We start from the raw sequence: 167,405 nt of genomic DNA on the forward strand, positions 1-167,405 counted from the left end.
GACGAGGCGCCCGGCGTCGTCTCCGTCCTGATCCGCGGGCGGGGGGTGGCCCGGCTCCGCGCCGAACCCGGCCAGTTCTTCCGCTGGCGCTTCCTCAGCCGCGGCCTGTGGGGCACCGCCCTGCCCTTCTCGCTCTCCGCGCCGGTCCGCGACGACACCCTGCGCATCACCGTCAAGGTCCGGGGCGACCACACCCGCCGGGTCCGCCGGCTCCGCCCCGGCACCCGCGTCCTCGCCTCCGGCCCCTTCGGCGCGCTCACCGCCCACCGCCGCACCCGCCGCAAGGTCCTGCTGCTCGCCGGCGGCGTCGGCATCACTCCGCTGCGCGCCCTCTTCGAGACCCTGCCCGGCGGCCCCGGCGACATGACCCTGCTCTACCGCGCCTCCGACGAGGGCGGGCTCGTGCTGCGCGCGGAGCTGGAGGCCATCGCCCGCGGGCGGCGGGCGGCCCTCCACTACCTGCTCGGCCCCTCGGACGGCTCGTACGACCCGCTCGCCCCGCGCGCCCTGCGCGCCCTCGTCCCCGACCTCGCCGCCCACGACGTCTACCTCTGCGGGCCGCCCGCCATGGCCCGCGCCGCCACCGCCTCGCTGCGCAGGGCCGGGGTGCCGGCCGCCCGGATCCACGCCGAGAACTTCGAGGAGCCCGCCCGTGCCTGACACCGCCCCGCCCCGCCACCGGGCCCGCCGGCGGCCGCCCACCGAGGAGCGGCTGCGCCGCCGCCTCGCCGGGGTGCTCGTCGCCGCCGGGGCGCTCGCCGCGACCCTGCTCACCGCCGCGGTGGACCCGGCCGCACCGCCCGCCCCGGACCGGGAGCCGGGCCGTCCAACCTCAGAGCTAGCTCAACGATCGGACGATTGATGGACGGGCCAACGATCGTCTCCCTAGGCTCCCTGCCATGCCCGACATCGCCCTCACCACCCTCGTCCTGCTGTGCCTGGCCGCGCTCGTCGCGGGCTGGATCGACGCCGTGGTCGGGGGCGGGGGCCTGCTGCTCCTGCCGGCGCTGCTGATCGCCTTCCCGACGGTCCCGAACGGCTACGTCCTCGGCACCAACAAGGCGGTCGCGATCGTCGGCACGACGGGCGCGGCCGTCACCTACGCCCGGAAGACGAAGGTGCCGGTGTGGACGGCGGTACGGGTCGGGCTCGCGGCCCTCGCGGGCTCGTCGGTCGGCGCCCTCTTCGCGACGATGGTCAGCAAGGAGGTGCTGCGGCCGCTGATCATCGTGGTGCTCGTCGCCGTCGCGGTCTTCGTCATCCTCAAGCCCTCGTTCGGGGCGCGGCCCGAGGGCGAGGACCGGGCGCCGCTCACCCGGGCCAGGATCGTCACCGCGATCGTCCTCGTCGGCGGCGGCATCGGCCTCTACGACGGCCTGTTCGGCCCCGGCACCGGCACCTTCCTGGTGCTCGCGCTGACCGCCGTGCTCCACCTGGACCTGGTGACGGCCTCCGCCACCGCCAAGATCGTCAACGTCTGCACCAACGCGGGCGCGCTCGCGATGTTCGCCTACCAGGGCACCGTCTACTGGCAGCTGGCCGCCCTGATGGCCGCCTTCAACCTGGCCGGCGGCATGGCCGGGGCCCGGATGGCGCTCAGCAAGGGCTCGGGCTTCGTCCGCGGGGTGCTGCTCGTCGTGGTGTTCTCGATGGTGGCGAAGCTCGGGTGGGACCAGTGGGCGTGAGTCCGGTCCGGCTCAGCGCACCCCGATGAGGTGCCCGAAGGCCACCACGTTCCCCTGGTAGCCGCCGCGCTTCTCGGAGAAGCCGCCGCCGCAGGTGATGACCCGGAGTTCGGCCCGGTCGGTGGCGCCGTAGACCTTCTCGTCGGGGAAGGAGTCGTTGTCGTAGACCTCGACGGCGTCGACGGTGAAGACCGCGGTCTTCCCGTCCTCGCGGTCGATCTCGATCCGGTGGCCCTTCTTCAGGGCGCCCAGGGTGTAGAAGACGGCCGGGCCGCCGGCGTTGTCGACGTGCCCGGCGACGATCGCCGTGCCCTTGGCGCCGGGCGTGACGCCGTCCCCGTACCAGCCGGCCAGATTGCGGTCCTCGGCCGGCGGCACCTCCAGGGAGCCGTCCCCGGCCAGGCCGAGCCGGGTCATCGGGGCGTCCACGTCGGTCTCCGGGATGCGCAGCCGCACCGGCGGCGACGGGGGCAGCGGGTCGGCGGCGGCGTCGGTGTGCACGCTCGGCCCGGCGGCGAAGGCCTGGGCGGCGGACGGGACGGGCGGGGTGACGTCCTGCGAGCCGTTCTGGACGAGCCAGAGGCCGACGCAGGCGGCCACCGCGATGCCCCAGCCCTTGCTCCTGTTGCTCACGTCGGTTCCTCACGGGCGGGTGGCGTGCGGGGGGTCCGGAGTGGAGTGCTCCCGCCCCCGGCCGGCCGTGTGCGGGAGCCGGGCGGGGGCGGGACGGGCGGTGTGCTCAGTGGCCCTGGGCGCCGCTCGCCCGGCGCCGCACGAGCCACACACCGCCGACGGCGGCCGCGGTCAGCACCGCCGCGCCCGCCGTGACCTGGGCGGTGTCGGGGCCGATGCTGCCGCCGACACCGGTCTTGACGTGACCGCTGGGCTCGCGGTGCTTGACGGTCAGCTCGCCCCGGGCCGTCCGTCCGTTGTCGCAGGCCACGCCGATCCAGTGGGTACCGGGCTTGGCGTGCTCGGCGACGGTGAACTGCCCGACCACGACCTCCTTGTGGGTGCTCGGGTTCAGCTGGAACTCGCCGGCGCCCACCGAGTTCGCGTCCCCGACGCCGTGGCCGTTCTTGCCGCAGGCCAGGGTGTTCACGGTGACGGTGGTGCCGGGGGAGGCGGAGGAGGGGTAGATCTCCAGCGACTCGGGGCCGTCGTTGTTCGCGTGCGCGGCGGGCGCGGCGAACGCGCCGAGCGCGACGACCGTCAGCGCGGTTCCGGTGAGCAGGCGGGCAGTGGGGCGCATGGTGGGGTCCTCCGGGGCGCGCGGTCGTTCGGTCTTCCGTAGGACCGAGGTAACGGCCCCGCCGCGCGCCCCGCCTCCTGATGCCCCATCAGGATTCCGCCATCCGATACGGCGCGTCGGCTGGATTCCGGACGTTTCCGCAGGTCAGACCCGCTTGTGTGCCGTCGGCCGGCCCGTCGTGCCGAACGGGTGAGCGGGGCCGGTTCAGTCCTCGTCGCGGTCCTTTTCCTCCAGGACGGCGACCTCGTCCAGCCACGTCCGGACGTCCGCCGCGAAGTCGCGGGTGCCGACCTCGTGGTGGGCGGCCACGGAGCGGAGGGCCGGGGGCTTGTCGTCCCAGTACGTCGACTTCCCGTCGAACCTCCGGAGGAAGACCTCGCTGCCCACCGCGTTGGTGTGGAAGGTCAGCTCCAGCCGCCGCGGGCGTCCCTCGGCCGGCTCCGGGCGGACGAGCCGGAAGCCCTGCCAGGCGTAGAGGTGCCGCTCGACGTCGGGGATCACCGTCCCGTAGACCCGCGTCCCGTCGAGCGCGTACCCCTCCGCGCGGAAGGCGTCGAGGACCGCCTCGTGCAGCGGCAGCGCCTCGACCCGCACCGGGTCCATGTCGGTCTGCGCCTTCACCCCGGCCGCGTCGACCTCGGTGCTGACGCCGATGACGATTCCGAGGTCCTCCCCCCGCAGCTCGTTCACCGGCGTCTCCCAGCGCAGCCGGAACTTCAGCGGGACCCGCTTCTCCTGGCCCTTCCGCAGTCTGAACCAGCCGCTCGCGCTGGGGTACCCGACGGTCTCGCCGCCGCCCTCGCCGTCGCCGTCGCCCTTGTGGAAGAGGGGCGCGTTGGCGAGGAGCTTGAGGTGGATCGACTCGATCTCCAGGTCGCGCTCGGGCGCCCGGACCACCACCTCGCCGTGCAGCACGCCGCCCGGCCGCACCGGCCCGGGCTCGATGACCGTGTCCACCTCGAGCGGTATGCCGCCGCCGAAAAGCCTCTTGAGAACCATGGCCGCAGGCTAGTCGGCGCAGCCGCCCCCGTCAGCGGAAACGATCTCCTCGCCCGGCACCGCCGCGTAGGCGGCGAACACCCGCCCCATCAGGGCCTCGTCCACCGGGTACGCGATCGCGTCGATGCCCGTCACGGGTGCGATCTCCCGCGAGTTCGCCACGAACGCCGCCCGGAAGGAGGGGAGTTCGGAGACGGTCACCGGGCGGTGGAGCGACGGCAGGCGGGACGCGAGCAGGGCCATGGTGACGCCGGTGAGGTGCGGGGCCGTCGGCCACACCAGCGAAGTGCCGTCCCAGAAGGCGACGTTGCTGACCGCGCCCTCGGCGACCTCGCCCGCCGGCGTGGTCAGCAGCGCCTCGTCGAAGCCGGCCCGGCGGGCCGCGTCGCCGTGGTAGCGCTGCCCGAAACCGCCCAGGTGCTTGAGGTGCGCCGCCGGACGCAGGTAGTCGACGGCCGTCAGCCGCCGCGGGGCGGCCGGCCCGTCGGGCGCGGCCTCGCGGACGGTGACCGCCACCAGGGGGCGGGCCCCGTGCTCGTACACGTACACCCGTGCCGAGGCGTCGCGGCGCCCCGACGCCCCGACGGCCCGGCCGAGCAGCTCCCGGACCCGCGCGCCGGGCAGCGGCGCGCCGAACAGCTCGCGGGTGGCCCGGTCCAGCCGTTCGAGGTGCAGGCCGAGGCCCTTCACCCGGCCTTCCCGCACCTGCATCGCGGTGAAGTGGCCGTAGCCGCCCAGCACGGCGGCGAGCGCCCCGGGATCGGCGGCCGGCACCCCGTCGATCTCGATGTGCGCGGGAGCGGGTGACGTCGTCATGCCCTCACGGTAGTCCCGGCGTCCGTCCCCTCCGCGCCGCCCCCGGGGGTCCTTCCGTGCCGCCCCCGGGGGTTCCTCCGCGCCGTCCCAGGGCCGCCCCGGAAAATCCGCGCTTGACCTCGACCAAACTTGAGGTACCACGATTCTCGGCATGGACATCACGAACTCCGCCGCGGCCCGCGCCGCCGCCCCCCTGACCCTCGCCCTCGTCGTCGCCAGCGACCGCGCCGGCCGCTTCGCCCCGGTGATCGCCGACTGGTTCCGCACCCGCGTCGCCGAGCGCGCCGACTTCGAACTCACCGTCGTCGACCTCGCCGAGATCACCCTCCCGACCTCCCTCTCGTACGACCCCGACCCCGGCGTCCGCGCCGAACTCGCCCGCGTCACCCCCGTCCTGGAGGCGGCCGACGCCTACGTCGTCCTCACCCCCGAGTACAACCACTCCTTCCCGGCCTCCCTCAAGAACCTCATCGACCGCCACTACACCGAGTGGCGCGCCAAGCCCGTCGGCTTCGTCTCCTACGGCGGCATCTCCGGCGGCATCCGGGCCGTCGAGCAGCTCCGCCAGGTCTACGCCGAGATGCACGCCGTGACCGTCCGCGACGGCGTCGTCCTGCCCAACGCCCAGGGCCTGTTCGACGAGGACGGCCTGCTGAAGGACCCGACCGGGCCCGAGGCCGGCGCCAAGCTGATGCTCGACCAGCTCGCCTGGTGGGGACGCGCCCTCAAGGAGGCCAAGGCCGTCCGCCCGTACGCCGCCTGAGGGGCCGTCACGACCCCGCCGCGGCCCCGTGCGGGCCGCCCGCGCGCCGGGCGGACGGGGCACCGGCGCCCGGGCCGCCCGTGCCCGGCTGCACGCGGCCCGGTTCGCCCGTACGGTGGAGGAGTGATCGTCACCGTCCGCACCACCACCGACGCGCGCGCCAAGGCGGACGCCCTGGCGCGCGGCGCCGTCGAGGCCCGGCTCGCCGCGTGCGCGCAGATCTCGGGGCCCGTCACCTCCGTCTACCACTGGCGGGGCGCGATCGAGACCACCGAGGAGTGGGAGGTGGTGCTCAAGACCACCGAGGCCCGCTACCCGGCCCTGGAGGCGCACCTGATCGCGGCCCACGACTACGAGACGCCCGAGATCCTCGCCACCCGGGTGACCCGGGTGGCCGAGGGCTACGCCCGCTGGGTCGAGAAGGAGACCGAGGGCGCCGCGGAGCCCGAGGCCCCGCCGCACGAGGAGCGCCCGTTCTTCGTGTACGGGACGCTGCGCCCGGGCGGGTACAACCACGACCGGTTCCTCGCCGGCCGGATCGGCACCGAGGCGGCCGCCGTGCTGCCCGGCGCGGTCCTGCACGACGGGCCCGGCTACCCGTACGTCGTCCCGGCCGCCGGCGGCGAGGTGCGCGGCAGCCTCCTCACGCCCTCGACCGGCGACTACGGGGCGCTGTTCGGCCTGCTCGACCGGCTGGAGCTGCCCGCCGGGTACGAGCGGGCGGCCATGGACGTCGTACGCGTCGGGGACGGGGTGCGGCTGTCCGCCTGGGTGTACCTGGCGGCGCCGGACGCGCCGCTCGGCCCGGTCATCCCGTCCGGCGACTGGTTCAGCCGCGCTCCAGACGGACCGCGCACACCTTGAACTCGGGCATCCGGGAGACCGGGTCGAGCGCCGGGTTCACCAGGGTGTTCGCCCGCCCCTCCCCGTACCAGTGGAAGGGCATGAAGACGGTGTCCGGGCGGATCGCGCCGGTGATCCGGGCCGGCGCCACCGCCCGCCCGCGCCGCGACACCACCGCCACCGGCTCGCCCTCCGCGACCCCCAGCCGCTCCGCGAGCCGCGGGTGCAGCTCCACGAACGGGCCGGGCGCGGCGGCGTTCAGCTCCGCCACCCGCCGGGTCTGCGCCCCGGACTGGTACTGCGAGACGACCCGCCCGGTGGTGAGGACCACGGGGTAGTCGGCGTCGGTCTCCTCCGCGGCGGGCCGGTGCGTCACCGGCACGAAGCGGGCCCGCCCGTCGGCGGTCGCGAAGCGGTCCAGGAAGAGCCGCGGGGTGCCCGCGTGCTCCTCGCCGGGGCACGGCCAGAAGACGCCCTGCTCCTCCTCGATCCGCCGGTAGCTGATGCCCGCGTAGTCGGCGGGGCCGCCGGCGGAGGCCCGCCGCAGCTCCTCGAAGACCTCCTCGGGGTCGGCGGGGAAGCCCTTCTCCCAGCCGAGCAGCCCGGCGAGCGCGTGCAGCACCTCCAGGTCGGTGCGGACCCCGGCCGGCGGGGTGAGGGCGCGGCGGCGCAGCAGCACCCGCCCCTCCAGGTTGGTCATCGTCCCGGTCTCCTCGGCCCACTGGGTCACCGGCAGGACGACGTCGGCGAGCGCGGCCGTCTCGGAGAGCACCACGTCGGCGACGGCGAGGAAGTCGAGCGAGCGCAGCCGCTCCTCGACGTGCGCGGCGCGCGGGGCGGAGACCACCGGGTTGGAGCCCATCAGCAGCAGCGACCGCACCTCGCCGCCGAGCGCGTCGAGGAGTTCGTAGGCGCTGCGCCCGGGCCCCGGCAGGGTCTCGGGGGCGACGCCCCACACCCCGGCGACGTGGGCGCGGGCGGCGGGGTCGTCGAGCTTGCGGTAGCCGGGCAGCTGGTCGGCCTTCTGGCCGTGCTCGCGGCCGCCCTGGCCGTTGCCCTGGCCGGTGAGGCAGCCGTAGCCGGAGAGCGGCCGGCCGGCCCGCCCGGTCGCGAGGCAGAGGTTGATCCAGGCGCCGACGGTGTCGGTGCCCTTGGACTGCTGCTCGGGGCCGCGCGCGGTCAGCACCATCGCGTTCTCGGCGTCGCAGAACAGCGCGACCGCCGCGCGCAGGTCCGGCAGCGGCACGCCGGTGATCCGCTCGACGTGCTCGGGCCAGTGGGCCATCGCGCCGGCCCGGGCGGCCTCCCAGCCGGAGGTGCGCTCCGCGACGAACCCCTCGTCGACGCGGCCCTCGGCGACGACCAGGTGGAGCAGGCCGAGGGCGAGCGCCAGGTCGGTGCCGGGGCGGGGGGCGAGGTGGAGGTCGGCCTGCTCGGCGGTGCGGGTGCGGCGCGGGTCGACGACGATCAGCTTGCCGCCGTTCTCCCGCAGCTCGGTGAGGTAGCGCAGTGCCGGGGGCATGGTCTCGGCCAGGTTGGAGCCGACGAGGATCACACAGCCGGTCTTCGGGATGTCCTCCAGCGGGAAGGGCAGCCCGCGGTCGAGGCCGAAGGCCCGCTGGTGGGCGGCGGCCGCCGAGGACATGCAGAAGCGGCCGTTGTAGTCGATCTGCGAGGTGGCGAGGACCAGCCGGGCGAACTTGCCGAGCGCGTACGCCTTCTCGTTGGTCAGTCCGCCGCCGCCGAAGACCCCCACGGCGTCGGGGCCGTGGTCGGCGCGGGTCCGGCGCAGCCCCTCGGCGACGGCGGAGAGCGCCTCCTCCCAGGAGGCCGGTTCGAGCGCCCCGGAGTCGGGGCTGCGGACCAGGGGCCCGGTGAGCCTGACCCGGGAGGAGAGGACGGAGGGGGCGGTGCGGCCCTTGCCGCACAGCGCGCCCCGGTTGACCGGGAAGTCGGTCCGCTCGACCACCTCGGCGGGCGGCTCCGCGGCGCCGGTCGGGCGGAGCCGCATGCCGCACTGCAGGGCGCAGTAGGGGCAGTGGGTGGGGACCGTGGTGGCGTCGGACATGCCGTCCAGGGTGCGTCGGGCGTGTTACGGGCGGCGACGCCCCGTATTACGGGCGCGGTGCTCTCCGCTCAGGTCAGCGGCGCGCGGAGGGTGAGGCGAGGGCGTCGGCGACGCCGGTCTCGCGCGGGCCGAGGAAGTGCGGGTCGGGGCGGACGGCGGCGTCGAGGGCGGCCTTCCCGGCGGCGGCGAGCTCGCGGGTGGTGCCGTAGTACCAGGTGGCGTCGTGCGGTTCGGCCACCCCGACGCCGTACGAGGCCACCCCGGCCCGCTCGCACAGGGCGACGGCCCGCTTGACGTGGAAGTCCTGGGTGACGAGGACGGCGCGGCCGACGCCGAAGACCTCGCGGGCCCGGACGCAGCTGTCCCAGGTGTCGAAGCCGGCGTGGTCGCTGACCACCCGGGAGTCGGGCACGCCGCGGGCGGCGAGGTAGGCGCGCATGGCGCCCGGCTCGTCGTACTCGGTCCGGCTGTTGTCGCCGGTGACGAGGAGGACCTTCACCTTGCCGGTGCGGTACAGCTCGGCGGCCGTGTCGAGCCGGTGCGCGAGGTACGGCGTGGGCCGCCCGTTCCAGAGGCCGGCGCCGAAGACCACGGCGACGTCCTGGGCGGGGACGTCGGCGGTGGTCCGGAGCTTTCCCGCGGCCGCGGTGTGCATCCAGGTCGCGGGGGCGAGCGCCAGGACGGCGGCCGCCATCACGGCCTGGACGGTGCGGCGGCGGGCCCGGACGGTGCGGGGGAGCCGGACCTGCATCGGCGGTGCCTCCAGGGGTGGGGGACGGGCTGTTGTCACCCCGTTCGACGCGCGGGGGCCTTCCGGGGTTCTGCCGGGGCGCCGTCCGTGCCGTACAGCACACCCGCCAGGCCCATCCCGAGCAGCATCCCGAGGAGCTGGGCGGCGGCGTAGGCGGGCACCGAGGCGGGGGCGATGCCGGTGAAGGAGTCGGTGAGGGAGCGGCCCGCGGTGGCCGCCGGGTTGGCGAAGGAGCCGGAGGAGGTGAACCAGATCGCCGCGCCGATGTAGCCGGCGACCGCGACCGGGGCCAGCTGGGGGCGCCCGATGTGCCGCAGGCCCCGGACGACGAGGACGAGCCCGGCGGTGGCGACCGCCTCGCCGAGCAGCAGGTGGAGCGCGGCGCGCGGCTCGGTGGACCAGGAGCCGGGCGCCCGGCCGAACATCGCCTCGGCGAGCAGCGCGCCCGTGAGGGCGCCGGCCACCTGGGCGGCGACGTAGGCGAGGACCTCGCGGCCGTCCTGCTCGCGGCGGCGGTCCCACCACTCGGAGAGGGTGACGACGGGGTTGAAGTGGGCGCCGGAGAGCGGCCCGAGGAGCGCGATCAGCAGGCCGAGGCCGATCGCGGAGGCGGCGGCGTTGGCGATCAGCCGGACCCCGATGTCCTGGCTGAGGGAGTCGGCGCGGATGCCGGAGCCGACGATCACGGCGACGAGGGCGGCGGTGCCGGTGAACTCGGCGGTGACGCGCCGGGGGAGCGACGCGGGGGGCATTCTCATAATGGAAAAGATATTCCGTGATTCGGAAGGAAAAAAGGGGGGAGGGAAGGGGTGAACGTTCCGTACGATCCGGCGGTGATCAACGACGAACTGCTGACCGCCGTCGTGCGGAACAACGCCGAGTGGTGCGGCTCCATGTGCCGGGCCCACGGCCTCGCCGGCGCCTTCGGCCCCCGCGCCTGGACCAGCCCCCGCCGCACCCCGCTCTACTACCCCGACGCCGTCTCCCTCGCCGGGGACGCGACCGCCGCCGACGTCGTCACGGGCATCGACCTGACCGCGCCCGGCGCCTCCGTCAAGGACTCCTACGCCCGCCTCGACCTCGCGCCCCACGGCTTCCGGCCGCTCTTCGACGCCACCTGGATCGGCCGCCCGGCCGGACCCCCGGCCGCCCCCGCCGCCCCCTGGACCCGCGTCGGCACCCCCGACGCGCTCGCCGCCTGGGCCGACGCCTGGAGCGGCGGCGACGCGGACGAGGCCGCCCTCTTCCGCCCGGCCCTCCTCGACGACCCGGCCGTCACGGTCGTCGCCCTCCCCGGGCCCGACGGGCGGATCCTCGGCGGAGCCGTCCTCTCCGCCGGCGGGGGCGCCACCGGCGTCTCCAACCTCTTCGCCGCCGACGGCACCGACCCGGCCGCCGTCTGGGCCGCCGCCCTCGCCGCCGCCGACCCCGCCCTCCCCGTCGTCGGCTACGAGTCCGGCGACGACCTGACCGCCGCCCTCGCCGCCGGCTTCGCGGAACTCGGCCCCCTCCGCGTCTGGCTCGCCGCCTGACGGACGCCCCCACGCGCGCGTGAGCCCGGCGAAACACCCCCGTGCGGTCGTGGAAAAGAGCCGTGACCGCCGCGCAACGGGGAGGCAACGTGCCGGCGCCAGGATCGGTCCATGACGGAGCCGGACAGCACGTTCGCGGACGCCGCCGCCCTGCTGGGGCGGATCGTGGACCAGCTCGGACTCCAACTCCGCGGGGTGCGTCCGTACGACGCCCCGGCGGGGAAGACCGAGCAGGAGGTATCCCGCCCATGCAGCCGTTCACGCAGCTCCCCAGCCACCGCCCCGCCCCCGTCCTCGCCCCCGCGCCCGACCCCGTACCCGACTCCGACCCCGTACCCGCCCCCGCGCCCGTCCTCGTCGCCGTCGGACACGGCAGCCGCGACCCGCGCGCGCGTGCCGCCCTCGCCCGGCTCCTCGACCGGGTCCGCGAGCTGCGCCCCGGACTCGACGTCCGCCTCGCCCACGTCGAGCTGAACGCGCCGCTCCTCGACGCCGCCCTCGCGGCCCTCGCCGCCGAGGGCCGCGAGGCCGTCCTCGTCCCGCTCCTGTTCGCCCCCGGGCACCACGTCACCCACGACCTGCCCGCCGCCCTCGCCGCCCTCCCGGACCTCCGGGCCCGCGTGGCGGCGCCCCTCGGCCCGCACCCGCTGCTCGTCGAGGCCCTCGCCGACCGGCTCGCCGAGGCCGGCTGGACCCCCGCCGACTCCGCCTCCCGCGCCACCGGCGTCGTCCTCGCCTCCGCCGGCTCCCGCGACCCCCGCTCCGCCGCCGTCCTGCGCCGGACCGCCGCCGCCCTCGGCGACCGCCTCGGCGGGACCCCCGTGCTCGCCGCCTACGCCTCCGCCGCCGCCCCCACCGTCCCCGAGGCCGTCGCCGCGCTCACCGCCCGGGGCCGCCACCGGATCGCCGTCGCCTCCTGCTTCACCGCCCCCGGCCTCTTCGCCGCCCGCGCCGCCGCCCACGCCCCCTGGATCGCCGCCGACCCGCTCGGCGCCCACCCCGCCCTCGCCCGCCTCGTGCTGCATCGCTACGACGGTGCCGCCCGGGCCCGCGCCGGCCGCCCCGCCACCCCCGCGCGGGAACTCGCGGCCATCTGAACCCTTTTGTCGGCCCCTCCGGTTACCGTCGAGGCATGGCAGGCTACGACGGCACCAGCGAGACCCCCGGGTACGACCCGACCGCCACCGAGCGCTGGGCGGCCGAGCCCGACAAGCGGCCCGGCCGGACCGCCTTCCAGCGCGACCGCGCCCGCGTGCTCCACTCCGCCGCCCTGCGCAGGCTCGCCGGGAAGACCCAGGTCGTCACCCCCGGCACCCGGGGGTACGCCTGGGACGCCAGCCCCCGCACCCGGCTCACCCACTCCCTCGAATGCGCCCAGGTCGGCCGCGAGCTCGGCGCCGCCCTCGGCTGCGACCCCGACCTCGTCGAAGCCGCCTGCCTCTCCCACGACATGGGCCACCCGCCCTTCGGGCACAACGGCGAGCAGGCGCTCAACGACGTCGCCAAGGACTGCGGCGGCTTCGAGGGCAACGCCCAGTCGCTCCGCCTCCTCACCCGCATCGAGCCCAAGCGCTTCGTCCCCGGCCCCGACGGCGAGCCCGTCCCCGTCGGCCTCAACCTCACCCGCGCCGCCCTCGACGCCGCCACCAAGTACCCCTGGCCGCGCGGCGGCCACCCCACCGACCCCGGCTCCGCCAAGTTCGGCGTGTACGAGGACGACCTGCCCGTCTTCGACTGGGTCCGGCGCGGCGCCCCCGAGCAGCGCAAGTGCTTCGAGGCCGAGGTCATGGACTGGTCCGACGACGTCGCCTACTCCGTCCACGACTTCGAGGACGGCCTGCACGCCGGCCACATCGACCCCAACCTCCTCCACGCCGAGCCCGAGCGCGCCGACGTCTTCGCCGTCGCCATCGGCCGCTACGTCCCCGAGGACACCGACCCCGCCGAACTCGCCGAAGCCCTCGACCGCCTCCTCGACCAGGACTGGTGGCCGCACGGCTACGACGGCTCCGCCGTCGCCCAGGCCCGCCTCAAGGACGCCACCAGCCAGCTCATCGGCCGCTTCTGCCTCGCCGCCGAGGGCGCCACCCGCCAGGCGTACGGCTCCGGCCGCCTCACCCGCTACGGCGCCGAGCTCGTCGTCCCCCGCCCCACCCGCAACGAGTGCGCCGTCCTCAAGGCCGTCGCCGACCGGTACGTGATGCAGCGCGCCGAACAGGAGGCGCTCCGCGCCGACCAGCGCATCGTCGTCGCCGAACTCGCCGAGGCGCTCGTCGCCCGCGCCCCCGACGGCCTCGAACCGCAGTTCCGCGCCCTCTTCGCCGCCGCGCCCGACGACCGTTCCCGCAAGCGGGTGATCGTCGACCAGATCGCCTCCCTCACCGACGCCTCCGCCCGCGCCCTCCACGCCCGCCTCCGCACCCCCGGGGCGTAGGGCCCGTCGGCCCCCTTTCGCCTTCCGCCACCGTGCGGGACCCTCGCATGCACGTCCCGGGGCGGTGCCACCCGGGCCGGGCCCGGGGGCGTAGCGTAGAGAAACGGTCGCAACGAGGAGGAATCAACGTGGTCGACGCAGATCAGACCTTTGTCATCGTCGGCGGGGGCCTGGCCGGCGCCAAAGCGGCGGAGACGCTCCGCGCGGAGGGCTTCAACGGCCGGGTGATCCTCATCGGCGACGAACGCGACCACCCCTACGAACGCCCGCCGCTCTCCAAGGGCTACCTCCTCGGCAAGAAGGACCGCGACTCCGCCCTCGTCCACGAACCCGCCTGGTACGCCGCCCACGACGTCGAGCTGCACCTCGGCCAGACCGTCACCGCCGTCGACCGGGACGCCCACACCGTCCGCCTCGGCGACGGCACCGTCATCCGCTACGACAAGCTGCTCCTCGCCACCGGCTCCGAGCCGCGCCGCCTCGACATCCCCGGCACCGGCCTCGCCGGCGTCCACCACCTGCGCCGGCTCTCCCACTCCGAGCGGCTCCGCGACGAGCTGAAGGCCCTCGGCCGGGACAACGGCCACCTGGTCATCGCCGGCGCCGGCTGGATCGGCCTGGAGGTCGCCGCCGCCGCCCGCACCTACGGCGCCGAGGTCACCGTCGTCGAGGCCGACCCCACCCCGCTCCACCGCGTCCTCGGCCCCGAGCTGGGCCAGCTCTTCGCCGACCTCCACACCGAGCACGGCGTCCGCTTCCACTTCGGCGCCCGCATCACCGAGATCACCGGCCAGGACGGCATGGTCCTCGCCGTCCGCACCGACGACGGCGAGGAGCACCCCGCCCACGCCGTCCTCATCGCCATCGGCGCCGCCCCCCGCGCCGTCCTCGCCGAGAACGCCGGCCTCGCCCTCGTCGACCGCGCCGACGGCGGCGGCATCGCCGTCGACTCCTCCCTGCGCACCACCGACCCCGACATCTACGCCGCCGGCGACGTCGCCGCCTTCGAGCACCCCGCCCTCCACCACCGCATCCGCGTCGAGCACTGGGCCAACGCCCTCAACGGCGGCCCCGCCGCCGCCCGCGCCATGCTCGGCCAGGACGTCTCCTACGACCGGGTCCCGTACTTCTTCACCGACCAGTACGACCTCGGCATGGAGTACTCCGGCTGGGCCCCGCCCGGCTCCTACGACCAGGTCGTGGTCCGCGGCGACACCGGCAAGCGCGAGTTCATCGCCTTCTGGCTGCACGAGGGCCGGGTGATCGCCGGCATGAACGTGAACGTGTGGGACGTCACAGAGCCGATCCAGAAGCTCATCCGTTCCCGTGCCGCCGTGGACCCGGACGCCCTCTGCGACCCCTCCGTCCCCCTGGGGAGCCTGCTCTGACACGCACGGGCGAGCCGTAGACTCTACGCGTGGCAGGCAGGATCAACGATGACGACGTGAAGGCGGTCCGGGACGCGGTCCCGATCGACTCCGTGGTGTCCGAGTACCTCCAGCTCCGCAACGCCGGCGGCGGGAACCTCAAGGGACTCTGCCCCTTCCACGACGAGAAGTCGCCCTCCTTCCAGGTCAGCCCCAGCAAGGGTCTGTTCCACTGCTTCGGCTGCCAGGAGGGCGGCGACACCATCGCCTTCGTGATGAAGATCGACCACCTCTCCTTCTCGGAGACGGTCGAGCGCCTCGCCGCCAAGGCGGGCATTACCCTGCGTTACGAAGAGGGCGGCTACAACCCCGGCCACCAGCGCGGCGAGCGCATCCGCCTGATCGAGGCCCACAAGATCGCCGCCGACTTCTACGTCGCCCAACTCGCCTCCCCCGAGGCGGAGATCGGCCGCAAGTTCCTCGCCGAGCGCGGCTTCGACCAGGCCGCCGCCGACCACTTCGGCGTCGGCTACTCCCCGGCCGGCTGGGACCACCTCACCCGCTTCCTGCGCGGCAAGGGCTTCTCCGACCGGGAACTGATCGTCTCCGGCCTCTCCCAGGAGGGCCGCCGCGGCCCCATCGACCGCTTCCGCGGCCGCCTCATGTGGCCCATCCGGGACGTCGGCGGCGAGATCGTCGGCTTCGGCGCCCGCCGCCTGCGCGAGGACGACAACGGCCCCAAGTACCTCAACACCCCCGAGACCCCGGTCTACAAGAAGTCCCAGGTGCTCTACGGCGTAGACCTCGCCAAGAAGGAGATCGCCAAGACCAGCCGGGCCGTCGTCGTCGAGGGCTACACCGACGTCATGGCCTGCCACCTGGCCGGCGTCACCACCGCCATCGCCACCTGCGGCACCGCCTTCGGCGGCGAGCACATCAAGATCCTCCGCCGGCTCCTCATGGACAACGGCTCGGCCCGCGTCATCTTCACCTTCGACGGCGACGCCGCCGGTCAGAAGGCCGCCCTGCGCGCCTTCGAGGACGACCAGAAGTTCGCCGCCGAGACGTACATCGCCATCGCCCCCGACGGCATGGACCCCTGCGAACTGCGCCTCGCCAAGGGCGACGACGCCGTCGTCGACCTGGTCGAGCCCCGCACCCCGCTCTTCGAGTTCGCCCTCCGCCAGATCGTGAACCGCTACGACCTGGACACCCCGGCGGGGCGGGCCGCCGCCCTCGACGAGGCCGCCCCCGTCGTCGCCAAGATCAAGAACGTGGCCTCCCAGCACGAGGTCGCCGTCCAGCTCGCCGGGCTCGTCGGCATCCTCGACACCCAGTTCGTCGTCCGCCGGGTCGCCCAGATCGCCCGCTGGCAGCGGGGCGGCGGCAAGGAGCAGGGCGGCCCGCCGCGCGGCGACGGCCGGCAGCAGCGCTCGTACGGCGAGGTCCAGGCCCCCCGCGGCCCCGCCGGGCCCGCGCTCAACCTGCGCAGCCCCGCCCACCGCACCGAGCGCGAACTCCTCAAGCTCGCCCTCCAGTACCCGGCCCTCGTCTCCCCGGCCTTCGACGCCTACGGCACCGACGAGTTCACCGCCCCGCCCTACGCCGCCGTCCGCCAGTGCATCCAGGACGCCGGCGGCGCCGACGGGGCCCCCGCCGACTACCTCGACGCCGTCCGCGAGGCCGCGCCCGACGACGCCGTCCGCGCCCTCGTCACCGAACTCGCCGTCGAGACGGTCTTCGCCAAGACCGTCGACGAGGTGTACGCGGGCGCCCAGCTGGTCCAGGTCCGCCTCCGCGCCGTCGACCGCCGCATCCGCGACGTCCAGGGCACCCTCGCCCGGCTCGGCGCCCACGGCGACGCCGAAAGGCTCGCCGCCGTGCAGAACGAGCTGTGGGTCCTCACCCAGTACGGCCAGTCCCTCCGCAACCACGGCGCCGCCGCCCTCTGACCCCCGGCCCACGGACGGTCACCGCGCGCACCCAAAAAGTCACCGCACGCCCCTCGTGGCGGCGATGTGTCGTACCCCACACTGGGTGACGGAGCCGTTCCGCCCCTCCTGGAGGTCGCCCGCCGTGCAGACCGAGATCCAGACCACCGACCCGGACGACCAGGACGAACTCCCCGGACTCCCGGAGGTCCCCGAACTCCCCGAGGTCCCGGCCCAGCGGCGCCGCACCGCCGACCCCGGCGGCAACGGCCCCTCCGCCGACCTCTTCCGCCAGTACCTCCGCGAGATCGGCCGGATCCCCCTCCTCACCGCGGAGGAGGAGGTCGAGCTGGCCCGCCGCGTGGAGGCCGGCCTCTTCGCCGAGGAGAAACTGGCCCGCACCCCCGACCTCGACTCGCAGCTCGCGTACGACCTCGACCGGCTCGTCGTCCTCGGCCGGATCGCCAAGCGGAAGCTGATCGAGGCCAACCTGCGGCTCGTCGTCTCCGTCGCCAAGCGGTACGTCGGCCGCGGCCTGACCATGCTCGACCTCGTCCAGGAGGGCAACCTCGGCCTCATCCGGGCCGTCGAGAAGTTCGACTACGCCCGCGGCTACAAGTTCTCCACCTACGCCACCTGGTGGATCCGGCAGGCGATGTCCCGGGCCCTCGCCGACCAGGCCCGCACCATCCGCGTCCCCGTCCACGTCGTCGAGCTCATCAACCGGGTCATCCGCGTCCAGCGCCACCTGCTCCAGGAACACGGCCGGCAGCCCACCGCCGAGGAGGTCGCCGCCCACCTCGACCTCACCCCCGAGCGGGTCGTCGAGGTCCTCCGGCTCGCCCAGGAACCCGTCTCCCTGCACACCCCCGTCGGCGAGGAGGAGGACGTCGACCTCGGCGACCTCATCGAGGACGGCGACGCCGCCTCGCCCGTCGAGTCCGCCGCCTTCCTGCTGCTCCGCCGCCACCTGGAGGACGTCCTGTCCACCCTCGGCGAGCGCGAGCGCAAGGTCGTCCAGCTCCGCTACGGCCTCGACGACGGCCGCCCCCGCACCCTGGAGGAGATAGGCCGCATCTTCGGCGTCACCCGCGAGCGGATCCGCCAGATCGAGTCCAAGACCCTCGGCAAACTCCGCGACCACACCTACGCCGACCAGCTCCGCGGCTACCTCGACTAGACCGTGTCCTTCGGACCGGTCCGTCCCGCCGGCGACGCGCGAAGGGCCCGCGCCGCACCCGGCACGGGCCCTCCGCACGCGCGCCCCGGTCAGTCGACCTCGGCGACCGCCTCCGCGAACTGCGCCGCGTACAGCCGGGCGTAGGCCCCGCCCGCGACCAGCAGCTCCTCGTGCGTGCCCTGCTCCACGATCGAGCCGTTCTCCATCACCAGGATCACGTCCGCGTCCCGGATGGTGGAGAGCCGGTGCGCGATCACGAAGGAGGTCCGGCCCTGCGCGAGCCGGGCCATCGCCTTCTGGATCAGCACCTCGGTCCGGGTGTCCACCGAACTCGTCGCCTCGTCGAGGACGAGGATCACCGGGTCCGACAGGAACGCCCGGGCGATGGTGATCAGCTGCTTCTCGCCCGCGCTGACCCCCGCCCCCTCGTCGTCCACGACCGTGTCGTAGCCGTCCGGCAGGGTGCGGACGAAGCGGTCGGCGTGGGCCGCCCGCGCGGCCTCCTCGACCTCCGCCCGGGTCACCTCGCGGGTGGCGCCGTACGCGATGTTGTCCGCGATCGTCCCGCCGAACAGCCAGGTGTCCTGGAGGACCATGCCGATCCCGGCCCGCAGCTCCTCCCGGGACATCGACGCGATGTCCGTCCCGTCCAGCGTGATCCGCCCGCCCGTCACCTCGTAGAACCGCATGAGGAGGTTGACGAGGGTCGTCTTGCCGGCGCCCGTCGGGCCGACGATCGCGACCGTCTGGCCCGGCTCCACGGTGAGCGACAGGTCCTCGATGAGCGGCTTGTCGGCCTCGTAGCGGAAGGACACGTGCTCCAGGGCCACCTTGCCCTTGAAGTCCCGCTCCCGCTCCGACACCGGCGCGTCCGGCTCCTGCTCCTCGGCGTCCAGCAGCTCGAAGATCCGCTCCGCCGAGGCCACGCCCGACTGCACCAGGTTCGCCATCGACGCCACCTGCGTCAGCGGCATCGAGAACTGGCGCGAGTACTGGATGAAGGCCTGCACGTCGCCGATGGAGAGCGTGCCGCTCGCCACCCGCAGACCGCCGACCACGGCCACCAGGACGTAGTTGATGTTCGAGACGAAGAACATCACCGGCTGCATCATGCCGCTGTTGAACTGCGCCTTGAAACCGGCCTCGTACAGCGCCTCGTTCTGCTCCCGGAAGCCCTTCGCCGCCTCGTCCTGCCGGCCGAAGACCTTCACCAGCGTGTGCCCGGTGTACATCTCCTCCACGTGCGCGTTGAGCGCGCCCGTGGACTTCCACTGCTGCACGAAGTGCGGCTGCGACCGCTTGCCGATCCTCGCCGCCACCACCACCGACACCGGCACCGTCACCAGGGCGACGAGCGCGAGCAGCGGCGAGATCCAGAACATCATCGCCAGCACGCCGACGATCGTCAGCAGCGAGTTGATGAGCTGGCCCATCGACTGCTGGAGCGTCTGCGAGATGTTGTCGATGTCGTTGGTCGCCCGGGACAGCACCTCGCCGCGCTTCGCCTTGTCGAAGTACGACAGCGGCAGCCGCGACAGCTTCGTCTGGACGTCCTCCCGCATCCGGTACACGGTGCGGTTGATCACCTTGATCGACAGCCGGGTGGAGACCAGCATCAGCAGGCCCGCCGCCACGTACACCGCCAGCGCGAGCAGCAGCACCTCGCCGACCGCGCCGAAGTCGATCCCCCGCCCGGGCGTGAAGTCGACCCCGGACAGCATGTCGGCCATCCCGCCGTCGCCGTCCGCCCGCAGCTTCTCCAGGGCCTGCGCCTTCGTCACGCCCTCGGGCATCTGCCGTCCGACCACGCCCGCGAAGATCAGGTCGGTCGCCCTGCCGAGGATCTTGGGGCCGACGACCGCGCCCGCCACCGACAGGACGCCGGCCAGCAGCATCACCCAGAGCGCCGCGCGCTCCGGCGCCAGCTGCCGCAGCAGCCGCTTCGAGGACCCCTTGAAGTCCATCGACCGCTCGCCCGGGGCGCCCCCGGCCATCATGCGTCCACCAGGACCGGCCATCAGGCTGCCTCCGCCTCGGTCAGCTGGGAGAGCACGATCTCCCGGTACGTCTCGTTCGCCTCCATCAGCTCGTGGTGGCGTCCGGTGCCGACGACCCGGCCCTCGTCGAGGACCACGATCCGGTCGGCGTCCCGGATGGTCGACACCCGCTGGGCGACGATCACCACGGTCGCGTCCGCGGTCTCGTCCGAGAGCGCCGCCCGCAGCCGGGCGTCCGTCTCGTAGTCGAGCGCGGAGAACGAGTCGTCGAAGAGGTAGATCTCCGGCCGCTGGACCAGCGTCCGCGCGATCGCGAGCCGCTGCCGCTGGCCGCCCGACACGTTGGTGCCGCCCTGTGCGACCGGGGCGTCCAGACCGTGCTCCAGCTTCCGCACGAAGTCGGCCGCCTGCGCCACCTCCAGGGCGTGCCACAGCTCCTCGTCGGTCGCGTCCGGGTTGCCGTACCGCAGGTTCGTCGCCACCGTCCCGGAGAACAGGTACGGCTTCTGCGGGACGAGCCCGACCGTCCGCGCCATCAGCGCCGGGTCCAGCTTCCGCACGTCCACCCCGTCGACGAGGACCTCGCCGCCGGTCACGTCGAACAGCCGGGGCACCAGCCCGAGCAGGGTCGACTTGCCGGAGCCGGTCGAGCCGATGATCGCGGTGGTCTCCCCGGGCCGGGCCACCAGCTCCACGTCCCGGAGCACGGACTCCTCGGCGCCCGGGTAGCGGAAGTCCGCCGCCCTGACCTCCAGGTGCCCGCGCCGGTCGAGGCTCGTCACCGGCTCGGCCGGCGGCACCACGCTCGACGAGGTCCCCAGGACCTCCTCGATCCGCTCGGCGCAGACCTCGGCGCGCGGCACCATCATGAACATGAAGGTGGCCATCATGACCGCCATCACGATCTGCATCAGATAGGCGAGGAAGGCGGTCAGCGCGCCGATCTCCATCCCGCCGCTGTCGATGCGGTGCGCGCCGAACCAGACGACGGCCACGCTGGAGACGTTCACGACCGTCATCACGGTGGGGAACATCAGCGCCATCAGCCGGCCCGTCGCCATCGACACGTCGGTCAGCTCGCCGTTGGCGCCGCGGAAGCGCTCCTCCTCATACCCGTCCTTCACGAAGGCGCGGATCACCCGGTTGCCGGTGATCTGCTCGCGCAGCACCCGGTTCACCGTGTCGAGCCGCTCCTGCATGGTGCGGAAGAGGGGCCGCATCCGCTTCACGATCAGCGACACCGAGACGCCGAGCACCGGCACCACCGCGAGCAGCACGCCGGAGAGCGGCACGTCCTGGCCGAGGGCCATCACGATGCCGCCGACACACATGATGGGCGCGGAGACCATCAGGGTGAACGCCATCAGGACCAGCATCTGCACCTGCTGGACGTCGTTGGTCGTCCGGGTGATGAGCGAGGGCGCGCCGAACTGCCCGAGTTCGCGCGCGGAGAAGGACTGCACCCGGTCGTAGACGGCGCCGCGCACGTCGCGGCCGACCGCCGAGGCGGTCCGCGCGCCGTAGTACACGGCCCCGATGTTGCACAGCACCTGCACCACGGAGACGCCGATCATCAGCGCGCCGAACCGCAGGATGTAGCCGGTGTCGCCGTTGACGACGCCCTCGTCGATGATGTCGGCGTTCAGCGTCGGCAGGTAGAGGCTCGCGCAGGTCGCCAGGAACTGGAGCAGGACGAGCAGCGCGATGGGTTTTCGGTAGGGCCGCAGGTGGGTTCGGAGAAGTCTTATGAGCACGGTTCCCACTATCGCCCGAGGGCCCGGACCGTTACGACCGAGTTATGTCCGGGCCGCCGAGCCCTGGGAAAGTCTTTACGAACCGTCCGGCGCGTCGCCGTCAGCCGCCCAGGGCTCCCGGGTGGATCTGCTCCCGCGCCGCCGCGTACTGCTGCCGCACCGACCGGCCCACCGGCAGTTCGTCGCCCGGCTCCAGGATCTGCGCGGCGGCCCCCTGCCAGGCCGGGGGAGTGGACGGCGCGAGGGTGCCCCGGGCGACGCCCAGCGCCCAGGCGGCCTGCCGGGCCGCGCCGAGCGCCGCGTAGTCGGCCGGCTGGGGGACGACGACCCGGGCGCCGAACAGCGCGGGCGCCAGGGCCTGCACGGCGGGCAGCGCGGCCGCGGCGCCGAGCAGGAAGATCCGGCGCACCTCGACGCCGCGGTCGCGCAGCACGTCCAGGGCGTCGGCGAGTCCGCACAGCATGCCCTCGAAGGAGGCCCGCGCCAGGTGCTCGGGCTTCATCGACTCGCGGCGCAGCCCGGTGAGGGTGCCGGCGGCGTGCGGCAGGTGCGGGACCCGCTCGCCCTCCAGGTAGGGGAGGAGCACGAGGCCGGAGGAGCCGGGGGTGGACTTCAGGGCCAGCGCGGACAGTTCGTCCAGCGACTCGGCGCCCAGCAGTTCGGCGGTGCCGCGCAGGGTGCGGACCGCGTTGGCGACGGAGACGACCGGCAGGTGCATCCCGGTGGCGTCGGCGTAGGAGGTGAGCGCGGAGCCGGGGGCCGGCGCCTCGTGATGGACGGCCATGACGGAGCCGGAGGCGCCGAGCGAGACGACGGCGTCCCCGGTGCCCAGGCCGAGTCCGAAGGCGGCGGCCATGGTCTCCCCGGTGCCGGCCGAGATCAGCAGCCCCTCGGGGGTGGTGCCGGCGGGCTCGGCGGGGCCGAGCACCTCGGGCAGCGCGACCCGGTGCCCGAGCGCCAGCTCGACGAGGTCGGGGCGGTAGGCGCCGGTGCGGGCGGACCAGTATCCGGTGCCGGAGGCGGCGCCGCGGTCGGTGGTGCGGCGGGCGGGGCGGCCGAGGAGCTGCCAGACCAGCCAGTCGTGCGGCTGGAGGACGGCGGCGATCCGCCGGGCCTGTTCGGGTTCCGTACGGGCCAGCCAGCGCAGCTTGGCGACCGGGAGCCCGGACTGGGGGACGCCGCCGACGGCCTCGCTCCAGGCCTCGCGCCCGCCGAGCGCCTCGACGAGGTCGGCGGCGGCGACCTGGGCCCGCTTGTCGTTGCCGACCAGCGCGGGGCGCACCAGGCCGCCCCGGTCGTCGAGCGGGACGACGCCGTGCGCCTGGGCGCAGACGCCGATGGCCTCCACGCCTTCGAGGAGCCCGCCGGTCGCGGCCTCCCCGAGCGAGAGCAGCCAGCTCTGCGGGTCGACGTCGGTGGCCTTGGCGTCCACCGGATGCGGGGCGTGCCCCTGCCGCAGTACGGCTCCGGTGTCCGTGTCACAGACCACGATGCGCGTGGCGTCCGAAGAGCTGTCGAGTCCGGCGACTATCCCCATGGCATCCGATTCTGCATCACGCGGGGCGGTTCCGGGTCAGGTGTTGCTGGTGCCCCAGTCGTCGTCCTCGCCGATCCGCCCGTTGGGGTGGGCGCGGCCGCGCAGGGCGGACACCCGGTCGGTGACGGAGGAGGGCAGCCGGTCGCCCACCTTGTCGCCGACGACGTGGGCCGCCTTGCCGGCGTACTGGCGGCCGGTCTGCGCGGCGGACTCGGCGGCGTTGCGCACCGCCGGGTTCCGCGCGAAGTCCTTGGCGGTCTTCTTCATCTGCTCGTACCGCTCGCGTCCCGCACGCGTACCGATCACGTAGCCGAGCGCGAGACCCGCGACGAACGTCAGCTTGTACCGCACGCTGCGATCCTTCCCTGGAGGGTCCTGGGGATGTCCCGGGATACCGATTGGCGGAGCACCCCCCTGCTTGCGCTAATGTATGTCTCGCAGCGAGCGCCCGCCGCCCGGGAGACCCCGGGCAGGACCGTTCGGTGCAACCGCAGCAATCCCCTGTAGCTCAATTGGCAGAGCAGCCGGCTGTTAACCGGCAGGTTACTGGTTCGAGTCCAGTCGGGGGAGCGCGATCCCCTGTAGCTCAATTGGCAGAGCATTCGGCTGTTAACCGGAGGGTTACTGGTTCGAGTCCAGTCGGGGGAGCAGAGCGAAAGAGGACCCTCAGGGGTCCTCTTTCGCGTTTCCGGGAACCATCCGTTCCCGCTCGTGGTCTTCATGGGCGAGCAGCACGGATCGTCCCGATCATCCGGAGCAGGAGATCGTATGAGCGGCTATGCTGCGGCAGGACGGCGCGCACACTTGTACGCGCGTCGGCGTCAGGGGCGGTAGCTCAGCCGGTTAGAGCAGCGGACTCATAATCCGTCGGCCGTGGGTTCGAGTCCCACCCGCCCCACCACTGCGAGGCGCGGCAGAATCGATCTGACCAGGCATTTCGCCTGAGCAGACCGATTCCGCCGCGCCTCGCGCGCAGAAGGCGCTCCCAGGTTTCCCCATGTTCGGACAGGGTGTTCGGACGAGGGCGGACCGACACGCCCGGGTCACCCGGACGCCCCCCCGCGGATCCGCGGCCGGCCGCACCGGGCCCGGCGGGGCTCCGGCCCGGCCGTGTACGACTTTCCCGGTCCGGGGTGTCGTCCTTGCGGGCCGCCCCGGCGGCCGTTGAAGTGTCCGCATGACCACAGCGCGTGATCGTCTCGGGCTCCGCCACCGGTTCGCCCTCTGCGCCGGTGCCGCCGCGGGCGGACTGATGGCGGTGCGGCTGTTCGTGCCGTCCCCGGTCGGCATGGCCGACAACGGCGACGGGTTCCGCAGGATGTGCTCCCTCGACGCCGTGACGCTCGTCCCGCCCGGCGTGGAGCAGTGGCTCAGGTTCGCCCACTTCACGTACACCCGCGCGCCCCGGGACGGCTGCGACCCCGCACAGGTCTACCCCGGCAGCGGCAACTGGCTGCTCCGCGCCGCGGAGGTCCTGAGCGGTCCGCTCGGCCTTCCCGGGGTCCTCGACCTGCGGGCGCTCGCGGTGCTGTTCTGCGTGCTGATCGCGGGGGCCTTCGCGCTCTTCGCGGCCGCCCTCCGCGGAAGCGTCCTGCGCAGGTCCGTGGTGTGCGCGCTGCTGTTCCTCGTGGTCGCGGACAGCACCTTCGCCGGGTACGCGGCCTCCCCGTACGGTGAGCTCGCCGGGCTGACGGGGATGGTCTGGGCCCTCGCGGGGGCGGTCCACCTCGGGGGAGCGCCGGCCGCGCGGGTGGCGGGGCTCCTCGCCTGCACGGCGGGGGCCGTCGTCGCGGTGGCGTCCAAGGCCCAGTCGGCGACCATGGCGGTGCCCTTCCTCGTCCTCCTCGCGCTCGCCCGCGTCCCCGTGGGCCGGTGGCGGGCGGGATGGCGCGGCCGGATCGCCCCCGCGCTGGCCGCGGTGGTGATCGTCGGCGCGGCCGTCGGCGAGATCGCGGCGCAGCCCGGGCAGTTCCGGCGGATCAACCCCACGGAGACGGTCTTCGTCGGCCTCCTCCCCCGCAGCGACGACCCCCGTGAGGCCGCTGCCGACCTGGGGCTTCCTGCGGACTTCGCACGGTACGAGGGCAGGAGCTGGTGGGCGGAGGACCCGCCGCAGAGCGATCCGCGCTGGGCCCGGTACGAGGACCGGATGACGTACGGGAACATCGCGTCCTTCCTGGTCACCCACCCGGTGGTGACCGCCCGCGTCGCGTACGACGCCCTCGACGACTTCGGTGCGGCCCGCCCGGACTACCTCGGCTCCTACCCCCCGGAGGCCGGCCTCCCCCCGGGTGCGCAGGAGTCCCGCCTCGCCCTGTTCGGCGCGCTGGTGCGCGACCTCGGCGGCGGGCTGACGCTGGCGCTGGTCACCGTGCTGGGCGCCGCGGCGGTGCCGTGGTGGCGCCGCACGGCCGACCCCCGGCGCCGTGCCTTCGTGGCGACGGTGCCGTGCGCGGCGGCGCTGACCTGGACGCAGTTCCTGACGGCGGTCTACGGCGAGGCGATCGAGAACACCAAGCACCTGGTGTTCGCCGTCCTGGCCGCCGGCCTCACCCTGGTCATGGCCGTCGCGGTGTCGGCGGCCGGGACGGGGAGCGGGGCCGGTGCGCCGCCCGCCCTGGACGCGGACCCCGACGGGCTCGCCCCGGAGCGCGGCGCCGGCGCGGAGCGCACCGCTCCGGCGGGCGCCGCGGCCTCCGGCGCCGGCTGAGGCCCGGGTCAGCCGGCCCGCGCGTGGTCCGGAGCGGCGGCGGGGGCGCGCGGCGGGGCGATCTCCGCGTTGCGCCGGGTCTTGGCCCACGCCCCCTGCCCCCGCAGGTGACGGCCCAGAGCGCGCCAGGTCGCGAGCGAGTAGCACCACACGTACGCCGTGTAGGCGAAGCCCCAGCCGACGCTGCGCCAGAACCCCCGGCCGGGCTCGCACTTCGCCCGGTACAGCGGACCCCACATGCCGAACTGGACGACCGCCAGCAGGAGATAGCCGAGCAGCACGCCCCACCGGGCCGTCCCCCCGCCCGCCAGGGGCCCGTCGGACCGGCCGGCCCAGTGACTCGCGGCGACGACCAGCAGCGCGGGACAGGCCAGGCTGACGAGGAGCTGGAGCCACGGCTGGAGGAGGGAGTAGCCGATCTCCAGCCTGCCGGGGAGCGAGAGCCGCCGCGACCGCCACACGGTGCGCAGGTGGCGGCCGCACTGCATCGTGCCCTGGCTCCACCGGGTCCGCTGGACGAGCAGGCGTCCCGCGCTCCACAGCCCCTCCTGCTCGACCCAGGTGTCGCGGGTGAAGGCCACGGTGCGGCCCGCGAGCGCCAGGTGCAGGGCGAGCTCGTAGTCGTCGAGCAGCGAGTTGCGCCAGGGGCCGCCCCGCTCGGGGGCGTCGTCCAGCGCGCGCAGCGCGCCGAGGCGCACGAACTGGCCGTTGCCCCCCAGGGACACGGTCCCGGTGAAGGAGCGGCCGGCCTGGAGGGCCGGGACGGCGGCGCGGAACTCGATGTCCTGCATCCGGACCAGGGTGCGGGCGAGCAGGTTCCGGAACGGGCCCGAGCCGGGGAGGGGACGCCGCTCGTCCCGGTTGCGCATCCGCACCTCGATCTGGACCGCGTCCACGGACGGGTCGCCGAGGAGGTGGGGGGAGGCGACGACGTCCAGGCAGCCGGGCCCGGGGACGCCGTCGGCGTCGAAGACGCCGATCACGACGCGGTCGGGCTCGACGCCGTCGGGAAGCGCGGCGGCCACGGCGCGGTAGGCGGCGTTCAGGGCGTCGCCCTTGCCCGTACGGGCGCGGGGCAGTTCGCGGGACACGAGATGGATCCGGCGGTCGCCCTCCCGGTGCAGCGTGACGATGGCGGCGGTGTCGTCGTCGGAGGCGTCGTCCACGATCCACAGGTGGGCGTGGGGGAAGGCTCCGCGCAGCCGGGTCAGGGTCTCGCCGATGACCGCGGCCTCGTTCAGGCAGGGGACGATGACGTGCCAGTCGAAGTGTGAGGCGTCGCCCGCCGGCCGCGGCCCGGCGCGGAGGAACGGGACGACGAGTGCCACCAGATGGCCGAGGGAGACCACGGCGAGCACGAGGAAGAGCGTCGTCGTGGAGGTGACCACGGCGCTCGGGGAACCACCCATCTCCTGGGTTCCTCCTGGGTAGGCCGCGCCCTGCGGGGCGGCTCCGGACACGGTCTCGGCCGCGGTCTCGCGCGGCGGGACGCGGGCCGACGGGGTCGGCCCGCGTCCGGACGTCGGTCGGGCGTGCGGCGGTCAGGCGCCCGCCGCACCGTCCCTCGCCGCGCGGACCATCCAGACTCCGGCCGCGACGAGGACCAGGGCGAGGACGCTCAGAACGGTGAGGAAGAGAGCGGCATCGCCGCTGCTTCCGGTGGCGGCGAGGACACCGCCACCGGCGATGCCGGCTGCGTGGGGTGGTCGGTACACGGGTCTCCTCCAGCGGGAGTCGGGCCGGCCGGTACGGTGGCCGGCGAGGGCAGCGTGGCGGGGCGGACGCCGGGAGCCGCCACTGCGGGACGCTCTGAATCCCGGCGGGTACGGGGCACCGCTCGCTCGGCGAGGGTGCGGGTGAGGGCGACGATGCGGTCGCTGGCCCGGCCGTCGCCGAAGGGCGAGGGGCGGGCCGCGAGCCGGGCCGCCAGACCGGGATCCGCCAGCATCGCGCGGGCACGGACGCCGACGTCCGGGCCGGGCGCGGCCAGCACGGCGAAGCCGTCGGCCATCGCCTCCGGGCGTTCGGTGTTGTTGCGGACGACGACGAGGGGCCTCTTGAGCACCGTGCACTCCTCCTGCACGCCGCCGGAGTCGGAGACCAGCAGGCGTGCCCCGTGGGCCAGCGCGAGGAAGGTGGCGTGGTCGACCGGCTCGACGACCCGCAGGCCGGCCAGCAGTGGTCCCAGCCCGTACTGGCGCGCCCGCGCCGCGGTGCGCGGGTGGATCGGCAGCAGCACGGGGAGCCCCAGCCCGGTGAGCTCGCGGAGGACCGCTCCGAGCCGCTCCGGATCGTCGGTGTTCTCCGGCCGGTGCACGGTGGCGAGGACGAAACCTCCGGGGCGCAGCCCGTACTCCCGCAGGACGGCGGCCCGGGAGCCGGGGCCGGGCAGGGAAGCGAGGACGGCCTCGACCACGGTGTTGCCGGTGAGGTGGATGCGGTCCGGCTCGACGCCTTCGGCGCGCAGCTGCGCCACGGCGCCCGCGGTGGGCGCGCAGTGCACGTCGGCGAGCACCCCGATGAGCCTGCGGTTGATCTCCTCCGGCATGCTCCGGTCGTACGAGCGGAGCCCCGCCTCCACGTGCACCACCTGGATGCCCAGGTAGTGGGCGGCCTGGGCCGCGGCGCAGGCGGAGTTGGTGTCCCCCTGCACCACGACGACCGCGGGACGCGCCGTCTCGAACGCCCGGCCCAGCCGGCCGATCATGGAGCCCATCTGCTCGACGCGCGGCAGCCCGCCCACCCGCCGGATCGTCACCTGCGGATCCGGCAGTCCCAGGCCCCGGAAGATCCCGCCCGACAGGGAGTCGTCGTAGTGCTGCCCCGTGTGCACCACCTGTGCGTCGGCGCCGAGCCCGCGGATGACCCCGGCCAGCTTCACCACTTCGGGCCGGGTGCCCAGCACCACGGCCACGCCGGCTCCTCTACGCCTCAACGGACCTCGTTCCTTACCGGTCTTCGGTCGTGCGACCGACCTGGAGATGGAACGGAATCAAATAGGAAAAAATGCTGAATCGGGGCTCCGCTCTCGGGCGCGTCGCGCGAACCACCTGTTTGACCCACCGGCCGCCCCCGGTCACGAGACGGCGGCCGGGACCCCGTGCGGGGTCCCGGCCGCCGGTGGGCGCGGGGTGGTCGTGCCCGTCAGTTTCCGGTGGCGTACGGGGAGCCGCCCGCGGCCGCGCGGATTCCGGGGAGCGCGGAGTAGAGGGTCGCGCCGGGGCAGAGCGTGGCGTAGCCGTCGCGGTGCCCGGAGACGGTGTGCAGCGTGGCGGCCTGGCCCTTCGTCCACACGCCGGTGTCGGCGGCGGCGGTGAGCGTCACCTTCGCCTCCGGGTCGACGCCGTGCAGACCGAGCTTCCAGGCGGCGAGGTCGGCGATGGCCCGCTGGGCCGCGGCCGTCGGCACGCCGCCGTTCTCGTAGTCGCCGAGCAGGGAGACGCCCGAGGAGTAGCTGTTGAAGCCGTAGGTGTGCGCGCCGAGGACGGGCCGGTCCACGCCACCCGCGCGTCCTTCGAAGACCGTGCCGCACTTGTCGACGAAGAAGTTGTAGCCGACGTCGTTCCAGCCGTTCGTCCGCACGTGGTAGGCGAGGATCGCGCGGATGACGGCCGGGGAGTCGGCGCAGGCGTAGTCGTTCGTCCCGGCGGTGTGGTGGACGAAGACGGCGTCGACCTTGTTCAGGTACGAGGGCGGGTCCTGGACGAGCGACTCGTCCGCGCCCCAGTCGGCGCGGCTGACGATGGTGGGGGCGGTGGGGGCCGTCGGGGTGGTCGGGGTGGTGGTGCCGGGTTCCGGGGACCGGCTCGGCTCGGTGGTGGGCGCGGGGCCGGTGGGCTCCTGCGGGGGCGCCGTGCTGGGGGCCGGGTCCGCGGAGGCTTCGCCGGTGGCGGCCTCGGGCGGGGTGGTGGAAGGCTCCGGCGCGGGGCCGGCCGGTGTGGTCCGCGTGGTGTCGGGGGAGGCGGTGGGCTCGGTGCCGCCCTTTCCGCCCGCCTTTCCGCTCCCCTTGACGCCGCCGTTGCCGTTGCCCCTGACGGTCTCGCCGGGGTCGATCATGTCGAGGCGCAGCGCGTCGGGTACCGAGGTTTCCCCGTCGTCCGCGACGACCCGCGCCTCGACCCCGTCCGACGGGCCGACCCACAGCGGCTCCGAGGCGCCCCGCACGCCCGGCTCCCCGCCCTCGGCGGACTCCGGCGCCCGTACCTCGAAGTCGAGGTCGCGCCATGCGCTCCACTCGCCGGTGGCGGCCCCGCGGGTACGGATCTGAGCGGTGCCCCCGAAGCTGTCGCCGCTGTCCTCCCACGAGACGCCGACGAGCGAGAACGCCTGCGTCCCGGTGCGCGGGAGCGCGCGCCTCTTCGGATCCTTGCCGTCCAGCGGCAGCGCGTGCGCCTTCGCCCGTGGCGCCCCGTCGCCGGGGCGGGCGTCCTCGCCACCCGCCGAGGCGGCGACGGCGGTCACGGCCGTGCCTCCCAGGACGACGACTCCCGCCGCGAGCCACGTCACGTGCTTCTTGCCGTTCGCCCGCCTGGCGCGGGCTCCTCTCGGGCTCATTTCCCATCCTTTGCAGGCAGCCGATCGGTATCCGCCGCGGCCGGTCGCCGACGGATTTTCACGTGGTGCGACGGGAAACCGGGGCGGCGGCGCGGATGCGGAGAACCTTCCACGGAAATCACCCTTCGACTTCAGGGAATGCGGACCCCGAATTCCCGCCGCACGGCTCGGCGGTTATACACGACGGGCCCACTCCGGCGCACCCGAGTGCGCAAACCGGACAGGGGGTTCGCGAAATCCGGCGGGTCACCCCGCGTCGCCGGCGGAGACACGCGCGCCGGAAAGGGGCTCGCCGGAACACGTGGCACGCCCGAACTCGCCCGTGGCGGTGGCGCGCTGGACGTGCCTGCCGCGGACCGCCAGCGTGCAGGCCGCCTGCCCGCCCTTTCCGTCGAGGGTGACGGCGACGGTCGGGGCCTTGCCGAGAGGCGCCCGGACCGACTTCCGCCAGGGGAGCGTGACGTCCCGCTCGACCGTGGCCGTGCCGTCCTCGCTGCGGGCGAGGTAGGCGATTTCGGCCGTCCCCACCCCCGTGACCTCGTACGTCACCTCGGCCGTGGGCACGGCTCGCGGCTTCGGCCGCTCCTCGGCGTCGAGCACGCCGTAGCCGACCAGTCCGAGGCAGGCGAGCAGGACCATCCCGGCGGCCACCCACCCCCGCCGGTCCGACGGGCCCTCGCCGCCCGCGTGTTCGCTCTCCTGCTGCGCGGAGTTCTCCGTGATTTCACTGGACGGCATGAAAGGGCCCGGCTTTCGATGGACGGGTGGATGAACCGGGCGGTTATACACCATGCCGAAGTCCACCCGCGAGCGAGCGGAGGAAACGGGCGAACGGCACTCCTTCCGAGTACTCGATTGTCCCTAATGTCGCCAGGGTTGACTTGCTTTCCCGCGGCTGGTTAGAAAACCCCCCGCGACTCTGCGATTTCGCGTTCTTCTGCTTCTCGCGGCCGGTTCGCATTGCTCCAAGCCGGGCGGAAACATCCGCTCCGGCTCGTTCGGCATGCCCATTTCGCGTACGGCGATGCGGGGGTGCCGGTACCGAAAGGTATTGCGGTGAAATTTCCACACAGGAGATTCGTCTCCTGTCTGGTCGTGTCGGCGGTGGCGGGCGCACTGCTGCCCCAGGCCGCCTACGCGGCCCAACCGTCCTCGTCCTCGGACGACGGCCCCGGTGTCCTCGACACGATCGCGGGCTGGTTCCAGGACGACGACGAGGGCGGGACGACGCCCCCGCCCGTCGGCGGGGCCCTGGAGATACCCAGCCGGGAGAAGCTGCCCGAGGGGGAGAAGCTCCCGAAGGCGAAGCGGGTCAAGGAGCTGACGGACAAGCGCACCTCGCAGGCGCGCTACTGGCAGCTCTCCGACGGCCGCGTCGAGGCCGAGCTGACGGCGGTGCCGACCGCGTACAGGTCCGGTGCCTCCTGGAAGCCGGTCGAGACCGCCGTGCGCGCCACCCGGGACAAGGGCTTCGACTTCGCCAACACCACGAACACCGGCAAGAGCTGGTTCGGCTCCGACGCCGGCAGGTTCATGCGCTTCGAGGCGGAGACCGGCGGGGCGATCACGTTCGGCCTGTCCGGCGCCGGTCCGCTCACGCCGGAGGCGAAGGGCGACCGGGTCGTCTACAAGGACGCCGTCGCCGGCGCGGACCTGTCGTACCGGGTCGGCAACGGGCAGGTGAAGGAGGACATCGTCCTGGCCGAACGCCCGGCAGGACCGGTGTCGTTCACCTTCACCCTGGACACCGAGGGCGGCCTGACGCCCAAGGCCCGCGAGGACGGCTCGATCGCCTTCTTCGGCGAGGCCCCGGGCACTCCGGTCATGGTGATCCCGGCTCCGTACATGACGGACGCCAGGAAGGACCCGCAGTCGGTCACCGGCGGCACGTACAGCACCGCGGTCACCCAGAAGCTGAGCCGTGACGCGGACGGCAAGGGCTGGAAGCTGACCGTCACGCCGGACGCGAAGTGGCTCGCGGCCAAGGAGCGCCAGTACCCGGTCGTCATCGACCCGACGATCACGATCACGCCGATCGCCTCGGTCTCCGAGGACACCATGGTCCTCTCGGACCAGCCCGGCGTGAACTTCAACAACACCTGGAAGCTGTCGGTCGGCAAGACCGACACCGGCGTCGCCCGCTCCCTGATCAAGTTCCCGCTGAACGAGATCCCGGCCGGGGTGAAGGTCGACGCGGCCCGGCTGAGCCTGTACTACGACCAGTCGCACACCACCAACGGCAACACGGTCGCCCTCGAAGCGCACCGGGCCACCGGCGCGTGGAGCGAGGCGGGCGCGACGCCCGCGACCTGGTCCAACACCAGCGCGCTGGTGGGCGAGCTGTCCGGCACCACCGTGCAGCTGGACGACGGCGACGCCGGTACGGCGGCCGTCGGCGAGTGGCCGCGCGGCACCACGACGGGCGGTGCGGCGACCAACGACGACTACGCGTCCAACAAGAACGCGCTCACCGGCGAGTCGTACGCCTGGCAGCCGAGGGTCCCGGAGACCGACACCTACCGGGTGGACGTGCACTACCCGGCCGCGGCGGACGCGGCCACGGCCGCCCCGTACACGGTCACCCACAACGGCGGCACCAAGAACTACACGGTCAACCAGACCGGCACCGGCGGCGTCTGGAAGACCCTGGACGCGACGGAGCTGAGCTTCGCCAAGGGCAACGCCGGCAAGATCGTCCTGGGTGACACCGGCTCGGCCACGACCCGGACGCTGGCCGACTCGGTGCGGCTTGTGAACCCGGCCGAGATCACCAAGGCCGCCTGGGACTACAACAAGTGGCACGACTTCCCCGTCGCCGACACCGTCCAGAAGTGGGTCTCCGGCACGGCCGTCAACCACGGCTTCGTGCTCAAGGCCAAGGACGAGACGGCCACCGCGCCGCAGGGCGGCCCGCGCTACGAGGCCGCCGACGGCAACGCCTACGGCGACGAGACCTCCACGTACCCGCGCCTCACGGTGACCTACGGCGCCGTCGGCACCTCGCTGAACTCGCCGACCGTGGTCCACTCCACCGGCCCGGAGCTGTCCTGGCCCGCGTACGCCAACACCAGCGGTGACAGCGGCCTGGACATCGTGGAGTACCAGCTGCACCGCTCCACGCAGCAGGTCTTCACCCCCTCCGCCGCCACCCTGATCGCCCCGATCCCGACGGGCACGACCGCCTACACGGACACCACGGCGGTACCGACCCCGGACTCCTCCTCCAGCGAGATCGGGAAGTCGTACTACTACCAGCTCGCGGTCAGGACCAAGAACGGTCAGCTCCTCGGGTCACCGACCCGGATCGTGGGCATCCCCAAGGCCGGCCGGACGATGAGGATCATCCAGGCGGGCCAGGTCGACACCACGCTCTCCTCGCAGCAGCCGACCGTCAACCACGACGGCCTGGTCTCCGGCAAGGCCCAGACCTGGCTGAGCGTCGGCAACAACTCCGGCACGTACGGCAAGACCCGCGCCGCCCTGAAGTTCCCCACCACGTCGATCCCCACCACCGCCACGGTGCTGGAGAACAAGATGTACATGTGGGGCGCGGAGACCACCAGCACCACCGACGGTGCGGTCTACGAACTCCACGCGCTGACACGGGACTTCACCGAGACCCAGGCCACCTGGAACAACGCGAACTCGACCACCCCGTGGACCACCGCCGGCGGCGACTTCTCCGCCGCCGTCTCCGACACCGTCCCGCAGATCACCGACGAGGTCGGCCGCCACTGGTGGGACGCCACCGGGCTGATGCAGTCCTGGGTCAGGACGCCCGCCAACAACAAGGGCGTCCTGGTCAAGCTGAAGGACGAGACCACCACCGGCCCGCAGGAACGCACCCTGTTCCTGTCCGCCGAGGCCTCCGACCCGCAGCTGCGCCCGTACATGCAGGTCATCTACGTCGACTCGACCACCGAGGACACGTACTACGCGCCGACGACCCCGGCCCGGATGACGCCGAACACCACCTACACGGTGGAGTTCACGGTCACCAACACCACGTCCGCGGCGTGGGCCGCGGGTGAGCGCGAGCTGTCCTACACCTGGAAGCTCCCCGACGGCACGGACGTGACGACGGGCGGCAACCAGCTCAGGACGGCGATCCCGGCCCTGCTGCCGGGCAAGTCCGCCACGATCCAGGCGAAGGTCGCCACACCGATCAACTCGGACTCCGGCAACAAGCGCAACGAGTACGTGCTCGGCTGGGACGTCCGCAAGATCGCCGACGGCAGCTGGCTGTCCGCCGGCACCGGCGGCATCCCGTCGCTGAAGCAGAACGTGGCGGTGGAGGACCCCACCTCCAACAGCCTCGGCATGGAGAAGTTCTACAGCTACACCGGCAAGAACACCGGCGCCGGCTCGACGGTCATGAACAACCTGGCCTCCGGCAACAGCGTCTGGCAGTACAACGCCTTCACCAACCCCGGCCGTGGCCTGAGCACCTTCGTCCGCTTCGCCTACAACAGCCAGGACACCTCCGACACGGTCGCCGGTCACGGCTGGTCGATGCAGGCCGCGGGACCGATCCGGCTCGGCGCGGCGCTGGACTTCCACCCCAACCCGAACCCGACGGAGATCCGTCTCCCGGACGGTGACGGCACCACGCACGTCTTCCGCAAGCAGGCGGACGGCACGTGGAAGGCCCCGGCGGGCGTCCACTACAAGGTCACGATGAAGGCCGGCCTGGACTGCAAGCCGACCAAGGACCCGGTCCCCGACGCCTGGACGCTCACGCGCCCGGACGGGACCCGGTTCCTGTTCGGCTGCGACGGCTACCTGACCTCGACGGTGGACAAGAACGGCAACACCCAGACGTTCACCTACGAGGAGCGCAAGTCCAACAACAAGCCGACCAAGTTCCTGACCTACGTCACGGACCCGGCCGGCCGGCAGACGCTCACCGTCGACTACTTCAAGAAGGGTGACGCGTCCTACGAGTACATCGACGGCTCGGGCGCGAAGGTCACGGGCTCGAACCTGACCAACTCCAAGATCTACGACCACGTGAAGTCCATGACGGACGTCTCCGGCCGCAAGATCGCCTTCTTTTACACGGACAAGGGCCTGCTCGGCCAGATCACCGACGGCGTCGGCTCCAGCCAGCCGAAGGACTTCAGGTTCACCTACGACGCCACGCAGGGCAACAAGAACGTCAAGCTGGTCAAGGCAACCGACCCGCGCGGCAACAGCACGCAGTTCGCGTACTACGCGCCGCAGGCCGGCGACGACCCGAAGTACCACTGGTGGACCAAGACGATCACCGATCGTCTCGGTTTCCTCACCGGGTTCGCGTACAAGGCGAACACGGCGAATCCCGCGTTCACCGACACCAAGGTCACCGACGCCGAGGCACACGCCACGGACTACGTGACGGACGACTTCGGCCGCCCGGTCCAGACGACCAACGCCAAGTCCCAGGTCGCCAAGATGGCGTGGGACGCCGACAACAACGTCACGTACGTGGAGGAGGCCAACGGGGCCAAGGCCGCGTACTGCTACGACCAGAAGACGGGCTACCCCCTCTGGATGCGGGACGCGGAGAACAATAGGGCAGGTGTTCCGCCACAGGCGGACTGCGCCCCGGGCACCTACCCGGCGAACTCCCAGCAGTACAGCTACCAGACGCGTCTGGACGGCTACTCCGCCGACCTGGCCACCAAGACCTCCCCGGAGGGACGCAAGTGGCAGTTCGGCTACGACGCCTTCGGCAACCTCAAGACGGTCACCGACCCCAAGGGCGTCGCCACCACCACGGCGGGCGACTACACCACTGCGTATGAGTACGACGCGTACGGCCAGTTGACCAAGGCGACCGACGCCAACGGCAACCCGACGACCAACAGCGGCTTCGGTCCGACGGGTTACCCGGCGAAGATCACCGATGCGCTGGGCAAGGCGACGGACTTCGTCTACGACGAGCGCGGCCAGGTCACCGAGATCACCGACGCACTGGGCAAGAAGATCACCCAGACGTACGATGTCTTCGGGCGTTCGCTGGTCAACACGGTGCCCAAGGACCAGGCGGCCGGCGTGCTGATCACGTCCCCGGCACCGGTCTACGACGCGAACGACAACGTCACCACCTCCACTGCGCCCAACGGGGCGGTCTCCACAGCGGTCTACGACGCGGCGGATCAGATGGCCTCGGCCACTTCGCCGAAGGACACGACCACCTCGGAGGAGCGCAAGACGGTCTACAGCTACGACAAGGTCGGCAACCTCAGGACGACGACCGAGCCCAAGGGCACGCTGACCACGTCGGACCCGGCCGACTACGTCACGACGCAGTACTACGACGCGATCAACCAGCTCACGTCAGCGGTCAACACGGCCGGTGACAAGATCGCTTACGAGTACGACAGCGTCGGCAACCTGACCACGGTCATCGATCCGAAGAAGAACGCGACCGCGGACACGACCGACTACACGAGCAAGACCGCCTACGACCTGAACCACCGGGTCACCACGGTCACGGACGCGGCCGGCAACTCCACCTCGCGCACCTACGACAAGGACTCCCTGGTCATCCAGACCAAGGACGCCGAGGGCAACGTCAGCTACGTCGACTACGACGAGCGCGGGAAGCAGAAGGAGGTCCGCGTACCCTACGAGGGGGCTACCTTCCGCAAGACCCAGTTCGAGTACGACCAGGTCGGCAACACCACCAGGGTGATCACCCCGCGTGGTACGGCCACCGCCGCGGTGGAGGACTTCGCCTCGCGCACCGAATACGACGCGCTGAACCGGCCGGTCAAGCAGTTCCAGCCGTACGACCCCGCCGACGCCCGCTACAACAACCCCAACGTCTACACGCAGACCGTGTACGACGCCGTGGGCCGCGTCTCGAAGACGTCGCTGCCGCCGTCGGAGGGTCAGACGGTCCGCAACGACACGGTCTACGAGTACTTCGACAACGGCTGGGTGAAGAAGTCCACCGACCCGTGGGACATCTCGACCACCTACGACTACACCGAGCTCGGACAGCAGAAGGCCCGCACACTCACCTCCGCCGGCGGCTCCTCGGACCGCACCATGTCATGGGCGTACTACCCGGACGGCAAGCTGAAGTCCAAGTCGGACGACGGCGTGCCGGTGGGCAGTTCGGTGGTGCTGGTGGACAACTCCGACAGCCGGCACACATCGGCCACGGGCACGTGGACGAAGGGTGACATCGCCGGGCAGCAGGGCTACGACCACCACACCCACGCCGCTGGAACGGGTACCGACGCCTACACGTGGACGCTGAACATCCCCAAGGACGGTACGTACACCGCGTACGTGAAGTACCCGAAGGTGACCGGCGCCGCCACCACGGCGAAGTACACGCTGTCGCAGGGCACCACCACCCACCCCGCGGTCACCAAGGACCAGAACGCCGCCACCGGCACCTGGGTCGCACTCGGCTCCTACAGCCTCGCGCAGGGCAACGACGCCCGGCTGAAGCTGGACCAGAACAGCGCCGGCATCGTCGTCGCCGACGGCGTCAAGCTGGTGCGCGACATCTCCGGCGACACGGACTCCGAGAAGAAGACCTTCACCTACGCCTACGACGCCAACTCCAACCTGACCTCGGTCGACGACACCTCCTCTGGTGCCGGGATCGACGTGTACACGATCGCCTACACCGGCCTCAACCAGGTCCAGAAGGTGACCGAGGCGCTCGCGGGTACGGAGAAGAAGGCCACGTCGTACACCTACGACGCCAACGGGCGACCGGAAACGATCACCCACCCCGACCAGTTCTCCAAGTACACCTATGACCTGCGCGAGTTGGTCAAGACGGTGTCGGTCGGCAAGACGGCCTCGGACGCCTCGCCGAAGGTCACCTCGTACACGTACACCAGCCGCGGCCAGAAGCTGCAGGAGACCAAGGCCAACAAGAACACGGTCGACTACACCTACTACCTCAACGGCGCCGCGAAGACGACGTCGGAGAGGAAGAGCTCCGGCACGCTCGTCTCCTCGCACGCCTACGCCTACGACGCCAACGGCAACAAGGCACAGGACGTCGCGAAGAAGATGAACGCCGACGACAACTCGGCCTACCTCGAGTCGACCACGGACTACACCTACGACCCCGTGGACCGGCTCGCCAAGTCGGTGAAGACCGGTACCGGCGCGGGCACCGAGACGTACGTCCACGACGCCAACGCCAACGTCATCAGCCAGGCGGTCAAGGGCACGTCGTCGACGTTCACCTATGACCGCAACCGGCTGATGACCGTCACCACCGGCAGCTCGACCGCCGACTACAACTACGACCCGTTCGGCCGCCAGGAGTCGGTCACGGCGGGTGGCCAGGTCATCGAGCGATCCGTCTACGACGGCTTCGACCACGTGGTGGAGTCCCAGAAGACGGACGCCGCCGGCGCGTTGAAGTCGACGAAGTACACCTTCGACCCGCTGGACCGCACCGCGTCGAAGACGGCGGACGGCAAGACGACCGACTTCGACTACCTCGGCCTGTCCGGGGAGGTCCTCGGCGAGGAAGTCGCCGGCGAACTCACGAAGTCCTACCAGTACAGCCCCTGGGGCGAACGGCTCTCCCAGGTCAAGCACAACACCGACGGCACCAGCGAAGACGGCTACTACGGCTACAACTCGCACACCGACGTCGAAACCCTGACCGACAAGAACGGCGACTCCAAGTCCACCTACGGCTACACCGCCTACGGATCCGACGACACGGACGAGTTCACCGGCATCGACAAGCCCGACGCCGCCGACCCGACCAAGGAGGCGTACAACCCCTACCGCTACAACTCCAAGCGCTGGGACGCCGGCGCCGGCACCTACGACATGGGATTCCGCGACTACGACCCCGGGCTCAACCGCTTCACCACCCGGGACATGTACAACGGCGCCCTCGAGGACATGGGGCTGGGAGTCGACCCGTTCACCGGCAACCGGTACGCCTTCACCGGCGGAAATCCCATCAACCGCATCGAGATCGACGGGCACGACTCCTGGTTCACCGACGTTCTCGACCGGGTCCAAGCGACGGCCGTCGAGGCGGTCGAGAGCCAAAGCGCTCGGAGCATCTGGGACACGGCGAAGACCGCCGCCAAGCGAAACCTACTGGGTGCCGCGATCGGCGCGGTGACGGACATCGCGCAGGGCGAGGACCCGCTGAAGGCCCTGGTATGTTCGGCGGGATGCAGTACCCACAATGCTCGGAACATGGTGGATCGTTACAGGTGCGAGACCCAGTCTCGAGAGGAGAGGTACATGTACTTCCCGCTCGTGAACGGGAACGCGACCGGAGCCACCGCCCTCATCTGCCCCAGCGACCTCAAGCCGCCGAACTCGCGCAGCACTGAGGACACGTTCACACCGGAGGGCTTCCCTGTCGGCGTGAACGACGCGAACGGTGACCCTCTCTACAATCGGTCTCACATCATCGGGGACCGGTTCCACGGGGCGAACATCGCTGAAAACATGTTCACGGGTTATCGGCGCTTCAATGTGAGCGGCATGAAGACCTGCGAGAACAGGATGGCGACGGCTCTCGCCGCAGAGCCTGTGACCTACGGCGCGGTTCTGGAATACGGCGATCCGGCCGCACCCCGGATACCGACTGCGATCACCATGACCGCGTCCACGCCGACCCGTAAACTTTTCAGCGTGCGGATCGAGAACAAGAACCAGAACGGGGGAGGCTGTTGAGCATCGAATCCCTGGAGTCCGCGCTGCCGGGGCTGGTGGCGCAGCGACTCCAGACTCCACGACGAATCGACTGGGAAGTGATCTTCGGCGGCCTGGGGACGCAGCTGCCGGACGATTACGTCGGTCTGGCGCAGTCGTACCCCAGGCTGAAGATCGGGCGATTCCTCACGGTGACGGCTCCAGCCCCAGGGTACGAAGAGGGCTTCGTCGAGTCCGCGAGAATGGATCTGGCCGGCGCCGAGGAAATGTCGCAGAAAGGGATGACCGGCGGGTATCCCGTCTTCCCGGCTCCAGGAGGGCTGCTGCGATGGGGCAGCTCGATCGATGGCGACGAGTTCCATTGGCGCACAGAAGGGCAGCCGAACCAGTGGACTGTCGTCGTGGCCGGCCGGAATGACGACTGGTTCCACCACGAGGGCAGCCTCACAAGCTACCTTTCCGGACTTTGCTCCGGGACGGTCCCGCCCTACGGGCTCCCCCCGAACTTTCCCGGTCCCGATCCTGCGGTATCCGTAGGCTGAGGAAAATCGAAATACTGAGGGGGCTCGCCGGACCGCGGGCCCCCTCAGTCCTTTACCGTATGGACGGGGATCAAACCGTAGGCCGGTGAGCCGGATCACCGGAGGTGCAGGCGGACATCGTTCCTGATGTCCGCCTGCACCTCGCCCTTCTGTGAAAGGCCCTTGCATGTGGGTGCAACGTCTACTCGAATTCACCGGCTGGGAGCCGTCGGCGCACTCCGTCGACTGGGCGGCGGTAGAGGAGGAGCTTCGCGTTCCTCTGCCGCCGGACTTCAAGCGACTGTGTGAAGGCTTCGGCGGGGGAACCTTCTGCGACTCCATCGCTTTCTACGGCAGGGCGGAGGGGGTTCATTTCAATTTCCTCCTGCCGTGGCAGATGCCCCTGTCTCCCCTTCCTTCCGAAAGCGGCCCGTACCAGGAGTACACGCCGGGCGGAAAGGGGTACATCAAATGGGCCTCGTCGGAATGGGGCACTGCATACTGCTGGCTTGTCGACGCGCAACAGCCCGGCACATGTCCTGTCCTCGCCCGGGGCGAAGCCGGCGAGTGGTGCGAGTACGACATGTCGACGTCGGAATTCCTCCACAGGGTCCTGGCGGACGAGGATTTCCAGCCGTTCGGCATCGCCCGGCACGGGCTCGACCCGACGTTCCGGCCTGGCCCCGGGGCCGACGGCAGCTGACGAGCGGCTGACCGTCACGCGGGTCGGTGAAGGGGAGATACGCCGGGGCGATGTCGTCCTCGTCGGTGTGCCCGGGCGGTACGGGAACGCGCCGGTCCTGCAGCGGGTGATCGGCCTGGGCGGGGACCACGTGGAGTCCCGCGACGGCGTGCGGGTCGCGGTGAACGGCGAGCCGATCGACGAGCCGTACGTGATGCGTGACCCGCTCGGTTCGGCGGGTCCGGCGTACGACGTGACCGTGCCGGAGGGACGCCTGTTCCTGCTGGGCGACAACCGGCCCGTCGCGAACGACTCGCGCTCCTTCCTCGACGAGCAGTCGGGCAGCGTCGCGGCTTCCGGCGTGCGCGGCCGTGTCCGAGCCGAAGGGGCCGTGCCGTCGGCGCTGTGGCCGATGGTGGCCTTCGGGGCCCTGCTCGCACTGGTCGGGATCGGATCGGGGGTCCGGGGGTACATGACCGGGCAGCGCCCCTGACGCGGTGGTGGCGACACGGTCCGTGGCTTGCTCTGGATCCTGTGGGAGGGTCCGCCGACGGAGTCGGCGGACCCTTTCGGCTTTCGGGGCGGGAGAGGGGCCGGGCGCGAGGATCCCGCGACGGCGTTGCCCGGCCTTCCCGGCAGCCCCGGCGGTCCCGCCACGAGATCGCCGGCCGGGACGGGCGGCGGATGGGCCAGCCCCCTGTGTCGGTTGTCGACCACCGGCCGCGCTCGGTACCGCCTGTGGGCCCGCGCCCCGTGCGGGACGGCGGCCCGCTCCCTGTGGATGTGGCGGTGATCACAGCACGAAGCCGTGATGATCCCTGCGCCCGTTCCGCTGGATTCCGCGAGGACCACGAAGGACCAGTGCCCTCCGAGGGCGACGGAGAACCGGGTACCGGCCGGTTCGTGTACGAGGGAGCAGGGGAACGATGGACCGCGACAGCCGGACGCTGCGAGCCTCCGAGATGAGTGGGTACGCCGCCGATTTCGTCTCCCACACGAGGGCGAGGGCGCGCTTGCCGCTGGACTACTCGACGGCCAGCCTGCGGATCGTGGACCGGGTGGTGGACGGGCTGCGGCGGACGACCGACGACCCCTCCGCCGTCAGGCAGGCCCTCCAGGGCCTCGGCGCCTACGCCGGCGAGGTGTTCGTGCGCCGGTGCGGCGCGCGCTGGGTCGACTTCGACGAGGAGACCTACGAGCTCTTCCAGCAGCCGGTGGGCGTGCGCAGCACGGACGGACGGGCGTGGAACCCGTTGGGCAAGGTCGTGAACCGCTTCGAGCTGGGCGCCGGAGAGTCCGTGCACGAACTCTCCTTCCTCTTCCCGGGGCGGGCCCGGACGTCCCCGCTCACGGGGTGCGCCGGCGGACGCGTAAGGTAGCGGGCCGGGAAGGGCAGGCGGCGCGGTCGGCCGCCGAACTCCCCGACGACGTCACGCAGGAAGTAACGACTGGCACCGATGAAGGCTCACGATGTTGTGCTGGCGCGTGCTGTCGAGCGGGCCCGGGCCGGTGACGAGGCCGCCTTCGCGGAGGCCTACCGGATCGTGCACCCGGGGCTGCTGGGATACCTGAGGGGCATGGTCGGGCAGGACGCCGAGGACGTCGCCTCCGACGCCTGGCTGGAGATAGCACGGGACCTCGGACGGTTCCGCGGTGACGGCGCGGGCTTCCGCGGCTGGACCGCGACCATCGCCCGCCACCGGGCGCTCGACCACCTCCGGCGCGTGCGTTCCCGCCCGCGCGGCGACCTCTTCGACCAGGACGTGCTGGACCTGCCCGCGCGGCAGGACACGGCGGGCGAGGCCATGGAGACGCTGTCCACCGGACGGGTGTTAGGGCTGGTCGCCGGCCTGCCCCGGGAGCAGGCGGAGGCCGTGCTGCTGCGGGTGGTGGTCGGACTCGACGGGCCGGCCGCGGCACGGGTACTGGGCAAGCGGCCCGGTGCGGTACGGTCCGCTGCGCATCGCGGACTGAGACGACTGGCGAACCAGCTACGGGGAGGTGACGGATGAGCCGGGGTCCTGCGGTGGACGACGACCACGAGAACGACGCCGCGGCGGAGGCGCTGCGCGCCGCCCTGCGCCCGGGCCGGCCCCTGGGCGAGGACGAGGGCGGGGACGGCGCGCGGCAGGCGGTCGCCGCGTTCCGCGCCGCCCGCGACGCGGGCCTGCACTCCGGGCCGGGCGCGCCGCGGACGCGCCGCCGTGACGACTGGCGGCCGGTCGCGGACCGGCGCACGGGGCGTTGGCCGAGAGCGGTGCTGGTCGCGCTGGTCTCCGGCATGACGCTGGGCGGCGTGGCGGTCGCCACGGACACGCTGCCGAACCCCCTTGCCGACCTGCCGGAAGGCCGTCCCGAGCCGGGTGCGGGCACCCTCGTGCCGACGCCGCCCGAGGACGCTTCCGCGTCCGCGTCCCCGTCGCCCCCGGAGCCGGCTCCGTCCACGGCACCCGTACGGGAGACGCCCGTGCCGGGCCCGGCGGAACCGGAGCGGGTGCCGCCCGGCGCCGCGAGGAGTCACGAGGCGTGGTGCCGTGTGTACGAGCAGAAGGCCGGGCGCGCGGGTGGCGAGGCCCTGGACGCGACCGCTCTGCGGCGCCTGGTCGAGGCGGCGGGCGGGAAAGAGGCCGTGCCGGTCTACTGCGAGAAGCTCACGGGCACGGCCAAGGCCCGCGACAAGGCCTCCCCCGCGGCGGAGGGCGACGGACAGGACCGGGGCCGGGGCCGTTCCGAGGAGAGGAAGGCCCCCGCCGACCGCCGCTAGGCGCGGGCCTCGGGGACGAGCCCGTGCGCGGTCGCCTCGCGGGCCGGAGGGCCTCGGACCGGGAGAGGTCAGAGCCGGTGCGCCGCGAGCCAGCGGGCGAGGGCCGCGGGGTCGGCGGGGGTGCCCCGGGCGCGGAGTTCGCGGTGGAGCGGGCGGAGCAGTTCGGGGCGGTGGAGGAGGGGGTGGAGGGCCGGGTCCGCGGTGGCCAGGGAGAGGACCAGGCCCGCCCACGCCTCGGGGGACTCCGGGTCCTCGGCCAGCAGGCGGCCGTACCGCTCCGCCGCCGACGGGTCGCCGGAGAGCAGGGCCAGGCCGGCCGCGGGGGCACCGGGCCGCGGCTCGGGGGCGCCGCCCGCCAGGGTGCGCCGGATCAGCCGGGCGCGGGTGTGCGACCAGCTCCCGTCCGGGTCGGGCACGACGGAGGCGGCGGCGGGGCGGAAACCGGGCGGCGCGCCCGAGGCGTGGGCCCGGGCCAGGGCGCGGACGTCCTCCGGCGCGGGGGCCAGGTGCCGTATCCGCCACTCGGTGCGGTGGTCGGCGGCGGCCAGCGCGGCCAGTGCCGCCACGCCCGGCCGGATCCGGGGGTCGGCGGGCCGGGCCGGCAGCCGCGCGGCCATGCCCGCCAGGAAGCGGCGGCCGTGCGCGGTCAGCGCGGGATCGGCGGCCAGCGTCGCGATGGCCTCCCGCGTCTGCCGCCGGACGAGGGCGAGTTCGAACTCGGCGAAGGCCCGCCCGGCGGCGGGCGCCCGGTCGAGGTGGCGGGAGCGGAAGTCGGCGATGCCGAGGAAGGCGTACGCCCCCTGGAGCAGGCCGTTCAGGGGGCGGGGGTCGTCCCGCCAGGGGGCGTGGTGCCGGGCCGCGCCGTCGTCCCGCTCCAGCGTCAGCAGATGGATCAGCGCGCCCAGCTTGACGTGCTGGAACTCGTGCACGAGGGTGACCGCGAAGGTGACCGGATCCGGCGGCAGCGAGCTGAGCAGCCCGCCGAAGGCGTCACCGGAGGAGGCGCTGCGGACCAGGCCGCCCGGCGGCACCGGCACCGGCGTGAGGCTCCGCAGCCCCGCCGCGAGGGCGGCCGCCGTCTCGGGGTCGCACTCCTCCAGGAGCTCGAAGGCCCGCCCGAACCCCGCCCGCCAGCGGGCCGCCGCGTCCGGTCCCGTACGGCCGGGCGGCAGCGGCTCGCCCAGCTCCCGGTACGGATCGAGGTCGTCCAGCCACACGCCCACCGGGTGCCCCGCCGCCCGCGCCCGCAGCCGGCGCAGCCCCAGCCAGCCCGGCGCGTCGCCCTCCGGCCCCGCGGGCGGGGGCCCCGCGCGCTCGCGGTGCGGCTCGACCGTCAGCCGGCCCGCCTCCACCACCACCTCCGCCGTGGCCCAGCGCGGACGGCCCGGCAGCCGGACCAGCCCCAGGGCGGGGAACATCGCGTCGCCGTCCCGCAGCGGCACGGTGGTGCGCAGCGGGAGGCCGGCCCGCAGCGCGGCCACCGCGCACACCGCGAACAGGTGCCCGAGGTCCGTCCAGAGCGGTCCGTCGCCCCAGGCGGCGTGCCGCAGCCGGCGCAGCCCGTGCCCCAGCCAGACGCCGACCTGCGGATGGAGCAGCAGCTCCCGGAACTCCTCCGGCGCCCGCTCCTGGGCGGCGGCCAGCGTCTCCCACGCGCTGTCCGGGGACGGCAGCGGGCCCAGCGCCCCGGGCGTCCGGGCGGCGTCGTCGAGCAGGGACCGCAGCAGCAGGAGCCGCCGGCTGTACTCGGTGGTGCGCAGGAAGCGGACGGCCCCGGGGCCGCCCCGGCCCGAGGCCAGGGCGTCGAAGTGCTCCGAGGGGACGAGGTGGTGCGCGGCACGGGCGGGCTCGTGTCCTCCGGCGGTCTGCACCGATCTCCTCCCGGAACCGTCGGCCGCTGTGGCCGGGCCACCCCGCCGGTCCGGCGGGCGGTGCCCCGTCGTCAGTTCCCGCCGGCGGGCCCCTCCTGCTCGCCGAAGTGGACCCGGGGCCGCTCGATCTGGCGCAGCAGCCGGTCCAGCGAGGAGGCGTGCAGGAGCGGACTCTGGGTGCGGAGGACCGACAGCGGGACCTCGCTCAGATCGACCAGTTCGGATCCCACGTGCTCCGTGGACGTGCGCATCGGTTCCCCCTCACCACGCCGAACCCCGTATCCCTTCATGATGGCCCAGCCCCCGGGGTTCCGGAAGGGCGTGATCAGGGCGGTCAACCCCTGGAATCCGGCCAGAGCCAGCGTCCCGCCCACCGCGCCACGGCCCGCTCCTCCGGCGAGCCGGCCTCGACCAGCGAGACCGCCTCCACGAGGGCGGCCAGGCCGCCGGGGTACCGCCGGCAGGCCCGGACGATGCTGACGATGTCGGGCCGGGGCGCCCCGAACCGGGGGATGGAACCGGCCAGTTCCACCGGAAGCATGGACACGACGAGCTGCCGCTGCTGCTGGTCGGCCATGCCCGGTGACCCGCTCAGCAGGCCGATGAGTTCGGGAAGCGCCTCGTCCGGCACCCTCCGCTCCGCGCTCCGCTGGGCGGGCAGCGTGAGCAGCCGCTCGTCGCCCGCCCCCGAGCGGTACCAGAGCGAGGTGGGGCGCTGGCCCGCGCCGGGTCCCGCCCCGTCGGCGAACCGCGCGGCCACCGTCTGCGCGAGCGTCCCCGGATCGGGCGGCCACGTCCCGTCGCCGGCCGCGTCCAGGGCGGACAGTACCGCGTCGGAGAACGCCCCGGTCTGCCGCACGGGGTCGTTGGCGGCCCGCTGCCCGGGACCGGCGGCGAGCAGCACGGACTGCTCGCGGCCCGGCAGGCGCTCGCCGCCCGGCGGGAGTTCGGCGGGCAGGGCGCGGGCGAAGCCCAGGTCCTCCACGAAGGTCTGGCAGGAGTCCACCAGCCAGACCTGGCGGGGGAAGCCGGGCAGCAGGTCGGTGGTGAAGGCGGTCAGCCAGGCGTCCAGGTCGAGGTTGCGCCGGTCGTCGCCGGTGGCGTCGGCGTAGAAGAGCCGGCGGTGCCCCTGCGGGTCGGTGACGCCGTGGCCTCCCCAGAACACCCACAGGAGGTCGCCCTCCAGGGCCGGCAGCCGGCGCGTCAGCACCTCCTGCACCGCCTCCCGCCCGGCCGGTCCCTCGGCGACGCCGGACGCGGGCCCGCCCGCCCCGGGCAGCGGGGCGAGCAGCAGCGAGACGTGCTCCGCCGGCACCCCGCGCCGCCGCAGCCACGCGGTGAACCGGCGGGCGTCCGCCGCCGGGCCCGGCAGGTCCCACGCCGGGCCCGCCGCGTACCGCTCCACCCCGACGACCAGGGCGTGCGTCCGCTCGGGGCGCGCCGCCGTCACGGCAGCTCCGCCGCGAGCAGCCGGTACAGCTCCGGGTTGGCCCAGTAGGCGCTGTGCGCCGGCGGGAAGGGCTGGCGGCCGTCGACCTCGACGTCCCGGACCCGGCCGGGGAACAGCCCTGCGCCGACGTAGCTCAACAGGTCCCGCCGGTCGTACACGTTGATCCAGGGCGGTACGTGCGGGGGCAGCGGCGCGCCGTGCTCCAGGCTCGGCAGCGCCCCCAGCTCGTACAGGAACGGCGCCTGCGAGCCGACGGTGACCAGCAGCGCCACCTCCGGCAGCTCCCGCAGCACCAGCAGGTCGAGCGAGGCGATGCCGCCGAGGCTGTGCGCCAGCACCACCACCGGCGGCTCCGCGGCCCGGACCGCCGCCGCGACGGCCTCCCGGACCGCCTCGCCCCTGGCCAGGTAGAGCAGCACGTCACCGGCCGCCGGGTGGGCCGCGTCGGTCAGCGCCGACCGCCGCTTCACCGCCTGCGCCGAGGCCAGTCCGAGGACCAGCCGCCCGGCCAGCCTCCCGACCCGCCGGGTCACCGGCCCCCGGTGGGTCCCGGCGGCGCCCCCGGGGAGCAGGGCGGTGATCCGGTCGACCGCCGCGTCCCGGGCGGTGCCGTCGAAGGCCGGGGCCGCGGCCTCGCGGGCGGCCGTGCGGCGCACCGCCTCGGCGACGAACGCCCGGGCGAGCGCGTCCGGTTCGGCGGAGGCGGCGGGGGAGCGCAGGAAGGCCCGGCCGTCCGGCGAGGTCAGCACGGCGGCCACGGCGGCGGCGAACTCCCCGCCGATCCCCGCCGCCTCCAGCGGCCCGCGCAGGGAGTCGTCGCCGGCGAGCGCCAGGGCCGCGGCGGCGAGCGCCTCGCCCGCCGGGACGGCGCCCGGCGCCAGCTCTGCCCGTGCCCCGGACTCCGGTGCGACGAGCCGCAGTTCGAGCAGCGGATCCACGTAGAGCAGGCCCCAGAACTCGACGTCCCCGGCGTCCGGGTCCTCCGCGCCCGGCGCGGCGCGCCCGGTACCGTACCCCGGGACGGACAGGCCGCCCGCGCGCAGCGCCGACCCGGCGCTCCCGCCCCAGTAGCAGGGGGCCACCGCGACGTCCGGACGGACGGCCGCCAGTCCCTCCCGGACCCGCTCCAGCGAGCCGCTGTAGCCCGGCTCCCGCACGCCCGTGCCGTGCACGAACACCACCGTCGTCACCCGTGACCCCCCGTCCGAGTCGGCATACGCCAAACGGCTTCCACGATAGGTCACTTGCCTCCCGGGCCGCTACACTCCGTAGGGGCCGTGCCCCAGCGGTGAGGCGGGCCGGAAGGGGATCGCCGGTGAGTTCGGATTCCGTCGTCACGCACGTCGTCGCGGCCCTCGCGGTCGTCGTCGCCGCCTCCCACGCCCTCGGCGCGCTGGCCCGGAGACTCGGCCAACCACCGGTGGTGGGACAGCTGTTCGCCGGAATCGCGCTGGGGCCGAGCCTCCTCGGACTCGTCCCCGGCGGCGTGTACGAGACGCTCTTCCCGTCCGGGATCCAGCCGATCCTGAACGCCCTCGCCCAAGTGGCGCTCGTCTTCTTCCTCTTCGCCGTCGGTTACGAACTCGACCTCGGACTGCTCCGGGGGCAACGCTCCGTGACCTCCGTCTCCGTGAGCGGCTTCGTCGTCCCCATGCTGCTGGGCGCCGGGATCGTGCTGCTCCTGCCGGGCCCCTTCGCCGCCGCCAACGGGGACCGGCCCCCCGACCCCACCTTCGTCCTCTACATGGCGATCGCCCTGTCGATCACGGCCGTCCCGGTGCTGGCCAGCATCATCAAGGACCAGGGCCTCGCCGGGACCAGGCCGGGCACCGTCGCGATGGCCTCCGCGGGCGTCATCGACGCGCTGAGCTGGCCCGTCCTCGCCGTCGTCCTCGTCGGCGGCGCCCACGGCTCGGCCCGGGAGTGGGGCGTCAAGGCCGCCCTGCTCGTCCTCTACGTCCTGGTCATGCTCTTCGCGGTGCGCCCCCTGACGGCGCGCTGGATCGGCCGGCCCGGCACCCCCGTCTCCCGCCAGGTCCCGGTCGCCGTCACCGTCGCCCTCGCCTCCGCCTGGGCCACCAACGCCCTCGGCCTGCACGTCATCTTCGGCGCGCTGCTGGCGGGCGTGATCATGCCCCGCAGGCCCGACGGCTCCCCGGACGGGCGGCTGCTCCGCCCGCTCCAGGACACCGGCGGCCTGCTGCTGCCGGTGTTCTTCGCCGTCTCCGGCATGGCCGTCGTGCTGGACGGGCTGCACCGCTCCGACCTGCTGCTCCTGGCGGTGATAATCGCCGCCGCCGTGGTCGGCAAGGTGGCCTCCGGCGCCCTCGCGGCCCGGGCGGGGCGGCTGCCCTGGCGCGAGTCCCTGCTGATCGGCGTCCTGCTCAACACCCGGGGCCTCACCGAGCTGATCGTGCTCAACGTCGGACTCCAGGCCGGGGTGATCGGCCCCCGGCTGTACGCCCTGCTGGTCGTCATGGCGCTGGTCACCACGGCCGCCGCCGGGCCGCTGATCCGGCTCCTGCGCCACCCGTCCGACGCGCTGCCCGCCCCGCGCGAGGGCCACCGCGCCGGCGGGAGCACCCCGGAGATCTGGTCCGGCCCGGAGGCCGTCCAGGACCCGGCGCCGGAGCACGTACCGGACCAGGGGCCGCTGCCGTCGCCCGGAGGCGAACCCGCGCCCCGGGCGTGAGCCCCCCCGACACGAGAAGGGCCGGAGCTAGAACGGCACCGGCGCGATGTCCACGTCCGCGCGCCGGCCGCTCGCCGAGGCGACCGTCGCCGGGTGGTCCTCGCCGAGCCGCGACCGGAAGTGCGCCAGGGTCTCGGTGTGCAGGGCCGTCGCCTCGGCGTCCCGGTCCAGCGCCCGCAGGTCCAGGACCACGTTCGTGGCGCAGGCGAGCGTGGTCGGGTGGGTCGGGCCGAGGACGCTCCGCAGCTGCTCCAGGGTGCGCAGGTCCAGCTCCAGCGCCTCCTCGTGCCGCTCCTCCGCGGCGAGCAGGCTGCCCGTGCCGACGGCCGCGGTGAGGGTGAGGACGTGCGTCTCGCCCAGCGCCTCGCGCAGCCCCGGCAGCGCCGCGTCCAGCTGCTCCCGGGTGGCCTCCAGGTCCCCGAGGTGGCGGAGCGTCAGGGCGAGGTTGACGCGGGCCGCCAGGGTGTACGGGTGGGCGGGGCCGAGCTTCGCCGTGTACCGCCCGATGGTCGCCTCCGCCAGCTCCCGGGACCGCTCCAGCTGCCCGTCCTGCCGCAGGTCCACGACGAGGTTGGCGGCGCAGGCGACGGAGTGCGGGTGGTCGGGGCCGTACCGGTCGACGAACTTCGCCCACACCGTCTCGGCCAGGGCGAGCGCCCCCTCGTGGTCGCCGGCGCGGCGGCGGCACACGGCGAGGACGCGCGCGAAGCCGAGGGTGGTGGGGTTGTCCTCGCCGAAGGCGGCGGCCTGCCGGGCGTGGACGTCCTCCTGCCGGACCACGGCCTCCAGGTAGTCGCCGGTCTCGCGGATGTCGATGGACAGGCCGCTGAGCGTGTTCAGGGTGGCGGCGTGGTTCTCGCCGAGGTGGAGCGCGCGCAGCCGGGCGGTCTCCGTGTCGTACGCGCGGGCCTCCTCGTACAGGCCCATCAGCCGCAGCCCGATGCCGAGGTTGTGGGCGGCGCGCAGGGTGGCCGGGTCCTCCTCGCCGAAGGCCCGCAGCGAGCGTTCGTACACCGACCGGTCGATCTCCAGGCCGCGGGCCATCTCGGCCCGCAGCCGCAGCCCGCTGGTGAGCTGGATCAGGGCGTCGAGCGTCCCCTCGTGGTCCTCGCCCATCGTGCGGACGTACGTGTCGGCCGTGCGCTGCATCATCGCCGCGGCCTCCTCGTACTCGCCGAGCGCGCGCAGCACGAAGGCCAGCCACTTCGCCATCTGGAGGGTCTGCTGGTCCTCGGCGCCGAACTTCGCGGTCCAGACCCGCAGCGCCTCGCGCGCCATGGCCGCGGCGCCCGCGTGGTCGCCCCAGGTGTGGAGGAACTCCACCATGCCGAGGATCAGCCGGCGCACCCACGGGTCCTCGCACTCCACCGCCCGCGAGCCCGTCACGTGCGGCAGCAGCTCCTGGTAGCGGGGCCAGAGCTGGCGCGAGGCCGGGTTGTTCGGGTTGGCGTCGGCGAGCAGCAGGTGCGCGCCGTGCCGCATGTCCGCCTGCTGCTGCGGGGACATGCGGTTGACCAGCACGGCCTGCACCAGCCGGTGCAGCTGGATGGTGTTGTGGCGGTGCTCGATGCGGGCCAGGGCGTAGACGTTGATCTCGCGGATGGCCCGGCTGAGGCGGATCGGGTCGCGCAGCGCCTCGTCCAGCTCGGGCGCGATGGTGGTGGACCGCGAGTTGTTGAAGAGGGTGCGGGAGATCGGCTCGGGGGCGAAGAAGGAGCAGACCTGGAGGAGCTGGAGCGCGGCCGGGTTGCGCTGTTCGAGCTGGCGCAGCGAGACGTCCCAGGCCGCGGCGACCGACATCGGGTAGTCCGGCGACGGCACGAGCTCGCGCATCAGCTCGGCGATCTTGTCGTTGATCAGCCGCAGGTAGTCGGGGACCGCCATGCCGGTGACGGCCTGCCAGGCGGCGGCCTGCTCGATGGCGAGCGGGAGGTCGCCCAGGGCCTCGGCCAGCTGGTCGGCGTCGTCGTCGGTCAGGTCGCGGGCGCGCCGGCGGAGCAGCGCCTTGCTCTCCTCGCGCGTGAAGATGTCGACGGACAGTGTCCTGGCCACCCGGTCCCACTCCTGGTTCCGGGAGGTGATGAGGATCTTTCCGGTGCCGCCGGTCGGGAAGTAGGGGCGGACCGCCTCGACGTTCTCGGCGTTGTCGAAGACCAGCAGCCAGCGCTCGTACGGCGTGCCGCGGCGCAGCGCCTCGCGGACGGCGGGGACGGCCTGGTTGGCCTCGCTGCCCACGTTCAGGCCCATCCGCTGGGCGAGTTCGGTGAGCGCGGTCAGGATCATCGTGGGCTGTTCGGACGGGATCCACCAGACGACGTCGTACTCGCGCGCGTACCGGTAGACGTACTCGATGGCGATCTGCGACTTCCCGACGCCGCCCATGCCGTGCAGCGCGTGCGGCAGCACCGCCGAGGTGTCGCCGGTGAGCAGCTGGTGGCGCACCTGGGCGAGCAGGTCCTCGCGGCCGACGAAGTTGGGGTTGTGGGGCGGGACGTTGCCCCAGACGGCGGGGACCGGGACGCGCGGCTGCGGGCCCGTGCGGGGCGAGGACGGGCCGGGAACGCCGCCGGCCCCGGGCACCGGGGTGCCGCCGGCCGGGGTGGCGGTCGGCGGGACGCCCGGGACGGGGCCGGCGGCGGCGCCCGGGGCGGGGGCGTCACCGCCCTGCTGTCCGTCGGAGGCCGGTGCCGGGATCGGCCGGCCCGAGGAGCCGTTCACGGGCGCTGCGTCCTCGGTCGGGTGCTGACTGGCGATGTCGGTCATCGATGGGCCGTCCATGTCGGGATCTACGGGGGTGTCGGGGGCATTCTGGACCAAAGGGGAAGCGCCCTCCGCGACGGACACTCCCGCGGCATCGCGCTCCAGGGCGGCGCTGATCCGGTTGGCCCGGTGGAGGTAGGGGCCGGACAGGGCCCGCAGCACGGCCAGTTCGACGCGGACGAAGGGCATGCTCTCGGCCGTCAGGTCGGGGACGGGCGTCGCGTCGGGGGTGAGCAGGGCGCCGCCCAGCCGCCGCGCCGCCTCGGAGCGGTCGCCGAAGAAGTCGGCCACCGAGCGGGCCACCCGCGCGGTGTCCGTGCGCATGGCGCCGGCCAGGAGCGCCTCGCGGGCCCCGGCGACGAAGTCGAGCGCCGCAGGGACGGCCGGCTCGGCCGGTTCGGCCCGCGGCGGCTCCTCGACGAGCCCGCTGAGGAACAGCTCGGCCACGTGCACCGGTTGGGCCTCGGGCACCAGCCGCCGCCGCACGTCCCGGACCAGCAGCGGGTCGAGGACGGCGGCGGCCAGATGGGTCGCCAGGCGGAAGGCGGTGGGCGTGGCGTGGCTGCGGAAGCGGCGGAGGCGCTCCTGCACGGTCGGCGCGGGGGCGGCGGCGGGCGGTTCGGCGGGCTCCGGCGCGGTCCGCGCGGGCGAGCCGAGCAGCAGGACGGAGGCCGGGATCCAGCCGGTGGTGTCCCCGGCCACGAGCGAGGCCCAGCGGCCCAGCCAGTCGGCGTTCAGTTCGAGGACGGGGACCGGGACCCGCCAGGTGGCGGGCGGCGGGTCGAAGGGGTCGCGCTCCTCGGGCGGGAAGCGCACGGCCAGTTCGCTGTTGCGGGCGGCGGGGCGCGGGCTGTGGACCCGTACCCGCCAGGGGGTGAGGGCGGTGCGGTGCCAGTCCCGCTGGGAGAGGAGGTGGACGACGGCGGTGGGCCCGGCCGCCGCCCACAGCTCCAGCGCCGCCTGGCCGGCGCCGGTCCGCCACAGCGGGCCGAGGGCGTCGGTGAGGACGAGGACGATCCGGCGGCCGGTGCGGTCCACGAGTTCGGCGGGGTCCGCGTCGGCGCCCCGGTCCGGGAGCGGGCCGCGGAGCACGGCCTCGCCGCCGTCCGGGGTCCCGCGCAGGCCGAGGCGGCGGACCCGGACGTCCCGGAAGGCGCCCAGCTGTTCGGCCACGGCGGTGAACTCGGCGACCGTCTGCTCCCAGATCGCCATGGTCGCGTGGTCGTCCACCACCAGCACCAGGTCGAAGCGGCGCTCGCCGACCGGCCGGGTGCGGGGCAGCCACAGGCCGTCCTCGGCGGCGCGTTCGACGGTGGCCTCCTCGTCCAGTTCGACCTCGGTCGGGGACGGCACCACCTGTCTCAGCGGCCGCAGCCGGCGGCCGATGCCCGGTGCGTCGCGCAGGTCGGGCAGCGGTTCGGCCGCCGCCCGGGCGCCGAGGGGGCCGCCGTCGAGGGCCGCGGCGAGGGCCGAGGGGGGCAGCCGTCCGGCGGAGTCCGGCGGGGACGTGCCCGGCGGACCCGGTGGCCCCTGTGGTCCCGGCCGGTGGAGGGCCGGGTCGCCGCCCGGGCCGGGGTGCGGGCGGCGGGGGCGGTCGCCCTCCTCGGTCTCCTCGGCGCGCGGAGCCGGGTCGCTCAGCTCGGGCGGGGTCTTCGGCCGGGTCTGCGGGGGTTCGGTGGACGGGGCGAGCGGGGCGGCGAGGGTCTGGTAGGCGTGCAGCCACAGCGCCTCCGCCACCTCGAAGGGCTCGGGGAGCGAGCGGGTGTCGTCGTCGTCCATCAGGGTGCCCCCGACAGGCGTCGCCAGAGGGCGTCCAGCAGCTCGTCCCAGGCCTTGTCGTCGCCCCGGACGCCGGCCGACCGCAGGTAGACGGCGTTGAGCAGCTGGTCGGCGGCGAGTCCGCCGTGGTCCCTGCTGCGCTCCAGGAACTCCCGGACGAGCGCGTCGTGGCGTCCTCCCTGGTCCTGGAAGTGGGCCGCGATCATGGCGGCCAGCTGGTCCTCGCGGGGCGGCGAGACGTCGAGCCGGACGCAGCGGCGGAGGAAGGCGGGCGGGAACTGCCGCTCGCCGTTGCTGGTGATGACGATGAAGGGGAAGGCCCGGCAGCGGACCTGGCCGTCCACCACGGGGACGGTGCCCTCGGGGTCGTCGGTGTGCACGTGGGAGACCGGCTCCCGGCGGCGGGCGCGGACCAGTTCGGGGATCGCGTACGTGCCGTTGTCGAGGACGTGGAGGAGGTCGTTGGGCAGGTCGATGTCGCTCTTGTCCAGCTCGTCGATGAGCAGCACGCGCGGCAGCTCGTAGGGCAGCAGGGCCGTGCCGAGCGGGCCGAGCCGCACGAAGTCGCCGATCCGCGCGGCGGGTTCGGGCGCGGCGGCGGGGCCGGGGGCGCCGGCCGTCCCGGCCTGCGCCTCGGCGGAGGGGGCGGGGACGCCGGGCGGGCGGAGGTGTCCCAGCGAGGCCTGGGCGCGGCCGATGGCGTCGTACTCGTACAGGCCGGAGCGCAGGGTGCTGCGCGAGGTGATGCCCCAGTGCAGGACCCGTCCGAGGCCCAGTTCGCGGGCGACCAGGTAGGCCAGGGTGGACTTGCCGATGCCGGGGCGGCCGGTCACCAGGAGCGGGCGGCGGAGCAGCAGCGCGGTGTTGATCAGGTCGATGTCGTGCGCGTCCTGACGCGGGGTGGCGCGGCCCGCGCGGCCGAGCCGGCGGTCGGTCTCGGCGCTGGCCGCCGGGACCGGGGGCAGGACGGGCCCGCCGTCGAAGGTCCGCCAGCCGGGCGGCTTCGGCAGCACGTCGCCGAGCCGGATGTCGGTCAGCGGCTGCCCGGTGCCCCGGTAGATCCACCAGCTGCGGCTGGTGACGGGTCCGGTGTTCCGGCCGTTCTCGACCGGGTGGTGGACACCGCTCATGTCTCCCCCTCCTCGTGGTGTCCGCCGCGGGCGCTCCCGGGGTCCGGTCCGGGCGCACCGGACCAGTCCACGAGCCGGTTGGGGTCGTCGAAGAGGACGGCGAGGTGCCGTCCCACGTGGGCGTCCCGCTTCCCGGCGGCGGCGGTGGCCGCGTCCTTGCGCAACTGGTGCACGCGCTGCGGCAGTTCGATGGGCTTGCCGGTCAGCAGGCGCCTGGCCCGCTTGCGGAAGTCGGCGGAGGCCGTGGACCGCCGGTCCCAGACGGCCATCGGAACTCCCGCGTACAGGGCGTCGATCAGGGAGGCCTGGCTGCCGTCCCGGTCCTCCGGCAGCGGCGGGGAGCTGAGGGCGACGGAGACGAGGCGCTCGTCGGCGGCGAGGGTGCTGGTCCACCGCTCGCGGTCGTGGCCCCTGCTGCCCGCCGTGTCCCAGTGGCAGGCGGTGTCGGGGCTGTCCAGCGCCTGCTGCCAGCGGTTGTGCCAGCGCCGGTGGAACTCCGTGGCCCGCATCCGCTCCAGGCTGCGCAGGACGACGGGGTAGGTCAGGCAGAGGGCGGTGGCGGCGGCGGGCCGGAAGGCGACCGGGAACCACTCCATCGGTTCGTTCAGCAGGTTGACGGGGAGCACGAACTCGAGGACGGGCCGTCCGGGCCGGCGGGCCCAGTCCCGTTCGGCCCGCCGGAGCAGCCGCTCCACGGCGGCGGGCACCTCGTCGAGGGTGACCAGCCGGTCCTCGCCGCGCTCCGGGCGCCAGGGGCCCGGCCGCATCTGCCGCCAGTGGGACAGCAGGTACCGGTCCGGGTGCATTCCGCTTCTGCACAACTGGACAACGAGGCAGGCGGGCGCGGGTTGTGCCGGGGACTCCTCGGCGAGCGCGGTCCGTACGGCCTCCAGGGCCCGGCGCCGTTCGAGCTTCTTCGCCTGGACGTCGTTCCATTCGCGCAGGGCGGCGGCGGTCTGCGCGTCGGCAGGGCCGCGGCCGTCGAGTCCGGCGGCCACGTGCTCGACCAGGACCATGGTGGGGAGCAGTCCGTCGGGGCGGGTGTTGGCCCGGGCGAGGAAGGCGAAGGCCTCGCCGAGGGTCGCGACGGGGTGCAGGGGCAGCGGGAGCCCGTCCGCGACGGCGTACAGCAGGCCGTGCGCGTCGAGGTGGCGGACGCGGTCGAGCAGGCCGGTGACGACGAGGCTCTCGGAGTCGGGCAGGGCGGGGAGCACCGCCGCCGGCGGGGCGCCGGCGATCAGGCCGCGGACCCGGAGGGCGGGGCCGGAGCCGGGGTCGTACAGGGCGAGGGCCGCGGCCAGTTCGCGCAGGCCGCCCGGTTCGCGCCGGCAGAACCGGACGATCTCCAGGACGCCCGGCCTGAGCCGGTTGTGGCGCGGGATGTTGGCGGCCTCGGGTAACCGGTCCGCCAGGGTGTCGATGAGGAGGCCGCGGCCGTCCGTGGTCTCCAGACCCGGCACCGCGCACAGCTGATCGACGAGTTCGTGCGTGAGATCCGACGCGTGAGCGCCGTGGCCCTCGTCGTACAAAAGCCCCCCCGTCACGGCTCCGGTGTTTCCCCAACTCCCGATCGCGCATGGGCAGTACGGGCGCCGTCGCCCTGCCGTCCAGGGTAGGGCGAGCTCAGGAGGCGTCGCCACCCTGTTCGACGGGTTCCTCCCCCGGATTCGGCCGGTCCGGCCGCCGGGGGCCCGCCCGGTCCGGCCGCCGGGGCGTCGGGCCGTCGGACGGGCGGGCGGGGGGCCGGACCGGCCGGATCCGGGCGGATGACCGGAGGGATGGCCGAACGGGGGCGGGCGGGGGGCCGGACGGGGAGCCGGGCGGGGGGCCGGGGGGCTACTCGACGACGAGGTCGACCGTGATGTTGCCGCGGGTGGCCTTGGAGTAGGGGCAGAAGGCGTGGGTCTTCTCCAGGAGGGCGCGGCCGGCCTCGCCCTGGAGGTGGTCGGGGAACTCGGCGCGCATGACGACGGCGAGTCCGAAGCCGCCGTCGGCGGCGTCCTTGCCGATGGAGACCTCGGCGGTGACGGAGGCCTCGGAGACGTCGATCTTCTCCTGGCGGGCGACGACGCCCATGGCGCTGGCGAAGCAGGCCGCGTAGCCGGCGGCGAAGAGCTGCTCGGGGTTGGTGCCCTGGCCGTTGCCGCCGAGGGCCTGGGGGTGGGCGAGGGGGAGGTCGATCCGGCCGTCGGAGCTGACGGCGCGGCCCTCGCGGCCGTTGGCGGTGGCGACGGCGGTGTAGATGGCGTCCATGGGGGTCCTTCCCTGAGGGGAGTGCGGGGCGGGGGAGGGTGCCGGAGGTGCGGTCCGCGCCTCTCCGGGTTCATTGATAGCGCACTATTCAGTTGCGCACAACTCAATGGCGCGCGAGTGTCCCTTGTATCCTGGTTCCATGGACGCGCTCGACACCCTCCCCGACGAGGAGTTCCTCCGGCTCGACCGGCAGATCTGCTTCTCGCTCCACGCCGCCGCCCGCGCCTTCAACGGCGTCTACCGCGAGGCGCTCAAGGAGCTCGGGCTCACCTACCCCCAGTACCTCGTCATGCTCGTCCTGTGGGAGCACGGCGAACTGCCCGTGAAGGGGATCGGGGAGCGGCTGCGGCTCGACTCCGGCACCCTGTCGCCGCTGCTCAAGCGCCTGGAAGCGGCCGGATACGTGGAGCGCAGGCGCAGCGCGGAGGACGAGCGGTCCGTCACCGCCCGGGTCACCGGCGAGGGCGCCGCCCTGCGCGAGCGGGCCCTCGGCGTGCCCCGCCGGATCGCCGCCGCCACCGGGCTCGACCTCGCCGAGATCGCCGACCTGCGCGAGCGCCTCGGCGCCCTCTCCGCCCGGCTCGACGGCATCGACCCCGACGCCCTGCGTCCCGCCTGCGGCTGACCGCCACCGGGCCCTCACGGAGAGTGGCCCTCCGGAAATGTAAGGGCCGGTCAACGAAGCCGCTCCTATACTTCGCCCATGTCCGAGATCACCATCCGCCGCGCCACCGCCGCCGACTCCAGACGGCTGACCCGGCTCGTCCGGGGCTCCTCCGCCTACCGGGGGCCGTACGCCGTCATGGTCGACGGCTACCAGGTCGGCGGTGCCTACATCGAGCACCACCCGGTCCACGCGGCCGTCGACGGCGACGGCCGCGTCCTCGGCTTCTACGCGCTGCTGCTCGACGAGGCCGAGCTCGACCTCGCCTTCGTCGCCGACGGCGCCCAGGGGCTCGGCATCGGACGCCTGCTGATGGAGCACATGACCGGCGAGGCCCGCGCCGCCGGACTCGCCGCCGTCCGGGTCGTCGCCCACCCGCCCGCCGAGGAGTTCTACCTGCGCACGGGTGCCCGCCGCACCGGCACCGTCGCCGCCGCCGGCCGCATCCACTGGGACCGCCCCGAGCTGAGCTACGACCTCGCCGCGGCCGCCGCGTGAGCGCCGTCGAGTCGCCGCGGGAGCCCCGGGAGCCCCGGGAGGAAGAGAAGCGGCGGATCTTCGCCGACCTCACCCCGCTGCGCACCTCCGCCGACTACCGCCGCCTCTGGTTCGGCAGCACCGTCTCCTGGGTCGGCCAGGGCATGACCGCCCTGGCGATCTCCCTCCAGGTGTACGACATCACCGGCTCGGCCTTCTCGGTCGGCCTCGTCGGCCTCTTCTCCCTCGTCCCGCTCGTCGTCTTCGGCCTCTACGGCGGGGCGATCGCCGACACCGTCGACCGGCGCGCCCTCGGACTCGTCGGCGCCACCGGCGCCGCCGTCCTCTCCGCCGCCCTCGCCGCGGCCGCCTTCGCGGGCTTCCACCGCGTCTGGTTCCTCTACGCGATCGTCGCCCTCCAGGCCGTCTGCGGCGCCCTCAACTCGCCCGCCCGCAGCGCGATGATCCCCCGCCTCATCCCGCCGGAGCAGCTGCGCGCCGCCAACGCGCTCAACTCCATGGTGATGACCTTCGGCACCCTCGCCGGCCCCAGCCTCGGCGGCGTGATCGTGGGCTTCGCCGGCTACCAGACCGCCTACACCATCGACGCCCTCGCCTTCTCCGCGAGCCTGTACGCGATGTGGCGGCTGCCCTCCATGCCGCCGGAGCGCACGGGGACCAAGAGGGCCTCCGTCCTCGACGGGCTGCGCTTCCTCGGCACCCGGCCCAACCTGCGCGCGACCTTCGTCTCCGACCTCTTCGCGATGATCCTCGCCCAGCCCAAGGCGCTCTTCCCGGCCGTCGCCGTCCTCTGGTTCGGCGGCGACGCGAAGACCACCGGACTCCTCGTCGCCGCGCCCGCGTTCGGCGCGCTGCTCGGCGGGGTGGTCTCCGGCTGGCAGGGCCGGATCCGTCACCACGGGCAGGCCATCCTCGTCTCCGTCGCGGCCTGGGGCCTGGCGATCGCCGCCTTCGGCCTCAGCCGCAACCTCTGGGTCGGGCTGCTCTGCCTCGCCGCCGCCGGGTACGCCGACACCTCGTCGATGATCTTCCGCAACACGATGATGCAGGTCGCCGCCCCCGACGAGATGCGCGGCCGGCTCCAGGGCGTCTTCATCGTGGTCGTCGCGGGCGGGCCCCGGCTGGGCGACTTCGTGGCCGGCTCCGTCGCCGACCTCAGCTCGCCGGGGGTCGCCATCACCGGCGGCGGACTCCTCTGCGTCCTCGCCGTCGGGGTGTTCGCGCTGTACGCCCGCGGCTTCCGCCGCTACGACGCCCACGACCCGCAGCCCTAGCCGCCGAGCCCGCGGGCGCGGGGAAGCGCTTCCGGAGCGTCCCGGACTCTCCCGTCCTGAACCGTCTTCGCCCTCCTGGCGGGTGGCCGCCACGGCAGATAGCCGCCAGGCGGGGCGGGCGTCAACTCCCCTTCCAGCGACCAGACTCCTCGCGGATCCGGAACCACCACCCCCGAACCCCGGGTCCGCGAGGAGTCGTTCCATGACCGCACCGTCGACCAGAGGAAGGGCCGGGCTGATCGCCGCCGGCCTCTCCCTCGTGATGCTCTCGGCCGGGCAGACCGCGGCCGCGCCGGGCGCCACGGCCGCCGCCGTGCCCGACACCTTCAGGGGCCCGGCCGCGTCCGCCACCGTCACCCTCGTCACCGGCGACCGGGTCACCCTGACCGGGCTCGGCGACGGCCGGCAGACCGTCACCGTCGACCGGGCGAAGGGCGCCACCGGGGCCGTCCGCACCCAGGTCGCCGACGGCCGGATCACCGTCGTCCCCGACGAGGCCCGCCGCTTCCTCGACTCCGGCGCCCTCGACCCGCGCCTCTTCGACGTCACCGGCCTCGTCGAGCAGGGCGTCACCGGGGAGCTCCCGCTGATCGTCACGTACGGCGGGAGGAACGCCCGGACCGCGCCCGGCGCCGCCCCGCGCGGCACCGAGACCGTCCGCGCCCTGCCCAGCGTCGGCGGCGCCGCCGTCACCGCGACCGACCCGGCCGCCTTCTGGGCCTCCTTCACCGGCAAGGCCACCGCCCGGGCCGCCGCCCCCGCACCCGCCAAGGTGTGGCTCGACGCCCGGGTGAAGGCCGCCATGGCCGACTCCAACGCCCAGATCGGCACCCCGAAGGCCTGGGAGGCCGGGCTCACCGGCAAGGGCGTCAAGGTCGCCGTCCTCGACACCGGCGTCGACGCCTCCCACCCCGACCTCGCCGGCCGCGTCAGCGAGTCGAAGTCCTTCATCGCCGGCCAGGAGGTCGCCGACCGCAACGGCCACGGCACCCACGTCGCCTCCACCGTCGGCGGCAGCGGCGCCGGCTCCGACGGCAGGGAGAGGGGCGTCGCCCCCGGCGCCACCCTGGCCGTCGGCAAGGTCCTCAGCGACGAGGGCTACGGCAGCGAGTCGGAGATCATCGCCGGCATGGAGTGGGCCGCCAAGGACGTCGACGCGAAGATCGTCTCGATGAGCCTCGGCTCCCCGGAGGGCAGCGACGGCACCGATCCGATGGCCCAGGCGGTGAACACCCTCTCGGCCGAGACCGGTGCCCTCTTCGTCATCGCCGCCGGCAACTCCGGCGCCCCCGGCAGCATCGGCTCGCCCGGCGCCGCCGACTCCGCGCTCACCGTCGGCGCCGTCGACTCCGCCGACGAGGCCGCCTACTTCACGAGCAAGGGCCCCCGCTACCGCGACCAGGCCCTCAAGCCGGACGTCTCCGCGCCCGGCGTCGGCATCCTCGCCGCCCGCTCCCAGCTCACCGCGGGCACCGGCCTCTACACCTCGATGAACGGCACCTCCATGGCGACCCCGCACGTCGCCGGAGTCGCCGCCCTGCTCGCCGAGAAGCACCCCGACTGGACCGGCGCCCAGCTCAAGAACGCCCTCATGTCCAGCTCGAAGGCGCTGACCGCCTCCGCGTACGACCTCGGCGCGGGCCGCGTCGACGTCGCCGCCGCCATCGCCGCGGACGTCACCGCCACCGGCTCCGCCGACCTCGGCTTCTTCTCCTGGCCGTACGAGGACAACGCGCCGGTCACCAGGACCGTCACCTACACCAACTCCTCCGACGCCCCCGTCGAGCTGGCCCTCGCCGTCGAGGGCATGCCCGCCGGCACCACCGCCCTCGCCGACACCACCCTCACCGTCCCGGCCCGCGGCACCGCGTCCACCACCGTCACCGGCGACGGCACCGCCGCCCCGGTCGGCACCAGCTCCGGCCGGATCACCGCCACCGCCGGCGGCGTCCCGGTCGCCCACACCGCCCTCGGCCTGGTCAAGGAGGAGGAGCGCTACACCCTCACGGTCCACGTCAAGGACCGCGACGGCGCCCCCGCCGCCGCCGGCCTCGGCCTGCGGAACCTCGCCCCCGGCGAGGACCCCTTCCCGGCCTCCGTCGGCGACTCCGGCACCGTCGAACTGCGCCTCCGGCCCGGCACGTACACCGTCGACACCTTCCTCGACGTGCGCGGCGCCAAGGGCGCCGACTCCCTCGGCCTCGGCTTCATGGCCGCCCCCGAGGTCGTCCTCGACCGCGACCGCGAGATCACCCTCGACGGCCGGCAGCTGCGCGAGATACGCGCCGAGGTCGGCAGGCGCACCGAGACCCGCCAGCTGGTCATGGAGTACGACCGCAAGGCGAACGGCGTCTCCTACACCGACATCGTGCAGGTCCCGCCGGCCTACGACTCGCTCTTCGCCGCGCCCACCGCGCCCGTCGCGAACGGCTCCTTCGAGTACCGGACCGTCTGGCGGCTCGGCAAGCCCGTCCTGGAGGCGAGCGTCGGCGGCGTCCGCCTCTCCGACCTGCGCCCGCAGAGCGGCACCGCCCTCCTCGAAGACCGCCACCGCCTCGGCCTCGTCGACGCGGGCACCGGCACCCCCGCCGAGTACACCGGCGAGGACGTCACCGGCAAGGCCGTCCTCGTCCGCCTCGCCCCCGGCGCCGACCCGGCCGAGGTCGCCCAGACCGCCCAGGACGCCGGCGCCCGGGCCCTGGTCGTCACCGACGACGCCGCCGGCCGGCTGATGAAGTGGTTCGGCACCGCCGACTACCAGGACCGGCCGCTCGCCGTCGCCACCGTCGGCCGCGCCGACGCCGCCCGGATCGCCGCCGGCGCCGCCCGCGGCGAGCGGATCGACCTCACCGGCACCCGCTTCACCCCGTACGTCTACGACCTCTCCGAGGGCCACCCCGGCAGCATCGGCACCGACCTGGTGTACCGCCCCGGCGACCGGGACCTGGCCACCGTCCGCTCCACCTTCCGCGCCCCCACCGGACGCGAGGAGCTGGGCGGGGAGTTCCGCTACTCCCTCACCGACGCCTTCCGGACCGGCGTCGGCTTCAAGGAGTGGATCGGCTTCCCGGCCGAGCGCACCGAGTACGTCTCCACCGGCACCGGCCAGCAGTGGCACGAGTCCGTCGACCTCGGCACCTCCCTGGAGCAGCGCGGCGGCCGCTCCGTCTACCGCGGCGGCTCCACCGTCCGCCTCGACTGGTTCGGCCCCGCCTGGCACCCCTGGCTCGGCACCGGCCTCGGCTGGGGCCAGGAGCGGCGGGGCAACGACCTGCGCTTCAACACGCCCGGCTGGGGCGACTCCGGCACCGACCACACCGGCTTCGGCGACGTGTGGGGCGACGACACCATGACCCAGTACACCGAGGTGTTCGTGGACGGCGTCTCGAAGGGCCGCAGGACGAGCTCCGGCTTCAACCTCTGGGACGCGCCCGCCCGGGAGGCCACCTACAAGGTCGTCACCGAGACCACCCTCGACCCGGCCCGCTGGCGGCTCGGCGCCAAGGGCCGCGCCGAGTGGACCGTCCGCTCCGCCGAGACCCCGGACGACCGGTACACCTTCCTGCCGATGCTCAACCTCGGCATCGACCTCGACACCGACCTGTACGGGAACGTCCGTGCCGGCTCCCGGATCCCGGTCGGCGTCTCCGCCGAGTACGTGAAGGGCGCCGCCGGCACCGGCACCCTCACCGCCGGCCGCCTGGAGGTCTCCTACGACGACGGCGCCACCTGGCGCGGGGTGACGCTGCGGAAGTCCGGGAAGGGCGCCGCCTGGACCGGCGAGCTGCGGATCCCGTCCGGCGCGGCGGCCGTCTCGCTGCGGGCCGGCGCCACCGACGACCGGGGCGGCTCCGTCACCCAGGAGCTGATCCACGCGGTCGGCGTGAAGTGACCCGCTGAGCGGGGGAGGGCCGGACCCCCGGGGTCCGGCCCTTCGCCGTCAGCCGTGCGTCAGCCGCTTCTTCAGCACCTTCCCCAGGTCGTTGCGGGGGAGGGCGTCGAGCAGCCGCACCGTGCGGGGCCGCTTGTGCGGGGCGAGCAGCCGGGCCACGTGGTCGGCCAGCTCCGCGTCCGCCGGCGGGTCCGCCGGGTCGGCCGGCACCACCCAGGCCACGATCCGCTCGCCCAGGTCCGGATCGGGCTCCCCGGTGACGGCGGCCTCCCGCACCCCCGGGTGGTCGAGCAGGGCGTTCTCGATCTCGCCCGCCCCGATCTTGTAGCCGCCGCTCTTGATCAGGTCGGTGGCCTTGCGGCCCACCAGCCGGATCGTTCCGTCGCCCTCGCGGACCGCCATGTCCCCGGTGCGGAACCAGCCGCCGGCCACGCCCCCGTCGAAGGCCTCCGCCGTCGCCTCCGGCCGGTTCAGGTAGCCGGAGAAGAGGTTCGGGCCGCGCACCTGCACCTCGCCGACCGTCTCCCCGTCGAAGGCGCCCAGCACCGAGCCGTCCTCCTCCACGAGCCGCACCTCCACCCCCGGCAGCGGGGTCCCCACGGTGCCGGGGCGCGGCGGGCCGCCCGGCCGCACGCTCGTGTTCATCAGCGTCTCGCTCATCCCGTACCGCTCCACCACCGTCCGGCCCGTCGCCGCCGCGATCCGCTCGTGGTCGTGCACCGGCAGCGCCGCCGACCCCGACACCAGCAGCCGCGCCTCCGACAGCGCCTTCACCAGCGCCGGGTCGCCGGGGAGGGCGTCGGCGAGCCGGTGGTACATGGTGGGGACGCCGAACAGCATCGTGCCGCCGCTCCCCAGCTCCCGGGCGACCCCCTCCGCCGAGAAGGCGCCCAGGTGCCGGACCTCGCCGCCGCGCCGCAGCGGCCCCAGGATCCCCAGGACCAGGCCGTGCACGTGGAAGAGCGGCAGCCCGTGCACCAGGACGTCGTCCGCCGTCCAGGACCACGCCTCGGCGAGCGCGTCGAGGGAGGCGGCGACCGCCCGGCGGGAGAGCAGCACGCCCTTCGGCGGACCGGTGGTGCCGGAGGTGTAGACGACCAGGGCGGTGGACTCGGGGTCCACGTCCGCCGGCGGCGGGCTCCCGGCCGGTCCGTCCGCTTCCACGTCGATCCGGGGGAGGCCGGCGAGCGCGGCCGGCAGCTCGTCGCCGGGCCCCGCGAGCACCGCGTCCGGGGCGCTGTCGCCGAGGACGTGCGCCAGCTCCCGCTCGCCGCCGCGCGGGTTGAGCGGCACGGCGGGGACGCCGGCGAGCAGCGCCGCCACCACGGCGACCGCCGTCCGCGCGGTCGGGACGGCCCACACGGCCACCCGCCGGGACCCGGCGATCCGGGCGGCGAGCGCGCCGGCGGCCCGGGCCAGCTCCTCGTACGAGAGCGAGTCCGGGCCGCAGCGCAGCGCGGGGCGGTCGGTCGGGGCCGCGAGGGCCGGGAACAGCGGCGGGAAGAGCGCACTCACCGGTCGTACTCCTCGGGTCGGGGGCGAGGGGTGCTGCCGGGACGATTCTGCCGCTCCGTCAGGGCGTGCCGGCCGTGACCTTCGCCGCTCCGGCCGCCGGCTCCTCCCCGCCGGGCCGGAGCCCGCGCATCCGCCCGTACGCGTACACGCAGCCCGCGAGCGCCAGGTCGGAGAGGAGCATGAAGCCGATCGAGTACGAGTCCTTGGCGCTGTAGATCGCGCCCATCACCAGCGGCGGGACGAAGCCGCCCAGCCCGCCCATCGCGCCGACGATGCCGGTCACGGAGCCCACCTGGGCCTGCGGGGTGACCTGCGAGACCAGCGCGAAGACCGAACCGCTCGCGGTGCCGAGACCGGCCGCCATGACCAGCAGGGCGATCGTGCCGCCCGGGTCCAGCTTCGGGTCGAAGGCCTGGACGACGGCGAGGAGGGCGACGACGCCGAGCGCCCACGCGGTGACGACCGCCGGGTGGACCCGGTCGGAGAGCCAGCCGCCGATCGGCCGGAAGACGACGGTGACCAGGGCGAATCCGGCCGCCTTGGTGCCCGCGTCGGTCGGGTCGAGGTCGTACCAGGTCTTCAGGTACGTCGGCAGGTAGACGCCGAAGGCGACGATGCCGCCGAAGCCGATCGCGTACAGCGCCGACAGCTCCCACGTCACCCGCAGCCGCCCCGCCGACCCCAGCCGGGTCGCCAGCGAGGCGGCCGGCACCGGGCGGTCCGGGCGGTCGGTGATGAGGAAGGCGGCCAGCACCGCATACGCCGCGAGCGCGACGGCCACCACGACGAACGGCAGGTTCTCGCCGTGCTTCGCGATCCGCGGCGTGAAGTAGCCGGAGAGCGCCACGCCGCCCATGCCCATGCCGAACACGCCGAGCGCCAGGCCCCGCTTCTCCGGCGGGAACCAGGAGTTGACCAGCGGGATGCCGATCGCGAAGGTCGTGCCGCCGAGACCGAGGAGGAAGGCGACCACGATCATCAGGCCGTAGGAGTCCTTCACCACGACCAGCAGCAGCACGGGGACGATCGTCAGCGCGGAGACGAGCGGGAACATCAGCTTCGCGCCGTACTTGTCGGTCAGCGCGCCGGCCGGGATCCGGCCCACCGAACCGACCAGCACCGGCACGGCCACGAGGAAGGACTGCTGGAACGAACTGAGGCCCAGCCGCTCGCCGTACCAGCTGCCGAGCGGTGCGATCAGGTCCCACGCCCAGAAGGTGAGCGTGAAGCCGATGGTGGCCGTCACCAGGTTGCGGTAGGCCGCGGCGGTCGGAGGCTTGGCGTCGGAGTTCACGCCCCCAGTCAAGATCCGTCGCGGGGGCCCGGCGCGCGGGGCTGCTCCGTACGGGGGAGCCGCCGGTGCCGTACGCGACCGCCGCCGGCGGCTACGGCCAGGTCACCGTCGTCGGCGGGGTGCCGTCGTCCTCGACGCGCAGCCAGGCCCCCTCGTCGCCGACGCCGACGTCCACCGAGATCCGCCCGATCCCGGGCCGCCGGTGGGCCGCCGCGAGGGCACCGCGCAGCGCGGCCAGCAGCCGCCGGCCCTCCGCCTCCTCCACGAGCGTGTCCACGGCGCCGGTGAAGCGCACCGAGGGCCGGAAGCCGAGCAGCGCCCCCGCCCCGCCGGTCTCGCGCAGCACCCGCCCCCGGAAGGTCGCCGGCGCCTCGGCCGGCGGCTGCTGGAGGGCGAAGATCGCCGTGCGCACCTCCTGGATCGTGGAGTCCAGTTCGTCCACCGCCTTCCCGAGCAGCTCGTCCTCCCCGGACGAGCCGCCGGCGCGGCGGCGGGTCGACTCCAGCATCATCTCGGTGGCGAACAGCCGTTGCACGACGAGGTCGTGCAGGTCGCGGGCGATCCGGTCGCGGTCCTCGAAGACCGCGAGCCGCTCCCGGTCGTGCCGCGCGTCCGCCAGGACCAGCGCGAGCGCCGCCTGCGAGGCGAACTGCGAGGCGAGCAGCCGGTCCACCGCCGTGTAGGGGGCGGCGCCCCGGCGGCGGGGGAGGGCCAGGGTGCCGATCAGCTTCCCGCCGCTGCGCAGCGGCAGCATCATCGAGGGGCCGAAGCGCGAGCGGACCGGCGTGGTCATCCGCGGGTCGGTGGAGGAGTCCTCGACGAAGACCGGCTCCCCGCCGAGCAGCTGGACCAGGACGGCGGAGCCGGGCCGGATGGTCGTGCCGACCAGTTCGCCGGGGTCCTCGGTGGTGGAGGCGGTGACGATCTCCATCCCGCCCTCGGGGGTGGGCTGGAGGATCACGCCGGCGGCCGCGTCCGCGAGGATCCTGGCCTGCTCGGCCACGGTCATCAGGGCGTCCTCGGCGGACTCGCCGGTGAGCAGCGCCGTGGTGACGGCCGCCGCGCCCTCGATCCACCGCTCGCGCTGCCGGGCCGTCTCGTAGAGCCGGGCGTTGCCGATGGCGATGCCGGCCTGGGCCGCGAGGACCCGCAGCAGGGCCAGGTCCTCCTCGGTGAAGCCGCCCGGCTTCCCGGCGAGGTGGAGGTTGCCGAAGATCTGGGTGTGCACGCGGATCGGGACGTCGAGCCCGCCGGCGCCCCCGTCGGGGAGCGGGCCGACGCGGGCCCGCTCCTCCTCGGTCATCCCGGTGGTGAAGAGCCCGGTGAGCCGGGGGCGCTCGGGGTCGACGACCCCCAGCGCCCCGCGGCGGGCGCCGACCAGTTCGGTCGCCGCGTCGACGAGGTGCTGGAGCGTGGCGCGGAGTTCGAGGTCCGTGCCGACGCCGAGGACGGCTTCGAGCAGCATGGGCAGGCGGGCCCGCTCCTGCTCCGCGTCCTCGTCCTCAGCCATGATCACCATGGTCTCATCCACGTACGAATCGGGTGATGTCGTGATGGGTCGCTCCATCGGGTCGCCGCTCGGCCGGGGTGCCGTTCGGACGGTTCGGTGCTCGGCCCGATCGCCGCTCGGCCGGGGCGTCACTCGGGCAGGTCGTCGGCGTACGCGCGGTCGTGGTCGCGGTCCCGCTTGCGGTCGCCGTCCCGGTCGTCGGCCAGGCCGCGGTGGTCGCCCAGCGGGTCGAGGACCATCGGCTGGACCTTGCCCTCCAGCATCGCGCCGAGGCCCAGGACGGCGCAGACGTCGGGGCGTTCGGCGATGTGCACCGGCATCCCGGTGGCGTCCCGCAGCATCTGGTCGAGGCCCGGGAGCAGGGCGCTGCCGCCGACCATCATGATCCCGCGGTCGGCGAGGTCGGCCACCAGGTCCGGCGGGCAGTCCCGCAGCACCTTCCCGATGCCGTCGAGCACCGCCGTCAGCGGGGTGTGGATCGCCTCGCGCACGGCGGCCGTGTCGACGGTGACCGAACGGGCCAGACCGGTGGCCACGTCCCGGCCGTGGATCTCGGTGGAGGCCGGACCGTGCGGGGTGAGGCCGTTGCCGCTCAGCGCGAGCTGGAGGGGGCGCACCGACTGGCTCGGCAGCATCAGCTCGTGGTGGTGGCGCAGGTGCTGGATGATCGCGTGGTCGATGGCGTCGCCGCCGACCGGGATCCGCTCGGCCGTCACGATCGCGCCGAGCGAGAGCACCGCGACCTGCGTCGTCGCCGCCCCGCACACCATGATCATGGTCGCGGTCGGCTGCTCCACCGGCAGGCCGCAGCCCACGGCCGCCGCGATCAGCGTGTCCACCAGCTCCACCCGGCGCGCCCCGAGCCCTACCAGGGTCTCCACGGCGGCCCGCTGGGCGAGCGGGTCGCTGTCGTGCGGGGTGCAGGCGGCGGCGCGGAGGCGGGGTTTGCGGCGGAGCTGCCGGCGCAGCTTCTCGCCGAGCAGGTGGCGGAGCATCCGCTGGGCCATCTCGATGTCGACGACCGTGCCGCCGGAGACCGGGCGGACGACCCGGATGTAGTCGGGGGTGCGGCCGGTCATCTTCTCGGCGAGCGCGCCGACCGCGATCAGCGCTCCGGTGCGGGTGTTGACGGCGGCGACGCTCGGCTCGTCGACGACGAGCCCGGCTCCCTTGACGAAGACCCGGGTGCGGGCGGCACCCAGGTCGACGGCGACATGGCAACGGCGCAGTTGCTCCAGGCTGACGGTCACGGCGGATCCTCCGGGGTGCGGTGCTGACACGGGCGAGGTGTCGCGGTTCGGGTTTCCTGTTGGCATCGTGCGACCGCCGGGCCCGCCGCGCGCGCTGGGCTGCGCCGCCCGGGGCCCGGCGCGGGGCGTCCGGTGCGGTGGGTGGTGCGCCGGGCGGTGCGGTGGGTGGTGCGGTGGACGGTGCGGTGGACGGCGCGCCGGGCGGTGTGATGGGTGGTGCGGTGGACGGTGCGCCGGGCGGTGTGGTGGGCGGTGCGGCGGACGGCGCGGCGGGTGGTGCGGTGGACGGCGCGCCGCCGCGGCGGCGGGCGGCCGCGGGGCGGGCGTCGGGCGGGCGGTGGGGCCGGTGGGGCCGGTGGGGCGTCGGCGGCCGGGGTTGGTGGAGGGGGCGGCACCGGTGCCGGGGGTGCCGGGGGAGCCGGGGAGGCGAACCGGGAGAATCGCGGCGCCACGGTGTCCACCTGCGGTTTCCTCACAAGATCCTCACGTCCCCGCCTCCCCGGGGCCGCGCCGGGCGTCCTAGCCTGCGAGCCCCATGGACTACTGCCACGCGTGCCGGCGGCATCTCAACGGGGCCCTCGCCTGTGCCGGGTGCGGGACTCCCGTCGAACGGCTGCGGTACGACACCCCCCACGCCCCGCCTCCCCCCGCGCCTCACGAGGGCGCCGAGGCACCGGAGCCGTACACGACCGACCCGTCGTACGCGGCGGACCCGTACGCGCAGGACCCGTACGCCGCCGCGTACGACGGCTCCGCCGCCCCCGCTTCGTACGAGCCGGACCCGGAGGCGTCCGCCCCGCCCGAGCCCCTCGCGCCCGAGCACGTCTACGAGCTGGACCTGGTGGTGCCCCCGCCGGGGCGGGCGGCCGGGCGGGCGGCGGGCCGTGCCGCCGCCCGGCGCCGGAAGCGGGGCCGGGCCGGGCGCGGCCGGACGGTCGCGCTGAGCGCGCTGGGGCTGGTCCTGGCGGCCGGGTCGCTGGGGCTGGCCAAGGCGGCGTTCGACGAGCCGGAGGAGAAGGGGCCCGCGAACGCGGTGGAGGAGCTGGAGGTCACCGAGGCCCCGCTGCCGCCCGCGCTGCCGACCCGGAGCCCCGGCGGCGAGGCGGCGGGGGACGGCGACCGGGCGGGCGAGGGCTCGGCGGGCCCGGCCACCCCGACCGGCCGCCCCCGCCGGATCGGGACGGGCCCCGGCGGCTCCGGCCCGGCCGCCACGGCCGCCTCCCGCCCCGGGCGGGGAACCGGCGGCGGCTCCGGCACGGCCACGGGCTCGGGGACGGGATCCGGCGCGGAGACGGGGACGGGGTCCGGTACGGGGGCGGGCGAGGGCACCGCGCCCACCGGCCGGCCGTCCGCCACCGCCCCCTCCTCCCCGGCGCCGAGCGCGCCGGAGGCCACCGCGGGCCCGCAGGGCGAGGGCCAGGGGGCCACGCCGAGCGCTTCCGGCTCGCCCACCGCCCCGTCCCCGGGCGGCACGAGCCCGTCCGCCCCGTCGAGCTCCCGCCCGACCGCGGCGACGCCGACCCCGGAGCCCTCGGAGACCTGCACCCGCTTCCTGTGGTGGTGCGTCTAGGCCGTTCCTCTCGGGTCAGGCCGGGTCCGCGCCGAGCATCCGGCGCAGCAGGTCGCGCAGGAGGGTGCGCTCGACGTCGGTCAGGCCGCCGAGCGGCTCGCGCGCGAAGTGCAGCGCGTCGCGCAGGCGGCGGGCGGTGTCCCGGCCCTCGTCGGTGGGCGCGGCCAGCTTGACCCGGCGGTCGGCCGGGTCGGGGCGCCGCTCGACCAGCCCCCGGGACTCCAGGCGGTCGATGATCCCCGTGACGTTGGAGGGCTCGCACTTGAGCTTCTCGGCGATCTTCCGCATCGGCGTGGGCTCCAGGGCGAGCAGCCCGAGGACGCGGGCCTGCGCGCCGGTGAGGGAGTGGGCCGCGGCGGCCTCCTCGTACTCCTGGTGGTAGCGCGCCACGACCGTGCCGATGAGCTCGACGACTTCGAGGGTCACGGGGTCGCCGTGTGAGGTGGGCATGGGCACCATGCTACTCCGATGCTTGACAACATGAAATATTCAGGCGCATGGTTGTTTCATCAAGTGAAGCTTTTGCCGGAGTCCCGGAGGCCCCCTCATGACCGCTCTTCCCGCCACCAGCCGTGAATGGCACCTCGTCGCCCGCCCGCACGGCTGGCCCGCGCCCACCGACTTCGCCCTGCGCGAGGTGCCGGTCGAGGCGCCCGCCGAGGGCCGGATCCTGGTGCGGAACCTCCACTTCTCGGTCGACCCCTACATGCGCGGCCGGATGAACGACGTGAAGTCCTACGTCCCGCCCTTCAAGCTGGACCACCCGATGGACGGCGGCGCGGTCGGCGTCGTCGTCGCGTCGAACGCGGAGGGGTTCGCCGAGGGCGACCACGTCCTGCACGGCCTCGGCTGGCGCGAGTACGCCTCCGTGCCCGCCCAGCACGCCACCAAGGTGGACCCGGAGCTCGCCCCGCTCTCCACCTACCTCGGCGTGCTCGGCATGCCCGGCCTGACCGCCTACGCCGGCCTCTTCGAGACCGCCTCCTTCAAGGAGGGCGACACCGTCTTCGTCTCCGGCGCGGCCGGCGCGGTCGGCAGCCAGGTCGGCCAGCTCGCCAAGCTGGGCGGCGCCGCCCGGGTGATCGGCTCGGCCGGCTCCGACGAGAAGGTGAAGTGGCTGGTCGAGGAGCTCGGCTTCGACGCCGCCTTCAACTACCGGAACGGCCCGGTCCGCGACCAGCTCCGCGAGGCCGCCCCGGACGGCATCGACGTCTACTTCGACAACGTGGGCGGCGACCACCTGGAGGCCGCGATCTCCTCGCTCAACGTGCACGGCCGCGCCGCCCTCTGCGGCATGATCGCGCAGTACAACGACACCGAGCCGGTCCCCGGCCCGCGGAACATGGCGCTGATCATCGGCAAGCGGCTCCGCCTCCAGGGCGTCCTGGTCGGCGACCACTACGGCCTCCAGCAGAAGTTCGTCGAGGAGGTCGGCGCCAAGCTCCGCTCCGGCGAGCTGAAGTACCGCGAGACCACCGTCGAGGGGATCGAGAACGGGGTGGACGCCTTCCTCGGTCTGCTCCGCGGCGACAACACCGGAAAGATGATCGTCTCGCTCGACCGGTAGTCTGCCCTCAGCCGTCGCGATCGTGGGCGCGAGTCGAGGCGGGGAGAAGAAGGTAGAAACCAGCATGTCCATCCAGCACTCCGACGTCCTCTACACCGCCGTCGCCACCGCGGAGAACGGCCGTGACGGCCGCGTCGCCACCGACGACGGCAAGCTCGACGTCGTCGTCAACCCGCCGAAGGCCATGGGCGGCTCCGGCGACGGCACCAACCCCGAGCAGCTCTTCGCGGCCGGCTACAGCGCCTGCTTCCAGGGCGCCCTCGGCGTCGTCGCGCGGAACGAGAACGCGGACGTCTCCGGCTCGACGGTCACCGCCGAGGTCGGCATCGGCAAGAACGACGACGGCTTCGGCATCATCGTCAAGATCTCGGCCTCCATCCCGAACGTGGACGCCGAGACCGCCAAGAGCCTGATCGAGAAGGCCCACCAGGTCTGCCCGTACTCCAAGGCGACCCGCGGCAACATCACGGTCGAGCTCGCGGTCTGAGCCACCGGCCAGGCACCACGCGGACCCGTGCGGGCCGCACCCCGACCGACCGGGGTGCGGCCCGCACGCACGTACGGAGCCGGTGATCCACCCCGCTAGGCTGCGCCCATGCGTGATTTCGGGGTGGGTTTCGGTTATCTGGTCCAGGGCCAGAAGTGGGTGGCACGGCACGGACGACGGTTCGGCTTCGGGCTGCTGCCCGGCTTGGTGGCGCTCGTCCTCTACGTCACCGCGCTCGGCGTCCTCGCCTTCAACGCGACCGAGCTGGTGGCCTGGGCGACCCCCGTCGCCGACGACTGGTCCGCCCTGTGGCGCGACATCTTCCGCAACGCCATGACGGCCCTCCTCGTCGGCTTCAGCGTCTTCCTCGCCGTCGTCACCTTCACCGCCGTCACCCTCCTCATCGGCCAGCCCTTCTACGAGACCCTCTCCGAGGACGTCGACCGCAGCCAGGGCGGCGAGGTACCCGAGTCCGGCCTGCCGCTCTGGCGCGAACTGCTGGTCTCCGCCCGCGACAGCCTCCGGGTGGTCCTCCGGGTCGCCTTCTACGCCGTGCTCCTCTTCGCGTGCGGCTTCATCCCCGTCGTCGGCCAGACCGTCGTCCCCGCCCTCGGCTTCTGCGTCTCCGGCTTCTTCCTCACCGAGGAACTGACCGCGGTCGCCCTCCAGCGCCGGGGCGTGGAGCTCAAGGAGCGCCTGGCGCTGCTGCGCGGCCGGCGCGGGGCCGCGCTCGGCTTCGGCGTCCCGCTCGCCCTCGTCTTCGTCGTCCCCTTCGTGGCCGTCTTCCTGATGCCCGGCGCCGTCGCCGGCGCCACCCTCATGGTCCGCGACCTGCGCGGCGAGACGGGCGACGGGACCGGCGAGGAGAACGACCGGGAAGACGGCGACCTTTCCGCCCCGGGCGGCGACCAGGGGGCGCGCCACCTCCCCCACTGAGGAGGAGGACCATGACGTCGCACCAGCGCAGGACGGGCCGCCGCAGGGAGCTCGTCGGCGGTCCGGCCGCACCCGGGACCACCGGCGCGGCCCTCGCCACGACCACGCCGCCCGCCCGGCGGCCTTGAGGCGGCCGCCGACGTCCGCCACCTTCAAGGCCGCCTCGGCCCAGACCGGCCACGCGGTGTACGGCGGCGGCGCCCCCGGCGCCTCCGACGGGGTGTCCCGGTTCAACGGCGCCGGCAAGCTCGTCGTGATCGGGTTCCAGGTCTCCGGCTTCGGCAAGCTCGTCCGCTCCTGCGGCAACTGCAAGAAGCAGTACGAGCGCACGATCGTTGTCAACGACGTCGACGTCACCGCCCCCGGCGCGTCGATCGTCGGCGTCAACGCCAACCACGGCGACGCCGCCTCGCTGCGGAACGTCCGCGTCCACGGCGACGCCAAGAAGAAGATCGAGCCCCGCGTCCGCTTCACCGGCAACAACACCGGCAAGGAGCCCACCCGGACCGGCGCCGGACCCGACGGCACCACCTGCCGCCACACGGCCTCCTACGTCACGTACGACCAGGTCCGTACGGCCGGGTCACCCCTCCGTCAGGACCGGATGGAGTTCCGGCCTGGCGGACCACCACTCCTGGTGGAAGGCGTTGGTGCCGACGCCCGCCAGGTACGCCTCGGCCGCCGCACGGTACAGCAGTTCCGCGTGGCGGGCGGAGACCGCCGAGCGGTTCCAGGCGAGCCGGATCCGCCCGGTCACCGGGTCGCCTTCCAGGGGGCGCAGCACGGTCCCGTCGGTGGGCGGCGCGGTGGGCTGGCTCAGCGAGATCGCGCGGCCCGAGGCGATCAGGTCGTAGTGGATCTTCCGGTCGGCGACCCGGTGCCGCAGCGACGGGGTGAAGCCGGCCCGCTCGCAGGCGGCGACCAGCGCCTCGGGGCCGCCGTCGTCGTCCTCGACCAGCGTCATCCAGGACTCGCCCGCCAGCTCGGCCAGCGCGATCCGCTCCTTCCCGGCGAGCGGGTGGTCCGCCGAGAGGCGGACGCAGAAGGGCTCCTTCGCGATCAGGGTCCGGGCCGTCGTGCCCTGCGGCAGCGGCACCTCGTGGTCGTTGACCTCGCCGTACAGCACCGCGTCGTAGCGGCCCGCGCCGAGCTGCCGGGTCAGCGTCGTCGCCGACTGCTCGACGGTCACCGCGATCTCCCGGCCCGCCACGACCTGTTCGAGACCGACCAGCAGCCGGTCCACCAGGACCAGCAGGATGCAGCCGAGCCGCAGCGGGGCGGCCGGGTCGGCGGCCCGCGCGCCCGCGGCCAGCGCGTCCATCTCGCCGAGCACCAGACGGGCCTTGGAGAGGACGAACTCGCCCAGCGGGGTGGGCTCCACCCCGCGCCGGCCGCGCAGGAAGAGCTCCCCGCCCGCGACCCTCTCGATCCGCCGCAGCTGCGCGGAGAGCGCCGGCTGCGAGATGCCGAGCCGGTGCGCCGCGCGCCCCAGACTGCCCGCCTCCGCAATCCGGCAGACGGCTTCGAGATGCCTCAACTCCAGCTGCATTTCAGCAGCGTACGCAGCGCCGGACCGGTGCACCATAACCCGCGTCTTATGCCGGATGAGATGTCCCGGACTGACCATGTCCACGCCCATACTCGGCGCGACGATCCGCCCTCCCCCACCGTGAACGGAGCACGACGTTGCACCCCACCAGACTCACGGCGGCCGTGGCCGCCCTGGCGCTCTCGGCGAGCCTCGCGACCGCCCTCGCCTCCGCCGCCTCCGCCGCTCCCCAGGCGCAGCCGGTCCCGCCGGGCCACGGCAAGTCCCTGGCCCTGGCGGCCGCCGACTCCGCCGCCGCCAGCGGCCTCGACGAGCTGCGGCACGGCGCCGACGAGGACCTCGTCCGGACGTCCGTCACCCCGTGGTCGAACGGCCTCTACTACGCCGCCTACCAGCGGACGTACAAGGGCCTGCCGGTCCACGGCGGCGGCGACGGCGTCGTCCTCTCGGACTCCTCCGGCAAGGTCCGCGAGGTGACCGGCAACGCCGCTCCGGCCATCAGGATCTCCACCGGCGCCAAGGTGACCGCGGAGAAGGCCCTCGCCACCGCCCGCGCCCAGCTGGCCGCCGTGGAGAGCGCGAGCACCCCCGAACTGACCGTGCTCCTCAAGGCGGGCAAGCCCGTCCTCGCCTGGCACACCCTGGTCGTCGGCCGCACCGCGAAGGACGCGCCCAGCTCGCTCGACACCTACGTCGACGCCCGCACCGGCAAGGTCGCCCAGGCCACCGACAAGGTCATGCACGCCGAGGGCCGCGGCTACCACAACGGCAACGTCACCATCGACACCGCCGCCTCCTCGATGACCGACACCAGCCGCGGCGCCTTCAAGTGCGGCGGCCAGAACGGCAGCGCGTACACGGGCTCCTCCCCGTGGGGCAACGGCGGCGCCAACGACCTCGTCACCGCCTGCGTCGACATCATGTACGCGGCCCAGAAGGAACACTCCATGCTCAAGGAGTGGTTCGGCTACAACGGCCAGAACGGCCAGGGCGGCATGGTCCCGGCCCGTGCCGGGCTCTCCGAGGTCAACGCGTACTACGACGGCACGAAGACGACCTACGGCCGGGCCCAGACCGGATCCAACCAGCTCACCGGCATCGACGTCGTCGCCCACGAGTACGGCCACGAGATCTTCGACCGCACCCCGGGCTCCGCCGGCTCGTCCAACGAGAACGGCGGCATGAACGAGTCGACCGGCGACATCTTCGGCGCGCTCACCGAGCACTACGCCAACAACCCGAACGACACCCCGGACTACACGGTCGGCGAGGAGGTCAACTTCTTCGGCGACGGCAAGCCGATCCGGAACATGTACAACCCCTCGCTCGTCGGCGGCGACCCCAACTGCTACCCGCAGCTGAACTCCGGCACCGAGGTGCACGCGGCGGCCGGCCCGCAGAACCACTGGTTCTACCTGCTCGCCGAGGGCTCCAACCCGGGCGGCGGCAAGCCCAGCAGCCCCATATGTTCCGGCGGCCCGTCCTCCGTCACCGGCATCGGCATCCAGAAGGCCGGCAAGATCTTCATGGGCGCCCTGCTGATGAAGACCTCCTCCTGGAACCACCCCGCGGCCCGCCGCGCCACCCTCACCACCGCCAAGAACACCTACGGCGCCACCGAGTGCAACGCGGTGAAGGCGGCCTGGAACGCGGTCGGCGTGCCCGCCCAGTCCGGCGAGACCGACTGCGGCGGCACCTCGACCCCCGACTTCTCCCTCTCCCTGAACCCGTCCTCGGGCTCGGCGCAGCCCGACACCTCGGTGACCTCCACCGTCAACACCAGCACCACCGGCGGCGCGGCGCAGACCGTCCAGCTCTCCGCGAGCGGCGCCCCCAGCGGCGTCTCGGTCTCCTTCTACCCGACCTCGGTGACCTCGGGCGGCTCCTCCACGATGACCGTCAAGGTCGCCGCGGGCACCCCGAACGGCACCTACCCGATCACCGTCACCGGCACGGGCTCCGCCACGCACACCGTCACCTACCAGCTGACGGTCGGCAGCACGACCCCGCCGACCGGCTGTGACGCCACCGAGTACACCTACCAGGGCACCCTGGCCTCCGGTCAGGCCGCCGTCCAGCCGAACGGTTCGTACTACTACTCGGCGAGCGCCGGCACCCACGTCGGCTGCCTGCGCGGTCCGGCCGGCACCGACTACGACCTCTACCTCCAGAAGTGGAACGGCGCGGGCTGGGCGGACGTGGCGGTCGGCGGCACCGCCGGCGCCGACGAGGACACCAGCTACTACGGCACCGCGGGCTACTACCGCTACGTCGTGCACGCCTACAGCGGTTCCGGCGCCTACACGCTGGGCCTGAGCGCCCCGTAAGGGGAAACGAGCGCCCGGGGGCGGGGTCCTGACGCCCCGGCCCCGGGCGGGAGGGCGCACGGCGGACCGGGGGTTCCGTCGGGCGCCCTCCCGGGCCGGGCCGCCGGAGTCCCACGGCGGCCCGGCCCTTCCGCGTGCCCGGCCGTCCGCCGGCCCGGCCCTTCCGCGTGCCCGGTGGTGCCGTGCCCGGCGGGGCTCAGCCCGCCTCGGCGAGGACGAAGCCCGGCCCGTCGGGGCCCGCGTCGGCGAGCCGGCCGCCGTCCGGGCCCCAGATCCCGGCCCGGCCGCCGCCCTCGCCCACCTCGCTCGGGCCGAGGGAGTTGCCGAGCACCACGTACAGGCCGAAGTCCCGGGCCCGGGCCGGATAGACGGTCTCGAAGGAGTCGTTCGCGGCCTCCAGCATCGAGCTGGCCAGGTAGACCGAGCAACCGTCGGCGGCGGCCCGCCCGGCCAGTTCGGGGAAGCGGTTGTCGTAGCAGGTGGCGAGCGCGAACCGGGTCCCGTCGAGCGCGAACCGCCCGTCGGCCGTGCCCGCCGTGAAGGTGTCCCGCTCGGGTCCGTGGAAGAGGTGCCGCTTGTCGTAGCGGGCGAGCGTCGTGCCGTCCGGGCCGATCACCAGCGTGGTCAGGCCGGGCAGCGGACCCCCGCCGCGCACCGGCCCGTTGACGACGGCCGCCGCCCCCGCCGCCCGGCAGGCCGCGCGGACCGGCGCGAGACGCGGGTCGTCCTCGGCGAGGACCAGCGAGGGGTCCTTCCGGATCAGGGCGGGCTCGTACCCGGTGAGCGACAGCTCGGCGAAGACGACCAGCCGGGCGCCGGCGGCCCCGGCCTCCCGGACGAGGGCGGAGATCGTACGGACGTTGGCCTCGACGTCCCCGGCGACCGGGGCGAACTGGGCGGCGGCGATCAGCATGCCCCCATCCTCGCAGGCCGCGCACCGGCCTGGACGCGTCGGCCCGGACCGGCGGGCACCGGGGCCGCGCGCGGCCCCGCACCCGTCCGGCGCCCCGTGCGCGCCGGCGCGGGCTACCGCTCCGGGGCTCCCGCCAGCAGCCGCAGGAAGTCCCGGAAGGCGCCCGGCATGTCGACCGAGGCCGGGTCGAGCAGCCACTGGTACTGGAGGCCGTCCATCACGGCGGTGAGCAGCGGCGCCGCCCGCTCGGGGGTGAGGCCGCCCGGCAGCCGCTCGCCGAACTCCAGGCGCAGCACGTCCGCCATGTTGGCCCGCACCTGCGCGTACCGCTCGGTGAAGAAGGCCCGCGCCGGATGGCCGTCCGTGACGCTCTCGCCGAGCAGCGCGGAGAAGGTCTGCACGATCCCGGGCCGCATCGCGTTGTACTCGACGAGCGATTCGAGCAGGTCGAGCCGCCAGCCCTCGCGGTCCCGGCCGCCGCTGGTGTCCCACCGGTCGCGCTCCTCCAGGACGGCGACGAGCAGGGCCTCCTTGGTGGGGAAGTAGTGCAGCAGGCCCTGCTGGGTCAGGCCGACGCGCTCGGCGACGGAGCCGAGCGTGGCGCCCCGGTAGCCGCGCTCGGCGATCACCTCCAGGGCGGCGCGCAGGATCTCCGCGCGGCGTTCCTCGCTCCTGGTCCGTGCCATGGCCGGCCCCCTTCCGCAGGTCCTTTTCCCCAGGACCGTACGCCATCGTATGAATAACGAAAAGATTACATTGCCTACCGATCTACAGGTAGGCGGGTCCATGATGGCCGCATCACCACTTCAACGCGGAGGTACCGACGTGACGGACGTGAACGAGGACGCGGCACGCGAGGCGGCCGTCGAGGCCGCCCTCGGCCGGCTCGACCTGGACGCCAAGACCCGGCTGCTCGGCGGCCAGGACATGTGGTCCCTGCCCGCCCTGCCGGAGATCGGCCTCGCCTCGCTCGTGATGTCCGACGGGCCCATCGGCGTCCGCGGCGTCCGCTGGACCGCCGACGACCCGTCCGTCGCGCTGCCGTCGCCGACCGCGCTCGCCGCCGCCTGGGACCCCGCCCTCGCCCGCCGGGCCGGCCGGCTCCTCGCCCAGGAGGCCCGCCGCAAGGGCGTCCACGTCCTCCTCGCCCCCACGGTCAACCTGCACCGCACCCCGCTCGGCGGCCGCCACTTCGAGGCGTACAGCGAGGACCCCCACCTCACTGGAGCCATCGGCACCGGCTACGTCCAGGGGGTCCAGGACGGCGGCGTCGGCACCACCGTCAAGCACTTCGTCGCCAACGACGCCGAGACCGACCGCTTCACCGTCGATAACAGGATCGCCCCGCGCCCGCTCCGCGAGCTCTACCTCGCCCCCTTCGAGGCGATCGTCGAGGGCGCCCGCCCCTGGGGCGTCATGACCGCCTACAACCAGGTCAACGGCGTGACGATGACCGAGCACCGCCACCTCGTCGACGAGGTGCTGCGCGGCGAGTGGGGCTTCGACGGCTTCAACGTCTCCGACTGGATGGCCGCCCGCTCCACCACCGGCGACATCGCCGGCGGCCTCGACGTCGCCATGCCCGGCCCCGACACCGTCTACGGCGAACGCCTCGCCGCCGCCGTCCGGGCCGGCGAGGTCGAGGAGTCCGCCGTCGACGCCGCCGTACGGAACGTGCTCCGGCTCGCCGCCCGCGTCGGCGCCCTCGAAGGAGCCCCCGCCGCCGTCGCCGAGCACCCCGCCGCGATCGACGGCGACGCCCTCGCCCGCGAGATCGCCCGCCGCGGCTTCGTCCTCGTCCGCAACGAGAACGGCGCGCTGCCGCTGAAGCCCGGCACCGTCGCCCTCTCCGGCGCCGCCGCCCGCGACGCCCGCGTCCTCGGCGGCGGCTCCGCCCAGGTCTTCCCCGAGCACGTCGTCTCCCCGCTCGACGGCCTCACCGCCGCCCTCCCCGACGGCGCCCTGACCTATGTGACCGGCGCCGACCCCAGCGAGGAACTCGCCCCCGCCGACCAGGGCTTCACCCTCCGCGCGATCTGCCGCGACGCCGACGGGAACGTCCTCGGCGAAGGCACCCTGCCCAACGGCCAGGTCCAGTGGATCGGCGACGACCTCCCGGCCGGCGTCACCCACGACGCCCTCGCCTCCATCGAGGTCACCGGCTCCTTCACCCCGCGCGAGACCGGCGCCCACGCCTTCGGCACCCGCGGCCTCGGCGCCTTCACCCTCACCGTCGACGGACGCGAACTCTTCGACGGCGTCCAGGCCCTGGGCCCCGAGACCGACCCCTTCGAGGCCTTCTTCGGCTCCCCGGTCGAGCGCGGAACCGTCGAGCTCACCGCAGGCGAGACCGTCCAGGTCTCCCTCCGGCACACCCTCGCCAAGGAGTTCGCCGCCCCGCTCCCCGCCGTGATGTTCTCCTTCGTCCACCTCGGTCCCCGCCGGGACCCCGACGAACTGATCGCCGAAGCCGTCGAGGCCGCCCGCGCCGCCGACACCGCCGTCGTGGTCGTCGCCACCACCGAGCGCGTGGAGTCCGAGGGCTTCGACCGCAAGGACCTCGCCCTCCCCGGCCGCCAGGACGACCTCGTCCGCGCCGTCGCCGCCGCCAACCCGAACACGGTCGTCGTCGTCAACGCCGGCTCCCCGGTCGAACTGCCCTGGCGCGACGAGGTGGCCGCCGTCCTCCTCGGCTGGTTCCCCGGCCAGGAGGGCGGCGCCGCCCTCGCCGACGTCCTCACCGGCGCCGAGGAGCCCGGCGGCCGCCTCCCCACCACCTGGCCCGCCGCCCTCGCCGACGCCCCCGTCACCGAGGTCACCCCCACCGACGGCGTCCTCGACTACGCCGAGGGCCTGTTCGTCGGCTACCGCGCCTGGGACAGGGCCGGCACCGTCCCCGCGTACCCCTTCGGCCACGGCCTCGGCTACACCACCTGGTCGTACGACTCCCTGGAGGCCACCCCGGAGACCGCCGCCGTCCGCCTCACCAACACCGGCGACCGCCCCGGCCGCGAGACCGTCCAGCTCTACCTCGCCCCGGTCGGGGACACCGTCGAACGCCCGGCCCGCTGGCTCGCCGCCTTCGCCGGCGTCGAGGCCGCGCCCGGCGAGACCGTCGAGGCCGTGATCGCCCTTCCGCGCCGCGCCTTCGAGATCTGGGACGAGGACCGGAACGCCTGGACCGTCGTCCCCGGCCGCTACGAGCTGCACGCCGCCCACTCGCTGGCCGACCTCCGCCTCACCACCACGGTGGAGCGGTAAGGGCCCCCGCGACCGGCCCCGGGGCGGACCTGACGCCCGCCCCGGGGCCTACTCCTCCGTGACCCTCCGGTACGCCAGCTCCGCCAGCCGCGCCTGCCCCTCCCGGCTCGGGTGGAACCAGTCCCAGGTGCTCAGCAGCGACCGGTCGAAGCGGAAGCCGAAGACCGCGCCGCCGTCGTACCGGCAGCGGGCGTCCTTCGCGCACACCTCGGCCAGCACCCGGTTGTACGCCACCACCCGGTCGCGCACCGCCGTCCGCCGCCGCTCCGCCGCCGCGCCCAGGTCCTCCGGATCGGCCAGCATCGCGCCGCAGACGCCCAGTTCCCAGACCCGCCGCACCAGCGGGCTCGCCCGGCCGTTCTCCCACAGCCGCCGCAGGTCCGGCACGCTCGCCACGTACACCTGCGCCTTCGGGGCGCCCTTCCGCAGCCGGGCCAGCGAGGCCTCGAACGACCGGCGGAACTCCGCCACCGGCGTCATCCCCGCGGGCGTCGGCCGGCAGGCGTCGTTGGCGCCGATCATCACCGTGACCAGCCCGGGCCGCCGCTCCGCCGCCCGCGCCATCTGCTCCGGCAGCGCGGCCACCCGCGCGCCGCTCCGGGCCAGGTTCCAGCTGTTCCCGGCCACCCGCCCGGCGCCGAGCAGCCGCAGCGCCAGACTGTTCACCGCCGGGTCCGTCCCGGTCGCCCAGGACGCCTCGGGACAGTCCGCCAGCAGCGAGCAGGCGTCGAAGGCGCGGGTGATGGAGTCCCCGACGGCGGCGACGGAGGCGGGGGAGACGTCCCAGGACGAGACGGGCGTGGGCGTCGGCGTCGGAACGGGCCTCGCCGAGGGGGCCGCTCCGGTGCGGGGCGCGGGCGAGGCCGTGCACCCCGCGAGCGCGGCGACCGTGAGCAGCGCTCCCACGACGGCGGTACGGATGCGGCGTCGGGCGTGCGGCACCGGCCCCCTCCTTCGTGCTGGCGTCCTGGCGGGTGAAAGCTTCGTGTTCACCCGCCCCCGGACCGACCGTACGTCACCCTGATGACGGCGCGGCACGGTAGCTTTTCCCCCGTCGAACCAGCGGCGCGCCCGCGCCGACCGGCTCCGGTAAATTACATCACGTCACATGCTGTCCCTTTTCAGAAGGTTTGCGGAGTCCTGCTCCTGATGCTGTTTACCGAGGCCGCTGGGAAGGCGAACCTCGTCCCACACTGGAGGTCCCGGTGACGACACGTGGAGTCCTGTACGTACACTCCGCACCGCGCGCGCTCTGCCCGCACGTCGAATGGGCGGTGGGGGGTGTCCTCGGCGCGCGGGTCCAGCTCGACTGGATCCGCCAGCCCGCGGCGCCCGGCACCTGGAGAGCGGAGTTCTCCTGGCAGGGCGAGACCGGCACCGCCTCCAAGCTCGCCTCCGCCCTGCGCGGCTGGCAGATGCTCCGCTTCGAGGTGACCGCCGAACCCTGCCCCACCGCCGAGGGCGAGCGCTACAGCGCCACCCCCGACCTGGGAATCTTCCACGCCGTCACCGGCATGCACGGCGACATCCTCGTCCCCGAGGACCGGCTCCGCGCCGCGCTCGCCCGCGCCGCGCAGGGCGAGACGGTCCTGGAGGCCGAGGTCGCCCGCCTCCTCGGCAAGCCGTGGGACGACGAGCTCGAACCCTTCCGCTACGCCGGCGAGGGCGCCCCGGTCCGCTGGCTTCACCAGGTCGTCTGAGCCCGTTCACCCGGGCCCGGTAGCTTCCCGCTCCGAGGCGCGCAGGGCGCGCGCGGGGCGGGGGGACGCACGTGACGGGTCTGCGCGGAACGGCGGCCGCGGCGGCCGTCCTGGGGGCGGCGACGACGCTGAGCGGGGCCCTGGTGCTCCTGTCGGGCTTCGTCTACCAACTGGTGGACGGCGATCCGACCGGCGCCCTGGCCCTCTGGGCGCTGGGCCTGCTCGTCCTGGCGGTGGCCCTCTTCGCCGTCTTCGGCATCCTGCTCCCGGACCCGGCAGCGGCTCCGGACTCCGACTCGCCCCCGGACCCGGATGCGCCCCCGGCCACGGACCCGGTCCCGGCCTCCGTCATGGTCCCGGCCCCGGCCCCGGTGCCGTACCTGGACGCGGTCACGGCCGCGGCAGCGGTTCCGGTACCGGCAGCGGTGCCGGCCGTGAAGCCGTCCGCCGGGACCGAGAAGTGGTTCGACGGCTGGTTCGACGTCGTCTCCTTCTGCTGCGTCCTGGTCGGCCTGCTGGCCGGCGGCCCCCTCGGCATCGCCGGATACGAGGCCCTGCGCCCGGACACCGTCGCGACCGCCCCCGAACCCCTCCGCTGACACGCGTGAGGCCCGCCCCGGCGGTGCGGGGGCGGGCCTCACGGCGAAGGGCGGGGTCAGACCGTGCGGAAGGCCAGGACCACGTTGTGGCCGCCGAAGCCGAAGGAGTTGTTGACGGCGGCGATGGTGCCCTGGGGCAGCTCGCGGGGGGCGTCCCGGACGATGTCGGCGTCGACCTCCGGGTCCAGCTCGTCGACGTTGATCGTCGGCGGGGCCAGGCGGTGGTGGAGGGCCAGGACGGTCGCGACGGTCTCGATGCCGCCGGCGCCGCCGAGGAGGTGACCGGTCATCGACTTGGTCGCGGAAACCGCCACGTGGTCGAGGTCGTCGCCGAAGACCTTCCGCAGCGCCTTGATCTCGGCGACGTCGCCCTGCGGCGTCGACGTGGCGTGCGCGTTGAGGTGCACGACCTCGGCCGGCTTCAGGTCGGTGGTGTCCAGCAGGTGCTGGAGCGCGGAGGCGATGCCCCGGCCGGACGGCTCGGGCTGCGCGATGTGGTGGCTGTCGGCCGACAGGCCCTGGCCGATCGCCTCGCAGTAGATCTTCGCGCCGCGGGCCTTGGCGTGCTCCTCGGACTCCAGGATCACGACGCCGGCGCCCTCGCCGAGCACGAAGCCGTCGCGGCCGGTGTCGTAGGGACGCGAGGCCTTCGTCGGCTCGTCGTTGTTCTTGGACATCGCCATCATGTTGGCGAAGGCGGCGATCGGCAGCGGGTGGATCGCGGCCTCGGTGCCGCCGGCGACGACCACGTCGGCACGGCCGCTGCGGATCATCTCGACGGCGTAGCCGATCGCCTCGGCGCCGGACGCGCACGCGGAGACCGGGGTGTGGACGCCGGCGCGGGCGTTCACCTCCAGACCCACGTTGGCGGAGGGGCCGTTCGGCATCAGCATCGGCACCGTGTGCGGGGAGACGCGGCGGACGCCCTTCTCCTTGAGCACGTCGTACTGGTCGAGCAGGGTCGTGACGCCGCCGATGCCGGAGGCGATCACGGAGCCGAGCCGCTCGGGGGCGACGGACGCGTCCTCGCCGGCGGGGGCGGTGAAGCCCGCGTCGGCCCACGCCTCGCGCGCCGCGATCAGCGCGAACTGCGCCGAGCGGTCCAGCTTGCGGGCGAGCGGGCGGGGCAGGACCTCGCCCGGGTCCACCGCGGCGAACGCGGCGATCTGGACGGGCAGTTCGGCGAAGCGCTCGCCCTCCAGGGGCCTGACGCCGGAGCGTCCCGCAAGAAGACCTTCCCAGGTCGATGCGGAGTCGCCACCCAGCGGTGTGGTTGCGCCGATACCGGTGACGACCACGGTGCGATTGGTCGAGCTCACAGGAATTCGTTCTCCATGTGTGTGATGGTCGAAAGACGGCGCCACCGCCGGGTGGCGGACCGAGTCAGCGGGGACCGGGCCCGGTGGGGCCTGGTCCACCAGGGCCGAATCAGGCCTGGTGCTTGAGGATGTAGTCGACGGCGTCGCCCACGGTCTTGAGGTTCTTGACGTCCTCGTCGGGGATCTTGACGTCGAAGCGCTCCTCGGCGGCGACGACGACCTCGACCATGGACAGGGAGTCGACGTCCAGGTCGTCGGTGAAGGACTTGTCCAGCTGGACGTCCTCGACCGGGATGCCGGCGATCTCGTTCACGATCTCCGCGAGACCTTCGACGAGCTGCTCCTGGGTGAAGGCCATGGTGGCGCTCCTTCTGTGGTTGCTTCGGTGGGTTGGCGTCCGGGAGGTCCCGGTCGCCTAGGGGAGAGTAACGACCGTCGCGGCGAACACGAGACCCGCCCCGAAGCCGATGACGAGCGCGGTGTCGCCGCTCTTCGCCTGTCCGGTCGCCAGGAGCCGCTCCATCGCGAGCGGGATCGAGGCGGCCGAGGTGTTGCCGGTGGTCTCGACGTCACGGGCGACCGTGACGTGCTCCGGCAGCTTCAGGGTCTTCACCATCGAGTCGATGATCCGCATGTTGGCCTGGTGCGGGATGAAGACGTCCAGGTCGTCCGCCGAGATGCCGGCGGCGTCGAGCGCCTGCTGGGCGACCTTCGCCATCTCGAAGACGGCCCAGCGGAACACCGCCTGGCCCTCCTGCGTGATGGCGGGGAACTTGACCTCGCCGGCCTCGTTGAGCGGCAGCTTCGAGACGTCGCCGAGCTGATATTCGTTCCACGGCACGGTCTGCTTGATGGTCTCCGACTTGTCGCCCTCGGAGCCCCAGACGGTGGGGCCGATGTGCGGCACGTCGGAGGGGCCGACCACGACCGCGCCGGCGCCGTCGCCGAACAGGAAGGCCGTCGCGCGGTCCTCCAGGTCCGTCAGGTCGCTCAGCCGCTCGACGCCGATCACGAGGACGTACTCCGCCGAACCCTCGACGATCATGCCCTTGGCGAGGGTGAGGCCGTAGCCGAAACCGGCACAGCCCGCGGAGATGTCGAACGCGGCCGGCTTTCCGGCGCCGATCTTGTCGGCGATCTCGGTGGCGACGGCCGGGGTCTGCTTGAAGTGCGAGACCGTCGAGACGACGACCGCGCCGATCTGCTCCGGGGTGATCCCGGCCTCGGCGATCGCCTTCCCGGAGGCCTCCACCGACATGGCGGTGACGGTCTCCTCGGGGGAGGCCCAGTGGCGGGTGGAGATGCCCGAGCGCGAGCGGATCCACTCGTCGGACGAGTCGATCTTCTCGAGGATCACCTCGTTCGGCACGACCCGGGCAGGGCGGTAGCCGCCGACGCCCATGATCCGCGCGTACGGGGCGCCCTTGCTGGGCTTGATCTTCGACATGCTTCTCGACACTCCTCGTCAGACGGCCGTGTGCTCGGCGACGAGCGTACGGGCCGCGTCCAGGTCGTCGGGAGTCTTGAGGGCCACGGTGGCCACGCCCGGCAGCGCGCGCTTGGCGATGCCGGTGAGGGTGCCGCCGGGGCAGACCTCGACCAGCGCGGTGGCGCCGAGGGCCTGGAAGGTCTCCATGCACAGGTCCCAGCGGACCGGGTTGGCGACCTGGCCGACCAGGCGCGCGAGGACCTCGGCGCCGGTGCCGACGGTCCGGCCGTCCTTGTTGGAGACGTACGTCACGGTCGGATCGGCCGGGGCCAGCTCCTTCGCGGCCTGCTCCAGGGTGGCGACCGCGGGGGCCATGTGGTGGGTGTGGAAGGCGCCGGCGACCTTGAGCGCGACGACCCGGCGGACGCCCTCGGGCTTGTCCGCCTCCAGGGCGGCCAGCTGCTCCAGCGTGCCGGCGGCCACGATCTGGCCCGCGCCGTTCACGTTGGCCGGGGTCAGGCCCAGCTTCTCCAGGTGCGGGACGGTCACCTCGGGGTCGCCGCCGAGCAGCGCCGACATGCCGGTCGGGGCGATGGCGGCGGCCTCGGCCATCGCCAGACCGCGGGTGCGGACCAGCTTCAGCGCCGCGACGTCGTCGAGGACCCCCGCGAAGGCGGCCGCGGTGAACTCGCCGACGCTGTGACCGGCGACGGCGCCGGGGGAGACGTCGCCGAGGGCGGCGGCGGAGAGCAGGCCGGCCGCGACGAGCAGCGGCTGGGCCACGGCGGTGTCACGGATCTCGTCCGCGTCCGCCTTCGTGCCGTAGTGGACGAGGTCGAGCCCGATGGCGTCCGACCAGGCCGCGAGGCGGTCGGCGGTGCCGGGCAGTTCGAGCCAGGGAGTCAGGAAGCCGGGCGTCTGGGCGCCTTGGCCGGGAGCGACGAGTACGAGCACCCTCACACTCTCTCTTGGGGACGGTGTCCGGCGCCCGTGGGGACTAGGACGAAGAACCGTCGGGGGAATTGTTGGTGTCCGACAAAAGTCTAGGACTGCCCCTCCGCCTCGGCCAAGCGTCCGAGGATCAGGGCGATCCGCAGGGTGAAGGCGGAACGGACGTCGGAGGGTGACCAGCCGGTGACGTCGGTCACACGTCGGAGCCGGTAGCGCACGGTGTTCGGGTGGACGAAGAGCATCCTCGCCGCGCCTTCGAGACTGCTGGCCTGCTCCAGATAGACACTCAGAGTTTCCAGCAGCGCCGAGCCCGCTTCCTCCAGCGGTCTGTAGATCTCCTCCACCAACTGCTCGCGCGCCGAAGGGTCGGAGGCGATGGCGCGCTCCGGAAGAAGATCGTCCGCGAGCACCGGCCGGGGCGCGTCCTGCCACGCCGTGCACGCCTTCAGACCGGCCGCGGCGGCCTGCGCGGACCGCGTCGCCGCCAGCAGGTCGGGCACCACGGGACCGGCCACGACCGCCCCCGGCGCGTACGGGCCGATCAGCGCCTTCGCCACCCCGAGCGGATTGTCCGAACCGCCCGCGATCACCACGAGCCGGTCGCCGAGGACCCCGGTGAGCACCTGGAGCTTGGCGTGCCGCGCGGCCCGCCGGATCGCCTCCACGGTCAGCTCGCTGTCCCCGTCCGGCGCGGTGCCGAGCACGACGCAGACGTGTTCGGGCGAGTTCCAGCCGAGCGCGGCGGCCCGGGAGACGGCGCCCTCGTCGGCCTCGCCGGACAGCACCGCGTTCACCACCAGCGACTCCAGGCGCGCGTCCCAGGCGCCCCGCGCCTCCGCCGCCTGCGCGTACACCTGGGCGGTCGCGAAGGCGATCTCCCGCGCGTACACCAGCAGCGCCTCGCGCAGCACCGACTCGTCGCCGGGCGCGGCGACCTCCTCGATCGCCACCTCCATGACCTCGATGGTCGTCCGGACCATCTCCACGGTCTGCCGCAGCGTGATCGCCCGGGTCAGCTCCCTGGGCGCCGTGCCGAAGACGTCCGTCGAGATCGCCTGGGGGGTCTCCGGGTGCCGGAACCACTCGGTGAACGCGGCGATGCCGGCCTGTGCCACCAGCCCGATCCACGAGCGGTTCTCGGGCGGCATCGCCCGGTACCACGGCAGCGTCTCGTCCATGCGGGCGATGGCGTTGGCGGCCAGCCGCCCGGAGGACTGTTCGAGGCGCTTCAGGGTGGCGGCGTGCGGATGAGCGGCGTTCGCGGGTTCAGACACGGGGACAAGACTGCCTCATCCGGGCGCCGACGTGCGGGGTCGGGGCGGTTTCGTCCGCACCGGTCCGGCTACCGTACGGGGCGTGATCCGCATCCAGCGCGCGGGCGACCGGTACCCGGGCGGCGACCCCGGGGCCGGCGTCGAGACCCGCCACGCCCTCTCCTTCGGGCCGCACTACGACCCCGACAACCTCCGCTTCGGCCCGCTCCTCGCCGTCAACGAGGAGCGGCTCGCCCCCGGCGCGGGCTTCGACGAGCACCCCCACTCCCACACGGAGATCGTGACCTGGGTGGTGGAGGGCGAGCTGACCCACCGCGACACGGCGGGCCACGAGACGGTCGTCCGCCCCGGCGACCTCCAGCACCTCTCCTCGGCGGCCGGCGTCCGCCACGTCGAGCGCAACGCCGGCGACGCGCCCCTGACCTTCGTCCAGATGTGGCTCGCCCCGCGCGAGACCGGCGGGGAGCCGTCGTACACCCTGGTCAGGGACCTGAGCGGCCCGTACGCCCTCCCGGCGGCGGGGGCCGCCCTCCACGTCCACCGGCCGGGGCGGGGCGACGAGGTGGTCCTCCCCGGCGCGGACACCGTCTACGTCCACGTGGTGCGGGGGACCGTGACCCTGGCGGGCCGGGAGCTGGGGGAGGGCGACGCGGCCAGGATCACGGACGGGGACGCCCCCTCCCTGACGGCGGCGGAACCCGCGGAACTGCTGGTCTGGGAGTCCTCCGCCTGACCCGCCCCCGGCTTCCGGACCGCCCCCCGGCCCCCGCTTCCGTCCCGCGCCCCGCCACCCCGGACCGCCCTCCGGCCCCCGCTTCCGTCCCGCGCCCCCGAACCCCTACGGGGCCGCGCCCCGGGCTCCTGCCCGGGCCGCGCCCCGGGGGCCCGCCCGTCCCGCGCCCCACGTCCCGCCCGGCCGGCACCCCCGCGCCCCGACCGGGCCGCGGCCCGGGCTCCCGCCGGGGCGGCACCCCGCGGGCCGCCGGGGCGGGGGGCCCGCTCCTCAAGCCAGCGCGCTCTTCGCCTTCCAGGCCGGCCAGGACAGGTTCCACGCGCCGTAGCCGTTGCCCTCCGCGACGACGCCCTTCGTGTCGGCGCCCTTGATCTCGAAGGGGTCGCCGACGCGGACGCTCGCGTAGAACGACGCGGCGTCCGCGTCGCTCATGCCGATGCAGCCCGAGCTCCTGTTGGCCCGCCCGAAGTGGCCCGCGTTCCACGGCGCCGCGTGCGCGTACATGCCCGACCAGGTCAGCCGCATCGAGTAGTCGACCATCTTGTCGTAGGCGTCGCCGAGGCCGACCGTCTCCGAGTTCATGTTGATCGTGCCCTCCTTCGCCATGAGGACGGCCGTGCCCCGCCAGGACCGCTTGTCGCCGCCGGGCGTGCCGCCGGAGACCGGGATCGTCCGGACCGTCCGCCCGTCCTTCACCAGCGTCAGCCGCTTCGTGTCCAGGTCGACCTTCACGACCTGCGCGGCGCCGATCGTGAAGCCGGTCCGGTAGTCCCGTACGAACCAGCCGTCGCCCGAGTCCGTGCCGTTCAGGTCGGCCTCCAGCGTGACCTTCGTGCCGGGCTTCCAGTACTCCCGGGGCCGCCAGTCCACCCGGTCGCGCCCGGAGTAGTCGGTCACCCAGCCCCAGGACCCCTCGGTGCCGTTCGAGGTCGTGACCTTCAGCTGCCGCTCCACGTCGGCCTTCCGCGTCACCGGCCGGTCGAAGACGATCGACAGCGGCTGCCCGATGCCGACGGTCGTGTTCTTCCCGGGCGCCAGCGTCAGCTTGTTGACCCGCTCCGCCTCCGGCGTGGTGAAGGTGGACCGGGTCGTGGTCTCCTTCCCGCCGGCGGTGCGGGTGACGGCCTCGACCGTGTACGAGGTGCCCGGCGCCGCCTTCCGGTCCGAGGTCCAGCGGGCCCCGCCCCCGTCGGACCTCCCGGTCAGCCTCCCGCCCCCGGCGTCCGTGACCGTCACCGACGAGAACGTCCCGCCGACCGCCGTCACCGACACGGGCTTCCCGGCCACCCGGTCCACGACGGTCACCTTCGCGGGCGGACCGTCCTGCCCGGCCCCCTTCGCGGAGGCGGACGGGGAGCCCGGCCCGCTCGCGGCCTGGGCCGTACACGCGGTGAGGGAGACGGCGAGGGCGACGGCGGCGAGGGCGGGCCGGGACGTGCGTATCGGCGGCACGGAGCACCTCCAGAAGAGGAGAGAAAAGGGTGGGATGCCCGGACTCTAGGCGCCCCGCACCGGCCTCCGCCCGGCCGGAGGCCCATGTGACGGGGGCTGATGAGGAACGGTCACCGTCCCGTCACACACGCCGCGCGGACCGGTCTCATCCGGCTGTGAGCCTGCTGTGCGCCGCGCCACCGAGGGCGCGGACGAACCAAGGAGGCCTTCGTTGTGTCAGCGCTGCTCGTGACGCCCGCACCCGTGAAGCGCCGCGCCGCCGCCGGGCCGCCGCCCGCCGGCCCGCTCCGGCTCGGCCCCGTCTCCCCGGAGGTGTACCGCGCCTTCCTCGCCTCCCGCGCCACGGGACCGGACGGCCCCTCCTTCCTCCAGCTCCCCTCCTGGGCGCAGGTGAAGGAAGGCTGGAGCCACCAACTCATAGGCTGGGGGCCGGAGTCCGGAGAGCTGTCCGGCGTCGCCCTGGTCCTGCTGCGGGCCTTCCCCGGCACCCGCAAGCACTTCGCCTACCTCCCCGAGGGGCCGGTCGCCGACTGGGCCGACCCGGACCTCGACCGCTGGCTCGACCCGCTCCTCGCCCACCTGAAGGCCTCCGGCGCCTTCGCCGTGCGCATCGGCCCCGGCCCCGCCCACCGCCGCTGGACCGCCGCCACCGTCAAGGCCGCCACCGGCCCCGGCCGCCGGCTCGGCGACGTCCTCGCCGACGAGGTCGACCCGCTCGGCACCGCCGTCGCCGAACGGCTCCGCGCCCGCGGCTGGAAGCGCTGCGGCGGCGACTCCGAGGACGGCGCCGACGCCCAGCCCCGCCACGTCTTCCAGGTCCCGCTCACCGGCCGCACCCCCGACGACCTGTGGTCCGGCCTCAACCAGGAGTGGCGGCGCAACGTCCGCAAGGCCCGCAAGTCCGGCGTCGAGATCACCGTCGGCTCCGCCGCCGAACTCCCCGAGTTCCACCGCCTCCTGAGGATCACCGAGGAGCGCGACGGCTTCCGGCTCGGCCGCTCCCTCGCCTACTACGAGCGCCAGTACGCCGTCCTCAACGCCGAGCACCCCGGCCGGATGAAGCTCTACCTCGCCCGCCACGAGGGCGAGATCCTCGCCGCCCACACCATGATCACCGTCGGCCGGCGGGTCTGGTACCAGACCGGCGCCTCCGCCGACCACCGCCGCGAGGTCCGCCCCTCCAACGCCCTCCAGTGGCGCATGCTGCTCGACGCCCACGCCCTCGGGGCGGACGTCTACGACCTGCGCGGGGTACCCTCCACCCTCGATCCGGACGACCGCGCCCACGGGCTGCTGCGCTGGAAGCTCGGCACGGGCGGACAGGTCGTCGAGACGCTGGGGGAGTGGGAGACACCGATGCACGGCACGACCAACCAGGCGCTGTACCGCGCCTTCCAGGCGTACCTGGCCCGCCGATGACGGCCACGCTCACCGCCGGGCCGGCCGCCCGCCGCAAGGCGCCCTCCGCACTGCGCAGCGGCGCCCTCATGGCGGCCGGCTCGCTCGTCTCCCGCGCCACCGGCTTCGTCCGCGCCGCCGTCGTCGCCGCCGCGCTCGGCGCGGGCCTCGTCGCCGACGGCTACGCGGTGGGCAACTCCGTCCCCACCATCGTCTACATGCTGCTCCTCGGCGGCGCCCTCAACGCCGTCTTCGTGCCCGAGCTGGTCAAGGCGGCCAAGGAGCACGAGGACGGCGGCGCCGCCTACACCGACCGGCTCCTCACCCTCTGCGCGCTCGCCCTCGCCGTCCTCACCGCGGGCGCGGTCCTCGCCGCGCCCGCCCTCGTCGACGCGTACACGGACTACGCCGGCGGCCAGCGGGACCTCACGATCGCCTTCACCCGCGCGTGCCTCCCGCAGATCCTCTTCCTCGGCCTCTTCACCCTCCTCGGCCAGGTCCTCAACGCCCGCGGCCGCTTCGGCGCCATGATGTGGACCCCGGTCCTCAACAACGTCGTGGTCGTCGCCGTCTTCGGCCTCTTCCTCGCGGTGAGCGACGGCGGCGAGCTCACCCCGGGCGAGACCGCCCTCCTCGGCTGGGGCACCACCGCCGGCATCGCCGCCCAGGCCCTCGCCCTGCTGCCCTCGCTGCGCGCCGCCCGCTTCCGCTTCCGGCCCCGCTTCGACTGGCGCGGCAGCGGCCTGACCGCCCCGCTGCGCGCCGCCGGCTGGCTCGTCCTGCTCGTCCTCACCAACCAGGCCGCCTACTGGGTCACCACCTGGGTCGCCACCTCCGCCGGCGGGGAGACGCACACCGGCGGCGCGGGCCTCGCCGCGTACAACAACGCCTACCTGCTGTGGGCCGTCCCGCACGGCATCGTCACCGTCTCCCTCGTCACCGCCCTCATGCCCCGGATGAGCGGCGCCGCCGCCGACGGCGACCTCGCCGCCGTCCGCCGCGACGTCGGCTACGCCCAGCGCACCACCGCGGCCGCCGTCGTCCCCGCCGCCTGCGCCCTCTTCGCGCTCGCCGCCCCGCTGATGACGGTCGTCTTCGGGTACGGCGCGACCGACGCCGCCGACGTCCGCGCCATGGCCTGGACGCTGATGGCCCTCGCCCCCGGCCTGGTCGCCCTCTCCGGGCAGTACGTGTGCACCCGCGCCTTCTACGCGCTCCGCGACACCCGCACCCCCTTCCTGCTCAACCTGGTCATCGCCGGCCTCAACGCGCTGCTGTCCCTCGCCGCGCACCACTGGCTGCCGACCCGCTGGACCGTCACCGGCATGGCCGCCGGCTACTCGCTCGCGCTCTGGGCGGGCTGGGCCCTCACCGGGTACGTCCTCCGGCGGCGCCTCCCGGCGGCCGACGGCGGCGGCGACGGCCTCGGCCGGCTCCTGCTCGCCGCCCTGCCCGCCGCCGGCTACGGCCTCTTCGCCGCCGAGACCACCGCCTCCGCCGGCGCCGTCGTCTCCGGCCTCAGCGGCGCGGTCGCCGTCCTCGCCACCTTCGCCCTCCTCGCCCGCCCGCTGCGCCTCACCGAGGTCTCCGCGCTCCTCACGGCATCCGCCGCCCGGCTCACCCGCCGGTCCTGACCACCGGGGGCTCCCCGCCGGGACCCCCACCGACCTTGGGATACTCCACGCATGCCCCGTGTGCTCCTCATCGAAGACGACCCCTCGGTCCGCGAAGGCGTCGAGCTCGGGCTCCGGCGCCGCGGCCACGAGGTGCGCACCGCCGCCACCGGCGAGGCCGGCCTCGCCGCGCTCGGCGAGTTCCGCCCCGACCTGCTGCTGCTCGACCTCATGCTGCCCGGCATGAACGGCGTCCAGGTCTGCCGCCGGGTCCGCGAGGGCAGCCAGCTCCCGATCATCATGCTCACCGCCCGCGGCGACGACTTCGACGTGGTCATCGGCCTGGAGGCGGGCGCCGACGACTACATCGTGAAGCCCGCCCGCACCGAGGTCATCGAGGCCCGCATCCGGGCCGTCCTGCGCCGCATCGAGGATCCCGGCGGCGGCCGGCCCGCGATCGAGCACCACGGCGCGCTCGCCGTCGACCGGGCGGGCCTCACCGTCGCCAAGAACGGCGAACGGCTCGCCCTCGCCCCCTCCGAACTCAAGCTGCTGCTCCACCTCACCGCCGCCCCCGAGCAGGTCTTCAGCCGCCAGCAGCTCCTGGAGCACGTCTGGGAGCACAACTACCACGGCGACGCCCGCCTCGTGGACGCCTGCGTGCGCCGGCTGCGCGCCAAGATCGAGGACACCCCCGGCGACCCCCGCTACATCCAGACCCTGCGCGGCTTCGGCTACCGCTTCGGACCGCTGTGAAGACCTGCGTCCCCGGCGAGGAGCCGGGCCCCGGCGCGCACCTCCACGGGGGGACGGCGTACGGGGACGGGCACGGGGCCGACCGCGCCGCAGGCCCCGGGGCCGGGCACGGGAACGGTGCCGGGGACGGGCGGCGGGACACCGCGTACGGCGCCGGCCACCGGACGGCGCACGGCGACCCCGTCGGCGCCGCCCACGGCGAGGGCTCCGGCGTCCCGGGTCCGCGCGGGGCCGGCGGGCTCCGGACCGGCAGGGCGGCGCGGTTCCGCGCCCCGGGCCGCCGGGAGGCCGCCGGGTCCCGGGGCCGCGGCGCCCCCGCGGTGCCCGGCCCGTACCCCTCCGCCGGGGACGCCCGGCGGGAGGGCGCCGGCACCCGGGGCGGCCCGGAGGGCGACGCCGCCGGCCCCGGCCGGGCCCGGCGGCCCCGGACCCGCAGACGCCGCCCCCGTCCCTTCGGCCTGCGCACCCGCCTGGTCCTCGCCTTCCTCCTCGTCGCGGCCGTCGGCTGCGGCACCACCGCCGCCCTCACCTACCGGGCCGCCCGCAGCGCGATCCTGGAGCAGACGCAGAACACCGCCGTCTCCGCCTTCCGCCAGCAGGTCGAGGACCTCAACATCGACCTGCCCCTCGACCAGGACTCGCTCCGCGACCGGCTCCTGCACATCGCCCGGCAGGGCAAGCCGCGCCCCTGGCGGGTCTACGCCGAGTACGGCTCGCTGCGCGCCTCCTCCACCGACCGCCCCACCTCCTCCGTCCTCAGCCCGGAGCTGAGGGCCCGCGCCCACGCGCGCGGGACCACCCCGCACACCGCCTTCCAGCGCGTGGTCAAGAACGGCACCCCCTACCTGACGATCGCGGTCCCGGCGGGCTTCCTCACCCAGGCCGGCCAGGAGACGGGCCAGCCCACCGGCCTCGTCCTCTACGCCGTCATGGAGCTGGACGAGGAGGAGAGCAACATCGAGGCCATGGTCACCGCCGCCCGCGACGGCGCCCTGCCCGCCCTCGCCATCGCCCTGATCCCGGCCCTGATCGCCGCCCGCGGCGTCCTCCGCCCGGTCCGCGAACTCCGCCGCGCCGCCGCCAGCATGGGCCGCGGCCGGCTCGACACCCGCATCCACGCCAAGGGCAGCGACGAACTCGCCGACCTGGCGCGCACCTTCAACGAGTCCGCCGCCGAACTGGAGCGGTCCGTCACCGAACTGCGCCGCGCGGAGGCCCGGGCCCGCCGCTTCGCCTCCGACGTCTCGCACGAACTGCGCACCCCGCTCGCCGGGATGCTCGCCGTCACCGAGGTGCTCGACGAGGACGCCGGCGCCCTGGACAGCGACACCGCCCGTGCGGTCCGGCTGATCAGCGCCGAGACCGTCAAGCTCGCCGTGCTCGTCGAGGACCTCATGGAGATCTCCCGCTTCGACGCCCGCGCCGCCGAACTCCACACCGACGAGGTCGACGTCGCCGACTGCGTCCGCAAGACCCTCAGCAGCCGGCGCTGGACGGATCCTGAGCAGGTCCACGCGGCCCTCGGGGAGGGCATCAGGGCCCGGCTCGACCCCCGCCGCTTCGACGTCGTCGTGGCCAACCTGGTGGGGAACGCGCTGCGGCACGGACGCGCCCTCGTCACCGTCCGGGTGTACGTGGACGAGGACGGGTCCACGCTCGTCGTCCAGGTCTCCGACCGGGGCCCCGGCATCCACCCGGACGTCCTGCCGCACGTCTTCGAAAGGTTCTACAAGGCCGACCCGGCCCGCACCCGCTCCACGGGCAGCGGCCTCGGCCTGGCGATCACCCAGGAGAACGTCCACCTGCACGGCGGCACCGTCGAGGCCGCCAACCATCCGGCCGGCGGCGCCGTCTTCACGGTACGGATCCCGCTGTGAGGCGCCGGACCGCGGCGGCCCTGACCGCCCTGCTCGCCGCCGTGACGCTCGCCGGCTGCGGCATCCAGGGCAGCGACGTCGTCGAGGCCGGCGGGGTGCCGACCGTCGTCGTCGCGCCCGTCCCGGAGACCCGGATGCTGCTCTACTTCCTCGGGCCCGACGGCGCGCTCATGCCGGTCTCCCGGGACGTCGGTTTCCACCGCCGCCCCGTCCCCGAACGGACCGAGCCGGGCGGCGGATCGGTAACGGGGTGGGAGACGGGCACCGGGGACGGCCGCTTCGACGGCGCAGGAACCGGCTACGAGCTCGACGCCGACCACCCGGACGTCCCCGACCTCGCCGCCGTGAAGGTGCTCGCCGCCCTGCTCGCGGGACCCGGCGACGACGACACCCGGGCCGGCCTTACCACCGAACTGCCCGCCAGCGGCGAACCGGTCCGGGTCGAGTCCGACGGCGCGGGCGACATCCGGCTCCGGGTCCCCTTCCCGGCCCGGGAGCTGTCGGAGCGCGCGGTCGCCCAGCTCGTCTGCACCGCCGCCTTCGCCGTGGACCGCTCCGGCACGCCCGCCGTGACCGTCGAGGGCCCCGACGGCACCCTCCCGGAGACCACCTGCGCGATCGCCTCCCCGCCGGAGGACGAGGACTGAACGGGCGGGGGGAACGGGCGGGGCGTCAGCGCCGCAGGTCGGCGAGGACGCCGTCGGTGAACGGGGTCCACGCCTCGATCGCCCACGGCCCGAAGGCCCGGTCGGTGAGCGCCACGCAGGCGGCCCGCGCGTCCGGGTCGATCCACAGGAAGGTGCCGGACTGGCCGAAGTGGCCGAAGGTGCGCGGCGAGGAGGTGGTGCCGGTCCAGTGCGGGGACTTGGCGCCCCGGATCTCGAAGCCGAGGCCCCAGTCGTTCGGCCGCTGGTGCCCGTAGCCGGGCAGGATGCCGGTCAGGCCCGGGTACGCGACCGTCATCGCGTCCAGCACCGTGCGGGCGTCGAGCAGCCGCGGCGCCTGCACCTCGGCCGCGAACCGCACCAGGTCGTCCACGGTCGACACCGCGTCCTTGGCGGGCGAGCCCTCCAGCGCCGTGCCCGTCATGCCCAGCGGCTCCAGGACCGCCTGGTGGAGGTAGTCGGCGAAGGGGATGTCGGTGGCCTTGGCGACGAGGTCGCCCAGGACCTCGAAGCCGGTGTTGGAGTAGATCCGGCGGGTGCCGGGCGCGGCCTGGACCCGGTTCTCGTCGAAGGCGAGGCCCGAGGTGTGGGCGAGCAGGTGCCGCACGGTCGAACCCTCCGGGCCGGCCGGCTCGTCGAGGTCGATCGCCCCCTCCTCGTACGCGACAAGCACCGCGTACGCCGCCAGCGGCTTCGTCACCGAGGCGAGCGGGAAGCGGTGCCCGGTCGGCCCGTGGCTCCCGGCCACCGTGCCGTCCGCGCGGACCACGGCGGCCGCCGCGGTGGGGACGGGCCAGTTCTCGATCGCCGCCAGGCTCGGCAGATTGCTGCTCTCCATGGCCCCGAGCCTACTTGCTTCGAGTGCACTCCAAGGTTTTAGCGTGGGGGCATGAGCGTGATCGAGAGCACGAGCACGGCCCGGCCGCCGGCCACCCGCAAGGACCGCTACACGATCAGCGAGGTCGCCGCCCTGACCGGCCTCACCGCGCACACCCTGCGCTGGTACGAGCGGATCGGCCTGATGCCGCACGTCGACCGGTCGCACACCGGACAGCGCCGCTTCACCGAGCGGGACCTCGGCTGGCTGGCCTTCGTCGGCAAGCTGCGGCTCACCGGCATGCCGGTCGCCGACATGGTCCGCTACGCCGAGCTGGTCCGCGCGGGCGAGCACACCCACGCGGAGCGCCGGGCCCTCCTGGAGGACACCCGCCGCGACGTCCTGTCCCGGATCGCCGAACTCCAGGACACCCTCGCCGTGCTCGACCTCAAGATCGACCACTACGGAACCATCTGCGGAGGAACTCCCTCATGAGCGAGAAGATCGACACCGTACGCCTCGGCCAGGACGGCCCCGAGATCGGCGTCCAGGGCTTCGGCGCCATGGGCATCAGCGAGTTCTACGGCGCCACCGACGAGGCCGCCGCCCGCGACACCCTCGACGCGGCCCTGGAGGCCGGCGTCACCCTGATCGACACCGCCGACATCTACGGCAGCGGGGCCAACGAGGAGTTCCTCGCCCCCTTCGTCGCCGCCCACCGCGACGACATCGTCCTCGCCACCAAGTTCGCCATCGAACGCGACCCCGCGCGGGCCTCCTACCGGGGCGTCCGCAACGACCGCGCCTACATCCGGCGGGCCGTCGAGGGCAGCCTGCGCAGGCTCGGCACCGACACCATCGACCTCTACTACATGCACCGCCGCGACCCGGCCGTGCCCTTCTCCGAGTCCGTCGGCGCGATGGCCGAGCTGGTCGCCGAGGGCAAGGTCCGCCGGCTGGGGCTGAGCGAGGTCACCGGACCGGAGCTGCGCGAGGCGCACGCCGTCCACCCCATCGCCGCCCTCCAGTCGGAGTGGTCGCTCTTCTCCCGCGACGTCGAGCGCTCCGCCGTGGCTGCCGCCGCCGAGCTGGGCGTCACCTTCGTCCCGTACTCGCCGCTCGGCCGCGGCTTCCTCACCGGCTCCTTCGCCGACGCGGGCAAGGACCTCCAGGACGGCGACTTCCGCCGCCACCAGCCCCGCTTCACCGGCGAGAACGCCGAGCGGAACGCCGCCCTCCTCGACCCGGTCCGGAAGATCGCCGCCGCCCACGGCGCGACCCCCGCCCAGATCGCCCTCGCCTGGGTGCAGCAGCGCGCCGCCGTCCACGGACTGACCGTCGTCCCCATCCCCGGCACCCGCAAGCGGTCCCGCCTGGAGGAGAACGCCGCCGCCACCCGCATCACCCTCACCGACGCCGAACTCGCCGCCCTGGAACCCCTCGCGGGCCTGGTGGCGGGCGACCGCTACCCCGACATGAGCCTCACCTCGGCGGCCCGCGAGGGCTGACCCGGCCCGCCCGGGCCCGCTCACGCGAGGCCCAGGGCGAAGACCGCGAAGCCCGTCGCGAGCAGACCCGCGAGCGCGCGGCGGGCCGGTCCGGTGCGCGCCCACGGCGACTCGAAGCCGCGCGCGTACCGGCCGATCAGCACGAGGAGGCCCGCGAAGACCGGCATCCAGGCCAGCCGGGCCAGGATCCAGCCGACCGAGTCCGGCGCCCCGACGAGCCCGGGCACCTCGCCCAGGTACGAGGCGGGGACGGCCGCGGCGAGCATCGCCGTCTGGTGCCAGCACAGGATCGTCATCGCCGACAGGTTGATCACGACGACCGGCGCCCACAGCACGGGCCGCGCCAGCCACCGGCCGAGCCGGTCCCGCAGCAGGATCGCGGCCCCGCTCTGGAGCGCGGCGAGCGCGAGGACCAGCAGCGACGGCGGGTGCGAGTTGGTCCGGGCCTCCCCGGGCACGCCGACCATCGAGGCCGGGTAGCCGAAGACCAGCAGCAGCGCCGCGAAGAGCGCTGCCCCGCCGAGCAGCAGCGCCCGGGCGTGCCGGCGGCGCACCCGGCCCTCGCCCCAGGCGGCCCCGAGCTGGTACGCGAAGAGCCAGCCCGGCAGGATGTTCAGCAGGCTCAGCCAGGACGGCACGGCGTCCGCGTACGGGCCGTACCGCAGGAAGTCCACGACGGCGACCGAGCCCAGCAGCGGGGCCGCCGCCCACACCCCGAACCGGCGCGCGGCCCGCACGCACAGCGGGGTCAGCGCCGTCACCACCGTGTACACCCCGACGAACCACAGTGGCTGGATCACCAGCGTGGACGCCGTCCGCAGGGTGTCCACCGGCACCCCGAACCCGTGGTGGAGCAGCGGCAGCAGCACCGCCCACACGGCGGTCACCCCGAGCACCGGCCGGCCGAGCCGGGCCAGCCGCCCGCCGAGCCAGGCGCGCGGGGTGCCGGTCCACCGGCGGAAGGAGAGGGCGGAGGCGTAGCCGCCGACCAGGAAGAAGATCCCCAGCATCTGGAGGACCCAGCTCGCCGGGGCGAGCGCGCCGAAGGCCGCGAGCGGCGAGGCGTTGTGGATCGCGCCGTCGCCGGAGAGCGTGAACCCGCCGAGCAGCCAGTGCCCGGTGGGCACCGCGAGCAGCGCCAGGGCGCGCAGCCCGTCCACGGCCCGGTCGCGGTGGGCGGGGGTGCCGGCCTCGATCCTCCGCACCAGGGCCTTCACCGGGGCGAGGGCCCGGGCGGGGGTGCGGGGCCCGGCGGGGGAGGGGGCGGGAGCGGGGGCGGGTGTGGCGGCGGGAGCGGAGGTCTTCATCGGACGTCCCCCGCGGCGATCGCGGCGAAGGCGCGCAGCGAGGAGGTGCCGGGCGCGAGGTAGCCGTCGTGGCCGTCCGCGTCCCCCGCCTCCACCGGGCGGGCGCCGAACTCCGGCGCCGTGGGGTCGGTGCCGTGCCCGAGCCCGGCCACGGCCACGTTCGGCACCCGGTCGATCCAGTCCGTCGGGTCCTTCGCCGCCCACACCCGGGCCGTCGTCCGCAGCGCGGCCGCGTTCTCCGCCCGCATGCCGGGGGAGCCGAACACCACCAGGTCCCCGGCCTTCAGCTCGTGCGCCGCGAGCCCGCAGACCACCGAGCCGTAGCTGTGGCAGAACACGGACGGCTCGGGGCGCACCCCGGCGGCCCGCAGCCCCTCCGCGAAGCGGACCAGCCGCTCGGCGCCCGCCTCCGCCAGCTCGCCCGAGGCGGCGTCGAGCCCGACGCCGACCGGGGTGGTGTAGCCGGCCCAGGCGACGACCGCCGTGCGCCCGCCGGTCGCCTCCCGCAGGGCGGTGGCCTTCCGGGTCAGGGAACCCATCCGCCCGGCATCGACGTCGGAGCCGGGCACCAGCACCGCCACCCGCCCGGCCGTCGCCAGGTCCCCGTAGACGAGGACCGCCTGCCCCCGGCCGCGCGGGTCGTGCGCCAGGACCTGGGCCCCCGGGTACCGTCCTTCCGCCGTGCGGGAGTTGGCCGCGTACCGCAGCTCCAGCGGCGCCCCGTCCAGGTTCCCGACCACCGTCGGGTGCTCCCGCACGAGCCGCCGCCGCTCGGCGGGGCCGAGACCGGCGAAGAAGCGGGCGATCCCGGCCGGGTCCGTCCGCGCCGGGTCCGGCAGGCCCTCGGCCCGCCACTCGGCGGTCCCGGGCGGCGGCCCGGTGACCGGCTCCTGGGCCGTCCCGGACGCCCAGCCCGCCGTTCCCGCCACGGCCGCCGTCACCATGACGGCGGTCACCAGGATCCTCGTGATGCGGCGCATGCCCGCCCTCCCTCTCTCGTCGTCGGCGAGAGGAAGGTAGGAAGACGGTGGGTGACGGCACGTCACGCCGGGGAGCCAACTCCCGTGCCATACCGGGGTAGGGGGTGGACGAGGAGCCGTCCCCCGGCCCGGGGTGGGGCTAGCCCCCGGGGGTCACCAGGCCCGACTCGTAGGCGAAGACCACCGCCTGCGCGCGGTCCCGCAGGTCGAGCTTGGCGAGCACCCGCCCGATGTGGGTCTTCACGGTCTGCTCGGCGAGCACGAGCCGCTCCGCGATCTCCTGGTTGGACAGGCCCCGGGCGATCAGTTCCAGCACCTCGGTCTCACGGGGGGTCAGCCCGTTGAGCCGGAGCGCCGTCACGTCCTTGCGCGCGGCGGGCCGGGTGGCGGCGAAGTCGGCGATGAGCCGGCGGGTCACGGACGGCGCGAGCAGCGCGTCGCCCGCGGCCACGACCCGTACGGCGGCGATCAGGTCGGCCGGCGGCGCGTCCTTGAGCAGGAACCCGGACGCCCCGGCCCGCAGCGCCTCGTACACGTAGTCGTCGACGTCGAAGGTGGTCAGCATCAGCACCCTGGGCCGGTGCGTCACCCCGGCCGGCGGGTGCAGGATCTCCCGCGCCGCCGCCAGCCCGTCCAGCTCCGGCATCCGCACGTCCATCAGCACCACGTCGGGGTGGACGGCCCGCGCCACCTCGACCCCCTGCCGCCCGTCCGGCGCCTCACCGACCACGTCGATGTCGCTCTGCGCGGCCAGCAGCGCGGCGAACCCCGCCCGCACCATGGCCTGGTCGTCCACGATGATCACCCGAATGGTCACACGGCACCCTTGCTCGCTCGACGTCCCCGACACCGCCCGACCCTAGACCCCGCCCGCGCCGCCGCCCCCGCCGCGGTTCCGCCCGCGGCCGGGCTGCGCCTGCGGCCGGGTTCCGCCCGCGGCCGGGTTCCGTCCGCGGGCGGGCTCCGCCCGCGCTCGGGCGTCGCTCCGGTCCCGGCGCCGTTTCGCGTCCGGGCGTCGCTCCGGTCCCGTTCCGGTCCCGTTTCGCGTCCGGCACCGGGCCCGCGTCACGCCGTCGCGTCCGTGGCCTCCGGGCCGAGGGGGAGGCGGGCCGCGACGCGGAAGCCGCCGTCCGGGAGGGGGCCGGTGTCGAGGGTGCCGCCGGTCAGGCGCACCCGCTCGCGCATGCCGACGAGGCCGTGGCCGGTGCCGGCGCCCTCCAGCGGTGAGACCGGCTCCGCGGCGGGGCCGTTGACCACCAGGACCATCAGCCGGCCGGACCCGTCCGCGCGCACCGACACCCGGGTCGGGGCGCCCGGCGCGTGCCGCACCACGTTGGCGAGCGCCTCCTGCACGATCCGGTAGGCGGAGAGGCCCACCGCCTGCGGGACCCCGGTCCGCCCGTCGGCCAGCTCCGCCGCGAGCGACAGCTCGGCGGGCAGGCCCGCCCGTACCGTCGCCTCCACCAGCTGCTGGAGCCGGTCGAGCCCGGGCTGCGGGGCCCGCTCGCCCTCCCCGCCGTCGCTGCGGAGCACCGCGAGCAGCCGCCGCATCTCGGCCAGCGACTCCCGCGCGCTGCCCGCGATCGACGCGAACTCCTCGCGGGCCGCCTCGGGAAGTTCCGGGATGCGGTACGGAGCGGAGTCCGCCTGCACCGTGATCACCGACATGTGGTGGGCGACGACGTCGTGCAGCTCGCGGGCGATCCGGGCCCGCTCCTCCAGGAGCGTGCGGCGGGCCCGCTCGGCCTCGCTGATCGTCTCCTGCTCGGCGAGCCTGCGCTGGGCCTCGCTCCGCGCCCGTATCGCGGAGGTGAGCAGCAGCAGCACCCCGCTGAGGACGAAGAGCAGCGTGGTGACGCCCGTGTCGCCGTACGGCCGCACGATCTCCAGGAGGTAGCCGGCCGCGCCGGTCGCGAACCACACCCCGATGAGGGTGCGGCGCGGCTCGCGCAGCCCGAGCGCGAGCATCAGCGCGCAGTACCCGACGACGACCGGCGGGGTCCACGGCCACAGCTGGGCACGGGGCCCGTCGGAGGCGAGGAGCACGAGCGCTCCGGAGACGTCCGCGGGCAGCACCACCCACCAGGCCTGCAGCGGCCGGGTGGTGGCGAGCAGCAGCGGCGCGGTCTGCGCGGTGGCGAGCGCCCCGGCGAGGGCGCCGGGCACGTCGTAGTCGTTGATGAGCAGATGGACGGTGACCGGGAGCAGGGAGGCGACGAGCGCGACCCCGATCCCGTACGGCAGCAGCCGCGCCCACCACGAGGACGCGTCCGCGAAGGGCGCGGAGCCGGGCGCGGCGGGCACGGCGAAGGCGGCCTCCAGCGCCTGGACGGCCTTCCTCGACCAGCCCTTGAGCCGTACCGCGAGCCGCCGCGGCGCCGACCGCTTCTCGATCGCTCTCATGACGGGTCAGCCTAGGTTTCCCGGCCCGGTCCCGTCGTCGTACCAGGGGTGACGATCGCGGATCGGACCCCGGTACGACACCCGGCCCCCTCCGCCGCCCGCCGTCACAGCTCGGCCAGCAGTTCCGTCTTCTTCGCCGCGAATTCCTCGTCCGTCACCAGGCCCGCCTGGTGCAGTTCGCTCAGGTGGCGAATCCTTTCAGCGATGGCCCCGGGATCCCCGTGCGCCGCGCTGCGCACCCCCGCGGGCACGGGAGCGCGGTCCTTGGCGCGGATCGCCGACAGGACGGCCGCCGCGAACGGGAGGGAGTCGTGCACCGGGCCGTAGCCGAGCCCGAAGACGACCGACGCCGGGTCGTGGTCGGGCCGCTCCGTCCGGGGCGCGCCGCCCCGGGGGAGCAGCCGCAGGAACCCGCCGGGGGAGTCCGGCGAGCGCCACTCGACGCCGCTCAGCTCCCGCAGCGCGAAGACCTGGTCGCCCGTCTTCCACTTCTCCGACGTGGCCATCGTCGAGGACCAGCGGAAGGTCACCTCGGACGACCCGTCGAACGTGGCCTTCCCGTCGTACGCCTTGAAGGAGAGCGGCCCCTGCGGCGCCGCGACGAGGAAGCCCGTGTCGAAGCGGTCCTCCGGGTCCGCGGGCGCGGGCGGGATCACCGCGGCCAGCTCGTCGCGCAGCCGGGCGGCCGGCTCCTCCCGGTCGGCGGGCAGCGCCAGCCGGTACGGGTCGCAGGTCTCCTTCAGCTGCCCGGCCGCCGCCTCCATCAGGGGATCGGCGCCCGGCCGCGGCACGGCGTGCAGGACGACGGTGCCGCGCCGCCCCGGCGTGAGCGTCGCCGAGGCCAGCGCCTCGTACGGCACGCGTCGCTCGCGCAGCGCCTGGAACAGTCTCGGCGTACGGATCCCCCGTTCGAAGCGGATGACGAGGGCGTCGCTCTCGAACTCCCAGGTGGCATGAATTCCGGCCAGCACATCACCCATACGCCTCATCGTAAGCGGCGCGTGGCCCTGCGTCGCCCCTCGGAACTGTCAGGAAATTCCGTGATCTACGCGCGTCAGAGACCGGTGCCGCCGGAGATTCCCCCGTGGCACGCGCTGTCGGCACGTGCGCAGACGACCCGCCCGAAGGCCCCGGCGCCTATCGCCGCGAAATTGCCGAGGCTCTCCGTGCCCGGCTCGAAATAGCCGCTGTGCCCGGCCGCCCCGGCCGCCGAGACCAGCCGCGCGCCGAACTCCGGCGCCACCGGGTCCGCCCCGTGCCCGACCCCGCCGAGCTCCAGGTGGGGGACGTCCGCGATCCAGTCCCCGGCGTCCCGCATCGCCCATATCCGGGCCCGGGTGCCCAGCTCGGCGGCCGTCTCCACCCGCATCCCGGGGCTGCCGGCCACCGTCAGGTCGGTCACCCGCTCCGGCAGCCGGGGCGCGGCGATCCCGCAGAGCACGGAGCCGTAGCTGTGGCAGAAGAGCGCGACCCGGGACTTCCCCGGCAGGCCCTCGGTCAGCCGGACGAGGCGGTCGGCGCCGTTCGCGGCGAGCCGTCCGGTCGCCGCGTCCACGCCCACCCGGGCGGGCGCGGTGTAGCCGGCCCAGGCGATGACCGCGACCCGGGCGCCGGGCGCGGCGCGCCGCTCGGCCTCGTACAGGGCGCGCGCCATGCCGACGGGGGCGGTGTACCGCCCGTGGGTCTTCTGGAAGGTGAGGAGGTGGGTGTCGACGCCGGGCACGACGACCGACACCCGCCGGGCCCGCTCCAGGTCGCCCAGCACCTCGGCCGCCCGCCCGGTGCCGGTGGGGTCGAAGGCGAGGATCCGGCGGTCGGGGTCCAGCAGGGACACGAAGCGGTCCACCCGGCGGCGGGCCTCGCGCCGGCCCTCGGCGGAGAGCCGGGGGTCGTCGAGCCGGGGCCGCTCGGCCGCCAGCGCGCGGGTGAGGCCGATCCGGTTGGCGCGGTAGCGCAGGGCCGGCGGGGCCCCGTCGAGATTGCCGACGACGAAGGGGTGGCGCACCGCGAGGCCTTCGGCGCGGGCCGGGCCGAGCGCGGCGAACCAGGCCGCGACCGTGCGGGGCGGGGCGGTGACCGGATCCGGCGGCGGGGCGTCGCCGATCCGCTCCCGCGCCCAGTCGGCCAGCGCGGCCTCCATGGAGGGGCCCGGCACCGGCCGGTGCCGGATCGTGGTCCACCCGGTGGTGGCCAGCATCACGAGGACGACGCCCAGCGCGAGGAGGGTGCGCAGGACGGCGAGGGACGGCGGGACGTCGGCGGAGGTCACGGGCGCACACCCTAGACGGCCGAGATGACGCGCCCGGCCCCGCGGTCTCCGGAGGGGCCCGCTCCGGCCGCCTCAGCGGGGCGGCGGGGCCTCCCGCCAGTGCAGCGAGAGGGCCGGGCCGAGGTGGTCCAGGTACCACTCGGTGAGGGCCCGGATCCCCTCCAGGGTGCGATCGGGCCCCTTGCCCCACATCTGTCCGGTGACCCGCATCACGCCGCTGAAGGCGGCCACGGCGATCCGGGGCCGCGGGTCGGCGTCCACGTCGAGCCCCTCGCGGCGGGCGACGACCCGGGCGATGGTCTCCTCCATCTCGCTGGACCGGCGCAGGTGCGCGGCGAGCAGCGCCGGCGTCGACTCGATCATGAAGAAGGTCCGCAGATAGAGGTCGACCGGGACGACCTCGTCGATCGCGTCGCCCACGCCGTCCCACGCGGCGAGCACGGCGTTGCGCATCGCGTCGAAGGGGCCCTCCCCGGGCGGGCGGACGGTCAGGGCGCGGACGAACTCCTCCTCCACCATCCGCTGGACGGCGAAGGCGACCTCCTCCTTGGAGGCGAAGTAGCGGAAGAAGGTGCGCTGGGAGACCTCCACGGCCTCGACGATCTCGTCGACGGTGGTCCGCTCGTACCCCTGGGTGGTGAAGAGCTCCAGGGCCACCCGGACGAGCGCGTCGCGGGTGCGCTGCTTCTTCCGCTCGCGCAGGCCGGGCGCGGACGGTCCGGGGGCGGACGGTCCGGGCGCGGACACGGTCAAAGGACTCTCTTTTCGGCCGATTACGGGAGCTTCTTCCTGCTCAGCGTACCTGTGAGCTACGTGACAGTTACCGACGCGTGAATCACTTTGTCAATTGTCAGTGGCTGTCACTAGCCTCGTTCCCATGACTAGTCAGACCACCGTGGAAAAGGCCCCGCAGGGCCAGGGGGGCGTCCGGGAGCCAGGTCCGGCCCCGGCGAAGGGCCTGCGCGGCCACCCCTGGCTGACTCTCTTCGCCGTCGCGGCGGGCGTGATGATGGTCGCGCTCGACGGCACCATCGTCGCGATCGCCAACCCGGCCATCCAGGCGGACCTCGGCGCCACCCTGGACCAGCTCCAGTGGATCACCAACGGCTACCTGCTCGCGCTCGCCGTCGCGCTGATCACCGCCGGCAAGCTCGGCGACCGCTTCGGCCACCGCCAGACCTTCCTCATCGGCATCGCCGGCTTCGCCGCCGCCTCCGGCGCGATCGGCCTCTCCGACTCGATCGCCTTCGTGATCGGCTTCCGGGTGCTCCAGGGCCTCTTCGGCGCCCTGCTGATGCCCGCCGCGCTCGGCCTGCTGCGCGCCACCTTCCCCGCCGAGAAGCTGAACATGGCCATCGGCATCTGGGGCATGGTCATCGGCGCCTCCACCGCGGGCGGCCCGATCCTCGGCGGCTTCCTCGTCGAGCACGTCAGCTGGCAGTCCGTCTTCTTCATCAACGTGCCCGTCGGCGTCGTCGCCCTCGCGCTCGGCCTGATCATCCTGAAGGACCACCGCGCCGAGAACGCGCCGCGCTCCTTCGACGTCCTCGGCATCGCGCTGCTCTCCGGCGCGATGGGCCTGCTCGTCTGGAGCCTCATCAAGGCGGGCGCGGACTGGGGCTGGACCAGCGCCAACACCTGGGGCTGCCTGCTCGGTTCGATCGTGCTCTTCGCCGTCTTCGCCGTCTGGGAGACGAAGGTCGCGGAGCCGCTCATCCCGCTCGGCATGTTCCGCTCCGTGCCGCTCTCGGCCGGCGTGGTCCTGATGGTCCTGATGGCCTTCGCCTTCATGGGCGGCCTCTTCTTCGTGACCTTCTACCTCCAGGGCGTGAAGGGGCTCGGTCCGATCGACGCCGGTCTGCGGCTGCTCCCGCTGACCGCGATGATGATCGTCTCCTCGCCGCTGGCCGGCGCGCTCATCACCAAGTTCGGTCCGCGGGTGCCGCTGGTCGGCGGCATGGTCTGCACGGCCGCCGCGATGTTCGGCATGATCTCGCTCTCGGCCGGCACGAGCACGCTGACGATGTCCCTCTGGTTCGCCCTCCTCGGCCTGGGCCTCGCCCCGGTCATGGTCGGCGCCACCGAGGTCATCGTCGGCAACGCGCCGCTGGAGCTGTCCGGCGTCGCCGGCGGTCTCCAGCAGGCCGCCATGCAGGTCGGCGGAGCGCTCGGCACCGCGGTGCTCGGCGCGGTCATGTCGTCCAAGGTCGCCGGCGCCTTCGAGGGCAACTGGAAGGAGGCCGGCATCCCCGTCCCGGCCGACCCGCGCCTGGAGGAGGCCGCCGAGTTCGGCATGGCCCCGCAGGAGATGGCGCAGGCGCCGGGCATGACCCCGGACCTCTTCGCCAAGATCTCCGACGTCATCCACGACACCTTCCTGCAGGGCATGGGCCTGGCCTTCACCGTCGCCGGTGTCGTCGCCGTGGTCGCGGCGCTGGTCGCCACCCTCACCAAGCGCGGCGAGAACGCGCAGGCGGGCATGGGCGGCGGGCACATCTGACCCCGAGGTCCCCTGGGGGCCGTCACCCGTTCGAAGGAACGGGGGCGGCCCCTCTTCCGTTCGGCGGGTCACGTCGTCCATGCTCGTGATTACAGAGAGTGACGAAGCGGGGGATGATCTGCATGAACGCGAATACGACGGCCGTCCTCACGGGGATGGCCGCACTGCTCTTGGCCGCCCTCCCGGCGACGGCCGCACCGGCCGCACCGGCCGCGGGGACCGCCCAGGCCCCGGCCGCCGCACCGGCCGCGGGGACCGCGCTGGGCGCCTGCGGGCCCGGGAGGCTCTGCCTCTGGCCGAAGCCCGACTTCAAGGGCAGGGCGTGGACGTACGAACTGGCGACGACGGACCTCGACAGCTGCGTCGCCCTCCCGGCCGGCGGCTCGGCCCAGTCCCTCGCCGTGCGCACCGGCCAGCCGGTCACCACGTACCAGTCGGCGGAGTGCGCGGAGACGGGCGAATTCGAGACCTACCCGGGCCGGGGCACCTGGATCCCGCAGGCGCCCTACGAGATCAGAGCCTTCAAGCTCTGGGAGCGCTAGCCGCCGGCCCCGCCCCGGTGCCGGCCGGGGCCCCCGGTGCCTCCTCCGGTACGCCCCCGGGGCCGCCTCCCGGCGCGGTCTGCGGCGGCACCGGGGCCGAGAGCCGGGCGACCTCGGCGCGGAGCTCGCGGACCTCCCGGGTCAGGGTCTCCAGGAGCTCCGTCTGGCGGCGCTCCTGCGCGTCGTCCCGCTCGAAGCGGGAGATGAACCAGGCCGCGATGTTGGCGGTGACCACACCCAGCAGGGCGATGCCCGACAGCATCAGCCCCACCGCGAGCACCCGCCCCAGCCCGGTCGTCGGCGCGTGGTCGCCGTAGCCGACCGTCGTCATCGTGGTGAAGGACCACCACACGGCGTCGCCCAGGGTCCTGATGTTGCCGTTCGGCGCGTCCCGCTCGACGTGCAGCACCGCCAGCGAGCCGAACATCATCAGCCCGACCACCGCGCCCGCCACATAGGTGGTGAGCGTTATCTGCGGCGCCATCCGGGCCCGCCGGCCCACCAGGAGGAGGGTGGAGACCACCCGCAGCAGCCGCAGCGGCTGCACCAGCGGCAGCAGGACCGCGAGGAGGTCGAGGGGGTGGGAGCGGACGAAGGCCCAGCGGGACGGGGCGAGCCCGAGCCGGACCGCGTAGTCCACCGCGAAGGCCCCCCACACGCCCCACTCGACCCAGGAGCACAGGCGGTGCACCCAGGGCTCGGCGCCGGGCGCGACGATCGGCACGGCGTACGCGATGCCGAAGGCCACCGCGAGCACCAGCAGCGGGGTCTGGGTGCGCTCTTCCCAGCGGACCTTCGGAGGGCGCTCCTTCTTCACGGACATGCGGGGCATCGTAAGGAATGCCGAAGGGCGGCGGGACCACCGGTCCCACCGCCCCTCACCAGGCGCTACGCCCGTCCGGCCGTGACGCACGCGCGGGCGTCACGGCCCTCGGGGGCGCGTCAGGCGTCGCCGCCCGCCGGACCCGGGTCGGCGGCCGCCACGTCCAGCAGCTGGTAGCGGTCCACCGCCTGCTTCAGGACCGCGCGGTCCACCTTGCCGTCGCGGGCCAGCTCGGTCAGCACCGCCAGCACGACCGACTGGGCGTCGATGTGGAAGTACCGGCGGGCCGCCCCGCGGGTGTCCGCGAAACCGAAACCGTCCGCACCGAGGGAGGTGTACGAGCCGGGGATCCAGCGGGCGATCTGGTCCGGCACCGAGCGCATCCAGTCCGAGACGGCCACGAAGGGCCCCTCGGCGGCCTGGAGCTTGCGGGTGACGTACGGGACGCGCTGCTCCTCGTCCGGGTGGAGCAGGTTGTGCTCCTCGACCGCCACCGCCTCGCGGCGCAGCTCGTTCCAGGAGGTCGCGGACCAGACGTCGGCCTTGACGTTCCACTCCTCGGCGAGGATCCGCTGCGCCTCGACCGCCCACGGGACGGCGACGCCGGAGGCCATGATCTGCGCCGGGATCGCACCGGCCCCGGCGCGCTTGAAGAGGTGGATGCCCTGGAGGATGCCCTCCACGTCCACGTCCTCCGGCTCGGCCGGGTGCTGGATCGGCTCGTTGTAGACCGTCAGGTAGTAGAAGACGTCCTCCGCCCGGGGGCCGTACATCCGGCGCAGACCGTCCTTGACGATGTGCGCGATCTCGAAGCCGAACGCCGGGTCGTAGGCGATGCACGCCGGGTTCGTCGAAGCGAGGAGGTGCGAGTGGCCGTCGGCGTGCTGGAGGCCCTCGCCGGTCAGCGTGGTGCGGCCGGCGGTGGCGCCCAGGACGAAGCCGCGCGCGAGCTGGTCGGCCATCTGCCAGAACTGGTCGCCGGTCCGCTGGAAGCCGAACATCGAGTAGAAGACGTAGACCGGGATCAGCGGCTCGCCGTGGGTGGCGTAGGCCGAGCCGGCGGCGATCAGCGAGGCGGTGCAGCCCGCCTCGGAGATGCCGTCGTGCAGCATCTGGCCGCTCGGGGACTCCTTGTAGGCGAGGAGGAGTTCACGGTCCACCGCCTCGTACTGCTGCCCCAGCGGGTTGTAGATCTTGGCGCTCGGGAAGAAGGAGTCCATGCCGAAGGTGCGGTACTCGTCCGGCGCGATCAGCACGAAGCGCTTGCCGATCTCCTTGTCCCGCATCAGGTCCTTCAGCAGCCGGACGAAGGCCATCGTGGTGGCGATCGACTGCTGGCCCGAGCCCTTGCGGACCGCCGCGTAGGTCTTGTCGTCCGGCAGGGCCAGCGGCCGGGACCGCACGACCCGGGTCGGCACGTAGCCGCCGAGCGCGCTGCGGCGGTCGTGCATGTACTGGATCTCCTCGGAGTCCCGCCCGGGGTGGTAGTACGGCGGCAGGCCGGACTCCAGCTCCTTGTCGGTCACCGGGATGTGCAGCCGGTCGCGGAAGCGCTTGAGGTCGTCGACCGTCAGCTTCTTCATCTGGTGGGTGGCGTTGCGGCCCTCGAAGTTGGGGCCGAGGGTCCAGCCCTTGACCGTCTGGGCCAGGATCACCGTCGGCTGGCCCTTGTGGGCCTTGGCCGCCGCGTAGGCCGCGTAGATCTTCTTGTGGTCGTGGCCGCCGCGGCCCAGGTGGAGGATCTGCTGGTCCGACATCGACTCGACCATCGCCCGCAGCCGGTGGTCGTCGCCGAAGAAGTGGTCGCGGATGTACGCGCCGGTCTCCGTGGCGTACGTCTGGAACTGTCCGTCCGGCGTGGTGTTCAGCCGGTTGACCAGGATGCCGTCGCGGTCCTGTGCGAGCAGCGGGTCCCAGGAGCGGTCCCAGATCAGCTTGATGACGTTCCAGCCGTTGCCCCGGAAGATCGACTCCAGCTCCTGGATGATCTTGCCGTTGCCGCGGACCGGGCCGTCGAGCCGCTGGAGGTTGCAGTTGACGACGAAGGTCAGGTTGTCGAGGCCCTCGCGGGCCGCGATGGAGAGCTGGCCGAGCGACTCGACCTCGTCCATCTCGCCGTCGCCGAGGAAGGCCCACACGTGCGACTTGGAGGTGTCGGCGATCCCGCGCGCCTCCATGTACCGGTTCATCCGGGCCTGGTAGATCGCGCCGAGCGGGCCGAGGCCCATCGAGACCGTCGGGAACTCCCAGAAGTCCGGCATCAGCCGCGGGTGCGGGTAGGACGACAGGCCGTTCGGGTACTTCGACTTCTCCTGGCGGAAGCCGTCCAGCTGGGTGGCGCTCAGCCGGTCCAGCAGGAAGGCGCGGGCGTAGATGCCGGGGGAGGCGTGGCCCTGGAAGAAGATCTGGTCGCCGCCGTCGCCCTCGTCCTTGCCCCGGAAGAAGTGGTTGAAGCCCACGTCGTAGAGGGAGGCCGAGGAGGCGAAGGTGGCGATGTGGCCGCCGACGCCGATGCCCGGGCGCTGGGCGCGCGACACCATCACGGCCGCGTTCCACCGGGTGGCGTTGAGGACCTTGCGCTCGATCTCCTCGTTGCCGGGGAAGAAGGGCTCGTCCTTGGTGGCGATGGTGTTGACGTAGTCCGTGCTGCGCATCTCGGGCACGGCCACCCGCTTCTCGCGGGCGCGCTCGATCAGCCGGAGCATCAGGTAGCGGGCCCGCTCGCGGCCCCGCTCGTCGACGGCCGCGTCGAGGGAGTCGAGCCACTCCTGGGTCTCTTCCGGGTCGAAGTCCGGGACCTGGCTGGGAAGGCCGCCAATGATGATCGGGTTGCGATCGGATCCGGGAGCCACGCTGTTCCTTCGCTGGTCGGGGGGAGCCCCAGGAGGGAGGGGAGCCCCGTGGAGGCCGGGATGTCCGAGGCCGGGGACGTCCATCGTGTACCCGGCTGGCGGCACACGTCATCTTTACCGAGAGGTACTCCTCCCCGCGCCTCCCCGCGCGAGAGGTGCGGTCAAATCGCAACCTTACGCCCAATCCGCGCATGCGTTCCGGCAATGCGTTCGGCAGACTGAAACCGTAGAAGCCCGCCAAGCGGGACGAATCGTGCACCCTTGGTCACGGAGAGCTGTCGAAGGACGCCGGAAGTTGCGGTGAGACGGCCCCAAACGTCACCGTTTCGGCGGTCTCCACGGCCGGGTACTTGCGCGATCCGCCCCGTCACGTGTGGACTACGGCCAGCGCCGCGCGCATGCGCGGCCCGAGCATTTTCCGATACATGATCAGGAGGCAAGCCGTGAGCGCGACCGCGGACCACGCGGAGGAGCGGACCAACCCGGCGGCGAGGCTGGGGTTCGAGCCCGGACAGGTGGTCCAGGAGATCGGCTACGACGACGACGTCGACCAGGATCTCCGCGAAGGCATCGAGTCCACCATCGGCCAGGAGCTCGTGGACGAGGACTACGACGACGTCGCCGACGCCGTCGTCCTCTGGTTCCGTGACGAGGACGGTGATCTCACCGACGCCCTGGTGGACAGCATCGGTCTGCTGGAGGACGGAGGCAACATCTGGTTGCTGACGCCCAAGACCGGACGCGACGGCTACATCGAGCCGAGCGACATCAACGATGCCGCGCAGACCGCTGGTCTCTCCCAGACCAAGAGCATCAGCGTCGCCAAGGACTGGACGGGCACCCGCCTGGCCGCCCCCAAGCGCTGATCCCCTGCTGCGCGAAGCCCCCGCCGTCGCCACGGCGGGGGCTTCGCGCGCCCCCGGGGCGTCCCGGAGGCGCCCCGAGGGGCTTCGGCGGGGCCCCCGCGGCCCAGGCCGTAGGGTGGGGTTCACCGGTTCGGCCCAGAGGCCGGGCCCCGTCGAAGGGATGCGTACGCGATGGCGATCGAGGTCGGCACCAAGGCCCCCGATTTCGAGCTCAAGGACAACCACGGGCGCACCGTGCGGCTCTCCGACTTCCGCGGCGAGAAGAACGTGGTGCTGCTCTTCTACCCCTTCGCCTTCACCGGCGTGTGCACCGGCGAGCTGTGCGAGCTCCGCGACAACCTGCCGAAGTTCGTCAACGACGACACGCAGCTGCTCGCGGTCTCCAACGACTCCATCCACACCCTGCGCGTCTTCGCCGAGCAGGAGGGCCTGGAGTACCCGCTGCTCTCCGACTTCTGGAAGCACGGCGACGCCTCCCGCGCCTACGGCGTCTTCGACGAGGAGAAGGGCTGCGCCGTCCGCGGCACCTTCATCATCGACAAGGAGGGCGTCGTCCGCTGGACGGTCGTCAACGCCCTGCCGGACGCCCGCGACCTCGACGCGTACGTGAAGGCCCTCGAAACCCTCTGAGCCCTCCGGGCCGCAGCCGGAATCGGGCGGTGTCGGCCGACACCCCCGATTCCCCGGGCGAATCGCCTGTTTCGACGGGGAACCCGTCACTAGGATCCAGACGTTGATCCGATGCCAACGCACGACCGGGGGCGCTGCCCCTGGAAACCAATGATGGAGGGACTCGTGGGAGTCAGCCTCAGCAAGGGCGGCAACGTCTCGCTGACCAAGGAGGCCCCTGGCCTCACCGCCGTGACCGTCGGTCTGGGCTGGGACGTCCGCACCACCACCGGTACGGACTTCGACCTCGACGCCAGCGCCATCCTGGTGAGCGAGGCCGGCAAGGTGCGCAACGACCAGGACTTCGTCTTCTTCAACAACCTCAAGAGCGCCGACGGTTCCGTCGAGCACACCGGTGACAACCTCACCGGTGAGGGCGAGGGCGACGACGAGCAGGTCAAGGTCAACCTGGCCGGCGTCCCGGCCGACGTGGCCAAGATCGTCTTCCCGGTGTCCATCTACGACGCCGAGAACCGCCAGCAGTCCTTCGGCCAGGTGCGCAACGCGTTCATCCGCGTCGTGAACCAGGCCGGCGGCGCCGAGATCGCGCGGTACGACCTCTCCGAGGACGCCTCGACCGAGACCGCCATGGTCTTCGGCGAGCTGTACCGCCACGGCGCGGAGTGGAAGTTCCGCGCGGTCGGCCAGGGTTACGCCTCGGGCCTGCGCGGCATCGCGCAGGACTTCGGCGTCAACGTCTGAGCCGCACACCCACAGGGCCGTCCGGGCCGGGCCGTCGCGGCCCGGGACCGGACCCCGCCCGCCGACGTCCGGCGCCGCACTCCTCGTGCGGCGCCGGACGTGCCTCATGGCAGCAGCATCCACCGGGGAGGAACCGAACACCATGGGCGTCACGCTCGCCAAGGGAGGCAACGTCTCCCTCTCCAAGGCCGCACCCAACCTCACCAAGGTCCTCGTGGGCCTCGGCTGGGACGCGCGGTCCACCACCGGAGCCCCCTTCGACCTCGACGCCAGCGCCCTGATGTGCCAGGCCGGCCGGGTGCTCGGTGACGACTACTTCGTCTTCTACAACCAGCTGCGCAGCCCCGAGGGTTCGGTCGAGCACACCGGTGACAACCTCACCGGAGAGGGTGACGGCGACGACGAGTCGCTCGTCATCGACCTGACCCGCGTCCCGCCCCAGTGCGACAAGATCGTCTTCCCGGTCTCGATCCACGACGCGGACAACCGCGGCCAGACCTTCGGCCAGGTCAGCAATGCCTTCATCCGCGTGGTGAACCAGGCGGACGGGCAGGAACTGGCCCGCTACGACCTCTCCGAGGACGCCTCCACGGAGACGGCGATGATCTTCGGCGAGCTCTACCGCTACAACGGTGAATGGAAGTTCCGCGCGGTCGGTCAGGGGTACGCGTCCGGACTGCGGGGCATCGCTCTAGACTTCGGGGTCAACGTTTCGTAAAGCCGCGTTATCACACAATGGGGTAGGCAGTGCTTCTGAAAACCTTCGGCTGGTCGTTCGCGATCACCGCCCTCGGCCTCGTCGCCGCGGTGTTCTACGGGGGGTGGGAGGCGTTCGGGATCGTCGCGATCCTGTGCATCCTCGAGATCTCGCTCTCCTTCGACAACGCGGTGGTCAACGCCGGCATCCTGAAGAAGATGAATGCCTTCTGGCAGAAGATCTTCCTCACCGTCGGCATTCTGATCGCCGTCTTCGGAATGCGGCTGGTCTTCCCCGTCGTGATCGTCGCGATCAGCGCCAAGATCGGCCCCATCGAGGCCGTCGACCTCGCGCTGAACGACGCCGACCGCTACCAGGAACTGGTCACCGACGCGCACCCGTCGATCGCCGCCTTCGGTGGCATGTTCCTGCTGATGATCTTCCTCGACTTCATCTTCGAGGACCGCGACATCCAGTGGCTGCGCTGGATCGAGCGCCCGCTCGCCAAGCTCGGCAAGGTCGACATGCTGTCGGTCTGCATCGCGCTGATCGTCCTGCTCGTCACCTCGATGACCTTCGCGACCCACGCCCACCAGCACGGCGGCGCCCACGTCGACAAGGCGCAGACCGTCCTGATCTCCGGCATCGCCGGCCTCATCACGTACCTCGTCGTCGGCGGTCTCTCCGGCTTCTTCGAGAACAAGCTCGAAGAGGAGGAGGAGCGCGAGCACGAGGTCGAGGAGGAGGCCAAGCGCAGCGGCAAGAAGGTCTCCGCGGTCCAGCTGGCCGGCAAGGCCGCCTTCTTCATGTTCCTCTACCTGGAGGTCCTCGACGCCTCCTTCTCCTTCGACGGCGTCATCGGCGCCTTCGCCATCACCAACGACATCGTCCTGATGGCCCTCGGCCTGGGCGTCGGCGCCATGTACGTCCGGTCCCTCACGGTCTACCTGGTCAAGCAGGGCACCCTGGACGACTACGTCTACCTGGAGCACGGCGCGCACTACGCCATCGGCGCCCTCGCCGTCCTCCTCCTGGTCACCATCCAGTACGAGATCAACGAGGTCATCACCGGCCTCATCGGCGTCGTCCTGATCGCCTGGTCCTTCTGGTCCTCCGTCCGCCGCAACAAGGCGCTCGCGGCGGAAGAGGGCGGCTCCGGCTCGTCGGACGACAAGGCCGAGGTGAGCTCCGGGGTGTGACACCCTGCTCCCCGGTGTGCGCCCCGCCACGGGGTGTGACGGCGGGGACAATGAGGAACGCTTCCCTGCGGGGCGGCCGGCGCGTCCGGCCGCCCCGCGGGCGTGTGGGCGGGCAAGGCGACCGATCTGTGGGGGGTGGGGCCCGATGGCCTTCTGGGACAACCTGATTCCGGGACGAGCGACGTCCTTCGACACGGGGGTGGGCGCGTCCCACACCATCGACCTGACCAGGCGCCGCCCCTCGGTCTCGCTCGCCAAGCAGGGCGGCGCCACCGGCAACCTGCGGGTCAACCTCTCCTGGCGGATGCGGACCTCCGACATCGAGGGCCGCTCCCGGCAGAGCGGCCGGCTGCTGCGCAACCCCGCCCAGTTCTTCAAGCCCGAGGTCGTCCAGGCCCACACCCAGGGCATGGTCAACGTCGACCTCGACCTCGGCTGCCTCTACGAGCTCAAGGACGGCAGCAAGGGCGTGGTGCAGCCGCTCGGCGGCTTCTTCGGCGACCTCAACGCCGCCCCGTACGTGAAGCTCAGCGGCGACGACCGGTTCGGCGCCCCCTCGGGGGAGACGATCTTCGTCAACCTCGACCACAAGGACGAGATCAAGCGGCTGCTCTTCTTCGCGTACATCTACGACCAGACCCCGGCCTTCGACCGGACCCACGCCAAGATCACGCTCTATCCGAGCAACGGCCCCAGGATCGAGATCGAGCTCGACGAGCGCGCCCCGCAGGCCCGCTCCTGCGCCGTCTTCTCCGTGGACAACAGCAAGGGCGAGCTGCTGGTCCGGCGCGAGGTCCGGTTCGTCTACGGCTTCCAGGCCGAGCTGGACCGCCTCTACGGCTGGGGACTCCAGTGGGGCCGCGGCTACAAGTCCAAGACGTGACGGCGGCCCCCAGCGGCTTACCTGGGGCCGCCCGGCGGTCACCGGTGCTGGAACTGCGGCCCCATCGGAGGCATCCGGAACTCCGGGACCGGCTCGGGGCCGTGCCCGGCGTGCACCGGCTGCGGATAGCCGTACGCGGGTCCGGGGCCCGGCACCGGCTCCTGCGGGTAGCCGTAGGCGGGCTCCCGGTCGGGCCGCGGCGGCACGGGCGGCGGCGTCGGCACGGGGGCGTGGGCGACGGTCGCGTCGAGGTCCGGGTGCGCGGCGGAGCCCGTACCGGCCCCGGCGGCGGAGGCGTCGACCAGCGCCGTCCCGGCGGGCGCGGGATCGGCGGGGGCGGCTCCGGAGGTCCCGTCGGCGGCTCCGGCCGCACCCTCCGGCTCCTCGTCGACCGAGATGCCGAAGTCCGTCGCCAGGCCCACCAGGCCGGTCGGATAGCCCTGCCCGACCGCGCGGAACTTCCACCCGTCGCCCCGGCGGTACAGCTCGCCGCAGATGACCGCGGTCTCCTCGCCGGTCTCCGCCGTCACGGCGAAGGACGCCAGCGGCTCCCGCTCGGGCGCGGCCGTGGCGTCGTACAGGAAGATCGTCAGGTCCGTCACCGCGCGGAAGGTGCCGCCGTCCGAGGAGGCGGCGAGCACCACCCGGTCGACGGCGGGGTCGAGCGCGGCGAGGTCGGCCTCGACCGTGTCCGTCAGCCCCTCGGCCACCCGCTTCTTCGGCAGCCGCCGCACCAGGCCGGAGGGGTGGCGCGGCTGGTTGTAGAAGACGAAGTCCTCGTCGGAGCGGACGCGCCCGTCGGGCCCCAGGACCAGGGCCGAGGCGTCCACGTCGGGGACCCCGGGGCCCGGGGTCCAGCGGAGCACGGCCCGTACGGCCGCGGTGTCGAGAGGGACGTTGGAGCCCTTCAGCATCGCGTGCGTCATGACGGCCATCCTGCCCTCCTGCCCGACCGGGGGACAACGCGGGGGCGCCACGGGTAGCGGAGCGGCCCCCACCGCTCGTCCGGCCGGCCGTGCTCCCCGCCCCCGCCGGGCCGCCCGCGGGCCGCACGCGACCGGTGGAGCCGGGGCGGGCACCTGACGGAATCGGGGGAGAGGGGGAGGGCGGGAGGGAGGGAGTGGACGGGAGGGAGGGGGCGGACGGGGGAGGGTTACCTGGATTTCATGTGCGGTGGGAACTACGGACACCCGCACCTACGTACTATTACCGGCCACATGTCTTCAGGCCCAGGGAAGCAGACGGGGGACTTACATGCGTCATTTCGGGCACATCCCGTCCGCGGCACGGAGCGGGCTGTTCCACCGCGAGCCGGCCGACTTCACCGCCGACTCGCCCGCCCGCACGCTCGCGGTCGCCCTCGGCGCCACGCTCTACAGCCCCGCCACCCGGCCCCGGCTCGCCGACGCCGTCCGCAAGCAGGCCGCCCGCGGCGTCGTCTCCATGGTCCTCTGCCTGGAGGATTCGATCGGCGACGCCGACGTCGAGGCCGGCGAGGCCAACCTGGTCCAGGAGTTCCGCGACCTCGCCGACGGACGGGACGCGGGCGGCGCCGACGTGCCGCTGCTCTTCATCCGCGTCCGCGAACCGCGCCAGATCACCGACCTCGCCGCCCGCCTCGGCGACACCGTCGGCCTGCTGTCCGGATTCGTACTGCCCAAGTTCACCGAGGCCCGCGGCAGCGCCTTCCTCGAAGCCCTCGTCGAGGCCGAGCGCGCCACCGGCCGCCGCCTCTACGCCATGCCCGTCCTGGAGTCCCCCGAACTCCTCCACCTGGAGACCCGGGCCGACACCCTCGCCGGCATCGCCTCGATCACCGACAAGTACCGCGACCGCGTCCTCGCCCTCCGCCTCGGCGTCACCGACTTCTGCTCCGCCTACGGGCTCCGCCGCTCGCCCGACATGACCGCCTACGACGTCAAGGTCGTCGCGCACGTCATCGCCGACGTCGTCAACGTCCTCGGCCGCGCCGACGGCACCGGCTTCACCATCACCGGACCCGTCTGGGAGTACTTCCGCCCCGGCGAGCGCATGTTCAAGCCCCAGCTGCGCCGCAGCCCCTTCCTGGAGGGCCGCGCCGAGGACCTGCGCACCGCCCTCATCGAGCACGACATGGACGGCCTGCTCCGCGAGATCGAGCTCGACCGCGCCAACGGCCTCCTCGGCAAGACCTGCATCCACCCCACCCACGTGCTGCCCGTCCACGCCCTGTCCGTGGTCAGCCACGAGGAGTGGAGCGACGCCCAGGACATCCTCCGGCCCGAACGGGACGGCGGCGGAGTGCTCCGCTCCGCCTACACGAACAAGATGAACGAAGTGAAACCGCACCGGGCCTGGGCCGAGCGCACCCTGCTGCGCGCCGAGGCCTTCGGCGTCGCCCGCGAGGACGTCGGTTTCGTGGAACTGCTCACCGCCGGCCTCGCCGGCTGACGAAAGGACGACGGCGACGTGGTGTGGACCGGAACGTGGGTCGCGGAGCGGCTCGGCGTCGAGCTGATCGGCGACGAGGAGCTGCCGGCCCTCTTGGGCCTCGCCCTGCGCCGCAACCCCAAGCGGGCCCATCTGCTCGTCTCCAGCGTGCTCGGCAAGCACGTGCCGCAGCACCCCTCGGTCGTCTACGGCTCCGGCCTCGGCCTCGGCCTGCGCGTCCGCGAGCTCCTGGGCGCCGAGGAGGCCGGGCGGGCCGTCGTCCTCGGCTACGCGGAGACCGCCACCGCCCTCGGCCACGCCGTCGCCGACGGCCTCGGCACCGCCCCCTACCTGCACTCCACCCGCCGCCCCGTCCCCGGGGTCGCCACCGCGGGCGGCTTCGAGGAGTCCCACTCCCACGCCACCTCGCACCTGCTGCTCCCCGAGGACCCGGAGCTGCTCGCGGGCAAGGGGCCGCTGGTCCTCGTCGACGACGAGTTCTCCACCGGCAACACCGTCCTCAACACCATCCGCGGCCTCCACGAGCGCTACCCCCGCGACCGGTACGTCGTCGTCGCCCTGGTCGACATGCGCGGCCCCGCCGACCGCGACCGGCTCACCGCCTTCGCCGCCGAGATCGGCGCCCGCGTCGACCTGCTCAGCCTCGCCGCCGGCACCGTCGGCCTCCCCGACGACGTCTTGGAGAAGGGCCAGGAGCTGGTCGCCCGGCACGAACCCCCGCAGCCCCCCGCCCCCGCCGGCGCGTCCGGTCCCGCCGACCCCGCCGCCCTCGCCACCGGCCCCGCCGCCCCGTCCGGTCCCGTCGGCGCGCCCTCCACCGACCCCGCCGACCCCGCCGCCGCCCCGTCCGGCCCCGTGCGCGTCGCCCTCGGCTGGCCCGACGGGGTTCCCGACGGCGGCCGGCACGGCTTCACGCCCGCGCACCGCGCCCGCCTGGAGGAGGCGCTGCCCGCGATGACGGAGGCCCTCCGTGGGGCCCTCGCGTCGGCCCTCGCGGAGGCTCCCACCGGGCCCGGCGCCCAGGCGCCGGACCGGAGCCCCGCCGACGGCCCCCGCGTCCTCGTCCTCGGCTTCGAGGAGCTGATGTACGCGCCGCTGCGGCTCGCCGGCGCCCTGGAGGACGCCGGGCTCGACGTCCGGTACTCCACCACCACCCGCTCGCCCGTCCTCGCCGTCGACGACCCCGGCTACGCCATCCGCACCCGGCTCGTCTTCCCCGCCCACGACGACCCCGCCGACGGCCCCGGCGAGCGCTACGCCTACAACGTCGCCGGAGGCGGCTTCGACGCCGTCGTGGCGGTCGTCGACTCCGCCGCCGACACCCCCGAGCTGCACGCCCCGGACGGCCTGCTCGCCCGGCTCGCCGCGCACGTCCCGCGCGTCGTCCTGGCGGTCGTCCCCTCGTACACACCGCGACCGCGACCGCGGCCGCACCCGCAGGCGGCCACGGAACCGATGGCCGCACCCGAAGCTCCCGAAAGGAGCTCCATGCTGCCCGAGCCCCTCCGCGGCCCCGCCTTCTCCTCGTACGCCCCCGAGGAGGTCGGCTGGCTGCTCCAGGACCTCTCGGACGTCGAGCTGGAGGCGCCCACCGAGGAACGCGAGGAAGCCATCCAGAGCGGCGGCGCGCACTACGCCGAGTCGCTGCCCGTCGAATACCAGCCGAGCGCCCGCTACCAGGAGCTCTTCCACAGCGCCCTCGACGCCTCCGCCGCCCGCATCGCCCACGCGGTCGGCACCGTCACCGAGACCGTCCTCACCGAGAGGTCCGGCCGCCCGGTCCTCGTCTCGCTCGCCCGCGCCGGCACCCCCGTCGGCGTCCTCATGCGCCGCTGGGCCCGCCACCGCCACGGCCTCGACCTGCCCCACTACGCCGTCTCGATCGTCCGCGGCCGCGGCATCGACGCCAACGCGCTGCGCTGGCTCGCCGCCCACCACGACCCGGCCGACGTCGTCTTCGTCGACGGCTGGACCGGCAAGGGCGCCATCACCCGCGAACTCGCCGCCGCCCTGCGGGAGTCCGAGGAGTTCGCCGGCTTCGACCCGGAGATCGCGGTCCTCGCCGACCCCGGCTCCTGCGTGCGCACCTACGGCACCCGCGAGGACTTCCTCATCCCCTCCGCCTGCCTCAACTCCACCGTCTCCGGCCTGATATCGCGCACGGTGCTCCGCTCCGACCTGGTCGGACCGGACGACTTCCACGGCGCCAAGTTCTACCGCGAGCTGGCGGGTTCCGACGTCTCCGTCGCCTTCCTCGACGCCGTCGAGGCCCGCTTCGACGAGGTCGCCGACACCGTCGACACCGACGTCAAGGACCTCCTCGCCGGCGACCGCACCCCCACCTGGGAGGGCTGGGCGGCCGTCGAGCGGATCAGCGAGGAGTACGGCATCCACGACGTCAACCTGGTCAAGCCCGGCGTCGGCGAGACCACCCGCGTCCTCCTGCGGCGCGTCCCCTGGAAGGTCCTCGCGAAGCGCGGCGCCGGCGCCGACCTCGCCCACGTCCGGCTCCTCGCCGAACAGCGCGGCGTCCCGGTCGAGGAGGTCGACGACCTCCCGTACACCTGCGTGGGCCTGATCCACCCCCAGTACACCAGGGGCGCGACGGGCGCCGACGGCAAGGCGGTGGTGTCCCGGTGAACGCCCCCACGGCCACGACCCTGGTCGCCAGCGACCTCGACCGCACCCTCATCTACTCGACCGCGGCCCTCGCCCTCGGCATGCCCGACGCGCAGGCGCCCCGGCTGCTGTGCGTCGAGGTCCACGAGTCCAAGCCGCTCTCGTACATGACGGAGGAGGCCGCCGAACTCCTCGCCCGGCTCACCGCCGAGACCGTCTTCGTGCCCACCACCACCCGGACCCGCAAGCAGTACCAGCGCATCCAACTCCCGGGCGCCGTACCGAAGTACGCGATCTGCGCCAATGGCGGCCACATCCTCGTCGACGGCGTCACGGACGCCGACTGGCACGCCTCCGTCGTCCGCAGGCTCGCCGACGAGTGCGCCCCGCTCTCCGAGATCCGCGCCTACCTCACCGCGACCACCGACCTGTCCTGGGTCCGCAAGCACCGGGTCGCCGAGGACCTCTTCGCCTACCTGGTCGTCGAGCGGGAGCGCCTCCCGGAGGACTGGCTGGACCGCTTCGGCGCCTGGGCCGGCGACCGCGGCTGGACGGTCTCGCTCCAGGGCCGCAAGGTCTACGCGGTGCCGAAGCCGCTCACCAAGAGCGCCGCCGTCCGCGAGGTCGCCCGGCGCACCGGAGCCGCGCTCACCCTCGCGGCGGGCGACTCGCTCCTCGACGCCGACCTGCTGCTCGCCGCGGACCGGGCCTGGCGCCCGGGCCACGGCGAACTCGCCGACACCGCCTGGACCGCCCCGCACCTCGACGTCCTCGCCGAGCGGGGCGTCGCGGCGGGCGAGGAGATCCTCCGCCGCTTCCGGGCGGCGGCCCTCTCCTGAGGCCTCAGCCGCAGCAGCCCCCGCCGCAGCAGCCGCCCCCGCCCCGAGCGGGGCCGGCCGCCGCCGCGGACCCGCCGACGGCCACGGCCGACAGCAGCTTCACGGTGTCGTCGTGCCCCGCGGGGCAGGAGGCGGGCGCCGAGGACTCGGCCATGGGCCGGCTCAGCTCGAAGGTGTCACCACAGGTCCGGCAACGGTATTCGTAACGAGGCATGGACCCAGGCTAGCGGCGTGCCACGCGGGAGTCAGTGCCCGAACGGTCGCATCGCGTTCCGGCCGCCGGCCGCCGGGGGCGGGGTGGGCGGCCCGGGAGGCGGGGCGGCCGTTCGGGCCGGGCGGGCCGGGCGAAGGCGGGGCCGCCGGAGCACACGGGGCAGGACGCGGGCACGGGGCAGGCCACGCCGGGCCCGCGTACGGGCCGGCCTGGGTACGGGCCGGGCACGGCCATGAGCAGGCCACACAGGTACGGCCTGACCCCGGGCAGGGCACCGGCCCGGCCACGGGCAGCGCAGGGGCACGTGCCGGGCCCGGGTACGGGCAGGGCACGGGCAGAGCAGGGGCACGTGCCGGGTCCGGGTACGGACAGGGCACGGGCCAGGTCGGGCCCGGGTACGGACAGGGCACGGGCCACGTCGGGCCCGGGCAGGGCACGGGGCCGGCTCAGTGGGCGCCGGCCCCCCGCTCCTCCCGGATGGCGGCGACGACGTCCGCGGCCGTGGCCCGTACCGCCTCCAGCTCCATCAGGAAGTGCCAGTAGTCGGGGTGGCGCCCTTCGAGACCGTCCACCGCACGCTCGATCCGTCCCACCGCCTCGTCGAGGGGACGGGCGTGACGCGGCTCCGGCCGGCTGCGCCCCTCCATCGCGAGCCGCTGCGCGTCCCGCACCGCGAACCTGGCCCGGTCCGTCTCCGCCTTCGGGTCCTTGGCGGCCGCGTCCAGCCGCCGCAGCCGGTCCCCGGCGGCGGACACCGCCTCGCCGGTCGTGTCCAGCAGCGCCCGCACGGTCGACAGCAGGGCCGTCACGTCCGGCCACCGCTGCTCGGACCGGGCCGCCGCGGCCTCCGCGAGCCGCTCCTCCGCCTGCCGTACGGCCCCGGCGGCCTGCTCCGGCACGTGCTGGAGGTCCTGCCAGCAGGCGGCGGAGTACCGCCGGCGCAGCTCGGACAGCACCGGCTCGACGGCCTCGGCCCGGGTCGCCAGGGCCTCCGCCCGGGTCCGCAGCGACACCAGCCGCTTGTCGATCTCCGCGGCCCGCTCCGGCAGCCGCTCGGCCTCGGACCGTACCGCCTCCGCCTCCCGCAGCACCCGGTCGGCCCGCTGGAGCGTCTCGCCCACCCCGTGCCGGCCGGCCCCTTCGTTCAGCCGGGTCAGCTCGGGCCCCAGCCGCGCGAGCCGCGCGGCCAGGTCGTCGGCGCGCAGCCCCTGCCCCCGTACGGCGTCGAGCGCGTCGCTCGCCCCGCGCAGCGCCTGCCGCGCCCGCTCCACGGCGGGCGCGAGCCGCGCCAGCTGCGTCTCGGCCCGGCCGAGCAGCGGCGCGAGCCCGCTCTCGAACCGGTCCAGCTCGTCCTTGACCCGCTCCAGCTCCTCCCGGGCCCGGGTCAGCTCCGCGCGCGCCCGCTGGGCGGTCCCGGCGTCGATCTCCTCCCGGTCCAGGTCGTGCGCGTCCACGGCGGAGATGTACGCGTGCGAGACCTCGTCGATCCGCCGCCCCAGCGCCGCGAAGCCCTCGACGGCCCGCTGCGCCTCGGGCGACCCGTCGACGGCGGTGATGGTCTCGATGGTGATCCGCAGCCCGCGCTGCGCCGTGTCCAGCTCGTAGAAGGCCGCGGCGGCCGCGTCCTTCGCCGCCTGCGCCTCGGCCCGCTGGCCCTCGCCGCGCCCGCCGAACCACCGCCGGGTCCCGCCGCCGGCGAACGACTGCGGCACCAGCGCCGCCACGAGCAGCGGCAGCACGAGGGCCAACCGCACCGCCGACCCACCCCTGGACGCCGCCCCGCCCCTCGCGTCGCTCGCCGCCACGTCCCTCTCCCGTGCTGTCCGAAGTGCCCGGCCGTCCGAACGACCATTCTCCCACCACCTAGGACGAACACACGGGCCGATCAGTTCGCGGTGCGCACGGTGACATCGCCGTTGTCGCTCCGCAGGCTCACCTTCCGCCCGCTCCCCTCCCGCACCGGCACGTCGATGTTCCGGTCGCCGTTCCCGCTGCTCCCGCTCACCTCGTACTCGGCCCGGGGCAGCGTGACGGTCAGGTCGCCGTTGTCCCCGGCGACGTCGACCCGCCGCGGCACGACCCCGAAGGAGAGCCGCACGTCCCCGTTGTCGGACCGCACGACGACCTCGCCGGACCCGAGCCCGTCCTCGGCCCGCACGTCCCCGTTGTCACTCCCGATGTCCAGCGCCCCGGACACCTTCGACACCCGCACGTCCCCGTTGTCGGACCGCACCTTCACCGCCGTCGCGAACCCCTCGACGGCCACGTCCCCGTCCTCCCCGGTGACGGACACGGCGACGTCCCGCGGCACCAGCACCCGGTGCACCGCCCCGCACCCCGAGGCGATCCCGTCGCACTCCACCCGGATCCGCAACCGCCCGTCGACCAGCTCCCACCGGGCCTCGGGCCCGCTCCCGCCGACCCCCCACCCGCCGACCTGCCGCTCGACCCGCACGTCCTCGACGTCCCCGGCACCGACCACCAGATCGGACCCGACGGAGTCCACCACGAGCTCCCGCCCCTGGAACGCGAACACCTCCCGCTCCACCGGCGCCCCCGCCACATCCACGCTCCCGCACCCCGCCACCGCGACCCCCGCGACCAGCACCCCCGCGACGACCCCGCCCCGACGTCCCCACACACCCACGGCCCCTCCTCCACACCGAACTCCGACCCCACCACCGTAGAAACCCCCCACCCCTCCCCACGACCGGGCCACCCACCCACCCCGAGGTAGGGCTAACCCCCCCCACCACAGGTTTGCGATCCGCCCTTCCCCTCCGTGTAGGCTGTTGCTCTCCCACGGGTGCGTAGCTCAGGGGTAGAGCGCTGCTCTTACAAAGCAGATGTCGGCGGTTCGAAACCGTCCGCGCCCACCAGCAGGTAGCACGGCTAAGGCCCAGGTCACCGGTACCGAACCGGGAACCTGGGCCTTGTCCGTTCCCCGGGCCGGGAAGGCGGGGGAGGAGCGTCGTGCCAGTTACGTGCCAGATGCGTCGCCGGGCCCGTCCGGCCGGACCTTCTTGATCTGCTCGTCGACGTGCGCGGCGATGGCGTGGTCGCGTCCGTTCACCAGGTGCTGATAGATCAGCGCGGCCCGCACCGACGAGTGCCCCATCCGCTGCATCAGCTCCCGCGTCGTGGCGCCCCCGGTAGCGGCGAGGGTGTTCCCGGTGTGGCGCAGATCGTGGAAGTGGACGTCGCGGAGGCCGGTGTTTTTCAGAGCCCGCAGCCACAGCCGGCGGAAGTTGTTCCGGCGCAATTGCCCGCCGCGGGCTCCGGTGAAGACCAGCCCGGTCCGACCAGGCTCGGCGTAGACGGCGAGGTGAGTGGCCAGACTCTCCGCCAGCGAGGCCGGGAAGGCGACGGTGCGTACACCGGCCGCGCTCTTGGGCGTCTTGACCAGGATGCCGTCGGTACGGGTCTCGGCCAGAGACCGCCGTACGGCGACGGTCCGCCGGTCGAGGTCGACGTCATGGCGCTGGAGCGCGGCGAGTTCCCCGAAGCGCAGCCCGGTGAAGGCCGCCAGCAGGATGAGCACCCGGAAGCGCGCCGGCACGGCGTCGGCGAGCTGGAAGACCTCGGCGACATCGAGGAACGGCCGCTCGGCCGTCTTGGCTGCTCCGGCGCCCTTGATGCGGCAGGGGTTGCGCTGGATCAGCTCGTCGTCGACCGCGGTGTTCATGATGGCGCGGAGGATCTGGTACGCCTTGGCCACCGTAGGCTCACCGACGCCCGACTCCAGGAGGCTGGCACGCCAGCGACGGATCTGAGGTGTCGTGATCTCGCTCAGGACCACGTTCGCGAAGGTCGGCAGGATGTGGAGCCGCAGCGCGCTGCCGTTGCGTTCACGGGTGGTCGCCGCGTAGTCGCGCTCCTTGAACCAGGCGTCGGCGTAGACCCCGAAGAGAACCCTGTCGTCCGGGTTCTTCCACTTGCCGTCGATGATCTCCGCTTCCTTGCGGACGAGCCACCGATCGGCATCGGTCTGCGAGGCGAACGTCTCGGGAGCCGATCGCGTCAGCCCGTCCGGCCCCTGGTAGCGGGCCTGGAACCGTCCTGACGGAAGCTTGCGCACGGCACCGAAGCGGCGGCGCTTGCCTTTGCTGTTCGCCATCAGGCCACCGCCGCGAATCGGGGACGAGTGGTGATCGGCTGAACGGTGTGGGCGGCGACGAATTCCTCCAAGGCCCGCTCAGGAATGCGGACATGCCGCCCCACCTTGACGAAGACGATCCGGCGCTCGGCGATGAGTCGGCGCGGGAACCTTTCGGTGGTGCCGAGGAGTTCGGCGGCCTGGCCCACGGTCAGCAGTCGGTCGGTCATGCGGTTGCTCCTTCCAAGGCGAGTTGGTCGCGTAGGGCGGCGCGGGCAGTTTCGCGATTGAGGTGGATGTCCCGGGCGATGGTGGCGGCGAGGGCGGCCTCGCCGGGGGTGTGGCCGTGGCCCGCGTACTGCCAGGAGGCGAGGACGAGCACGGTGTCCGGGGCGGTGTCGACGTGCTCCTGGGCGGCGCGATAGTCGGCGCGGATCTGGCGGAGGGCGCCGAGGGTGGTCGAGTAGTGGCGGGACTTGGTGGAGAAGTGGCCGCGGAATCCGAGCATGTGGGCCCAGGCAGTGAGCTTGCGGTCCGGGTAGAGCGGGGCCAGGTCCAGGCAGGCTTCGATGAGGCGGCGGGGGTGGTCGGGGACATCGAGGAGGTCGAGCACCTCCCGGTTGCCGATCCGGTGGTCGAGGCTGCCGGTGGTCTCGGCGGCCTTGGTGGCGTACTTGGCGACGTACGCGGCCACGGCCTGTTCGGTGATGTCGGAGCCGTCCCCGAACGCCTTGACCGGGCGGATGTCGAGCTGTCGTCCCCACTGGAACCGCTGGCGCGGCTGGTCTCCGGCGGCCGGGACGGTGACGGTGGTGTACGGGTGCACGGCGGCGGCCCGGATCGCGTCGTCCAGCAGGGGCACGGTGGCCCAGGAGGGCGGCGCACTGCCGGGTCCGTCCGGTCCGTCGAGCCTGATGACGGCGTGGAAGTGGATGGCGCCGCGCTTCTGGAACTCGGCGACCTTTCCGTACGAGACCCGCAGGACGTCCTTCATCGCGCGCTGCGTGAGCCCAGCGCGGGCGGCCAGTTCGCGGCGGAGGCGGTTGGTGAAGCGCTGCCAGAGCTGTCCGGCGTGGTTGTTGAAGAGGACGGCGCCGGCGTAGTCGTACGAGTCGGGGTCGAGGGCCGTGCCCAGGGCATGGTCGTCTTCCCGGTGCCGGACGCCGCAGCGGCAGGCGCCCCGGTCGGGGCGGTTGTGGACGGGGCCGAAGGACGGGGCGGTGAGCGTCGCGAACACGCGGGGGTGGTCGCGGACGGTCGCGGGGATGTCCTTGGTCTCGTCACCGGCGAGGCCGGCGCGGATCAGGTGGTACGTGTCCCCCGCGTACGTGTGGGCGCAGGAGGGGCAGCGGGAGGCCCGGCGGTTGCCGCAGGCGACGCGGAGGCGGCCGCCGGGCTCGTTCTCCGTCGAGTACCGGCGGAGGGTCTCACCGGAGGTCCGGTCCTTGGCGAGGGACCAGCCGGTGAGGTGGACGGGGTCGGAGCAACCGCCGGTGCGGTGCACCTGGTCCTTCCAGCGGTCGAAGTCGGGGTTCGCGGCCACCCGGAGGACATCATGCAGGGTGGCCGGGTCCAGGCCCGCCGCGGTCGCGGCGATGGGCTGGGCCATGATGGGTTTTCCTTCCGGTCGAGAGATCGGCGAGGGGTACGGCTCCCGGGCGGCGGATGCTTGGCGGTATCGAGGCCGCCCGGGGGCCGGTCAGCGGCGGCGCTTGTTCGGGGACGTGAGCAGCGAGCGGACGACGACCGCGCAGACGGCGACCGAGGCCGCAGTGACGGCGGTCGCGAGCAGCATCGAGACCAGGACCGTGCCGACGACCAGGACCACGGCGGTGCCGGCGCCGACGACGGCGAGGACGCTGCCGGGCGTGATCTGGACGGTGGGCCGGGCAGTCGGGACGACCGGGGCCGCGGCCGGGGCCATGGTCTGCGGGGCGGGCTCCACGGCGGTCGGCTGGACGACGGCGGGCGGCGCGGTGACGCCGACCGGGGTCGGCATGGTGGGGATCTTGGGGCGGAGCATGGGTGGTTCTCCTTTCCGGGCGGTGCGGATCCGTACGGGTCGGGTCACTCGGAGACGGCGGCGTCGATGACGGGGGCCAGGAGGCTGTCGGCGAGAAGGAAGCCGCCGAGGAGGAGCACGGCGACGAGCCACCAGGGCGGGCGGATCAGCTTGATGCCGAGGGCGCCGACGACGAGGAGGGTGAACCAGAGCGGGACGTCCACGGACGGTCTCCGTTCAGTCGGTGGGGCGGCAGCGGTGGGTGCGGGCGGCGAGCTGGGCGGCCGAGGAGCTGGAGTAGTCGGCGGACCAGCCGCAGCGGTCGGCGGTGCAGACGGCCGCGTACTTGGTGCGTCCGTGGCGGTCGCGGTGGGTGCCGATCTGCACGGGGCCGATGCGCATCAGGGAGTGGAAGTGGTCGCGGGCGGACATGCCGTTCTCCTTCCGGTTCAGGCGAGTTGGGCGGCGATGGCGCTGGCCATGGGGCGGGGGACGCCGAGGCGGGCGCGGAGGGTGTCGGTGTCGATGGGGGCGCCGGTACGGGCGTGGTGGTCGGCGGCGACCTTCCGGGCGTGCTCGACGAGCGCGGCCGGGACGGCGGGAGCGGGGTCGGGCTCAGCGGCCGGAAGGGCGGGCGCGCCTAGCGGCTCGGTATCCGGCTCAGTCACGGGCTCGGCGTCCCCGTTGTCCTCCGGCTCGGGTACGTACTCCGGCTCCGTAGGCTCCGGCTCGACGGCTGGGGCAGGGGCAGGCGAGGAGTGGGCGAGCAGCGTTCCCCCGAGAAAGGCGACCGCAGGCCATCCGGCGACGCCGAAGCGCAGCCAGGCGGGCGGGTCGGCGAGGTCGAGGAAGCCGGCGGTGGCGACGTTGGCGCCGAGCGAGGCGAAGAGCGAGACCAGGAACCAGCACCAGGCGAGCCGGGACGAGCCGTCCGCGCGGAGTCGTCGCCAGGAGGCGACCAGGAGGAGGTCGACGGAGACGGGGTAGGCCCATGCCTTCCATCCGGTCTGCCCGGCAGCGGCGGCGAGGTCGTGCAGGTGGGCGAAGGACAGCGCGCCTGCGATCAGGGCTTGGACCAGCACGGCGTCGACGCGGAGCTTGCTGGTCATGACGGCACCTCCTTGGTGGGCGTTTCGGGCATGGCGGGGGTAGGGACGTGGCGCGAAGGGGCCGCTCCGGCCAAGGGAGCGGGGAGCCTCAGGGAGTGGCCGGGGCCACCGGGGCCGGAATGGCCACGGGCACGGCGGGCGAGGCGAGGACCGGCCGAAACGCGTCGAGCGCGGGCAGGTCCGGGGTCAGGTGGGCGTGCCTGTTGCAGGCGTCCACGGCGGCGCGGAGCGAGGTGTGGGGCGTCCGGATGCGGGACCAGCCGCCCGACGCGTCGCCGGTGATGGCGAGACCGGGAGCGGAGACGGGAATCTGGACGGTGGCGAGGACGGCGTCCGGCGCGATGTCGCCGAAGGCCATGTTGGCGCTGGTCTCGTCGTTGACGCGGTGGGCGGTACGGACGCTGAGCTGGGCGCGGAGCATGGTGATGCCCTTGCCGAGTTCGGATCCGAAGCGCTGCCCGCAGATCTCCAGGTAGATGCCGGCGGCGCGGCCGAGCTGGGCGAGCCGGGCGAGGGCGGTGATGATCCGGTCGCGCCGCTTCTCCTCGTCTTTCGTGGCGAAGAGCGCGAGTTCGGCGACCTCGTCCACGAGGAGGACGATGGGAACGGGGCGGAGGTGGTCGGGCAGGTCCCAGATGTCGGCGGCGATGTCGGCGTCCGGGGTGTCGGCGGTGATGCGCTGTTCGGCGCGGATGAGTTGGTAGACGTCCTCCATGTGCGCGATGAGGGCATCGAGCAGGTCGGCGGCGGTGTCGGGGTTGTCGGCCAGCGCGGAGAACCGCCGGGCCAGAGGGAACAGCTCCACCCCCTGCTTGCAGTCGATCCCCACCAAGGCGACTTCCTGGGCGGCGAGTTCGGCCACCAGGTTCCGCTGGTAGACCGACTTCCCCGACTTGGTGGCGCCGATGGTGAGGGCGTGCGGGGTGGTCTGGTAGTCGCGGTAGTGGACGTCCCCGTCCTCACGGAGGGCGACCGGCACCCGCATGGTCGAGCGCTCGGCCCGCGCCGGCATCTGAACCCGCCGGAGCACGTCGTACCCGGTCATCCGAAGCTCGACCACACCGGAGCGGATCTCCCGCGAGGTGACCCCGAACATCCCGAACGAGTGCCGGAGCCGGTCGCACGAGGCCGCCACGTCGAAGGCGTCCTGTCCGGGCCGGAGCCCCAGCCGTAAGACGAGCCCGGTACGGGTGGGCCGGAGCCGCAGGATGCGCGGCGCCCGCGGTTCGGGGACGGGACGGTTCGCCATCCGGGCGATGGCGAGACGCCAGCGGGGCGGCGGAACGGTGAGCCCGCAGGCGTCCATGACCGCCCGGTACCGGCCGAGGACCCGGCACGTCGCGAACGTGACGCCGAAGGAGAGCCAGTACCAGGCGGGCCGCCGCCACCGCAGGAGACCCGCGAGGACGGCGACCAGCACCACGGCGGCGATCAACCACCGCATGATCAGGCGGCCTTCGGCATCGAGGCGCCGGCGGCGAGCGAGGTGACGGCCACGGCCCGGAAGGCGATGCCGTGCCGCCGCTGACCGTTGAATTCGCTCTCCCACGGCCGGGCGACGAGCCCCGTGATCGCTACGGGGGTCCCCATGGCCAGATCGGCGGAGACACCGGTCTCCGGGACGGTCACGCTCAGGATCTCCACCTCGCCGTTGGCCGCGAACATGACGTCCACGGTCGACAGCGCGGCCCCGGTCTCGGCGTCCATGGCGCGCTCGCCGGTACGGCGGTCCTTCACCTTGGGCTGCGGGGGCTGGGCCACCATCACGGCGGCGGCGGAGGTGTCGACGGGAATCTGACGCACGAAGATCACTCCTCTAGAAGTCCTGAACTCCTCCACTCATGTATATGAGTGACATGAAGAAGAGTGCACCACTCCTATACATGAGTCAACCCGCCCGGACGAAGAAGTCCAAGCGGGCTGGGAGGAGTTGACCGCGCGTCAGTCGGCGGCGGGGATCCGGTACTCGAAGACGAACTGGTCAGCGGCCATGAGGGTGTCGCAGACCTCGACCACCCGACCGGTCTTGGTGACGGCGTTCCGCAGCAGGTGAACGACGGGAGCACCAGGGCTCAACGCCAGCTCGGACGCTTCGGCCTTCGACGCCGGCCGGGCCTGGAGCGTCTCCACGAACTCTTCGAAGACGTGCCCGTCGTCCTCTAGCCGGGCGTAGATCCCGCCGGGGCCCGGGTTCTCGGAGAACAGCTCGGGGATGTCTTTCACGACATCCCACGGCAGGTACGACGAAGCGGTCTCGACGGGCGTCCCATTCCGGAAGTACAGCCGCCGCCGGGCCAGCACCTGAGCCCCGGGCTCGACCCCCAGCCGCGCGGCGACCTCCTCGGAAGCCTCCATGGGCCCGATGAACAGCACGCTCACCTTGGCCGTGGCCCCGGACTGGGCCGACTCAGCCAGGTAGGCAGCCTTCCCGCCCCGCCGATGGGACGCCCGGAACCGATCCGAAGACCGCAGTCGCACAGGCGGCCGGTCCTTCACGATCGACCCCTTCCCGTGCCGCGTCTCCACGAGCCCACTGGCCCGCACCTCGACCATGGCCTTCCGAATGGTCCCGCCGGCGACGCCGTACCGCTCGACAAGCTCGGACTCGCTCGGCACCAGGTCGCCAGGCTTGAGAACGCCGGCCCGGATCTGCTCCACGATCTCTTCGGCGATCTGGACGTACCGGGGTACCGCCCTGCCACCCCCTGCAGTCGTACCCATAGTCCTCTTCACTCTCCTATGCTCCTGTACATGAGTAACAGCGCCCAGAAGACGACGTCAACGCCACTGCACTCCGTGTCCGTCGCGGGCGCAGTCGTACGCGAAGACGGCCGCCTCCTGGCGATCCGCCGAGCCGACAACGGCACCTGGGAACTCCCGGGCGGCGTCCTCGAACTCACGGAGTCCCCCGAAGCCGGCGTGACCCGCGAGGTCTGGGAGGAGACGGGCATCCGGGTAGAGGTGGAGGAGCTGACCGGCGTCTACAAGAACACCACCCGAGGCGTCGTCGCCCTGGTCTTCCGCTGCAAGCCCGCCGGTGGCGAGGAACGGACCTCCGCCGAGTCGACCGCGGTCGAATGGCTCACCCCGGAAGAGATCATCGCCCGCATGACCGAGGTCTACGCGATCCGCCTCCTCGACGCCCTGGACGACAAGGGCCCCCACGTCCGCAGCCACGACGGCCGCCACCTGACCACCCAGCCGTGAGCACGCAGCCACCGCGGCGGATGCCCCACGAAGAAGCGATCTTCCTGGTCGAACGCCTGATAAACCCGGAGACACCCCAGGACCAGTCCTCCGAGATCCTGACCACGCTGCAACAGGGCCTGGCCTGCCCCCACATCAGCGACTACGTCTTCTGGAGCTCCGACCCCAACCCGACCCCGGAGAAGGTCGTCGACCGAGCCATGGCCTACAGGCCGATCGCCTTCTGAGGCCAGCGCGGTAAGAGTTTCCCTACTTCATCAAGGCACCCGCCGCGCACGGCGCGGCGCGCGCGGCCCGTCGCCCGGGCCTGCGCTCCTGTCTCCGCCCCGCTCCAGCCCGACCGCCGGCCGCACGCCTGACAGCTCGGGTTGATGGGGGTGAACCCCTCCGTGGCTGGGGCGGCCGGCTCCACGGCTTTAGGCAGCCACTTTGGGGCGAGCCTCTAAGATCATGACCCCCACGTCGTGCTTTACCGGGCAGGTCCACAACCTGCCCGACGCGCCGCAAGCTTAGGGGGCCATGATCACTCGCCCCAAAGCAGCTCCAGCCCAAAGCCGCTCCGCCGGCCTTACTGCCGTCAGTAACGGGACCGCGCTCTACACCTCACTAAAACGATGAGGACTCGTCAGCTCCATCCTCTACGTCGAGCTGACCCGTCGAACCGTCCAAGGCCAATTGCTCTGAATTCGCCTTGAGGAGTAGGTTTATTGCAACCTGCCTATCATTTTCACTACCCAAAAGGACTTCCAGCCTTGAGGTGTGAAACTGGACTTTCCCCTTCAGTTCTCTTTTTCCCAGGACGGTGGCCATGCCGCGAAGAAGATTTATCTTCAAGGAGTTGAGCTCTTTCGCCTGCCATTTGGTCGATAGTCCAAATGTGGCCTCTCGCAACAAATCATCACCCAGCAGTACTACTGAATCCGGAACGTGCGCTATGCCAAGTGCACGCACAGCCGCCAGGTACACGCGCTCCAGCAGTTGACCGAAGCAGTAGCTTCTCTCGGAGGGATCCTGATTGTCCGCTGTCGTAGGGTCATACGGGATCAAGTAGAGGGGGCGAGAATCCCCATCTATAGCAGGCGAGATAAGGACGCGGTCCAGTACCTTTGCTATGTGCGGCTTTTCAGAAGGATGGCTGAGGCGGAGATTGGCCCAGAGGCCGTCAGCGTCTATTTCGAGCCCGAGCGTCCCGTAAGCGGCCGACTCAAAACCTGCCTCTTCCACTTCGATCCGCAGCTCTTCAAGACACTGCATCTGCAACTCGGCGTCCTCTACCGGGAGCGTATAGACGACGAAAGCATCACCTGCAACACCTAGGGCAGACTCGGCATCTGAACTTGCTACGAGCAACTTTCGAGCCTGCCCGGCTGTGCTGGACTCGGACCCGAACCCCGAAGCCTTACACTCCAAAACCAGATGATCCCCGGATTCGTGATGATGGACCACAAGGTCCGGCTCAGGCGGGGCAGGGCCCCACCCAACGGAAATCAATTTTGGCTTTACAGAGGCGGAAAAGGGAAGTCGAGACCCCATAGCCCTCAAACGATAGCCTGCTTCGAAATAAGGTCGAGTCGGACTCACCCCCTCCGCCCGTTCCGATACAAGCCACAAACAGGAATTTACCTGAAATACAGGATCCCTAGTTAGCAATTCCCCCCCCTAGTGCGGAATTGACGCTAGACGGCAGCCGCTGGAATCAGGGCGCCATACTCCTTGTCGCCGATGTAAGCCGTCACCTTAGGGTCGATGAATCGCTGAATATTGGAGATCAGTCGATTTACCGAATTCCCGCATGTCCCGTGCGGCAAGATGGCCACCACGCGAGAAGGTGTGAATTCCATCACTAGTGGCTGCCAGAGGTGTTGATCAATAGCGTTCGCGTGCACCTTAGTTGCATTCAACCATTTGGCATACCCGGTGAGCCTGAATCGGTTGCGCCTGTTATTGAACATACTCATAACCCAGCGACGAAACAGGTCTTCCGCGAGAGGCTTACTGAATACGATTTCAGCAACGGATCCCACCCCGCGCACGCCGAGCGAGCTAGGTGAAACTGCAGAAGTCCAGAGTTGACGCTCGACACTTCGCGTCAACGATCTGTACATACCCACCACGTCATGGAGTGCGGTTCGATGATCAATAAAAGAACCACTCCTATTGGTCACTTTACCGTCGTAGTAGAGATCGTGTCCCCCACGCCCCTGCGCGGGTAGACGCATCTGTGTAATGGAGGCCAAAGGGGCGTACTCCTGCTGGAGCGGATCCATCTTCTGCGCCATGACATCCAGCTTGTCGACCATCGTGAAGCGCGATGTGCGACGTTCGTCGGGAAGATGCTCGCCAGCATCCTCCTCTGAAACTTCATAGATCGATTCATGCTCAAAGGTAATTTTTCCGTAACGGCGACCGCTATTCCCGGCAAGCACATTCGACCACAAAGCCATGAAGCTTTGAGAAGACAGCCAAAGGTGATCAAGGAATGGATTCACCGAAACGGCCGAGCGAACCAGCTTGTCTGACTGATTCGAGGGCAGCAAAGTGTAGAGCGTCATGTATCTAGAGTCGACCTGCTCAACTAGGGCAACACGTTCGCCACTCTCGGTTGAAACGTCAAACGCGGTCCTGTCTAGAGGGAGAGGCGTCGCCTTCAATCCACTCCTCGAGAACAAGTCCTCAATTGGCAACTGTGAATCTGGATTACCGCCATCGACGGTTTCCAGGATGTAGCTTTTCTGGAGTCCGGCAGTCAGTTTCTTATCTTCGAGTTGCTGGACGGTTGAGCTGTTGCCTGAGAAATAGTCGAAATAGTCAGATTTCCTATCAAACTTCGGCAATAGAGCGTTCTGAGATACTTTCATTTCCCCCCCTCGGTCCGCCTTCGCCGCATGCTTGATGCTCGATCTTGCTTGCTCAAAATCATCGGCAACAGACGTATACCACGCTTCAGTCCCCCTCTACCAAGCTTTCCATGATCCTTCCGAGGTGACAGCTAGGCCGTCAGTTCCAGGAGCGCAGATGCTTCCGTGATCGACGGAGGCTGCCGGCCAGCGAACACCTGGTCATCACACGTGCTGGTAGGGCTCGAGTGCTACGGCGTTGGTTCCGAAGCTCACGATCTGCGTCCGCACGTTGCCTTCTACCAGATCACAAGTTCGGACGGGCGGCGGCAGAGGGCGCCTGCCAGGTTGCGTGGCCCTCTGTCGATGTCGCGCACCGATGTTAGCTAGAGGGTGGAGGCGGAGGTTGCGGCACCACGCCGTCTTCGTTGCGCTTGAGATGGCTGGTCACCGCCATGCGCTGGCCACGGCTTGCGGCGATGCGAAGAGCGCACTGCAAAGCTCCGACCAGGTCTGTAGACAAGTCTCGAAGGTCCTCCGAAGTCGTCCTCTTACCGCTGAAGGCTTCCAGCGCGTGAGTCACAAGATCCTCGGCCGAGCTGAGTTGGATCTCTTCAACGGTGTCGGCCAGGCGGGAGAGGTAGCTGTTGCTGTCGTCGGTGCTCAGGAAGCACGGTTTGCTGTCGGGGCCGGACCAGGGGAGTAGCCGTAGTTCGTCACGGGGGGTCATCTGTCCGTCTCGCCATCCTTGAGTGTTGGGTGTGTGGTGAAGACCGCGTCTGCGGAATCGCTGGGGAGGGTCAGGAGCGCGGCTTCGATCACGCGGCCAGTGGAGTTGAGAGCGATGCGCGTGATGGTGAGGACTGTCCGCGTGGGGCTGATCCGGAGGGCAGCTGCCTCTTCCGGGGTGGGGAGGCGGACGGCCACCGTCTCCCGGGTTTCCGTGCGGCCCGCGTTTCGGCTGCCAGGCCAAGAGGATGAGGCGAGTTGTGCGGTCGGTACGAGGTCGCGGGGGATGTAGATGCGGGCCACGCTTCGGGGGGTCTCGCCCTCGTAGGTTGTGCAGTGGAACTCCGTCAGAGGGGTGCTGGACGGGACCTTAAAGAGGGTTCTGATGTGGCCGTGGGCCCGGATGTTGGTGGTGCGGATGGTGGTCTGGAGGTCGGGGGCGAACGGTACGCCGGTGCCGCCCGTGTAGGTGATGCGGCGGAGCGGAGCGCGGACGAAGTTGCCCTTGCCGTGGGTCTTCTCGATGAGCCCTTCGGCCTGGAGGAGGGCGAGGGCTTGGCGGATGGTCGGGGTGCTGACCTTGTAGTGGGTGGCCAGCTTGGGTTCCGAGGGGAGGCGGTCTCCGGGCTTGAGGCCGCCGGTGGTGATCTGGATGCGGAGGTCTTCGGCGATGGTGTCGCGGAGGGTCGGCACGGTCGGGGTCACCACCGTTTCTGGACTCGGAGGGCAACCAGGCGGGTGCGGGGGTGCATGGTCAGTTGCTCACCCGTTTCGAAGAGGAGGCGTTTGGCGCCGAGGGGGAGTTGGCGGAGGTCGGCTACTCGGCAAGGTTGGCCGCCGATCTGGATGACGTCGCCTCGCTGGACGTTGATCGAGGTGATCTCGATGGGGGCGACCACGGCGCCGGTCGGGGTCCAGGGCTTCATGCCGTTGCCTCCGGGTGGGGCGAGGTAGTCGCTGGCGTGTGGCAGGGGCAGGCGCATGCCTCGTAGATCACCGGGATGTCGACCGGGGCCGTTGCCGGGGAGGAGTGGGCGCACTCGTGGTGGGTGCCGATCTGGCACCGGGACGAGCGGTACGGGGTGGGCTTCGTGTGAGGCATCAGGCTGCCTCCGCCGGCGTGCGGTGGGGGCGCTCGGTGGTGGGGGCGTACCGGCTGACGCGGGGCGTGCTCTCGCCGTGGGTGATGGTCCGTCCCGGTGAGGTGGAGCGGCGTAAGGGTCTGTGCGGGTGGGCGGTTCGGGCGTGCCGCGGTCTGGTCGGGTGGAGTGCGCGGCGGATACGGTTGTGCATGCTGATCAGCTCCTATCGCTGATGGCCTGGTCCCCGGACGTCGCGTGTCGCGGGGACCGCTTGTTCACTGCGGCCCAGAGGGTTCGGCCGCCCAGGCTGGTGGCGAGGAGGCCGAAGCGGTCTGCCTGTGCCAGGACTTCCAGGACCTCCCGCCATGTCTCTGCCGGAAGGGTTTCCGGTACCTCCGCTTCGATCGACGTGTGTCTGGTGTGGGCCAGTACGCGTGTGGTGAGTCCGAGGGCGGACAACCGGGCGGCGAGGGCCTCCGCGCTTACTTCGGGAGCAGGCACAGGGCAGCCTCCGTTACCGGTGATCACTTTAAGTGAAGCTAGTTAACTAGATTAGAGCTAGTGGACTAGATTTTCCATATGCCTGAGCAGCCGCCATACCTCCGTATCGCCGACGAACTGCGGCGGCGGATCGCGGAGCACGAGTGGAGTCCTGGAGACCGGCTGCCCTCGCGGGCCCAGATCGGCCAGGAGTGCGGGGTGGGCGAGAACGTCGTTCGCCGGGCCCAGGAGTTGTTGATCTCCCAGGGTGTGCTGGAGGGGCGGGCCGGGTCCGGGACCTATGTCGCCGAGCCCCGGCAGCGGGTGCGGATGGTGCGGTCCGCGGCGCGCGAGCAGCCTGACGGGTCGCCGTTCCAAGCGGACATGAAGGCCGTCGGGCGGAACGGCGGCTGGGAGAGCCGGACCGATGCGAAAGTGCCCGCGCCGGCGGAGATCGCTGCGCGGCTCGGGATCGGTGAGGGCGAGCTGTGCGTCCGGACCAAGTACGAGTTCCTCGCCGACGGCCGACCGGTGCAGCTGTCTACGAGCTGGGAACCCTATGACCTCACCGGCGGCACACTCGTCGTCCTGCCAGAGGGCGGGCCGCATGCCGGGGCCGGCGTGGTGAACCGTATGGCGGAGATCGGCGTTACGGTCAGCCACGCTGTAGAGCAGCCCGAGCCGCTACAGGCGACCGCCGAGGAGGCGTCGCTCCTGGGAATCCAGAAGGGCGCCCTCGTCACCCGGATCCGGCGGACCTACTACAGCGACGAGGGGCGGCCTGTGGAGACGGCTGACATCGTCGTTCCTGCCGCCCTGTGCGAGATCGTCTACGAGATCCCTATCAATCGACGGCATGGCTAGGCCACCAGCTCTAGGGCGAGTGGCCAGGCCACACCCCCACATGACCTTATTGATGTCGCTGGGGCGCGCGGAGGGACGCTGAACTACACATCTCCTTAGGCCAGGTCATGCTGATGGGTATCGATCTGTTCAGTTGCGGTCGGCCACACACTACGGTTGCGCCAAAGGTGTTGTGATCAGTGCGCACTGTGCACGGGAGTGTGGATGCAGCCTCTGTATGCGGTCGATTTTGACGTGTCGTCGACGCGTGGAGCTTCCTTTGATGTGCTTGGGCAACTGCGTGAGCATCTTGCGTCGTGGCTGAACAGCCCTCCTAGCGGCGGGCCCACGGCAGCGGACCTGGTCGTGGCCGGAGAGGCGTTGCTGGCTGCCAAGCCGCCCGGTCGTGAGCAGAGGCAGGTGCGCTGGTGGGTTGAAGCAGGCGACGTTGCTCAGGCGCTGCGGGTACGTTTGTCGCATCCGATCGACAGTGGTGCACGGTTCGTCACGCAGGTGACGCTGGCCAAGGTCTCCGATCAGGTGTCGCTGCGGGTCATGATGGGACAGGAGATCCCAAGTGGTTGGCTAGCTCCGATCCAAGACCCGTCGTTGTACCGGCCGAATGTGTTGGGCAGGGTATGTGGGGACGAAGCCCTTAGCTTGCGCACTCTGAGCCAGGTGGTGACCGGTCGGTTCGAGCCGATCCGCCGGAGCGAGCAGGTTTCGGTGCTTGCTGAGTCGCTGGTGGCTCCCACCCGGCTGCCTGCTCTGCTTATTCAGCCGCGGGACGAGTCAGCGTGGCAGCTCGCCAGACGGGCTTCGTCGCAGCTTGCCGGCCTGGCTCAGGTTGTCACCCTCAATTACGCAACTAGTCGGGCTCTTTCGCGGGAACTGCCTGAACTGCAGGTCCCCGATGGCGGGGTACTTCTAGTCTGGCCCGATCTCCGGCTGTCTCATCCGCGCTATTCCCGGTCTGAGATCGCCGTCGAGGGAATGGTCGAGCACTGGATGCGGACCCTGGCGGAGCTGTCTGTGCTTGCGCGTGGCTCCGACCGGGGATGGGACGCGGCGCGGCAGTCGGCGCGCGCGACTGCTGCACGACGGGCGGCAGCCCAAGTCGAGGAGGCACGTCGTCTTGGTGACGCCGCTGCGGAGCGGGCGGCACTGGAGCAGCGCGTACGTGAGCTGGAAGAAAGCGTCAGCGAGTGGGAAGGGCTGGCCATATCGGAGGCAGCCCGAGCGGATGAGCACGTGTCCAAGGCTGCTGACGCGACCAAATTCGAAGAGGAAGCGACACGGTGGCGCAAGCTCTATGAGCAGGAACGCGTCTCCAGCGGTGCCTCTTCAGCGCCGGTGGACCCCTGGGCGACTATCCCTGACTTGCAGAAGGGGGTATCGGCTCCCACATACCGAGCGCTGGAGGCCGCGTCGGAGGGTCGGGTCGTGTTCACCCCCAATGCCGAGCGGAGCTGGAAGTCAGATCAGTACCGCTTCCATGAAGAAATGACTGAGCAGTTGGTCTTGCTTGCCAAGGCGGCAGCAGACCTCTATGAGCAACCGCAGCCGTCTATGCCGCGCCTTGATGAATGGTTCTCCACCCAGCACGGGCTAAAAGTGGCAACGAGCGATCTGACCATTAAGAAGGATCCGAAGATGCGGTGGGCCTCCTACGGGGGTAAACAGCATGACACCCTGCCCCATGTGAAGGTGCGAGACGGGGTTGCGCATAGTGACTGCGGACGTATTCACTTCGCCCTGGACCCCGACAACCGTCGCTTCATCGTTGACCATGTAGGCGTCAAGAAGTACTGACTGGCCTGCATGGCTACTCATGCGGCGCATCTGACATCCACGATCGACATCACACAGTTGGGCGCGGGCAGCGTTACCCGGTCACTAGCGTCATGACAGTACCTGGCAGTAGACCTCGTGCAGTCGAGCCGATCGAGCTTACAGGCAGGTCTCGGCGCCGGGGCCCGTGCCAGATCCGTGCCAGATCGGGCAGTCATCCACGGTCAATTGGGGTCTGCGGCGGTGCAGGTAAGTGTGTGGCGCCCAGCGCCGTTGTACGCCCGTTGACCAGCCAAGACCGCTGTGTGATCGGCGCCAGGCTTACAAAGCAGATGTCGGCGGTTCGAAACCGTCCGCGCCCACCAGTGCAAAGGCCCCCGCAGCTCATCGCTGCGGGGGCCTTTGACGGTAGAGGCTGACGGCAGTCTCACTCGGGACGGCGTCGGCGGAGCAGCCGGTCCATGTGCCCCATCGCCTCACGTCGACGCTCGTCGGAGACGTGGGTGTAGATGTTCATCGTGACGGCGATCTGCGAATGCCCCAGGATCTCCATCACGACCCGCGCCGGCACACCTGCGGCGAACAAGAGCGTCGCGCACCCGTGCCGGGCGTCGTGCAGTCGGATCCGGGGGAGCCCGGCCGTCTCCGTGATGCGCTGGAAAGAGCGGCTCAGGTTCATCGGCTCGACCGTGCGACCCGTACGCGTCGTGAAGACGTAGTCACTGTCCTGCCAGTCCGCCCCCGCCGCGTCTCGCTGCGCGACCTGCCGCAGACGCTGCCAGCGCAGCGGCGGCACGCACATCAGGGGGAGGGGAATGACGCGGCTCCGGCGGTTCTTCGTGGAGTCCGCGTACAGCTCGTTCTGCACCCGCTGGATCTGGTTCCGCACGGTGAGGGTGTGGCGCTCCAGGTCGATGTCCGACCAGCGCAGCCCGAGCACCTCCCCGCGGCGCAGCCCAAGGGCGACGGCGAGGACGAACGCGGCGTACAGCGCGTCTCCCCTTGCCGCCTCTAGGAAGGCCGTTGTCTGCTCCAGGTCCCATGGTTTCAGCTCCCGCTGCTCCACCCGCGGGGCCGGTACGAGCTTGACCACGTTCCGGCCGATGAGCTCCTCCCGGCAGGCAGCGCTTAGCGCGCTGCGCAGGACCCGGTGCGACTCCTTGGCCGTGGCCGGAGACGCCTGGGCCGAGACGGCGGCGAGCATGCGGCGTACGTCGGCCGCCCCCAGGGTCTCCAGGCGCTTCGTTCCGAGGTTGGGGACCAGGTACAGGCGGATGTGGGTCTCGTACTTCGCGTACGTCGTCTTCTTGCGGTCGTCCTTGACGAACTGCTCCAGCCAGTACGGCAGCCACTCGGAGAGCTTGGCCGAGCGGGTCGGCGTCGGGATGCCCTGCCTGTCCCGTCGGACGAGCTCCTGCCGCTTGGCGTCGCACTCCTCCCACGTGGCCCCGTAGACCGTCTTCCTCTTCCGGGTGCCGTCGGGCTGCGGGACGTACACGCGGGCCTCGTAACGCCCGTCTTTACGCTGCCAGATGCTGCCGGCGCCGTTCGGGTTCCTCTTGCGTGCCATCAGGCGGCTTCCTCCAGGCGGTTGTCCATGTAGGTGCGAAGTGCGTCGAGTGGGATGCGGCGGCAGCGTCCTTCGGTGTAGCTGGGCAGTGCACGGGAGCGGATCAGGTCGTAGACCTTGCTGCGGCTGTACTTCAGGGCAGCCATGACCTCGGGGACGGTCACGGCGGTGTGGCTGGTCGGGATCGCGGTCGTCAAGGCGTGTCTCCTCGGCGTGCGGGGGCCTCTCCGGCCCCTTCCTGTCAGGTCCGCTACCTCCGCTACCTCCGCTACCGCCGCTACCGCCCTGGTCAGGGGCATGATCGGAGGTAGCGGATGGGGTAGCGGTAGCGGATGAATGCGCTACCGGCCCCGGCTCGGGTGGCGGGGGCGGGTAGCGGGGGGAGCGGATTAGGTAGCGGACGTGAAGAGGTCTGCCGCTACCGTTTCCGGGCCGCTGACCTGCGAGGTAGCGGCGGTAGCGGAAGTAGCGGCCCTCAGCAGGGGAGGGGGGCAGTAGCGATCCCAGGCGTCGTACAGATCGGCCGCGTAGTACCCCTTCAGTACCGCGCCGGCGGTCTTGATGTTCCGGGCCTTGATGGGGGTGTTGTCGGTGGTCATGTACTCACCGAGCATCTTGGCCAGGCCCCGGGAGTCGAGCGGCCGTCCGGCCATGTCGGCCCAGGGCGCCTCCTCCAGCGCGCACAGCCGGTCGAGGATGGCGACGGTCGGGAGGCGGTCGATGCCGACCATGACGTGGTCGCGCAGGTCGGTCAGCAGCCGGATGCCGATGGATCCCTTGTCGTCCGCGCGGGCGGCGCTGACCAGCTCCACGCACGCGGCGCGGGCCCGCTCGGGCCAGGCCCCGCCCGCGGCGTCCGCGACGGCGAGGAGGGGCTCCCACACGTCGGCGGCCCGGTCGGTGACGCCGTCGGGCATCTCGGGCCAGCGTCCGGCGATGTCCTTGTGGACCTGCTCGGCCCACTGGGCGAGCTGGTCGCGGAGCTTGTTTCCCTCGGCCTCGTGGAGGCGGGCGCGGAAGGGTTCGACCTTCTCGTTCCGGGCGCGGCGGCGCATGCGGATGATGACGGAGCGGGTGGTGATCGTGTCCGGGAGTCCGCCGAGCCCGGCAACGGCGACGGCGCTGTAGGAGGGGAACTCCACCACGGTCTGGTTGCCGCCGTCTCCAACGCAGCGGTAGGTGACGCCGGAGCGGCGGTGGCCGGCGTTGAGGAAGCCGCGCAGCTCCTCGTTGTCTCCGGCCTTGGGGCCGAAGACGGTGTCGATCTCGTCGTAGAGGATCGTGGGCCGTCCGGCGGAGTCGGACACTGACCGGAACAGGGCCGCGGCCCGGGCGTTCACCGCGAGCATCGGCCGGGGCACCAGGGTCTCCACGACCTCCAGGGCGCGGGACTTGCCGGAGCCGGGCTCCGGGGAGAGGAACGCGATCCTGGGGGTGGAGTCGAACGCGTCGAGGAGGTGGGCGTGGGCGTCCCACAGGGCGACAGCGACGTAGGCGCCCTCGCGGGGGAAGACGTTGAACCGGCGGTGGAACGCCTCCACCTCGTTGAGCAGGGCGGCGCCGTCGATCGTCTCGGGCATGCGGGATTCCCTCCGTACGGGAGCGGGGGTGATGTGGTCGACCGGGTGCGGGGCAGGGATTGAAGAGACGCCTTCGGCGGCGACCTTCGAGGCGCCCATCGCGTTGATTGGCGGCGCCGGTGCGGCGGCCGCGGGCCGGTCGGCGGCAAGGGTGAGGCTTTTCAGGAGCGGGGGTTCGGGGTGGCTCATGCGGCGGCCGGCCGGGGGCGGACGGTGCGGATGGACCAGTCGAGGGCGCTGCGGATGGTGGCGCGGCACTCGGATGCGGACAGTCCGGCCGACTCCCCTGCTGCCTGAAAAGCCTCCTCGGCCACGTGGCGGGGGATGTCGCCCCACGCGACGAACCGCCCCACCGCGCGGGCGGACGCCAGCAACTGTGCGTTCCTGCCGCCCTCCAGGGTCGCGGCGACGGCGGCGGTCTCCCGCTCCAGGGCCACCTCGGCGGCCCGGGTCCCGCTACCGAGGACGACGACCGGTGCCGGGCCCGAGGTGCGGGCGGGTTCGGGCGAGGTGGTGAGGGCCTGGTGGAGCCAGTCGGGGAGTGGGGCCGGGGGGCGGCTGTCGAGGATCTCGTAGGCGCCGTTGTCGGTGGTGCTGCCGGGGGCGACGACGTAGCCGCCCCAGCCGCGGGTGTCGATGTGGGGGCCCAGCTTCTTGGCGCTGTTGCGGAGCCGGGCCCCGTCGGGCTGGGTGAAGTACAGGTGCATGCCGCCGCGTGCGGACCGCACGCGGTGGGTGAGGGGGACGGCCTGCCCGGCGCGCTCGCAGAGCGCCTCGAAGGCCGTGACGCCGTCAGGCGTCCCGCTCTTGTCGTTCGCCTTGACCGTGTCCAGGTCCACGACGAGGAGGCCGGACGGGCCGGTGGCGATGCCCACGTTGTACGGGGCGTGCGTCCACGCGGCCACAATCAGGTCCGGGTCGGTGGTGGCCCGCTGCTCCGGCGTGCGGTGCCCGCCCGAGCACCGGCCGGTGGTGGGGCAGTCGCGTTCGGGGTGGCCGGCGGGCCGCTTGTCCCGGGGCCGGAGCGGGAAGACGTGCCAGCCGCGCTCGGCGGCGGCCATGGCGTGGGCGAGCAGGCCCAGTCCGGGCAGGTCGATGGACGGCAGATCACTCACGCCGCGGCCTCCGCCCGGGTCTGGGCGAGGTACTGGACGCCGATCCACTGGGTGTAGGCCGGGGGGATGCACTCGCGGATTCCGTCGCGGTTCATCCACGGCACGCCCAGGACGCGGCGGGCGTGGGCGACGCCGGAGAAGTTGCCGACGAACTGGCCGTAGTGGCCAGGCGGGATGGGGCGGCCCATCTTCGCCTGCGGCACCAGGTGGGCCGGGTGCGCGGGCGGGGTGAGGGTGAAGCCGGACGTCTCGAAGTAGCGGTGCCGGTAGGTCTCCAGCCCGTACATCGCCCCGCACAGCATCACCGGCTCGTGCAGTTTGGGTACGGCTCCGCGCACGTTCTCGATCACCCACAGCCGTCCCGTCGACTGCAGCGCCTCGCGGGTGGGGGCGATGAGGTCGGGGTGGGCGTTGTTCCGGATGCGCTGGCACTCGGAGTCGTACTGGCACGGCGGCGAGGCGTGAATGAGGTCGAACCGCGCGCCGTGCTTGCGGATGAAGGCGACGGCGTCGGCCTGGATGAAGCGGTAGGGGTAGCGGGGCTGCGGGGCGATGTCGACTCCGACGATGTCGAAGCCGGCGGCCGCGTATCCGGCGGCGGCGCCGCCCTGGCAGCAGAACGCGTCCAGCAGCAGCGGCCGGGCGCCGTCTCGCTGGATCGGGATGGGATGGGTCATGCTGGGTGTCTCCAGTTCGTCTCTAGCGGTCTGGACGAGGGCGGCCCCAGGCTTTGGCGAGACGGGGGCCGCCCTTCTTGCTGTTCACGCGGCGAACAGGCCGCGTTGCCCCTGCTCCATGGGTGTGGGCGGGGAGTCGGTGGGCGTCTCCGGGGTGAGGGTCGGGAGGCGCTGGTCGGTGGTGGGGCCGTCGTTGTGGAAGCGCCAGGTGCCCGCCGCGTGCTGGGCGGGGCGGCGCCTGGTGGGGGCGGTGTAGCGGCGGGCTTCGGTGGGGTGGGTGTCGTTCCACGTCTCCGCGCACACCTTGTGGACGGGTTCACCGGCGTGGGACCGCATCGGGGTCGGCTTGCCGCACAGGCAGCAGGCCAGCATCCGGGATCGGTCGAAGTGGCTGCGGTCGCCCCAGTCGAGAACGGGGGCCATGGCCGGAGCTAGTGGTTGATGGTGCCGTTGGCGCGGCCGAACAGGCCGGTCGCGGTGATGTTCTGGGTGATGTGGGTCGTCGTCCGCACAGGACCCCCACCCGCCCCGCTGCTGCCGCCGGTGAGGGCGCGGCGGGCGGAGCGGAGCGCGAGGGGGACGGCGATGACGGCGGCGACGACGAGGGCGGCGGCTGACCACAGGGCATGGCTCATGGCGATGAGTCCCGGGGCGGCGTAGGAGAGCCCGACACCGGCCGCGGCGACCCCGCCGCCGACGGTCGGTGCGAGGAGCGCGGTCGTCTTGGCCCACCCCGGAACCGCCCCGGCCGGGCGGCTGGGGGCGTTCGGGGCGGGGGTGAGGGTGTAGCCGGTGACGACCCGCCCGTCAGGCAGCTGCACGGACGCGACCCCCGGAAGGACGGTCGGCGGGGCGGGAACCACAGCCCCGTGGGTGACGGAGTGGAGGGGGATGGGGTGGTGGATGACGGGAGCCGGGTAGGCCGTGTGGTCGGGCATGGTGGGGCCCTTCTCGGGGTGTGGGTGGGGCCCGCGACGCGAGGTGTCACGGGCCCGGATGCCGGGGTGTCCGGCAGGTGTCAGGCGGAGGTGTCAGGGCGCGTGACACCCGCTCCCGCCTAAGGGTTCGGGTGTCACGGGCCCGTGACGGTGTCAGGGCGTCACGCGGGTGTCAGGCGGCGGCGAGGGCGGGGACGATTCGCCACCGGCCGGTCTGGTTGGTGGGCTCCAGACGGCCGTCGAGGGCGGCGTCCTTCAACCGGGCGGAGACCCACGGGCGGCTGTAGCCGTTGGTCTCGCACCAGTCGGTGAAGTCCTTCGGGCCGACGATCATCCGGCCCTGCTCCTCGAACTCCTCCAGCGCCTCCTCGAACAGAACCCGGGCCTCCTCAGGGGAGGGCTTGCGGCCGGGCTCGGTGCCGAAGAGGGGGGCTTCGTCGCCGGGCTCGTCGCCGGGCAGGTCCGTGTCGGGGTCGATGCCGTCGTCCGCGGGGTCGAGCCACATGCCGTCGGTCATCTCCTCGTCCTCCTCGGTCTCCACCAACTGGAGCTGCGGGGCGGTAGCCCCGGCGGCCGGGCCGTCGGGGGTATGGCGGGTGCGGTGGGTGTAGGCGTTGCCGACGGTCGCCTCGAAGGCCCGGACGGTGACCGGGTCCATCGGGGCGCCGTGGGCGGCGGCCCAGTCCGCGAGCTGCTCCATCACGTCCATGGAGCGGGTGGTGAACCGGCGGGTCCGGCCCGGGGCGGGGTAGCGGTCCTCGGGGATGCCCGCGGAGACCAGGTAGCAGTAGCCCGGCCGCCGGTTCCCCCACGCTCCCGGGTGGGCCCCGGCGTCCAGGACGGTCTCCGGGAGGGCGAAGCCCTCGTCGCGAGGGTCGCAGCCGAACGCGAGCACGGACGGGAGGGAGGCGCGGGTGCTGGTGCTCATCTGGTCGTAGCTGGGGCGCTGGAGGGAGACGATCAGGGAGACGCCGGCGGCGCGGGCCTCCTGCGCGATGCCGGTGAACGCGTCGTCCCCCAGGGCCCGGAGGGTGTTGGCGGCCTCCTCGAACCAGGCGACCAGGTAAGCCATGCCCTCGCAGCCGCACGCGGTGCCGTCCGGGCGGCAGGAGTGCGCCGGGGCCGTCTGTTTCCCGGCGGCCTGGACGGTCCACTGCCGGTAGCGGTGCGCGCCGAGCCAGCGGGTGCGGGCCGGGATGGCAGCCTGGAGCGCCTCCACCATCGCCTCCGTGCCCGCGCCGCCCTCCTCGGCCCAGTCGAAGGCCGGGAGGAGGGGCCGGAAGTCCTGGAAGGACTTGGGGTCGGACAACAGCACGTTCACGTCGGTGCGGGAGACGATCTCCGTGAGGACGTTCAGAGCCCCGTCGCCCTTGCCGGAGCCGGTGCCGCCCGCGATCAGCAGGTGGGTGGCGTTGCGGCCCTGCTCCGGGTCGCCGGGCAGCCACAGCAGCAGCGGAGAGCCGTCGTCGTACCGGCCGATGACCAGCGGATCGGCGATCGATCCGCCCAGGTTCGACGGGCCGTCGTACTCCACCACTTCCCCGAGCATGTCCTCGGGCACGATGACCAGCTCGCCGCGGCGGGCGGAGTCCGGGTGGGGCTGGAACCGCAGCGCCGTGGTCGGCAGGTCCAGCGCCGACGCAAGCCGCGGCAGCACCTTCGACACGTCCTCGGTGGTCTGCTCCCCGGGTTCCAGCGCGATCTGCGCCGTGACCCGGTTCGGCTCCACCTTCGTCGCCCCGATCGCGGCGCGGGCCAGGCCGACCTTCTCCAGCAGCCCCTTGTCCCCGCCCCCGGCGGCCGGACTGTCGCCGTTGCGGCGCATGGCCATGCGCACGTTCCACGACAGCGCGACCACGGGGCCGCCCATGAGGAACAAGTCGTCCAGCGGGCCCGTGGTCGGTCCGGCCAGGCAGGCGCCGGTCAGCCACGCCGACCCCGCCGCCACCGTGATCGCGGAGTGGAGACGGCGCTGCTGGGTGGTGTTGCGGCCGATCCACCACGTCGCCCCGGTCAGCGCGACCGAGGCGAGCGTGAGGCCGGCGCCGGCGGCGGCGCTGTCGGCCCACCGCAGGTTGCCCAGGACACCGGCCAGGCCGGTCCCGGCGACGCCGAGCCACGGCGGCAGGTGCGGCTTCGCCCGGTGCAGCAGGTAGGCCGTGATCGTGCCCCCGGTGGAACCACCGCCGCCGTGGTCGTCGAGGACGTCTATGGTCGTGTGCTTGCGTCCGGCCATGACCGGACCTCCCTCCGACTCGGGTTACTGCTGGACCCAGTTCATGCGCTGCTGCGCCCGCGGGCGGGCGTGGTGGCGGACCCGGTTGATCTCCTCCTGGTACTCCTGCTGGAACGTGGCGTAGGTGGCGGCGGCGAGCTTGGCCGCGTTGCGCAGCTCGTCCGCGGACTTCTGGAGCTTGCGCGCGACCTTCGCAGCGCGGACGCGGGAGCCGCCGATGCGGCCCTCGGGGTCCGGCACGGCCGCCAGCACGCTCTTGAGGATCTCCGCGCCCATCGCCACCTCGATCGACAGGGCGACGGACAGGGCCCGCAGGTGGTTGCAGTAGGCCCGGACCTGAGCCGGGGAGGAGAAGTCCGGCTCCGGCATCAGCGCCTGCGAGTGCGGACGCCGCCCGCCACCGCCGCCGTTGACGTTGGTGCGGTTGACGTTGACGCTGACCGGCGGGACGAAGCTGCCGCCCATCGCGCCGACGAACCCGCCGAGCGCGGCGCCGGCGTTGGCGAACTTGTCGGACTTGTTGCCCCCACCGTTGGTGGCGCGGGTGTTGGTCCGCGTGGTGCGGGTGGTGCGGCGGGCGTTGGGGTTGGGGATCTGGGGCATGACGGGGTCTCCTCAAATCACTTCGAGCGGCGGACGACGAGCCAGAACACCTGCACCGCAACCGTCAGCCCCACCCATGACCAGGCGAGCGGGACGGCGAGCGGGCCGTAGTGCACGAGGGCGGCGGCCCAGCCGGTGGCGAGCGCGGCCAGGACGGTGGCGGTCAGGAGGCGTCCGGGGCGCTCCCCGATCCGCTCCGGGCTCTTCACCCGGACCCACCACAGGGCCAGCAGCGGCAGGGTGGCGGCGGGGGCGAGGACGTAGACCGTCCACGGCGCGATCAGGTGGACCACGGCCGTCAGGACGTAGGCGAGGGCGGCGTAGGCGGTGGGGGCCCAGGCCGCGCGGTGGCGCCAGGCCCAGCCGCCGACGGTGCGGGCGATGCGGGACGACAGGGTGGGGCGGGTCTCGGAGACGACGACGAACACCGGCGGGGCGCCCTTGGCGCCGCGCTGGGTGGGGATGCGGACGGTGGTGGCGCCCGGGGGCACCTGCACCGAGCGGGGACGACGAGCCACGGGAAACTCCCTTGGGGTCGGAAGAAGCACAGGTCAGGCAGCGTGTGCGGGGGCGTCCGCGCAGGGGACGCAGGAGCCGAGCGAGGGCGGGATGCGGTATCCGGCGTCCCGCCCGCACTCCGGGCACACCCGCCGGGCGGCGTTCGCCGCGGCGAGCGCGGCCTGCTTGGCCGGGGTCATCGGACGCACGGGCCGGGCCAGATCGATCCGGTAGAGGTAGGCGACCAGCGGGCCTCGTCGGCGGCGGGGTCGTTCCAGCTCGGCGGCCACGTCCTGGCCGCCGGGCCGCAGCCCCATCGCGCGGAGCTGACGGCGGGTGGCCAGCCCCTCCGGGGCCAGACGCCACCGGTAGACGGGCAGGCTGGCCATCAGCCGAGCCGGTGGTAGGAGGCCCGGCAGGCGGTGGCGTGGTCGTTCGCCTCGTCGCGGGCGAACGGGAGGCCGTGCTCGCCGGAGTGGTCGCCGCAGCCGTGGCAGTGCCATCGCGAGGAGTGCCCGCGCTGCTTGTTGCCGGTGACATCGACGGCGGCACCGGTCTGGTTGTGGAACCGGATCAGGAGGCTGTAGGGCTCGGGCGGGTTGGTGTTCGGGGAGAGCTTCACCGGGACGCTCCTTCCAGAGCCGCGGGGTTGGTGTCGCGCAGTTCCTGGTAGCGGGTGGAGACCCAGCCGACCGACCAGCCGCACAGCTCGGCCGCCTGCCGCACCGGCACCCCGGCGGCGAACGCCGCGGCCACCGTCCGGCGGGCCTGCCCTTCGGGCTGCTTGTCGTTCGCCGGCCCGGCAGCGAGGAGAGCGGCGCGTTCACGCTCGGCCCGCTCCTCGCGTTCACGGCGTTCACGCGCCGCCTTCTCCTCAGCCTCCTGGCGTTCACGCTCGGCGCGTTCGATGGCCTCGCGTTCACGGTGTTCACGGGCCAGGCGCTGCTGTTCACGCTCGCGTTCAGCGCGTTCACGTGCCCCTCGCTCCGCACGCTCCCGGCGCTCCTCGCGCTCGGCCTGCTCGCGGGCCAGCGCCGCCTCGTGCTCACGCTGTTCACGGGCGAGCTTCGCGTCAAACTCGCGGCGCTCACGCTCCCGCCGCTCCTCCTCGTCCGCCCGCCGCCGCTCGGCCTCCTCGGCCTCCTGGGCGCGCTGCCGGGCCTCCTGCTCGCGACGCCGGCGCTCGGCCCGCTCCCGCTCCTCCAGCCCCGCCACGGCGGCGGTGATGGCGCGGCGGTAGGCCAGGCCGGTCTCGGCGGTGACGATGAGGAGAAGGGGTGCGACCGCGTGCACGGCCACTCCGACCAGGTCTTTCCTCAGGGCGGAGTCGGCGGTGTTGAGGGCGAGGGTCATGATGCCGGTCATCCACCGCAGCACCACCGGCCACCTGCCGCCCTCCCCGCCGAGACGGGCCAGGACGGAGTCGAGACGGACGACGATGACGACGGCGGCGTCCACGACGATCGGCAGGATGGGGGCGGTCCAGTCCCAGGCGTCGGGGGTGTGGGCCCGCATCAGCGGGGTGACGGTGAGGACCGAGTACAGCATCGCCCCGCACACGATCAGCCACGTCCCGACGCTGAGGGCTTGCTCGGCTGAACGGATCTGAACAGCGTTCACGACACTGCCCCCAGACCCAGCTCGGCCGCCTCCCGCTCCGGAACCGGGGCGAAGCCGATCAGCTCGATGTCGGCGCCGGCGAAGCGCCCGTGAACCTTCAACACCTGTGTTCCGCCACCGCCCTGAACGCGGTGAACAACCGCCTCCGGGGCGATGTTCAGGGCCTCGCGCCACGCCTCGAACGCGCCGAGGTCGTCGTGCAGCGACAGCCGCAGCCGGTCCGGGTAGACCGGGCAGAAGTCCACGTTCGGCGCCGGCAGGTGCGAGAACTTCGTGTCCAGGACGATCAGCGCTGTCAGCGGCGCCGTCAGGTCGGAGAGCGTCCGGGCGTTCACGCGGCACCGCCCGAGCGGGCCGCGGTGCGGTTGGTCAGGTCTCGGCGGGCCGCCAGGACCCGGCGCCGGTGCCGGCGCAGCCGCTGGGCATCCAGCTCCGACACCTGCCGGTCCAGCAGGGCGATCTCCACGTCGAGCAGGTCCCGCTCCGCCTCGATCAGCGGCAGCTCCAGCTCGATCGCGTCCAGCTCCGCGTCCGACGGCTCACCGTCGAACGCCAGCGCCTCGGAGGTGGTGGGCAGTGTGATGATGGACTTCATGGGTCGTGCTCCCTTCACAGCAGGGGGTGAAAACGGCCCGTACCGAACCCCCGGTGCTCGAACACCGGGGGTTCTCGCCGTTGAAGCTCAGGTTGATCCGGCTCCCCTCGACCCCACCCGTACGGCACCCCGTGTGGGGCCCGGACGGGCGGAGGAGGCAACCGGCCGCAGCCGAGTGGCTGCGGTGGTCAGGTGACGCGGTGGGCGTAGCCGCTCTGCCGGTCCAGCAGGGGTGGCGCCGGGGTTCTTCGCTGGAACATTGGGATCTTCTTGGCGTCGGATGACAGGAATGGAGCACTGCAAGGGGGACCGTGTCCCCACTCTCCGGCCGTTGCTCGCGGTCGCCGGGCCACCTCGCCAGTACGGGCCGAAACCCTGTTCCACCTGGCCTTTAGCGGGATTGCAGCGTCCCCGCCCTAAGCGTGTGGGCAGCACGGCTCACCGAGCCGAAGCTCAATGAGGTACATGTACTACCTGTTCCTCATCATGCGGAGAAGGATTCGCACCGTCAAGTCCCTTGGCCCTTTGGTGGTTGCGAGTCCGCCCCGCTCGATGTACTCAGCTTGGCTTGATCAGGGCAGACGTTGGACTCCGCGCGTGTACGGCTGCAGGACGTCTTGGCTACGGTGAAGTCGTCCCAAGTCGTCCCACCCGGGGGAGTCCACGGCATGGCCAACGAACGCTTACGCGGCGCGATCATCGAGCGCGGCATGACTCTGGACGAGGTGGCCGAACGGCTCGGGGTGTCGGCCAAGACGGTGGAGCGCTGGATCAACGACCCCAAGCGCCAGCCATACCGCCGCTTCAAGTACGCGACGGCATCGCTCCTCCAGCGCGAGGTGTCCTACCTCTGGCCGGAGGAGCGGACGTCAGCCGAGGTCACGGAGGCAGGCAACGCCGAGCTGGTCCAGTTGTACCCGCACCGCTCCGTCGTACCGAACCGACTGTGGCCGCAGCTCTACGCCGGCGCCCGGCGGCACTTCGACGTCCTGGTCTACTCAGGCTTCTGGCTCACCGAGGACGCTGCCTTCCACCAGGTGGTGAAGGAGAAGTCCGCCGACGGCGTCCCGATCAGGTTCATGCTCGGTGACCCCGACTCGGCCGCGGTCGTGGTACGCGGGGCCGACGAGGGGATCGGGGGTGCCATGGCCAGCAAGATTCGCAACGCGCTGGTCAACTACGCGCCGTTGTTCGGGCTGTCCGGAGTCGAGTTCCGGCTCCACTCGACCACGCTCTACAACTCCATCTACCGGGCCGACGACGCGATGCTCGCCAACGGGCACCTGTACGGCGTCGGCGCCTACATGGCCCCCGTCCTGCACCTCCAGCGCGTCCCCGGCGGCGAGCTGTTCGACGCTTACGCGGAGAGCGTGGAACGGGTCTGGGAGAGCGCCCGACAGATCTCCTCCCCGACGGACCTCGGAGGTACAGACACATGACCCGGATCGACTACTTCCGCGACCCGAAGGCCCCGAAAGCGAATTCGGTGGTCCCGTCGGTCACCGTCGTCGTCCGCGACGGCAACGGGCGGCTCCTGCTCATCCACAGGACCGACAACGACCTGTGGGCACTGCCGGGAGGCGGACACGACATCGGCGAGCGAATCGGCGACACGGCGGTGCGCGAGGTCGAGGAGGAGACCGGCATCGCGGTCGAGGTTGAGGGCATCATCGGGCTCTACACGGACCCGGAGCACGTCCTCGCATACGACGACGGCGAGGTGCGCCAGCAGTTCTCCATCTGCTTCCGGGCCAATCCGGTCGGCGGCTCCCTCCGTACAAGCAGCGAATCGAAGGAGGTCCGCTGGGTAGACCCGGCGGACCTCGACGACCTCGGCATTCACCCGTCCATGCGCCTCCGCATTCGGCATGGCCTGGACAAGACGCGTAGGGCGCCCTACATCGGCTGAGCGCCGCTGGCCGCGGCCATACGTCGCTCTACCCGCTCGTTGGCCGCGTGGATCTCCGGCGCCGCACGCTGGATGAACCGGCCCACGATGGTGTCCGGCCCATACCGCTGCACGATCTCGTCCAGCCGCGCGGCCGGCGTCGTGTGTTCGCCGTCCGGAGTGGTCGTCATGTCGGACACGATGAGCGCGTCGACCAGCTCGGGCCGTTCCAGCGCGAACTCGGTCTCCAACTCCCGCCGCATCCCCCGCTCCTCAGCCTCCAGGAGTGCGCAGGAGTGGTGGGCGACGAGTCGGACGACCCGCTCGTCGGCGCCCTCTTGGTTTCGAAGAAAACGGGCGCCGTCGAGCGGATGGAAGCCCGTGGCGGCCAGGGAGGGGGAGTACCCAATGTCGTGCAGGACAGCTGCCGCCTCCAGAAGTTCGGCGTCTCTGCCGAGGATCGGGCTTAGCGCCCGGGCACGCCTAGCGACTCCGAGGGAGTGGGCCCAGCGACGCGGCAGCGCCTCGGACAGCAGCGATTCGGAAAGAGAGTAAGCCCACTCAGAGAGCTTCACAGGTGGCAACGCTACGACTCCTCCTGTTGTGTGGGGAGGGCGCGAACGGTGCGCCCCTTGCCGTGGACAGTTGACAGCAGGCCAACACCCTCCATCTGTGCGAGGGCACGTCGTACGGCCGTACGCGAGACGTCGAACCGTTCACACAACTTCGACTCCGAGGGATAGCGGTCCCCTGCTGACAGCCCTTCCTCCTCGATCAGGGTGGTCATCCGTTCCACGAGGGGCGGGATGGACCTGCTCGACACACGCCAGCCGATGCCGGGCACAGGGGTGATCAAGTTCTCGGCCTCCAGCACTTTCAACGCGCGTCGGACCGTGTTGCGGGAGACGTTGTGCGCATGCATGAGAGCGGCCTCGGATGGCAGGGAGCTGCCGTCGAGCCGTTCCTCGACATCCTTCCGCAGTGTGTCGGCGATGAGCAGGTAAGTTCCGCGCGGGCTGGCCTCCGTCACGGCGCCTCCTTCCGGGAGCGTCTACTGCCGCCAGGGTCGCACGTGCCCCACGCCAGGAAGCCAGGCGCCTGCAGGATGGCAACCTCTCCTCTCACTGACGGCCGAGAACCTAAGACGTATGTGGCTCAACAGGCTGATTAGTTCCATCTCCCTCGGACATGAGAGAGATCAGCTCTCCGGCGATGAGGTAGGACTGGATCACGCAAAGGTCAACCTCCCGCATGGACACATCGGCATGCACCCCTTTGTTGGCGAGTTCGTAAGCCTTATCGATTCGATTTCCAACATCTTCAAGGGTGGCCATGACGACAGCACCAGACGTCCTGGAACCTACCTTTTCATCAAGGAACAGCCAGAGGCGGTTCTTGTACTTATCAGCCCCCGCTTGACGCTCCTTTCCGGCCCTGTCCTTGACCGGTTCACTTTTCGGCGGGTACACGACATTAGCCAGCGACTCCAGCATCCTTCTGCAAGAAGTAAGTGCATGCGAGCGGCTTTCGGCGTCACCATCAGCCGCCCGCCTATAGGCCGCGAGGAGCTGTTCGAGTACATCAGGAGCAATTCCCCTGAGAGCCTCCTCGACTCGGGACCGACTCCTCTCGAAGATCTCCCTATTGGCAAACCCGATACCGATCTTTGTCTCTACACTACAAAGATAGGAGAAGGTTCGATGCCGGATGCGTTCGAGGATTTGATTCTGAAGATCAATACGCAGAGCAAATCGCAATTTATCCAGAGGATCCTCCTCCACTTCGGCGCTTTTAACCATCTCGTCAATCGCCATTTCGAGGACACTAATCGGACCCGAGAGCACTGATCCCTGCTCGATAATCCCAGTCAATGCATCGGGAATCTTTACGGGCGTGCGCTCTTCAATGTAGACCTCAAGGAGTTCTCTGGCCCGATCACGCGCAGTGGATGATTCCCCGTCGGAGAAGTACTCTTCGGCGTTCCGACGCCGCAACCACGCCGAACCCCCTACGGGACGCAGATCAAGGCTGAGCAGGTAAGCCTGTTCGTTGTCACCCATCAGTCGGGCGATGCGCATTGCGCGCCTCACTGAGGCGGAGAGCGAGACGCTTTCGAACTCATCCAGCGCTGTTGTCGTCAAATTGAGGATTTGTTCAGTTGGGTTCACTTTTACCCCCATTGTCGCTTTCGTGATCGCCTTCGCTATGGCGCGATCCTCCCAGAGGTCCAACCTCAATGCCTGCACTTTCTGTAGCTGTGGCTGTGGCTACGACTTGAAGCAAGCGCACGGCCCCATTCGCGCACTCAGCGTGAAGCGATCGACCGTAGGCCGCATCGGCGGTGCTGCTCCAAGTCCTGGGCTGCGCCTAGCTTTGAAGGGGCCAGCGAGGCTGCCAACCGGCCGGCCAAACTCCCATTCAGGTATCAGCGGCTCGAAATCGTCCGCACCCACCGCCCTGAGGGCCCCGGCCCGATCATGGTCCGGGGCTTTTGACGTGACTCCCGTACGGTCCGAGTTCGAACCAACGTCTTCCCGGTCCAGCGGATGGAAGGACCGGGAACGGCGAACAAGACGTCGAGTCGAGTCACCGGGGCAGCGTCCACCCCGGGCGACCTGTCGGTCAGGCAAGGTGGACAGGCCGATCGCGGTGGCAGGTTCGACCACAGCCGCTAGCACCATGCGGAACCGATCCCTCCGGTGAATACACGGGGGCTGCCCCCAAGGCAGCACCTAGGAGGACGCAAAGTTCCTGTTCAACTGATCGGGCGGGCCGCTGCGGCCCAGTCCCTTCCAAGCACTTGGTCACAGCCTCCGGGCTTCACTCGCGGGATGTCAGACCAGGCTGGTACACCATGGGGCATGACTGTCCCCATGGCTCCCGAGCCCCATGTAGCGTTTGCCGACCTGGCCTCCGCCGATCTTGTGGTTGACCGGCTCTACGCCGGTGGGACGAAAGGTAACAGTGGCGATGACCCGGTTTCCAAGCTGATAAAGGGCGTTGGTAACCAGGGCGGTTTCCGGTACGCCGGCTCGCCAGCCAAGGGCACGGTACGCCTGGTCGTGCTGTACACCAGCGGCGACGACGTGGATTGGCCTGATCACCTCGATGTGCAGACAGGCACCTTCACCTACTACGGAGACAACAAGAGGCCAGGGCAGGAGCTGCACGAGACTCCGCGGTCGGGCAACGCCCTGATGCGGGATGCGTTCAAAGCGTCCCACGGCGCCCCCGCCGAGCGGGCTACGGTCCCGCCCTTCTTCCTGTTCGAGAAGGCGGGAACATCGGGACGGTCGGTCAGGTTCCGCGGCCTGCTGGCCCCCGGAGGGCCGGCCGTGACCTCGGACGAAGAGCTGGCTGCAATCTGGCGGGCGACCGGGGACAAGCGGTTCCAGAACTACCGTTCCTACTTCACTGTCCTCGACCACAACCTGATCCCCCGCAGCTGGATCCAGCAGCTCCTTGAAGGCCAGGGGGCGTTGGGTGGGCACTGTCCGGACGTGTGGCGGACCTGGGTCGAAAGCCGGGTGTACCGGCCCTTGTTGGCCCCTTCCACCACCGTCATCCGCTCCAAAGTGAACCAGCTGCCGGACGACCCCACTGGCAGGGCCATGCTGGAAGAGATCCGCGAGTACTTCCGGGGCCGTGAGCACGACTTTGAGGCATGTGCAGTGGCTATCTGGCGGCTTATCGCCCCGAGTACGGGAGCAGTCGACCTAACCCGTCCAAGCCGGGATGGCGGGCGGGATGCAGTAGGGAACTATGTGCTGGGCCCCGTGGCGAACCCCATCGCGATCGACTTCGCCCTTGAAGCCAAGTGCTACTCAGCGGACAGCTCAGTTGGAGTACGAGAGGTTTCCCGGCTGGTCTCCCGGATCCGGCACCGGAACTTCGGGGTCTTGGTCACGACCTCGTTCTTCAACAAGCAGGTCCAGGACGAAGTCCACGAAGACGGACACCCGATCGCGCTGGTCTGCGGACGGGACATCATCGACGTACTGCGGCAGCACGGGCGAACCACCGCGGACTCCGTGCGCGAGTGGCTCAAGCAGAGCTTCCCTCAGCCGTAGCTGATCGGCAGCTGATGAAGCGCTGATGCCAGACTTCGGCGCGTGACGATACAAGAGGGTCTGCCCTTCCCCCCGGAAGTTGCACAGGCAGCCGGCATGCAGGAGTCGCGAGCCTTGGCGGCCATGCACTCACGCCGCAACACGTTCCGCACCTGGGACACTCCGCGCCAGCATATGGGCGGAGTGCCGCAGGAATGGCGGCTGCAGCCTGGTCTCAAGCAGCACGTCCCTGCTGACCTTGCCCCGTTCGTGAAGTGGTTTGACGAGCAGCCGCAGGCACGCGAACGCTTCCGATGGGCCCTCCGCGACTCCCTCGACGAGCTGCTCGATGGCCAGAGGACGGGCCGCTGGGCGTACCAGCACCTGACAAAGACTGAGAAGACCTACCTTGGTACCGCTGTCGAGGTGAACCTCACCAAGGAGTTCGCCATCGACAACGGTGCAGACCTCGACTGGTCCATCGCTGGCCTCGACATCGACTGCAAGTTCTCCAAAGACCTCGGCGGCTGGGAGATCCCGATGGAGATGTATCTGTGCGCCGATCATGGTGAACGGAGCGGTCGTGCCAACCACGTTGCACTCGTAACCTGGATGAACGACGACACGAGCCAGTGGGCCGCGGGCATAGTGCGGATCACGGACGAGCGCCTGCGCTGGAAGAAGCAGAGGGATGCAAACGGCGGCCTCGTCCGTGCGTACAACCGCGACAACAAGCGCAAGCTCTCCGCCAGCGCCAGGTCCGAGGTGTACTGGCTTTGGGGTGGGCTTCAGACGGATCTGCCGACCAACCTCCTGCGCCATCTGGATGACGAGACCCGCGAGCGGATCCTTACCGCATCACTGTCGGGTAGGGCCTCATCGGGCCAGCAGCGGCTCAACCAGCTATTTTACGAGGTACAGGGCAGGATCGTCGGCCGACAGACCGTGCTGACCGTCGGTCAGCAGGACGACTCGCCGAAGCGAGTCCGCGATACACGGAAGCCTCTGCGCGGGAAGGGCATCGTTGTGCTGGGCCATCAGGGATCACACCCGCACGTTGCCCGCGCGCTCGGGCTGCCGGCGCCAGTCAAGGGCGAGTGGATCTCCACCCGTCTCGTTCCTGTCTCGTCTGACGATCCGCGACCGAAATTCTTGCTGGACGGCCAGTTCTGGGCGCGTGCTCGGGAGAGTGAGCTGTTGGATCCTGAACCCCACCCAGCGCCTGACCTGCCAGACGGCCCGGAGAGCGCCTGGAAGCACCGCTTTAGCTTTGCAGGCACCTTGTAACTGCCCAAGGCGTCGGTGACATGGTGGACGATGGGACTCGCGCGGGTACGCGACGTTGAAGGCGGTCGGCTTAAACACTGAGTGGTGGTTGCTGACGGCAATATGTGACGGCAACGTCGATGTACCTGAACCGCCCCGGGTGGCTCGTTGTGCTTGATGCAGTGCCTGCTTTTGCGGACGGCAGGAGGTCGGCGTCGTGGCTGGACGAACTTACAAAGCAGATGTCGGCGGTTCGAAACCGTCCGCGCCCACCAGTGCACAGGCCCCCAGCCGATCATGGCTGGGGGCCTTTGACATCTATTTCTGACATCAACGGGGGCGGTCGGTCACGACTGGGGACGCCTTCTGAGCAGCCGATCTATGTGACTCACGGCCTCGCGCTGCGTGTCCTGCACGACGTGCGTGTACACGTTCATCGTGACGGCGATCTGGCTGTGCCCGAGAATCTCCATCACGACCTAGGGCGGGACGCCGGCGGCGGTCAGGAGCGTCACCGTACCGTGCCGGGCGTCGTGCAACCGGACGACGCGGAGACCGGCGTTCTTCGCGACGCGAGTGAACAAGAGCTCCGGCGCTGCAAGCTCCCTACGTCCTTCCACCCGAACCGAGCACGAAGCCGAGGCGACGGGCACCCCGCCCATTGAACTGGTCCGCATCCCGCTGACCAGCCCCGCCCCCAGCACTCACAGCAAGCGCGGTAAGAATTCCCCTACTTCATCAAGGCACCCGCCGCGCGCGGCGCGGCGCGCGGCCCGTCGCCCGGGCCTGCGCTCCTGTCTCCGCCCCGCTCCAGCCCGGCCGCCGGCCGCACGCCTGACAGCTTGGGTTGATGGGTGGCGAACCCCTCTATGGCTGGGGCCGGTCGGTTACACGGCTTTAGCCACCTCCCCGGTCAGGGACCCGCGTCGAGCAAGACCAGGGGGCCACTCGATCACATTGCGGTCAGGCCCAAAGCCTGACCGAGTTGCCAACCAGCGTACGGCCCCCTGCTCATGCTCGACCCCAGCCCGGGCAGGCCACCGGCCAAACCCGCTCCACCGACCTAGGTGGCCTGTGACGGCGCTGGGTGTTTTTCGATTCTCAAGACTCTGAGGTTGTCATCCTCGTATTCGGCTGCATCATGCTTAGCAACTCTCGGATCATCCAGCCCTAGGACATTTGACCCTCGCCCCAACCAGAGCGTAAGAGAGATATCCGGCCTTTCAAGAAAGGGTCGAATATCGATGTCTCCACGCAATCCTCGGTGTGGCGAAACGACGATTGTACGGAGGCTGGGGCTATCGGCCAGCATTATCCATGCCGTCTGGTCGATGCGCTGCGACCGAATGGTCAATTTCCTCAAGGCGGTGGAGCGTGAAATCGCTCTGGCATGCTCGGTCAGGAGGTTCGATACTGTCAAGGTCCGCAATCTCCTCAATTCGAGGAGGCCGGGAAAGTTTGGCGACGCACTTGAGCCAAGCGTAAGATCTTCCAGCCCCTGGAACGCGGAAGCGATAGCGGAAATATCAATTGGGCCGCTACCGTGGAAATTGAATGACCTAAGCGAATCCAGTTTCGGAAACTCCGAGATTTCGACTCCACCTTGGATATAGATCGCGAGATGCTTGAGATGGTGCAGATTAACTAGGGAATCGAACCCATCCAAGACGGTTGTAGCAGTAACAACCAGTCGAGTGATGTTAGGACACCTGGAAAGCGATGAGAATGCGAACTCCTTGATTGCCGTCCGCAGCATCAGAACCCTTAGGTCCCGCAGCTCAGGAAGCCAATCCATTGTGTCCGCGGAGCAGAACACGTCAAGAGTCTTGAGCCGGGGAAGATGTCTGACTGCCGGCAGCATTTCCGGAGCCCCGATGGAGACCTCCTTCCATGCGTCAGCATTCTGACCCATTACCTTCTGAGCGTATTCCTCTACTTCAAAGTACTGCCAGGCCCGCTCCAGTTCCCGCCTCACGGTGACTCTCGTGTCTCTTCCCAGGCGAGAGATTAGAGAAAGAGCCCCGTCTCCTCCCACGATGGACGCCATGCGAACCGTTGCCGCGGCTTCTGGCGCAGACAAGCGGCGCTCCGGAATGAGGGGAATTACCATTTCCCCCGCGCTGGCGATTTCCTTGGCGTCAGACATCTTCCGAGGAGGGATCAGCCGGGCCGTTGCTTCCCTGACACGCTCGTGAACTTGCGGGTCGCATTCCCCTGCTGTCTCGAGGCATGCCGCTGCAAGCAAATGGAGTCGACTACGCACGGCCGCTTCCCTGTCGCCGCGCTCGAGAAGCCGGCTGAGAATCATGGTTCGCTCTTTCGGGCGAGCATGCCCGACTGCCATCACCACGACCTCATGCCATTGATCGAGGTGCGCGTTATTTACAAGCACCTCGAGATCGTCGACTTCCACAATTCTTGCTGCTGCAAGAAACTCTTGGAACGTGCGATGGACAAAATCGACTCTCCCCGGAATCGGGCGCCGCAAGCAACCGCTCCTTACAAGGAGATAGTCAAAAACTTCATCCGCCGAAGCGCTAACGGATGGCATCGAGGAGAGTGAAATTTCCACCTGATTCACCGCTTGGTCCTGAGCTGAATCACTCAAGCCGTTGCGAATCAGCCAGTATGCAAACCCTCCCAGAATTGACTTCTTTTGCGCATCTCCCACATTAGGGGGCTCCGGATATTCGATCCGTCGCTCACGATCTCGCCTAAGAAGGAGCATGTCCAACGCCGCGCGATACAGCTCCATTCTATCCTTTGGAAGTTGCGAGTGCCTATCTCGATTCAATGTGCAGAGCAGTGCACACAGAAGGGGATTGGAGGCGAGGCGTTTCAGCTGGCGCTCTTCCTTGATTGAAGAAATAAGGTCCGCTTCCCCTTGCTTTAGCGCGGAAAGTTCCTGTTGATTCGCTTCAGCTGCGGCAGCAGCACTGTGCCAGTGCTGCACAAAATTCTCGACGTCCTTATGGCTCATCGGGAGCATATCCAGGGCGCTGAAGCCATCCTGCGCCAGCCAGTCCGATTCAGCGGCCGCCGGCCTTGAAGTTACGACATAGGTGGCATTCGGATACGTTCTAATCAATTCGCGAAGCCATTTACGCGCCTCATCTCGCTGATTATTCGGAAGCTCGTCTACGCCATCAATGAGGACAAGAGCCCGCCCCGCCCTAAGGATCCTATTGACCCATTTATCCGGCATTTCATCAGCCAGATGCGTGCCAACCTCCGGGAAGAATTCACCGGGGGATGGGAGCGGCTTGTTGGCGAATCGACGAAGTGGAAGGATGAACGGCACCAGAGTGTTCCAAGATGCGAGTCCTCCTTCTAGGCCCTTCCTGGCTACATTTACCGACAGCCATTGAAGCAGAGTCGTCTTTCCCGAACCTGCATCTCCGCGCAGCAGTATGCGTTTGAGGTTTGCGATTGCCGCTTCGGCTTTCATTCCGAGCGGCGCGACCGTGGAGCTGGATTCGGCGCCGACGGCGTCGATCTCGCTTCTCACTGCTTCGCCAAAAAGATCTGGAGACGGACCGGAAGCGCCTGAGGATTGAGCGACGCTTAGCGTAATGTACGCTGCCGTAAGATTGTAAGATCTATTGGAGCGATCGGCGAGGTCGATCCCAAAAATTTGAAGACGATCGAGCGCCTCTTCGATTAGTGCACAATATCGTGTCTCAAATTCAATGTCATCGCTACGGAGATCCTGCCCCAACCCGTCTTGAATCTTCTCGACTGCCTCGGTGAGGAGGTTCAATCGCTTCAAGATTTCGATGTCCGCGCGCGCTGAAAAAGTCGACCATGAGGAGATGAACTGCACTACCTGCAAGGCGGTTCGATAAACCAGAACCTCGTAGAGGCTGTCCGCCATCTCGGAGAGAGCGGCTGCCTTACGGATCTTCTCGCTTTGCCGAATCACCGTAGCGGCATAAGCTTGCGGATCGAGAGAGAGCGCCCAGATATCTGCCGTGGTTTTTGTAAAGCTGTCGACAGTCAGGTCAAGCGCCGCCTGCCGTTCGTTTCCTGCCAAATCTCGAAACTCGTCACGAAGGTAGGATTCTAGGCCTTTCTGAACGTGCTCAGCGAGGCGCTTAACGTCGGCTTCTTCAACCTTATTAGGTCGTTTCAATCTAAGCCTGGGGAGTATAGGTGCAGGCGCGATTCCGGCTCCTGGTCCGGGAATTAGAGATCGTGTTGCTGCGCCAACTGCCGTACCGAAGATGGCCGTGGCGATCTTCGCGGCTACTACCTCAAGCATTTCTGACAGCTCCAGACTCATTCGGCATCTATGAAGGGACGCGGGCGGGGCCAGGGTGGCAGTACAGGACCTCGTACCTTAGCTGAGCGTGCGCTGTCAGGTGACCGTTATAAGCAAGGTCATCCCAGGTTCTCAAAGCCGCTTGAGATGCCGCAGGGCGGCTCCGCACTGTGGCTGGAGACGCCCTTCCATGACCGGGGTGAGCTGCCGACAGCCCATCCTGCCTACCTAGCCAACCTCGTCTCTACCGAGAGGAGTCAAGGCTGGCAGACGACGGCCGCGACTTGCTGCTAAGGCTTGTCCCGTATAAGGCTGGGACCTGGGAGATCGGTCGGCGGTACTGTCGGCCGATGGAGCCTGACAAGTCGAACGAGTGCCCGCTTCATGGTGCTGGGGTGAGCGCGCAGAGCATGGTGGGTCGTCGGCTCGTGGAGGTCGTCGGCTCGTGGCACATGTACGGCAGTGCTGCCCCCGCGGGACCGCTGGATGTGTGGCTGATCGATGACCGGGGTGCCGCCATCCACCTCACGACCGGATCGGATTGGTGTCTGATCATCGATGCGTCGAAGCCGCACGCCGGCTACGACATGGGCGACTCGGGGCGCGTCAACGTGGGAACGATCGGTGAGGAGACGCCGTTCGCGGACCACGTCGGGGAGGACGTACTGGAGGCGCGGGAGGAATACGCACGGAACACCGGGCGCGTCGCCTTGGAGCTCACATTCCCCACGGGTCGGGTCCGTTGTGAGAGCTGGGCTGGGGACCTCCGCTTGACCTCGGTGTGATGATCTTGGCGTGACTGGTGTGATCACGGCGTCAGAGTCGTCTTGGATAGGCCCGTTCACGGGGCTCAGCCCGAGGCTGTTCCGGAAGCTGGTGACCATGCTGCGACACGAAGGGGCAGACGCGAACCGCAAGGGTCGGCCGTGGAGCCTTCCGCTTGAGGACAGGGCACTGCTGGTCGCCACCTATTGGCGGACGAACCTGACCATGCGCCAGCTTGGCCCGCTGTTCGGGGTCTCCAAGTCGGCGGTGGGTCGCATCATCGACCATCTGGGGCCGATGCTTGCGCTCAGGCCGCGGAAGCGGTTCGCCAAGGACACCGTCCTCATCGTGGACGGCACCCTCGTGCCCACCCGCGATCACACCGTGGCCGAGCGGTCGAAGAATTACAGGTACTCCACGAACCACCAGGTCGTGATCGACGCCGACACC

General features: G+C 72.3%; 146 protein-coding genes, 4 tRNA genes and 4 pseudogenes (1 of these 154 cut by a window edge). 66 read left to right on the top strand and 88 right to left on the bottom strand.

Annotated features, from left to right (window positions below):
• The 3 genes in view from ACFW6A_RS13120 to ACFW6A_RS13130 are tightly spaced (at most 37 nt apart) and all read left to right on the top strand, a layout consistent with a single transcriptional unit that may run on beyond the window.
• Nucleotides 1-660 carry the final stretch of a ferric reductase-like transmembrane domain-containing protein gene (locus tag ACFW6A_RS13120; RefSeq protein ID WP_386640456.1) on the top strand. Its footprint begins 831 nt before the window's first position, so only the last 660 of its 1,491 coding nucleotides appear in the window; the start codon falls outside the window, past its left edge; the stop codon is at nucleotides 658-660.
• A complete protein-coding gene (locus ACFW6A_RS13125; RefSeq protein WP_351847977.1) occupies nucleotides 653-862 on the top strand; it encodes a hypothetical protein in 210 nt (69 codons plus the stop codon). The genes ACFW6A_RS13120 and ACFW6A_RS13125 overlap by 8 nt, the downstream gene beginning before the upstream one ends.
• A 37-nt stretch (nucleotides 863-899) precedes the next feature.
• Nucleotides 900-1,685 (top strand): TSUP family transporter, encoded by a 786-nt coding sequence (locus ACFW6A_RS13130; protein WP_351847980.1) that lies wholly within the window; start codon nucleotides 900-902, stop codon nucleotides 1,683-1,685.
• A gap of 12 nt (nucleotides 1,686-1,697) precedes the next feature.
• Here ACFW6A_RS13130 and ACFW6A_RS13135 read toward each other — a convergent pair whose 3' ends face one another.
• From ACFW6A_RS13135 to ACFW6A_RS13150, 4 genes are all read right to left on the bottom strand, one after another.
• Nucleotides 1,698-2,318 carry a class F sortase gene (locus ACFW6A_RS13135; protein WP_351847982.1) on the bottom strand — a complete coding sequence of 207 codons (621 nt, stop codon included), beginning with the start codon at nucleotides 2,316-2,318 and terminating at the stop codon, nucleotides 1,698-1,700.
• A gap of 106 nt (nucleotides 2,319-2,424) precedes the next feature.
• Nucleotides 2,425-2,937 carry a hypothetical protein gene (locus tag ACFW6A_RS13140; protein ID WP_351847985.1) on the bottom strand — a complete coding sequence of 171 codons (513 nt, stop codon included), beginning with the start codon at nucleotides 2,935-2,937 and terminating at the stop codon, nucleotides 2,425-2,427.
• Between the two features lie 204 nt (nucleotides 2,938-3,141).
• Complete coding sequence (locus ACFW6A_RS13145; RefSeq protein ID WP_351847988.1) at nucleotides 3,142-3,936, bottom strand: sporulation protein; 795 nt, start codon at nucleotides 3,934-3,936, stop codon at nucleotides 3,142-3,144.
• Nucleotides 3,937-3,945: 9 nt separating this feature from the next.
• The gene (locus ACFW6A_RS13150; protein ID WP_386482418.1) at nucleotides 3,946-4,752 is read right to left on the bottom strand and encodes an aminotransferase class IV; all 807 of its coding nucleotides are present in this window, start codon (nucleotides 4,750-4,752) and stop codon (nucleotides 3,946-3,948) included.
• A 151-nt stretch (nucleotides 4,753-4,903) separates the two neighbouring features.
• Here ACFW6A_RS13150 and ACFW6A_RS13155 point away from each other — a divergent pair, with 151 nt between their 5' ends.
• Nucleotides 4,904-5,515: an NADPH-dependent FMN reductase gene (locus tag ACFW6A_RS13155; protein ID WP_386482420.1), complete on the top strand. Its 612-nt coding sequence runs from the start codon at nucleotides 4,904-4,906 to the stop codon at nucleotides 5,513-5,515.
• 123 nt (nucleotides 5,516-5,638) lie between these two features.
• Complete coding sequence (gene cutA / locus ACFW6A_RS13160) at nucleotides 5,639-6,379, top strand: divalent cation tolerance protein CutA (protein WP_386640459.1); 741 nt, start codon at nucleotides 5,639-5,641, stop codon at nucleotides 6,377-6,379.
• Here the strand turns inward: cutA and ACFW6A_RS13165 are convergent.
• The 3 genes from ACFW6A_RS13165 to ACFW6A_RS13175 all read right to left on the bottom strand — a co-directional run bounded on the left by ACFW6A_RS13165 (nucleotide 6,345) and on the right by ACFW6A_RS13175 (nucleotide 9,935).
• On the bottom strand, nucleotides 6,345-8,426 hold the full coding sequence (locus tag ACFW6A_RS13165; protein ID WP_386640462.1) for a molybdopterin oxidoreductase family protein: 2,082 nt from the start codon (nucleotides 8,424-8,426) through the stop codon (nucleotides 6,345-6,347). The genes cutA and ACFW6A_RS13165 overlap by 35 nt on opposite strands.
• 73 nt (nucleotides 8,427-8,499) lie before the next feature.
• On the bottom strand, nucleotides 8,500-9,177 hold the full coding sequence (locus ACFW6A_RS13170) for a vancomycin high temperature exclusion protein (RefSeq protein ID WP_386485533.1): 678 nt from the start codon (nucleotides 9,175-9,177) through the stop codon (nucleotides 8,500-8,502).
• Between the two features lie 35 nt (nucleotides 9,178-9,212).
• Entirely contained in the window at nucleotides 9,213-9,935 is a 723-nt protein-coding gene (locus ACFW6A_RS13175; protein ID WP_386640465.1) for an aquaporin, read from the bottom strand.
• Nucleotides 9,936-9,986: 51 nt separating this feature from the next.
• On the opposite strand from ACFW6A_RS13175, the gene ACFW6A_RS13180 reads away from it, so the two are divergent.
• The 6 genes from ACFW6A_RS13180 (at nucleotide 9,987) to ACFW6A_RS13205 (ending at nucleotide 17,621) form a co-directional block, all read left to right on the top strand.
• Entirely contained in the window at nucleotides 9,987-10,709 is a 723-nt protein-coding gene (locus ACFW6A_RS13180) for a hypothetical protein (protein ID WP_386640468.1), read from the top strand.
• Between the two features lie 248 nt (nucleotides 10,710-10,957).
• Nucleotides 10,958-11,806: a CbiX/SirB N-terminal domain-containing protein gene (locus ACFW6A_RS13185; RefSeq protein WP_386485525.1), complete on the top strand. Its 849-nt coding sequence runs from the start codon at nucleotides 10,958-10,960 to the stop codon at nucleotides 11,804-11,806.
• A 35-nt stretch (nucleotides 11,807-11,841) separates the two neighbouring features.
• Entirely contained in the window at nucleotides 11,842-13,143 is a 1,302-nt protein-coding gene (locus tag ACFW6A_RS13190) for a deoxyguanosinetriphosphate triphosphohydrolase (RefSeq protein WP_351848009.1), read from the top strand.
• Nucleotides 13,144-13,271: 128 nt separating this feature from the next.
• Nucleotides 13,272-14,531: an NAD(P)/FAD-dependent oxidoreductase gene (locus ACFW6A_RS13195; RefSeq protein ID WP_386640472.1), complete on the top strand. Its 1,260-nt coding sequence runs from the start codon at nucleotides 13,272-13,274 to the stop codon at nucleotides 14,529-14,531.
• A 29-nt stretch (nucleotides 14,532-14,560) separates the two neighbouring features.
• Nucleotides 14,561-16,462 carry a DNA primase gene (dnaG, locus tag ACFW6A_RS13200; protein WP_351848014.1) on the top strand — a complete coding sequence of 634 codons (1,902 nt, stop codon included), beginning with the start codon at nucleotides 14,561-14,563 and terminating at the stop codon, nucleotides 16,460-16,462.
• A gap of 64 nt (nucleotides 16,463-16,526) precedes the next feature.
• A complete protein-coding gene (locus ACFW6A_RS13205; protein WP_386477373.1) occupies nucleotides 16,527-17,621 on the top strand; it encodes an RNA polymerase sigma factor in 1,095 nt (364 codons plus the stop codon).
• Nucleotides 17,622-17,710: 89 nt separating this feature from the next.
• On the opposite strand, the gene ACFW6A_RS13210 is transcribed toward ACFW6A_RS13205, so the two are convergent.
• The 4 genes from ACFW6A_RS13210 to ACFW6A_RS13225 form a co-directional block, all read right to left on the bottom strand.
• Nucleotides 17,711-19,639 (bottom strand): ABC transporter ATP-binding protein, encoded by a 1,929-nt coding sequence (locus ACFW6A_RS13210; protein WP_351848016.1) that lies wholly within the window; start codon nucleotides 19,637-19,639, stop codon nucleotides 17,711-17,713.
• Nucleotides 19,639-21,372, bottom strand: a complete 1,734-nt coding sequence (locus ACFW6A_RS13215; protein ID WP_386640475.1) for an ABC transporter ATP-binding protein — start codon at nucleotides 21,370-21,372, stop codon at nucleotides 19,639-19,641. Before ACFW6A_RS13215 ends, ACFW6A_RS13210 begins: the two co-directional genes overlap by 1 nt.
• A gap of 100 nt (nucleotides 21,373-21,472) precedes the next feature.
• Nucleotides 21,473-22,909: an FGGY family carbohydrate kinase gene (locus ACFW6A_RS13220; protein WP_386640478.1), complete on the bottom strand. Its 1,437-nt coding sequence runs from the start codon at nucleotides 22,907-22,909 to the stop codon at nucleotides 21,473-21,475.
• Between the two features lie 36 nt (nucleotides 22,910-22,945).
• On the bottom strand, nucleotides 22,946-23,260 hold the full coding sequence (locus tag ACFW6A_RS13225) for a YtxH domain-containing protein (protein ID WP_351848024.1): 315 nt from the start codon (nucleotides 23,258-23,260) through the stop codon (nucleotides 22,946-22,948).
• A 146-nt stretch (nucleotides 23,261-23,406) separates the two neighbouring features.
• On the opposite strand from ACFW6A_RS13225, the gene ACFW6A_RS13230 reads away from it, so the two are divergent.
• The 4 genes from ACFW6A_RS13230 (at nucleotide 23,407) to ACFW6A_RS13245 (ending at nucleotide 25,619) form a co-directional block, all read left to right on the top strand.
• Nucleotides 23,407-23,479, top strand: a tRNA-Asn gene (locus ACFW6A_RS13230).
• Between the two features lie 5 nt (nucleotides 23,480-23,484).
• A tRNA-Asn gene (locus ACFW6A_RS13235) sits at nucleotides 23,485-23,557 on the top strand.
• 176 nt (nucleotides 23,558-23,733) lie between these two features.
• Nucleotides 23,734-23,810, top strand: a tRNA-Ile gene (locus ACFW6A_RS13240).
• Between the two features lie 276 nt (nucleotides 23,811-24,086).
• Nucleotides 24,087-25,619, top strand: a complete 1,533-nt coding sequence (locus ACFW6A_RS13245; protein ID WP_386477379.1) for a hypothetical protein — start codon at nucleotides 24,087-24,089, stop codon at nucleotides 25,617-25,619.
• Between the two features lie 8 nt (nucleotides 25,620-25,627).
• Here the strand turns inward: ACFW6A_RS13245 and ACFW6A_RS13250 are convergent, their stop codons facing one another.
• The 4 genes from ACFW6A_RS13250 to ACFW6A_RS13265 all read right to left on the bottom strand — a co-directional run bounded on the left by ACFW6A_RS13250 (nucleotide 25,628) and on the right by ACFW6A_RS13265 (nucleotide 30,911).
• A complete protein-coding gene (locus ACFW6A_RS13250) occupies nucleotides 25,628-27,028 on the bottom strand; it encodes a glycosyltransferase family 2 protein (protein WP_386477382.1) in 1,401 nt (466 codons plus the stop codon).
• Between the two features lie 209 nt (nucleotides 27,029-27,237).
• A complete protein-coding gene (wecB, locus tag ACFW6A_RS13255; protein WP_351848031.1) occupies nucleotides 27,238-28,533 on the bottom strand; it encodes a non-hydrolyzing UDP-N-acetylglucosamine 2-epimerase in 1,296 nt (431 codons plus the stop codon).
• A gap of 230 nt (nucleotides 28,534-28,763) precedes the next feature.
• Nucleotides 28,764-30,173: an N-acetylmuramoyl-L-alanine amidase gene (locus ACFW6A_RS13260; protein WP_386640481.1), complete on the bottom strand. Its 1,410-nt coding sequence runs from the start codon at nucleotides 30,171-30,173 to the stop codon at nucleotides 28,764-28,766.
• A 246-nt stretch (nucleotides 30,174-30,419) separates the two neighbouring features.
• On the bottom strand, nucleotides 30,420-30,911 hold the full coding sequence (locus ACFW6A_RS13265; RefSeq protein WP_351848037.1) for a hypothetical protein: 492 nt from the start codon (nucleotides 30,909-30,911) through the stop codon (nucleotides 30,420-30,422).
• A gap of 1,320 nt (nucleotides 30,912-32,231) precedes the next feature.
• Between ACFW6A_RS13265 and ACFW6A_RS13270 the strand changes: the two genes are divergently transcribed.
• The 7 genes from ACFW6A_RS13270 (at nucleotide 32,232) to ACFW6A_RS13300 (ending at nucleotide 43,791) form a co-directional block, all read left to right on the top strand.
• On the top strand, nucleotides 32,232-39,845 hold the full coding sequence (locus ACFW6A_RS13270) for a DNRLRE domain-containing protein (protein ID WP_386640658.1): 7,614 nt from the start codon (nucleotides 32,232-32,234) through the stop codon (nucleotides 39,843-39,845).
• Complete coding sequence (locus tag ACFW6A_RS13275; protein WP_386640485.1) at nucleotides 39,842-40,366, top strand: hypothetical protein; 525 nt, start codon at nucleotides 39,842-39,844, stop codon at nucleotides 40,364-40,366. Before ACFW6A_RS13270 ends, ACFW6A_RS13275 begins: the two co-directional genes overlap by 4 nt.
• Nucleotides 40,367-40,532: 166 nt before the next feature.
• Entirely contained in the window at nucleotides 40,533-41,048 is a 516-nt protein-coding gene (locus ACFW6A_RS13280) for an SMI1/KNR4 family protein (protein ID WP_386640488.1), read from the top strand.
• Nucleotides 41,049-41,055: 7 nt separating this feature from the next.
• Nucleotides 41,056-41,520: a signal peptidase I gene (gene lepB / locus ACFW6A_RS13285; protein ID WP_386640661.1), complete on the top strand. Its 465-nt coding sequence runs from the start codon at nucleotides 41,056-41,058 to the stop codon at nucleotides 41,518-41,520.
• Between the two features lie 433 nt (nucleotides 41,521-41,953).
• Nucleotides 41,954-42,406: a hypothetical protein gene (locus tag ACFW6A_RS13290; protein WP_351848044.1), complete on the top strand. Its 453-nt coding sequence runs from the start codon at nucleotides 41,954-41,956 to the stop codon at nucleotides 42,404-42,406.
• Nucleotides 42,407-42,484: 78 nt separating this feature from the next.
• Nucleotides 42,485-43,039 (top strand): RNA polymerase sigma factor, encoded by a 555-nt coding sequence (locus ACFW6A_RS13295; protein ID WP_351848046.1) that lies wholly within the window; start codon nucleotides 42,485-42,487, stop codon nucleotides 43,037-43,039.
• Nucleotides 43,036-43,791, top strand: a complete 756-nt coding sequence (locus tag ACFW6A_RS13300; protein WP_351848048.1) for a hypothetical protein — start codon at nucleotides 43,036-43,038, stop codon at nucleotides 43,789-43,791. The genes ACFW6A_RS13295 and ACFW6A_RS13300 overlap by 4 nt, the downstream gene beginning before the upstream one ends.
• Before the next feature lie 68 nt (nucleotides 43,792-43,859).
• Here ACFW6A_RS13300 and ACFW6A_RS13305 read toward each other — a convergent pair whose 3' ends face one another.
• From ACFW6A_RS13305 to ACFW6A_RS13320, 4 genes are all read right to left on the bottom strand, one after another.
• On the bottom strand, nucleotides 43,860-45,662 hold the full coding sequence (locus tag ACFW6A_RS13305; protein WP_351848051.1) for an HEXXH motif domain-containing protein: 1,803 nt from the start codon (nucleotides 45,660-45,662) through the stop codon (nucleotides 43,860-43,862).
• A gap of 71 nt (nucleotides 45,663-45,733) precedes the next feature.
• Complete coding sequence (locus tag ACFW6A_RS13310) at nucleotides 45,734-45,913, bottom strand: hypothetical protein (RefSeq protein ID WP_351848054.1); 180 nt, start codon at nucleotides 45,911-45,913, stop codon at nucleotides 45,734-45,736.
• A gap of 83 nt (nucleotides 45,914-45,996) precedes the next feature.
• Nucleotides 45,997-47,112, bottom strand: coding sequence for a caspase family protein (locus ACFW6A_RS13315; protein ID WP_351848057.1), 1,116 nt, complete (start codon nucleotides 47,110-47,112; stop codon nucleotides 45,997-45,999).
• Complete coding sequence (locus ACFW6A_RS13320; RefSeq protein ID WP_351848059.1) at nucleotides 47,109-48,302, bottom strand: hypothetical protein; 1,194 nt, start codon at nucleotides 48,300-48,302, stop codon at nucleotides 47,109-47,111. The genes ACFW6A_RS13315 and ACFW6A_RS13320 overlap by 4 nt, the downstream gene beginning before the upstream one ends.
• 125 nt (nucleotides 48,303-48,427) lie before the next feature.
• On the opposite strand from ACFW6A_RS13320, the gene ACFW6A_RS13325 reads away from it, so the two are divergent.
• Entirely contained in the window at nucleotides 48,428-49,804 is a 1,377-nt protein-coding gene (locus ACFW6A_RS13325) for a cation:proton antiporter (RefSeq protein ID WP_351848062.1), read from the top strand.
• Nucleotides 49,805-49,831: 27 nt separating this feature from the next.
• Here the strand turns inward: ACFW6A_RS13325 and fxsT are convergent, their stop codons facing one another.
• From fxsT to ACFW6A_RS13345, 4 genes are all read right to left on the bottom strand, one after another.
• Complete coding sequence (fxsT, locus tag ACFW6A_RS13330; RefSeq protein ID WP_351849042.1) at nucleotides 49,832-54,343, bottom strand: FxSxx-COOH system tetratricopeptide repeat protein; 4,512 nt, start codon at nucleotides 54,341-54,343, stop codon at nucleotides 49,832-49,834.
• A complete protein-coding gene (locus ACFW6A_RS13335) occupies nucleotides 54,343-55,473 on the bottom strand; it encodes a MoxR family ATPase (protein WP_351849039.1) in 1,131 nt (376 codons plus the stop codon). The genes fxsT and ACFW6A_RS13335 overlap by 1 nt, the downstream gene beginning before the upstream one ends.
• Nucleotides 55,470-57,017, bottom strand: a complete 1,548-nt coding sequence (locus ACFW6A_RS13340; RefSeq protein WP_351849037.1) for a hypothetical protein — start codon at nucleotides 57,015-57,017, stop codon at nucleotides 55,470-55,472. The genes ACFW6A_RS13335 and ACFW6A_RS13340 overlap by 4 nt, the downstream gene beginning before the upstream one ends.
• A 292-nt stretch (nucleotides 57,018-57,309) precedes the next feature.
• Nucleotides 57,310-57,726: an organic hydroperoxide resistance protein gene (locus ACFW6A_RS13345; protein ID WP_351849034.1), complete on the bottom strand. Its 417-nt coding sequence runs from the start codon at nucleotides 57,724-57,726 to the stop codon at nucleotides 57,310-57,312.
• A gap of 139 nt (nucleotides 57,727-57,865) precedes the next feature.
• Between ACFW6A_RS13345 and ACFW6A_RS13350 the strand changes: the two genes are divergently transcribed.
• The 4 genes from ACFW6A_RS13350 to ACFW6A_RS13365 all read left to right on the top strand — a co-directional run bounded on the left by ACFW6A_RS13350 (nucleotide 57,866) and on the right by ACFW6A_RS13365 (nucleotide 64,054).
• The gene (locus tag ACFW6A_RS13350; RefSeq protein WP_351849032.1) at nucleotides 57,866-58,351 is read left to right on the top strand and encodes a MarR family transcriptional regulator; all 486 of its coding nucleotides are present in this window, start codon (nucleotides 57,866-57,868) and stop codon (nucleotides 58,349-58,351) included.
• A gap of 78 nt (nucleotides 58,352-58,429) precedes the next feature.
• A complete protein-coding gene (locus ACFW6A_RS13355) occupies nucleotides 58,430-58,888 on the top strand; it encodes a GNAT family N-acetyltransferase (RefSeq protein WP_351849029.1) in 459 nt (152 codons plus the stop codon).
• Complete coding sequence (locus tag ACFW6A_RS13360) at nucleotides 58,885-60,162, top strand: MFS transporter (protein ID WP_351849027.1); 1,278 nt, start codon at nucleotides 58,885-58,887, stop codon at nucleotides 60,160-60,162. The genes ACFW6A_RS13355 and ACFW6A_RS13360 overlap by 4 nt, the downstream gene beginning before the upstream one ends.
• A 202-nt stretch (nucleotides 60,163-60,364) precedes the next feature.
• On the top strand, nucleotides 60,365-64,054 hold the full coding sequence (locus ACFW6A_RS13365) for a S8 family serine peptidase (protein ID WP_351849025.1): 3,690 nt from the start codon (nucleotides 60,365-60,367) through the stop codon (nucleotides 64,052-64,054).
• 48 nt (nucleotides 64,055-64,102) lie between these two features.
• Here ACFW6A_RS13365 and ACFW6A_RS13370 read toward each other — a convergent pair whose 3' ends face one another.
• From ACFW6A_RS13370 to ACFW6A_RS13385, 4 genes and pseudogenes are all read right to left on the bottom strand, one after another.
• Nucleotides 64,103-65,569, bottom strand: coding sequence for an acyl-CoA synthetase (locus tag ACFW6A_RS13370; protein ID WP_351849021.1), 1,467 nt, complete (start codon nucleotides 65,567-65,569; stop codon nucleotides 64,103-64,105).
• 58 nt (nucleotides 65,570-65,627) lie between these two features.
• Nucleotides 65,628-66,863 (bottom strand): MFS transporter, encoded by a 1,236-nt coding sequence (locus ACFW6A_RS13375; RefSeq protein ID WP_351849019.1) that lies wholly within the window; start codon nucleotides 66,861-66,863, stop codon nucleotides 65,628-65,630.
• Nucleotides 66,864-66,954: 91 nt separating this feature from the next.
• A complete protein-coding gene (locus tag ACFW6A_RS13380) occupies nucleotides 66,955-68,382 on the bottom strand; it encodes a GAF domain-containing protein (protein ID WP_351849016.1) in 1,428 nt (475 codons plus the stop codon).
• A 212-nt stretch (nucleotides 68,383-68,594) separates the two neighbouring features.
• Nucleotides 68,595-69,623, bottom strand: a pseudogene (locus tag ACFW6A_RS13385) (rod shape-determining protein); the annotation flags it as partial.
• A gap of 535 nt (nucleotides 69,624-70,158) precedes the next feature.
• Between ACFW6A_RS13385 and ACFW6A_RS13390 the strand changes: the two are divergent.
• Nucleotides 70,159-71,193 (top strand): hypothetical protein, encoded by a 1,035-nt coding sequence (locus tag ACFW6A_RS13390; protein WP_351849013.1) that lies wholly within the window; start codon nucleotides 70,159-70,161, stop codon nucleotides 71,191-71,193.
• A gap of 15 nt (nucleotides 71,194-71,208) precedes the next feature.
• Here the strand turns inward: ACFW6A_RS13390 and ACFW6A_RS13395 are convergent, their stop codons facing one another.
• Complete coding sequence (locus ACFW6A_RS13395) at nucleotides 71,209-71,643, bottom strand: MarR family transcriptional regulator (protein ID WP_351849010.1); 435 nt, start codon at nucleotides 71,641-71,643, stop codon at nucleotides 71,209-71,211.
• A gap of 97 nt (nucleotides 71,644-71,740) precedes the next feature.
• On the opposite strand from ACFW6A_RS13395, the gene ACFW6A_RS13400 reads away from it, so the two are divergent.
• The 4 genes and pseudogenes from ACFW6A_RS13400 to ACFW6A_RS13415 all read left to right on the top strand — a co-directional run.
• Nucleotides 71,741-72,760 carry an NADP-dependent oxidoreductase gene (locus ACFW6A_RS13400; protein ID WP_351849008.1) on the top strand — a complete coding sequence of 340 codons (1,020 nt, stop codon included), beginning with the start codon at nucleotides 71,741-71,743 and terminating at the stop codon, nucleotides 72,758-72,760.
• Between the two features lie 64 nt (nucleotides 72,761-72,824).
• Complete coding sequence (locus tag ACFW6A_RS13405) at nucleotides 72,825-73,247, top strand: organic hydroperoxide resistance protein (RefSeq protein ID WP_351849005.1); 423 nt, start codon at nucleotides 72,825-72,827, stop codon at nucleotides 73,245-73,247.
• Between the two features lie 108 nt (nucleotides 73,248-73,355).
• On the top strand, nucleotides 73,356-74,183 hold the full coding sequence (locus ACFW6A_RS13410; RefSeq protein WP_351849002.1) for an EI24 domain-containing protein: 828 nt from the start codon (nucleotides 73,356-73,358) through the stop codon (nucleotides 74,181-74,183).
• A 142-nt stretch (nucleotides 74,184-74,325) separates the two neighbouring features.
• A pseudogene (locus tag ACFW6A_RS13415) lies at nucleotides 74,326-74,748 on the top strand (pectate lyase); the annotation flags it as partial.
• Nucleotides 74,749-74,766: 18 nt separating this feature from the next.
• On the opposite strand, the gene ACFW6A_RS13420 reads toward ACFW6A_RS13415, so the two are convergent.
• On the bottom strand, nucleotides 74,767-75,732 hold the full coding sequence (locus ACFW6A_RS13420; RefSeq protein WP_351849000.1) for a LysR family transcriptional regulator: 966 nt from the start codon (nucleotides 75,730-75,732) through the stop codon (nucleotides 74,767-74,769).
• Nucleotides 75,733-75,869: 137 nt separating this feature from the next.
• Between ACFW6A_RS13420 and ACFW6A_RS13425 the strand changes: the two genes are divergently transcribed.
• A complete protein-coding gene (locus tag ACFW6A_RS13425; RefSeq protein ID WP_351848997.1) occupies nucleotides 75,870-78,059 on the top strand; it encodes a M4 family metallopeptidase in 2,190 nt (729 codons plus the stop codon).
• A 196-nt stretch (nucleotides 78,060-78,255) separates the two neighbouring features.
• Here ACFW6A_RS13425 and ACFW6A_RS13430 read toward each other — a convergent pair whose 3' ends face one another.
• Complete coding sequence (locus tag ACFW6A_RS13430; RefSeq protein ID WP_351848994.1) at nucleotides 78,256-78,972, bottom strand: carbon-nitrogen hydrolase family protein; 717 nt, start codon at nucleotides 78,970-78,972, stop codon at nucleotides 78,256-78,258.
• A gap of 113 nt (nucleotides 78,973-79,085) precedes the next feature.
• Nucleotides 79,086-79,658 carry a TetR/AcrR family transcriptional regulator gene (locus ACFW6A_RS13435; protein ID WP_351848992.1) on the bottom strand — a complete coding sequence of 191 codons (573 nt, stop codon included), beginning with the start codon at nucleotides 79,656-79,658 and terminating at the stop codon, nucleotides 79,086-79,088.
• A gap of 103 nt (nucleotides 79,659-79,761) precedes the next feature.
• Here ACFW6A_RS13435 and ACFW6A_RS13440 point away from each other — a divergent pair, with 103 nt between their 5' ends.
• Entirely contained in the window at nucleotides 79,762-82,233 is a 2,472-nt protein-coding gene (locus ACFW6A_RS13440; protein WP_386640665.1) for a glycoside hydrolase family 3 protein, read from the top strand.
• 48 nt (nucleotides 82,234-82,281) lie between these two features.
• On the opposite strand, the gene ACFW6A_RS13445 is transcribed toward ACFW6A_RS13440, so the two are convergent.
• Nucleotides 82,282-83,175, bottom strand: a complete 894-nt coding sequence (locus ACFW6A_RS13445; RefSeq protein ID WP_386479054.1) for an SGNH/GDSL hydrolase family protein — start codon at nucleotides 83,173-83,175, stop codon at nucleotides 82,282-82,284.
• 263 nt (nucleotides 83,176-83,438) lie between these two features.
• Between ACFW6A_RS13445 and ACFW6A_RS13450 the strand changes: the two genes are divergently transcribed.
• Together ACFW6A_RS13450 and ACFW6A_RS13455 are read left to right on the top strand one after the other, a co-directional pair.
• Nucleotides 83,439-83,933 (top strand): DUF3145 domain-containing protein, encoded by a 495-nt coding sequence (locus ACFW6A_RS13450; protein ID WP_351101145.1) that lies wholly within the window; start codon nucleotides 83,439-83,441, stop codon nucleotides 83,931-83,933.
• 71 nt (nucleotides 83,934-84,004) lie between these two features.
• Nucleotides 84,005-84,532 carry a hypothetical protein gene (locus tag ACFW6A_RS13455; RefSeq protein WP_386640502.1) on the top strand — a complete coding sequence of 176 codons (528 nt, stop codon included), beginning with the start codon at nucleotides 84,005-84,007 and terminating at the stop codon, nucleotides 84,530-84,532.
• Nucleotides 84,533-84,588: 56 nt separating this feature from the next.
• Here ACFW6A_RS13455 and fabF read toward each other — a convergent pair whose 3' ends face one another.
• From fabF to fasR, 5 genes are all read right to left on the bottom strand, one after another.
• Nucleotides 84,589-85,851, bottom strand: a complete 1,263-nt coding sequence (fabF, locus tag ACFW6A_RS13460; RefSeq protein ID WP_351848985.1) for a beta-ketoacyl-ACP synthase II — start codon at nucleotides 85,849-85,851, stop codon at nucleotides 84,589-84,591.
• 109 nt (nucleotides 85,852-85,960) lie between these two features.
• On the bottom strand, nucleotides 85,961-86,209 hold the full coding sequence (locus ACFW6A_RS13465; protein WP_030756408.1) for an acyl carrier protein: 249 nt from the start codon (nucleotides 86,207-86,209) through the stop codon (nucleotides 85,961-85,963).
• A 57-nt stretch (nucleotides 86,210-86,266) separates the two neighbouring features.
• Nucleotides 86,267-87,298, bottom strand: coding sequence for a ketoacyl-ACP synthase III (locus ACFW6A_RS13470; protein WP_351848982.1), 1,032 nt, complete (start codon nucleotides 87,296-87,298; stop codon nucleotides 86,267-86,269).
• Between the two features lie 18 nt (nucleotides 87,299-87,316).
• Nucleotides 87,317-88,234 (bottom strand): ACP S-malonyltransferase, encoded by a 918-nt coding sequence (locus ACFW6A_RS13475; RefSeq protein ID WP_351848979.1) that lies wholly within the window; start codon nucleotides 88,232-88,234, stop codon nucleotides 87,317-87,319.
• 89 nt (nucleotides 88,235-88,323) lie between these two features.
• A complete protein-coding gene (gene fasR / locus ACFW6A_RS13480; RefSeq protein ID WP_351848977.1) occupies nucleotides 88,324-89,505 on the bottom strand; it encodes a fatty acid biosynthesis transcriptional regulator FasR in 1,182 nt (393 codons plus the stop codon).
• Between the two features lie 82 nt (nucleotides 89,506-89,587).
• On the opposite strand from fasR, the gene ACFW6A_RS13485 reads away from it, so the two are divergent.
• On the top strand, nucleotides 89,588-90,238 hold the full coding sequence (locus ACFW6A_RS13485; RefSeq protein ID WP_386479061.1) for a pirin family protein: 651 nt from the start codon (nucleotides 89,588-89,590) through the stop codon (nucleotides 90,236-90,238).
• 270 nt (nucleotides 90,239-90,508) lie between these two features.
• On the opposite strand, the gene ACFW6A_RS13490 is transcribed toward ACFW6A_RS13485, so the two are convergent.
• Entirely contained in the window at nucleotides 90,509-91,690 is a 1,182-nt protein-coding gene (locus tag ACFW6A_RS13490) for an Ig-like domain-containing protein (RefSeq protein WP_386640505.1), read from the bottom strand.
• A 213-nt stretch (nucleotides 91,691-91,903) separates the two neighbouring features.
• Between ACFW6A_RS13490 and ACFW6A_RS13495 the strand changes: the two genes are divergently transcribed.
• The 5 genes from ACFW6A_RS13495 to ACFW6A_RS13515 are packed head-to-tail and all read left to right on the top strand — an operon-like array spanning nucleotide 91,904 to nucleotide 97,981.
• Entirely contained in the window at nucleotides 91,904-93,109 is a 1,206-nt protein-coding gene (locus tag ACFW6A_RS13495; protein WP_386479065.1) for a lipid II:glycine glycyltransferase FemX, read from the top strand.
• Nucleotides 93,106-94,722 (top strand): murein biosynthesis integral membrane protein MurJ, encoded by a 1,617-nt coding sequence (gene murJ / locus ACFW6A_RS13500; RefSeq protein WP_351848966.1) that lies wholly within the window; start codon nucleotides 93,106-93,108, stop codon nucleotides 94,720-94,722. The genes ACFW6A_RS13495 and murJ overlap by 4 nt, the downstream gene beginning before the upstream one ends.
• 51 nt (nucleotides 94,723-94,773) lie before the next feature.
• Complete coding sequence (locus ACFW6A_RS13505) at nucleotides 94,774-95,457, top strand: response regulator transcription factor (protein ID WP_351848963.1); 684 nt, start codon at nucleotides 94,774-94,776, stop codon at nucleotides 95,455-95,457.
• Complete coding sequence (locus ACFW6A_RS13510) at nucleotides 95,454-97,334, top strand: ATP-binding protein (protein ID WP_351848960.1); 1,881 nt, start codon at nucleotides 95,454-95,456, stop codon at nucleotides 97,332-97,334. Before ACFW6A_RS13505 ends, ACFW6A_RS13510 begins: the two co-directional genes overlap by 4 nt.
• Nucleotides 97,331-97,981: a hypothetical protein gene (locus tag ACFW6A_RS13515; RefSeq protein ID WP_351848958.1), complete on the top strand. Its 651-nt coding sequence runs from the start codon at nucleotides 97,331-97,333 to the stop codon at nucleotides 97,979-97,981. The genes ACFW6A_RS13510 and ACFW6A_RS13515 overlap by 4 nt, the downstream gene beginning before the upstream one ends.
• 25 nt (nucleotides 97,982-98,006) lie before the next feature.
• Here the strand turns inward: ACFW6A_RS13515 and ACFW6A_RS13520 are convergent, their stop codons facing one another.
• Nucleotides 98,007-98,837 carry a serine hydrolase domain-containing protein gene (locus ACFW6A_RS13520; protein ID WP_351848955.1) on the bottom strand — a complete coding sequence of 277 codons (831 nt, stop codon included), beginning with the start codon at nucleotides 98,835-98,837 and terminating at the stop codon, nucleotides 98,007-98,009.
• A gap of 51 nt (nucleotides 98,838-98,888) precedes the next feature.
• Between ACFW6A_RS13520 and ACFW6A_RS13525 the strand changes: the two genes are divergently transcribed.
• A complete protein-coding gene (locus ACFW6A_RS13525) occupies nucleotides 98,889-99,311 on the top strand; it encodes a MerR family transcriptional regulator (protein WP_351848951.1) in 423 nt (140 codons plus the stop codon).
• On the top strand, nucleotides 99,308-100,324 hold the full coding sequence (locus ACFW6A_RS13530; RefSeq protein WP_351848948.1) for an aldo/keto reductase: 1,017 nt from the start codon (nucleotides 99,308-99,310) through the stop codon (nucleotides 100,322-100,324). Before ACFW6A_RS13525 ends, ACFW6A_RS13530 begins: the two co-directional genes overlap by 4 nt.
• Before the next feature lie 20 nt (nucleotides 100,325-100,344).
• On the opposite strand, the gene ACFW6A_RS13535 is transcribed toward ACFW6A_RS13530, so the two are convergent.
• The 7 genes from ACFW6A_RS13535 to ACFW6A_RS13565 all read right to left on the bottom strand — a co-directional run bounded on the left by ACFW6A_RS13535 (nucleotide 100,345) and on the right by ACFW6A_RS13565 (nucleotide 108,036).
• Nucleotides 100,345-101,631, bottom strand: coding sequence for an acyltransferase (locus ACFW6A_RS13535; protein WP_386640510.1), 1,287 nt, complete (start codon nucleotides 101,629-101,631; stop codon nucleotides 100,345-100,347).
• Nucleotides 101,628-102,611: an alpha/beta hydrolase gene (locus ACFW6A_RS13540; protein WP_386640513.1), complete on the bottom strand. Its 984-nt coding sequence runs from the start codon at nucleotides 102,609-102,611 to the stop codon at nucleotides 101,628-101,630. The genes ACFW6A_RS13535 and ACFW6A_RS13540 overlap by 4 nt, the downstream gene beginning before the upstream one ends.
• A 139-nt stretch (nucleotides 102,612-102,750) precedes the next feature.
• Nucleotides 102,751-103,428 carry a response regulator transcription factor gene (locus tag ACFW6A_RS13545; RefSeq protein ID WP_351848942.1) on the bottom strand — a complete coding sequence of 226 codons (678 nt, stop codon included), beginning with the start codon at nucleotides 103,426-103,428 and terminating at the stop codon, nucleotides 102,751-102,753.
• A 248-nt stretch (nucleotides 103,429-103,676) separates the two neighbouring features.
• Nucleotides 103,677-105,014, bottom strand: coding sequence for a sensor histidine kinase (locus ACFW6A_RS13550; protein ID WP_351848940.1), 1,338 nt, complete (start codon nucleotides 105,012-105,014; stop codon nucleotides 103,677-103,679).
• A gap of 104 nt (nucleotides 105,015-105,118) precedes the next feature.
• Nucleotides 105,119-105,994, bottom strand: coding sequence for a DUF4429 domain-containing protein (locus tag ACFW6A_RS13555; protein ID WP_351848937.1), 876 nt, complete (start codon nucleotides 105,992-105,994; stop codon nucleotides 105,119-105,121).
• A 74-nt stretch (nucleotides 105,995-106,068) separates the two neighbouring features.
• A complete protein-coding gene (locus tag ACFW6A_RS13560) occupies nucleotides 106,069-107,283 on the bottom strand; it encodes an alpha/beta hydrolase (RefSeq protein WP_351848935.1) in 1,215 nt (404 codons plus the stop codon).
• A 72-nt stretch (nucleotides 107,284-107,355) separates the two neighbouring features.
• A complete protein-coding gene (locus ACFW6A_RS13565) occupies nucleotides 107,356-108,036 on the bottom strand; it encodes a TetR/AcrR family transcriptional regulator (RefSeq protein WP_386640518.1) in 681 nt (226 codons plus the stop codon).
• A 253-nt stretch (nucleotides 108,037-108,289) separates the two neighbouring features.
• On the opposite strand from ACFW6A_RS13565, the gene ACFW6A_RS13570 reads away from it, so the two are divergent.
• Together ACFW6A_RS13570 and ACFW6A_RS13575 are read left to right on the top strand one after the other, a co-directional pair.
• Nucleotides 108,290-109,783 carry an MFS transporter gene (locus ACFW6A_RS13570; protein WP_386481278.1) on the top strand — a complete coding sequence of 498 codons (1,494 nt, stop codon included), beginning with the start codon at nucleotides 108,290-108,292 and terminating at the stop codon, nucleotides 109,781-109,783.
• A gap of 122 nt (nucleotides 109,784-109,905) precedes the next feature.
• Nucleotides 109,906-110,325: a peptidase inhibitor family I36 protein gene (locus ACFW6A_RS13575; protein WP_386640521.1), complete on the top strand. Its 420-nt coding sequence runs from the start codon at nucleotides 109,906-109,908 to the stop codon at nucleotides 110,323-110,325.
• Here the strand turns inward: ACFW6A_RS13575 and ACFW6A_RS13580 are convergent.
• Entirely contained in the window at nucleotides 110,306-111,148 is an 843-nt protein-coding gene (locus tag ACFW6A_RS13580; RefSeq protein WP_386481267.1) for a potassium channel family protein, read from the bottom strand. The genes ACFW6A_RS13575 and ACFW6A_RS13580 overlap by 20 nt on opposite strands.
• A gap of 119 nt (nucleotides 111,149-111,267) precedes the next feature.
• Nucleotides 111,268-114,000: a pyruvate dehydrogenase (acetyl-transferring), homodimeric type gene (gene aceE / locus ACFW6A_RS13585; protein ID WP_351848920.1), complete on the bottom strand. Its 2,733-nt coding sequence runs from the start codon at nucleotides 113,998-114,000 to the stop codon at nucleotides 111,268-111,270.
• 443 nt (nucleotides 114,001-114,443) lie between these two features.
• Here aceE and ACFW6A_RS13590 point away from each other — a divergent pair, with 443 nt between their 5' ends.
• From ACFW6A_RS13590 to ACFW6A_RS13615, 6 genes are all read left to right on the top strand, one after another.
• On the top strand, nucleotides 114,444-114,866 hold the full coding sequence (locus ACFW6A_RS13590) for a DUF3052 domain-containing protein (RefSeq protein WP_043226321.1): 423 nt from the start codon (nucleotides 114,444-114,446) through the stop codon (nucleotides 114,864-114,866).
• Nucleotides 114,867-115,037: 171 nt separating this feature from the next.
• A complete protein-coding gene (locus ACFW6A_RS13595; protein WP_030756479.1) occupies nucleotides 115,038-115,496 on the top strand; it encodes a peroxiredoxin in 459 nt (152 codons plus the stop codon).
• Nucleotides 115,497-115,661: 165 nt separating this feature from the next.
• On the top strand, nucleotides 115,662-116,237 hold the full coding sequence (locus tag ACFW6A_RS13600) for a TerD family protein (protein ID WP_030495317.1): 576 nt from the start codon (nucleotides 115,662-115,664) through the stop codon (nucleotides 116,235-116,237).
• A 142-nt stretch (nucleotides 116,238-116,379) separates the two neighbouring features.
• A complete protein-coding gene (locus ACFW6A_RS13605; RefSeq protein ID WP_043226324.1) occupies nucleotides 116,380-116,955 on the top strand; it encodes a TerD family protein in 576 nt (191 codons plus the stop codon).
• Between the two features lie 29 nt (nucleotides 116,956-116,984).
• On the top strand, nucleotides 116,985-118,133 hold the full coding sequence (locus ACFW6A_RS13610) for a DUF475 domain-containing protein (protein WP_386640526.1): 1,149 nt from the start codon (nucleotides 116,985-116,987) through the stop codon (nucleotides 118,131-118,133).
• Nucleotides 118,134-118,278: 145 nt separating this feature from the next.
• Nucleotides 118,279-119,016, top strand: a complete 738-nt coding sequence (locus ACFW6A_RS13615) for a Tellurium resistance (RefSeq protein ID WP_351853210.1) — start codon at nucleotides 118,279-118,281, stop codon at nucleotides 119,014-119,016.
• A 38-nt stretch (nucleotides 119,017-119,054) separates the two neighbouring features.
• Here ACFW6A_RS13615 and ACFW6A_RS13620 read toward each other — a convergent pair whose 3' ends face one another.
• Nucleotides 119,055-119,951 (bottom strand): TerD family protein, encoded by an 897-nt coding sequence (locus ACFW6A_RS13620; RefSeq protein WP_386640529.1) that lies wholly within the window; start codon nucleotides 119,949-119,951, stop codon nucleotides 119,055-119,057.
• 319 nt (nucleotides 119,952-120,270) lie between these two features.
• On the opposite strand from ACFW6A_RS13620, the gene ACFW6A_RS13625 reads away from it, so the two are divergent.
• Genes ACFW6A_RS13625 through ACFW6A_RS13635 form a run of 3 tightly spaced genes read left to right on the top strand, consistent with a single transcriptional unit; the run spans nucleotide 120,271 to nucleotide 124,904 of the window.
• Nucleotides 120,271-121,446, top strand: a complete 1,176-nt coding sequence (locus ACFW6A_RS13625; protein ID WP_351853206.1) for an HpcH/HpaI aldolase/citrate lyase family protein — start codon at nucleotides 120,271-120,273, stop codon at nucleotides 121,444-121,446.
• A gap of 18 nt (nucleotides 121,447-121,464) precedes the next feature.
• A complete protein-coding gene (locus tag ACFW6A_RS13630; RefSeq protein WP_386640532.1) occupies nucleotides 121,465-124,086 on the top strand; it encodes a phosphoribosyltransferase in 2,622 nt (873 codons plus the stop codon).
• Nucleotides 124,083-124,904, top strand: a complete 822-nt coding sequence (locus ACFW6A_RS13635; RefSeq protein WP_386485019.1) for an HAD family hydrolase — start codon at nucleotides 124,083-124,085, stop codon at nucleotides 124,902-124,904. Before ACFW6A_RS13630 ends, ACFW6A_RS13635 begins: the two co-directional genes overlap by 4 nt.
• Nucleotides 124,905-124,908: 4 nt before the next feature.
• On the opposite strand, the gene ACFW6A_RS13640 is transcribed toward ACFW6A_RS13635, so the two are convergent.
• From ACFW6A_RS13640 to ACFW6A_RS13650, 3 genes are all read right to left on the bottom strand, one after another.
• Complete coding sequence (locus ACFW6A_RS13640; protein ID WP_351853200.1) at nucleotides 124,909-125,118, bottom strand: zinc ribbon domain-containing protein; 210 nt, start codon at nucleotides 125,116-125,118, stop codon at nucleotides 124,909-124,911.
• A 446-nt stretch (nucleotides 125,119-125,564) separates the two neighbouring features.
• Nucleotides 125,565-126,872 carry a hypothetical protein gene (locus ACFW6A_RS13645; RefSeq protein ID WP_386640536.1) on the bottom strand — a complete coding sequence of 436 codons (1,308 nt, stop codon included), beginning with the start codon at nucleotides 126,870-126,872 and terminating at the stop codon, nucleotides 125,565-125,567.
• Nucleotides 126,873-127,003: 131 nt separating this feature from the next.
• Nucleotides 127,004-127,765 (bottom strand): DUF4097 family beta strand repeat-containing protein, encoded by a 762-nt coding sequence (locus tag ACFW6A_RS13650; protein ID WP_386640539.1) that lies wholly within the window; start codon nucleotides 127,763-127,765, stop codon nucleotides 127,004-127,006.
• Nucleotides 127,766-127,922: 157 nt separating this feature from the next.
• Between ACFW6A_RS13650 and ACFW6A_RS13655 the strand changes: the two genes are divergently transcribed.
• Nucleotides 127,923-127,997 (top strand) — tRNA-Val (locus tag ACFW6A_RS13655).
• Between the two features lie 101 nt (nucleotides 127,998-128,098).
• Here ACFW6A_RS13655 and ACFW6A_RS13660 read toward each other — a convergent pair.
• The 10 genes from ACFW6A_RS13660 to ACFW6A_RS13705 form a co-directional block, all read right to left on the bottom strand.
• Nucleotides 128,099-129,235: a tyrosine-type recombinase/integrase gene (locus ACFW6A_RS13660; RefSeq protein ID WP_386640542.1), complete on the bottom strand. Its 1,137-nt coding sequence runs from the start codon at nucleotides 129,233-129,235 to the stop codon at nucleotides 128,099-128,101.
• On the bottom strand, nucleotides 129,235-129,444 hold the full coding sequence (locus ACFW6A_RS13665) for an excisionase family DNA-binding protein (RefSeq protein WP_386640545.1): 210 nt from the start codon (nucleotides 129,442-129,444) through the stop codon (nucleotides 129,235-129,237). Before ACFW6A_RS13665 ends, ACFW6A_RS13660 begins: the two co-directional genes overlap by 1 nt.
• Nucleotides 129,441-130,823: a replication initiator protein RepSA gene (repSA, locus tag ACFW6A_RS13670; RefSeq protein ID WP_386640548.1), complete on the bottom strand. Its 1,383-nt coding sequence runs from the start codon at nucleotides 130,821-130,823 to the stop codon at nucleotides 129,441-129,443. Before repSA ends, ACFW6A_RS13665 begins: the two co-directional genes overlap by 4 nt.
• A gap of 90 nt (nucleotides 130,824-130,913) precedes the next feature.
• Nucleotides 130,914-131,237 carry a SpdD-like protein gene (locus ACFW6A_RS13675; protein ID WP_386640551.1) on the bottom strand — a complete coding sequence of 108 codons (324 nt, stop codon included), beginning with the start codon at nucleotides 131,235-131,237 and terminating at the stop codon, nucleotides 130,914-130,916.
• Nucleotides 131,238-131,281: 44 nt separating this feature from the next.
• Nucleotides 131,282-131,440 carry a hypothetical protein gene (locus tag ACFW6A_RS13680; protein ID WP_107063396.1) on the bottom strand — a complete coding sequence of 53 codons (159 nt, stop codon included), beginning with the start codon at nucleotides 131,438-131,440 and terminating at the stop codon, nucleotides 131,282-131,284.
• 13 nt (nucleotides 131,441-131,453) lie between these two features.
• Nucleotides 131,454-131,648, bottom strand: a complete 195-nt coding sequence (locus ACFW6A_RS13685; RefSeq protein WP_043231506.1) for a mobile element transfer protein — start codon at nucleotides 131,646-131,648, stop codon at nucleotides 131,454-131,456.
• 17 nt (nucleotides 131,649-131,665) lie between these two features.
• Nucleotides 131,666-132,325 carry a DUF2637 domain-containing protein gene (locus ACFW6A_RS13690; RefSeq protein WP_386640556.1) on the bottom strand — a complete coding sequence of 220 codons (660 nt, stop codon included), beginning with the start codon at nucleotides 132,323-132,325 and terminating at the stop codon, nucleotides 131,666-131,668.
• Between the two features lie 88 nt (nucleotides 132,326-132,413).
• Nucleotides 132,414-133,769, bottom strand: a complete 1,356-nt coding sequence (locus ACFW6A_RS13695) for an FtsK/SpoIIIE domain-containing protein (RefSeq protein WP_386640559.1) — start codon at nucleotides 133,767-133,769, stop codon at nucleotides 132,414-132,416.
• 2 nt (nucleotides 133,770-133,771) lie between these two features.
• Nucleotides 133,772-134,128, bottom strand: coding sequence for a hypothetical protein (locus tag ACFW6A_RS13700; RefSeq protein ID WP_190223537.1), 357 nt, complete (start codon nucleotides 134,126-134,128; stop codon nucleotides 133,772-133,774).
• A gap of 138 nt (nucleotides 134,129-134,266) precedes the next feature.
• Nucleotides 134,267-135,046: a GntR family transcriptional regulator gene (locus ACFW6A_RS13705; RefSeq protein ID WP_386640668.1), complete on the bottom strand. Its 780-nt coding sequence runs from the start codon at nucleotides 135,044-135,046 to the stop codon at nucleotides 134,267-134,269.
• A gap of 18 nt (nucleotides 135,047-135,064) precedes the next feature.
• On the opposite strand from ACFW6A_RS13705, the gene ACFW6A_RS13710 reads away from it, so the two are divergent.
• Nucleotides 135,065-135,532 (top strand): NUDIX hydrolase, encoded by a 468-nt coding sequence (locus ACFW6A_RS13710; RefSeq protein ID WP_386640563.1) that lies wholly within the window; start codon nucleotides 135,065-135,067, stop codon nucleotides 135,530-135,532.
• Nucleotides 135,529-135,759 (top strand): e9imm peptide, encoded by a 231-nt coding sequence (locus ACFW6A_RS13715; protein ID WP_386640566.1) that lies wholly within the window; start codon nucleotides 135,529-135,531, stop codon nucleotides 135,757-135,759. The genes ACFW6A_RS13710 and ACFW6A_RS13715 overlap by 4 nt, the downstream gene beginning before the upstream one ends.
• 379 nt (nucleotides 135,760-136,138) lie before the next feature.
• Here the strand turns inward: ACFW6A_RS13715 and ACFW6A_RS13720 are convergent, their stop codons facing one another.
• The 6 genes and pseudogenes from ACFW6A_RS13720 to ACFW6A_RS13745 all read right to left on the bottom strand — a co-directional run bounded on the left by ACFW6A_RS13720 (nucleotide 136,139) and on the right by ACFW6A_RS13745 (nucleotide 140,681).
• On the bottom strand, nucleotides 136,139-136,882 hold the full coding sequence (locus tag ACFW6A_RS13720) for a hypothetical protein (protein WP_386640569.1): 744 nt from the start codon (nucleotides 136,880-136,882) through the stop codon (nucleotides 136,139-136,141).
• 326 nt (nucleotides 136,883-137,208) lie between these two features.
• Nucleotides 137,209-138,390 (bottom strand): hypothetical protein, encoded by a 1,182-nt coding sequence (locus ACFW6A_RS13725; RefSeq protein ID WP_386640572.1) that lies wholly within the window; start codon nucleotides 138,388-138,390, stop codon nucleotides 137,209-137,211.
• 361 nt (nucleotides 138,391-138,751) lie between these two features.
• Nucleotides 138,752-139,099, bottom strand: a complete 348-nt coding sequence (locus tag ACFW6A_RS13730; protein ID WP_386640575.1) for a hypothetical protein — start codon at nucleotides 139,097-139,099, stop codon at nucleotides 138,752-138,754.
• Nucleotides 139,096-139,803 (bottom strand): GntR family transcriptional regulator, encoded by a 708-nt coding sequence (locus ACFW6A_RS13735; protein ID WP_376303263.1) that lies wholly within the window; start codon nucleotides 139,801-139,803, stop codon nucleotides 139,096-139,098. Before ACFW6A_RS13735 ends, ACFW6A_RS13730 begins: the two co-directional genes overlap by 4 nt.
• Complete coding sequence (locus ACFW6A_RS13740) at nucleotides 139,800-140,081, bottom strand: hypothetical protein (protein WP_376303260.1); 282 nt, start codon at nucleotides 140,079-140,081, stop codon at nucleotides 139,800-139,802. Before ACFW6A_RS13740 ends, ACFW6A_RS13735 begins: the two co-directional genes overlap by 4 nt.
• Nucleotides 140,082-140,403: 322 nt before the next feature.
• Nucleotides 140,404-140,681, bottom strand: a pseudogene (locus ACFW6A_RS13745) (hypothetical protein).
• A gap of 78 nt (nucleotides 140,682-140,759) precedes the next feature.
• Between ACFW6A_RS13745 and ACFW6A_RS13750 the strand changes: the two are divergent.
• Nucleotides 140,760-141,524, top strand: a complete 765-nt coding sequence (locus tag ACFW6A_RS13750; protein WP_362185337.1) for a GntR family transcriptional regulator — start codon at nucleotides 140,760-140,762, stop codon at nucleotides 141,522-141,524.
• Between the two features lie 204 nt (nucleotides 141,525-141,728).
• Nucleotides 141,729-143,315 carry a hypothetical protein gene (locus tag ACFW6A_RS13755; RefSeq protein ID WP_386640580.1) on the top strand — a complete coding sequence of 529 codons (1,587 nt, stop codon included), beginning with the start codon at nucleotides 141,729-141,731 and terminating at the stop codon, nucleotides 143,313-143,315.
• Between the two features lie 406 nt (nucleotides 143,316-143,721).
• Here ACFW6A_RS13755 and ACFW6A_RS13760 read toward each other — a convergent pair whose 3' ends face one another.
• The 15 genes from ACFW6A_RS13760 to ACFW6A_RS13830 form a co-directional block, all read right to left on the bottom strand.
• The gene (locus tag ACFW6A_RS13760) at nucleotides 143,722-144,864 is read right to left on the bottom strand and encodes a tyrosine-type recombinase/integrase (protein WP_386640583.1); all 1,143 of its coding nucleotides are present in this window, start codon (nucleotides 144,862-144,864) and stop codon (nucleotides 143,722-143,724) included.
• Nucleotides 144,864-145,061 carry a helix-turn-helix domain-containing protein gene (locus ACFW6A_RS13765; protein WP_376181312.1) on the bottom strand — a complete coding sequence of 66 codons (198 nt, stop codon included), beginning with the start codon at nucleotides 145,059-145,061 and terminating at the stop codon, nucleotides 144,864-144,866. Before ACFW6A_RS13765 ends, ACFW6A_RS13760 begins: the two co-directional genes overlap by 1 nt.
• A gap of 192 nt (nucleotides 145,062-145,253) precedes the next feature.
• The gene (locus ACFW6A_RS13770; protein ID WP_386640587.1) at nucleotides 145,254-146,444 is read right to left on the bottom strand and encodes a DUF3631 domain-containing protein; all 1,191 of its coding nucleotides are present in this window, start codon (nucleotides 146,442-146,444) and stop codon (nucleotides 145,254-145,256) included.
• 185 nt (nucleotides 146,445-146,629) lie between these two features.
• Nucleotides 146,630-147,505 (bottom strand): bifunctional DNA primase/polymerase, encoded by an 876-nt coding sequence (locus tag ACFW6A_RS13775; RefSeq protein ID WP_386640672.1) that lies wholly within the window; start codon nucleotides 147,503-147,505, stop codon nucleotides 146,630-146,632.
• Nucleotides 147,506-147,555: 50 nt separating this feature from the next.
• Nucleotides 147,556-148,236, bottom strand: a complete 681-nt coding sequence (locus ACFW6A_RS13780; RefSeq protein WP_386640590.1) for an SAM-dependent methyltransferase — start codon at nucleotides 148,234-148,236, stop codon at nucleotides 147,556-147,558.
• 84 nt (nucleotides 148,237-148,320) lie between these two features.
• Nucleotides 148,321-148,659, bottom strand: coding sequence for a hypothetical protein (locus ACFW6A_RS13785; protein WP_386640593.1), 339 nt, complete (start codon nucleotides 148,657-148,659; stop codon nucleotides 148,321-148,323).
• An 8-nt stretch (nucleotides 148,660-148,667) separates the two neighbouring features.
• Nucleotides 148,668-149,174: a hypothetical protein gene (locus ACFW6A_RS13790; RefSeq protein ID WP_386640596.1), complete on the bottom strand. Its 507-nt coding sequence runs from the start codon at nucleotides 149,172-149,174 to the stop codon at nucleotides 148,668-148,670.
• Nucleotides 149,175-149,346: 172 nt separating this feature from the next.
• Nucleotides 149,347-151,410 carry a plasmid transfer protein TraB gene (traB, locus tag ACFW6A_RS13795; protein WP_386640599.1) on the bottom strand — a complete coding sequence of 688 codons (2,064 nt, stop codon included), beginning with the start codon at nucleotides 151,408-151,410 and terminating at the stop codon, nucleotides 149,347-149,349.
• Nucleotides 151,411-151,434: 24 nt separating this feature from the next.
• Nucleotides 151,435-152,013: a plasmid transfer protein TraA gene (gene traA / locus ACFW6A_RS13800; RefSeq protein ID WP_386640602.1), complete on the bottom strand. Its 579-nt coding sequence runs from the start codon at nucleotides 152,011-152,013 to the stop codon at nucleotides 151,435-151,437.
• Nucleotides 152,014-152,030: 17 nt separating this feature from the next.
• Nucleotides 152,031-152,531: a hypothetical protein gene (locus ACFW6A_RS13805; protein WP_386640605.1), complete on the bottom strand. Its 501-nt coding sequence runs from the start codon at nucleotides 152,529-152,531 to the stop codon at nucleotides 152,031-152,033.
• Nucleotides 152,532-152,564: 33 nt separating this feature from the next.
• Nucleotides 152,565-152,900 carry an RRQRL motif-containing zinc-binding protein gene (locus ACFW6A_RS13810; protein WP_386640610.1) on the bottom strand — a complete coding sequence of 112 codons (336 nt, stop codon included), beginning with the start codon at nucleotides 152,898-152,900 and terminating at the stop codon, nucleotides 152,565-152,567.
• A complete protein-coding gene (locus ACFW6A_RS13815; RefSeq protein ID WP_386640613.1) occupies nucleotides 152,900-153,133 on the bottom strand; it encodes a hypothetical protein in 234 nt (77 codons plus the stop codon). Before ACFW6A_RS13815 ends, ACFW6A_RS13810 begins: the two co-directional genes overlap by 1 nt.
• A complete protein-coding gene (locus ACFW6A_RS13820; protein WP_386640616.1) occupies nucleotides 153,130-154,131 on the bottom strand; it encodes a DUF2637 domain-containing protein in 1,002 nt (333 codons plus the stop codon). Before ACFW6A_RS13820 ends, ACFW6A_RS13815 begins: the two co-directional genes overlap by 4 nt.
• Entirely contained in the window at nucleotides 154,128-154,466 is a 339-nt protein-coding gene (locus tag ACFW6A_RS13825) for a hypothetical protein (RefSeq protein ID WP_386640619.1), read from the bottom strand. Before ACFW6A_RS13825 ends, ACFW6A_RS13820 begins: the two co-directional genes overlap by 4 nt.
• A complete protein-coding gene (locus ACFW6A_RS13830) occupies nucleotides 154,463-154,726 on the bottom strand; it encodes a DUF6284 family protein (RefSeq protein WP_386640622.1) in 264 nt (87 codons plus the stop codon). Before ACFW6A_RS13830 ends, ACFW6A_RS13825 begins: the two co-directional genes overlap by 4 nt.
• Nucleotides 154,727-155,394: 668 nt before the next feature.
• Between ACFW6A_RS13830 and ACFW6A_RS13835 the strand changes: the two genes are divergently transcribed.
• Nucleotides 155,395-156,165: a helix-turn-helix domain-containing protein gene (locus ACFW6A_RS13835; protein WP_386640625.1), complete on the top strand. Its 771-nt coding sequence runs from the start codon at nucleotides 155,395-155,397 to the stop codon at nucleotides 156,163-156,165.
• Nucleotides 156,162-156,635 (top strand): NUDIX hydrolase, encoded by a 474-nt coding sequence (locus tag ACFW6A_RS13840; protein WP_386640628.1) that lies wholly within the window; start codon nucleotides 156,162-156,164, stop codon nucleotides 156,633-156,635. The genes ACFW6A_RS13835 and ACFW6A_RS13840 overlap by 4 nt, the downstream gene beginning before the upstream one ends.
• On the opposite strand, the gene ACFW6A_RS13845 is transcribed toward ACFW6A_RS13840, so the two are convergent.
• From ACFW6A_RS13845 to ACFW6A_RS13855, 3 genes are all read right to left on the bottom strand, one after another.
• Nucleotides 156,623-157,189 carry an HD domain-containing protein gene (locus ACFW6A_RS13845; RefSeq protein ID WP_386640631.1) on the bottom strand — a complete coding sequence of 189 codons (567 nt, stop codon included), beginning with the start codon at nucleotides 157,187-157,189 and terminating at the stop codon, nucleotides 156,623-156,625. The two genes, ACFW6A_RS13840 and ACFW6A_RS13845, sit on opposite strands and share 13 nt — an antisense overlap.
• Before the next feature lie 11 nt (nucleotides 157,190-157,200).
• Complete coding sequence (locus ACFW6A_RS13850) at nucleotides 157,201-157,644, bottom strand: GntR family transcriptional regulator (RefSeq protein WP_386640634.1); 444 nt, start codon at nucleotides 157,642-157,644, stop codon at nucleotides 157,201-157,203.
• 109 nt (nucleotides 157,645-157,753) lie between these two features.
• Entirely contained in the window at nucleotides 157,754-158,851 is a 1,098-nt protein-coding gene (locus tag ACFW6A_RS13855) for a hypothetical protein (protein WP_386640638.1), read from the bottom strand.
• 624 nt (nucleotides 158,852-159,475) lie between these two features.
• Here ACFW6A_RS13855 and ACFW6A_RS13860 point away from each other — a divergent pair.
• Nucleotides 159,476-160,684, top strand: coding sequence for a restriction endonuclease (locus ACFW6A_RS13860; RefSeq protein WP_386640641.1), 1,209 nt, complete (start codon nucleotides 159,476-159,478; stop codon nucleotides 160,682-160,684).
• Between the two features lie 42 nt (nucleotides 160,685-160,726).
• On the top strand, nucleotides 160,727-161,950 hold the full coding sequence (locus ACFW6A_RS13865; RefSeq protein ID WP_386640644.1) for a NaeI family type II restriction endonuclease: 1,224 nt from the start codon (nucleotides 160,727-160,729) through the stop codon (nucleotides 161,948-161,950).
• 326 nt (nucleotides 161,951-162,276) lie between these two features.
• On the opposite strand, the pseudogene ACFW6A_RS13870 reads toward ACFW6A_RS13865, so the two are convergent.
• Both ACFW6A_RS13870 and ACFW6A_RS13875 read right to left on the bottom strand, forming a co-directional pair.
• A pseudogene (locus ACFW6A_RS13870) lies at nucleotides 162,277-162,510 on the bottom strand (tyrosine-type recombinase/integrase); the annotation flags it as partial.
• Nucleotides 162,511-162,992: 482 nt separating this feature from the next.
• Nucleotides 162,993-166,211 carry an NACHT domain-containing protein gene (locus ACFW6A_RS13875; protein ID WP_386640647.1) on the bottom strand — a complete coding sequence of 1,073 codons (3,219 nt, stop codon included), beginning with the start codon at nucleotides 166,209-166,211 and terminating at the stop codon, nucleotides 162,993-162,995.
• A gap of 329 nt (nucleotides 166,212-166,540) precedes the next feature.
• Between ACFW6A_RS13875 and ACFW6A_RS13880 the strand changes: the two genes are divergently transcribed.
• Nucleotides 166,541-166,975 carry a hypothetical protein gene (locus tag ACFW6A_RS13880; protein ID WP_386640650.1) on the top strand — a complete coding sequence of 145 codons (435 nt, stop codon included), beginning with the start codon at nucleotides 166,541-166,543 and terminating at the stop codon, nucleotides 166,973-166,975.
• 10 nt (nucleotides 166,976-166,985) lie between these two features.
• Nucleotides 166,986-167,405, top strand: a 420-nt coding sequence (locus ACFW6A_RS13885) for a transposase family protein (protein WP_386640653.1), incomplete at its 3' end; no start/stop codon positions are given.

Origin of the sequence: Streptomyces sp. NPDC058758 (assembly GCF_042746075.1) — a bacterium.
Classification (GTDB): Bacteria; Actinomycetota; Actinomycetes; order Streptomycetales; family Streptomycetaceae; genus Streptomyces.

Bases quoted from the DNA above. Each gene is read 5' to 3' on its own strand.
- ACFW6A_RS13130 (WP_351847980.1), top strand. From the start codon at position 900: ATGCCCGACATCGCCCTCACCACCCTCGTCCTGCTGTGCCTGGCCGCG.
- ACFW6A_RS13140 (WP_351847985.1), bottom strand. From the start codon at position 2,937: ATGCGCCCCACTGCCCGCCTGCTCACCGGAACCGCGCTGACGGTCGTC.
- ACFW6A_RS13145 (WP_351847988.1), bottom strand. From the start codon at position 3,936: ATGGTTCTCAAGAGGCTTTTCGGCGGCGGCATACCGCTCGAGGTGGAC.
- ACFW6A_RS13150 (WP_386482418.1), bottom strand. From the start codon at position 4,752: ATGACGACGTCACCCGCTCCCGCGCACATCGAGATCGACGGGGTGCCG.
- ACFW6A_RS13155 (WP_386482420.1), top strand. From the start codon at position 4,904: ATGGACATCACGAACTCCGCCGCGGCCCGCGCCGCCGCCCCCCTGACC.
- ACFW6A_RS13165 (WP_386640462.1), bottom strand. From the start codon at position 8,426: ATGTCCGACGCCACCACGGTCCCCACCCACTGCCCCTACTGCGCCCTG.
- ACFW6A_RS13170 (WP_386485533.1), bottom strand. From the start codon at position 9,177: ATGCAGGTCCGGCTCCCCCGCACCGTCCGGGCCCGCCGCCGCACCGTC.
- ACFW6A_RS13175 (WP_386640465.1), bottom strand. From the start codon at position 9,935: ATGAGAATGCCCCCCGCGTCGCTCCCCCGGCGCGTCACCGCCGAGTTC.
- ACFW6A_RS13185 (WP_386485525.1), top strand. From the start codon at position 10,958: ATGCAGCCGTTCACGCAGCTCCCCAGCCACCGCCCCGCCCCCGTCCTC.
- ACFW6A_RS13190 (WP_351848009.1), top strand. From the start codon at position 11,842: ATGGCAGGCTACGACGGCACCAGCGAGACCCCCGGGTACGACCCGACC.
- ACFW6A_RS13205 (WP_386477373.1), top strand. From the start codon at position 16,527: ATGTGTCGTACCCCACACTGGGTGACGGAGCCGTTCCGCCCCTCCTGG.
- ACFW6A_RS13210 (WP_351848016.1), bottom strand. From the start codon at position 19,639: ATGGCCGGTCCTGGTGGACGCATGATGGCCGGGGGCGCCCCGGGCGAG.
- ACFW6A_RS13220 (WP_386640478.1), bottom strand. From the start codon at position 22,909: ATGGGGATAGTCGCCGGACTCGACAGCTCTTCGGACGCCACGCGCATC.
- ACFW6A_RS13245 (WP_386477379.1), top strand. From the start codon at position 24,087: ATGACCACAGCGCGTGATCGTCTCGGGCTCCGCCACCGGTTCGCCCTC.
- ACFW6A_RS13250 (WP_386477382.1), bottom strand. From the start codon at position 27,028: ATGGGTGGTTCCCCGAGCGCCGTGGTCACCTCCACGACGACGCTCTTC.
- ACFW6A_RS13260 (WP_386640481.1), bottom strand. From the start codon at position 30,173: ATGAGCCCGAGAGGAGCCCGCGCCAGGCGGGCGAACGGCAAGAAGCAC.
- ACFW6A_RS13265 (WP_351848037.1), bottom strand. From the start codon at position 30,911: ATGCCGTCCAGTGAAATCACGGAGAACTCCGCGCAGCAGGAGAGCGAA.
- ACFW6A_RS13270 (WP_386640658.1), top strand. From the start codon at position 32,232: ATGGTCCTCTCGGACCAGCCCGGCGTGAACTTCAACAACACCTGGAAG.
- ACFW6A_RS13280 (WP_386640488.1), top strand. From the start codon at position 40,533: ATGTGGGTGCAACGTCTACTCGAATTCACCGGCTGGGAGCCGTCGGCG.
- ACFW6A_RS13290 (WP_351848044.1), top strand. From the start codon at position 41,954: ATGGACCGCGACAGCCGGACGCTGCGAGCCTCCGAGATGAGTGGGTAC.
- ACFW6A_RS13295 (WP_351848046.1), top strand. From the start codon at position 42,485: ATGAAGGCTCACGATGTTGTGCTGGCGCGTGCTGTCGAGCGGGCCCGG.
- ACFW6A_RS13300 (WP_351848048.1), top strand. From the start codon at position 43,036: ATGAGCCGGGGTCCTGCGGTGGACGACGACCACGAGAACGACGCCGCG.
- ACFW6A_RS13310 (WP_351848054.1), bottom strand. From the start codon at position 45,913: ATGCGCACGTCCACGGAGCACGTGGGATCCGAACTGGTCGATCTGAGC.
- fxsT (WP_351849042.1), bottom strand. From the start codon at position 54,343: ATGGACGACGACGACACCCGCTCGCTCCCCGAGCCCTTCGAGGTGGCG.
- ACFW6A_RS13335 (WP_351849039.1), bottom strand. From the start codon at position 55,473: ATGAGCGGTGTCCACCACCCGGTCGAGAACGGCCGGAACACCGGACCC.
- ACFW6A_RS13345 (WP_351849034.1), bottom strand. From the start codon at position 57,726: ATGGACGCCATCTACACCGCCGTCGCCACCGCCAACGGCCGCGAGGGC.
- ACFW6A_RS13350 (WP_351849032.1), top strand. From the start codon at position 57,866: ATGGACGCGCTCGACACCCTCCCCGACGAGGAGTTCCTCCGGCTCGAC.
- ACFW6A_RS13355 (WP_351849029.1), top strand. From the start codon at position 58,430: ATGTCCGAGATCACCATCCGCCGCGCCACCGCCGCCGACTCCAGACGG.
- ACFW6A_RS13365 (WP_351849025.1), top strand. From the start codon at position 60,365: ATGACCGCACCGTCGACCAGAGGAAGGGCCGGGCTGATCGCCGCCGGC.
- ACFW6A_RS13380 (WP_351849016.1), bottom strand. From the start codon at position 68,382: ATGGTGATCATGGCTGAGGACGAGGACGCGGAGCAGGAGCGGGCCCGC.
- ACFW6A_RS13390 (WP_351849013.1), top strand. From the start codon at position 70,159: ATGGACTACTGCCACGCGTGCCGGCGGCATCTCAACGGGGCCCTCGCC.
- ACFW6A_RS13395 (WP_351849010.1), bottom strand. From the start codon at position 71,643: ATGCCCACCTCACACGGCGACCCCGTGACCCTCGAAGTCGTCGAGCTC.
- ACFW6A_RS13400 (WP_351849008.1), top strand. From the start codon at position 71,741: ATGACCGCTCTTCCCGCCACCAGCCGTGAATGGCACCTCGTCGCCCGC.
- ACFW6A_RS13405 (WP_351849005.1), top strand. From the start codon at position 72,825: ATGTCCATCCAGCACTCCGACGTCCTCTACACCGCCGTCGCCACCGCG.
- ACFW6A_RS13410 (WP_351849002.1), top strand. From the start codon at position 73,356: ATGCGTGATTTCGGGGTGGGTTTCGGTTATCTGGTCCAGGGCCAGAAG.
- ACFW6A_RS13420 (WP_351849000.1), bottom strand. From the start codon at position 75,732: ATGCAGCTGGAGTTGAGGCATCTCGAAGCCGTCTGCCGGATTGCGGAG.
- ACFW6A_RS13430 (WP_351848994.1), bottom strand. From the start codon at position 78,972: ATGCTGATCGCCGCCGCCCAGTTCGCCCCGGTCGCCGGGGACGTCGAG.
- ACFW6A_RS13435 (WP_351848992.1), bottom strand. From the start codon at position 79,658: ATGGCACGGACCAGGAGCGAGGAACGCCGCGCGGAGATCCTGCGCGCC.
- ACFW6A_RS13440 (WP_386640665.1), top strand. From the start codon at position 79,762: ATGGCCGCATCACCACTTCAACGCGGAGGTACCGACGTGACGGACGTG.
- ACFW6A_RS13465 (WP_030756408.1), bottom strand. From the start codon at position 86,209: ATGGCCTTCACCCAGGAGCAGCTCGTCGAAGGTCTCGCGGAGATCGTG.
- ACFW6A_RS13470 (WP_351848982.1), bottom strand. From the start codon at position 87,298: ATGTCGAAGATCAAGCCCAGCAAGGGCGCCCCGTACGCGCGGATCATG.
- murJ (WP_351848966.1), top strand. From the start codon at position 93,106: ATGACGGCCACGCTCACCGCCGGGCCGGCCGCCCGCCGCAAGGCGCCC.
- ACFW6A_RS13505 (WP_351848963.1), top strand. From the start codon at position 94,774: ATGCCCCGTGTGCTCCTCATCGAAGACGACCCCTCGGTCCGCGAAGGC.
- ACFW6A_RS13520 (WP_351848955.1), bottom strand. From the start codon at position 98,837: ATGGAGAGCAGCAATCTGCCGAGCCTGGCGGCGATCGAGAACTGGCCC.
- ACFW6A_RS13525 (WP_351848951.1), top strand. From the start codon at position 98,889: ATGAGCGTGATCGAGAGCACGAGCACGGCCCGGCCGCCGGCCACCCGC.
- ACFW6A_RS13530 (WP_351848948.1), top strand. From the start codon at position 99,308: ATGAGCGAGAAGATCGACACCGTACGCCTCGGCCAGGACGGCCCCGAG.
- ACFW6A_RS13535 (WP_386640510.1), bottom strand. From the start codon at position 101,631: ATGAAGACCTCCGCTCCCGCCGCCACACCCGCCCCCGCTCCCGCCCCC.
- ACFW6A_RS13540 (WP_386640513.1), bottom strand. From the start codon at position 102,611: ATGCGCCGCATCACGAGGATCCTGGTGACCGCCGTCATGGTGACGGCG.
- ACFW6A_RS13550 (WP_351848940.1), bottom strand. From the start codon at position 105,014: ATGAGAGCGATCGAGAAGCGGTCGGCGCCGCGGCGGCTCGCGGTACGG.
- ACFW6A_RS13555 (WP_351848937.1), bottom strand. From the start codon at position 105,994: ATGGGTGATGTGCTGGCCGGAATTCATGCCACCTGGGAGTTCGAGAGC.
- ACFW6A_RS13570 (WP_386481278.1), top strand. From the start codon at position 108,290: ATGATGGTCGCGCTCGACGGCACCATCGTCGCGATCGCCAACCCGGCC.
- ACFW6A_RS13575 (WP_386640521.1), top strand. From the start codon at position 109,906: ATGAACGCGAATACGACGGCCGTCCTCACGGGGATGGCCGCACTGCTC.
- ACFW6A_RS13580 (WP_386481267.1), bottom strand. From the start codon at position 111,148: ATGTCCGTGAAGAAGGAGCGCCCTCCGAAGGTCCGCTGGGAAGAGCGC.
- ACFW6A_RS13595 (WP_030756479.1), top strand. From the start codon at position 115,038: ATGGCGATCGAGGTCGGCACCAAGGCCCCCGATTTCGAGCTCAAGGAC.
- ACFW6A_RS13605 (WP_043226324.1), top strand. From the start codon at position 116,380: ATGGGCGTCACGCTCGCCAAGGGAGGCAACGTCTCCCTCTCCAAGGCC.
- ACFW6A_RS13615 (WP_351853210.1), top strand. From the start codon at position 118,279: ATGGCCTTCTGGGACAACCTGATTCCGGGACGAGCGACGTCCTTCGAC.
- ACFW6A_RS13620 (WP_386640529.1), bottom strand. From the start codon at position 119,951: ATGGCCGTCATGACGCACGCGATGCTGAAGGGCTCCAACGTCCCTCTC.
- ACFW6A_RS13625 (WP_351853206.1), top strand. From the start codon at position 120,271: ATGCGTCATTTCGGGCACATCCCGTCCGCGGCACGGAGCGGGCTGTTC.
- ACFW6A_RS13640 (WP_351853200.1), bottom strand. From the start codon at position 125,118: ATGCCTCGTTACGAATACCGTTGCCGGACCTGTGGTGACACCTTCGAG.
- ACFW6A_RS13660 (WP_386640542.1), bottom strand. From the start codon at position 129,235: ATGGCGAACAGCAAAGGCAAGCGCCGCCGCTTCGGTGCCGTGCGCAAG.
- ACFW6A_RS13665 (WP_386640545.1), bottom strand. From the start codon at position 129,444: ATGACCGACCGACTGCTGACCGTGGGCCAGGCCGCCGAACTCCTCGGC.
- repSA (WP_386640548.1), bottom strand. From the start codon at position 130,823: ATGGCCCAGCCCATCGCCGCGACCGCGGCGGGCCTGGACCCGGCCACC.
- ACFW6A_RS13675 (WP_386640551.1), bottom strand. From the start codon at position 131,237: ATGCTCCGCCCCAAGATCCCCACCATGCCGACCCCGGTCGGCGTCACC.
- ACFW6A_RS13685 (WP_043231506.1), bottom strand. From the start codon at position 131,648: ATGTCCGCCCGCGACCACTTCCACTCCCTGATGCGCATCGGCCCCGTG.
- ACFW6A_RS13690 (WP_386640556.1), bottom strand. From the start codon at position 132,325: ATGACCAGCAAGCTCCGCGTCGACGCCGTGCTGGTCCAAGCCCTGATC.
- ACFW6A_RS13695 (WP_386640559.1), bottom strand. From the start codon at position 133,769: ATGCGGTGGTTGATCGCCGCCGTGGTGCTGGTCGCCGTCCTCGCGGGT.
- ACFW6A_RS13705 (WP_386640668.1), bottom strand. From the start codon at position 135,046: ATGGGTACGACTGCAGGGGGTGGCAGGGCGGTACCCCGGTACGTCCAG.
- ACFW6A_RS13710 (WP_386640563.1), top strand. From the start codon at position 135,065: ATGCTCCTGTACATGAGTAACAGCGCCCAGAAGACGACGTCAACGCCA.
- ACFW6A_RS13725 (WP_386640572.1), bottom strand. From the start codon at position 138,390: ATGAAAGTATCTCAGAACGCTCTATTGCCGAAGTTTGATAGGAAATCT.
- ACFW6A_RS13730 (WP_386640575.1), bottom strand. From the start codon at position 139,099: ATGACCCCCCGTGACGAACTACGGCTACTCCCCTGGTCCGGCCCCGAC.
- ACFW6A_RS13740 (WP_376303260.1), bottom strand. From the start codon at position 140,081: ATGCGCCTGCCCCTGCCACACGCCAGCGACTACCTCGCCCCACCCGGA.
- ACFW6A_RS13750 (WP_362185337.1), top strand. From the start codon at position 140,760: ATGCCTGAGCAGCCGCCATACCTCCGTATCGCCGACGAACTGCGGCGG.
- ACFW6A_RS13755 (WP_386640580.1), top strand. From the start codon at position 141,729: ATGCAGCCTCTGTATGCGGTCGATTTTGACGTGTCGTCGACGCGTGGA.
- ACFW6A_RS13760 (WP_386640583.1), bottom strand. From the start codon at position 144,864: ATGGCACGCAAGAGGAACCCGAACGGCGCCGGCAGCATCTGGCAGCGT.
- ACFW6A_RS13770 (WP_386640587.1), bottom strand. From the start codon at position 146,444: ATGCCCGAGACGATCGACGGCGCCGCCCTGCTCAACGAGGTGGAGGCG.
- ACFW6A_RS13775 (WP_386640672.1), bottom strand. From the start codon at position 147,505: ATGGCCGCCGCCGAGCGCGGCTGGCACGTCTTCCCGCTCCGGCCCCGG.
- ACFW6A_RS13780 (WP_386640590.1), bottom strand. From the start codon at position 148,236: ATGACCCATCCCATCCCGATCCAGCGAGACGGCGCCCGGCCGCTGCTG.
- ACFW6A_RS13785 (WP_386640593.1), bottom strand. From the start codon at position 148,659: ATGGCCCCCGTTCTCGACTGGGGCGACCGCAGCCACTTCGACCGATCC.
- ACFW6A_RS13790 (WP_386640596.1), bottom strand. From the start codon at position 149,174: ATGCCCGACCACACGGCCTACCCGGCTCCCGTCATCCACCACCCCATC.
- traB (WP_386640599.1), bottom strand. From the start codon at position 151,410: ATGGCCGGACGCAAGCACACGACCATAGACGTCCTCGACGACCACGGC.
- traA (WP_386640602.1), bottom strand. From the start codon at position 152,013: ATGCCCCAGATCCCCAACCCCAACGCCCGCCGCACCACCCGCACCACG.
- ACFW6A_RS13810 (WP_386640610.1), bottom strand. From the start codon at position 152,900: ATGGCCAGCCTGCCCGTCTACCGGTGGCGTCTGGCCCCGGAGGGGCTG.
- ACFW6A_RS13830 (WP_386640622.1), bottom strand. From the start codon at position 154,726: ATGAAGTCCATCATCACACTGCCCACCACCTCCGAGGCGCTGGCGTTC.
- ACFW6A_RS13835 (WP_386640625.1), top strand. From the start codon at position 155,395: ATGGCCAACGAACGCTTACGCGGCGCGATCATCGAGCGCGGCATGACT.
- ACFW6A_RS13840 (WP_386640628.1), top strand. From the start codon at position 156,162: ATGACCCGGATCGACTACTTCCGCGACCCGAAGGCCCCGAAAGCGAAT.
- ACFW6A_RS13860 (WP_386640641.1), top strand. From the start codon at position 159,476: ATGACTGTCCCCATGGCTCCCGAGCCCCATGTAGCGTTTGCCGACCTG.
- ACFW6A_RS13875 (WP_386640647.1), bottom strand. From the start codon at position 166,211: ATGAGTCTGGAGCTGTCAGAAATGCTTGAGGTAGTAGCCGCGAAGATC.
- ACFW6A_RS13880 (WP_386640650.1), top strand. From the start codon at position 166,541: ATGGAGCCTGACAAGTCGAACGAGTGCCCGCTTCATGGTGCTGGGGTG.